Genomic DNA, 227,333 nt, shown 5'->3' with positions numbered 1-227,333 from the left:
TCCGGGTCTCGACCCCACAGCACACCGTGCCCGCGCACCGTCGCCGGACCGGACTCGTCGCGCAGCGATCCGACCTGTTCCCGTTCCTCGACGTCGTCGGGAACGTCGCCTTCGGGCCCCGAGCCGCCGGAGCCGGTCGCGCCGCGGCCCGGCAGCTCGCCCGCGATGCGCTCGACGCCGTCGGGGTCGCCGACCTGGCCACCCGCGACCCACGAACACTCTCGGGCGGTCAGGCGCAGCGCGTCGCGATCGCCCGGGCGCTCGCCACCGACCCGGCGGTGCTGCTGCTCGACGAACCGACCTCGGCGCTCGACGTCGGCGCGCAGGACGAGGTCCGCGCGGCACTCCGGACCGCGGTCGCCGGCCGGCCCGCCGTGCTCGTCACGCACGACCCGGTCGAGGTCGTCGCCCTGGCCGACCGCGTCGTCGTGCTCGAGGGTGGACGGGTGGTCGAGCAGGGCACCCCCGCGGCCGTGCTCGGTCGTCCGACGAGTGCGTTCGCCGCGACGTTCTCCGGACTCGCGCTGGTGCGGGGGACCGCCACCGGGGGTGGGATCGCGATCGACGGCGGGGGCGAGCTGGCGTCCGGGACGCACACCGTGCCTCCCGGCCGGCCCGCCCTGGCCGCCTTCCACCCGACGGCCGCCGTGCTGACGCGGGACGGTGCCGGAGCCGCGCGCACCGTCTCGTCGCTCGAGCCGCGCGACGGACTGGTGCGGGTGCGGGCCGGTGACCTGGTGGCGGACCTGACGCTCGCGCGGCTGACCGCACTCGGGATCGTGCCCGGTGACGCGGTGTGCATCGATGTCCCCGCAGCCGAGGTGGCGGTCTACGCGCCCCGTGGTTGAGACAATGGTCGGATGACCTCCTGGTTCCCCAAGGTGTGGCCCGTGGCCACGCCGATCCTGGCGGCCGTCGTGCTCGCGTTCTCGTACGGCCGCTACGGGCTCGGCACCGCCGTGGTGGTCGTCGTCGCCGTCGTGCTCGCCGTCACGGTCCTGGCTGCCGTCCACCACGCCGAGGTCGTCGCGCACCGGGTCGGGGAACCCTTCGGCTCGCTCGTGCTGGCCGTCGCCGTGACGATCATCGAGGTCGCGCTCATCATCTCGCTGTCGAGCTCGGGCGGTGCGCAGGCCGAGACCCTGGCACGCGACACGGTGTTCTCGGCGGTGATGATCACGATGAACGGGCTGGTCGGTCTCGCGATCCTGATCGGGACCCTGCGGCACAACACCGTGCGCTTCAACCAGGAGGGCGCGAGCGCCGCGACCATGACGGTGGCCGCGCTCGCCGTGCTGACCCTGGTGCTGCCGACGTTCACCACCGGCACCGACGACGCCTCCTTCACGGGGACGCAGCTGGTGTTCGTCGCGATCGCGTCACTGGTGCTCTACGGGCTGTTCGTCGTCACGCAGACCGTGGCGCACCGCGACTTCTTCCTGCCGGTCAACCGTGCCGGCGGGGTGCTCGTCGAGTCCGAGGACGCCCACGCCGCCCGCCCGTCGGGACGCACCACGATGGTGTCGCTCGGGCTGCTCGTCGTCGCGCTCGTCGCCGTGGTCGGGCTCGCCAAGGTGGAGTCGCCCGCGATCGAGGCCGGGGTCGCCGCCGTCGGGTTCCCGCCGTCGTTCGTCGGTGTCGTGATCGCGCTGCTCATCCTGCTGCCGGAGGGCATCGCCGCGTCGAAGGCCGCCGCACGGAACCGGATCCAGACGAGCCTGAACCTGGCGATGGGGTCCGCGATGGCGTCGATCGGTCTGACGATCCCCTCGATCGCGGTCGCCTCGCTGTTCATGCCGGGGACGCTGCTGCTCGGGCTCGGGCCGTCGCAGATCGTGTTGCTCGCGCTGACGATCGTCGCGGCGGTGCTCACCGTGCTGCCCGGTCGTGCCACGCGGCTGCAGGGCGGGGTGCACCTGGTGATCTTCGCCGCGTTCATCGTGCTGTCCGTCTCGCCGTAGGGCGGGGTGGGGTGGGGTGGGGTGCGCCGGGGTCGTTCCGGGCGTGCCGGGTCGTTCCGGGCGTGCCTGGTCGAATCGGGCGTGCCTGGTCGGAAGTTCCGACACGGTATGCCCGGAAACGCCAGGCATCGCGCGCGTTCTGGGAAGGAACGGGCGCGGGGTGGCCGGGCACGGGGTCGAGTCGGGCGTGCCGGGTCGTTCCGGGCGTACCTGGTCGAATCGGGCGTACCTGGTCGGAAGTTCCGACACGGTATGCCCGGAAGCACCAGGTATCGCGGGTGTTCTGGGAAGGAACGGGCGCGGGGTGCGGGGCACGGGCGCGGGCGCGGGGTCGGGTCGGGCTGCGCCGGGTCGTTCCGGGCGTACCTGGTCGAATCGGGCGTACCTGGTCGGAAGTTCGCACCAGGTATCGCGCGCGTTCTGGGAAGGAACGGGCGTTGTGGGAAGGAACGGGCGTACCGCTCAGTCACCGAACTCCGCTGCCGAACTCAGTCGCCGAGCTCAGCCGCCGAATTCAGCCCCCGGCGAAGGGCGGCATGACGTCGACGACCTCGACACCGTCGAGCGACGTCGCCCGGTCACGCGTGGTCACGCCGTCGACCAGGTACGAGCAGCGCTCCTGCAACGCACTCCAGCGCGCAGGGTCCACCACGTCGGCCGCGTCGATCGCGGCGAGGGCGGCCTCGATGGTGGGGCCCGTCGTGGTCAGCGAGTCGACACCCACGGCAGCGCGGGCAGCGGCGAAGAACCGGATCGTGGTCAAGCCTCAGCCGCCGATCGCACTCATGCCGCGTGTCGGGTGCACGAGCTCGTCGCTGTCGTCACCGTGGTCGCGCGGCTTCGCCCACATCGCGAGCCGCCAGAGCTCGGCGACCTCGTCGTCGTCCGCCCCGGAGCGCATCGGTCCGAGCACGTCGGTCTCCTCGTCGGAGAACAGGCAGCTGCGCACGTGCCCGTCGGCGGTCAGCCGAGTGCGGGTGCAGTCGGCGCAGAACGACTCGGTGATGCTCGCGATGATCCCGACGGTGCCGAGGGGCTCGCCGGTGACGGCGTCGTGCACGCGGTACCGCTCCGCCGGGGCACCGTCGCGCGGGGCGTCGTCCGGGGTGAGCACGAACGACGTCGCCAGCAGCGCGCGGGTCTCGGCGGCGGTGATCATCGAGGTGCGGTCCCAGGCGTGGTCGGGGTCCAGGGGCATCTGCTCGATGAACCGCAGCTCGTAGCCACGCTCCAGGCACCAGCGGAGGAGCTCCGGGGCGGCCTCGTCGTTGATCCCGCGCAGCAGCACCGCGTTCACCTTGATGTCGAGTCCGGCGTCGTGCGCGGCCGAGAGCCCGGCGATCACCTTGTCGAGGAACGGGCGGCGGGTCACGGTGGTGAAGACGTCGGGGTCGACGGTGTCGAGCGAGACGTTCACGCGCCGCAGCCCGGCGTCGTACAGGCCCTGGGCGCGGTGGGCGAGGCCGATCGCGTTCGTGGTGAGCGACAACTCCGGGGCGTCGGGCAGCGCGGCGCACCGGGCTATCACGTCGACCAGGTCGTGCCGGAGCATCGGCTCGCCGCCGGTGAACCGGACCTTGCGGACGCCGAACCGCGACGAGCCGATCCGCACCAGCCGCTCGATCTCCGTCGCCGTCATCAGGGCCTCGTCGGGGGCGAACGGCAGTCCGGCCGCGGGCATGCAGTACGTGCAGCGGAGGTTGCAGCGCTCGGTCAGCGACACCCGCAGGTCGACGGCGCGACGCCCGAAGCGGTCGACGAGCCCGGCGGGAGCCGGCTCCACGGAGCCGGTCGTGCCGAGCAGGATCGCGGGTGCCATGGTCGTCAGCGTACGTGTTCCACACGCCGGAACGACAGCCGCTCCCACCACCGTCGCCACTCGGACCGCTCCGTGCGCAGGAGGGTGACGACCACGATGACCACCACGGCCGCGAGCAACCACCACCGGTAGGCGTCCGCCGACGGCCACACCCCGCGCAGCGCGATGGCGAGGCCGATCGACAACCACTCCCACCGCCCGGACAGTACCACGAACGGGATGAGCAGCAGCGCGTACCAGGGGTAGCGCGGCGTCACGGCGAGGAACGTCACGCCGATCATCAGGACCTCGCCCGACCACGGCCGCGCCGGGTCGGACAACCGCCACGCCACGAACGCCGCCAGCAGCACCAGGAGCCCCACCACCAGGGTCGCAGCGTCGCCCTTGACCACGAGCGACACCAGCGCGAACCGGGAGCCGTCCTCGTAGCCCTCCTCGTTCAGGTAGCCGGGCAGGTACCCGAGCACGTCGAGCCCGGTCGTCAGCACGTAGGGCACGTAGAGCAGCCCGAACACCGCGATGCCGATCGGGATCGCCCACCAGGCCCGACCGCGGCCGAGCAACGGCGGGTACACGATCGCCGGGATGAGCTTCGTCGCGGTCGCAGCCCCGAGCGCGATGCCGCCCCAGATCGGCCGGCCGAAGGCGACGAGCACGACACCGGCCGTGGCGAGGGCGGCGCCGACGACGTCGACGTGCGAGTTGGTGACCGCCTCGGACGCGACGAGCGGCGACCAGGCCCAGAGCGCCGCCCACCAGGTCGGACGGCCGATGCGGCGGAGCACCAGGACGAGCCCGACGGTCACACCGAGCGACACGAGCAGCCCGGCGACCTGGAACGGCAGGTACTGCGCGGTCGCCGGCACGAAGAACCGCACCGCGGCGAACCACAGCTGCGCCATCGGCGGGTAGATCGTCGTGACGTCGGGCCGGTTGATCGCGGTGCAGTGCCCGTCCGCGCCGTCGCCGAGCCCGCGGAACCGGGGCTTCAGCGGATCGCACGTGCCGTCCACCTTGTCGGGGAACAACCAGTCGGGTCGGAGACCGGACAGTGCCGCGGACTGGGGGGTGTGCGCGTACGGTGAGACACCGGCATGCTGGACGATGCCGTCCCACGCGTACCGGGCGGAGTCGGTGCTCGTGTTCGGTGGGCCGACCAGCGCGGCGATGCCGATCACCACCGCTCCGCCGATGACCATGGTGGTCATCCACCGGACGGGCACGAAACGCACCGCGAGCACGGCGATCACGAAGACGGTCCAAGCGATCAGCGTCCACGCAACGAATGCAGAACGATGGCCCGATCGGAGGAACCCCAGATGCGTGACGCCGACGGCGATGACGCCCGACAGGGCGAGTACTCCCACGACGGCCAGCACCGTGCCGATCCGGACGGCGGTGCCGTCGGCCAGGGACGGTCGGAGGGCACGCAGTCGGTCGCTCATGGTCCGTCGAGGCTATCCGGCCTCCAGCGCCTGCTGCACGACGGACGAGCAGCTCTGGCGTCCCCCAACCGCAACGCCCGCTCGGCGGTGGTGCTCGGGCGCCTGCTCGGCATCGCGTTCCTGATCTGCTTCGGCACCGGGATCTACAGCCACCTGCTGCAGGAACCGCTCGGCTGGATGCGGTTCCCGACCCGTCCGACGCAGCTGTACCAGTTCACGCAGGGCCTGCACATCACGACGGGGATCGCGATCATCCCGCTGCTGCTCGCCAAGCTCAACACCGTCATGCCCGCCCTGGTGCAGGTGCCGCCGGTGCGCGGCGTGCTGCACCTGCTCGAGCGGCTGTCGATCGCGGTGCTCGTGTCCGCGTCGATCATCCAGGTCGTCACCGGCCTGCTCAACACCTACCAGTGGTACCCGTGGCCGTTCCCGTTCCGCCAGGTGCACAACGCGATGGCCTACGTGATCATCGGGTCGCTGGCCATCCACATCGCCGCCAAGCTGCCGGTCATCGCCCGCTACTGGCGGAAGCGCGACTCCTACGACGCGCACGGCCGGTTCATCGCGGACCCCGCGTCCGGCAGTGAGCTGCTTCCCCCCGGCCTGGCGCAGCCCGCTCAGCGGGATCGCGCCAGCGATCCGCGGGATGCGCCGAGCGAGCTTGCGAGCGAGGGTCCCGCGTCCGCCCCGCACGCTGCGGTCGCCGAGACCACCGGGTCCACCGCCCCCGGCCTGCTGGGCCGCGTGTTCCGCTGGATCGACGGCGTCGACGCCGCCCCCGGCGGCGCCGAGTCCAGTCCCACCGGACCGGACACGGCCCCGGAGACCCGCGAGGTGTCCGCGGAGCCGAGCCCCGACCAGCCGACGGCCGACGTGGGGGAGCCGAGCCGGGCCTCCAGGCCGACGCCGGACGCAGCCACCGGACGACGCCAGCGCATCGCCCGACGCGGGTTCTTCGCCGGCGTGACGGCGGCGACCGTCGGTGTCGTCGCGCTCACGGCGGGACAGTCCTCGAAGCTCGCGGAGCCGTTCAACGCGTTCGGCGCCCGTGGCCGCGGCATCGGTGCGAACGGCCTGCCGGTGAACCGGACCGCGCGTGCGGCCGGGGTGCTCGCCACCGCGACCGCCGCCGACTGGACGCTCACCGTCGTCGGCCACGACGTGAGCCGGACGTTCGTCCGGGCGGAACTCGTCGCACTCGGCACCGCGCAGGTCGACCTGCCCATCTCGTGCGTCGAGGGGTGGAGCCAGATGGCGACCTGGAAGGGCGTGCGGATGCGCGACCTGCTCGACGCCGTGCAGGCGCCGCAGGGGTCGCACGTGCGGGTGACGAGCCTGGAGCGGCACGGCGGCTACCGGATCATGGACATGGGACCGGAGTACGCCGAGGACCCGACGACGCTCATCGCCCTCGAGCTGAACGGTGCGACGCTCGACCTGGACCACGGGTTCCCGGCGCGGATCATCGCTCCCGGGCGGCCCGGTGTGCTGCAGACCAAGTGGATCGAGAAGATCGAGGTGCTCCGGTGAAGGCCGCGCGGATCGTGCTCGTGGTGATCGGCGTGCTGGTCATCGCGTTCGGGGCGTACGTGCTCGTGACGTCCGTCAAGCCGAACCGCATCGGCGGGCTCGGGGTGTGGCTGCTCGCGGCGGTGGTCCTGCACGACGCGGTCCTGTCGCCGTTCGTGGTCGGTGCCGGGTTGCTGCTGCGTCGGGCCGGACGCTCGCTGCGGGCCTGGGTGCTCGTCGTCGTGCAGGCGGCGATCGTCCTCGGCAGCGTGCTCGCCCTGGTGGTCCTGCCGGAGATCGCTGCGAAGGACCACGGACAGAAGAACCCCACCGTGCTGCCGTTCGACTACGGCACGCGGCTGCTGCTCGTCGAGGGGGCGCTGCTCGTCGTGGTGGTGGTGGTGCTCGTGGTCGGGGTGGTGCGGTCGCGTCGCGCTGGCGGTTCGGCCGGTTCGTCCGCGGTGCGCAGCACTGGTTAAAGGGACAACCTTTCGGTATGATCAGGTCATGACCGACGAGACCCCGTGGCTCACCCGCGAGCAGCTGCGCGCGTGGATGAAGCTCGTCGCGGTCATGGAACTCCTGCCGGCGGCGCTCGACCAGCAGCTGCAGCGCGACGCCGACCTGACGCACTTCGACTACATGGTCATCGCGATGCTCTCCGAGACCGACACCCGGACCCTGCGGATGTCGGCGCTCGCCTCGGCCACGAACGCCTCGTTGCCGCGGCTGTCGCACGTGGTGTCCCGCCTCGAGAAGCGCGGGCTCGTGACCCGGTGCCCGTCGACCTCCGACCGCCGCGCCACCGACGTCCGCCTGACCGACGCCGGGTACGCCACCATCGTCGAGGCAGCTCCGGACCACGTCCGCACCGCCCGCCGGGTGGTCATCGACGCGCTCTCCGACGAGCAGGTCGCGCAGCTCGACGGCATCGCGGCGTCGCTCCTGACACGGCTCGACCCCGACGGGCGGTTCGCGGCGCTGACCTACCCGCGCGAGGACGACGACACCGCGATCTGCGAGCAGCGGCTGACGGGTGCGGCGACGGACTGAGGCCGCCTGGCCTCCGCGTCCCTGCAATAGGCTCGCCGCATGACCGACCCCGCCGCGCCGTCCGACACGTACTCCTACCTCGGACCCGCCGGCACCTTCACCGAGGCGGCCCTGAAGCTCGTCGAGGCCGCTGCCGGCAAGCCCTGGCGGAGCGTCAACAACGTCGGTGAGGCCCTGGACGACGTCATGTCCGGCCGGTCGATCGGGGCCGTCATCGCGATCGAGAACAGCGTCGACGGCGGGGTCAGCGCCACGCAGGACGCCCTGGCCCGGATCCCCGGCGTGCGGATCGTGGGGGAGTACCTGGTCCCCGTCGACTTCGTGCTCGTCGCCCGGCCCGGCACGACCCTGGCCGACGTCCGCACCGTGAACGCGCACCCCGTCGCCTACGCGCAGACGCACAACTGGCTCGAGGCGAACCTGCCCGGCCACGGCCACATCCCGGCGTCGTCGAACGTCGCCGCGGCCCTCGCCCTGCTCGAGGCGGACCCCACCGCCGACGCCGCCGTCGCGCCGCCCGGCATCACGGACCACCACGACGTCGTCGTGCTCGCATCGTCCATCGGGGACAACGCCTCGGCGGTCACCCGGTTCGTGCTCGTGTCGAAGACCCTCGCCCTGCCCGAGCCGACCGGCGCCGACAAGACCAGCGTCATCGTCGAGCTGCCCGCCGACCACCCCGGCGCCCTGGTCGACATGCTCGAGCAGTTCGCGACGCGGGGCATCAACATGGGGCTGCTGTCGTCACGCCCGATCGGTGACGAGCTCGGCCGCTACCGGTTCGTCATCGACCTCGACGGGCACGTGCGCGACGAGCGGGTCGCGGACGCGCTGCTCGGCCTGCGCCGGTTCAGCCCGCGCGTGACGTTCCTCGGCTCGTACCCGCGTGCCGACGGTGCCCGCCCCGAGGTTCCGGCGCGCTACTCGGACGCCGCGTTCGTCGAGGCGCGGGACTGGCTGCGCGCGATCGTGTCGGGCGAGCCCGGGGCGCGGTAGCGGCGGAACCGCCCGGGTCAGGGCACCTGGCGCGAGCCGTGGCGGTCGTCCGCCGGGTCCGGCACGCGCACGGAGAGCCCCATCGGGTCGATGCGCGAACGGAAGGCGATGACCTCGCCCACCGGGTCACCGTCGATCTCGAACTCGTCGGGCCGCTCGAGCCGCGCCGTGAACTCCTGCCCGCGCAGGTAGCGCAGGGGCCGCTCCTCGCGTGAACGCGACACGATCTTCTTGCCGACGGCGGTCTTGCCCAGGTTCGACCGGCGGAACGCCCGCAGGATCCCGTTCTCCCAGAACACCCGGGCACCGATCCGCACCCAGCCGAAGAACCCGCGGGGACGCATCACGGCGATGTCGAACACCCCGTCGTCGATCTCGGCGTCGGGCAGCAGGATCGCGCCGGCCTGGAGCATCCCGCAGTTGCCGACGATGAGCGAGTGTGCCCGGAGCGAGTGGTTGCCGTCGTCGTCGAGCTGGTAGCGGAACTCGAACGCGTTGGCGTCGCGCACCGAACGGAACAGCGAGTCGACGTAGGCGAGCCAGCCGACCTTCTTCTTCAGCTCGGGGCGGGTGTTCACGAGCATCCGGGCGTCGAGCCCGAGGCCCGCCATCACCAGGAAGCCGAAGCGTTCGCGCTCGCCGCCGGGGCGCTCGACCTTGAGCATGCCGAAGTCGATCTTGCGGTCGTCGCCGTGGAAGATCGTCCGGACGCTCGCGGCCAGGTCGTCGAGGGGGAGCTTCATGTTGCGCGCGAGCAGGTTGCCGGTGCCGCTCGGCAGTAGCGCGAGGGTCGAACCAGACTCGTGCACGACCTCGGCGACCGCACGGACCGTGCCGTCACCGCCGGCCGCCGCGACGACGTCGGCACCGGCCTCGATCGCCGCGCGGGCCATGCCGCCGCCCGGGTCTTCCTCCGAGGTCTCGAACCACAGGGTCTCGGCCCAGCCGGCCTGCTGCTGGTGTTCCGCGACCGTGCGCTTGAGGGTCGGCAGGTGGACCTTGACCGGGTTGTAGACCACCGCGGCCGTCCGCTGCTCGGTGGGGAGGGCGTCCTGGTCCGCGGGCGCGGTCTCCGAAGGGGTCGACATACGTCCACGCTACCGATCGAGGCTGCGTGCGGTTGCCCCCGTCTAGGATGGGGCGGTGATCGATCCACAGCTGCTTCGCGACAACCCGGACGTCATCAAGGCTTCACAGCAGGCGCGTGGTGCCTCCGTGGCCGTCGTCGACGAAGCCGTCGCCGCCGATTCCGCCCGCCGCAGTGCGATCACCTCGTTCGAGTCGCTCCGCGCCGAGCAGAACGCGTTCGGCAAGACCGTCGCCAAGGCCCCGAGGGACGAGAAGGCCGCGCTCGTGCAGCAGGCCCAGGCCCTCGCCGCACAGGTGAAGGAGGCGCAGGCCACCGTCACCGCGGCCGAGGACACCTTCAACACCGTCGTCCGCGGCATCCCGAACGTCGTGCTCCCCGGGGTGCCCGAGGGCGGCGAGGACGACTTCGTCACGCTCCGCACCGTCGGCACCAAGCCCGAGTTCGACTTCGAGCCGAAGGACCACGCCGACCTCGGCGAGCACCTCGGCATCATCGACATCCCGCGTGGTGTGAAGGTCTCCGGCTCGCGCTTCTACTTCCTGCGCGGCATGGGCGCCCGGCTCGAGATCGCGCTGATGTCGCTCGGCCTCGACCGTGCGATCGCCGCCGGCTTCGAGCCGCTCATCACCCCGACGCTCGTCCGCCCCGAGACGATGGCCGGCACCGGGTTCCTCGGTGAGCACGCGGCCGAGGTCTACCGGCTCGAAGCCGACGACCTGTACCTGACCGGCACGAGCGAGGTCGCCCTCGCCGGGTTCCACGCCGACGAGATCCTTCCGCTCGAGGAAGGACAGGCCCACCGCTACGCCGGCTGGTCGACCTGCTACCGCCGCGAGGCCGGTTCGGCGGGCAAGGACAACCGCGGCATCCTCCGCGTGCACCAGTTCAACAAGCTCGAGATGTTCGCCTACGTCCACCCGGACCAGGCCGAGGCCGAGCACGAGCGCCTCGTCTCGCACCAGGAGCAGATGCTCCAGGACCTCGGCCTCCACTACCGCGTGATCGACGTCGCCGCCGGCGACCTCGGCACGAGCGCGGCGAAGAAGTACGACATCGAGGCCTGGGTCCCGACCCAGGGCACGTTCCGCGAGCTCACCTCGACGTCGAACTGCACGACGTTCCAGGCCCGCCGCCTCGACATCCGGTACCGCACCGAGAGCGGCAAGACCGCTCCGGTCGCCACGTTGAACGGCACCCTCGCCACCACCCGCTGGATCGTCGCGATCCTCGAGACGCACCAGCAGGCCGACGGTTCCGTCGTCGTGCCCGAGGTCCTCCGCCCCTACCTCGGTGGCGTCGAGGTGATCGAGCCCCGATGAGCACCCAGGGACGGTTCGTGGACGGCACCGAGCAGGGCGCGGGCACCGACGCGCCCGCCCGCACCAAGCGCTGGCTGGTCGCGCTCGACATCGACGGCACCACCATGCGCGAAGACGGTGTCATCACGCAGGCGGTGGTCGCCGCCGTCCGTGACGCCGAGGCCGCCGGGCACGAGGTCATGCTCTCGACCGGCCGCAGCGAGGGCATGACCGTGCCCCTGCTCGAGACCCTCGGCATCCGGCCGAAGTACCTGGTGTGCGCGAACGGAGCGCTCATCCTGGCCCGCCGCGCCGACGGCTCCTACGTGCGCGAACACGTCGAGCGGTTCGACCCGTCCGAGGTGCTGCAGACCATCCACGGAGCGCTCGAGAACGCGGCGTTCGGCGTCGAGGACGAGACCGGTCACTTCCTGCTGTCCGGCAACTTCCCCGACGACACGATGACCGTCGAGGGCGAGCACGTGCCGTTCGAGCAGCTGCTCGGCGTCGAGGCCACCCGCGTCGTCGTCATCTCGCCCGGCCACGACACCGAGGACTTCCTGCAGATCGTCGAGCAGATGGGCCTGCACAAGGTCTCGTACTCCGTCGGCTGGACGTCGTGGCTCGACATCGCTCCCGAGGGCGTCACGAAGGCCACCGCGATGGAGCGCGTGCGCGAGTGGCTCGACATCCCGCGATCGCGCGTCTTCGCCGCGGGCGACGGCCGCAATGACATCGACATGCTCCGCTGGGCCTCGACCTCCGGTCGCGGCGTCGTCATGGGCCAGGCTCCCGACGACGTCGTCGACGCCGGCAACGAGCTCACCGGCGGCATCACCGACGACGGCTTGGCAGCGGCGCTCGACTCCCTGCCCCGCTAGTCTGCGCTCGCGCGCACCCCTGCCTGGAGGCCCGGGTAGACTTCCCGGGACGCGATCACGTCTCGCCACGTGGTCGCGTCACTGGAGGGTTGTCCGAGCGGCCGATGGAGCCTGTCTTGAAAACAGGTGGGCAGAGATGTCTCGTGGGTTCGAATCCCACACCCTCCGCGATGGACACACGGTTGCGCCCACTCCGCCTCGACGACGCGGCCGTCCTGGCTGCGGTGATCAAAGCGAACGCTGAGTTCCTGCGACCGTGGGAACCCGCGCGAGCGCCGTCGTACTACACGGAGTCCGGGCAGCGGGACGTCATCACGCAGGCCCTCGCCGCGCAGCGGGCCGGCAACGCGGTGCCGTTCGTCATCGAGTCGACCGACGGGGAACTCCTCGGCCGGATCACGCTGAGCGGTGTCGCCCGCGGTGCGCTGCAGTCGTGCGCGATGGGCTACTGGATCCGCTCTGACCGCACGCGCCAGGGCCACGCATCCCGCGCCGTCCGCGCCGCTGCGGCCCACGCGTTCGACGTGCTCCGCCTGCACCGCGTGCAGGCCGAGACGCTGCCCGAGAACGTCGGCTCGCAGCGCGCACTCGAGTCTGCAGGCTTCACCCGCTACGGCTTCGCGCCGGAGTACATCAAGATCGACGGGGTCTGGCGCGACCACGTCATGTTCCAGCTCCTCGCGCCGACGCCAGCCCCGTGATCGAGGTCGTCGAGTACCGAACGGCCTGGCCGGAGCGGTTCCGGCAGCTGCGTGATGCGTACGCCGCCGCGCTCGACGCCGCCGACGTGCCGTTCCGGAGCATCGAGCACGTGGGCAGCACGTCCGTGTCGGGCCTGGCGGCGAAGCCCGTGCTCGACGTCGACGTCGTGGTGAATGCTGCCGACGTGCCGGCTGCGGTGGTGGCGATGGCGACGATCGGCTTCGAGTCGCGCGGTGAACTGGGGGTTCCGGGGCGGCAGGCGTTCCGGGCTCCGGAGCGCTTCGCCCCGACGAACACCTACGTCGTCGCAGCCGGGTCGCTCGCGCTGCGGAACCACCTGGCCGTCCGCGACGTGCTGCGTGCCGCCCCGGTGCTCCGCGACGAGTACGCCGCGGTGAAACGCCGGGCAGCCACCGAGGCCGAGGACATCGACGACTACATCGAGCGGAAGAGCGAGGTGCTGGGCCGGATCCTGCGCGCCGGCGGCTTGACTGACGACGAGTGCGCCGCCATCACCGCCACGAACCGTCGGATCACCGACCGCGGCGCGGGCGGCTGACGCGATCGGGGCGGGTGACGGTTCTGGTTCACGACCCCGGGTGTTCGTGAACCAGAACCGTCACCGTCCCGACGAGAACAGGTCTCAGGCGCTGGCGAGCATCGGGTAGAGCGCGGTGAGCGGGGCGCTCAGGCCGGCCCGGACGTCACGGCTGACCTGGTCGGCGAGGACCTCGTGCTCGCCGGCCTCCACCGCGTCCCAGATCGAGCGGACGATGTCGGCGGGGTCGGACTTCTCGACGTCGAGGTCGGCGATCATGCCGGTGTCGGTGTAGCCGAGGTGGGCGCCGACGACCTGGGTGCCCTGTGGTGCGAGCTCGAGGCGCAGGGAGTTCGTGATCGACCAGAACGCGGCCTTCGACGCCGAGTACGCGCCGGCGAGGGCGACCCAGCTCAGGGCGGAGTGCACGTCGATCAGCGCACCGTTGGCGATCGAGGGGGCGAAGGCCTTGGCGACACGGAGTGCACCGAAGACGTTGGTGGCGAAGATGCGCTCGACCTCTTCGACGGAGACGTCGACGAGCGGGTCGGAGCCGGCGATCCCGGCGTTGTTCACGACGACGGTCACGTCGGCTGCGGCGCGGGCTGCGGTGTCGACGCTCTCCTGGCTCGTGACGTCGAGGGCGAGCGGGACGATGCGCTCGTCGTCCCAGGTGCGCGGGTTGCGGGCGGTCGCGTAGACCTTGGTGGCGCCACGCTCCAGGGCTTGGCGGACGAACTCGGCGCCGAGGCCGCCGTTCGCTCCGGTGACGAGGACGACGGCGTTGGTGAGGTCGGTCATGAGTGCTCCAGACAAGAGAAGTTGAGTACGGAAACCGAACCTAGCATGTTGTGTCTGGAAATCGAACCCAGCTAGGATCAGCACATGCTCGGCATCCTCGGCGGCGACGAGCGCTGCCCCATCGCACGCTCCCTCGACGTCCTCGGCGAGAAGTGGACGCTCATGATCGTCCGCGACGCCGTCGGTGGCTCGACCCGCTTCAGCCAGTTCCAGCAGAGCCTCGGCATCCCGCGCGAGGTCCTGACTGCACGGCTGGCCTCACTCGTCGACGGGGGAGTGCTCGAGCGCACGACCTACAAGCCCGAGGGGGCACGTGCCCGCGAGGAGTACGTCCTGACCGACGCCGGCCGCGACCTGTCGCTCGTGCTGCTCGCCCTCGGCGGCTGGGCCGACCGGCACCGTCCGTCCGAGCGGGCGTCGGACCTGCGCTTCGTCGACGCCGATTCCGGCGAGCTGGTCGAAGCGGTCGCTGTGACGCAGGGCGCGCATCAACGTGTGCTGCTCGATCGCGTTGAAGTAGTCGGTGACGGATCTCGGTGAGGTGCCGATAAAGCACCTCTGATGAGTATTGAACTTCTGTCACGACCAATCCGCGCAACACCGCCATCAGCGGCTGCATGGAAGACATACATGCCGCAGCGAGGCAACGGTGGCGTTCCGACCGAGCGTGAGGTACGCCGGTACCTCACGGACACGAGGCGGAATGCTGAACTTCGCCAGAAGGTCCTCGCCGAGCTCCGTGAACGAGCCGGGATGGAGTCGAGCCTGCTCGTCAACTCCGTGATCGCAGGAATCGCCATCCTCGCGGTGTTCGCGACCGTCGCGGCCGCCGCGACGTCAGCCCTCGCCGCCAATGACGCGAGCGCTGGCACGGATGCGGCGATCGGTGTATACACGAGTCTCGGGCGGACCGCCGTGGCCATCTTCGTCATTGGGATCGGCTCAGCTATCGTGCGACAAGGACGATCGAGGCATGCATCGTCGTGGCTTGCGGCGTACGAGGAAGCAGAGCGGCGTCCATGGTGGAGGCGCGCGTCCTGAAACGGGGCCGGAAGATTGGTGGGAGGTCCACGGGATCGGCCACGGGCCTCCCGGTCTGCTAGTGGGTGCGTCAGCGACGCACGTCGCACCCGCAACTCGCGCCGAGGACCAACTCGGCGGGGACCAGGTCGCGGTGCCACTGGTTGTCGGCGTCGAGGCCGAGCACGCGGTCGACCGCGGCGACCGCCATCGTCTCGATCGGCTGCCGGACCGTGGTGAGCTGCGGGTTCGTGTAGTCCGCCTCGGCCGCACCGTCGAACGACACGATCGCGACGTCCTCGGGGACGCGCAGACCGAGTTCCCACAGTGCGCGCATGACGCCGATCGCCTGCATGTCGGAGCTGACGAAGACGGCTCTGGGTCCGGTCTCGTCGGCGAACATGCGGAGGCCGGCTTCGTAGCCTCCGCGCCGGGTGAAGTCGGTGCGGACGATGGGGCCGTCGGGCAGGCCGGCCTGGCGCAGGGCACGCATCCAGCCCTGCTCGCGGAGCTCCATCGAGCCGGTGTGCCCCATCACGAGGCCGATCGAGCGGTAGCCGTGCTCGACCAGGTGCTGCGTGCCGTCGAGGGCGCCACGCAGGGCGTCGACACCGATGCTGGCGTACTCGGGGACCTCGAAGAACGTGTTGAGCAGGACCATCGGCAGGCCTGGGTCGGTGACGGTCGACAGGTCCGGGTGGGTCATGATGCTCGTCACGATGATGCCGTCGACCTGGCGAGCGGACAGGCTGCGGAGCCGTTCGCGTTCCTGGGCGGCGTCGCCGTCGCTGTTGGCGAGCAGGACGTCGTAGCCGCGTGCAGCGGCGGCGTGTGTAACGGCGACGGCGAGCTCGGACCAGAACGGGTTGTCGAGTTCGGGCACGATCAGGCCGAGCATCTTCGACGAGCCGGTGCGCAGGGCCTGGGCGCTCGCGTTCGGGCGGTAGCCGAGGACCCGGATGGCCTCGCGAACCCGGGCGGCGGTGGCGGCAGCGACGGGGCGCGGTCCGTCGTGCACGACGTAGCTGACGACGGAGGTGCTGACCCCGGCGTAGCGGGCGACGTCTGCACGGGTGACCGCCCTGGGGTTCGTCGGGACGGTCACGGGTGCCACCTTCGTCGGGTCCGGGAGCGTCGTTCGGGTGCCGGCCCACGACGGACCGGCACCCGAACGACACGTGTTACTCGGACGCGATCGTAGCCGACGACGTGCTGCCGGCCGACGTCGGTGCGCTCGGCGTCGCAGCGCTCGTCGTTTCCGGGGCGTCACCGAAGTCCGGCACCTCGAGGCGGGCGCCGCCCTGCAGCGCGGACTGGTGGGCGATGATGCCCGGCAGGGTGAAGCGCGCGGCGGTCCAGGCGTTCACCGGCGGCAGGGTCCGGTCGACGACGGCACGGACGAAGTCGTCGGCGAGGAACTGGTGGCTGCCCTCGTGCCCGGTCGGCACACCGTCGTACTCGGCGGGCAGGCGGTCGGTGTCGTGCACCTCGGCGTAGCCGGAGACGAACGCGTCGCGCAGGGACGGGTCGACGTCGGCCAGGCGCGGGTCGTCGAGGGACATCGTCGCCTGGGTGTCGATCTTGTCGCTGATGTCGTACGAGTCCTCCTTGTCCTGCCAGACGCTGGTCTTCGCGAGCTGCTCGAAGCTGGCCTCGGTGCCGAAGTAGCGGAAGCGCGACTCACGGATGTGCGACGGGTAGCCGACGCGACGCATCTCGTTGATGCGCATGACCCCGCCGTTGTCGAGCTCGAACAGGGCGGTGGCGTTCGAGAAGTCGTTGTCGAACTGGCTGACGTCCTTGTCGAAGACGCCGTCACCGCGGTCGTCCTTCACGCCGATGCAGCTGACGCTGACCGCGTGCCCGGGGATCGCGCCGAGGACCCCACCGACCGAGTGCGTCGGGTAGAGCATGGGCGGGTAGCTGGCGGTGCGCTTCCACTCGTCGCCGCCGCTGTACTGATAGGCGGCGTAGAAGCCGAGGTCCATGTCGTGCACGTAGTCACCCTCGGCGTAGAACACCCGTCCGAAGGCACCGGCGGCGACCTGCTTGCGGGCGAACACCGTCGCGGGGTTGTAGTAGCTCGTCTCGCCCATCATGTAGGTCAGGCCGGTCTCGCGGACCGCCTGGATGATGTCGCGGATCTCGTCGACGGAGATCGCCATCGGCACGGCGGAGTACACGTGCTTGCCGGCGCGCAGGGCCTTGACCACGAGCGGACCGTGGGTCCAGCGCTGCGTGAAGATCGCGACGGCGTCGACGTCCGAGGCGAGGACGGCGTCGAAGTCCGGGAACGTGCCGTCGAGGTGCTGGGTCTCGACGAGTTCGGACGCGCGCTCGCCGACGAGGTCGGTGACGTAGACCCGGTCGACGTCGGGGTGGAGCTTGAACAGCTTGGCGAACTGGGGGGCGAACTGGCCCGCGCCGACCATTCCGACAGAGATCATCAGTGACCTTTCCAGGGTGTGGGATGCGTCGCCGAGCGGGTCGCTCCGATGCGATCGAGCGCCATCCTGACACACGTTGTCTACACGTGACAACCCCCGTCCACAGCCCGGAAAAAGACCCTTGCCAGCAGTGGTCCCCACGTGTAGATTCCCGGCTCACGGACTGCTGCACGTCAGTCCACCGCAGACGAAGGAGTCGCGATGGCAACCGAGAGCCCTGTGTCGTCACCCTTGACGACCGCCAGCACGAGACGGAGGAGTCGGTCCGCCGACCTCGCCCGTGCCCGCACCACCGCACCACGGCGCCGCCCCAGGAACGACCTGTGGCTCGCGCTCGTCTTCATCGCCCCGGCAGCCGTCGGGTTCGCGGTGTTCCTCGCCTGGCCGACCGTGCGGGGCATCTACCTGAGCTTCACCTCGTACAACCTGCTCACCGAGCCCGAGTTCACCGGCCTGCAGAACTACGCCCGCCTGGTGCAGGACTCGATCTTCTGGCACTCGATGGTGGTGACCGTCGAGTACGTGCTCATCAACATCGTCATCCAGACCGTCGTCGCGCTGTTCATCGCCGTGATGATGCACCGCCTGACCAAGTCGACCTTCGTGCGCGGCATCGTGCTCGCGCCGTACCTGGTGTCGAACGTCGTCGCCGCCCTCGTCTGGCTCTGGATCCTCGACACTCAGCTCGGCATCGGCAACGAGATGCTCGCCGCACTCGGGCTCGACCGCATCCCGTTCCTGCAGAGCGACGTCTGGGGCATCCCCTCGATCGCGCTCATCAACGTCTGGCGGCACGTCGGCTACACGGCGCTGCTCATCTTCGCCGGCCTGCAGTCGCTGCCCGAGACCGTGTACGAGGCCGGACGCATCGACGGTGCGAGCGAGTGGAAGATGTTCTGGCGCATCACGGTGCCGCTGCTCCGCCCGATCCTGTCCCTGGTGCTGATCATCACCGTGATCGGGTCGTTCCAGGTGTTCGACACCGTCGCCGTCACCACGCAGGGCGGCCCCGCGAACGCCACGAACGTCGTGCAGAACTACATCTACAACCTGGCGTTCGGCCGGTTCCAGTTCGGCTACGCGTCCGCGGTCTCGGTCGCGCTCCTCATCGTCCTCAGCATCATCACGATCATCCAGTACCGCCTCACCCGCTCGGGTGAGTCCGACCTGGACTGAACGGAAGCGCCATGACCACGACACTCACCCGTTCCGTCACCACGTCCCGCCCGCCGCGGATGGGAGCCGGCCACCGTCGTCGCCCGTCGCTCGGCCGGGTGCTCGCCTGGGTCGCGATGATCCTCGTCATCGTCGTCACCCTGTTCCCGTTCTACTGGATCCTGCGCACCGCGCTGTCGTCGAACACCGCGATCAACTCCGACCCCACCTCGCTGCTGCCCGTCGGGTTCAGCCTGGGCGGGTTCGAGCGGGTCTTCGGTCTGCAGTCCACCGAAGAGGCGTTGGCCCAGGGCGGGTCCGGCGCCGCGCTGGACTTCTGGCGGTACCTGCTCAACTCGATCCTGGTGTCGACGCTCGTCACCGTCGGCCAGGTGTTCTTCTCGGCAGCGGCTGCCTACGCCTTCGCCCGGCTGCGCTGGCCCGGTCGCGACAAGGTGTTCGGGGTGTTCCTGGCCGGGCTGATGGTCCCCGCGATCTTCACGCTGCTGCCGAACTTCACGCTCATCAAGCAGCTCGGGCTCGTGGACAACCTGCTCGGCATCGCCCTGCCGACGATGTTCATGACCCCGTTCGCGGTGTTCTTCCTGCGGCAGTTCTTCCTCGGCATCTCGAAGGAGGTCGAAGAGGCGGCGCTCATCGACGGCGCCGGCAAGGTCCGCGTGTTCTTCCGGCTCGTCATCCCGATGGCGGCGGCCCCGATCGCCACCCTCGCCGTGCTGACGTACATCACGAGCTGGAACGACTACTTCTGGCCGCTCATGGTGTCGTACACCGACAGCTCACGGGTGCTGACCGTCGCGCTCGGCGTCTTCAAGTCGCAGACCCCGCAGTCCGGTACCGACTGGGCCGGGCTCATGGCCGCGACCCTGGTGGCGGCGCTCCCGATGATCCTGCTGTTCGGCGTCTTCGCCAAGCGGATCGTCAACTCCATCGGCTTCTCCGGGATCAAGTGACCCGGCGCTCGGACAGGACGAACACCATGACGAACCAACTGACCCGTCGCACGCTCTTCGCCGGCGGTGCCTCCGCCGTGGCCCTCGGCGCGCTCGCCGCCTGCTCGTCGCCCGGTCGCCGCACGACGAACCGGTCGGGTGCGCGCACCGTGAGCTACTGGCTCTGGGACGCCAACCAGCAGCCCGCGTACCAGGCCGTCGCCGACGCGTTCCACCGCGCGAACCCGGACATCACCGTGAAGATCACCCAGCTCGGGTGGAACGACTACTGGACCAAGCTCACCGCGGGCTTCATCGCCGGCACCGCGCCCGACGTCTTCACCGACCACCTGACGAAGTTCCCGCAGTACGCCGACCTCGACGTGCTCTACAAGCTCGACGAACTCGACGCCACGAAGGGCATCCGTGACGACGACTACCAGTCCGGGCTCGCCGAACTGTGGAAGGGCCAGGACGGCCACCGCTACGGCTCCCCGAAGGACTGGGACACCGTCGCGATGTTCTACGACAGGAAGGCGATGGCGAAGGCCGGGGTCTCCGCCGAGGAACTCGGGTCGCTCGCGTGGAACCCGGACGACGGCGGCACGTTCGAGCGCATGCTCGCGCGGCTGACGGTGGACTCGAAGGGCCGACGCGGCGACGAGGACGGCTTCGACAAGGACGACGTCGCCGTCTACGGCATCTCGTCGAACGGCTCGGGCGGCGACGGCTTCGGACAGACCCAGTGGTCGCCGTTCACCGGATCGGTCGACTGGTTCTACACGAACGAGAACCCGTGGGGCGACCGGTTCCGCTACGACGAGCGGGTCGTGCAGGACACCCTCGCCTGGTACTACCGGCTGGCCGAGAAGGGCTACATGGCGAAGTACGGGGTGTTCTCGACCACGACCGGCCCCGAGGTCCAGCTCGGCGCCGGCAAGTGCGCGCTGTCCTTCAACGGCTCGTGGATGATCGGCTCGTACCTCGGCATGGAGGACCTCGACGTCGCGGTCGCCCCGACCCCGGTCGGCCCGGCGGGTCACCGTGCGTCGATGTTCAACGGGCTCGGCGACTCGATCACGAAGCAGGCGAAGGACCCCGAGGCCGCGGCGAAGTGGGTGGCGTTCCTGGGCAGCGACGAGGCGCAGCGGATCGTCGGTGAGAGCGGGATCGTGTTCCCCGCTCGTCCCGCGGGCACCGAGGCTGCGGTGGCGTCGTTCCGGAAGCGCGGGCTCGACGTCTCGGCGTTCACCCGGCAGGTCGAGGAGGACACCACGTTCCTGTTCCCGGTCACGAAGAACCCCGCCGACGTGCAGGCCCTGCTGCAGCCCGCCTTCGACGACGTCTACGCGAACGGCAAGCCGATCTCGACGTTGACCGGGGTCAACGAACAGGTCAACAACCTGCTCGCCCTCACCTGATCGAACCCCGAAACCCGACACCCGACACCCGACACCCCGCCCGTCGTCCGCATGCCGCACCCTCCGGTGCGGTGTGCGGACGACTCGTTGACCGTGCCGCCGACCACGATCCAGACTGCAGGGGATGACTTCGCTCACCTCCCTCGTCTACATGTCCGTCGCCGTCGACGACCTGACCGACGACCAGCTGGTCGCCATGCTGCGCGAGGCGCGGCTCCGCAACCACGCGCTCGGCGTCTCCGGGCTCCTGCTCGCCAAGGGCGGCCGCTTCATGCAGGTGCTCGAGGGTCCGGTCTGGAGCGTCGAGGACCGCTTCGCCGCGATCGAGCGCGACCCGCGGCACACCGGCGTGAAGTCGCTGTCGCGTGAGTCCATCAGCACGCGTCGGTTCGACGGCTGGGCGATGGCGTTCGGCAGCCCGACCGGGGACGAGCTCCGTGACGAGCCCGGGTTCAGCACCTTCCTCAGCGACCGCACCGGTCTGCCGACCGGGGTGGCGGGCACGCCCGCCGACTGGCTGCTCCGCTGGTTCCGTGGCCGCGACCTGCAGGACCTGCCCGAGGAGCGCATCACGCTCGGCCGGCATGCGGCCTGAGACGCACCACCCCTCGGACTGGAGGCGCGGTGCCAGCTGGCACCGCCCCTCCAGGCTGTGAGACTGGTCACGTGGAACGACGTGAGCAGATCCTGGTGGCCGCGGCGGAGGAGTTCGACCGCGTCGGCTTCGCCGGCGCGACCATCGCGGGCATCGCCCGCACGGCGGGCGTCTCGCAGGGCACACTGCACTTCCACTTCCCGACGAAGCTCGCCCTGGCGCTCGGCGTCATCGGCGAGCAGAACGCCCGCACCTTCGACGTCGTCAGCCACACCGACAGCTCGCCGGTCGCCGCGTTGATCGGGGCGTCGCACGGCATCGCCGACCTGCTCCGGACCGACCCGATCGTGCGCGCGGGCATCCGGCTGTCGCTGGAGCGCGGCGAGTTCCAGACCGCGACGCTGAGCTTCTACGAGCAGTGGATCGGCGGGATCGTCGACGTGTTCCGGTTGGCGATCGCGAGCGGGGAACTCCGGACGGACCTGACCGCGGAGCAGCTCGGATCGACGGTGGTGCCCTACTTCACCGGCGTGCAGCTCGTGTCCGACGTCCGGACGCGGCGCACCGACCTGATGCCGGCCGTGGCGACGATGTGGCGCGTGGTGATCGCGGCGACGGCGGACCCGAAGCACCGCGACCGGCTGCTCGCCGTCGTCGAGGACGCGTTCGGCGGAGGCTGATCCGGCGACGGAGTCCTGGGTCGGGTCAGAGGTCGTGCAGCTCGCGGTCGCGGAACCACTTCAGCAGCCAGGCCGCACTGGTCCGGTCGAACGAGCGTGGGAAGTCCATCGTGCCGGACAGGAAGGGACTGAAGCCCTCCTCGGAGCGGAGGTCCGAGTCGTCGAGCGCGCGGTAGGCCATCGACCAGCCGTCGAACCGTCGGCGCTCGATGTCCTCGCGCACGAGTGACTTGACCTCACCGTGGCGCGGGTCCTTCGCGATCACGTCGTACCGGTCCTGCACGCTCCACGCGGGCCCCTCGAGCAGCTGCATGAACCGGCCGCCCTTGGCGAGCAGGAGCCCGGAGACCCCGAGCGCTTCGTTGCGCAGCCGGGACTCCGCGAGCAGCACCGCCATGGCCTGGTCGTCGAAGGGGACGACGGCACGGCTCATGTAGACGATGGAGACGAGCACTCCTCCATCCTGCTGGGTGGAAGGCCGCTGCGCGAAGCGGATGTCCGCAACGCGCCCCGAGGATCGGCGCCGCGGATCGCCTCCGCGGGTCAGCCCTGCGGCAGCTCGTGCGCGGTGACGTCCTCGTTGCGCTTCTTCCGCCACGGTCGTGCCGGGGTGTTCGGGCCGTCCCACACCAGGATCGCGCCCCAGGCCGCGGCGATCAGCGGCACCGAGATGATCGCGCCGGTGATGCCGGCGAGGACGGTGCCGGCGGTCAGCCCGATCAGGATGACGAGGCCGTGCAGCTTGAGGGTGCGCCCCATCAAGACGGGCTGCAGCAGGTTGCCCTCGAGCTGGTTCACCAGCACCACGATGCCGATCACGATGAGCGCCTGCACCGGGCCGAGGGCCACGAGCGCGACCAGGGCGGCGAGGACGCCGGCGGCGGTGGCACCGACGATCGGGATGAACGCGGTGATGAAGACGATGACGGCCAGCGGCAGGGCGAGCGGGACGCCGACGATGGCGATGCCGACTCCGATGCCGATCGCGTCGACCGCCGCGACCGTGGCCGTGCCGCGGACGTACCCGCCGAGGGTCGAGACGACCCGGTCGCCGACGCGACGAGCTCGGGCGTAGCGCTCGCCGGTGAAGGGGCGGAGCAGGAACTCCCAGATGCTCGGGCCGTCCTTCAGGAAGAAGAACAGCACGACGATCATCAGGACGAGCCCGGTCAGGAAGTTCGCGGTGGCCGAGGCGCCGGCGAGTGCACCGGATCCGAACTGGGCGCTCGTGACGAAGTCGGACGCCGACGCGACCGCGTCGTCGATCTGCTTGTCCGAGATCGAGAACGGCAGGTTCTTCGCGAACTCCTGCAGTTGCTGGAACCCGTCGACTGCTGACTTCTGCAGCTGCGCCCACTGGTTCTCGACGGCGACGACGATGAGCCAGCCGATCAGCCCCAGGATCGCGAGGACGCCGATCAGCACCGCGAGGGTGGCCACCACCGACGGCACCCGGTGCTTGCGGAGCCACGACACCACGGGGTGCATGGCCGACGCGATGATGAGCGCGAGGAGCACGGGGATCGTGACGACGCTCAGGATGTTGCTCGCCCAGACGACGCCGGCGACGACCACCACGACGATGATGAGCTGCAGGCACCGGGTCGCGAAGTGCCCGGCGGAGTCGGACCACGCGGCCTGGACCCTGGACGGAGCGGCTGGGGTGATCGGGCGCGGAGCATCGCGGAAGAACGGCATGCCCGAGACGCTACCGACCGGACGGCCGACGCGCCGGTTCCGCCGGCTCGATCGTCCGCCCGGTGTCCCGTCCCCGCGTCGCCGGGGCGACCACGAACGCCGCGACCAGCAGGACCAGGGGCACGAGCATCGCCGTCTGCAGGCCGAGGTGCTCCCCGACGAAGCCGAGCAGCGGAGGCCCCACCATGAACGCGATGTACCCGGCAGTGGCCACCACCGACACCCGGCGGTCGCCGTCGGTGGGGTGGTCGCCCGCGGCGGAGATCGACAGCGGGAACCCGAGGGCGATGCCGAGCCCCCAGACGCCGGCGGCGGCCGCGGTGACCACCGGACTCGGTGACAGCACGACGAGCAGGACCCCCACCGCGCCGACCGCGGCACAGACCCGGACGACCGGGGCGCGACCGAACCGGGCGACGAGCGGGGTGCCGGCCGCACGACCGATGAGCATGGCGAGGGCGAACCCGGTGAACACGAGGGACCCGACGGACTCGGGGGCGTCGTGGTCGGTGGTCATCAGCAGCGGGAGCCAGTCGCTCGCGGCACCTTCGGCGAAGGCCATCGCCAGGGTGATCACGGCGATCATGGCGAGCTGCACCGTGAGGACGGAGCGGCGGGCTCCCCGACGGGTGCCGCGGGCATCGGCCGGCGCATCGGTCAGTGCGTCACGGGGCACCGGCCGCAGGTTCAGCGCCGCGAACACCGCCAGCGCGGCCATCACCGCGGCGCCGACGAGCAGGTGCACCCGGACCGGGGTCCCCGCCGCCGTCATGGCGATGCCGACGACCCCGCCGACCACGCTGCCGAGGCTGAAGCAGGCGTGCAGCACCGGCACGACCGGTCGTCCGATCTGCCGTTCGACCGCGGCGGCCTCGACGTTCAGCCCGATCTCGGCGACTCCCGCCCCGAAGCCGATCAGGAACAGCCCGACCCAGACCCCGGCGGCGACCTGTGCCGGGGCGAGCAGCGCGACGAGCACCATGCCGACGACGGGCAGCGCGCCCCCGAGCAGGATGAGCGGGCGGTTGCCGAGCCGCCGCACCAGGGCTCCGGCGCCGAGGATCCCGATCATCGACCCGATCGACAGCCCGAGCAGGACGAGGCCCATCGCCTCGATCGAGGCACCGAGCTCGTCGCGGATCGCGGGCGTCCGGGTGATCCACGTCGCGATCCCGAACCCGGTCACCGTCGACGTGGCGAAGAGTGCGAGTCGATGCCGCCCGGCCATGCCCCCATCTGATCGGTCCCCGGGCGGCCCGTCAAGGGCGACCGCGTCCCGCGCCTAGGATCGGGCGCATGGCGACCGTCCTCCTCGTCCGTCACGGACGCACCACCGCGAACGCCACCGGCGTCCTGGCCGGACGCACGGCCGGCGTGCGACTCGACGCCGTCGGCCGCACCCAGGCCGAGCGGACCGCGGAGCGCATCGCCGCGGTGCCCGTCGTCGCCGTGGTGTCGAGTCCGCTCGAGCGCTGCCGACAGACCGCCCGCGCGATCCTGGACCGGCAGACGGACGGGCAGACGGACCGGCAGACCGGTGCACCCGCCTCGCTGATCGAGCGGGCCATCACCGAGGCCGACTACGGGCAGTGGCAGGGCCGGAAGCTCGCCGACCTGGCGAAGGAGCCTCTCTGGCGCACGGTGCAGGCGAACCCGAGCGCCGTCGTGTTCCCCGGTGGTGAGTCCATGCAGACGATGCAGTCCCGCGCAGTCGCGGCCGTTCGTCGCATCGACGCCGAGGTCGAGGCGGAGCACGGACCCGGCGCCGTCTGGGTCGCGGTGAGCCACGGCGACATCATCAAGAGCGTCCTCGCCGACGCGTTCGGCATGCACCTGGACCTGTTCCAGCGCATCGGCGTCGGCCCGGCCTCGGTGTCCGTCGTGCGCTACGGCGAGCACCGCCCCGAGGTCGTCGCGACGAACACCGAGTCCGGTGACCTGTCCTGGCTGCGCACCGCCCCGGCACCCAGCGGGGACGCCGCGGTCGGCGGCGGCGCGGGCAACCCGGCACCCGACGCGCCCGCGGGTCCTGCCCGACCCTGAACGGCCGGAGCCGAGCGCTCCTACAATGCGGGTATGCCCACCATCGTCCACGGCTTCGACTGGCCGGACCGCCTCGTCGTCGGCACCATCGGCCGTCCGGGTGAGCGCGCCTTCTACATCCAGGCCCGCTCCGGTCGGCGCGTCACCAGCGTCGCGCTCGAGAAGGAGCAGACCGCCGTGCTCGCCGACAAGATCGACGAGCTCCTCGACGAGGTCGCGACCGTCGACGACAACCGCTTCAGTGTGCCGCCGTCGGTGCCTGCCGAGCTCCGCGACCCGGAGCCGCTCGACCAGCCCGTCGAGGCCGAGTTCCGCGCCGGAGCCCTGAGCCTGGGCTTCGACCCGGCCACCGCGCAGGTCGTCATCGAGGCGTACCCGATCGACGACGAGGTCGAGATCGTGTCCGAGGAGAGCGAGGACGGCATCGAGATCGAGGCCGTCGTCGAGATCCCCGAGCCCGCCGAGCTGTTCCAGGTGAAGATCCCGGTCGGCACCGCCCGGGCCTTCGTCGAGCGCACGCGCGAGGTCGTCGCCGCCGGTCGTCCGCCCGGCGACGCATGAGCGACGGCTCGCTCTCCGTCCGGGCGCGCATCCGCGAGGCGTCCAACGCCACCTTCCTCGCCGAACTCGACGGTGCGACCGTCGTCTACAAGCCCATCGAGGGCGAGCGCCCGCTGTGGGACTTCCCGGACGGCACGCTCGCCGGCCGCGAGATCGCCGCGCACCTGGTCTCCGAGGCGTTCGGCTGGGGGGTCGTGCCGCCCACGTGGATGGGGGACGGTCCGTTCGGGCCCGGCATGGTGCAGCGCTGGCAGGACGTCGACCCCGAGCAGGACGCCGTCGACCTGGTGACGCCGGAGCTCGCCGAGGCAGCGGGTTCGCCCTGGCTGCCCGTGCTCGAGGCCATCGACGAACACGACCAGCCCGTCACGCTCGTGCACGAGGACTCCGAGGCCCTGCGCCGGATGGCCGTCTTCGACGTCGTCGTGAACAACGCCGACCGCAAGGGCGGGCACGTGCTGGCGATGCCCGACGGCCACCGCTTCGGCGTCGACCACGGGCTCACCTTCCACATCGAGCACAAGCTCCGGACGGTCCTGTGGGGCTGGATCGGGGAGCCCCTCGGTCCGGACGAGCTCGAGGGCCTCGACCGCGTGTCCGAAGCCCTGCGCGGTGGTCTCGGCGACGAGCTCGCCGAGCACCTGACGGACGAGGAGATCGACACGCTCCGGGCGCGCTGCGCGGCTCTGCGCGCCGTCGGGATCTTCCCGCCGCCGCCCGGTCACGGCCCCGCCGTGCCCTGGCCACTGTTCTAGACGCACCCGACAACGGACGGGAGGCCCGTGGCGGTCTCGCCACGGGCCTCCAGTCCGTTTCGTGTGGGCTTCAGAGCCCCCAGTCGTCGCGGAAGAGCGCGCCACCGGCCCCGCGACGCGAGCCGAGGTACGAGCCGACCACGGCGACCCCGAGGTCGTCGTTCTCCGGTGCCACGACGCTGCCGTCCACCCGCTCCGCCATCGCGTCGATGAACCGGGCCAGCCCCGGGTCCTCGCCGAGCCGGAAGAACGTCGTCTGGGCGCCGAGGCGTCCGGCGTTCTCGAGCTCCCGCACGGTCAGCGCGATCGTCACCGGGTCGGGTGGGTAGTCGAACCAGACCTGCCCGTTCGGCTCCAGGTGCGACGTCGGCTCGCCGTCGGTGACGATGAGGAGCACCGGTTGGGCCGTGGGGTGCTTGCGGAAGTGCCGGTTGGCGAGCAGCAGGGCGTGGTGCAGGTTCGTGCCCTTGTCCCACATCGCGTCGAGACCGACGAGCTGTTCGACGTCCATCACCTCGGCCTCGCGACCGAAGGCGATGAGCTGCAGGTCGTCGCCGCGGAACCGGGTCGACACCAGGGTGTGCAGCGCGAGGGCGGTGCGCTTCATCGGCACCCAGCGGTCCTCCATCGCCATCGAGAACGACGTGTCGACGAGCAGCGCGACGCAGGCCTGGGTGCGCGCCTCGGTCTCCTGCACCTCGACGTCCTCGATGCTCAGGCGCACGCCCGCACCCTGTCGACCGCCGGCCGCCGTCCGCACCACGGCGTTCGTGATCGTGCGGGGGATGTCCCACGGCTCGGTGTCGCCGAACGCCCACTGCCGCGACGCCCCCGAGGGTTCGCCCGCGGCGCCCGAGCGACGGAGGTCCCGCGCGCCCTGGCGACCGGACATCCGCTGGGCGACGTCCTTGAGCAGGCTCTTGCCGAGCTGCCGCATCGCCTTCGGGGTGAGCCGGAGCTGCCCGTCGGCACCGCGGCGCATCGCCCCGGAGTTCCGGAGCGCCTGCTCGAGGCGCTGCAGGGTCTTCGCGTCGACCGCCGCCTCGTCGCCGAGCTGCCGGGACAGCGCGTCGAGGTCCAGGTCGTCGAGCTCCGAGCCCGGCCCGGACTGGGCGAGCTGGTCGGCGAGGGCGTCGAGGTCCGCGATGTCCTGGAACACCCCGGTGCCGTCGCCCAGCCCGAGGCCCTGTTCGCCCTCCATGCGCTCGGATCCGCCCCAGTCCTCGCCGGGACGCAGCGCGCGCAGGGTGTCGTCGAGCTGGGACAGCTGCCCCATGAGGTCGGGGGAACCGAAGGCCTGCTGGGCGAGGGCGTCGAGTTCGTCCCGCTGCTCCTGGGTCATCGAGTTCCGCATGCGCTGCGCCGCGGCCGCGCGGGCTGCCAGGTCGTCGAGCAGCTCGTCGACGTTCGCAGGGTTCGACGGGAAGTACTCCCCGTGCTGGTCCATGAAGTCGTCGAACTGCTGCCGGGTGTCCTCGCCGCGGGCGTGCGCCTCGAGCAGGGCGTTGAGGTCCTGCATCATCGCGCTGACCGCGGCCCGGTCCTGGTCGGTGGCACCCTCGAGCGCCTGCTTCATGCCGGCGAAGCGCTGGTCGAGCACCTCGCGGCCGAGCAGGTCCTTGATCTCGTCGTACTTCTGGCGCGCGGTCGGGCTCGTCCAGTCGTAGTCGCCGAGTTCCTGCACCGCGGCGGCGGGGGAGGGCGACAGGCTGTCGAGCTGCAGTTCGGCCAGGGCCCGGTCGCCGTCGTCGAGGTCGACGTTGCGGGCGAGCTCCCCGCGCTCGGCGAGCAGCGCCTGGTCGAGGAGCTCGCGCACCTGCTGCAGGGTGCCGTCGAGGTTGTTCCTGCTCGTCAGCTCACGGCGGCGCTCGGCCACCCGTCGGGCCAGGTCGTCGAGACCGCGCTGCGTCCGGCCGCCGCGCCGCAGGAACTCCCGCATCGCGCGCTCGGGCGACGTGCCGCCCATCACGTCCTGCCCGATGGCGTCGAGCGCCTCGGCCAGGTCGACCGGGGCGGCGAGCGGGTCCGGTCCGTCGGTGTACCGGCCGTACCGGGTGTCGCGCGTCAGGCGCCGGTTCTGCCTAGCCATAGACGGCTTCGCCCCCGCCGGACTCCTTGCTGATGCGCCGGGCCAGGAACAGGCCCTCGAGGGCGAGCTCGATCGCGCCGGCGCGTTCGCCGTCGTTCGTGGCACCCATCCGGTCGCACACCTGGTCGTACAGGTCGGACTCACCGATCGACGGCAGGCCTTCGAGGAACGCCCGGGCGCTGACCTGCTCGCCCGTGGTCACCATCGTGCCGCCGTCGAGGGCGTCCACGAGCACCGCGAAGTCGAGGCCCGTGAAGCGGGAGCGCACGGTCTCGGCCGTCGCGGTGCGGAGCAGGTGTTCGAGGACCTCGTCGGCCCGGTCCTCTTCGCCGTTCTCGAACTCGATCTTGCCGCCGAGGACGTCCACCGCGGTCTCGAGGTCGATCGGCCGCGCGACCGCCTCGTCCTCGCCCTGGCGAGCTGCGCGGTGCACCGCGGCGGCGGACACCGTCTCGGCACCGGCGATCGCGAACCGGGCGCTCACGCCGCTGCGCTGGTCGACGGCGCTGGAACCACGCAGTGCGCGGGTGAAGCGGGCGAGGATCTCGATCAGGGCGTCGGGGACCTCGGCCGTCAGCTGGGCCTCCTGCCGGATGACGGCGATCTCGTCGTCGAGCTCGATCGGGTAGTGCGTGCGGATCTCGGCGCCGAAGCGGTCCTTCAGCGGCGTGATGATCCGGCCGCGGTTCGTGTAGTCCTCGGGGTTCGCACTCGCCACGACGAGCACGTCGAGCGGCAGACGCAGCACGTAGCCGCGGATCTGGACGTCGCGCTCCTCCATCACGTTGAGCATCGCGACCTGGATGCGTTCGGCCAGGTCGGGCAGCTCGTTGATCGCGACGATGCCACGGTGCCCACGGGGGACGAGCCCGAAGTGGATGGTCTCCGGGTCGCCCAGGCTGCGGCCCTCGGCGACCTTCATCGGGTCGACGTCGCCGATCAGGTCGGCGACGCTCGTGTCCGGTGTCGCGAGCTTCTCGACGTAGCGGTCGTCGCGGTGCCGCCAGCTGATCGGCAGGGCGTCGCCGAGGTCGTCGGCACGCCGGATGCTCGCGGTGGTGATCGGTTCGTACGGGTGCTCGCCGAGTTCGGAGCCGGTGATGACCGGTGTCCACTCGTCGAGCAGGCCCTGCAGGGTGCGGAGCAGCCGGGTCTTGCCCTGGCCGCGCTCGCCGAGCAGGACGACGTCGTGGCCGGCGATCAGGGCGCGTTCGAGCTGGGGGATGACGGTGGTCTCGAAGCCGTGCAGGCCGGGCCACGGATCGGTGCCCTGGCGCAGGGCGGTGAGCAGGTTGTCGCGGATCTCGGCGCGGACCGTCTTCTGGACGTGACCAGAGGTGCGGAGCTCGCCGACCGTGCGGATGTCAGGTCGGGTCACGTTCTGGACGTTACGCCTTGTCGGACGGGAGGCCCGTGGCGGGGCCCGCCACGGGCCTCCCGTCCGTCCGCTTGTGGGTTTCCATCGCACTTGCGATCATTGAGATCCCGGCGACGGAGCCGGATTCGAAGTAGGGGGATCCGGCTCCGCCCCCGGTGGCTCGTTCCGCATCTGAACCACATCGGCGATCTCGGCGTACGGTCCCCTTTCGTGAGCAGCGCGAACGCAACCATCAAGAGCCTGGTGCCCGCCAGGATGGACCGCTTGCCGTGGACCCGGTTCCACTGGAGCGTCGTCGTCGGACTCGGCGTGTCCTGGATCCTCGACGGTCTCGAGATCCAGATCGTGTCGAACGCGGGCTTCCAGGCGGACCTGAACCTGTCCACGCAGCAGGTGACGTCCCTCGGCACGATCTACCTGGTCGGCCAGGTCGTCGGTGCCCTGGTGTTCGGGCGCATGTCCGACCGGTTGGGGCGCCGCAAGCTGTTCATCCTGACGCTCGCGATCTACCTGGTCGGTTCGGGCATCGCGGGCCTCGCGCAGGACTTCTGGTTCCTGGCGGCCTTCCGGTTCGTCGCGGGGTTGGGCATCGGCGGTGAGTACGCGGCGATCAACTCGGCGATCGACGAGCTCATCCCGGCGAAGTACCGCGGGCACGTCGACATCGCCATCAACGGCACGTACTGGGGCGGTGCCGCACTCGGCGCGTTCGCGAACATCTACCTGCTCGACACGTCCTACTTCGCCGAGAACATCGGCTGGCGCATCGGGTTCTTCCTCGGCCCGGTGCTCGGCATCGCGATCATCTTCCTGCGACGGCACATCCCGGAGAGTCCGCGGTGGCTGATGACGCACGGTCGCGAGGAAGAGGCCGAGGCCACCGTCTCCCGCATCGAGGAGTCGGTGGAGAAGGCGACCGGCAAGCCCCTGCCGGAGGTCGACCAGTCGAAGGCGATGACCGTCACGCCGACCGACCGCGTCGGGTTCCTCGCCATCGCGCGCGTGCTGCTGAAGCAGTACCCGACCCGCACGCTCGTCGGCGCGACGATGATGATCACGCAGGCGTTCCTGTACAACGCGATCTTCTTCACCTACGCCCTGGTCCTGACGAACTTCTTCGGCCTGAAGACGGCGGAGACGGCGGTCTACTTCTTCCCGTTCGCGATCGGCAACCTGCTCGGCCCGATCATCCTGGGGCGCTTCTTCGACACCTGGGGTCGTCGCCAGATGATCTTCCTGACGTACCTGGTGTCCGGCCTCGTGCTCGCCACGTCGGCGTTCCTGTTCCGGGCCGACGCGATCTCGGCGACGGTGCAGGTCGCGTTCTGGTGCGTCTCGTTCTTCTTCGCCTCGGCCGGTGCGTCGAGCGCCTACCTGACCGTCAGCGAGATCTTCCCGCTCGAGCTGCGGTCGCAGGCCATCTCGTACTTCTTCGCCCTGGCGCAGATCTTCGGTGCGGTCGCGCCGGCCATCTACGGCGCCTTCATCGGTGACGGGTCGTCGCGGGAGCCGCTGTTCTGGGGGTACTTGCTCGGGTCCGCGGTGATGATCGGCGGCGGCGTGGTGGCCCTGATCTTCGGGGTCGACGCCGCGCGGAAGGGGCTCGAGGACGTCACCCAACCACTCTCGGTGCTCACCGGGGACGCGAAGTCCGACCGGAGGTGAGCCCGGCGGCGGTCTGACATTCTGTATTCAGAGTGTTTAGCGCCGCCGTCGCAGCGCTGTCACTGTGCGTGCATGGCACTCCTCCACAGCACGACACCGGCGACCACGATCCACGGCAGCGACCGCCCTCGCCTCGGGGGTGCCGCCCGTGCGTGAGCCTGGGGTGATGGAGCACACTCCCGCCCGAGCCGGGGCCGACGGCCTCGATCCCCACGGCCTGCGCCGCAGCCTGCTGCGCGACGCGGTGTTCCTGCGACTGCTCGACAACGTCCTGCGGGGGGAGTACCGCCGTGGGCAGCGGCTGCGGCTCGACACCCTCGCATCGGACATGCGGGTGTCGCGCACACCGGTGCGCGAAGCCCTCGTGACCCTCGAGTCCCTGCAGCTGGCCAGTGTGCAGCGGTACGTCGGTGTCGTGATCGCGCAGTGGTCGGTCGACCAGATGATCGAGCGACTGCGGATCGCCCAGGCCCTGCTCGTCGATCCGCCGTCGAACTCCGTCGGGTACCACGACCGGTTCGACAAGGCGTGGCTGCGGGAGTGCTGGACCGAAGCCGGCGCCTTCGTCGAACTCGGGGCCTGGTACCTGCGACGCCGCGGGTCGTCGGTCAGCGGTGACTGGTTGCTGTCGCAGCGCATCGTGCTCGACATGTTCTTCACCGACGACGTCGCCCTGGCGAACGGGATCGATGCGGTGGTCGACCGGCGACGACGGGTCGAGATCGTCGAGCGGGCCGCGGACGCCGCGGAGCGAGACGCCCTCGACGACTGCGCCGCGGCACTCCTCGACCTGTCGGCGGCCCTGATCGCGCTGCCGGACCGCTTCCGGGTGGTCGTGTCGGCCTGAACCGGCGGCGGCTGCGGATCCGCTCAGGTCCGCGTCCGCCGCCGTGGTCCGCAGGTCCCGCCGCCGCGCAGTGAGCGGTGCCGGCGCCCCTCGCACTGGATCGTCAGGCAACGTCGTGGCAGCCTTGACCGGTTGCCGTCCCCGGCGTGTCCACCGACGACAGGAGTGCCCGTGAACGACGTCCGCGATCGATCCCACCGCTTGAACCGAGCACCCGGGATCGCACGGCACGGACGTCTGCGGCGCTCGAGCCCCCTCGCGACCGCTGCCAAGACGGTGTCCGCCGTCGTCGCAGTGGCCCTGGTCAGCTCGGTCTCGGTGACGGCGATCGCGGCGAAGCAGGTCACGGACGACCTCGGGGACGGTGTCGAGATCCAGGGCCAGCCCGCACCGCAGGCGCAGGGCGGTGCGAAGCCGCTCAGCGCCTTCACGGGCGGGTTCAACATGCTCGTGGTCGGCACCGACAACGACCCGGACCAGAGCGCTGCGTTCGGGGAGCGTGACGCGACCCTCAACGACGTCAACATCCTGCTGCACGTCTCGGCCGACCACACCAACGCGACCGCGGTGAGCATCCCGCGCGACCTCGTCACGCCGATCCCGGCCTGCACGAAGACCGACGGCACGGGCACGGCCCCGGCGATGGCCGCGCAGCCGATCAACACCTCGTTCGGCGAGGGGGGCCTGAACTGCGTCACGCAGACGGTCGCCGGGCTGACCGGACTCGACATCCAGTACTCGGCCGCGGTGTCGTTCAAGGGCGTCATCGAGATGTCGAACGCGATCGGCGGTGTGCCGGTCTGCGTCGCCCAGCCGATCACCGACTCGTACACCGGGTTGAACCTGCCCGCCGGCACCTCGACCCTGCAGGGTGACGAGGCCCTGGCGTTCCTGCGCACCCGGCACGGGGTCGGCGACGGGTCGGACCTCGGCCGGATCTCGAGCCAGCAGGTGTTCCTGTCGTCGCTGCTCCGCACCGTGAAGTCGAACGACACCCTCGGTTCGCCGGCCCGCCTGTACAAGCTGGCCCGGGCGTCGGCGTCGAACATGCAGCTGTCGCAGAGCCTGAACGACATCGGGACGATGGTGCAGATGGGCCTGGCGCTGCGGGACCTGCCGCTGGCGCAGGTGAACTTCGTGCAGTACCCGGGCACCACGGGCGGCACCGGTGTCTACGAGGGCAAGGTCGAGCCGACGACGTACCTGGCCGACCGGTTGTTCGCGAAGATCAAGGCCGACCAGTCGTTCTCCCTCGGGGCGGACAGCACGGGCATCGGGTCGGAGACGAGTCCGACGCAGCCGAGCCCGACGCAGCCGAACCCGGCACCCTCGTCGCCAGCGGCTGTGCCGGCGCCCGCGACCCCCGCGACGCCCGCGACCCCGGCGGCACCGTCGTCCGCCGCGCCGCGCACCCCCTCGGCGACGCCCGAGACCATCGACGGGCTCGAGGGGCAGTCCGCCGACCAGCAGACCTGCTCCAAGGCGTTCGGGTACTGAGGCGCGGCGCGGGCGCGGTCGGCTGCGCCTGGTCCCTCGCCCCTTTCGCGAAAGCGACAGTCTGCCGCCGAACACCCGCGGCACTCTGTCGCCCTGGCGCCAGTGACGGCTGAGATCGGCGGCGCAGTGTCGCTTTCGAGGGCCCGACCGTTGCCGTGCGTGCGTGCGCCGGGACGTCAGCAGTGCACCCGCCTCGAACGCAGAAACGGGGGCGCGGTGGTGGGCCGCGCCCCCAGGGGAGTCGCTCCCCGCCGGGCGCCACGCGATCGGGCGCGCCGGGCCCGCACGGGGAACGACGTCGGGTGCTGTGTCGCGACGACGGGGACGAGCCCCGGAACGTGATTGCCGCGTCCCGATGATGCTATGCAGTGGGGTACGCCCCGACAACCCCCACGTGTCCCCACTTCGGGGGACCGAGTGTGACGGGCCGTGCCACGCGCGGGCGTGCGTCGGGTCGAGAGTGGTGCGGTCCTCCTGTATGGTGGTCGCAGCGCTCGCGAGAGTGCTTGGAGACGTCGCATAGTCCGGCCGAGTGCACCACCCTGCTAAGGTGGAGTCCCCTTTGAGGGGACCGAGGGTTCAAATCCCTCCGTCTCCGCACACGAGAAGCCCTTCCGATCCGCATGAACACGCGGGGCGGAGGGGCTTCCGCCGTTTCAGGAAGCGGCCGAGCCCCACAAATCGAACACATCTGCCGCACGCGCCGCGTCGTCCAGGCCGTCCGCGAGGGCCGTCAGGTCGTCGTCGAACAGGTCCGCGTACACGTCCAGCGTCATCGCCGCGGAAGCATGACCGAGCATCCGCTGCACGGCCTTCACGTTCGCGCCCGAGCTGATCGCCAGCGACGCGGCCGTGTGACGAAGATCGTGCGGCGTCATGGGATCCAGCCCGCACTCCGCCACCAGATCATCGCCACCACTGTCGCCCGGCAGATCCGCGACGCCTCCCCCTCGCGTAAGCCCCGAGGTCTCGTCGTGGGGAAGGCGTCGACGAACCTCGTCGCCGACCCGCTGAGCGCACGATCGTCCGCAGGTGACTGGTTCGAGATGACGGGCAACACAGCCGGCGTGACGATCTCGTTCGCGGCAGACACGAGCGGGGAGCTGCCCGCGGGACGGTGGACGCAGTGGGAGTTCGACGCGACCGCTGCGGGCGGTCTGCGCCGCTTCACCGTCCCGAACATCACGCCCCCAGCCGCCGGCACCCGACTCGTCGTCGCGGCACACCTTCAGGTCGAAGACGTTGCCGGCGGGTGGGAGGCGCACGTCGCTGATGGGTCCGCGGGGCTGGCGCTGAACGTCCTGAACGCGAACAGCGGGGTCGGCATCGCCACCGCGCTGCAGCGCACCATCGGGATCCGCCGCACGGACACCGCGGCGGTCTACGACATCGGCACCGTCGTGTTCCCGTTCGACATGCCCGCCGGCGTCACGTCGACGATGCTGGTGTTCTACCTGACGCTCCCGACCGGAGACCACGTCCGACTGCGCGCCGGCGCGGTCGGGGTCCTGAACGCCACCGCGCTGGGACTCGCTAGCGAGTTCACGTACCCGCTCGCGCCGGTCAACAGCCCAGCCTGACCATCGCTAACGGCAAGACCCCCCTCGGGTTCCTTCGGGAGCTCGAGGGGGTTCTGTGTCAGTAGTGTGACCCTTCCGACGTGGAGGGGGATTCCGTGCCCGAAAATGCTTCTCAGGACGACGTACTGACTTCTGGTACCGAGGCGATGCGCCGCCTTCTCCGTGGCCAGACCCCCGAGGAAGAGCTGCGTTCCACTGCAGAGTTGAAAGGCTGGCTGGACGCCATCCCGGTACTTGTCGAACGCGCAGAGAAGCTCGCACAGATTCATTCCAGTCGACGAAGCGTGATGTCCGTGGACGACGAGCATTCGAACCCGATCCAGTTCAGTCACATGGTTCACTTCTGCATGCTCGTCGCGATTGACGACCTCCAAGCGCTCCGTCAACTCATGCACCCAGATGGCGCCGATGTTGTCTCTGTGCCGATCTTCGCGATGTATCCGCTCCTGCGCGGGGTCATCGAAGCATCCGCTCAGGCCATCTGGCTGCTTGAGGGGGCTGACCGCACAGAACGCCTCACTCGCCTCGTCCGGGCACGCTCGACCGAGCTCGCGTATGAACAAGACCTTGCCCGGGAGATCGCCAAGTCCCTGCCCGCGGGACGTGAGCGACAGGAGATGGAGAAGCAGATCAAGAAGGACCGCCGACGGCGCAGGTCGTACATCATTGACGTCATCGAGCAGAACGGCCTCGACCGCGGTGCTTGCGACGTGACTATGCCTGGTTACGGCCCGCTAGTCGAGCTGGCCGGTCCGCATGTGGGTATCAATGGGAACCTCGTGCGGTCGGTCTGGCAATTCGTCAGCGGCCTCACGCACCCATCGACTGCCCGGGCCCTCACTGCTTCGACGCTGATCGAAGTGGCTCCTGCTCGCGGGAACATTCGGAGTGCCCGCGTGGAGGCCGATATCGGGCAGGTCACCGTCGTCTTCCCGCTGGCCATCCGTCTCTACCGCGTTGCTGACAGCCTCCGAAGGACCCGAATGGTTCAGGCTCCGGGCGATGACTAGCAGCGAAACGGCGGACGGTTGTCAGCGTCAAGTGTCTCGGTCTAGCCTCATCGACATGGGAGTCACCAGCCGCGGTTACAACGACGAAGCCATGCTTGCCGGTCTCGAGGCGCTGCCCGACGAGGCCGTCATTGACTACGAAGTCGCGAGCGTCATCAGCTACAGTCCGCCGATCGCCAACGGCATCACTACCGCGAAGGTGGTCGTCACGCAGACGTGGACCGTGGACGTGCCGACCGCTCAGCAGCTGATCGAAGAGTCGAGCTGAGCCTCACGGCTCGGATCGCAGCGACCGCAACCAGCGGATTCCCTCTTCCCGCGTGATGATCGGCTTCATCTTCGCCGGGTAGCAGGGGATCAGCTCGCTGCGCCGGATCGCGCCACGAATCGTCGTCTCCGAGAGGTCGACGGCCTTCGCGAAGTTCGGGATGGAGTACGCGAGCTTCCACTCGACTTCTCGGTCTTCAACGTTCATGGAAGGCAGCGTACGCAGGCGCGTCGCCGGGCCCCACAAATCGCCCACAATTTAGCAGATCGGACGTTATCGCAGGGATCGTTAGGCGCGGCCCGAATGCCGTGATTCCGGGGTTGGGGAGTCATTTGCAACGTACCGAACGGTGTCCAGCAGGGTTCAAATCCCTCCGTCTCCGCAGTACTGAAAACTGCGGCCCTGACAGTTGCAGCACGAAAGCCCGGTCCGATCGGACCGGGCTTTCGTCGTTCCTGGCGCCCGAAGCGCCGGCGTCAGACCGTCGCGATGCTCCCCGTCGTCGTGGTCCGCACTCCCGCGCGCCCCCGACGCACCGCGCTCATCGCCACGAGCGTCAGCACCACGGCCGCCAGGGTGATCCCCGACCCCGCCCAGATCGGCGACGTGTACCCGAGCCCGGCGGCGATGGTCAGACCGCCGATCCAGGCCCCGAGCGCGTTGCCGAGGTTGAACGCGGCGATGTTCGCCCCGCTCGCCAGGGTCGGCGCGTGGTCGGCGTACCGCATCACCCGCGTCTGCAGGGCCGGGACGGTCGCGAACCCGAACGCCCCCATCAGCACGAGGGCGATCACGGTGAGCACCGGCGAGGTCGCGACGAGGGCGAACGCCGCGAGCACCACGGTCAGCACGACGAGCACCACGAGCAACGTGCGGTCGATCGAGCGGGCCGCGAGCTTGCCGCCGGCGAAGTTGCCGACGAACAGCCCGATGCCGAACACGATGAGCAGCCACGGCACCGCCGACGACGGGAACCCGGACACCGAGGTCAGCGTGTACGCGATGTAGGTGAAGGCGCCGAACATCCCGCCGTAGCCGAGCACGGTCATGCCGAGCGACAGCCAGACCTGCCCGGACCGGAAGGCGCTGAGTTCGCGGGCGAGCGACGGGACCTCGGTGGAGCGGACCGCGGGGACGAGGACGAGCACGCCGATCAGGGCGACGACACCGATGGCCGCGATCGCCCAGAACGTCGCACGCCAGCCGGCGGCCTGGCCGAGGAAGGTGCCGAACGGTACGCCGAGCACGTTCGACGCGGTGAGCCCGGTGAACATCAGGGCGACGGCCGACGCGCGCTTGGACCGCTCGACCATGTTCGCGGCGACGACCGAGCCGATGCCGAAGAACGCTCCGTGGCACAGGGCGGCGATGACACGGCCGGTCATCATCACGCCGTAGGTCGGGGCGATCGCGGACAGGGTGTTGCCGACGATGAACAGCACGAGCAGCCCGAGCAGGACGGGCTTGCGGGGGAGTCGGGTGGTCGCGGCGGTGAGCCCGAGGGCCCCGACGATGACCGCCAGGGCGTACCCGGTGACGAGCCAGCCAGCGGTGGTCTCGGTGACGCCGTAGTCGGCCGCCACCTCGGGCAGCAGCCCGGTGATGACGAACTCGGTCAGGCCGATGCCGAATCCGCCGAGTGCGAGGGCGATGAGTCCCGCGGGCATGGATGTCCTTCCGTCGTGCAGCTGTGCCGCGTACGCTGGTTGTTGCAGACGCGGGACATCGATAGTTGCACACGCGGGGTATCCGCGCAAGCAACTGTTGCCGTCTGCACCGACCGAAGGAGCCCCGATGTCTGTCGACGACACCTCCACCGCCGTCCGCGCCCACGGTTGGCGCACCCTGGCGGCGCTGCACGGCCTGATCGAGACGCGCCTGGAGCGGGACCTCCGGCAGGTCGACCTGTCCGTCGTGGAGTTCACGGTGCTCGATGCCCTGCGCCGGCAGGACGGCTTCCACATGCGCATGCAGCAGCTCGCGCGCGCGGCCGCCCTCAGCCCGAGTGCGACCACCCGGCTGGTGAACCGGCTCGAGGAGCGCGCCCTGCTGACCCGCGTCCTGTGCGCCGACGACCGTCGCGGGCTCTACACGGAGCTCACGCACGCCGGACAGGTCCTGCTCGAGCGTGCGACACCGATCCACGCCGCGGCGCTCGAGGGCGCCCTCGCCGAGGCGCACGAGGTCCCCGAACTCGCCGACCTGGCCGAGTCCGTCGAGCGGCTCGAGGGCGCGCGCGTCTGACCTCGGGTCACCTCGCACCCGGCCTGGAGGCCCGGCGCACTCCCGCCCCGCCGGCGTCGGCCCCGGGGCGGTCACCACTCAGGCGCGCGGCGGCCCCGTCGTCGCCCGCACGACGAGCGTCGGTGGCACGAGTGTCCGGATGGGATCCGTCGGCGTCCCCGCTGCGGCGCCGATCCGCTCGACCAACCGCGCAGCCGCCAGGCGCCCCACCTCGTCGTTGTGCGGGTCGACCGTCGTCAGGCGCAGCAGGGGTGACGCGGCGAGCGGGGTCTCGTCGTTGCCGATCACCGAGACGTCCTGCGGCACGCGGAGTCCGGCTTCCTGCACGGCGGCGATCGCGCCCATCGCCATGACGTCGTTCGCGGCGAACACCGCGGTCAGGTCGGGGTGCTCCCGGAGTGCGAGCCGCATGCCCTCGTAGCCGGTGGTCTCCGAGGTCGGGCCGGAGCCGTAGACCAGCGGCTCGATGCCGGACGCGACCAGCTGCGCGACGGTGGCCTGACGGCGGACGGCAGCCGGGCCTCCCGAGCCGGTGACGTGGGCGATGCGGTGGTGACCCAGGCCGATCAGGTGATCCGCTGCCAACCGCCCGCCGGCGGCTTCGTCGGAGGCGACCACGTCGAGTTCGCCCGGTACGTCCTCGCGCGCGCCGGCGATCACGACCGGGGTGTCGGCGGGGACGACGACGTCGGGGAAGCCCTCGGCGGCGAGCACCACGCCGTCGACCCGCAGGGAGACCAGGTCGTCGAACGGGGACGAGTCGAGGTGGGCGTTGGCCCGGGTGTCGGCCAGGGTGAGGCGGAGTCCGTGCGGGGCGAGGGCCTCACGGATGCCGTCCAGCATCGGGACGTACCAGGGGTTCCGGAAGTCGTCGACGATGACCCCGATGGTGCGGGTCCGGGTGCCGGCGAGGATGGCGGCGGCGCGGTTCGGGCGGTAGCCGAGCTCCGCGACGGCGGCGAGCACCGCGGAGCGGCGGGCCTGGGAGACCCCGGGATCGTCGCGCAGCACCATCGACACCAGGGATTTCGAGACGCCTGCGCGTGCGGCGACGTCGATGATCGTCGGCGGGCGAGGGGTCACGCTGAGCCTTTCCGGCACGGTGCTTGACAGGACATGGGCTGGTACGGCTACAGTCTACCGACACGTTCTGGAACGTTCCAGAATCGGGATCCAGCGACCTTCTCGAAGGAGAGAACATGAGCGACAGCATCGGCGTCGCCGTCATCGGCGCGGGCATGGCGGGCAAGGCCCACATGGCTGCGTGGCGGAACGCACCCTCCCTCTTCACCGCGACGCTGCCACCGGTCCGGCTCGTCTCGGTCGGCGACGTCTACGAGCCCCTCGCCGCCGAGGCCGCACGGCGCTTCGGCTACGAGCGGCACGACACCGACTGGCGCGCCGTCGCGGCGGCGGACGACATCGACGTGGTGAGCGTCGTCGTCGCGAACACCCTGCACCGCGAGATCGTCGAGGGGCTGCTCGCCGCCGGCAAGCACGTGCTGTGCGAGAAGCCGCTGTCCGACTCGCTCGACGACGCCCGCGCGATGGCGTCCGCCGCTGCCGAGGCCGCGCAGCGCGGGGTGCTCGGCCGCATCGGGTTCACCTACCGCCGGGCTCCCGGCCTCGCGGCCATCAGGGAGCTCGTCGAGGACGGCACACTCGGCCGGGTCCTGCACGTCTCCGGCCGGTACTGGACCGACTACGGCGCCTCGCCCGACGTCCCGTTCTCGTGGCGCTTCGCGGGGGAGCCGGGGTCCGGCGCGCTCGCCGACGTCGGCTCGCACCTGTCCTACGTCGCCGAGTTCCTGGCCGGCCCGGTCCGGAGCGTCAGCGGTGGGACGTTCACCACGTCGATCACCGAGCGCCCCGTGGCCGCCGGACACGCCCTGCGGGGGCAGGCCGTCCCGCTCACCGGTGAGACCGCGGCCGTCGGCAACGACGACTACGCCACGTTCAGCGCACGCTTCGGTGACGGCACGGTCGTCGGGTCGCTCGAGGCCTCGCGCGTCGCGGCCGGGCACCCGAACGGCCTCGTCATCGAGGTGTTCTGCGAGCGCGGCGCCGCCCGCTGGGACCAGGAGCGCGCCTCCGAGATCGGCCTCGCGCTGCAGCCCGACGGCTCGCGCACGGGCGGGTACCGCCAGGTCGTGCTCGGCCCCGACCACCCCTACGTCGCGGGCGGCATGGCGATGGACGCCCCGGGCGTCGGCTGGGGGCAGAACCAGATGTTCGAGTACCAGGCGCGGGCGTTCCTCGACGAGATCGCCGGGCTGACCGGCGCCGTGCCCGACGCCCTGCCCGCGAACGCCACGTTCGACGACGGCGTGCACAACATGGAGGTCCTCGACGCGGTGGCACGGTCCGCCGCGGCCGGAGGCGCCACCGAGACGATCAAGGAAGCAGTGACGGCATGAAGCTCGGTCTCTACGACGCGATCCTGCACGACCGGCCCCTCGCCGACGCGCTCCGGGTCATCGCGGCCAACGGCCTCACCGGCATCGAGCTGAACACCGGTGGGTTCCTGCCCCCGGTGCACGTGCCCGACATCGACGCGATCCTGCAGGACGACGGGGCGCGTGACGCGTTCCTCGCGCAGTTCGCGGGGACCGGCGTCGAGATCGCCGGGCTGAACTGCAACGGCAACCCGCTGCACCCCGATCCGGCGATCGGTCCCGCGCACGCCGAGGACGTCCGGCGGAGCATCCGCCTCGCAGCCCGCCTCGGGCAGGACCGTGTCGTCACGATGTCCGGACTGCCGGCGGGGGAGCCGGGCGGGACGCGGCCGAACTGGATCGTGAACGCCTGGAACTCGGCCGCGCTCGACGTCCTCGAGCACCAGTGGGGCGTCGCGGTGCCGTTCTGGCAGGAGATCGACGCCCTGGCCCGGGAGCACGGCGTCAAGGTCGCGCTCGAGCTGCACCCGCAGAACCTCGTGTTCAACCCGGCGTCGATCCGGGAGCTCGTCGAGCGCGGCGGGCTGACCAACATCGGGGTCGAGCTGGACGCCTCGCACCTGTTCTGGCAGCAGATGGACCCGGTGGCGGTCGCCCACGACCTCGGGCCGCTCGTGTTCCACGCCGCCGCGAAGGACGTGAGGATCAACCCGCATGCCGCGATCAACGGGGTGCTCGACAACTCGTTCCGCCGGCTCACGCCGGACGAGCCGCGCACGAACCTCGGCGGCGGCGAGTGGGCGAACGAGTGGCCGAAGCCGTCGGCGTGGGACTTCGTCGCGCTCGGCAAGGGGCACGACCAGGCGTACTGGACGACGTTCCTCGAGGCCCTGCGTGCGATCGACCCGGACATGTGGGTGAACATCGAGCACGAGGACACCGAGCTCGGGCGCGAAGAAGGGGTCGCGGTCGCCGCGCGCGTGCTGCGCGCCGCGGACGCGGCGCTGGCGCACCGGTCCTGACCGTCCGTCAGCTGACCCGGACACCGCCTGGAGGCCCGTGGGCCGTTCCGCGCACGGGGTGACGGATCGGCGTGTGGTGGGTCGTGCCTCCCGGCCCCACCACGCGCGGATCGGCCACCGGTGCGCGGAACGACCAGTCCGTGCACCCGTACCGGGTGCTGTCACCGGCCCGATGTAGCATGCACGACACCTGTCCCCGACGATGGAGCCCTGCGTGCCGGACCCGACCGACCCCGCCTTCCCGCTCGAACACGTGCGGGCGGTGGGCGACGACATCGTGGCCTCCGTCGCCACGGTGATCGACGGCAAGGCGGAAGCCATCCGCACGGCCCTGACGGTGATGCTCGCCGAGGGGCACCTGCTCGTCGAGGACGTCCCCGGCGTCGGCAAGACCGTGCTCGCGAAGGCGCTCGGTGCCTCGGTCGGCGGATCGGTGAACCGCATCCAGTTCACCTCGGACATGCTGCCGTCCGACGTCACGGGCGTGAACATCTTCGACCAGTCGTCCGGTACCTTCCGGTTCTCGCCCGGCCCGGTGTTCGCGAACGTGGTCATCGGCGACGAGATCAACCGCACCAGCCCGAAGACCCAGTCGGCCCTGCTCGAGGCGATGGCGGAGTCGCAGGTCACCGTCGACGGTGTCACGCGCCCGCTCGACCGGCCGTTCATGATCGTCGCGACGCAGAACCCGATCGACATGGAGGGCACGTACCCGCTGCCCGAGGCGCAGCGGGACCGCTTCATGGCGCGCATCGCGATGGGCTACCCGAGCGTGGACGCCGAACGGCAGATGCTCGCGAACCGTGGCGGCAGCGACCCGCTGTCGCGCCTGCGGCCGATCGTCGACGTCGGCACACTGCGGGCGATCATCCAGACCGTCGCCGGGGTGCACATCGCCCCCGACGTCGAGGCGTACATCATCGCGATCGTCCGGTCGACGCGCACCCACCCCGACCTCGTGCTCGGTGCGAGCCCCCGCGCGACGTTGCACCTGGCGCAGGCCGCCCGTGCGCACGCCGCCCTGCTCGGCCGCCCGTTCGTCACCCCCGACGACGTCGCGACGCTCGCCCCGATCGTGCTCGCGCACCGGCTCGTGCCGGTCGCCCGCGGGCTCGGCGGCACCGGCGAGGACACCGTGCGCGAGATCGTCGTCCGCATCGTCTCCGACACCGCCATCCCGTTCACGGCCACCCCCGTCCGCTCCTGATGGCCGCTCCATCGGCACCGCCGTCGCTGCTGCGACGCGTCGGTGCCGCGCGGTCCACGGCGGCACGGTTCGGCCGACGCGGGCTGTCACTGGCACGCCGCACCCCGTTCCCGCGCCCGACGATCCGGGGCTGGACGGTCATCGCCGTCGGCATCGGCCTGGTCGGCGGCGGCCTGGTCGGCACCACGAGCGTCGCCGTCACGGCCGGCCTGCTGCTGCTCGTGCTGGTCGTGCTCGGCATCGCGATGGCGTTCGTCGTCGCCACCCCGCTCCGCGGCAGCCGCAGCACCGCTCGGGCGATCGTCCAGGTGGGCGAGGTCTACCGGGAACGCATCACCCTCGGCAGCACCAGCCTGCGGATCGGCCCGCGGGCGACGCTGCTCGTGCGCGAACAGCTCGAGGATGCCTTCGCCAGCCTGGCCGAGGCGGAGACCTACGCCGAGGTCGGGCCGAACCTGCCGCCCGCCGTGCTCGACGTCGAGGCGCTCGCGATGCACCGCGGCCGGACGCTGGTCGGGCCGGTGACGATCCGGGTCGAGGACCCGTTCGGCCTGCTCCGGATCGACCGTCCCGTCGTCCCGGTCGAAGAAGTCGTCGTCGTCCCGGCCTCGGCACCCCTCGGGGCGATCGACGCCGGGGCGCTCGCCGGTGCGGTCTCGGCCGACGAGGGCCGGGTCGGACAGGGCGGCTCCGCCGACGACAGCGAACTCCGCCCGTACCGACCGGGCGACCCGATCCGCCGGGTGCACTGGGCCCAGAGTGCACGGCGCGGGGAACTCCACGTCCGCCAGACCACCCAGGCCCAGCCGCCCGAGGCCGTGATCGCCCTCGACGTCCGGCGCGAGTCCTACCAGCGGCTCGGTCGAGAGGACCTCGCCGAGCTCTCCGACCTGGGCGGCGAACAGGCCTTCGAGCACGCCGTCGTGGTGGCCGCCAGTGTCGCCCGGGCGCTCGCCGCCCGGACCTCCCGCGTCGTGCTCGTGTTCGACGGCCCCGAGGGCGCGACCCGGCACGCGGGCGACGTCGGCGGGCTCACCGACGTGCTCGTCGGGCTCGCCGACGTCCGGCTCCGCTCCGACGCGCGACAGGTGACCGACGTCCTGCCCGAGGTCCGTGGCCGCGACGTGCACGGCATGACCGCCGTGGTGACCGGCACCTGCACCGCGGACGAAGCCGCCGAGCTCGTCAGCGCGACCAGTGGGTCGAGCCGCGGCATCCTGGCGACGATCGTGCCGCCGGACCCGGCCGTGCGGGGCATCCTCGACCGTGGCGGCTGGCGGACCCTCGTGGTGCCGGTCGTCGGCGCGACGCCGTCCGGAGCCGCACGGTGACCGGGGTGAGCGCACCCGCGCGTGGCCGTGCCGACGTGCGCGAGATCCTCGAGCGCGACGACGACCTGCGTGACGTCCCGAGCGCCTGGGTCGTGGCCCTCGCGCCGGTGCCCGTGCTCCTCGCCGCACTCGCCATCCGGCCGCTCGTGCAGGGCATCGCCTGGTGGGCGTCGGGCGTCGTCGTCGTCGCCGTGCTCGTCGCCGTGATGCTCGCGGTGCGCCGCCAGACGCCCGGTATCCGCTTCGTCGTCCTGGTCGGCACCGTCATCGCCTGCTCGTGCGCCGCCGCCCTGGTCAACGACATCCAACCGCTCGGGTGGCTCGACGCGGACGGGGCCCTCGGGGAGACGCTCGCCGCGATCCGCCTGAATCCCGCACCGCTGCCGCAGACCGACGCGATCCGGCTCGTGGTCACCGCGTCGATCGGCTGGGTCGCTGCGGTCTCGCTGTTCCTCGCCGCCATCGCGCGGATCCCGTCGCTCGCCGCGGCACCGGCCCTGGTCATCCTGATCGTTCCGGGTGTCATCACCGGGCAGCCGGCCGGCACCCCGCTCGTCATCGCCACGGCGGTGGCGTTCCTCGCCCTGCTCTGGCTGTCCGTCCGCCCCGTGCAGCGCGCACTGCCGGCCGCCGTGGTCGGGGCGATCGGGCTCGTCGTGGCCATCGGGCTGCCGACGATCGTGCCGCTCAACGCCAGCTGGTTGTCCGGCGTGACGGGTGCGATCCAGTCGCCGATCCAGCCCGGACGGCCCGGCACCCTGCTCGAACTCGGCAACGACCTGCGCCGCCCGAGCGAGCTCGAGGTGTTCCGCTACCGCTCGTCGGACGGACAGCCCGAGTACCTCAAGCTCGCCGACCTGGACGAGTTCGGCACGGGGGACTGGGTGCCGACCGTGACGAACGCGGCCGAGGCCGACACGGCCGACGAGCAGCAGTGGGCCGAGGGCGTCAACCCGCGCCTCGCGAGCCGCGGCGACGTGACCGTCCGGATCACCGGGCTGTCCAGCACCTACCTGCCGGTGCCGTCGGGCGCGGTGTCGATCGAGTCGCAGTCCACCAACCTCGACCTGTCGCAGTGGCGGTGGATGGGGAACTCGAGCACCGTCCGGTCGACCGGAGCCGCGACCGCCCGCGGTGCGATGTACGAGGTCTACGGGGCCTCGACCTTCGCCAACGACTACCTCGACGCGGTCGCCGCCTCGGGGGTGCTCGCCCGCTCCGACGGCCGTGGCTTCCGGGAGCCCAGCCGCCAGCAGCTGCGCACCGACCTCGCCCTGCCCGACGACCTGCCGGCGAACATCTCGACCACCGCGACCCGCGTCGCCGCAGCCGCGACCGACGACTACGGGCGGGCACGGGCACTCGAGCAGTGGTTCCGCAGCGACCTGTTCACGTACTCCGAGACCGCCCCCGTCGAGCAGGGCTACGACGGCGACAGCATGGACGTCGTCTCGACGTTCCTGCGGGTCCGCGACGGGTACTGCGTGCACTTCTCGTCCGCGATGGCCGTGATGGCCCGCACGCTCGGCATCCCCTCGCGCATCGCGGTCGGGTACCGGGCCGGGTCGCCGCAGGCCGACGGCGAGTACGCGGTGTCGAACCGGCAGCTGCACTCCTGGCCCGAGCTGTACATCCAGGGCGCCGGGTGGGTCGCCTTCGAGCCGACGCCCGACTCCGACGAGGCCGCGCCGTCCGAGGAGCCCTCGGCCTCGCCGACCGCGGCGGCACCGGAGACCCCGCTGCCGGCGCCCGAGCAGACCACCCCGGCGCAGGATTCCGCGTCACCGACCCCGTCGGCCTCCCCGGCGCCGGGTGCCGCGGGTGCGTCCGGCTCCGGCGACGCGGGTGGCCCTGTCGGGCTGCTCGTGGGGCTGCTGCTCGTGCTCGCGGTCCTCGTCGCCCCGGGCCTCGTGCGCGCTGTCCGCCGCCGGTCGAGGCTGTCGGCGATCGCCGCCGGCCGGTCGCCCGCCGTGCAGGCCTGGCGGGAGTTGCTCGACGACGTCGCCGACCACGGGTACTCCCCGGGCATCGCGCCGCCGGGTGATGCCGCCGCCGTGGCCCGGACCGCCCGAGCCGTGCTCGGACGACTGCGTCCCGGGTTGCCGGCCTCGGTCGTGCCGCACCTGGAGGCCACCGTCGACGCGGTCGATCGTGAGCGCTTCGCCGCCGACGGGGCTGCAGCGGTGGACACTTCGGCGCTGGAGCGGCACGTCCGCGAAGCTCGTGTCGCTCTCGACGCGTCGGTGCCCGCCCTGCGAGTCGTGCGGTCGCGCCTGCTGCCGCCGAGCCTGCTGCCGTCGTCCTCCTGGTCCCACGACGGGCCGAAGCCCCGTCGTCGCGATCGTCGCACGGCCTGACGCGGGCGCGAGCGCGAGCGCGCGTGCGCACCGTGCGAGCCTCGCACGGTGCGGGGTTCGTCGGGTGGTGCGTGGTTGGTGGTTCGGTGCGGGGCTGTGGGCGGGCACGGGGCGGTCGAGCGGGCACGGGGTCGCGAACCTCGCACGGTGCGGGCTCCGTTGGGCGATGGCTCGGCGGGTGTTGCACGGTGCGGGGTGCGTCGGGTGGTGCGTGGTTGGTGGTTCGGTGCGGGGCTGTGGGCGGGCACGGGGCGGTCGAGCGGGCACGGGTTCGCGAACCTCGCACGGTGCGAAGCCCCCGCCCCAGCCCCGACCCCCGCACGCACCGCCCAACCGCCGCACGAACCGCGCAGCTCTGCCCGCGCCCGCGCACGCGCCCGCGCCGAGCCGCGCGTCAGCGCCGGCGGACGACCGCCTCGACCAGCGTCGCGATGAGCTCACCCGGGTCGACGCCGGGCAGCGCCGGCGCGTCGAACACCAGGCCGACGTTCGCCCCGATGAGCACGGTCGCGAACTCCTCCGGGGTCATGCCGACGTCGACCTCGGGGTGCGCACCGAGCCACAGCCGCACCAGCTCGAGCACCCCGTCCTGCAGGACCCGGCGCTGCCGGATGAACTCGGGCAGGAACTCCGGGTGGCGCACGGCGTACCCGCGGAACGCCGAGAGCAGCGCGAACTGCTCGCTCTGGTCGTGCTGCCCGAACGCGGCGCGCAGGACGTCCCCGACGTCGACGGCGGCGATGTCGGCGTGCACGAGCTCCTGCAGTGAGCCGAGCACCAGGTTCGTGGACCGCTGCATGACCTGCGCGAGCAGGTCTTCCTTGGACGAGAAGTTCGAGTAGACCGCACCCTTGCTGAACCCCGCACGTGCGGCGACGTCGTCGAGCCGGGCACCGTACACACCCTGTTCGGCGAAGACCGCGGCTCCGGCGGCGAGCAGGCGTTCCCGGACCTCGGCACGCGGGATGCGCTGGGTGGGGGAAGCGTCGTCGCTCATCGGTTGCTGCTTTCGACCTGTGCAGGTGGTCGTCGGGGAGAGCATCGTGGTGGAGACCTGCCGCGCCGCGCGTCTGATCCCGCGCGGCATCAGCGAAGCCCCCATCCCCACGTCTGCTCGGAACCGGCGCGTTCGGGTCGCGTCGGTGCTGTGCGGACAGCGTTCACCGGGACGATCCCCGGTAGAACTGCCAGGACGATACCCGGCGGTACTGATCGTAGCGTCGCGACGCCGCGGATGACAGCCCCTCAGTCCTCGTGCTCTTCCCGGACACTTCCGGCACCGGTCCGACGGCCCGGACGCCGGAGCAACCGGAGCGCGTCCGGCCGCAGGCTCCGACCACGCCGCAGCAGCGAACCGAGGGTCGACTTCGGCTGCCAGTCACGGCCGTTCGGCAGCCCCCAACCCCGGCGGACCGCTCCCCAGCGGAGCCCGAGCGACAGGGTGATCGCGAGCAGGATGCCGAGCGACGGCGACCCGAGCGCCGAGGCGATCACCATCACGGCCGACGCGGCGACGGCCACGGTGGCGTACAGCGCGTTCCCGCCGAACACCGCCGGCACCCGTCGCAGCAGCAGGTCGCGCATGGCCCCGCCGCCGACCGCGGTGATGGTCCCCATGATGATCGCGGCGGGCCAGTCGAGTCCGGCGTCGTAGGTCCGCTGCACGCCGACCACGGCCCAGAACCCGATCACGGCGGCGTCGAGCACGGTGAACAGCCGGTCCCACGTCACCTCGGAGAACGACACGAGGAACGCGATGAGCGCCCCGGCGACGGCGACCGGCACGTACAGCGGGTCGACGAGTGCGACGGGTGGTCCGTTCTGCAGCAGGGTGTCGCGGAGCATCCCGCCGCCGAGTCCGGAGACGAACCCGACGACCAGGAACCCGAACAGGTCGAAGTCCATCGCGCGGGCGATGGAGCCGCCGAGCAGGGCGGACGCGAAGACCCCGGCGAGGTCGAGCACGTTCGTGACCGACGCCAGGCCGTCGACGGACAGCAGGTTCATGAGAACCATCAAACATCACGTCGCACGACTGGCGGGCCGTTCGGCGGTTAGGTTAGCCTCACCTTCGTCATGCTCGCCACTCTCGTCATCGGTCTCCGTGAAGGCCTCGAAGCCACGCTCATCGTCGGCATCATCGCCGCGTTCCTGCGTCGCAACCGCGTCCCGCTCGCCCCGATGTGGTCGGGCGTCGGGCTCGCGGTGCTGCTCAGCATCGCCGTCGGCTTCGGGCTGCAGGCCGTCGAGCAGGCGCTGCCGCAGGCCCAGCAGGAGGGCATGGAGGCGGTCATCGGCATCGTCGCCGTCGTCTTCGTGACGGGCATGATCGTGTGGATGCGCACGCACGCGCGCACCCTGACGGCCGACCTCGAGGCCAGTGCCACCGCGGCGCTCGGCCGGGGCACCGCCTGGGCACTCGCCGGCATGGCGTTCCTCGCCGTCCTGAAGGAGGGCTTCGAGACCTCGGTGTTCCTCCTCGCCACGTTCCAGGCGTCGTCGGACACCGGCCTCGCCGCCCTCGGCGCCGTGATCGGCATCGGGGCCGCGGTCGTCGTCGGCTTCGGTATCTACACCGGTGGCGTCCGCCTCAACCTGTCGCGGTTCTTCACCGGCACCGGGGTCTTCCTGGTCTTCGTCGCCGGCGGCCTGGTGCTGACCGTCCTCCGCCGCGCGCACGAGGCCGGCTGGATCGTCATCGGCCAGCAGCGCACCGTCGACCTGTCGTGGCTCGCCCCGAACGGTTCGGTGCAGGGCGCCCTGGTCACCGGCGTGCTCGGCATCCCGCCGGACCCGCGGGTCATCGAGGTGCTCGGCTGGTTCCTCTACGTCGTCCCGGTGCTGGCCCTGACCCTGTGGCCGCGCGCCTGGCGTCCGTCGCCGGAGCGCGTGCCCCGGGTGCGCGCCGTCGTCGCCGGTGCACTGGCCGTGGCCGCAGCGGCGCTCGCGATCGCCGTGCCGACGGGCGGGGTCGACCTGCCCCGCACGACCGCGGTCAGTGGCGACGCCAGCTCCGTCTCCGCCAGCGTCGACGGTGCGTCCGGCGTCCTGCGGGTGGCCGGCACCGGAACCGGCCAGGAGGCCCGACTCGACTTGCCGACGTCGGCTCACCGCCGCGTCACCCGCGCGGGCGTGACCGCCGACCGGTGGCGCGTCGTGCAGGACGGGGCCGGCGATCAGGGGAGCGGCGCCGACCGTCCGTCGACGCTGACCCTGGACGACCTCGTCACCCTGTTCGGCCGCCTGCCCGTCGGGGTCTCCCCGTCGACGAACCCCGGTCCGTTCGCGGCCCGCTGGGCCGTGCGCGACACGGTGACCCTGTGGACGGTCCGCGGTGGGGTCCTGGACGCGGCCCGCGACGAACGCGAGGTGCTGACGCTGAGCGGTGGGGGCCTCCCGTCCGCGCGCACCACGAGCCTGGACCGCACCGTCTGGTCTGTCCCCGACGCCCGCGTCGAGCGGTCGGCCGCCTCGGTGGCCGCCGCGGACTCACGATCAGCCGACCTGCTGCTCTGGAAGGCCTGGCTGCCGATCGCCCTCGGCATCGCCGCCGCCGCGCAGGCGCTGCTGGCCCTCCGTGACCGCCGTCGCCGGCGACTCCCCACCACCCCCACCCCCGAACCCGTCCCCGCTCGTGGCCCTCCGGCCGCGGACCCTGCAAGGAGCACCGACCATGTCCTTCGGTAAGCCCGTCCGACCCCTGATCACCCTGGGCGCCCTCGGCGCCGTCACCGCCCTCGCGCTCACCGGTTGCGCCGGTGGGTCCGCCGAGGCCGGCGGCTCCGGCTCCGGCGACGCGAAGGTCTCCCGCGTCACCATCACGCTCACCAACGACGGGCAGGACGCCTGTGCGGTGTCCTCGACGAAGGTCCCCGCGGGTCCCGTCACCTTCACGGTGAAAAACGAGTCGTCGACCGCGATCACCGAGGTCGAGCTGCTGCAGGACCAGCGGATCCTCGGCGAGAAGGAGAACCTGGCGCCCGGCCTCGACGCCGTCCGTTTCACCGCCACGCTGACCGGCGGGAAGTACCAGGTGTACTGCCCCGGTGCCGAGACCGAGCTGACGGACTTCACCGTCACCGGCAAGGCCGCGTCGACCGCGAACAGCAGCGCCTCGACCCTGCTCCGCGACGGGACGAAGGGCTACGCGACCTACGTCGACGGCCAGGTCACCGACATGGTCGCCGCCGTCCAGCAGCTGCAGAAGGACATCGACGCCGGCGACCTCGTCGCGGCGAAGACCGACTACGCGAACGCCCGCCCGTTCTACGAGCACGTCGAGAGCGACGTCGACGGTTTCGTCAAGAAGGGGTTCAAGGCCACCGACAACGCCGGCAACCTCGACTACCTGATCGACATGCGCGCCTCGAACCTCGACCCGGCCGTCGGCTGGAGCGGGTTCCACGCCGTCGAGAAGGACCTGTTCCAGGCCGGGAAGATCACCGCGTCGACCAAGCAGACCGCCGCGGACCTGACCGAGGACGTGCAGCTGCTCGCGAAGCTGGTGCCGACCCTGGACTACAAGCCGGAGGACCTGGCGAACGGTGCCGCCGGCCTGCTCGAAGAGGTGCAGTCGAACAAGATCACCGGCGAGGAAGAGGCGTACAGCCACATCGACCTCGTCGACCTCGCTGCCAACGTCGAGGGTGCCCGTCAGGCCTTCGCGTACCTCAAGCCGGGGCTGACCAAGCTCGACCCGACCCTGACGAAGCAGATCGCGAAGCAGTTCGACGCCACGAACACGCTGATGGACGGCTACCGCGACGCCGACGACCTGGGCGGCTTCGCCAGCTGGGACGCCGCGACCAAGAAGTCTGACGCGAACACGATCTCGCAGCAGATCCAGGCGCTCCAGGACCCGCTGTCCCGCCTGGCCGAGAAGGTCGCGACCGCGTGACCGAGCCGGACGAGGCACCCCGGGCGAACGTCTCCCGCCGCGGGCTGTTCGGCGCCGGCCTGGCCGTGGCCGGTGCCGGGGTCGGGGCGGCTGCGGGCATCGGCGGCGCCACCGCGGCGACCGGCGTGAACCCGTTCACGGCGGCGACGAACGGTGACGAGTCGATCGACCTGTCGCAGAGCCAGCCGTTCTACGCCACCGCGGCACGGCAGCCGCAGGGCGGGATCCGCACCACCCCGCAGCGGTACTGCGTCTACATGACGTTCGACCTGTCGACCACCGTCACGACCGAGCTGCAGGTGCTCCTCGCCCGCTGGTCGGCCGCGATCGCCCAGCTGCAGGCCGGCAAGACCGTCGGCAGCGTCGAACCGGCGCACGGCAACGGGGTCGGCGCCGACACCGGCGAGGCGCTCGACCTCGGACCCGCGTCCCTCACCGTCACGGTGGGCCTGGGGCCCGGCGTCTTCGACGAGCGCTTCGGGCTGGCCGACCGGCGCCCGGCGTCGCTCGCCGACATCCCGACCCTGCCGAGCGACAACCTGCAGGAGGGGCTGACCGGGGGCGACCTGTCCCTGCAGGCCTGCGCCGACGACCCCCAGGTGGCGTACCACGCGGTGCGCGACCTGGCACGGATGGCCCGCGGCACCGCGACCGTCCGGTGGACCGTGCTCGGCTTCGGCCGGGCATCGGCGGGGCCGCACCAGAGCACGCCCCGCAACCTGATGGGGTTCAAGGACGGCACCCGGAACATCACGACCGACGCCGACCACGACCGGTTCGTCTGGCTCGACCGCGACGCCGGGTGGATGGCCGGCGGCAGCTACCAGGTGGTGCGGAAGATCCGGATGAACATCGAGACGTGGGACGCCGACGTCGTCAGCGACCAGCAGCGGGTGTTCGGGCGGACGAAGATCCAGGGCGCACCGCTCTCCGGCGGACAGGAGCACACCACGCCGGACTTCCACGCGAAGGACAGCGACGGTGCGACGAAGATCGACGCGACGTCGCACATCGCGCTCGCCGCGCACGAGGCGAACGGCGGTGTGAAGATCCTGCGGCGGCCGTACAACTACACCGACGGGCTCAACGAGTACGGCCAGCTCGACGCCGGGCTGCTGTTCATCGCCTACGTGAACGACCCGGACCACTTCACGCGGCTGCAGCGGAAGCTCGGCGCCTCGGACCGGCTGAACGAGTACGTCTCGCACATCGGCTCCGCGGTGTTCGCCGTCCCGCCGGCACCCCGCAAGGGGTCGTACATCGGCGAGCAGCTGTTCCGCTGAGCTGAGTCGCTGCGACGCCAGGGTGGGCGTCCTCCGCCGTTTCCCTGGAGGCGGAGGACGCCCGCGTCGCGGAGTCTCGCCGAACGGAACCACCGTCGACTTGCTGAAAGCGACCCGGCACGACGCGTCGCGGTGCGACAACCCCGAGAGTACCCCGCGGATCCGCGGATCCGCAGTGATCGACCGGGATGGGACAGCAACCGTGACCGCCGGGTCGCGCGACGCGTGCGCCGGAGTTGTGCCGGGCCTCCTGACCGACGCGAACGGGCCGCCTCACCAGGGTGAGACGGCCCGTTCGCGTGTGTGCCCGCAGGCTCGGGGTCAGTCCGTCAGGACCGTCGCGGCACGTCGTACGCGGTTGCGGCGGAGGACCACGAGCGCCGTGATCCCGGCGAGCAGGAGCAGGCCCGCCGCGATCGCCGGAGCGGTCAGGTCCGCACCCGTGTAGGCGAGGTCGCCACCGGCGCGCGGGTCGTCGTCGGTCCCGCCGACGCCACCGATGCCGGCGTCGTCACCGCCACCCGCGCCGGGGCCGGGGGTGACCCCGCCGCCCGTGCCCGGGGTCGGGTCGACCGGGTCCGTCGGGTCCGTGGGGTCGGTCGGGTCCGTCGGGTCGACCGCTGCGGCGACCGGGATCGTCACGGCGAGGGTGATGGTCTGGCCGGGCAGGGTGACCACGAGCGGTGCGTCCGTCGTGGCGACGGGCTCGGCCACCGCGGCGAGCGAGACGGAGCCGGCGGTGCGGGCGGCGGCGCGTGCCGCCGGGGCCTCGATCTCGGGGACCGTGACGGTCAGGGTCGCGCGACCCTGCTCGTCGTTCTTGTCGGTGATCGTCGGGTCGATCGCCGACGACGCCAGCTCCTTGCCGTCCGCGCTGACCGAGACGGTGCCGGCCTCCGCGGGGTCCTCGCTGCTGAACACGAGCGACGACAGGTCGAGTTCGATCTCGTCACCGGGCTGGAACCCACCGGCCGGGGTCGGGGTGACCGTGACGCCGACGGCGCGCTGGTCCTTCAGGGGATCGACCTTCGGGTGGTCGGTGAAGTAGTCCACCTGGGCCTGCAGGTCGACCTGGCCGGAGTCGGCGACGTTCGTGCCGGTCGCGAAGGCGGCGAAGTTGTCGCCACCGGTCGACAGGAACGAGTTGACGGTCACCTTGAGGGTGTCGGTCAGCGCGATCGGCTCGCCGTCGAGGGTCATGCCGGTGATGCGCTCGCCGCGGCCCTTCGACGAGTCGTAGGTGTACGCGAAGCCGTCCGAGACGCCGAGCTTCAGGAACGGACGCTCGAGGCCGTCCGGCTGCCACTGCTGCTCGAGGGCGTTCTTGATCTGCTGGCCGGTCATGTCCTTCGTCACCAGGGTGTTGGCGAACGGCTGGACGAGCGCGGCCTCCTTGTAGGTGACGGTGCCGTCCGGGTCGCCGGCGCCGCTGGACGCGTAGACCATGTCGGTGCGGAGGCCGCCCGGGTTCATGAAGGCGACCTTCGAGCCGTTGCGCGCGGTGGCGCTGCGCTGGACCTCGGCGATGTAGTTGCCGAGCACGGACTCGCCACCGCGGTTCTCGGCCTTGCGGTCGGACTGCACGGCGCGACGCAGGTCACCCGTGATCTCGCCGAGCTTCTCGCCGCCCTTGACGTCGGCAACGGCCTTCGCGGCGGTCACGATGTCGCTCACCTCGGTGACCGAGGTGGTGTCAGCGGGGACACGCTTGTCCTCGTTGACGGAGGTGACCGAGGACGTGATGCCGGTGAGCTGCTTGTCCGCGTCCACGGTGAGCTGCAGGTGTCCGAGGTTCACCCCGTAGGACCCGGCCTGGATCACCGGACGCTTCGTGCCGTCGGGGCCGGCGATGGAGTGGTTGTAGGTCGCGTGGGTGTGCGCCGAGACGATGGCCGAGACCTTCGACGAGACGCCGGAGGTGATCTTGCCGAAGGCGCCGGTGCCGGTGGCGTCGGCGAGCGCGCTCGTGGTGGCGCCCTCGTGGACGAGCAGGACGAGCACGTCGGCCTCGTCGTTGTCGTCCCTGCCGTCCGTGAGCTGCTCGGCGTACCGGTTGACCTGGCTGACGATCGGGGCCATCGCGAGGCCCTCGACCCCGCCGGGGCTGACGAGCCCGGGGATGAGGTCCTCGGTGGTCGCGCCGATGAAGCCGACCTTCACGCCGCCCTTCTCCACGATGGAGTACGGCGTGAACGCGGGGTCGGTGGTGCCGGCCGTGACGATGTTCGCCGAGACGTACGGCCAGTCGGCGCGGCCGTCGATGCGGTTCTTCAGGTCGTCCTGGCCCTTGTCGAGCTCGTGGTTGCCGATCGCGCTGACGTCGAGGTCCATGGCGTTCAGGGCGTCGATCGTGGGGGAGTCCTGCTGGATGAGCGAGGTGAAGGTCGAGGCGCCCACGTTGTCGCCGACGCTGGCGAAGATCGTGTTCGGGTTGGCCTCGCGGTACGACTGCACGACGCCGGCGAGCTTCGCGGCGCCGGCGGCCTTGTCGGCGGCGGTGCCCTCGGACTCGATGCGACCGTGGAAGTCGTTGACGTCGATGATGTCGATCGTCGTGTCGCCCTCGGCGGCGACGGCTGCGGACGGGACGGAGAGTGCGACCAGGACCCCGGCGGTGGCGAGGGCCGCGCCGGCGCCGAGGCGTCGTCGGGTCGTCGCACCGGCGGTTCCGGTGGTGTGGGAAGTGTTCATCGCCGTCGAACCTACGAAGACGCACAGGCGACTCGCCAGACCCCTGCCGAACTCGTCACACGACGTTCACATCGGCAACACGCGTGGTCGGTCCACGCGGAGTGGACGGGAGGCCCGGATCACGTGACCGACGTCGGTCACGTGATCCGGGCCTCCAGTCCAAGGCCCCGCGCTCGTTGCCGGTGGGTGCTCGCTACTGCTCCTGCGCGATCAGCGGACGCAGCGTGCGGTGCGCGATGCGCAGCCCCTCGAGCACCCTGTCGTCGGTGCCGCCCCAGAGCGGGTCCTCGTGCTCGACGCTCAGCGTGCCCTCGAAGCCCGCCTCGTAGAGGCGGTCGACGACGCGCGGCCAGTCCACGACACCGCGGCCCGGCACGCGGAACCGCCACCAGCCCATGTCCCACGGGTCGTCGCCCTTGTCGACCTTGCCGAAGAACCCGTACTCGTTGCGCCGCTCGGGGAAGAGCTCCAGGTCCTTCGCCTGGGCGTGCACGATGTGCTCGGCGAACGGCAGGATCGTCTCGACCGGGTCGATGCCGATCCACGTCAGGTGCGACGGGTCCCAGTTCAGCCCGAAGCCCAGACCGGTCACCCAGCCCCAGAGCTCGGGGGAGTACGCGATGTTGCCGGGGTACCCGTCCGGGTGCCAGCCCTCCATCACGCAGTTCTCGATGACCAGCCGCACGCCGCGCTCGCCGGCGTAGTCGACGAGCTCGGGCAGGACCCGGTTCCCCTCGGCCATGTTCTCGCGGACGGACTTCGTGGTGTCGCGCCCGATGAAGGTGCCGACGTACGGGATGCCGAGCGCCTGCGCGGTGTCGATCGCGTGCTCGAGGTGGGTCCGCACCGCGGCACGGTGCTCCGGGTCCCGGTGCAGGTTGTTCTCGTAGTAGGCGAGCGCGGAGATCTCGAGCCCGGTGCGGTCGAGCAGGTCGCGGGTGGCCAGGGCGTCCTCGTCGGTGAACGTGGCGACCGGCAGGTGCGCCGCCTCGAAGTCACGGCCGCCGGTGCCCGGCCAGACGGCGACCTCGAGCCGCTCGTACCCCTGCTGCTGGGCGAACCCGGCGATCCGGTCGAGCGACCAGCCGGGCAGGCAGGCGGTCAGCATGCCGAGCTTCACCGGATCTCCCGCCAGGTCGTCTCGGCCGCGCTGCCGATCACGGCCTCGATGATGTCCGCGGAGCGGGCGCCGTCCGCGAACGTCGGCAACCCGTCGGGGGCCACCCCGGTGTGGACCGCGGTGTAGGTGTCGGCGACGAAGGCCGCGAAGGCGTCGAGGTACCCCTGGGGGTGCCCGGCCGGCACGATCGCCAGCCGGCGCTGGTCCGGGTACCCCTGCGACGGGTCGCGGACCACGATCTGCGCGCCGCGCTCGTTGCCGAACCAGGCCGACTCGGGCTGCTCCTGGTCGAACGCCGCGCTGCCGCGGGTGCCGTCGACCTCGAACCACAGGCGGTTCTTGCGGCCCGAGGCGACCTGCGAGATCACGACGTTGCCGATGCGGCCCGTGGCCGTGCGGAAGGTGGCGACGGCGGTGTCCTCGGTGGTGACCTCGGCGCGTTCGGCCGCGTCGGCCACCGGGTCCGGGTCGGGGGAGCCGGAGAACGACGGACCGGACGCCGCCGGCCGGGTCGGGTAGACGATGTCGGTCGCCGCGGACACCGAGGCGAAGCGCTCACCCGTCACGAACTCGACCAGGTCGCACCAGTGCGAGCCGATGTCCGCGAACGCGCGGGACAGCCCGCTCGAGGTCGGGTCGACGCGCCAGCTCGAGGCGTCCTCGTCGAGCATCCAGTCCTGCAGGTAGTGGCCGTGCACCGCGAGCAGCCGGCCGAGCTCCCCGTCGGCAATGCGCGCCCGGATCTCGCGGACCATCGGGTGGTACCGGTACACGAACGGCACCGTGGCCACGACACCGGCCTCGTCGGCGGCGGCGACGAGCTCGGCGGCCTGCGCGGGGTCGATCGCCAGGGGCTTCTCGCACACCACGTTGATGCCGGCCGCGATCACCGCGAGCGCCTGCGGGTGGTGCTGGTCGTTCGGGGTGCAGATGTGCACGACGTCGGGGGCGTCGGCGATGACCTCGTCGAGGGAGGCGTAGCCACGGGGCAGGTCGAGCTGCGCCGCCACCTGCTCCGACCGGGCGGCGTTCCGGCCGAGCACACCGAGGACCTCGGCACCGGAGGCCCGGGCCGCCCGGGCGTGGACCCCGGCGATCATGCCCGTCCCGACCACGGCGACACGGAGGCGTCGCCCTTCGTACCCACTGCTCATGGTGCTCCCTCGCGCCGGACTGACACCACCGTAGCGGCCCGGCCGTCCACCGGGGACGGTGAGTACGGTCTGCAGCATGTCGAGCCTCCAGACCAGCCTGCTCATCCTCGGAGCCAGCGGCGACCTGTCCAAGCGCCTGCTCCTGCCCGGCCTCGCCACCCTGCTCCAGGTGAAGGACGACTGGGACGTCCAGCTCGTCGGGGCCGGTGTCGAGGACCTGTCCGACGCCGACTGGAAGGCGCAGGTGCGCGAGTCCTTCGAGAACGCGCAGGCGTCCAAGAACGAGGAGGACGAGGGCGCCTCGGGGGAGACGTCACTGCCGGACCGACTGCAGGCCGTGGTCGACGCCTCGACCTACCGGAAGGCCGACGTCACGGACCCGGACGACCTGCGGGCACTGCTCGCCGCGTGCGACCACGACCCCGCGATCTACTTCGCACTGCCGCCGGCGGTCACCGAGAAGAGCTGCGAGCAGCTCGCCCACCTCGACCTGCCCGCCGGCACCCGCCTGGCGCTCGAGAAGCCGTTCGGCACCGACGCCGACAGCGCCTCGCACCTCAACGACCTGCTGCACTCGTTCATCCCCGAGGAGCGCATCCACCGCGTCGACCACTTCCTCGGCCGCTCCACCGTGCTCAACCTGCTCGGGCTGCGCTTCGCCAACCGCATCATCGAGCCGCTGCTGTCGTCGCAGCACGTCGAGCGCGTCGACATCGTCTACGACGAGACCCTCGGGCTCGAGGGCCGGGCGCGCTACTACGACAAGGCCGGGGCGCTCACCGACATGATCCAGAGCCACCTGCTGCAGGTGATGGCCGTCGTCGCGATGGAGGCCCCCGCCTCGATCAATGCCGACGACCTGCGCACCCAGAAGGAGCTCGTGCTGCGGGCCGTCCGGCCGTGGGGTGGCGACGTCGTCACCGCGGGCAAGCGCGCCCGGTACACCGCCGGCACCGTCGGGGACCGCCAGCTGCCGTCGTACGTCGACGAGGACGGCGTGGACCCGTCGCTCGGCACCGAGACCCTCGCCCAGCTCACCCTGGAGATCGCGAACTGGCGATGGGCCGGCGTCCCGTTCACCCTGCGGTCCGGCAAGGCGCTCGCCGCGCAGCGCCGCGAGATCGTCATCACGTTCAAGGACTCCCCGCACGTGCCCGAGGGGCTCACCGGCACCGAGCTGCCCGACCGGCTGCGCATCTGGATCGCCCCGGACGAGATGCAGCTCGAGCTCAACGTCAACGGCGCCGGAGACCCGTACACGATCGACCACACGAGCCTCGAGGTGACCTTCAACCCCGGGCGTCTGAGCGCCTACGGCGAGGTGCTGGCCGGCGTGCTCGAGGGTGACGCCACGCTGTCGGTCCGCGGCGACAGCGCCGTGCAGGGCTGGAAGGTCGTCGGCCCGTTCCTCGACGCGTGGAAGGCCGGCAAGGCGCCCCTCGACGAGTACGCCGCCGGGTCCGTCGGCCCCGACGGCTGGGACAACATCGAGGCCTGAGACCGAGCGGCGGCGTAGCGTCGGGCGACGTGAACACCACCGACGACGTCCTGCAGACCGTTCCCGAACCCGCCGGCGCCGACATCCGTGTCGACGACGTCTCCTACGACCACGAGGGCACCGAACTGCTCGGTGTGCTCGCGAAGGACGCCGCGATCGCGGGCCGTCGTCCGGCCGTCCTCGTCGTGCACGACTGGCACGGCGTGAACGAGCACGTCGAAGCACGGGTGACGATGCTCGCCCGACTGGGCTACGTCGCCTTCGGCGCGGACATCTACGGAGCGGGCGTCCGCCCGGGTGACGACACCGCGGCCCAGGTCGCCGGCGGTTTCTACCAGGACCTGCCGCTGCTGCGGGCCCGCGCCACCGCCGGACTCGAGCGACTGCTCGCCGACCCGGACGTCGACCCCGCCCGCGTCGTCGTCATGGGGTACTGCTTCGGCGGCTCGACCGCACTCGAACTCGCACGGACCGGGGCCGACCTGGTCGGTGCCGTGGCGTTCCACGGCGGCCTCATCGCGCACGACCCCTCGGACGCCGCTGACATCCGGGCGAAGCTGCTCGTCCTGACCGGGGGCGCCGACCCCGTCGTGCCGGACGAGGCCGTGCACGCGTGGCAGGACGAGATGCGGGCGGCGCCGGACGTCGACTGGCAGGTCGTGACGTACTCGGGCGCGATGCACGCGTTCGCGGTGCCCGGTACCGACGCCCCGGACCACGGCGCGCAGTACCAGGAGCGCGCCGACCGCCGATCGTGGCAGGCGCTCCGGGTGTTCCTGGCCGAGGTGTTCGACGAGGAGCCCGCGGCGCTGTGACGGTGCGGCCGTGGGAGACCGCCCGCGACACGCCGAGCACGGGGGCCGGAGCGCCTCGATTGGCGCCCGGGCCGCACCTGTTGTAGAGTCTTCCACGGCCGCAAGGCCACGCGCTCGTAGCTCAATGGATAGAGCATCTGACTACGGATCAGAAGGTTGGGGGTTCGAGTCCCTTCGAGCGCACAGGCAAGCAGGAAGACGAAAGGCCCCGGTGGATTCCACCGGGGCCTTCGTCGTTCCGGCGTTCCGGCCGGCGTGGGTCAGTCCGCGGCGCGGTGCGGGTACTCCGCCGAGCGCCCCTGGAACGCGAGGATCGCCGGGTTGCGGATGTGCCCGTCCTCGATCTCGATCGCCCGACGGATCGTCTCCGACCCCGCCCAGGCTCCGCTGCCGGACATCACGGTCCGCAGGAACGGCAGCAGCGCCTCGCTGATCTCCCAGGTCGACGAGTTCCAGAGCAGCGAGGGGCTGTGGTCGACGGCGTAGTAGTTGGTCGTGTCGCCGACGGTGGTCAACGGTTCTGCGAAGGACGTCGGACGGGCCCAGCTGAAGCCCATGCCCTCGTCGATGGACACGTCGACGATGAGGCTCCCCGGACGGAACGCGCTCAAGTCCTCGACGTCCAGGAACACGAGGGGTGCGTTCGGGTCCTGGAGCGTGCAGTTCACGACGATGTCGTTCTCGGCCAGGTACGGCGCCAGCGGCACCGGCCCGTCAGGGGTCGTGACCACCAGCTCCGACGGTGACGCGTCGTCGGGTCCGAAGCGCAGGATGTCGACGGACGGGATGGGTGACCCGACCGCTGCGACGTCCCGGTTCGTCAGGACACGGACGTCGTGGATGCCGTGGGCGTTCAGGGCGGTCACGGCCCCGCGGGCGGTGGCACCGAACCCGATGACGACCGCGGTGAGGCGTCGCCCGTAGTCACCCGTCGACCCGCAGAGCTGCAGCGCGTGGATCACCGAGCAGTAGCCGGCGAGCTCGTTGTTCTTGTGGAACACGTGCAGGCTGAAGCCACCGTCGTCACGCCAGTGGTTCATCGCCTCCCACGCGATCAGTGCCAGGCGCTTGTCCACCGCGAGCTGCGTGAGCTCGCGGTCCTGCACGCAGTGCGGCCACCCCCAGAGGGTCTGACCGTCCCGCAGGTCCGCGAGGTCGGCCGCCAGGGGCTTGGGCAGCAGGACGACATCGGCCGTCGCGATCACCTGTTCGCGGTCGGCCATCGCGCCGACGAGGGGTTCGAGCTGCTCGTCGGGGACACCGAAGCGGCGGCCGTACCCGCGCTCGAGCGTCATCGCCGCTCGCAGGTCGGGATCGATGCGCTCGAGGTGCGCGGGGTGGATCGGCAGGCGACGCTCGTCGGCCTTCCGGGAGTCGGCGAGCACCCCGAGGTGGAGCAACTGGTGCGCTGGCGCTGTTTCGGTCATGGTGCACTGTACGGTGCGGCTCGACCAGGAGCGCACCGGACGGGCGACCGGTCAGGGACTCGGCGTGTACGGCTGGGCCGCCGCGATGACCTCGGACGCACCGGCGATGCCGAACGACGTGAAGAGCGGTGCCCACAGCGCCTTGAGCTGCGCCACGAGCTCGTCGTCGGTCAGCTGCGTCGAACCGTCCACCATGCCCAGCGTCGTGTTGAGGAGCAGCAGGACGGAAGGCTGGACCGCGGCCGCGTCGACGTCCGCCGCCGCGACCCCGGCGCTGACGAGCTCGCCCCGCGTCATCTCGAACCAGTCGAAGCCGCGCGGCACCGGCACGCCGGCCTTGCCGAGTTCGTGCAGGAGCCGGACCGCGCCGCCCGCCACCGAGCCCCGGCGGACGTCCATCCCGGTGGTCAGGAGGAACACCGTCAGCCGCTCGATGCCGGGCTGCGCGGGGAGTGCGTCGAAGAGTTCACGCCAGCGCTGCTGCTGCAGTTCGATGACGGCCGTCGCCAGGTCCTTCTTCGACGGGAACAGGTGGTACCCGATCGCCGACTTCGGCTTGCCCATCGCCTCGGCGACACGGGAGAACGTGGTCGCCTCGTAGCCGAAGGCCGCGAACTGCTGCCCCGCGGCGTCGATGATGGCTCGTCGAGACGCCTCCATGGCGAGCTGCCGCTGGTTCATCTGGCGCGGTGTCCTTCCTCGCCCGGAGTCGAGCGATCAGTGAACACCACATCCTAGGGCCGCTCATGACGACGGCTCGTCCCCTGCCCGCGTCAGGCGGCGCAGAACGTGTGCCAGGCCACGTCGATCCCCTTCCGGTGCAGCGAGTCGAGTCCGACGTCGAGGTGCTTCCGCTCCGCGTCCACCAGGTGCGCGCACCGGTGGTCCTGGGCGACGGTCTGGACCTGGCCGAGCGCGGTCACCAGGTCCGTGTCGATGGCGTCGAGCTGAGGCCGGATGGTGGCCAGGTCCGGTGCCGTCGTGGGTGCGGTCCACGGGTTGTGCGTCCAGTGGTTGATGAGGCCACGCTGGACGACCTTGCTCGCGGCGATCTGCGCGCGGATCACCCGGGTCACCAGGACGGGGTCGACGCCCTGCTGCTCCGCCAGGGTCACCGCTTCGTCGACGACGGCCTGTTCGCGCGCCGGGTCGGCGACCGGCTTGCCGCTGAGCCACTTCGACTCCGCCACGGGGTCGGCGAGCTCCAGCCGTCGGAGGATGAGCGCGCCGATGGTGTCGAGCTCTGCCGTCGACGCCGCGGGACGGGAACCGTCGTGGGAGATGGTCATCGTGGAACCCGTCGGTTCGGCGGACGTGGGCAGGGGGTCGGCGTTCGCCGCCGTGGTCGGCAGGGCGATGCCCGCCGCGAGCAGCCCGAGGGTCAGGGCCGTCGCGGCGGTCCGACGGCTGCGGTGCCGGGCGGTGGTCGGGGTGGTGTGGTGTGCGGTGTTCACGGGGTTTCCTTCCCGAACCGGCGCCGGAAGCGTCGGGTCAGATCGTCGATGATCGGTTTGATGACCTCGTCGTAGAACGGGTAGACGCCGAAGTGGTCGGCGCCCTCGTCGCAGTAGCAGTCCATCGAGATCGCCTCCTCGAAGTTCGAGAAGACGTAGGTGGCACGGTGCGGGAACGCGGCGCGCGGCTCACGCGGGGTCGTGGTGGTCACGGCGGTGCTCGATCCCGGTCGGCAGCCGGTCAGCCGACCAGCCGAGCCGCGGGGACGCCGGGGTCGCGCCCGGAGTCCACCACGGCGTCGATCTCGGTGGATCCCTTGCCCGACCCGACCGTGCGGTTCTGGATCTGGTTGAGCGACCAGTTGCCCGGTAGGGGCTCGAGCTGGTTGCCCGCCCAGGCCGGTGACATCCCGGCGACGAACGAGAAGTGTGCGAGTCCGGCGCTGCTCACGGCGGTGCACGTGGCGCGGGAGCCGTAGACGCCCGCCTTGTACAGGTTCCCGCGGTCCCGCAGGCCGGCGGCGACGCCGCGGAAGTACGGCACCACGAGCGACTCGTCCTGCGCCGCCGAAGCGTCGAAGTCGGCGGCGAAGTAGACGGTGGTCTGCTTCGGGATCCCGAGCTGTCGGGCGGCGTCGTGGGCGCGGTGGGCGTCGCGGACACCCTGCTCCTCGGTGAACCACGAGGCAGTGAACCCGCCTTCCTCGAAGATCGGCCACAGCCCGAGCCCGGCGCTCGCCATCGCGCGGAGTTCGTCGGGGGTCAGGGCCTTGTCGAGTGCTCCGGACTGCTGGTGGTTGGTGAGGTAGCGGCCGACGCCGGTGGCACCGGACGCACGGACGGCGGCCGCACTGGCGTCGTCGAGGCGCACCGCGGTGTCGGCACCGGTCGTCGCGCGGTCGGGATCACCCGTGCTCGCGGCCAGGGCTGCCCACGTGCCGGCGTCGCACGTCCCGGTCTGCTCGGCCGGCGGGAACGCCTGGAACTGCTGGAACGCACGGACCACCGCGGCGTCCGCTGCCGAGTAGGCGCTGCTGAACACGACGCGCTCGCCGTTCAGCACCAGGAGCGCCTTGACGAGCAGCACCCAGGCGCCGGTTGCCCCGACCGCGACGACGCTCGGTCCCGCGGCACGGAGTGCGGCAGCCGTCCCCGGTCCCCAGGCGCCGTCGACCGTGACACCGACCGCGACCTGCACCGCGCGGATCGCGGCCGAGTACGTGCTCGTGTCGACGAGCCCGCTCGTGCTGCCGTACGCGCCGCCGGTCGCCTCGGCGTAGGTGCGGTTGAGGTACTGCTGCACCGCGCGCACCGATCGGGATCCGCCGGAGGTGAGCCGGACCGGGTCGACGGTCAGGAGGGCGCCGAACAGGTGGGCCGACAGCGGGAGCGCGCCGGGCTCGGCACCCAGGTCGGACCGGAGCGCCTGCACGGCCGCGACGGTGGCCGCGTCGTACTCGCCGGTGAGCGTCACGGTCGCAGCACCCTTGCAGACGAGTCCGGCCTGGACGAGCCGGCACCAGGTCGCGGCGTCGGCACCCGTCTCGGCCCCGACGTCGCCGTGCTGCTCGAGCTTCCGACGGGTCGTCGGCCCGAGCGTCGCGACGACGGGGGAGATGCCGAGGAGCGACTGGGTGGCCTGCACGATCCCGAGCACGGTGCCGCTGCCGGTCAGTCCGTCCTCGTCGACGTGCACCCACCCGTGCAGGTGCCCGAAGGTCGTGTTGAGCCAGCGCTGCACGGCGAGCACGCCCGAGTCGGAGGTACCGGAGGAACCGGTCGATCCGGTGGAGTCCGCCGCGCCGGACGGGGTGGCGGCGTCGGCCGGGGCCGCGAGTGCGGTCGTGACGAGCGGGACGGCGGCGGTGATGCCGATGAGCGCAGTTCGGCGCGAGATGTGCACGGGGGTGCCCCTTCAGTTGCCTCGAGCGTCCGCTGACCGTCGATCGCACTGTGCGATGCTGATGGCCGCGGCATGGTCCGAGCAACTTCGTCCCTCAACTTGGGACGGTCCTGCAATTCGAAAGACGATCGTCTGATGAAGCGCTCAGTCCGGCCGCTCGGGCTGCCCTCCTCAGTGCGCGAACGCCGCCAAGCGGTCCTGCAGCCCGCGCTCCAGGTACGGCGCGAGCGACGAGGCCCACGTCGCCGTCACGTGCGACTTGTCGCGGTAGACCAGCACGCCGCCGATCACCGCCGGGCAGGTCGTCGCGGTGCAGTAGTGGTCCGTCAGGTCGACCTCCGCGGCGTGACCCCCGGCGGCCCTGAACGCCCGCACGGCGTCGTCCGTCGAGTCGGTCTGCCGGAAGGCCTCTGAGCGCGGCTGGTCGCACGAGCTGTTCGTCGGTCCGGACATCCTGCTCACGCACTCCACGACGTCGGGTCGGGGCACCGGGTTGTCGCGGATGGCGATCACCGGCAGGTCGTCGCCGGCCGCCTGCTCCCAGGCATCGACGAGGCCGTCGCGGGTCGCCGCGTCGCGGGCTGCGCCGGCGGGCAGGTCGACCGGTCGCTGGGTGGCCGAGTGGGTGACGACCAGGGCGTCGGCGTCCCGGTGGGCTCGGACGAAGTCGATCGCCTGGTGCTTCCAGTCGTCGCACTTGCGCATGGAGTCGGTGCTGACGGAGCTCTGTCGCGCGGTGGTGAGGTAGCACCCACCGGTGCCCGCCAGGTCGATCCGCCACCCGTTGTCGTCGGCGATCCGCTCGTACGCTCCGAGCAGGGCGTTGCTGTGCGAGTCGCCGATCACGACGAGGTGCTTCGACCACCCGGTCGCCTTGCCCAGGACGCAGGTCGTGAAGACCTCGTTCCAGCACTCGCCACGGTTCGCGTCGTCGCGTGCGGCCGAAGCGGGGGCGGGGATGCGCACGTCGGCCAGGCTCGGGTCGACGCAGGGGTGCGCGGAGCCGATGAGCGCCGCCGCACCGATGCACGACGGGTCGTCCTGGCCACGCTGGCTGGTGAGCTGCTTCGTGAGTTGCTGCGTGGCGCGCTCGGCCTGCACGTCCTGGACGTGGACGACGGTCAGGGTCGCGGCACCGAGGGTGGCGACGGTGAAGGTGCAGATGACGCCGAGCGCGACGGTGCCCTGCGGCCGGAGGTCGCGCATCCAGGCCGAGAACCGGACGGGTTCCTCGAACCAGACGGTCGTGACCGCGGCCAGTCCGAAGGAGACGAGCAGGACAGCGGCGCTGGTCGCCCAGCCGAGCGGGTGTCCGAGGGCGATCGGCAGGATCACGACGAGCGGCCAGTGCCACAGGTAGAGCGAGTACGAGATGCGCCCGGTGAACGCGATCGGGGCGAGGGCGCCGAGCGTCGCGAACACGGTGCTCCCACCGAAGAGCACCATGAGGGTGGCCCCCGCGACGGGGAGCAGTGCGGCGACACCGGGGAACGGCGTGCCGGGGCCGATGGCGACGAGCGACAGGACGAGCGCGGCGGCACCGGTGCTCGCCAGCACGAGGCGTACCCGTCGGGCGACGTCGGTGCGGACCTCGGGCAGACGGACGGTGGCGGCGAGCCCGCCGAGGGCGAACTCCCACGCGCGGGTGCCGGTGGAGAAGTACGCGACGCCGGGGTTCGTGCTGGTCTGCACGATGCTCCAGGCGAGCGACAGCACGACGACGCCGCCGAGCAGCAGTCGCGCGGTCGTCAGGGGCGAGCAGCGCCGACGGACGAGGAACCCGAGCCCGATCAGCGCCAGGGGCAGCGCGATGTAGAACTGCTCCTCGACGGACAGCGACCAGAAGTGCTGGAAGGGCGAGGGATCGTTCGTCGAGGCCAGGTAGTCGACCGCGCTCGCCGCCAGCTCCCAGTTCTGCAGGTAGATCGTCGACGCGATGAGTTCGCGCCCGTACTGGCCCCAGAGCGTGTTGGGCACGGCCACCAGGACGGCGCCGCCCGTGACCAGGATCGTCAGGAACGCGCCGGGGAGGAGACGCTTCGCCCGGCGCGACCAGAACCGGCCGAGGCGGATGGCGCCGGTCGCGAGCTGTTCGCGCACCAGGTGTCCGGTGATGAGGAAACCGGAGATCACGAAGAAGACGTCGACGCCGACGAACCCACCGCGGAGCGCGTGTGGCCACAGGTGGTAGACGACGACCGACAGGACCGCGAAGGCGCGGAGCCCCTGGATGTCCCACCGCGTCGTGTCGCGCGCCTGGTGCGCGGGGCCGCGCTCGCCCGACGTTGCAGTGTTCACTGCCACGATCCTACGAGAAGCGTGTGTCGCCTCGGAACCATCCCCGCAACCGACGGGAGGTCCGTGGCGACACCGCCACGGGCCTCCCGTCCGTCAGGTGGTGCGTCGACTACGCGACGGTCGCGCGCGCCTCGGCCAGCGACGGGTAGTCGGTGTAGCCCTCGGCGGTCGCGCCGTAGAAGAGCTCCGGGCGGGGCTCGTTGAGCTCGGCGTCGTGCTCCCAGCGGTGCGCGAGGTCCGGGTTGGCGATCGCGGCGCGGCCCACGGCGACGGCGTCGGCGTGGTCGCCCTCGACGATCGCGATGGCCTCGTCGCGGGTGGTGAGCGACGAGAAGCCCGAGTTCACGATGAACGGCGCACCCGCGGTGCGGCGGACGTGCTGCACCAGGTCGCCGGTCGGCTCGGCGTGCAGGACGTCGACGAAGGCGAGCCCCAGCGGCGCGAGGCCCTCGGCGACGGCGGTGTAGGTGGCGCGGACGTCGTCGGCGTCGTCCTCGATGACGCCCTGGATCCCGTGCTCGGGCGACAGGCGGATGCCGGTGCGGTCGGCGCCGATGGCCTCGGCGATGGCGATGGTGACCTCGATCGCGAAGCGCGCGCGGTTCTCCGGGGAGCCGCCGTACTGGTCGGTGCGGGTGTTCGACACCGGCGACATGAACTCGTGCACCAGGTAGCCGTTGGCGCCGTGGACCTCGACGCCGTCGAGCCCGGCGGCGATCGCGTTGCGGGCGGCCTGCACGAAGCCCTGCACGGCCTCCTGCACCTCGGCGGTGGTCAGCTCGTGCGGGACGGGCATGTCGGCCTTCGAGCCGTCGGCCAGGTGCGTCTGCCCGGGGGCGGCGATGGCGGACGGGGCGACGATGCGCGGGGTCTGCGAGATGTCGGTGTGCGAGACGCGGCCGCCGTGCATGAGCTGCATGACGATCGTGCCGCCGGCGGCGTGCACGGCGTCGGTCACGCGGCGCCAGCCGGCGATCTGGTCGTCGGTCTCGATGCCGGGCTGCCCGGGGTAGGAGCGGCCCTCCTGCACGGGCCAGGTGCCCTCGGTGATGATCATGCCGAGGCCGGCGCGCTGCCGGTAGTGCTCGACGAGCAGGTCGTTCGGGACGCCGTGCTCGCCGGCGCGGGTCCGCGTGAGCGGGGCCATGACGACGCGGTTCGACAGGGACAAGGCGCCGATGGAGGCGGGTTCGAAGAGCTTCACCTCAGGGCGAACGACGAGTTGTCCGATGCAATTCCGCCTCGGAGCACTTCTTCAGGCAGCGCGGTCAGTCGCGTGGGCACACCAGCGTCGACGAGCGGACCTGGCCCTCGGGCCGGATCACCTGGTGCTGCGAGAGGGGCTTGCCGCACAGGGGGCACCCCCGGTCGATCGTCCGGTCGTCGATGCCCTCGGGGCGACCGGCGCCGATCTGCGAGGGGCCCATCTTGTTGATGAGCGTCGTGTTCCACCGTTCGTACCACTGGCCGAAGCGTCCCACGGTGCATCCTTTCGTTCGTGCACGAATCATTATGGCACCGATGGCCGCGGATCACACCTGGTCGACGCGCTCCAGCAGCTCGGTCAGCTCGTCCTTCAGGGACTCGAGCCGGGCGAGTGGCCACCCGAGCCGGTCGGCGACGGCGAGCGGGACCGCCTGGGCGCGGTCGCGCAGGGCGTGCCCGGCGGTCGTCAGGGAGACCTCGAGCTGGCGTTCGTCGGCGGCGCTGCGCGTGCGGCGGACGTACCCGGAGGCCTCGAGTCGCTTGAGCAGCGGGCTCAGCGTCGCGGAGTCGAGTCGCAGTTCGCCGGCGATCTCGCGCACCGATCGCGGGTCCCGCTCCCACAGGGCGAGCATGACGAGGTACTGCGGGTGGGTCAGGCCCATCGGTTCGAGCAGGTCGCGGTACAGCCCGATGACGCTGCGGCTCGTCGCCGCGAGTGCGAAGCAGAGCTGCCGGTCGAGCGCGAGCGGGTCCGGGGCGGTCTGGGTCATGCGTTCAGGGTACTTCGTTCGTGCACGAAGTGGCGTGCTCGCGACCCGGGGCGGTGGGCGCGACGGCCTGGAGGCCCGGTGCCGGTCTCGTGGACCGGCACCGGGCCTCCAGGGTGGTGGCGCTGGTGCGTCGACTACGCGCGGTGCGCGGGCGGGTGCCCCGAGTCGTGCGCATTCGCGTCCGGCTCCACGGGGAGCGCGTGGGTGCCGGTGTGCGTGTCCTCGTGGCCGGCCACCGGGTGGGTGCGCTCGAGCTTCGCGCCCTCCACGTCGACGTCCGGCACGATGCGGTCGAGCCACTTCGGGAACCACCAGGCGCTCTTGCCGAGCAGGTGCATCGCCGACGGGATGAGCAGCATGCGGACGACGAAGGCGTCGATCAGCACACCGAACGCCAGCCCGAAGCCGATCGGCTTGATGGTGGACGAGTCCGAGAAGATGAAGCCCGCGAACACGGAGATCATGATGATCGCCGCCGCCGTGACCACCGCGCGACCCGCGTGCAGACCGCGCTGGACGGCCACCTTCGCGCTCGCACCGTGGGCGTAGGCCTCACGCATGCCGGACACCAGGAACAGCTGGTAGTCCATCGCCAGACCGAACAGGATGCCGATCTCGATGATGGGCAGGAAGCTCAGGATCGGTGCCGGGTCGTGCACACCGAAGACCGAGCCGAGCCAGCCGAACTGGTAGATCGCGGTCAGTCCACCGAACGACGCCAGCACGGAAAGGATGAACCCGGCGGTGGCGGTGATCGGCACGAGGAACGACCGGAACACGATGATCAGGATGATCAGCGACAGCCCGACGACCACCACGAGGTAGAGCGGCAGCACGTTCGAGAGCTTCTCGGACACGTCGATGTTCGCCGACGCGTTGCCGGCGACGCCGAGCGTGACCTTGCCGTCGTCGGTGGAGACGGTCTGCTCGCGCAGGTCCTTCACGACGTTCTCGGTGGAGACGCTGTCCGGGCCGCCGGCGGGCTTCACCTGGAACGCGATGATGTCGCGGTCCTTCGAGGCCCCGATCGGCAGGACGGCCTCCACGTCGTCGTTCTTCGCGATCGCCTGGCCGATGGTGACCTCGGTCGCGGTGACGTCGCTCTTGCTGATCGACTCCGGCAGGGTCGCCACGACGAGCAGCGGGCCGTTCTGACCGGCGCCGAACTCCTTCTCGAGCGTCTTGTAGGCCTTGTACTGGCTCGACTCGACGGCCTCGGACGAACCGCTCGGCAGGCCGAGGCGCATCTGGGTCGCGGGCAGGGCGATGGTGCCGAGCACCGCGACGCCGAGGACGAGCGTGATGACCGCGCGCCAGCTCGACATCGGCTTGTTCGGGATCCGCGTGGAGTCGGTGTTGCCGATCTTCGCGCGCTCCTTCTTCCGCAGGATCCGCATGCCGATGAGCGACAGCAGGGCCGGGGTGAACGAGGTCGCGATGAGGATCGCGAAGAGCACCGCGACCGCACCGACCGTGCCCATCAGGCCGAGGAACGGGATGCCGGTGATGTTCAGCGCGAGCAGCGCGACGATGACCGTCGCACCGGCGAACACCACGGCGTTGCCCGAGGTGCCGTTCGCGAGCCCGATCGACTCGTGCACCTGCATGCCCTGCTTCAGCTGGGTCCGGTGCCGGTTCAGGATGAACAGCGAGTAGTCGATGCCGACCGCCAGGCCCAGCATCACCCCCAGCACCGGCGTGACCGAGATGAACTCGACGACGCTCGAGAACGACAGGGCGGTGAGCGAAGCGACTCCGACGCCGAGGACGGCGCTGACGAGCGGGACCGCGGCGCCGATGACGGTGCGGAGCATCAGGAGCAGCACGATCGCGGCGATGATGACACCGCCGATCTCACCCGGGCCGAGGATCGACGGCACGCCCTGTGCGATGTCGTTCGAGACGTACACGTTGACACCCTGGATGTCGGCCGACTCGGCGTCGTCCGCGATGGCGGTCTTCGTGTCCGCGGGAACCTCGTAGGTCGACTTCGTGAACTGCACGGTGCCGATCGCGGCGCTGCCGTTGTCCGACACGAAGCGGATGTCCTTCGACAGGTCGAGCAGGTCCGAGCCCTGTTCGAGCTGCTGCTCGTTGTCGTCGAGCTTCTGCTTGTTCGTGTCGATCGTCTTCTGGGCGGTCGCGATCTGCTGCGCTCCGGCGTCGATCTGGGCCTGCTGGGCGTCGATCTGCGCCTGCGCCTGCTGGAGCTGGGCGGCCGCGGCCTGCGCCTGTGCGGCGGGGACGGCCGCGCCGCCGGCTGCCTGCGCCTGGGCCTTCTGCGCGTCGAGCTGCGCCTGGGCGTCCTGGATCTTCTGCTTGCCGGACTCGAGCTGCGCCTTCTGGGCGTCGAGCTGCTGCTGGCCGGTCTCGATCTTCGCGCGACCGGACTCGATCTGGTCGCGCCCGTCGACGATCTTCTGCCGCTGGTCGTCGAGCTGCTTCTGGGTGGCGAAGCCGCTCGTCGTGCCCTTGACGCCGTCGAGCTTCTCGAGGCTGGTCAGGAAGTCGTCGATCTCGGACTGCTGCGACGACGAGAACGCCTTGCCGTCCTTCGTCTCGAAGACGATCGTGCCGTTGCCGCCGTTCGCCGACGGGAACTTGTCGGCGAGCTGGTCCTGCACCTGACTGGTCTTGGTGTTCGGGATCGTGATCGACGACGAGATCGTGCCGGCGAAGAGCGTGTACGTGACGCCCGCGACGGCCATGATCGCGACCCAGGTGATGATCACGAGCCAGTGGCGTCGTGCGGAGAACCGTCCGAGACGGTAGAGGAGACCGGCCATGCGGTTGCCTGCGGTCCTTTCGTTGTCAGGTGCTGGTGGTGCGGGGTGCGCCGGTGGACCCCTGGGGGATGAGGAGGTGGGGCGGTGTCAGTCGTCGGCCATGTAGCCGCTGCGGACGCTGTGCACGAGTCGGGCGAGCAGGTCGTCCCACGCGTCGAGCGCCGGCTGGTCGAGCTCGGGGCCGGACGTCGCCAGCCAGTGCTCCGCGATGACGACGATGCCGCTCATGAGCGACTCGACGAGCAGTGCGGCGTCGAGGGGGTCGGCGGCCGGGTAGCGCCGGGCGACCTCGTGCCGGAGCCGTTCGGTCACACGCGAGAACGCCGTCTGGGTCAGCACCGCGGCCTTCGGGTCGTCCTTGCCGGGGTCGCCGAGGATCCGGTACATGCTGGCGATCGCCGGAGCCAGGTCGGCACCGCGGGCGGCGGACTCGAGCTCGTCGAACATCGACGCCCGGCTGCCGTCGCCCACCGGGGTCCGGGCCATGTCGGCGAGGAACCGGTCGATGATGACGGACAGCTCCTGTTCGCACACGGCCAGCAGGACCTCGTCGAGCGAGGCGAAGTGGTTGAACACGGTGCGGCGGGCGATGTCCGCCCGGGCGGCGAGGTCGTCCACGCTGAAGTCGCGGCCGCCGCGCTCGTCGATCAGGTCGCGAGCGGCCTGCAGGATCGCCGCACGGTGCTTCGCCTTGAGGGCAGCACGGCGGTCGGTCGCGATGGTCACGAGATGGAACACTAGGTGCATCGATGCACTCGGTGCAACGAGGTTGAGTGCATCCCCAGGTTCGTCCCCCGGAGCAGAACGCCTGTGCTGCACCACTGTTCTGTCGGAGGGGTCGGGTGCCAGACTGGACGGACGAACCGCCGCGTCACCGCTCGCGGATCCGCCGCCGTACGAAGGAGTACCCGATGCCCGTCCGCCTGTCCCCGGAGACCCTCGACGAGATCGCCGCGAGCGGTGTCGCCGTGCCCACCTACGACCGCGACGGCATCACTGCCGGCATCGTCCACTTCGGCGTCGGCGGGTTCCACCGCGCGCACCAGGCGATGGTGATCGACCGGCTCCTGCAGCAGGGCGACGCCCGCGAGTACGGCATCTGCGGCGTCGGCGTGCTCGAGCAGGACCGTCGGATGGCGACCGCGATGGCCGAACAGGGCGGGCTGTACACACTCGTCCTCAAGCACCCGGACGGCACCCGCGAGTCCCGTGTCGTCGGCAGCATCGTCGAGTACCTGCTCGCCGTCGACGACCCCGACGCCGTCGTCGAGAAGATGGCGCACCCGGACACCAGGATCGTCAGCCTGACCATCACCGAGGGCGGCTACAACTTCGACCACGTCACCGGCGAGTTCGTCGCCGACGAGCCCGGCGTCGCGGCCGACCTGCGCGGCGACGGCCCGCCCCGCACGGTGTTCGGCCTGGTGGTCGAGGCACTGCGCCGCCGACGGGACCGCGGCCTCGACCCGTTCACCGTGATGTCCTGCGACAACATCCAGGGCAACGGGCACGTCGCCCGGTCGATGTTCACCGCCTACGCCCGGCTGCAGGACCCGGCCTTCGCGGACTGGATGGACGAGCACGTGGCGTTCCCGAACTCGATGGTCGACCGCATCACCCCGGTCACCGCCGACGAGGACCGCGCCTGGGTCCGCGACGAGCTCGGCATCGACGACGCCTGGCCTGTCGTCGCCGAACCGTTCTTCCAGTGGGTGCTCGAGGACGACCACCCCGCTGGCCGCCCGCCCTACGAGGACGCCGACGTCCAGCTCGTCGACGACGTCGAGCCGTACGAACTCATGAAGCTCCGGCTCCTCAACGCCAGCCACCAGGGGCTCTGCTACTTCGGGTACCTGTCCGGGTACCGCTACGCGCACGAGGCCACGCAGGACCCGGCGATCGCGACCTTCCTGCGCCGCTACATGGACGACGAGGGCACGCCGACGCTGCACCCGGTGCCCGGCATCGACCTGGAGGACTACAAGTCGACCCTCATCGAGCGCTTCCAGAACCCCGAGGTGCGCGACACCCTCGCCCGGCTCTGCGCCGAGTCGAGCGACCGGATCCCGAAGTGGCTGCTCCCCGTCGTGCGCGAGAACCTGGCCGCCGGTCGGCCCGTCACGCTGTCCGCCGGCATCGTCGCGTCGTGGGCCCGCTACGACGAGGGCACCGACGAGTCCGGTGAACCCATCGAGATCGTCGACCGGCTCGCCGAGCCCCTGCACCGCATCGCCCTGACCCAGCGCGAGGACCGCCTCGCCTTCATCGCGAACCGCCAGGTCTTCGGCGACCTGGTCGACGACGAACGGTTCGTCGCGGCGTACCGCGACGCCCTGGACGGGCTCATCGCGGACGGCGCGCACGCCACCGTGGCGCGCCTGTCGCGGTCCTGAGACGCGACCGACCGACGGACGGGAGGCCCGTGGCGGCGCCGCCACGGGCCTCCCGTCCGCCTGCTGGCGGCTGCCGTCAGCCGCTCACCGCGCGACGTCGTCCCACGGCACCGGGGTGGTCTCGCCCGTCTCCCAGTCGCGACGCAGCACGCCGTAGCCGACCGACCCGACGGCCGGGCCGCCGTCGACGGGCCACGCCTCGCGGTAGTGGGCCTCCTGCACCCACCCGGCGCGGACGAAGACCCGGCGCATGGCGGTGTTGTCCTCGCGGGTCTGGCCCTCGAAGCGCGTGATCGCCGGCATCGTCGTGAACACGTGGTCGGTCACCGCACGCAGGGCGGGGACCCCGAGGCCCCGACCCCGGAACCAACCGGCCAGGCGCAGGTCGAACAGGGGGACGGGATCGGCCAGGTCCTCGAGGCGGACCAGACCGATGCGGCCGTGGTCGTCGTGGTCGAGCCAGGAGGTGTCGTGCTCGTCGTCGCGGTAGGCACCGGAGTCGACGGCGCTCGCCGCGTCGGCCGCGCTGATGCGGCGTCGGACGTGGAACGGGAACTCCTCGGACGTCAGGAACGCGAGCAACTCCTGACGGTCGGCGCCGGTGGGGTCCAGGCGGGTGAGGTGGACGGCGGGAGCTGGCATGCCGCTCAGGGTAGTTGCACGGTCATCGGGCAGGCTCGGGGCGTGCGAGGTGGGACGGGGACGACGACCGCGGCCCTGACGGCGTTGGTGCTGGTCGGGCTGGTGGGGTGCTCCGGCGGCCCGGGTGGGGCGTCGACCGGGCCGACGTCGTCGGCGTCGGCGTCTGCGTCGACTTCTGCTTCGGGGTCGGCTTCGGGTTCGGCGGGACCGTCGACCGACCCGGCCACCGCCCGGGCCTTCGCGGCGCTGGAACGGCGGTACGACGCACGGCTCGGGGTCGTCGCCGTCGACACCGGGGACGGTCGGACGATCGCGCACCGTGCGGGGGAGCGGTTCGCGTTCGCGTCGACGGTCAAGGTGTTCATCGCGGCGGCGGTCCTCGGCGCCTCGTCCGACGCCGACCTGGCGACCGTCGTGCACTACGACCGCGGCGACCTGCTCGAGTACGCGCCCGTGACGAGCGAGCACGTCGACACCGGGATGACGGTGCGCGAGCTCATCGACGCCGCGCTCCGCTCCAGCGACAACACCGCGGCGAACCTGCTGGTGGAGCGGCTCGGCGGGCCGGACGCCGTCGAGCGGTGGCTGCGCGGCATCGGGGACCGGACGACGCGTGTCGACCGGGTCGAACCCGACCTGAACGAAGCGACCCCGGGTGACCGACGGGACACGACGACACCGGAGCGGTTCGCGGCGGACCTGGGGACCGTGCTGCTCGGGGACGCCCTCGACGCCACCGACCGGCGGGTGCTCCGCGAGGCGATGCTCGGCAACACGACCGGCGACGCGACGATCCGTGCCGGGGTGGACCCGTCGTGGCAGGTCGCCGACAAGACCGGCACGGCGTCCTCCGGGGTGCGGAACGACATCGCGATCGTGACGCCGCCCGGGCGGGCGCCCATCGTGCTCGTCGTGATGACGAGCCGGGCCGATCCCGGTGCGGAGCCGTCGGACGCGCTCGTCGCCGCGGCGACCCGTGTCGCGGTCGCCGGGCTGGCCGACTGAGTCGCACGCGTCGCGGGATCATCGTCGCGGGACTGTCGTCGCGGGACTAGCGGAGGGTGGTCGCCCAGCGCCCGATGGCGTCGTACGCCCGTTCCCGCACCTCCGGCGCGGACAGCACCACGTCGTGCAGGGCACCTTCGAGCCGGCGGACCGTGACCTCCTCGCCCAGGGAGAGCGAGCGGTGCGCCACCGTGTCGACGTTCAGGGCGACGTCGGCGCGCGCCATCCCGGGGTCCCACCGCGGCTGGAGCATGCTCTTGTCGCTCAGCATCACCAGGGTCGGGACCCCGATGCCGAGGCCCTTCTCGACCTGTGCCTGGCCGTCGAAGACCGCGGCGAGCCACCCGGGGTGCAGGGGGAAGCCGCGCTCCGGCCGCCACTTCTGTTCGTAGGTCCACGACCCCTCGCCCTCGGCCGAGACGGTGCGGGTGTAGAAGCCGGGGTCGACGGCGGGCATCGGAGCGAGGGGGTTCCGCCGGGCACCGAGCTTGATGACCGGTGCGACGATGGCCCGGCCGACCGCGGTGGCCTGGAACTCGAGCCACGGGCTGTTCAGCACGAGGCCGTGCACGAGCTCCGGGTGCCGGGCTGCCCAGAGCGACAGGGTCAGGCCACCCGTGGAGTGGCCCATCGGGACGAGCCGGCGGCGGTCCGAGCCGGGGTGCTCGGCCGAGATCGCGTCGAGCGCCGCGGCGATGTCCTCGTCGTACACGGCCAGGTCGTCGACCATGCCCGGGGTCTGGTACGGGCGCAGGCTCCGACCGTACTTCCGCAGGTCCAGCGCGTGGAACCGGGCACCGAGTCGCTCGAGGCGTTCGGCGAGCTCGACCTGGAAGAAGTAGTCCGACCAGCCGTGCACGTAGAGCACGTCGACCCCGTGCAGGGGCCCGCGGCCGTGCAGCAGCAGGTCCGTCGGGGTGTGCCGGCGGCGGACCAGGGTGGCGACGACGGGTCCCTCGGAGTCGGTGCCGAGCGGCAGTTCGAGCCGTTCGTACGGTGCTCCGAGCACGTCCTCGTGCCACCCCTGGTCCGTCATGCGCCGAGCGTATCCGGCGCTGCTGCGGGTGGTGCTGGTGCGGCGGGGTCGCGTTGCCGTCACCCGGCCAGGACCACGACCTTGCCGCTGATCCGTCCCGCGGCCGCCTCGGCGTGCAGCGACGGCAGTTCCGTCAGCGGGATGCGCCGGGTGACCTCGACCGTGAGCGCCCCGGTGTCGACCAGGGACACCAGCTCGGCCAGGCGTTCGCGGTTGCGCAGGACGAACACCGTCGCCGCCCGGACCCCGCGGGACTCGTCGCCCGGCGTGGACATGAACGCCGTGGTGCTGACGACCGCGCCGCCGTCGCGCACGACGTCGACGAGTGCCGCGAAGTCCTGTGGTTCGATCGGGGCGAGGTTGAGCAGTACGTCGACCGGCTGCGTCACGGCGGCGCGGACGTCGGTCGTGGTGTGGTCGATCACCTCGTGGGCGCCGGCTGCCCGGACGGCCTCGGTGCTGCGCGGACTCGCCGTCGCGATGACGTGGACCCCGGCGCGGACGGCGAGCTGGATCGCGTACTTCCCGACGACGCCGCCGGCGCCGGTGATCAGGACGCGCTGACCCGCCTCGAGCCGCCCGTCGTCGAACAGTGCCTGCCAGGCGGTGAGTGCCACCGAGGGCAGCGCCGCCGCGTCGGCCAGCGGGACGCTCGTCGGTGCGGCGACCACCGCATCGGCCGGTGCGACGACGTACTCGGCCGCCCCGCCGTCGAGCTCCATCGGCAGGAACGCGATGACGGCGTCCCCGATCGCGATGCCCTCGACGCCGTCGCCGAGCGCGTCCACGGTGCCGGACACGTCGTAGCCGGGGACGTGCGGCAGCTGGACCGGGATCGGCAGGAACCCGCCCCGCATCCCGTTGTCCGCCGCGTTGAACGCCGAGGCGGCGACGCGGAGTCGCACCTGCCCGGCGCCCGGGGTGGGCTGCTCGACGTCCTCGGTGCGGAGCACCTCGGGACCGCCGACCTCGTGGAACCGTACTGCCTGCATGATCGTGCCCTTCGTCGGTGTTGCACGTTGTGCTTCGAGTTCGAAGCACCTGATGGAGACGCTAGCACTGCTTCGAACTCGAAGCAATGGGTAGGATGGGTTCCGTGACCGATGCGCCGAACTCCCTGACCCCGACGCAGCTCGGGGCGTACTTCGCCTTCACCGAGGTGAGCAGCCTGCTGCGCCACGCGGTCGAGCGGCAGCTGCGCGACGTGGGCGGCCTGAGCTACGTGCAGTTCCAGCTGCTCGCCCGGCTCGGTGACGCCCCGGGCGGGCAACAGCGCATGACCGACCTCGCCGACGGGGTCGTCTACAGCCGCAGCGGGTTGACGTACCAGGCGCAACTGCTCGAGCAGCGTGGACTGGTCACCCGTGGGCCCTCGCCCGACGACGAACGCAGCACGGTCGTGACGATCACCCGTGCCGGTCGTGACGTCCTCGCCGCGGTCTTCCCCGGGCACATCGAGGCGCTGCACACCCTGCTGTTCGCGTCGATGTCGGACGCGGACGTCGACGACCTCGCGCGGATCCTCGGGGGAGCGGCGGAGCACCTGCGTGCGGACCCGCCTCGATCGGCCGCGTCCCGGAAGCGCAGCTGATCGCAGGACGACGGCCGACTGCTCGTGGAGCAGCCGGCCGTCGTCCGTCAGGAGCGGACGCTCCCGTGCGCACCGTCAGGAGCATCCGCTCCCACGGGTGCCGATCAGTTGTACGACGCGAGTCGGTTCGGAGCGGTGTTGCCCGCAGGGGTGGGAACCGCGCCGCCGACGCCGTTGATGATGCTCGAGATGGTGCCCGTGTCGCCGAGCGAGACCGTGACGAGCCCGTGGGCGCGGACGCCGGCGGTCTGCGGGACCTCGAACGCCCGGTCGGCGTGCACGGACGGGTTCGTGTTGAAGAAGGCGTAGACGCCGCCGCCCCAGATCTCGTGCTTCGTGACCGAGGACGCCACCTTGTAGGCCGCGTAGCCCGCGCCGGTCGGACTCTGCCAGGATGCGTTGTCCGGGACGTCGTACGGCATCTCGTTCTGGAAGAAGATCGTCCTGCCGTTCTCACCGTTCCAGAGCACTTCGTACTTCTGGTAGTGCTCGACGAAGAGCCCGGTGGCGAGCACGTCGTTGCCGTTCACCTCGACCCCGGTCGCGCCGGTGTTGACGTTCCAGCCCGTCGGCGCGCCGCCGTGGTCGGCCCGCCAGGCCCAGATGTGGTCGATGAGTGTGTCGTCGGCGTTCACCTGCAGGGTGGTCGTCGCCCTGCCCTGCACGCTCGAACCGACGCGGAAGAAGACGTCCTGGATGCTCTGCGGATCTCCCGCGTGGTCGACGTGCGACCCAGCGCCGCCGAGGCGGACGAGCTGTGCGCTGTTCTGCGCGCCGGCGTCCACGACGAGGTTCGACACGTTCACCCCGGCGACGTCCGTCGACGTCAGCACGGCGTTGCCCCTGGTGGGGACGAGGGTCGGGAAGCCGATGCCCGTCACGACGGTGTCCGCCCTGGTGACGGCGATCGGCGAGTCGAGCTGGTACGTGCCCGGCGTGAAGAAGAGGTTGAGGCCCTGCGCCAGAGCGGCGTTGATCGTGGCGGCCGAGTCGCCCGGGTGAGCGACGTAGAAGTTCCGCATCGGGAGGTCGGTGCCAGCGGTGTTCGGCCACGTGACACCGCTCGCGTTCTGCTTGAGCGAGGGGACAAACACGTGGTACTTGTTCGACGAATCCACGTACAGGTACGGCTTCTCCCGTGTGGTCGGCGTGGTGGCGAGCGTCGTGTAGCTCTTCGAGAAGTCGTTCGCCGGGGCGCCCTGGACCCCGGAGAAGGTCATGTTCCAGTTGCCGCCCTGCCACGCCCCGATGGTCGAGTTCCGCGTGTACCACTGCTGTTGGGACCCGGAGGTCACCGTGCCGTCGACCCTGGTGTCGGCGATGTAGCCGCCGGACGAGTACCCCTGCCCACCGTCCTGGTTCGACGGGCCCATCGTGAGGTTGCCCTTCACGTGGACGCGGCGCATCGGAGCGGCCTGGGACACCGCCCACCGGTCGGTTCCGCTCTCGGGCGTGATCGCCACGTTCTCGACCGACCGCCAGAAGTTCTGTGTCGCGTTCTTCTCGTCGCCGGCATTCCACCCGGAGTCGACGTTCACCGCACCGTTGATCGTGACGTCGTCGGGGTTCTTGCCGAGCCCGGCGACCGACGTGTAGAAGCCGAGGTTCGCCCAGACCCGGCCGTAGCTGCCGGGCTTGAACAGGAAGGCGTGCCGCTGCGTGCCGAACTGCGCCGTCGTGCTGCGGAGCTGGCTGGTGAACGCCGCGTCGACGTCGGCCTGGATGGTCGACGCCGGCACCGTGGGGTCGTAGATCTTCACGTTGCTGCCGAAGTCCGGGGTGTCGCTCGTGGCGATTGCCTGGGCCGAGATCGCCGGAGCCAGTGCCCCCACGACACCGACGCTCAGGGCGAGCGCGAGGATTCGCTTCATCCGTCGTTGCATGATGCTCGATTCGTCATCGTGCGGCGTCGTTGCCGCACGGGACAGACCGTAGACCCGTTGCCGCGCTCGGACAGTCGGGAGAAAAGGGGACAAGTGCCCCCGGTGGGGCACTAGCTGCGGGGAGCCCGCACGAAGAACAACGTGATGGCACCGAGCACGACCGCGGCGACGATGAGCGCCCAGGCGAGCACGATGACGGGCCCGTCCCAGGGGGTGAAGAGCAGTCCGACCCCGATCACCAGGGCCACGGCGGCGCCGATGAGGGCGAGGCGGTGCGGTCGTACCGGAGCGGTGCGTGTCACGGTGCCCACGGTACGCGCGCCGGCCTGGCAGTGCGGCGTCGAGCGGGCACGCCGGTCACACCGTCGTGCGCATCACCCACCGCCACTTGGCGATGCGGCGGTCGCGCACGAACCCGAACTGCGTGAACAGTTCTTCCGGTCCGGTGTGCAGGTAGGCCCCGCGCTGTGGCTTCCGCTCGACCGTCTGCTCCGGGTAGGCCTCGACGGTCCCGCCACCCGCCCGCCGGATCTCCTCGAGCGCGGTCGTGACCGCGGCGCGTGCGACCCCCTGACCGCGATGTCGGGACTCGACGAACACGCAGCCGATCCGCCAGTCCGGCGGCGTCGAGGCTTCCCTGGCGTAGGCGCCGGGGTTCAGGATCGTCGGCAGCTCGACCGGCCGGCCGAACTGGCACCAGCCGACCGCCGTGCCGTCGGCGTAGACGAGCACCTGGTGGTTCGTGCCGTTCCGCACGTGCCGGTGCTTCGCCTCCTGGTGGGACACCGTCGGGTCGGGCGTCCCGCGTGGACCGTCCGGGTGGAAACCGATGCACCAGCACCCGCCCCACACGCCGTTGCTGCGGGTCACGAGCGCGGCGAAGTCGGGCCACGTCTCCTCGGTGAGCAACGCCGTCGAGTACTCCATGGGCCGATGATCCTCCGGCCCCGGCGATCCCGCCACCCCCGCGACCGTGGTGCTCCCAACGGCGCGCGACCGGTGGTCAGGCTGCGCTGCGCCGGGCGGCGACACGGACGCGGTCGGCTGACGGCCCGGAACGAGACCACGAACGGCCTGGAGGCGCGGTGCCAGCTGGCACCGCGCCTCCAGGCCGCCCTGGGCGTGGGTCCTAGGAAAGCTTCTTGCTGTCCTCGAGCCAGCCCGCGAGCTTGGTCATGTAGTCGGCCTGCGACGCGTAGTCGAGGGCCGGGAACGTCCAGCTGTGGACCTGGCCCGCCTCGAGCGCGGCGTTGTCGGCGAAGGTCGGCTGCTTCTCCAGGTCGGCGACCTGGTAGCCCTGCTGCGACAGCAGCAGCACGTCACCGGTGATCTGGCCGGCGTTCTCCCACGAGTAGATGCCCCAGTAGAAGCCCTCGGGCTTCGGGTTGACGAAGTCGACCCCGTACGACGCGTACATCTGCAGCGACGGCTCGTCGGTCGGGCGGGTGACGTAGGCGCCGTCACCGTCGGCGTACATCGAGACGACCGACAGGTCCTTCTCCTTCGAGACCTTCTCGAGCTCGTCGGCCGCGGTGTCGAAGCGCTTCTCGGCGGCGTCGACCGTCGACTCCTTCGCGCCGAGGGACTCGGACAGTTCCGCGATCTTCTCGATGACGTCCTCGCCCTTGCCGCCCCACTTCACCTGGACGACCGGCGCGATGGCCTCGATCTGCTTCTCCTGCGCCGTGTCCTTGAAGCCGTAGCCGGGCTGCTTCGTGTCGAGCGTGCCCTTGGCGTCGGTCGGGTAGACCGACGTGACGACGAGGTCGGGCTTGAGCGCGGCGAGCTGCTCGAGGTCGATGTCGCCGTAGGCGGTGCCGAGCTGCGTGATGCCGTCGGTGTCCAGGCCCTCGAAGCGGGCGTCCTTCGCCATCGTCAGCTGCCCGAAGGTGCCGACGGGCTTCAGGCCGTACTCGATGAACGACAGGGCGATGTCGTTCAGCACGACGACGCGCTTCGGCGTGTGGTCGACCTTCACGGTGGCGCCCGTGGCGTCCTCGTACGACCACGCCTTCGACGCGGCGGTGCCGCCGTCGGAGTCGGAGTCGTTCGAGTTGCCGGTGCTCGAGCAGCCGGTCAGGAGGAGTGCCGAGACGGTCACGGAGGTCAGGAGGGCGGCGCGCAGGTGGCCACGTCGGGAGGTCTTCACGTTAGGAGAGGCTAACCTAAGTTCGCGGCACTTGCCAGCACGTCTTCGGTTTTCGTCGGGACCGTGTGCTCGGTCCGGGCGCCCGGCACGGTGTGCTCGGTGGGAGCGCTCGGCACGGGGTCGTGCTCGTCCGCCTCGGGCACGATCATCGGCGCACCGGTCACCGGGTCGGGGAACACCCGGGCGTGCAGACCGAACGCGTGCTCGAGCAGGGCAGGGGTGAGGACGTCGTGGGGTGTGCCGTCGGCCACGACCCCGCCGTCGTGCAGCACCACGAGCCGGTCGGAGTACCGCGCCGCGAGCGACAGGTCGTGCAGCACCATCACGATCGTCGAACCCTGCTCGCGGTTCAGCCGCCGGACGAGCCGCAGGACCTCGAGCTGGTGCGCGAGGTCCAGGTAGGTCGTCGGCTCGTCGAGCAGGAGCGTCTGGGCCTGCTGTGCGACGACCATGGCGATCCAGGCACGTTGGCGCTGCCCGCCGGACAGGCTCGTGACGTCGCGGTGCGCCACCTCGGTCAGACCGGTGGCGGCGATGGCCTCTTCGGCGACGGCCGCGTCCTCGGCGGTCCACGGCTTCGCCCACGACTGGTGCGGGTTCCGGCCGCGCATCACCAGGTCGAGGACGCTGGTGCCAGCGGGGGCGACGGGGGACTGCGGCAGGATCGCGAGCTTGCGGGCCACCTGGCGGTTCGGCTCCCTGCGGATCGGGGTGCCGTCGAGCAGGACCTCGCCGGCCTGCGGCTTGAGCACGCGGCCGAACGCCTTGAGCAGCGTCGACTTGCCGCAGCCGTTCGCGCCGAGGAACGTCGTGACGGTGCCGCGTTCGATGCGCAGGTCCAGGTCGCGCAGCACGGGCTGGCGGTCGTAGCCGACGGACAGGGCCGTGGCTTCGAGGACGGGGGTGTCGTGCGGGTGCGGTGTTGTCATCGGGACATCTCCTTGCGGTGACGGACGAGGAGCCAGATCAGGTACGGCGCCCCGATCACGGTGGTGATGATGCCGACCGGCACCTGCCACGGGAACGCGGAACGGGACAGCAGGTCGGCGGCGAGCACGAGCACGGCGCCGAGGGCACCGGCGAGCAGCAGCGGCGGCCGGTTCGTGCCGGCGAGCCGGAGCCCGACCTGCGGTACGACGAACGCGACGAATCCGACCGGCCCCGCGGCGGCCACGGCGGCGGCGGTCAGCACGACCGCGAGCGCGATGACGAGCAGCCGGTGCCGCTGGACGCCGAGACCGACGCCCGTCGCGACCTCGTCGCCGAGCTGCCCGATGCCGAGCGCCGCACTCGTCGCCAGTGCGATCGGCACCGCGACGACGGCCACCACGAGCAGCGGCCAGACGCTCTCCCACGAGGTGCTCGACAGACTGCCGACGAGCCACTGCGACGCCGCGGTGGCGACGGTGATCTTCGCGCGGACGAGCAGGTAACTGGTCACGGCGTCGAGCGTCGCGCTCACGCCGATGCCGACCAGCACGAGCCGGTAGCTCTGCACACCGCCGCGCCAGCCCAGGCCGTACACCAGGACCGCAGCGACCAGGGCGCCGATCGTGGCGGCCACCGGGATCCCGCCACCGAGCAGCAGGGACGAGACCGAGTACGTCCCGCCGCCGAGCACGATGGCCGCGACCGCACCGACGCTCGCGCCCGCGGTGACACCGATGATGTCCGGGGTGCCGAGGGGGTTTCGGGTGAAGGTCTGGGTGAGCGCGCCGGCGACCCCGAGCGTCAGGCCGACGAGTGCGCCGGTGAGCACGCGGGGCAGGCGCAGGGTGGTGATGATGAAGGCGTCCGGCCCGGACTCCAGGCCGAGCAGGGACCGGATGACGACCCCGGGAGCGATCCACGTCGAGCCGACCGCCGTCCCGATCACGATGAGTACCAGGACGGTGGCGAGCGAGGCGACGGTGTACCAGAACACCCGCGGGCGCCAGGCGAGGCCGACGGGGCCGATGCGGATGCCGGCGCGGCCGGGGGTGTGGGGAGCGGGGGCGGGCGTGCTGCCGGTGCTGCGCACCGCTGCCCCGCTCACAGCGACACCAGCGATCGGCGACGGGCCACCGCGACGAACACGGGGCCACCGATGACGGCGAGCACGATGCCGACCTCGACCTCGGAGAACCCGCCGATCAGGCGGCCGATGACGTCGGCGAGCAGCACGAGGGCGGCGCCGACCAGACCGGAGACCGGCAGGGTCCAGCGGTGTCCGGTGCCGACGAGCGCACGGGCGACGTGCGGCACGGTCAGGCCGACGAAGCCGATCGGGCCGGCAGCAGCGGTGGCGCCGGCGGCGAGCAGTGTGATCCCGCCCAGGCCGACGAGCCGGGCGACGAGCACGTTCTCGCCGAGCCCCTTCGCCAGCTCGGACCCGAGCCCGAGGGCGTCGAGGGCACGGACGTTCAGCACCGCGAGCACGAGCCCGGCGGCCAGGAACGGCCACACCGCCCCGAGGATGTCGAGCTGTCGTGCGGCGAGCGATCCGACGACCCAGAGCCGGTACGCGTCGAGCGAGGCCTGGTCGGTCAGCACGACGAAGGAGGTCAGGGCCGCGAGCAGGGCCGACACCGCGGCCCCGGCGAGGGCGAGCGGAACCGGACTGGCCGTGCCGCTGCCGGCGATGGTCACCGAGAAGACGACGACGCTGGCGACCAGGGCCCCGACCAGGGCGAACCAGACGGTCGCGCTCGTGCTCGTCACCCCGAACACGTAGACGCCGAGCACCACCGCGAGCCCTGCTCCCGACGAGACGCCGAACAGGCCGGGGTCGGCGAGTGGGTTGCGGGTGTGTCCCTGCATGAGGAGTCCGGCGATGCCGAGGGCCGCACCGACCGCAGCACCGATCAGCGTGCGCGGGATGCGGGAGCCCCACACGATCGCCTCGTCGGTGCTCGACCCGGAGCGTGTGAGCCCCGCCCACACCTCGGCGACACCGATGCGGTTGCTGCCGAGCAGCATGCTCGCCACGGCGACGAGCACCAGGGCGACGACGAGTCCGACGAGCACCGCGGTCCGCCGCCGCATCGCGGTCCGGTGGACGCCGAGGGCGCGGGACGCACCGCCGTCTCGGGCACTGGACGCGTCGGGTTCGGGGGCCTCCGGACCGGAAGCCAGAACGGGATTGGGGGCTGGCACGGAAGTCATCTTAGGTTAGCCTTGCCTCATGGCGAAGACCCCGCGGCTCCTGCCGACGAACCCCCGGCTCTTCCGCGCCCGTGTCCTCCGGACCCAGCGGGTGACCCCCTCGATGCAGCGCGTCACCGTCACCGGGGACGACCTGCACGAGTTCGGCTACCTCGGTTTCGACCACTGGTTCCGCCTGTTCGTCCGACGCCCCGACCAGGACGCCTTCCGGATGCCCGACCTGGACGGCAAGAAGTGGTGGCCGACGTTCCTCGGCATCCCCGAGGACATCCGTCCCCACTGTGCGAACTACACCGTCGCCGCGTACCGCCTGCTCGCCGACGGCACCGCTGAGCTCGACATCGACTTCGTCGTGCACCTGGACCACCGCGGTGAGCTCGAGGGCCGCGCCGCGATCTGGGCCTGCGCCGCACGCCCCGGCGAGGAGCTCGCGATGCTCGACCAAGGCTGCATCTTCGATGTCCCCGCCGGCACCAGCGAGGTCGTCGTCGCCGCCGAGGAGACCGGCCTGCCCGGCGTCGTCGGCATCGCCGCCTCGTTGCCGCGCGACACCGTCGGCCGCATCATCCAAGAGGTCCCGACCGCCGCCGATATCCGCGACCTCGACGCCCCCACCGGCGTGCAGGTGACGTGGATCGTCCGGCAGCCGGGCGCCGTCCCCGGCAGCGGCGCCCTCGCCGAACTGCAGCGGCACGTGCCGTCCGACGACCAGGGCTACGCGTTCGTCGTGGGGGAGTCGCGCCTCGCAACGGAGGGCCGCCGCCACCTGCACCGTGCGGGCCTGCCGAAGTCGCGCATCACGTTCTCCGGGTTCTGGAAGCACGAGACGAAGGTCTCCGTCCCCGCCTGACCCGCGCGGTGCCTGGTGCTTCCGGGCGTACCGCCACAGAACTCCTGCTCAGGTACGCCCGTTCTGCCCAGGTACGCCCGTTCTGCCCAGGTATGCCCGGTCTCGCCAGGTACGCCCGGTCCCGCCGGGTACGCCCGGTCCTTCCCCTGGCGCCCGCGATACCTGGCGCTCTCGGGCGTACTGCTACAAAACTTCCGCCCAAGTACGCCCGTTCTGCCCAGGTATGCCCGGTCCCGCCAGGTACGCCCGCTTCCGCCAGGTACGCCCGGTTCTTCCCCTTGCGCGCGCGTTGCCTGGTGCTTTCGGGCGTACCGCCACAGAACTTCTGCCCGGGTACGCCCGGTTCCGCCAGGCGCGCCCGTTCCCCCTAGGTTCGCCCGGTTCCGCCAGGTACGCCCGGTCCTTCCCCTTGCACCCGCGATGCCTGGTGCTTTCGGGCATACCGTCACGGAACTTCCGCCCAGGTACGCCCGGTTCCACCGGGTACGCCCGGTTCCGCCCAGGTACGCCCGGTCCCGCCAGGTACGCCCGCTCTCGCCAGCCGCGCCGCGCACGCGACGCGACCAACGGACGGACGGGAGGCCCGGTGCCAGCTGGCACCGGGCCTCCCGTCCGTGGTGGGGTGGCGTCAGCCCTTGAGGCCCGAGCCCGTCACGCCCTCCACGATCTGCCGCTGGAAGATCAGGTAGAGGATGATCAGCGGCAGCGCCGCGAGGATCGCCCCGGCCTGGATGTCGGCGTAGCGCTGCCCGAAGCTGCCCTGGACCGTGGCGAGCCCGACCGGGATCGTCATGAGGTCCGGGTTGGACAGCACGAACAGCGGCAGCAGCAGGTTGTTCCACACCCCGACGAAGGTCAGGATCGTCACGGCCGCGATCACCGGACGCGACAGCGGCAGGATGACCGACCAGTAGACCTTCCAGATGCCGGCGCCGTCGATGCGCGCCGCCTCTTCGAGCTCCTTCGGGATGCCGTCGAAGAACTGCTTGAAGATGAACACCGCGATCACGGCGGGCACCTGCGGGAAGATCACCGACCAGTAGGTGTTGAGCAGGCCGACCGCGTTGAGCTCCTGGAAGATCGGGATGATCAGCACCTGCGTCGGGATCATGATCCCGAGGATGATGAGCAGGAACGCGATGTTGCGGCCGCGGAACACCAGCCGCGACAGGGCGAACGCCGCCATCGACGCGAACAGCACGGTGAGTGCCGCGGTGACGACGCTCGTGATGGCGCTGGCGAGGTACCAGTTCCAGATGTCGCCGGCCTGGAACAGCGACGAGTACGAGTGCAGCGTCGGGTTCCAGTTCGACAGGATCGCGTTCGCGCCGAGGGCGGCGACGCCGTTGTCGGACAGCGACGTCTTCAGGGCGAACACGCTCGGGATGAGCCAGATGATCGCGAAGATCGTCAGGACGATCCCCGACGCGATCGTGAAGCCACGACCGCTGACGCCGATCTTCGCGGCGCTCGTGGGAGCGGCGGACGAGACGCCGGTGCGGAGCTTGCGGCCGGTGGTGATGCTCTCGGTGGCGGTCATGTCAGGCCCCGATCTCTCGCTTGGCGGCAGCGCGCTCGACGAGCTGCCGGATGACCGCGATCGCCACGATCACGATGAACAGGAGGACCGACGCGGCCGATGCGGCACCGAGCCGGTTGTCGGTGAAGCCGACGCCGGTGATGAGCTGCAGCGAGACCTGGGTCGAGATGCCCGGCCCGCCGTTCGTCATCAGGTAGACCTGGTCGAAGATCTTCAGGCTCGCGATGATCTGCAGCAGGACGACCAGCGTCGTCGTGCGGCCGAGCAGGGGGAGCGTGATCGACTTGATCTGCTGCCAGTTCGACGCACCATCGACGGCGGCTGCCTCGTACAGTTCGCGCGGGATCTCCTGCAGACCGGCCAGGTAGAGCACGAAGTTGAAGCCGAGGGTCCACCACACGGTGGCGATCGCGACACCGATCATGGCCGTGTTCGGGCTCGACAGCATGCCGGAGCCGGGCGTCATGCCGATCGCCGACTGCAGGCTCGCCCACAGACCGGTGCTCGGCGTGAAGATGAACACCCAGATCAGCGAGATCGTCGCGGACGGCAGGATGAACGGCAGGAAGAACGCCAGGCGGAAGAACCACTGCCCGCGGTTCATCCGGTTCGTCAGCACGGCGAACACGAACGCCAGGATGACGAGCGGCGGGGTCGTGTACAGCGTGAACTGCAGCGTGTGCCAGAGCGACGACCAGAAGTCGCTGCGCCCGAGCATCTCGGCGTAGTTCGCGAACCCGGCGAAGCTGCCGAGCCCGGTGCGGACGGTCGAGGTGTTGAAGAAGCTCGTGACGATCATCCAGACCGTCGGGCCGAGCAGGAAGGCCACGTAGAACAGGCCGAACGGGGCGAGGAACAGCCAGCCGCTGCGGCCCTGGCCGCGGTTCACGCTGGAGCCGTAGGAGCGGTTCCGGCGGAGACGCGGCGCGGTGGCCGCGTCGGTCGGCCGGTCGAGGACAGGTGCTGTGGTCACGTCATCGTGCCTTTCGCGCGGTGTTCACGGCGATCGCGGGGGTCGTCTGCCCGGGGTGGTCCCGCCGGGTGGTTGCGTGCCGGGTCACAGGGGGCTCGGGGTGTTGAGGTACGTCGCGAGCTGCGACTTGATGGCGCTGAGCGCCTGCGCGGGGGACGAGCTGCCCTGCTGCACGAGGGCGAGCTGAGCGCCCACCGTGCCTTCGAACGTCGAACCCGAGCCGCCGTACCAGGCGGCGTCGTCGAACACGGCGGTCTCGGCTGCGGCCGCGTAGTTCGACTGGGGCGTCAGCTTCTTGTACGCGGCGCTGTCGAACGTCGGGATGTAGGCCGGCACGTGCCCGCCCTCGGCCCACGTCAGGCTCTGCTCGAGCATCTGCTTGATGAAGAGCATGTGCTGCTTGCGCTGCTCCGGCGTGCGGGCCTTCTTCGGCAGGACGAACGTGTGCGAGTCCGCCTGGGTCGCCGGCTTGTCGTAGAGCTGGGGGATCGGCGCCATGCCGAAGTTCAGGCCCTTGATCGACTGCGCGGTGCTGATCTCCCACTCGCCCTGCATGAAGAAGCCGGCCTTGCCGTCGAACATGAGCGACTGCGCGGTGGCGTAGTCGAGGGCCTTGTTCAGCCAGCCCTCCTTCACCCACTTCTGGGTGCGGCTCGTGACCTCGTTGTAGGCGTCCTCGTTGACGGTGAGCTTCGATCCGCCGTCGCTGATGAACGGGGTGGCGTCCTTCAGCTGGTTGTACATGGTCCAGAAGAAGCGCCACGGGGTGGCCGTCTCCGGCACCACGTTCGCGACGTTGAGCGCCGTGCCGCCGGTGACCTTGGCGACCGCGGCGAGGGCCTTCTCGAAGTTGTCCATGCCGTTGAGGTCGACGAGGTTGCCGTCGCCGTCGATCAGGCCGGCCTTCTTGCAGACGTCGACGTTGTAGAAGAGGACGAAGGGGTGGGTGTCGAGCGGGACCGCGATGTTGTTGCCGTCGGTCTTCTGCGCCGCCCAGGCCTTCTGGTTGAAGTCGGCGGCGCTCAGGCCGACGCTCGCCAGGTCGTCGGACGTGATCGGGTCGAGCAGGTCACCGTCCCAGAGCGGCTTCGCGCGGGTCAGGTGCGCGACCGCGACGTCCGGCGGCTTGTTCCCGACGGTCGCCAGTGTCAGCTTCGAGTAGTACGGGTTGCCCCACGCGAACGTGGTGCCCTGCAGCGCGCTCGAGCCGCCGTGCTGCTTCGCGTAGCCGTCCTCCATGGACTGCATGCGGACGCCGTCACCGCCGCCGAACAGGTTCCAGAAGACGAGGGTCTCTGGGTTGAGTGCGCTGCCGGCGAGACCGGCGGCGAGGGGGCTCGAGCAGGCGGCGAGCGGCAGGACCGTCGCGGCCGCTGCGCCGGCGGCGAGGAAGCCCCGGCGCGAGAGGCGCGACGCGGGTGTTGCGGGTGGGATCGGCATGGCATCACTCCATCGGGATGGGCCGGGCTCGGGAACAGGGTCGGTGCTCCCGCCGGAGCATCGCTGCTCCGGACCCGGAGCACTGCTGCTCCGGACACGGAACGACCTTCCGGTGCTCCGTGAGCGCTCACATTAGCGCTCGCTCCCGGCATCCGCCACCCCTTTCGCGACGGCGCGGAACCCGGTAGCGTTTCCGTCAGGTGAGCGCTCACTTTCGTGACGGCCCGCTTCGGTTCCCGTCCGTGGCCCCACACGCTCCCCGCACGAACCGCACTGCCACGATCGAAGGAGATCCATGCCCCGCACACACCTCGTCCTCGACGCCGCGTTCACCGTGGGGCCGGTGCGACGTCGCCTGTTCGGCGGGTTCGTCGAGCACCTCGGCCGCCACGTCTACGACGGCATCCACGAGCCCACCCACGAGACCGCCGACGCGCACGGCTTCCGCAAGGACGTCGTCGAACTCGTCAAGGAACTCGGCGTCTCCGCCATCCGCTACCCCGGTGGCAACTTCGTCTCCGGCTACAAGTGGGAGGACGGCGTCGGCCCCGTCGAGCAGCGCCCCCGCCGCCTCGACCTGGCCTGGCACTCGACGGAGACGAACGAGGTCGGCCTGCACGAGTTCCAGCACTGGCTCGACCAGGTCGGCTCGGAGCTCATGCTCGCCGTGAACCTCGGTACCCGCGGCACGCAGGAGGCGATCGAGCTCCTCGAGTACGCGAACATCGACGCCGGGACCGCACTGTCCGAATACCGTCGTTCGAACGGTCGCCAGGAACCCTTCGCCATCAAGATGTGGTGCCTCGGCAACGAGATGGACGGCCCGTGGCAGCTCGGCCACAAGAACGCCGACGACTACGGCAAGCTCGCCGCGATGACCGCCAAGGCCATGCGGCAGATCCAGCCCGACCTCGAGCTCGTCGCCTGCGGTTCCTCGGGGGCGTCGATGCCGACGTTCGGCGAGTGGGAGCGCACCGTCCTCGAGCACACCTACGACGACGTCGACTACATCTCCGCGCACGCCTACTACGAGGAGGACGACGACCTGCCGTCGTTCCTCGCCTCGGGCGCCAACATGGACCACTTCATCAAGACGGTCACCACGGCCGCCGACCACGTCCAGGCGCAGAAGAAGTCCGACAAGCGCATCGACATCTCGTTCGACGAGTGGAACGTCTGGTCGATCACGAAGTGGGAGGCGAAGGCAAAGACCTTCACGCTCGACGAGTGGCCCGTCGCCCCGCGTCTGCTCGAGGACGTCTACACCGTCGCCGACGCCGTCGTCGTGGGTGGCCTGCTCATCTCGCTGCTCCGCCACGCCGACCGCGTCGCCTCGGCCTCGCTCGCCCAGCTCGTCAACGTGATCGGCCCGATCATGACCGAGCCCGGCGGCCCGGCCTGGCGCCAGACGACCTTCTTCCCGTTCTCGGTCACCTCGCGCCTGGCGCAGGGCACCTCGCTGCAGGTCAAGGCCTCGGGCGACACGGTCGACGGTGGCAAGCACGGTGAGGTCCCGGTCGTGGACTCCGCCGCCACCGTGTCCGAGGACGGCAAGGCAGCGGTCTTCCTGATCAACCGCCACCCCTCCGAGCCGACGACGGTGACGATCGACCTGGCCGGCATCGGTGCGACGGGCGACGTCCACGCCGAGGGTGTCTGGGACGACGACCTGCACGCCGTGAACGACCTGGAGAACACCTCACGCGTGGGGCTCCGCACGAACGAGTCGGTCCGTCGCGAGGGCGACACCGTCACGATCGAGCTCCCGCCGGTCTCCTGGACCGCCGTCTCGATCGGCTGACAAGACGCCTCGGCGCACGCCACGGCGGGCGTCGAGTGAGCACAGAGGACGTCGGGCGCTCGCGCCCGACGTCCTCTGCTCGTTGCGCGTGCGCGGCGACCCGGGCGCGAGTCCACGCGGTGGGCGACACCTCACGGGGTGACGGGCGCGTGGACTGTCGCTGGGCCCGTGACGTGGCCCGCGCGGCGGCCGGGAGGCCCGTGGCGGCCTGGCACCGGGCCTCCCGACCGGCGCGTGGTGACTCCACGGCCTGGGCGACACCTCACGGGAACGCGCGCCCGTGGAGTGTCGCTGAGCGCGAAACGCGCGCCGCGTCAGCGCGCCGGCGGCGCGGCCGTGCTCGCCCGCTCGACGAGCCGCACCGGCACCAGGTCGGCCGCGACGCTGACGCGCTCGCCGTCGATCTGGGCGAGCAGGTTCGCCACCGCTCGGCGGCCGACCTCGTCGAAGGACTGGTGCACGGTGGTCAGCGGCGGCCAGAACGAGTCGGACTCGGGGGAGTCGTCGAACCCCACCACGCTCAGCGACGACGGCACCGGGCGACCGGACTCGTGGGCGGCGCGCAGGACCCCGAGGGCGGTCTGGTCGTTCGCGGCGAACACCGCGGTGATCTCCGGCCGTGCGGCGATCTCGAGCCCGGCCTCGTAGCCGTGCTCGGTCGTCCAGCCGCCGCGGAACACCGGGGGGACCGGTCGACCTGCGCGCGTCAGGGTGTCCTGCCACGCGGCGAGGCGACGGGCGGCCGAGTACGACGACTCCGGCCCGGCGACGTGCCAGACGGTCTCGTGCCCCAGGTCGAGCAGGTGCTGCGTGGCCTGCCGGGCACCGTCGGCCTGGTCGGTGTCGATCGCGGGGTGGTCGGTGCTGCCCGTGGAGTCGATGATGACCATGGGCACGCCGTCGGGCAGCACGACCTCGGCGGTGTCGATGATGTGCGACTCGATGATGATCACGACGCCGTCGACGGCCTGTTCGTGCAGGCGCGAGAACGCGGAGCGGACGCCCGCCTCGGTGCGCGAGGCCATCGGCAGCAGGGTGATCGTGAAGTCGGCGACCCCGGCGGCGTCGGCGATCGCCTCGAGCGTGCGCATGTTGCCGAAGGAAGCGAGCGTGAACATGATCACGCCGATGGTGCGGAAGCGGCCGGAGCGCAGGGCGCGGGCGGCACGGTTGGGCCGGTAGCCGAGGGACTCCATCGCGCGCTGGACGCGGTCGCGGGTCTCCGGGCTGACGTTGTCGAAGCCCCGGGCGACGCGTGAGACCGTCTGCATCGACACCCCGGCGGCGTCGGCCACGGCGGCCATCGAGGGGGCGCGGCGGGTGCCGGCGGGGGACTCCATCGTCACGCTGGCGCTCCTTCCGGATCGAGGGCCGAGCGGTCGGCCTCCCCGGACGCTAGCGCATGTTGACGTTGCCATGCTATCGTCACGTCGTTCGATGTTGACGTCAACATCGGTGACCGCCCGGACACCCTGATCCGGCCCGGGCCGAGCCGCCGACATCGACCACCCGAACGCAGCAGACGAAGGAGTCACATGAGCACGCTCGCAGCGCGCCCCGGTGAGGCAGCACCGCGCCCCACCGCCGAGCGCCCCGCCGGCCGCCGCCCCAAGCCGCGGGGACGGTTCACCGGATGGCTGTTCGTCGGCCCGTTCGTCGTCGTCCTGGTCCTGATGCTCATCGTGCCGATCGGCTACGCGCTCTGGCTCAGCCTGTTCCGCGACCAGCTCATCGGCGGCAACCAGTTCGTCTGGTTCGCCAACTACGTGCAGCTCTTCCAGGACGCCAAGTTCTGGTCCGGGTTCGGCCGGGTCGCGATCTTCCTGGTCGTCCAGGTGCCGATCATGCTCGGCCTCGCGCTCGTCGCCGCCCTGGCCCTGGACAGTGCCCGACTGTGGGGGACGAGCTTCTTCCGCATCGCGGTGTTCCTGCCCTACGCCGTCCCCGGGGTCGTCGCGGCCCTGATCTGGGGCTTCATCTACGGCAACCAGTTCGGTCTGACCGGCGCCGCGAACGACGCGCTCGGCATCGACCTGCTGCAGCCGTTCAGCCCGAGCTGGGTCCTGACGTCGATCGGCAACGTGGTCACGTGGGAGTTCCTCGGCTACAACATGCTGATCTTCTACGCCGCGCTCCGCACCGTCCCCGGTGAGCTGTACGAGGCGGCCGAGCTCGACGGCGCCGGCCCGATGCGCACGGTCTTCTCGATCAAGCTCCCGGCGCTCCGCGGCCCGATGGTCATCGCCACGATCTTCTCGATCATCGGCAGCTTCCAGCTCTTCAACGAGCCGAACCTGCTCAAGACGCTCGCCCCGAACGTCATCGGCAGCGCCTTCACCCCGAACATGTACGCCTACTCGCTGTCCTTCAGCGGTCAGCAGTTCAACTACTCCGCCACGGTCGCGATCGTGATGGGCGTGATCACCGCGGTGATCGCCTACGTCGTCCAGGTCCGCGGCACCCGCGAGGAGAACCGATGAGCACCATCCAGCACCCCGCCGGGCCCGCAGCGGCCACGGTGACCGAGGCGACCACGACGCAACGTGCGCCGCGCACCCGGTCGATCCGCGCCTCCAGGCAGCTCCGCACCGCGGAAGGCGGACGCAAGCCGAAGCGTTCCGGCCTGCTCACCGCGGTCATGGTCGTCTTCGTCGTGTACTCGTTCGCCCCGCTGTTCTACCTGCTCGTGAACAGCACGAAGACGCAGGCGTCGCTGCTCTCCACGTTCGGTCTGTGGTTCGGCGGGGACTTCAACCTCTGGCAGAACATCGTCGACACGCTGACGTACAACGACGGCATCTTCCTGCAGTGGTTCGGCAACACGCTGCTCTACGTCGTCGTCGGTGCCGGCGGGGCCACCCTGCTCGCCACCGTCGCGGGCTACGGCATGGCGAAGTTCCAGTTCCCCGGTCGCCGTGCGGTCTTCGCCGTCGTGCTCGGTGCCATCGCGGTCCCCGGCACGGCCCTGGCGGTCCCGACCTTCCTGCTGTTCTCGCAGGTCGGCCTGACCAACACCCCGTGGGCGATCATCCTGCCCTCGCTGATCAGCCCGTTCGGCATGTACCTGATCTGGACCTACGCGGTCGACGCGATCCCGGCCGAACTGCTCGAGGCCGCCCGCATGGACGGTGCCGGTGAGTTCCGCATCTTCTTCACGATCGCGCTCCGCCTGCTCGCGCCCGGTGTCGTCACCGTCCTGCTGTTCGCGGTCGTCGCCACCTGGAACAACTACTTCCTGCCGCTCATCATGCTGAGCGACCCGAAGTGGTACCCGCTGACGGTCGGCCTGAACCAGTGGAACGCGCAGGCCACCGGGTCCGGCGCGCAGCCGATCTACAACCTCGTCGTCACGGGATCGCTCCTCACGATCATCCCGATCGTGGTCGCGTTCCTCTTCCTCCAGCGCTTCTGGCAGTCCGGCCTCGCGGCCGGGTCGGTCAAGGCCTGATCCCTCGGACACCAGGCCCGTGGCGACCCCGCCACGCGCCGACCGGTCCGGCACACAGCAGCACCACCCCCTCCACGAAGAAGTGAAAGGCACTCCCATGAACAAGCGTCTCCGGCGCGGGCTCAGCGCCCTCGCCATCGGCGTCACCGCCGCGATCGCCCTCGCCGCGTGCGCCTCCGGCGGCTCCGGCTCCGGCGGATCGGCCGACGACATCGACAAGGCCCTGAAGGACGGTGGCACCCTGACCTACTGGTCGTGGACCCCGTCGGCGAAGGCCCAGGTCGCCGCGTTCGAGAAGCAGTACCCCAAGGTGAAGGTCAAGCTCGTCAACGCCGGCACCGGTGCCGACCAGTACACGAAGCTGCAGAACACGATCAAGGCCGGCTCGGGCGCCCCCGACGTCGCCCAGGTCGAGTACTACGCCCTGCCGCAGTTCGCGCTGTCCGAGTCGCTGCTCGACCTGTCGAGCTACGGCTTCGACTCGCTCGAGAAGGACTTCGCGAAGAGCACCTGGAGCTCGGTGTCGATCGACGGCAAGGTCTACGGCCTGCCGCAGGACTCCGGCCCCATGGCGCTGTTCTACAACAAGAAGGTCTTCGACAAGCACGGCATCGCCGTGCCGAAGACGTGGGACGAGTACGTCACCGCGGCCAAGAAGCTGCACCAGGCGGACCCGAAGGCCTACATCGCGGCGGACTCCGGCGACGCCGGCTTCACCACGAGCATGATCGCCCAGGCCGGCGGCACCCCTTTCACCACCGACGGTGACAAGGTGACCATCAACCTGCAGGACGAGGGCACCAAGAAGTGGACGAGCACCTGGAACGAGCTCGTCGAGCAGGGCCTGCTGTCGAAGACGGTCGGCTGGACCGACGACTGGTACAAGCAGCTCGGCAACGGTGAGATCGCCACGATGATCACCGGTGCCTGGATGCCCGGCAACCTGGAGTCCGGCGTCGCCCAGGCCTCGGGTGACTGGCGCGTCGCCCCGATGCCGACCTACGACGGTGGCACCGCCCAGACCGCGAACAACGGCGGTAGCGCCCAGGTCGTCATGAAGCAGTCCAAGAACCCGGCCCTCGCCGCGGGCTTCCTCAAGTGGCTGAACTCCTCGAAGGAGTCCACGAAGGTCTTCATGGAGTCCGGCGGCTTCCCGTCGACCACCGCTGACCTCGACTCGTCGGCGTTCCTCGACGAGAAGCCGGAGTACTTCGGCGGCCAGCAGATCAACAAGGTGCTCGTCGACGCGTCGAAGTCCTCGGACAACGACTTCACCTACCTGCCGTACCAGGTGTACGCGAACAGCGTCTACGCCGACACCGTCGGTCAGGCGTACGAGAACGGCACCTCGCTCGACGCCGGTCTCGAGGCCTGGCAGAAGGCCCTCGCCAAGTACGGCAAGGACCAGGGCTTCACGGTCTCGTCGAAGTAGTTCGACAGCATCCCCGCGGGGCCGTGCGGACACGTCCGCACGGCCCCGCTCCACGCCCGGCCCGGCTCCACGCCCGGCTCGGCTCCACGCCCGGCCCGGCTCGACGCCCGGCCCGGCCGGCAACGAAAGAACCACACCATGCGCTTCGCCATCGGCGACACCGACTTCCTGCTCGACGGCGAGCCGCACCGGGTCCTCTCCGGCGCGATCCACTACTTCCGCGTGCACCCCGACCTGTGGGCCGACCGGATCCGCAAGGCGAAGCTGATGGGCCTCAACACCATCGAGACCTACGTCGCCTGGAACGCGCACGCGCCGTCGCCCGGGGTGTTCGACCTGTCGGGTGGCCTGGACCTCGGCCGTTTCCTCGACCTCGTCGCCGCCGAGGGCATGCACGCCATCGTCCGCCCCGGCCCCTACATCTGTGCCGAGTGGACGAACGGCGGGCTGCCGTACTGGTTGTTCGCGGACGGCTCCGTGGGCGTCCGCCGCAACGAGCCCGGGTTCCTCGCAGCGGTCCGGACGTACCTGCAGCACCTGGCCCCCGTGCTGGTCCCGCGGCAGATCGACCAGGGCGGGCCCATCGTCCTGGTGCAGGTCGAGAACGAGTACGGCGCCTACGGCTCCGACCCCGAGTACCTGCGCGCCCTCGAGCAGATGCACCGCGACATCGGGCTGACCGTCCCCTTCACGAGCGTCGACCAGCCGATGGGCACGATGCTCGAGGACGGCTCCCTGCCCTCGCTGCACAAGACCGGGTCGTTCGGCTCACGCTCCGCCGCCCGGCTCGAGCGCCTGCGGCAGGCCCAGCCCACCGGGCCCCTGATGTGCTCGGAGTTCTGGGACGGCTGGTTCGACAGCTGGGGCGAGCACCACCACACCACGCCGGCGTCCGCCAGCGCCGAGGACCTGGACGTCCTGCTCGCGGCCGGCGGCTCGGTGAACATCTACATGTTCCACGGCGGCACCAACTTCGGCTTCACGAACGGCGCGAACGACAAGGGCGTCTACCGTCCGATCGCGACGTCCTACGACTACGACGCACCGCTCGACGAGGCCGGTCGGCCGACGTCGAAGTTCCACGCGTTCCGCTCGGTGATCGCGCGCTACGCGCCCGTCCCGCCGCTGCCCGCGACGATGGAGCCGGGTGGATCGGGTCGACTCGCGGCCGATGCCGCGTCCGGCGACGGCCTGGAGGCCCGGATCACCCCCGCCACGGACCTCGCCGTCCGTCTGGACCGCGTCGCGTCGCTCCGTTCCCTGCTGCCCACGCTCACGACGTGGTCCGCGCACGACGAGCCGCCGACCTTCGACGCCCTCGGGGCCGCGAGCGGCTTCGTCGCCTACCGCGCCGAGGTCGACCTGCCCACCGGAGGGGTGCTGACCGTCGGCACCGAGGTGCGCGACCGGGCGATCGTGTCGGCCGACGGTGTCGTCGTCGGCGTACTGGAGCGTGAGCACCACGACCGCGCCATCGCTCTGCCGCCGGTGACCGGCACGCTCGAGCTCCTCGTCGAGGACCAGGGCCGCGTCGACTACGGCATCCGCATCGGTGAGCCGAAGGGCCTGATCGGCGGCGTCTCGATCGACGGCGTCCCGGTCGCCCGGTGGACGGCATCGCCGCTCGCCCTCGACCCCGTCGCACCTGCCGCCGTGACCGCGCTTTCCGAGGTCGCTCCGACCGGTGGTGAGGTGCTCGCCGGACCGACGTTCGCAGCCGGCTCGTTCGACCTCGACACCGTGGACGACCGGTACCTGTCGCTCGACGGGTTCCGGAAGGGTGTCGCGTGGGTCAACGGGTTCTGCCTCGGTCGGTACTGGTCGCGGGGCCCGCAGCGGACCCTTGCGATCCCGGGGCCGGTGCTCCGCCACGGTCGCAACGAGCTCGTCGTGCTCGAACTGCATGCCGCCGCTTCCCGTACCGCGTGCCTGCTCGTCGAGCCCGATCTGGGCCACACCGAGGCCTAGTCGCGGGCGCGGCGCCTGGTCGAATCGGGCGTACAGGGTCGAATCGGGCGTACCTGGTCGGAAGTCTCGACCAGGTACGCCCGATTCTGCTTTCCATCGCGGGCGTCATGGGACGTTTCGGACCTCGCGAGCCGCCGCCCATGCTCGAACTTCGAGGAGTGCCTCGCGTCGCCACCGCCAGAGCGAAGCGAACTTCGTGCCGTCGTCCTCCCGTGCCCGGGTCAGCAGCCAGATCTGCCGTCGGTGTTCGGCCCCGTGATCGTCGCGCCACTCGACGAACGCGTCGTCGAGCACCGCGGTGATCCCCGCACGCGGTGCGGTCCACGACGAGAGGAAGCCGGAGTACCGGAGGGTGTCGTCGCACAGGTGCACGGTGACGCGTCGGAGCCTGGCCGTGGCCCAGGTCCCGCCGGCGATGAAGGCGACACCGAGGATGAAGACGAACACCCTTACCGATGCTCCGGGCAGGAAGGCCACGCTCGCGAGTGTGACTCCGGTCCCGATGATCACCGGGCCGAAGACGACGGCGGTCAGGGTGCGGTCCAGTCGCGGTGGACGGATCGTCGTCACGGCAGAGTGTCCAGGTCGGCGAGGGCCTGCTCGGCATCGGCGATCCGGTCGGCCTCTGGGCGGCTCCACCACTCGGGGCCGCGTTCGCCCAGGCCGTGCTTGGCCACGCCGTTCCGGTGCCGCGCCGCCGCCAGGGCCTCGTCGTCGCCCTCGCGCTTCGCGGTCTTCACGGCGTTGCGCCCGCGCCCCAGATGGGAGCGGAGTGCGGCGGCGAGCTCCTCGGGCAGGGCGGGGTCGGTGCGGCGCCAGCGTCGGCCGTCCACGACGAAGAAGTGGTCGTCGGGTTCGGCAGTCATGGTCCGAGTCTGCACCGTCGGTGGTGCCGGGTAGACAGGAGCCGATGAGTCACGAACGCGTCCGCCCGATGCTCGACGTCCGACGCATCTACGCCGAGCCGGCCGCGCTCGAACTGCAGCGTGGGCAGGAGATCGTCGGGCGCTGGCCGGACGCCGAGATCGTCCCGGTCGAGTCGCACTGGAACATCCCCGAGGTGCACGGCGACGAACGGAACGTCCAGCGCTGGGTGCGGATCAAGACCGAGGCGCTCGTGCTCGGCGTGAAGAAGTCACTGGTGACCCGGCCGAACGGTCGCTCCGCCGACTTCATCGCACCGTCCACCGCGAACGGCTGCGCGATGGCGTGCGCCTACTGCTACGTGCCACGTCGCAAGGGCTACAGCAACCCCGTGACGGTGTTCGCGAACATCGACCAGATCACCAAGCACGTGGCTCGGAACATCGCCAAGCAGGGGCGGAAGACCGAACCGAACCAGTGCGACCCGGAAGCCTGGGTCTACGACATCGGCGAGAACAGCGACTGCTCGGTCGACGCGATGATCAGCGACAACGTCCGCGACCTCTGCGACCTGTTCCGGATGACCCCGACGGCCAAGGCCTCGTTCGCCACGAAGTACGTCAACCGCGACCTGCTCGACTGGGACCCGATGGGCCGGACCCGGATCCGCTTCTCACTGATGCCGCACGAGACCGCGAAGGTCACCGACATCCGCACGAGCCCGATCGCCGAGCGCATCGCCGCGGTGAACGACTTCGTCGACGCCGGGTACGAGGTCCACCTGAACTTCTCGCCGGTCATCCTCACGCCGACGTGGGAGTCGGACTGGGCCGAGCTGCTCCGTCAGGTCGACGACGTGCTCTCCCCGGCCGCCAAGGCGCAGCTCGCTGCCGAGGTGATCTTCCTGACCCACAACCAGCCCCTGCACGAGGTCAACCTCGGGTGGCATCCCAAGGCCGAAGACCTGCTGTGGCGTCCGGACCTGCAGGAGCAGAAGGTGTCCCAGAACGGCGCCGTGAACGTGCGCTACCGGTCCGGCATGAAGGGACAGCTCGTCGAGCGCTTCCGCGAACTCGTGGCCGAGCATCTGCCGTCGTGCCGGATCCGGTACGCCTTCTGATCGGCGTCCTCCCCGATTAAGGGATGAGCCGGTCCGCCCGGTACCGGGCGAACAGGTCCGCGAAGGCCTGCTCGGTCCTGCGGAACGCCGTGAATCCGGCGTCGCGGCTCTTCCCCATGTCGGTGACGACCTCCATCGCTCGACCGAGGTCGGCGTCGGTGTGCCACCACGAGGCGAGCCGGGTGATGTCCGCCTCGGCGAGACCGTGGCGCTCGGCGATGCCGGCCCACTCGGACTCGTACGGCTCCATCTGCTCCTCGAGCGGTCGCGGAGCGTCCTCGTAGCCCACCACGCGCGCGGGGTCGACACCGAGGTGCGCGGCCAGGCGCGGCCACATCCAGCGCCACCGGAAGACGTCACCGTTGACGATGTTGAACGGCTCGTCCGCACCCTCGGGTGACGTCGAGGCCCACACCATGTGCTCGGCGAGGATGCCGGCGTCGGTCATGTCGGTGAGGCCGTTCCACTGCGCCTCACTGCCGGGGAACACGAAGTCCAGGTCGAGTTCCTTCGCCAGCGTGGCCTGCACGGCGAGTGTGAGGCCCATGTTCATGGCGTTGCCCACGGCGTGCCCGATCACGGTGTGGGAGCGGTGCACCGACCAGGTGAACCCCTGGCGCTCGGCGGCTGCGAAGAGCTCGTCCTCTTGCGCGTAGTAGAAGTTCGGGGTGTCGAGGCGCGGCTCCTCCTCGTGGAAGGGGGTGTCGGGCATCTCGCCGGCGGCGTACGCCTCGAACGGGCCGAGGTAGTGCTTCAGGCCGGTGACGAGGGCGACGTGCTCGAGCGGAGCGTGCGACAGTGCCGCGAGCAGGTCGCGGACCATGCCACCGTTCACTCGGATGTTCTCCGCCTCGGTTTCCTGCCGCTGCCAGGCGGTGAAGAAGACGTGGGTCGGGTGCTCGTCGGCGAGTGCGGCCGCCAGGCTCTCCGGGTCGCGCAGGTCGGCTGCGACGGTCCGGACGCCCTGTTCGGCGAGCGGTCGGCGGGAGAGCGCCGTCACGTCCCAGCCGAGGTCGAGCAGGTGGCGCACCAGGGCGGAACCGGTGATGCCACTGGCTCCGACGACCAGGGCTTCGCGGCGGGCAGGGGTCGGTTCGGTCGATCCGGTTGCAGTCATCCCTCGATGCAACCCACGTTGGGCGACACGTGTTCCCTCACCGCGGACGGCGGATGCGGATCGGACCCTTGGCGGTCGACGGGTCGACGACGGACCCGCCCTGGGTGATCTCGACCTCGCCGCGCGCGACCATGCGGCGGGCGGCTCGACGCGCGGGCTCCATCAGCGGTCGCCAGTCGTCCGGGTCGAGCGAGCGTGCCACCTCGGACGGGCAGATGCTCGAGGTCCGTGCCCGTGCCGCGAGCAGTTCGTCGATGCGCTGTTCCAGAGCCCGGTCGGTGTCGTCGAGACCGTGTCGACGGCAGGCTCCGGAACACCACTTCGCCTCCGGCGCCGCCGACGACGGCATCCGTCGCCCGCACGAGGCGCAGGTGCGCTCGGCGTGTGCCGATTCCGACGCCGACGCATCGGCTTCCGTCCTGATCGCCCGTCCCATGGCCCCATCCTCGTCCTGCTCGGCAGGGCGGTGCACAGCGACCACGCACGCGGTCCAGGTGCGCCTGGCAGCATCGGAGCGGTGAACCCCGACACCGTCCCCGCCCGTCCGTCCGAGCCTGCCTGGGTGCAGCACGTGATATGGTGGCACGTCTACCCGCTCGGCTTCGTCGGCGCCGAGGTCCGCCCCGCGGCACCGGTGGGGGAGCGTCCGCTCGAACACCGCCTCGACCGCCTGACCGCATGGCTCGACCACGTCGTCGACCTCGGCCTGAACGGGCTGTTGCTCGGCCCGGTGTTCGCGAGCTCGACCCATGGTTACGACACGGTCGACCACTTCCGCATCGACCCGCGCCTGGGCGACGACGCCGACTTCGACGCCCTGGTCGCCGCGGCGCACGAGCGGGGCGTGCGGGTGCTGCTGGACGGGGTGTTCAACCACGTCGGCCGTGAGCACCCGGCGTTCCGCGCGTTGTCCGACCACGGCCCGGAGGCGCCGACCGCCGACCTGTTCGCCATCGACTGGTCCGGGTGGCAGCCGGGGCAGCCCGTGCCCGTCGGGCTGTTCGAGGGCCACGACATCCTTGTCGCACTCGACCACGACAGCCGCGCCACCGAGGACCTCGTGGTGCAGGTCATGACGCACTGGCTTGCGCGCGGGGTGGACGGTTGGCGGCTCGACGCGGCGTACGCGGTGCCGCCGGCGTTCTGGGCGCGGGTGCTGCCGCGGGTGCGGGAGCGGTTCCCGGACGCCTGGTTCAGCGGCGAGGTGATCCACGGTGACGCGGCGGCGATCGCGCGCGACTCGACGATGGACTCGCTGACCCAGTACGAGCTGTGGCAGGGGATCTGGCACGGCATCGCGGACCGCAACGGTCACGAGCTCGCGCACGCGATCGAGCGGCACGACGCGCTGCTGGCCACCTTCGCCCCGACGACGTTCGTCGGCAACCACGACGTCACCCGGATCGCGAGCGCGGTGGGGGAGCGGTTCGCCGGGCACGCCGCCGCGGTGCTGTTCACAGTGGCGGGGACCCCGGTGGTCTACGCGGGCGACGAGTACGGCTGGACCGGGGTGAAGGAGGAACGCGAGGGCGGCGACGACGCGGTACGCCCGGAGTTCCCGGCCGAGGTGCCGGCGCCGACGGACCTGACCCACGCGTACGAGGCGCTCATCGCCCTGCGTCGCCGGAACCCGTGGCTGCACCGCGCGCACACCGACGTCGTGCACCTGACCAACACCGCCGTGGTGCTGCGGACCGCGACGGCGGACGCCGCCATGGTGGCCGCCCTGAACCTGTCGGACGATCCCGTCGAGGTGCCCGTGGCCGACGCGACGCAGGTCGAGGCGGGCGGGGCCGATCTCGGGGACGGGACCCTGCGCCTCCCGGCCGGGGGTTGGGCCGTCCTGTCGCGGTCGTGAGCAGAAACGGTCGGGTCCCCATCGAGGACCCGACCGTTTCTGCTCACCAAGCGAACGCGCGAACGCGCACGCGCGCGACCGCTACTTGCGCGCGGACGCCGCCCGGCGCTTGTTGAACACGTCGAACGCGACGGCGGCGAGCAGCACCAGACCCTTGATCAGGGACTGGAACTCGGTGCCGACACCGAGGATCGACATGCCGTTGTTCAGCAGGCCGATGATCAGACCACCGACGATGGCACCCGGCACGGTGCCGATGCCGCCGGTGACGGCCGCACCACCGATGAAGACGGCGGCGATGGCGTCGAGCTCGAAGCCGTTGCCGGCGCCCGGTGCCGCCAGGTTGAGCTGGCCGGTGAAGACCACGCCCGCCAGGGCCGAGATGACACCCATGTTGACGAAGAGCAGGAACGTGACGCGCTTCGTCTTCACACCCGACAGCTGCGCGGCCAGGGCGTTGCCACCGATCGCGTAGATGTGGCGGCCGAACACCGCGCTCCGCATGACGACCGAGTAGATCACCACGAGGGCACCGAGCACGACGAGCACGATCGGGGTGCCGTTGTAGCTGGCGAGCAGGAGCGCCACGTAGATCACGAGCACGGCGCCGAACGCCGTCTTCACGATGAACCAGGCGAACGGCTCGCTCTCGAGCTGGTACTTGCGACGCGTGATGCGACCGCGGAACGCCGCGATCACCATGACGGCCGCGGCGGCGAAGCCGAGGATCATCGTGAGCGGCTCGTACCCGGTGGTGCCGAAGGACGGCAGGAAGCCGGAGCCGAGCGAGCGGAAGCCGGCGGGGAACGGCGAGATCTGCTGGTTCTGCAGGACGATCTGTGCCGCGCCGCGGAACGCGAGCATGCCCGCCAGCGTCACGATGAACGCCGGGATCCCGAAGTACGCGATCCAGAAGCCCTGCCAGGCGCCGACGAGCGCACCGACCACCAGGCAGAGCACGACCGCGATCGGCCACGGGATGTTCCACTGCGTGATCATCACGCCGGCCATGGCACCGGTGAAGGCGACCACCGAGCCGACCGACAGGTCGATGTGGCCGGCGATGATGACCATGACCATGCCGATGGCCAGGATGAGGATGTAGCTGTTCTGGACGATCAGGTTCGAGACGTTGATCGGGGCCAGCGTGATGCCGTTCGTGGTCACCTGGAAGAAGATGACGATGACGATCAGCGCGATGAACAGGCCGATCTGTCGGAGCTGCCCGGTGAGGTAGCCGACGGCGGACTTAAGCGCGTTCATTGACAGGGGTCTCCCGTTCCTGGGTCATGTACTGCATGAGGACCTCGGGCGTCGCCTCGGCGCGCGGGACGTCGGCCGTGATGGTGCCCTCGGAGAGGGTGTAGATGCGGTCGCAGATGCCGAGCAGTTCGGGGAGCTCGGAGGAGATCACGATGACCGCCTTCCCCTGGTCGGCGAGCTGGTTGATGATCGTGTAGATCTCGTACTTCGCGCCGACGTCGATGCCGCGGGTCGGCTCGTCGAGGATGAGCACGTCGGGGTCGGCGTACATCCACTTCGACAGGACGACCTTCTGCTGGTTCCCCCCGGAGAGCTTCCCCGTCACGACGTCGACGTTCGGCGCCTTGATGTTGAGGCTCTTGAGGAACTGGGTCGCGACCGTGGTCTCCTCCGAGGAGTTCACGAAGCCCCAGCTGGCGAGCTTGCCGAGTGCCGACCCGGAGATGTTCCGCTTGATGTCGTCGATCAGGTTCAGGCCGTACCGCTTGCGGTCCTCGGTGACGTAGGCGATGCCGTTGTCGATCGCCTGCGAGACGGTGTGCGTCTTGATCGGGGTGCCGCGCTTGTAGACGGTGCCGCTGATGCCGGTGCCGTAGGACTGGCCGAAGACGCTCATCGCGAGTTCCGTGCGCCCGGCGCCCATGAGCCCGGCGATGCCGACGACCTCGCCGGCGCGGACGTTGAGGTTGGCCTGGTGGATGATCTCGCGCGACGAGTCGAGCTGGTGGTGGACGGTCCAGTCCTCGATCCGCAGCAGTTCCTCGCCGATGACGGGGTTCTCGCGCTCGGGGTACCGGTTCGACAGGTCACGACCGACCATCCCGCGGATGATCCGGTCCTCGGACACGTCGTCGGCCCGCATGTCGAGCGTCTCGATGGTCTTGCCGTCGCGGATGATCGTGACCTTGTCCGCGATCGCCTTGATCTCGTTGAGCTTGTGGCTGATGATGATCGCCGTCATGCCCTCGGCCTGCAGCGAGCGGATGAGCTCGAGCAGGTGCGCGGAGTCGTCGTCGTTCAGCGCGGCGGTGGGCTCGTCGAGGATGAGGAGCTTCACCTCCTTCGAGAGCGCCTTCGCGATCTCGACGAGCTGCTGCTTGCCGACACCGAGGTCGACGACCTTGGTGACGGGGTTGTCCTTCAGCCCGACGCGCTTGAGCAGCTCGGCGGCCGTCAGGTTCGTCTTGTTCCAGTCGATGAAGCCGCCCTTGGACTGCTCGTTGCCGAGGAAGATGTTCTCGGCGATCGACAGGAAGGGGCTGAGCGCCAGCTCCTGGTGGATGATCACGACGCCCGCAGCCTCGGAGTCGTTGATGTTCGCGAACCGCACGGGTTCGCCGTCGAGCAGGATCTCGCCGTCGAAGGAGCCGGCCGGGTAGACACCCGACAGCACCTTCATGAGCGTCGACTTGCCCGCGCCGTTCTCGCCGCAGATCGCGTGGACCTGGCCGCGCTCGACCTCGATCGAGACGCCCTGCAGGGCCTTGACGCCGGGGAACGTCTTGGTGATGTCCCGCATCTCGAGGATGGTGTCCGCCATGTGGACGCCTTTCCGTCGTGCGCGCGTGGGCGCGCTGGTGGAGACGGACTGGAGGCGCGGTGCGGTCTGGCACCGCGCCTCCGGTCCGTGAGATGGGCCTGACTACTTCAGGTCGGCTTCGGTGTAGTACCCCGAGTCCACGAGGACTTCCTTGTAGTTGTCCTTCGTGACGACCGTCGGCTGGAACAGGAAGGTCGGGACGACCTTGACCTTGTTGTCGTAGCTCTTCGTGTCGTTGACCTCGGGCTTCTTGCCGGTGAGCAGGTCCTCGGCCATGGTGACCGACTGCTTGGCGAGCTTGCGCGTGTCCTTGTAGATCGTCGAGTACTGCTGGCCGGCGATGATCGACTTGACCGAGGCGGCCTCGGCGTCCTGGCCCGTGACGGTCGGGAGCGGACGGTCACTCGTGCCGTACCCGGCGCCCTGGAGTGCCGAGATGATGCCGATCGAGATGCCGTCGTACGGCGAGAGCACGCCGTCGAGCGTGGTGCCGCCCGAGTAGGACTTGGCGATCAGGTTCTGCATGCGGGCCTTGGCCGTGGCCGGGTCCCACTGCTGCGTCGCGGCCTGGGACAGCTGGTCCTGGCCGGACTGGATCTTCAGCGTGCCGTCCTCGAGGTACGGCTTGAGCGTCTTCATGGCGCCGTTGAAGAAGAACCCGGCGTTGTTGTCGTCGAGCGAGCCGGCGAAGACCTCGATGTTGAAGGGGCCCTTCTCGCCGGTCTTCTTGCCGTCAGCGTCGAGCACCCCCAGGCCGGTGAGCAGGCTGTTCGCCTGGTCGACGCCGACCTTCTCGTTGTCGAAGGACACGTAGTAGTCGACGTTCTTGTTGCCCGTGAGCAGACGGTCGTACGAGATCACCTTGATGCCGGCCTTGGCGGCGGCGTCGAGCTGGTCGGAGAGCGCGCCACCGTCGATCGACGCGATGATCAGGACCTTCGCGCCCTTGGTGATCATGTTGCTGACCTGCTGGGCCTGCTGCTGGACCTTGTTGTCGCCGTACTCGAGGTCGACCTTGTAGCCGGCCTTCTCGAGGTCGCTCTTGACGGCGTTGCCGTCCTTGATCCACCGCTCGGAGACCTTGGTGGGCATGGCGACGCCGACGAGGGCGCCCTTGTTGTCGCCGCTGCCGCCACCATCGGTGGACGCACGGCCGCCGGCCGAGCAAGCGGCCAGCGAGATCGCGATGCCGACGGCTGCGACGCCCGCGATGATCCTGCGCTTCATCATCGAAGTACCTCTGTTCCTTCGCGTCGTCCTCGACGCGGTCGGGTGCCGGGGCTGCTGTGCCCCGTGGGATGCGCTCGTGTGAGCGCTCACATCTTGTGGGTTCCGTGACGGGGTGTCAACTCAACACCGCCGTTTCGTGATCTTGCCGCGGCGACCGGACCGAGCGGTACGGTTGGCCACGTGAGCACCACGACCGCCCCCGAGGGCAGGGGCGGCAAGCGCCGGAAGGCCCCGACGATCTTCGACGTCGCCGAACGCGCCGGCGTGTCCCACCAGACCGTCTCCCGTGTGATCAACGGCGATCCGACCGTCCGCGAGCAGTACCGGACGCAGGTCACGGACGCCGTGACCGAGCTCGGGTACCGGCCCCGCGCCGCCGCCCGGGCGCTCGCCGGTGGGCGGAGCAAGGCGCTCGGCATCATCACCGCCGGCGACGCGCTGTACGGACCGTCGAGCACCTCGATCGGCTTCGAACGGGCCGCGCGGTCCGCCGGGTACCACGTGCTGCTGTCGACCCTGCCCGAGGAGCCGCGGCCGGCCGACCTGTCCGGGGCGCTCACCACGCTGCTCGCGCAGGACGTCGCCGCGATCGTGCTGGTCGCCGCCGACAACCGGGTGCTCGACGCCCTCGCGTCGCTCACCGTGCCGGTCACGGTGCCCGTCGTGGTGTCGAACGCCGTGCAGCGCGACGCCGTCCGGACCCCGGTCGCGCCGAGCGTCGCCGCCGTCGCCATCGACCAGGCCGCCGGCACCTCGCTCGTCATGCAGCACCTGTTCGACCGCGGACACCGCCGGATCGTGCACATCGCCGGACCGCACGTGTCGCAGGAGTCGGAGGTGCGCCGTGCCACCTACGTGCGGATCATGCAGGACGCCGGGCTCGAACCGGTCGTGCTCGAGGGCGACTGGACCCCGGCGAGCGGTTTCGCGGCCGCCCGGCACATCGACGTGGGGACGGTCGACGCCGTCTTCGCGGGCAACGACCAGATGGCCCTCGGGGTGCTGCACGCCTTCGCCGACGAGGGGCTGCGGGTTCCCGACGACATCGCGGTGGTGGGGTTCGACGACGTCCCCGAGGCCGCGCACTTCACGCCGCCGCTGACCACCGTGCGGCAGGACTTCCGGGCGATGGGGGAGCGGGTGCTCGACACCGTGCGGGCCCTGGTCGAGGGGGAGCCCCGCGACGAGACACTGCTCGCGCCCGAGCTGGTGGTGCGGCGCAGCACGTAGCGCCCCCTCGCACCGTGCGGCGGTGTGCGGGTGGTGCGAGGTTCTTCCTTGCGCGGTGGCGCGGCGCACGGTGCAGCGTTGTGCGGCCGGCGCGAGGTTGGCCGCTCGGTGCGGAGCTACAGTCACGCACCGAGCGGCCAACCCCGCACCGGCCGAGGGGCCGCGCACGGTGCGAAGCCGCGCACGACCCCGAGCTGACCCGACCGTCAGCCCTTCAACGCCCCGGACGACAGCCCGGCGACGTAGAACCGTTGCAACCCGACGTACAGCGCGATGCACGGGATCATCGCCACCACCGACCCGGCGACGAGGTTGCCGTAGGACACCTGCCCGTACGCCCCGGTCTGCAGGTTGAGCAGCGCGACCGGCAGCGTGTACAGCGAGTCCTTCGTCAGGAACGTCAGGGCTCCGAGGAACTCCGTCCACGACGCCAGGAACGCGTAGAGCGCCGCGGTCGCCGCCCCGGGCAGGAGCAGCGGGCGGAGCACCGACACGACGACCCGGAAGCGCGAGGCGCCGTCGACGAAGGCCGAGTCCTCGAGCTCGGTGGGGATCGACTCGAACGCGTTCCGCATCACGAACACCCCGAACGGCAGGTTCACGGTCGTGTAGAACAGCACGAGCCCGAGCAGCGAGTTCGTCAGCCCCATGGCGTTCATCTCGAGGTACAGCGGCGTGAGGATGGCCTGGAACGGCACCATCATCGTCAGCAGCACCAGGCCGAACACGAGCCCGGCGCCCCGGAACCGGAAGCGGGCGAACCCGTAGCCGGCCATCGTCGCGATCACCGCGGTCAGCACCGCCGTGGCGATCGACACGATGAGCGAGTTCACGACGCCGGTGAGCAGGTGCGACGACGAGGCGAACACGGCGGCGAAGTTCTGCCACCCGAGCTGGAAGAACGTCGCCGGGTCCGGGGCCTGTGTGATGACGGCCTCGGACTGGAACGCCCGCAGGATCGACCAGATGAGCGGGACCCCGAACACGAGCGCGGAACCGATGCCGGCGATCGCGTACAGGGTGCGCTTCACGGTGGTGTCGCGGGGGTGCTGGACGCTGCCCTGCTGGTGGCGCCGACGTCGGCCGTCACCCGTGGTGGTCAGGGTCCTGGTGGACACATCCGGCGCCGCGAGGGCCGCACGGGAGGTCGTGGTGCTCATGGCGTCAGTCCTTCTCTCGCAGTGCCCAGAACTGGAACACCGTCACGGCGGCGATCACCACGACGAGGGCGATCGACTGGGCGGTCGCGGCCCCGAGCTGCAGGTTCACGAACCCGCGGTTGTAGATCGCGTTCACGATCGTGGTGGTCTCGGTGCCCGGCCCGCCCTGGGTCAGGATGTAGAACTGGTTGAAGGCGAGCAGCGACCCGATCACCGAGATGATGACGCTCAGCGCGACGGTCGAGCGGATCATCGGGAACGTGATGAGGCGTTCGGTCTGCCACCAGGAAGCCCCTTCGAGCTGCGCCGACTCGTAGACCTCGTCGGGGACGCCCTGCATCGCCGACATGAGCAGCACCATGGTCAGCCCGGACACCGCCCACACCACGAGCACGCAGATGAGCAGCGTCGCCAGCGGACCGTTCACGAGCCACGCGGTGCTGCCGTCGGTGATCCCGAGCCAGCGGAGCACCATGTTGACGGCCCCGGAGTTCGGCTGCGCCTCGAGCACGAGCATGAACGAGAGCGTCGTCAGCCCGACCACGTACGGCAGGAAGAACACCGTCCGCAGGAGCGTGCTGCCACGGCGACGTGCGCGGACGAGCACGGCGAGGAAGTACCCGAGCGCCAGGATCGGCAGGGTCACGATCGCCGTGTACAGCAGCGTGTAGCCGATGGCGTGCACGAACGTCGGGTCCTGGAACAGCGTCAGGTAATTCTGCAGCCCGATGAACCGGTACGGGCCGATCAGGGGCCAGTTCGTGAACGAGATGTAGAGCGCGAACACGAGCGGGACGAGCACGAAGACGGCGACGAACAGGATCGCCGGGGCGACGAGGCCGGCGCCGGTGCGCGGCGGGTGGGTGAGCGAGTTGCGGGTCCGGACGGAGCCGCCACGCCCCGGGCGGCGGCCCACGGTGGGACGGCCCGGGCCGGTCCGGCCGGCGGGGCGCCGGGTGGAGATGGTCGACATGCGTGCACCTCTCTGTGCATCAACAAGAGCGAGACGAGCGAGACGAGCGGGACGAGCGGAGAAGACAGGCAGGCAGGCTCAGGCCTGCACCTGGTCGAGGATCCGCTGGTAGTCGGACTGCGCCGTCCGCATGGCGGCAGCGCTCCCCGACCCGAACACGGCCTCGCGGAACATCGCGAAGTACGGTGACGACGGCTGGTTGTTGAGCAGGTTGTACGCCAGCGTCTGCGGTGCGTAGCCCTTGTCGATGGCGTCGAGTGGTCCGTACGCCAGCGGGAACCGCTTGCGGTACTCCGGGGTGGCGGCGTCGGACCGCGTCGGGAAGTACCCGCCGTCCGGCAGTGCCTGCTGCTGCTGGAGGCCGTTCGCGTACTGCATGAACGCCCACCCACCGGACGGGTTCGCCGCCCCGTTCGGGATGCACATGTTGTCGCCGCCGTCGAAGAACGACCGCTGGCCGTCCCACGACGGGATGAGCACCGTCTGCATCTTCGCCCGCATCGCCTTGGTGGCCGCGGGCACGGTCGCCCCGTACGAGGTCGGGAAGATCCCCACCTTGCCGGCCCGGAAGTCGGCACCCCACGTGGTGCCGGCGTCGGAGTACGTCGCCTTCGACAGCACGCCGTCCTTCCACAGCTGCCGGTAGAACTCGAGCATGCGTTCGAGGGCCTCGTTGCCGGTGATGTTCGCCCGCTGGGACCCCACCTCGCCGGTCATCATGTCGACCCCGGTCGCCCAGACGTGCGGCTGCGTGACGAAGCCGATGATGCCCGCGGCGTTGCCGGAGATCGACCAGCCGTACACGTCGTCGTCGAGCTTCCGGATGGCCTTCGCCGCGTCGAGCAGCGTGGACAGGTCCTTCGTCGACTCCTCGACGTCGAGGCCCGCACGCTCGAACAGCTCGGTGTTCACGAACAGCTGCGAGTTGTCGGCCAGGTAGGGCAGGCCGTAGTACCGGTCGCGGTACTCGAGCAGGCGCAGGTGCCCCGGTGAGATCGCGTCGAAGTAGTCCAGGCTCTCGACCACGTCGGTCAGGTCGGCGAACGCCTCGCGGAAGATGAACAGCTGCGAGTTGATGTCGTCGATGTCCACGACGTCCGGCGGCTCACCCCCGCGGATCGCGGTCGCGAGCTTGGTCACGTACTGCGCGTCCGGCACGGGCGTCAGCTGGACCTGCAGCGCCGGGTTCGCCTTGTTGAACCCGGCGACGGCCGACGTCAGGCCGGCCTGGGTCGCCGACCGGCACCACACCTGCACGGTGCCGGTCGCGTTCTTCCCGAAGCTCGCGGGCTTCGCGACGACCTTCGGCAGGGTGCCGGAGCACCCGGCCAGGGCGAGGGCGGCCCCGCCGGCGACGCCGCCGACGAGGAACGCTCGGCGGTCCACGCCGGTCACCGCGCCAGCGGGAGCCAGACGCGCATCGGCGCGGCTCCCCGGTTGGCCCACGCGTAGTACGGGACCGCGGTCGCGGTGACGTCGCGGCCGTCGTGACCAGCCTGGAGGCCCGTGGTGGCGCCCTGCGGACCGGCCACGTCGTCGACGCGGGTCGCGTCGCGGGCCGTGGTCGCGCCTCCCGGCCCGTCCAGACGCTGGTACGGCCAGGCCGGCTGCACGTGCTCGGCCGGGGCGTGCCCCGGGATCCGCAGCGTGACGACGCCGTCGAGCAGGTCCTCGCGGCGCTCCTCGGTGATCGGCGCGTCCGCGTCGACCGTCAAGTCGTCGACCGTGAAGCCCTGCTGGTCCGCCTGCTCGACCGCGTAAACGAGCGGGCCGCGCTCGATCGCGACCTGCCCGCGGGCGGCGTCGATGCGGGTGTCGGCGACGTAGCGGTGCGGCGTCGTGTCGAAGACGAGCTCGACCGTGTCGCCCGCCGACCACTCGCGGTCGACGACGTGCAGCGTGCCCGCTGTCGGGCTCGCGGACCCGTCCGGACCCGTGACGGTCGTGGTGTCCGACCAGGCCGGGATCCGCAGGCCCAGGGCGAGCGGGCCGTCCTCGGTGACCGTGACACGGACACGGCCGTCGTGCGGGTAGTCGGTCTCGACCCGCACCGGACCGAGGTCGGCGGTGGCGTACTGGTGGATCTGCAGCCCGCCGTCGGTCGCCGTGGCCAGGTAGCCGTCGAGGCTCGCGAAGGTGCGCATGATGTTCGGCGGGCAGCAGGCGCAGTCGAACCATCCGCGTCGCCCGTGGGCGGGGGAGCGGTTCTCGTCCTGGTGGGCGTGGTCGCGCTGCTGCAGCGGGTTCACGTAGAAGTACTCGGTGCCGGCCAGGCTCACCCCGGCGAGGAACGCGTTGTAGAGCAGGCGCTCGATCGCGTCGGCGTAGACCGGCTTGCCGGTCGCGAGCAGCAGCCGCCAGGCCCACTGCACGCCGCCGATGGCCGCGCAGGTCTCGGCGTAGCCGCGGTCGGTCGGCAGCTCGTACGGGTCGCCGAACGCCTCCCAGTCCCAGCGTGCACCGAGGCCCCCGGTGATGAAGGCCTTCGTCGCCATCATGTCCGCGAACTGGCGCTCGCTCGCGGCGAGGAGCTCGGCGTCCCCGGTCTCGATCGCGACGTCCACGGCACCCGCAGCCAGGTACACGGCGCGGACGGCGTGCCCCTCGACGGTCGTGGCCTGCCGGCTCGGCACCCGGTCGGAGAAGTACGTCGGCTCGCCGCCGGCGCGCTCGATGATGCCGTGCCCGCGGGCGTCGACGAACCAGTGCGCCAGGTCGAGGTAGTCGCGGTTGCCGGTCTCGCGGTACAGCTCGACCAGGCCCATCTCGACGACGGGGTGGCCGTCGACGTCGCGGGTCTTCGGTGTGCCGTCGGGTGCGGTGCCATCGCCGAACGTGCGGACCAGGTGGTCGGCGTTCTTGATCGCGACGTCGAGCAGCCCGGTGTCGCCCGTCGCACGGTGCTGGGCCACGGCCGCCTGGTACAGGTGCCCGGCGCAGTACATCTCGTGGCTCCACTTGAGGTCCGTGTACCGCTCACCCTTCCCGCGCACCTGCTGCACGGAGTCCAGGTACCCGTCGTCGGCCTGCGCCCGGGCGTACAGGGCGGTGACCTCGCGCTGCAGGTCGAGCAGGTCCTCGGCGGGGGCGCGGCCGTACTCCCACGCCACGGCCTCGAGCCACTTCGTCACGTCGGAGTCCATGAAGATCGGGCCGACGGCCTCGCCCTCCTCGAGCCCGGCGGCGATGCGGAGGTTGCGGAAGTTGCCGGCCGTCTCCAGCTGCTGGTAGCCGCTGCGGACGGCGTCGCGGCCGTTGCGCTCCTGGCGGAGCGCCCAGAAGCCGCCGGTGACCCGGGCGTCGCCGGTCGGCAGCGGCCGGAGCGTGAGGTGCGCGTCGGCGGTCGGGAGGACCGGGGTCGCGGTGTGCGCGCCGCGATCGGTCGCGAGCGTGGTGGTCATGTCGCCTCCTTGCGATGTGACTCGGTGCCGTTCGGATGAGGCTGGCCATCCGGAAAACGGTTTCTGCGGTGGACGTTACGACACGGGGTGCACGCCGCGCAAGGGCATCCCGACGGTTTTGTGTAAGGTCATCGGCACGTCCTCGTCGTCGGAAAGGTGGTTGCCGTGACGCTCGAACGCACCGGTCAGCCGATCCGGATCACCGACGTGGCGGCGCTCGCCGGGGTGTCCATCGGCACCGCGTCGAAGGCGCTGAACGGCACCGGGCAGCTGCGGGACGCCACCCGGCTGCGGGTGAAGGAAGCCGCCGAGAAGCTCGGGTTCGTCGGGGATGCCCGGGCCCGTGCGCTGTCGTCGGGGCGGACCTACACCGTCGGCATGATCACCACCGACTCGTTCGGCCGGTTCTCGATCCCGGTGCTGCTCGGCGCCGAGGACGCCCTGTCCGCCGGGCGGATGGCCGTCCTGCTGTGCGACACCCGCGACGACCACGTGCGCGAGGCCCACTACCTGCGCTCCCTGGCGGCCCGCGGCGTCGACGGCATCATCGTGACCGGCCGTTCCGCCGACGCCCGGCCCCCGATCGACGTGTCGATCCCCGTCGTCTACGCCTTCACGCCCTCGACCGACGACGCCGACGTGTCGATCACCCTCGACGACGCCGCCGGGTCGGCGCTCGTCGCCTCGCACGTGCGCTCGCTCGGGCGGCAGCGGGTGGCGATCGTGACGGGGCCGGCCCGACACCGGTCCGCGGCACGACGGGTGGCAGGTGCCGCGTCGGTCCTCGGATCGCACCTGGTCACCGACCCGCTGTACGGCGAGTGGTCGGAGCGCTGGGGGCGGCAGGCGGTGGACGTGCTCGCGCGGGAGTCGCCCGACGTCGACGCGATCGTCTGCGGCAGCGACCAGATCGCCCGGGGCGTGTGTGACCGGCTGCGGGAGCTCGGGCGTTCGGTGCCCGGAGACGTCGCGGTCACCGGGTTCGACGACTGGGACGTGATGGCGCTCGCTTCGAGGCCGCCGCTGACCACGGTGGACCTGCGGCTCGAGGAGCTCGGACGCGTCGCGGGGCAGGCGCTCCTCGCCCTGATCGACGGCGGGACGGCGTCGTCGGCGGCCGTGACCCCGTCGCTCGTCATCCGCGAGAGCACCGTCGGCGCCTAGGGCGGTCACGGCACCCCGTCCGCCGTGGTCGGGCGGTCACGACTCGTCGCTCGGCGCACCTCCAACCGACAGTTCGTGACCGCGCGGTGACGACACCCCGTCCGCCGTGGTCGAGCGGTCACGACACCCCGTCCGCCGTGGCCGAACGGTCACGACTCGTTGCTCGGCGCACCTCCAGCCGACAGTTCGTGACCGCGCGGTGGGGAGGCAGCGGGGTGTCGTGACCATCCCCGGCGCCGCGGTTCGGGGTGTCGTGGGTTCGGCGGGCCGGTGGTCGGTCACTTGCGTGGGTGCGGGGTGGCCCGTGGTCGGGACTTGCGCGGGTGCGGGGTGGCCCGTGGTCGGGACTTGCGCGGGTGTTGGGTGGCGGGTGGTCGCGACTTGCGCGGGTGTGGGGTGGCGGGCGGTCGGGACTTGCGCGGGTGTGGGGCTGCGGTGGTCGCACGTCGTCGTCGCCCCTCGTTCGCCGCACGGTCACGACCCGTCGTGCGTGCGACGTCGAGTGGTCAGGAACGGTCGGCCACCGATGCGCTGGACGACGGTTCGTGACCGGTGGGGGGGAACTGAGCGGGGTGTTTCGACCGGTGGGGCCGGCGGGAGGGCGGAGGAGCGGGGCGGGCGGGGCGGGCGGGCGGCGCGCCGCGGCGTTGCGTGAGTGAGCGCTCACGTGCCAGGATGTGAGCGCTCACTGGGGACGACGAGGTTCTGGAGGAACGCATGGGCGACGACCGCCGACAGCGGATCGTGGACGGCCGCACCACACTGGGGATCGAGCTCGGCTCCACCCGCATCAAGGCCTGCCTGGTGGACGAGGACCTCGTCCCCATCGCGGCCGGTTCCCACGAGTGGGAGAACGAGTACGTCGACGGCCGCTGGACCTACTCGCTCGAGGCCGTCGAGACCGGACTCCGGGCCGCGTACGCCGCACTGGTGGCCGATGTCGAGATGCAGTACGGCCTCACTCCCACCACGTACCGCGCCGTGGGCGTGAGCGCGATGATGCACGGCTACCTGGCGTTCGACGCCGCGGGCGAGCTGCTCGTGCCGTTCCGCACCTGGCGCAACACCTCGACCGGCCCCGCGGCCGAACGGCTCAGCGAGGCCCTCGGGTTCAACATCCCGCTGCGGTGGTCGATCGCCCACCTGTACCAGGCGGTCCTCGACGACGAGCCGCACGTGGCCGAGATCGCCGGTGTCACGACCCTGGCGGGCTACGTGCACCGACGCCTGACCGGGCGGAACGTCCTGGGCGTCGGTGACGCGAGCGGCATGTTCCCGATCGAGGGCGGCCCCGTCGACAGCGGCCCCGGAGACCCGGGCGCGAAGGACTTCGACCACGCCATGCTCGCCACCGCGCAGGACCTGATCGGCGTGCCGGACCTGCGGTCCCTGCTGCCCGAGGTCCTCGTCGCCGGCGCGGACGCCGGTGAGCTGACCCCCGAGGGTGCGACCTGGCTCGACCCGACCGGCACGCTCGAACCCGGCGCACCGCTCTGCCCGCCCGAGGGCGACGCCGGAACCGGCATGGTCGCGACGAACGCCGTCGCCCCGCGCACCGGCAACGTCAGCGTCGGCACGAGCATCTTCGCGATGGTCGTGCTCGAGCAGCCGCTGACCACCGCGCACGAGGAACTCGACGTCGTCACCACCCCGGCCGGCGACGCCGTGGCCATGGTGCACTGCAACAACGGCGCGAGCGAGATCGCGAGCTGGGCCCGGGTGTTCGGACGCTTCGCCGAGGCCTCGAGCGAGCGGACCGGCTCGACGCCGATCGGCATCGACGACGTCTACGCCACCCTGCTCGCCGAGGCCGTCGCCGACGGCACCGACCCCGACGCCGGCGGCCTGCTCTCCTTCAACTACCTGGCCGGCGAACCCGTCACCCACGTCGAGGACGGCCGGCCCCTGCTGCTCCGCACCCCCGGCGCACGCTTCACGCTCGGCAACCTGGTGCGCTCCGAGGTGCACGGCGCGTTCGCGACCCTGGCCATCGGCATGGACGTCCTGCACGGCGAACAGGTGCAGGTCGACCGCATGACCGCGCACGGCGGGCTGTTCCGCACGCCCGGCAGCCCGCAGCGGCTCCTCGCGGCGGCGTTGCGCGTGCCGATCGCGCTCGAGGAGACCGCGGGCGAAGGCGGTGCGTGGGGGATCGCCGTCCTAGCCGCCTACCTCGAGCACACCGACCAGCAGCTCGCCGACTACCTGTCCGACACCGTGTTCGGCGGGGACGCCGTGCACGTGGCCGAACCCGAGCCGGCGGACGTCGCCGGGTTCCAGACGTACCTGGAGCGCTACCGAGCCGCACTGCCCGTGCAGGACGTCGCCGCGGCGGCGACCCGCCCCAGCGCGACCACCGACGGCGGCGAGCCGACGACGGCAGCCGGGCCGGGCCTCCAGGCCGACACGACCGAGACGACCCAGAAGGAAGTGACCCGATGACGGACGCGATCGACGAGACCACACGCCAGGCGGTGGCGACGACGCGGGAGCGCGTCGCGCGCCTGCACGGCGAACTCGTCCGCTACGGCCTCGTGATCTGGACCGGCGGCAACGTCTCCGAGCGCGTGCCCGGCACGGACCTGTTCGTCATCAAGCCGAGCGGGGTGTCGAGCGACGACCTGACGCCCGAGAACCAGGTCGTCTGCACCCTCGACGGCGTGCCGGCCGAGGGCTGGGGCAACGAGCACGGCCCGTCCAGCGACACCGCCGCGCACGCCTACGTGTACCGGAACATGCCCGAGGTCGGCGGTGTCGTGCACACCCACTCGACGTACGCGACCGCCTGGGCCGCCCGCGCCGAGGCGATCCCGTGCGTGATCACGGCGATGGCGGACGAGTTCGGCGGACCCATCCCGGTCGGCCCGTTCGCGATCATCGGCGACGACTCGATCGGTCACGGGATCGTCGACACCCTGAGCGGCCACCGCAGCCGCGCGGTCCTGATGCAGAACCACGGCGTCTTCACGATCGGCAAGGACGCGAAGGACGCCGTCAAGGCGGCCGTGATGTGCGAGGACGTGGCACGGACCGTCCACATCTCGCGGCAGCTCGGCGACGCCGTGCCGATCCCCGAAGCAGACATCGATCGACTCTTCGATCGCTACCAGAACGTCTACGGACAGAACCCCGAAGGAGCCATGCGATGACGCAGGACACCACCGTCGACCCCCAGGAAACGCTCGACAGCTACGAGGTCTGGTTCCTCACCGGCTCCCAGGGGCTCTACGGCGAGGAGACCCTGCGCCAGGTCGAGGAGCAGAGCAGGGCCGTCCACGCGGAACTCGCCGGGCACCTGCCGGTGAAGCTGGTCTGGAAGCCCGTGCTCAAGGACGCCGACGGCATCCGCCGGGCGCTCATCGAGGCGAGCGCCGACGACAGGGTCATCGGGGTCACCACGTGGATGCACACGTTCAGCCCGGCCAAGATGTGGATCGGCGGCCTGCAGGCGCTGACCAAGCCACTGCTGCACCTGCACACGCAGGCGAACGTCACGCTGCCCTGGGCGGACATCGACTTCGACTTCATGAACCTCAACCAGGCCGCGCACGGCGACCGTGAGTTCGGCTACGCCCTGGCCCGCCTCGGCGTCCGGCACGCCACGGCCGTCGGCCACGTCTCGGACCCCCGCGTCCAGCAGCGGGTCGCGAACTGGACCCGTGCCGCCGCCGGCGCCGCGGCCGTCCGTGAGCTGAAGCTGACCCGCTTCGGCGACAACATGCGCTACGTCGCCGTCACCGAGGGCGACAAGACCGAGGCCGAGATCGAGCTCGGCGTGCAGGTCAACACGTGGGCCGTCAACGAGCTCGCGGCAGCTGTCGACGCCGCAGCAGCGGACACGGCAGCGGTCGACGCACTCGTGGCGACGTACGAGCGCGACTACGACGTGGACCCGTCACTCCGCAGCGCCGGCGGCGAACGGCACGCCGCGCTCCGCGACGGTGCCGCCATCGAGATCGGCCTCCGCACCCTGCTCGCGCAGAACGGCAGCGCCGCGTTCACCACGAACTTCGAGGACCTCGGCTCGCTCAAGCAGCTGCCGGGCCTGGCCGTGCAGCGCCTGATGGCCGACGGCTACGGCTTCGGTGCCGAGGGTGACTGGAAGACGGCGGTCCTGGTCCGCGCGATGAACGTCGCCGGTGCCGGCCTGCCCGGTGGTGCCTCCCTGATGGAGGACTACACGTACGACCTCACCCCGGGCGCCGAGAAGATCCTCGGGGCGCACATGCTCGAGGTCTCGCCGACGCTCACCACCACGAAGCCGACGCTCGAGATCCACCCCCTCGGCATCGGCGGCAAGGACGACCCGGTCCGCCTGGTCTTCACCGCCGACTCCGGCGAGGCAGTCGTCGTCGCGCTGTCCGACACCCGCGACGGCTTCCGCCTCACCGCCAACGTCGTCGACGTCGTGCCCCCGACCGAGGCCCTGCCGAAGCTGCCCGTGGGCCGCGCGGTCTGGGAGCCCCGGCCGTCGTTCCCCGTCGCCGCCGAGGCCTGGCTCACCGCCGGCGCCGCCCACCACACCGTGATGACGACGGCGGTCGGCCTGCAGGTCGTCGAGGACTTCGCGACCATGGTCGGTACCGAGTTCCTGGTCATCGACGAGCACACCACCGCACGCGGGTTCCGCGACGAGCTGCGTCTCCAGCAGACGTGGCACCGTCTCGACCGCGGCTTCTAGAGGAGTCAGGACCCACGATGGACGACGTGATCGCGGCCGAGCGCACCCGCACCAACTGGGCGGGCAACGTCACCTACCGCGCCTCGGCGCTGGCCCGGCCGACGTCGGTGGCCGAGCTCCAGCAGCTCGTCGCCTCGACGCCGCGCCTGACGGCGCTCGGCTCGCGACACTCGTTCAACACCATCGCCGACACCGATGCCGTCCAGGTCGCGTTGTCGGACCTGCCGCCCGTGCTCGACATCGACACGTCGCGTCGCGTCGTGCGGGTCGCGGCCGGCATGACGCACAGCCAGGTCGCGGCCGGTCTGGAGGCCCGTGGCTGGGCACTCGGGAACCTCGCGTCCCTGCCGCACATCTCCACGGCCGGGGCCGTCGCCACGGGCACGCACGGCTCCGGTGTGCGGAACCCGTCGCTCGCGCAGGCGGTGGTCGGCCTCGACGTCGTCCGCGCCTCCGGTGAACTCGTGCACGTCGACGCCTCGTCGCCCGACGGGCTGCTCGACGCCCACCGGGTGGGGATCGGTGCGCTCGGCGTCGTCACCGCGGTGGAGCTCGCGATCGAGCCGACGTTCCAGGTCGCCACGACGGTGCACCTCGACCTTCCGTGGGACGCCGTCGCCGCGCAGTTCGACCGGGTGATGTCCGACGCGTACTCGGTGTCGATGTTCACGTCGTTCGACGACCGCGGTGCCCGGCAGGTCTGGGTCAAGCACCGCGTCGACGAGGCCGCACCGGCTGTCGACCTCGTCGCCCTGGGAGCCCGAGCTGCCTCGGGCCCGGTGCACCCGGGCGAGAACGACCCTGCCGGGGTCACCGAGCAGGGCGGCGTGCCGGGGCCGTGGTCGGAGCGGCTGCCGCACTTCCGGTCCTCGTTCACCCCGTCGACCGGGGCTGAGATCCAGGCGGAGTACCTGATCCCCGCAGCCTCGGCGGTGTCGGCGCTCGAGGCGCTCCGACCGCTGGCGTCGCTGTTCGCCCCGATCCTCATCGCCGCCGAGGTCCGCACCATCGCGGCCGACACCGCCTGGCTCGCGCCGTCGTCCGGTCGGCAGTCGGTGGGCCTGCACTTCACGTTCCGTCGTGACGCCGCCGCCGTGGCCGCGGCGGTTGCCCGGATCGAGGACGTGCTGGCACCGTTCGACCCGCGGCCGCACTGGGGCAAGGTCTCCGCCGCGAGTGCCGAGCGGCTGCACGAGGCGTACCCGCGGCTGTCCGACTTCGCCGCACTCGCCCGGGACCTCGACCCCACGGGGCGGTTCCGGAACGCGTTCCTCGCGCGCATCCTGTCCTGAGCCGCGCCGGTTCCCAGGGGATCGGGATGCGTTGCGCGGGTGTCGCACCGGAGCAGCGCCGGGCCTTCACATGTGAGGACGCAAAGGTCGGGGCATGGCGAACCTCAACCGCATCCTCGGCATGGCCTCCAAGGCCATCGACAAGCAGCTCCAGAAGCGTGGGCAGGGGGGAACCGCGCCCGGCGCCGGATCGCAGCAGGGCGGGACCGACTGGCGCGGCATCGTGCGCAGCGCCGCGGACAAGCTGACCGGCGACGACCGGAACCAGCAGCAGCCGCCGCAGTACGGCCAGCAGCCGCAGCAGTACGGCCAGCCGCAGCCGGCGCAGTACGGCCAGCCGCAGCAGCACGCCGGCACGCCGCAGCACGGGGCCGACGCCGACAAGGTCGCCCTGGCGAAGTACGACTACCTGCTCCGCACCTCGTCGCCGGAGCAGCTCGAACAGGTCCACCACGACGCCTTCGCGCGGCTCACCCCCGCGCAGCGCCAGCAGGTCCGCGACCGTCTGAACTCCGAGCTCCCGCCCCATGAGCACCTGCGCGACGACTCGGCGGGCGGCATGGCCCGTGCGATGACCCGCGGTGAGATGTCGCGTCCGGGTCTGGTCCGACGGGTCCTCGGTGGTTCCGGCCGTAACGGCAACGGCAACGGCAACGGCAACGGCAACGGCAACGGCCGTGGCCGCGCCGGGGCCTTCGCCGGTGGTGCAGCGGTCGGCGCCGGCGCGATGGCGTTCGGTGGCCTCGCCGCCGCGGTGGCCGGGGGAGCGGTGCTGAGTGCCGCCGCCGGGCCGGTCCTGGCAGGGGCCGCCGACCTCGGCGTGGACTTCGAGGGCATCGCCTCGGGCATGGGCGACCTCGGGCTCGGTGACCTCGGCGGTGGCGTCGAGGGGCTCTTCGGTCAGGGCGAGCAGCTCCTCGGCGGGTTCGGCGAGCAGGCCGCGGGCCTCGGGGAGCAGGCGTCCGGTCTCGGCGAGCAGGCGTCCAACCTCGGCAACGACTTCCTCGGTGGGCTCTTCGACCGCTGACGCCCTGCTGTGCGAACGCATCGGGAATAGCGGGACGGCGTCCGGCGCTTGCAATGTTTCGTCGTGCGTCGTCCGTCGCACGCGAGATTCGGACGGGCCACCGTCGCGGTGTCAGGATGGACGCCGCCCGGCGGGTGAACCGTTCCGCCGTCGCAGCGACCGCCACCGCGATCGCGACCCCCTTCCCCGAGGAGCAGCACCGTCATGAGACGCCCCAACCGCCTGACGATCACCGCGGCCGTCGCCGCAGCAGCAGCCCTGGTCCTGACCGGCTGCTCGGGTGGGGGTTCGTCCGACGACGGCGCCGAGGGCACGGCGAAGGGCGGCACGCTCAACATCCTGACGCCGCAGACCACGTTCCACCTCGACCCCGCGACCAGCCAGAGCCTCGGCATCACGTCGCTGGGCCTCGTCGCCCGACGGCTCACCACGTGGGACGTCGAGCCGGGCAAGACGGCGAAGGTCGTCCCCGACCTGGCGACCAACACCGGGGTGTCGAGCGACGACGGCAAGACCTGGACCTACACGCTGAAGGACGGCGTCGAGTTCCAGGACGGCACGCCGATCACCACGAAGGACATCAAGTGGGGCATCGAGCGCTCGTTCGCGCCGACGCTGAGCGGTGGCCTGAGCTACCACAAGTCGCTCCTGGTGGGCGGTGCCGACTACAAGGGCCCCTTCGACGGCAAGTCGCTCGACAGCATCGAGACCCCGAACGACAAGACCATCGTCTTCAAGCTGAACGACGCGTACGGCGACTGGCCGTGGCTCGCGTCGATGCCGGCCTTCACGCCGGTGCCCGAGGGTGACGGCAAGGACACCGGTGCCTACGACCTGAAGCCGGTCGCGTCCGGCCCGTACCAGGTGCAGTCGAACACGCAGGGCTCGCAGGTCACGCTCGTCCGCAACAAGAACTGGAGCGCGAAGACCGACGAGGTCCGCACCGCCGGCCCGTCGAAGATCGTCTTCAAGGAGAGCCAGGACCAGTCCACGGCGACGCAGACGCTGATCGCGGACAACGGCGACGCCAAGAACTCGTTCGGCGCCATCTACCTGGGTGCCGCCGAGCTCAACCAGGTGCGCAGCAACCCTGCAGCCCAGGACCGCCTGGCCACGTCGAAGGCCGGCCCGATCAGCTACATGGCGATCAACACGCAGCGCGGTGAGCTCAAGGACCTCAAGGTCCGCCAGGCGCTGCAGTACGCGGTCGACCGCAAGTCCTTCCGGATCGCCGCCGGCGGCGCGATCGCCGGTTCGTACGCCTCGACGCTCATCACCCCGGGCATCGCCGGGCGCCAGGACTACGACCTGTACGAGACGAAGGCCACCGGTGACGTCGACAAGGCGAAGCAGCTGCTCAAGGAGGCCGGCGTCAGCAACCTGAAGCTGACCCTCGTGACGCAGAACGACCCGACCTACCTCGCCCAGGCGCAGGCGTTGCAGTCCGGCCTGAAGCGCGCCGGCATCGCCGTGACGCTCAAGCCGCTCGACTACGACTCCTTCACGCAGGCGACCACCAACGGCACCGACTTCGACCTGTCGCTGTCGAGCTGGCAGCCGGACTTCCCGAGCGCGAACGCCAACCTGCAGCCCCTCTACGACTCGTCGCAGATCGGTGGCGGTGGCTACAACGTCTCGAAGTACAGCAACCCCGAGGTGGACGCCCTCCTCGCGAAGGCGAGCTCCACGGTCGACCAGGACGACGCGCAGAAGCTCTGGGCCCAGGCGGACAAGAAGATCATGGCCGACGCTCCGGTCGTGCCGCTGATCTACGCGAAGCAGTCCTTCCTCGCCGGTTCGAACGTGCAGAACTTCCAGATCGCGGACTTCCCGGCGTACCCGAACTACCTCAAGGTCTCGCTCAAGCAGTGACCGAACCGATCCTGCAGGTCGAGGGGCTCCGCGTCGCGTTCGGCGACGCGGAGCCCGTCGTCCGTGACGTCTCCTTCGACCTGACGCCCGGCCGGGTCCTCGCCCTGGTGGGGGAGTCCGGCTCGGGCAAGTCCGTCAGCGCCATGAGCGTGCTCGGGCTCCTGCCGCCGCAGGCCTCGGTGTCGGGCAGCGCCCGGTTCCGTGGCGAGGAACTCATCGGTGCCCCCGTCGAGACTGTCCGCGCCGTCCGGGGTGCGGGCATCGGCGTGGTCTTCCAGGAGCCGATGAACTCGTTCACACCGGTCCTCTCGATCGGCACGCAGATCGCCGAGGCCGTCCGAGCCCACCCGACCGGGCTCGACCGCGCCGGGGTCCGGGCACGCGTCGACGAACTGCTCCGTGACGCCGGGCTCACCGACCCGGAGCGCATCCGGAAGGCCTACCCGCACGAACTGTCCGGCGGCCAGCTCCAGCGCGCGATGATCGCGATGGCCCTGGCCGGCGACCCGGTCGCACTCTTCGCCGACGAGCCCACGACCGCGCTCGACGTCACCGTGCAGGCCGGCATCCTCGACCTGCTGCGGCGGCTCGGCCGCGAGCGTTCCCTCGCCGTGCTGCTCATCACCCACGACATGGGCGTGGTCGCGGACGTCGCGGACGACCTGCTGGTGCTGCGCCGCGGCGACCCGGTCGAGCACGGGACCGTCGCCGAGGTCTTCGCCCACCCGACCGCCGACTACACGCGCGAGCTCCTCGCAGCCGTCCCGAGCCTGGAGGGGCGTCCGGCGTCCGCAACGCCGGCTGCGGACCCGGACGCCCGGGCCGACGAGCCCGGCTCACGCGCCCAGCGACAGCTCACGGCTCCGGGTGCGCGTGAGGTGTCGCCCAGCGCGAAGACCGCTGCGGTGAGCGACGAGGCGGACGCGAGTCGCGCCTCCCGGCCGCCCGTGGCGCGCCTGCGCGACGTCGCCGTGCGGTACTCGCGCCGAGGCGGACCGACCGTGTCTGGCATCGACCTCGACCTGCACGCCGGCGAGACCGTCGGCCTGGTGGGCGAATCCGGTTCCGGCAAGTCCACGATCGGGCGCGCGCTCGCGGGCCTGGTGCCCGTCGTCGCCGGCTCGGTCGAGGTGGACGGCAGCGACCTGCGCACCGCTCGCGGACGACGACTGCGCGAGCTGCGCAGCCGGGTCGGCATCGTGTTCCAGGACCCGGCGTCGTCGCTCAACCCGCGACAGACCATCGGCTGGAGCATCGCGGAACCGCTGCTCGTGCACGGCACCGACTCCGCCGCCGAGCGAGCCGAACGGGTCCGTGAACTCCTGACCGCCGTGCAGCTCGACCCGACGTGGGCCGAGCGGTTCCCGCACCAGCTGTCGGGCGGCCAGCGGCAGCGCGTCGCCGTCGCGCGTGCGCTCGCACTGCGGCCGGCACTCGTCATCGCCGACGAACCGACCTCGGCACTCGACGTGACGGTGCAGGCCGCCGTGCTCGACCTGCTCGCCGGGCTGCAGCGGGAGTTCGGCTTCGGCATGTTGCTCATCAGCCACGACCTCGCCGTCGTCCGCCAGCTCGCCGACCAGGTGATCGTGCTGCGCGACGGCCGGGTCGTCGAGCGGGGGAGCACCGACGCCGTGCTCGACGACCCGCACCAGGACTACACGCGCATGCTCCTCGCCGCAGCGCCCGTCGCCGATCCCGTGCGACAAGCCGCTCGCCGCGAGGCGTGGCGCGCGTGGGAAGGAGTGGCCTCGTGACGGCCAACGTCGTCGACCGACCGGTCGCACCGTCCGGCCGCACGACCGGCTTCCGGGCCGTGGTGCGACGTGTCCGGCAGGACCGCTGGGCGGTGGCCTCGGCCGTCGTCATCGCGGTGTTCCTGGTGGTCGCCGTGGCGGCCCCGCTCATCGCGAAGCTGTCCGGGCAGGACCCGTACTCGTACGACATCGACGCCCTCAACTCGTTCGGTGCGCCCCGGGGCGCCGGCGGCGGCATCAGTGGTGACCACTGGTTCGGTGTCGAGCCCCTGACCGGGCGTGACCTGTTCTCGATCGTCACGTACGGTGCGCGGACCTCACTCGGCATCGGACTCGCCGCAACCCTGGTGTCGATCGTCATCGGCGTGCTCGTCGGCGTCACGACCGGGTTCTTCGGCGGCTGGTACGACCGGGTGCTCTCGCGGGTCGTCGACGTGATCTTCGGGTTCCCGTCGCTCGTGTTCATGATCGCCCTCACCGCGATCGTGCCGTCGACGTTCCCGAAGCCCGTGCTCGTCGTGCTCGTCATCGGGTTCTTCGGCTGGCCGGCCGTGGCCCGTGTCGTGCGGGGGCAGACGCTGTCGCTCGTCAGCCGCAACTACGTCGTCGCCTCCACCGCGATGGGCGCCGGGCGCTGGCACGTCATCCGCACGCAGCTGCTGCCGAACCTCGCCGCGACCATCACCGTCTACGCCACCATCTCGATCCCGTCGATGATCGGTGCCGAGGCCGCGCTCTCGTTCCTGGCCGTCGGCGTGAACCCGCCGACACCGTCGTGGGGTCGCAGCATCGGCGACGCCATCGGCTGGGTGCAGACCGATCCCATGTACCTCGTGTTCCCCGGAGCCGCACTGTTCCTCATCACCCTCGCCTTCAACGTGCTCGGTGACGCCCTGCGCGACGCCCTCGACCCACGAGGAGGCACCGCGTGAACGCCGCCACCCTGCGGTTCCTCGCGATCCGCGTGCTCGGGGCCGCCGTCGTGCTGCTCGTCGTCGCGGCCATCACCTACGCGCTCTTCATGCTCCTGCCGACCAACCCGGCCCGGGCGATCTGCGACAAGCCCTGCACGCCCGACCGGCTGCGGGAGGTCCAGGCGTTCCTCGGTACCGACAAGCCCTGGCTCGCACAGTTCGGGGCCTACCTGGCCGGCATCTTCACCGGCCGGACCTTCGGCAGCGGCAACAGCGTCATCGAGTGCGCGGCGCCGTGCTTCGGGTACTCGTTCCAGCTGCACGAGAGCGTCACCGAGCTGATCCTGGCGCGCCTGCCCGTCACGGCCTCGATCGCCGTGGGCGCCGCCGTGCTGTGGCTCGTCGCCGGGGTGTTCGGCGGCACCGTCTCGGCACTGCGCCGTGGCACCTTCGTCGACCGGGCCGTGATGACGGTCGCGGTCGCCGGTGTCTCGTCCCCGGCGTACCTGGTCGGGCTGCTCGGCATCCTGCTGTTCGGGTTCGTGCTGGGGATCCTGCCGACGAGCGGGTACGTGGCCTTCGGCGACGACCCGGTCGGCTGGTTCACCCACCTGATCCTGCCGTGGTGCGTGCTGGCCTTCATCAGCGCTGCGATCTACGCCCGGTTGACCCGCGGTGAGATGCTCGAGTCGATGTCGCAGGACTTCGTCCGGACCGCCCGTGCCAAGGGGCTGCGGGAGCGCCAGGTCGTCGTGCGGCACGGGCTCCGGACGGCGATCCTGCCCGTGGTGACGCTGTTCGGGCTCGACCTCGGGTCGCTGCTCGGTGGCGCGGTCATCACCGAGAAGGTGTTCTCGATGCAGGGTCTCGGCGCACTGCTCATCGATGCGGTGCACACGCTCGACCTGCAGGTGGTCGTCGGCTTCACGCTGTTCTCGGCGCTGCTGATCGTCACGGCGAACGTGATCGTCGACGTGGTCTACGCGTTCGTCGACCCGCGCGTGCGGCGCCGGGCGTAGGGGCGCCGCACGGTGCGAGGTTGTTCACCCCGTGCGGCGGAACAACCTCGCACTGAGTGACCAAGCTCGCCCCGCACGGGAAGACCCAGCAGCCTCAGGCCAGACGACGCACCATTCGGTAGACCGAACCGTCGTCGGTGCGCGTCAGGACGCCGAGGTCCACGGCATCCCGGCGCACGACGGACACATCGGTCGCGAACATGCCGACGGCCGCGTTCAGGACGGGCTCCGGCACGGCTCGGTCCGGTCCGAGTCGCTCGAACACGAGCTCGACGATCCGGACGGACAGCGCATGTCGTTCGACGTCCTTCACCGGCATCCGCTCGATCCGGTCGAACTCGAGCACCGCGGCCGGCGACTGCAGTCGCTGGAGTCCGCGTGACGTCCGGCCGAGCACCGACACGTCGGGACCCTCGTCGGTGAGCCAGTCGAACGAGTCGATCGCAGCCCGGGTGCGGTCATCGACGGGGCTCCCACCGAGCGCGGCCGCACGCAGGGCAGGTGACGCCAGGACGGAGACGACCTGACGCGCACGCCCCACCACGCGGCCGACGTCCATCAGAAGTACGTGATGCCGTGCGGCGTCCGGGGCGGCAGCAGCATCGCGCGGAGCAGCTCCACCGACGCCGGGTCCGTGGCGCGGACGAGCCCCGCGGCGGCCAACGTGACGGGGGAGACGGAGCCGATCAGCAGCGCACCGAGCTCCGCGACGTCGAGCTGGACGTCAGACCCGGCCACGTCGACGTCGTCGGCGATGCGCGTGACGGTGCCACGGGCCTCCTGGACGTCGAGGCGGTACGTGCCGGTGGTGAAGCCGAGCGCGTCGGTGACCCCGAGTGTCAGCGATCCGTCGACGGCGAACGGCCGCGAGGCCAGCACCGCGGGCACGTCGAGCACGCGCAGCCAGACGTGGTCCTCCTCGTGGTCGACGTCGTACGCACGGTTGTCGCCGAGCGCCGCGACGATGGGGTCGTCGAGGCGGGAGCGGTTGTACTTCACGACGTCGTTGAGGTCGACCGAGAGCAGGAACTCCCACAGGGCGGTGTAGGCCTGGTCGTCCGCGTACACCAGGTCGACGATCTCGAGTGCGGTGTCGGAACCGCGGTCCTCCTTGACGCGCCAGGTGACGTACCCGTCGATCTCGTCGGAGCCGTCGGGACGGTGCACCGCCGCGCGGACGTCCTTCGCCTTCTGCCCGTCGTGGCCGAGCAGGCCGAACGCGATCGGCCAGGTGCCGGTGTTGCGGACCATCGAGCCGGGGGTGCGGACGTGGAACCGGTCGAAGACCGCCTTGCCCGGGCCGTCGGCGAGCCACTGCGGCGTCACGACCGACACCGTGCCGGAGGTCGGGGCGAGCAGGGGGAGCGCGCGCTCGCGGCGGACGTGCACGGCACGCTCGCGGATGGCGCAGCCGAAGCCGAAGCGGCGGTAGATGGTGCCCTCGGACGCGGTCAGCGACGCGACCGCGTAGCCCTCGGCGACCCCGCGCTCGAGCGCGTGCGTCATCATCCGGCGCAGGATGCCGCGGCGACGCTCGGTCGGGCGGACGGTGACCGCGGAGATCGCCTGGGTGTCGACGGAGGAGCCGTCGCCCCAGCTCAGCGCCTTGCGGAACCACGTGAAGGTGCCGGCCGGCCACGTCTCGTCGACGGACCCGGGGAACGGCTCACGCACGTAGACCCCGAGGAACGTCTCTTCGTCGGCGATGAAGTACGACGCCATGCGGGCTGCGCCCTCGGCGTCGGGGTCGGCTTCGTGGAAGCCCATCCCGACGGCCTGCATCCACGCTGCCGTCTCGGCGTTCGGTGCCCCCTTGTCGTCCGTCCCGGGCGCGAACTCGCGCAGCTCGTAGCGGTCGTCGAATGCCTCGTTGCTCACGTTCCGACACTATCGGGACCGGGTGACGTCACGACAGGCGCGTGGTCGGTCCGGTCGGACTGGAGGCGCGGATCGCGTCCGGTGGACCGTGTGCGGTGTGGGGTCGGCCGGTTCCGGTGCTGCGGAGCACGGTGCGCGGTTCGTCGGTGCACGGTGCACGGTGCACGGTGCGCGGTTCGTGGGTCGGGGCGGTGGAGATGGCTCGGTGCGTGGTCGTGGCGGGGCACGGGGCGGGCAAGTTCGCACGGGTCGGACGATCCGGCACAGTGCGCAGACACGAGGAACCGGCACGCAGAACGAACCCGGCGCGGTGCGGTTCCGTGTTCGCGTCGTCGGGGCTCGCCCGGAGCCGCACGGTGCGGGGTTCGTGGGTCAGGGCGGTGGAGGTGGTTCGGTGCGGGGTCGTGGCGGGGCACGGGGCGGGCAAGTTCGCACGAGTCAGGAGATCCGGCACGGTGCGGTTGTGTGGCTCTGAGCACGAGCTCGCACCCAGAGTGGGAACGCGCACGGAGTCTCCGGCACTGCACGGTGCGCGTGTCCGCAGAACCGGCACTGCACGACGAACCCCGCACCGTGCGATTCCGGTGCCGCGTCAGTCGGTCGCGCCCCGCGGGGGATTGACGAGCAGCCCGACGCGGTCGTCCAGGTAGTCGGCGAGGGCGACTGCGGCGCCGGCGGTCGGGGACCACCGGACCGACGGCACGTCGTCGATGACGACGAGCACGCCCTCGGTGCCGATCAGGGAGTCGTCGACGGGGATCGGGGCGGCACCGTGGTTCACCGTGTCACCGGCGCTGAAGTGCCCCTTCGCGGCGGCGGCTCGGTAGGCGCGACGGACCTCGGCGGAGACCGACTGGTACTGCGACCGTCCGGGTTCGGTGACCCGGGTGATCGACCCGGTGGCCCAGACACGGCCGGCGGTCTCGGGGGACGACCCGATCAGGAGCGCCCCGACCCGCCACACCCGGCCGAGGGGCCGCATCGTCGCGTCACGACGGATCCCGAGGACGGCCTTCGGCTGCACGTACTCGCCGAGTGCTTCGTCCGGGACGTCCGCGGCGCGGAGCCGTCGGGCCGCTGCGTCGAGGAGCTCCCGCGCCCGCTGCACTCCGTCCGTCACGTCCACCGAGCCTAGACCGGGTGGTGGTCGTCGTCTCGGCCCTGGTCTCGGTGGTGGTCCGCTCGACGTGGTGCGCTGCGCTGCGTCGTCCGTGGCTGCGGCATCCGTGGCTGGCGCCGACGCGGCCGGTGCCGGCTCGGCGACGACGTGCGGCGCTCACGAAGCCCGCGGTCATCATGACCGCACCGTACGTCAGGAGCACGCCGGCGACCGCGGGGATGAGCCAGCTCCGCGACCCGTTGACGACCTGGTTGACGATGCCGATCTCCGGCACGGAGTACCAGACCACGCCGCGGATCTGCACGGCGGTGACCGGTGCCGGGTCGGCCTCGGCGTTGTTGTCGCCCTTGAGCACGAAGGTCCGCTCGCCGTCCGACGACGACGACACCGAGACCACGCGGTGGCTGACGACCGCGGGCTGGCCGGACACGATCTGGTACGTGACGACGTCGCCGACCCGGATGTCGTCGATCGGGGTCGGACGGACCACGAGCAGCGTCCCCGGGGGCAGGGTCGGCTCCATCGACTGCGTGAGGACGGTGAGCGGCATCGAGCCTGTGGCCTTCGGCACGACGATCAGCACGACCGCCAGGGCGGCGACGAGCAGCAGGAGCCCGGTGCTGAGACCGAGCACGACGGCGCGGACGACGGCGCGCCAGCCGGTGCGCGGGGTGGGGGTGCTCATGCGCCGCACCGGATCGCCGCCCCGTTGTCCTGCGTGAAGAGCGTGACCTTGCCGGTGCCCGCGACGGTCGACGTGGGGTTGCCGGCGCTGTCGAGCACCTTGACGGTGACGGTCAGCGTGCCCGCGGTGCCGGCGCTCGCGGGGACGTCCGGCGGCGCGATCGTGATGAACGCGGAGTAGTCCTGCGCCTTCTGCCCGACCGGCGTCGAGCCGACGAAGGCCCCGTACCAGGTGTCCATCGGGCGGTTCGCGGCGTCCCAGCGGATCTCGACGTACCAGCCGCCGTGGTCGGTGCAGACCAGCGACGGGGTGGTGTCGACGGTCGCCGCCGGGGTGGTCAGGGTGAAGCCGCCCGCGACGACGCCCGAGGTCCAGGTGCCGCTCGTGACGGTGAGGTTGACGTTCACCTTGGCGGTCGAGCCGGCCGGGGCCGACGACTGCAGGGTGCTGCGGGTGCACCAGACGGCTGCGGCGCCGGCGGCGAGCTTCGCGCTCATGCTCGGCAGCGACGCCCAGGTGCCGGTGACGGACCCGGTGCCGACGGCCGTGCCCGTGGTGCAGCCCGCGGCCGAGGCGACCGGCCAGGCGACGACGGTGACGGCCTTGGCGAGCGCGGTCGAACTGCCGGACACGACGGAGACCGTGGTGGTGGCGGTGCCGGCGAGGGTGCCCGAGTCGGTCAGGGTGATCGGCTTCGTCGTCGAGGTGACGCTCGACGAGAACGCCGTGGTGAGTGCGCTCGTCCCGCTGATCGACGCCGCGACCGTGCCGACCGTGGTGCTCGCCGCGGTGGTGCCCGACGCGCTCCACAGTGCCCACGCGGCGCTCGAGGTGCCGCCGACGAACACGGCGGTGAGGAGCACGGCGACGAGGAGCCGGAGGCGGCGGTTCATGCGGGGACCTGCGTTCCGGTGACGGTGAGGGTGAAGTCGGTGGTGGCGCCGGCGACGGTCTGCGGGGCGTCGGTGTCGAGGGCCATCTCGAGGCACGCTGTGCCGCTGACCCCGGCCGGCAGGGTGAATGCCCCGGTACCGGTGTCGAAGGTGGCGAGCCGCCCGCTCGTGCCGGTGAGCCCGGGCACGCACTTCGCGGTCGAGGACACCATCACGAGGTGGAGCGTCAGCTCACCGGTCGCCGCCGCGACGGACGACTTCGAGGCCGTCGTCGTGACGCGCATCGACAGCGGGACCGACCCGGTGTTCCGCACCGTGAAGGTGCCGGTGGTGCTCGTGCCCGGCCCGAGGACCGCGGTGTTCATCGCCGTGGTGCTGCTGACGCTGACGGTCGCCGTGGCGGAGCGTACCGTGGTGGCCGCCGTGCTGGCGGTCCCGTTCCAGAGCGCGTACGTGCCGCCGGTGCCGAGGAGTGCTGTTCCGACCGCGACGACCAGGGCGAGCGTGACCGGCCAGACCCAGCGGTGCCGTCGGGCTGCGCGGTGGCGTCCCGTCGTCCGCGGTGTGGCGGTCACGTGCCTGCTCCTGGTCGTCGTGGTCGGTGGGGTGCGATCGGTGGATCAGGAACCGATCGCGGTCTGGGTGAGCGTGAAGGCCAGCGCGCTGAGGTTGATCGAGCCGCCCTGACCGGTGGTCGCCGACGCGGGGAGCGTCACCGTGAAGACGACCTTGACGGTCGACGTGGACGAGGACGGCGAGACGACGAACGTGTTCGTGTTCGACGAGGACTGCACCACCGAGGCGCTCGTCGAGGTGACGGCCAGCGTCTTCGTCGTGGCGGCGAGCAGCGCGGCGTCACCGGTGATGCTCTGGTTGGCGTAGGTCAGGTTCGCCTTGAGGTCCTGGCCGGTCGCACCGATGTTCAGCGTCTGGGTGAACTGGAACGTGTTGCCCGGGACCATCAGGGCCTTCGTCGGGTCGATCGCGGTGGAACGACCGTTCGTGATGTCGGTCCAGGCACCGTCGTTGTTGGCGCTCAGTGTCAGGGTGCCGGCGCTCACGGCGGACGCGGCGCTCGAGGCACTGGCGTTCCAGAGGGCGAACGTGCCCGCGCCGCCGAGGAGGAGTGCGACGCCTGCTGCGCCGGCGATGGCACCGGTGACGATCTTGTGCATTGGGTGGATCCGTTCCTGCGTGCTCGGGGCACGCTGAAGCCCACCGGGGACATTCGGGCGTCGTGTCCGGTGGGGAGGTTGTCATCGACCCAGTGGTTGGAGGGGGTCGCGGCTGACCGGTGCCGAGAGCGGTCGCCGGGCCTCGGAGCGCAGGTACTGCTGCTCGGGCGGGCTGGACTCGCTCTGGTGTCGACGTTAGCTGTCCCCCAAAGTGCGGACAAGCGAGAACGCTCGTTCACCCGGACCCCAGAACGGGGGTCATTTTTGTCCCCGCTAGGGAGGACATGATTTGTACCCCGATTTCTGGGTGTGCGCTTCGCGTCGGCAGAGCGATCACAGAAGGAATGCCGGTAGGCACGGCGTCGTTGCACCGTCCGGAAACGAGGAGGGCCCATGGACATCGTGCGCTGGTTGTTCGACGCGCAGATCGTCATCGGTGACCAGGCAGTGCTCTGGCGCGAGGTGATCGGCAACGTCTTCGGGCTGCTCAGCGCCCTCGGGGGCATGCGCCGGAAGGTCTGGGCCTGGCCGGTCGGACTGGTCGGCAACGCCCTGCTCTTCACCGTGTTCATGGGGGCGCTCTTCGACACCCCGAACCCTGTCAACCTGCTCGGGCAGGCCGGCCGTCAGGTCATGTTCATCATCGTGAGCATCTACGGCTGGTACCGGTGGACGCACCGCCCCGAGGACGCGACGACCGTGATCGACCCGCGCTGGGCCTCCTGGCGGACCCGTCTGCTGCTCGTCGTCGGCCTGGTCGGCGGCACCGCCTTGCTGACCCCCGTCTTCCGCGCGCTCGGGTCCTACGAGCCGGTGTGGAGCGACGCGTGGATCTTCGTCGGATCGCTGCTCGCCACCTACGGCATGGCGAAGGGGTGGGTCGAGTTCTGGCTCATCTGGGTGGCGGTCGACCTGGTCGGCGTGCCGCTGCTGTTCTCCGCCGGGTACTACGCCTCCGGGTTGATGTACGTCTTCTACGGCGTCTTCACCCTGACCGGGTTCTTCGTGTGGATGCGCCAGCGGGTGCGGCCTCCGGCGGTACCCGTCACCGTCGGCTGACCGCCGTGGTCGCGGCGCGCTGACGCCGCCGGGAGCACGGCCCCCGCTCTGGGACGAGACAAACGGCCCGGAATGCGCTGCAATGGTCGGATGGAACCCCTGCACGGCGAACGCGTCGAGGACGACGAGTCCCTCGCAGAGCGCACGGTGCGCGCGGCCATCCGCGCCTACCGGCTGCACCCGTTCGACGCGGTCGACGCGGCGGTCGTCGCCGAGGTGGCCGGCATCCCGCTCGAGACCGTCGAGCGGCTGTTCCCGACCTGGCACGCCCTGCTCCTGGTCACCTACGACCGGTGGGCGCAGCTGCGGGGGACCCGGCGGAAGAACCCGCCCACGTGCACGATCGAGCACGTCCGTCTGACCCTGGCCGAGGACGTCGCCGACCCCGGGCTCGTCCGGGTGCTCGCGGGGCTGATCACCGTGGCCAGCTCGGAGTCGGGGTTCGCCGAACTGTTCCGCAAGCGGTTCGAGGAGTACGCCGAGCAGCTGACCGTCGGGCTGCAGCGCGACTTCGACAAGGGCTCGGAAGAGGCCGGCATCCCTGCGTACCAGGCTGCGACCCAGCTCCTCGCCGTCTACGAGGGGCTGCAGATCCAGATGCTGGTCCGCCCGCACATCGACGTCCTGGTGGAGTTCGACCGCGCGGTGAACACCCTGCGCCAGGGGTGGAAGCGGCACGCCGTCCCGTCGTGGGACCTCGACGAGGCACCTGTCCGCGTCTGACGTTGTGCGGCGCCGACCGGCGAGGTCAGCCCCGCCGGCCCCGCCGCCACGACAGCATCTGCCGCACCGTCACCTTCGACCCGTACTGCGCGACCGAGTGCCGGAACAGGTACTCCGCGAACCACAGCAGCAGCCCGGCGACGACGAACACCTCGACGATGCAGACCACCGACTCCGTCACGGTCAGGGCCCCGACGGCGTTCCGCACCATCGCGGTGATCGGCGTGAAGGTCGGGAAGTACGTGAAGAACTGCGCAACGGGCGACGTCGGCGTCGTCATCACGAAGAACGCCGCGTACAGGGGGATGATCAGCGCGAAGATCGCTGCCGACTGCAGGGCCGAGGCGTCCTTGATCGACGGCACGGCAGCCCCGACGGCGACGAACAGCCCGGACGCCAGCAGCACCCCGCCGACGAGCAGAAGCGCCCCGGTCACCATCCGCCACGGGTCGACCGTCAGCCCGCCGAGCTGCGAGGACACCAACGGCAGGGCGACGAGCAGCCCGACCAGGCCGGGCACGACGAACACGCTGACCTGCACGAAGCCGACGAGCAGCATCGCGATGACCTTGCCGCGGATCAGGTCGCCCGCGGTCACCGTGGTCAGGATCATCTCGGAGATCCGGTTCTCCTTCTCCTCGACCACGACGGTGACCATCCGGGCGGCGAGCAGGATGACGAGTCCGAAGAACGCGGCGACGAACAGGAACGGCGGCACGACGGACAACCAGCCCGGCGCGACCCGGCCGTCGGCGTAGGTGGTGACGTCGGTGGCGGGTGGACTGCGGAGCAGCTGCACGGTCTCGGGGTCGTCGACTGACGCGGCGACGCTCTGCTCGAGCACCCGCTCGGCCAGCGACGAGTACACGCCGTTGGCGAAGAGCCCCCGGTCAGCGGCGTCGACCCGGATGGCCGTCGTGGACGGCGACGACGGGAACGCGATGAAGGCGTCGAGGTCACCGGACCGGACGGCGGCACGGTCGGCGGCGGCATCGGTGGACGGCGTCCCACCCCACTTCGCCGCCACGGACTCCGACACCAGGCCGGACTCGTCGACGTAGTGGAACGGGGTCTTCGTGGCGGACGACCCGGACACCACGGAGTTCGTGCCGGCGGCCTGCCCGATGCCGACGAGCAGTGACACCACCACGATGACGACCGGCAGCGCGAGGGTGCCGATCCAGAACGCGGGCTTCTTGACCGCGCGGACGAACTCGAACCGGACGACCGTGCCGAGGTTGCTCATGCCGCCGCTCCGTCCGACGACGCAGCGGCGAGGGCGTCGTGCCCGTAGACCTGCACGAAGATCTCGTCGAGCGGGATCCGGCGCATCTCGAACGCGGTGACGTGCACCCCGGCCGCGACCAGTTCCGCCAGGACGTCCGCACCGTCCGGAGCGGCGGCCTGGGTCGGGACCAGGTAGGCGACGTGCCCCTCGTGGCGGGCGAGCCGGTACAGCGACGACTTCGGTACGGGGCCGTCGAGCCCCACGCGGGCGACGGCGCCACCGAAGGCGTCCTGCACGTCGGGCACGGATCCGTACGCGGCGGCCCTCCCGTCCTTGAGGAGCAGGATGCGGTCGCAGAGCCGCTCGACCTCGTCCATGTGGTGCGTCACGAGGACCACGGTCGCGCCGTCGGCCTTCCGTTCGTCGACCAGGTCGAGCAGGAGCCGCCGGTTCACCGGGTCGAGCCCCTTGGTCGGCTCGTCGAGGATGAGCAGCCGCGGCCGGTCCATGATCGTGATGCCGAGCTGCACCTTCTGCTGCTGCCCGCCGGACAGCTTGTCGACGCGCAGCTTCGCGCGGTCGGCGAGCCCCACCCGGGCCAGGTAGTCCATGCTCCACGCGGTCGCCTCGGCTCCGCGGAGCCCGCGCAGGCGCCCGAAGTAGGTCATCACGTCGATGACGGACTCCTTGCGGTACAGCCCGCGCTCCTCGGGCAGGTAGCCGATGCCGCCGGTGGCCGGCCGGTAGGGGTGGCCGTCGATCATCAGCGTGCCCGCCGTCGCGGTGGTGATGCCGAGCAGGGCCCGGATCGTCGTGGTCTTGCCGGAGCCGTTGCTGCCGAGCAGCCCGAACGTCTCACCGGGGGCGACGTCGAACGACAGTCCGTCGACCACGTTGCGGTCGCCGAACCGCATCACGAAGTCCTGCACGCTGATGCTCGCCCCGCTCATGCGGTGACCCTACCGGGACTTCCTTCCCAGAACGGCCGCGATGGTATGCGAGAACGGGCGTACCCGGTCGGAACTTTCGACCCGGTACGCCCGTTTCCGGCAGGTACGCCGGTTTCCGTCGGGTAGGCCCGGGTTCCGCGGGTAGACGCGGGCGACGACGGACGGGAGGCGCGGTGCCAGCTGGCACCGCGCCTCCCGTCCGTCATCCGGTCGCGCCCAGGGCGCGAGCGTCGCGTCAGGAACGCAACCAGGCCGTCCCCACGCCCGACAGGGCGCCGTCGACCACGGGGGCCGAGGCGAGCAGCAGCTCGCCGGCCGGCAGCGCGAAGGGCTCGTCGCCGAAGACCGTCACACTGGTCCAGCCGTTCGGCCGACGGAACGCGAGCACGTCGTCGCGGCCGGTCTCGATCCACTCGAGCTGTTCCTCGGACTGCAGCTGGCCACGCAGGCCGAGCGCCTTCCGGTACAGGTTGAGGGTGGAGTCGGGGTCGGCGTCCTCGGCCTCGACGCTGGAGTCCGCGAACCACGCCGGCTGCGGCAGGTGCGAACCGTCCGGACCGAAGCCGAACGACGAGCCGGTGCGCGTCCACGGGATCGGCACGCGGCAGCCGTCACGACCGACGTCGACGCCCGGGTTGCGGAAGAACGCCGGGTCCTGGCGGTCGGCGTCCGGGATGTCGCCGACCTCGTGCAGGCCGAGCTCCTCGCCCTGGTACAGGTAGGCCGAGCCGGGCAGGGCGAGCTCGAGCAGCGTGGCGGCCTGTGCGCGGCGCAGGCCGAGCGACCGGTCGAGCGCGTCCTGCGAGCCGCCGGCGAGCAGCCACGCGCTGCCCTGCTTGTCGGTGCCACCGGCGCGGGGCGGCAGGGCGTAGCGGGTGGCGTGCCGGACGACGTCGTGGTTCGAGAACACCCACGTGGTCGACGAGCCGGACTGCTCGGCGAGGCCGAGGTTGAACTCGATGATCGTTCGGAACTGGCCGGCGTCGAAGTCGGCCTCGAGCAGGTCGAAGTTGAACGCCTGACCGAGTCCCTCGGCGCTGGCGTAGCGGGCACGGCGGTGGGCGGGGACCCAGGCCTCGGCGACCGCGGTGCGGGCCGGCGTGTACTCGTTGAAGACCGTCCGCCACTCGGCGTAGATCTCGTGCACGTCGTCGCGGTCCCAGAGCGGGTGCGTGCCGTCCTTCGGCATCTCGGCGAGCTCGGCCCAGGTGGGCAGGGTCTCGCCCAGGTCCTTCGCCAGGCCGTGGGCCACGTCGATGCGGAACCCGTCGACGCCGCGGTCGGACCAGAAGCGCAGGGTGTGCAGGAAGTCGTCGCGGACCTCGCGGTTCGCCCAGTTCAGGTCGGGCTGCTCCTTCGCGAAGCTGTGCAGGTACCACTGGCCGTCGCCGACGGCGGTCCAGGCCGGGCCGCCGAAGATCGAGATCCAGTCCGCGGGGGCGTCCTCGCCGGACGGTCCGCTGCCGTCGCGGAACACGTAGCGGTCGCGGGCGGAGGAGCCCTTGGGGGCTGCGAGGGCCTCGCGGAACCACTCGTGCCGGTCGCTCGTGTGGTTCGGGACGACGTCGACGATCACCCGGATGCCGGCGGCGTGCAGTGCCTCGACCATCCGGTCGAAGTCGTCGAGGGTGCCGAGGCGCGGGTCGACGTCGCGGTAGTCGTCGACGTCGTAGCCGCCGTCGGCCAGGGCGGACGGGTAGAAGGGGCTGAGCCAGACGGCCTCGATGCCGAGCGAGGCCAGGTACGGCACCCGCTCGGTGATGCCGGGCAGGTCGCCGATGCCGTCGCCGTTCGCGTCGGCGAACGAGCGGGGGTAGATCTGGTAGACGCTGGCCTGGCGCCACCAGGTCTCGTCGTGCGAGGTGGTGGCGGGCTGGGCGAGGGTGTCGGTCACGTCGGGCCTTTCGTGGGTCGAGGGGGTCGAGGGGTGTGTGTCGGTCGGGTCCGCACCGGCGATCGCGGTCGGGTCCGCACCGGCGGTGTCGGTCACTTGATGGCGCCCTGGGTCACGCCGGCCATCACCCACCGCTGGGTGACGAGGTAGACGATGATCGCGGGGGCCATCGCCATCAGGTACGAGGCGAACGACACGTTGTAGTTGTTGCTGAACTGCGTCTGGAACATCTGCTGCAGCACCGGCAGGGTCTGCAGCGCCGGGTCGGAGGTGATCAGCGACGGCATCACGAAGTCGTTCCAGGACGCGAGGAACGCGAAGATGCCGACGGTGGCGCTCATCGGTGCCAGCAGCGGGAACACGAGTCGCCAGAACACCTGCCCCGTGCTCGCACCGTCGATGCGAGCACTCTCCTCCAGCTCCGCCGGGATCGACCGCAGGAAGGCCGTGAAGAGCAGCACGCTGAAGGACAGCTGGAACATGACGTGCAGGATCGCGACGCCGAGCGGGTTGTCCAGGTGCGCGAGCCCGGTGAGCTTCACCTGCGACAGTGCGAGCACCGGGAACGGCAGGAACATCGCCGCGAGCAGGTAGAAGAACGACCAGCGGAACAGTCGCCGGTCCCAGTTCCGGGCGATCGCGTAGGCCGTGAACGCGGCGAGCAGGATCGTGCCGACGACGGTGATCGCGGCGACGAACACCGAGACTGCGAAGGCTCGCGGGAAGTCCGTCAGCTGCCACGCCTGCACGAAGCCGTCGACGCTGAACGGTGCCGGCAGCGAGAACGCGTTGCCGTCGACGGCCTGGCCGGTGGTCTTGAACGCCATCGTCAGCGTGACGTACAGCGGCACGAGCACCGACAGTGCGCACAGCACGAGGACGACGGTGACGGGCCAGTTCGAACGACCGCGGCCGGCCTTGCCCGAGCCGGAGGACCGGTCGGCGTCGACCGAGCGGATGCTGCCGGTCGCGGTGGTCCCCGGTCGCAGGGGTGCTTGCAGGGACATCAGAGCGCTGCCTTCCCGCGGGTCGCCCGCAGCTGGATCACGGCGATGACGACCGCGATGACGAAGAAGATCGTGGCGTTCGCCATCTGGTAGGCGTAGTCGCCGCCGTTGAAGCCCTTGAAGATCGACATCGCGACACTGGTGGTCGAGGTGCCGGGGCCGCCGTCGGTCAGGCCGACGATGATGTCGTACGAGTTCAGGAAGTTCTTGAACCCGATGACCAGGTTGATCAGGATGTAGCCCGCGGTCAGCGGTGCGGTGATCGAGACGAGTTGCCGCCAGGCGCTGGCACCGTCGAGGGCGGCTGCCTCGTACACCTCGCCGGGGATCGAGAGGACGCCGGCGATGTAGATGAGGAGCGTCGACGGGATCGCCTGCCAGGCGGTGACGACCACGATCGCCAGCCACGCCAGGTCGGGGTTCGCCAGGATGCTCTGCTCGAGCGGCCCGAAGCCGATCGTGGTGGCGAAGGCCGGCAGGCTGTTCGCGAACAGGAACGAGAACACGTAGGCGATGACGATCCCCGAGATCACCATCGGCAGCACGAACACCGCACGCAGGGCGATCTTGCCGCGGATCTTCGACGTCAGCGCGATGGCGAGCAGGAACGCGATCGCGTTCACGACGATCACGGTGACGAGCGAGAACCCGAGCGTGAACAGGTACGCCTGCAGGATCGCGGGGTCGGAGAACACCGCGATGTAGTTGGTGAGCCCGGTGAAGCGGAACTCGCCGAAGCCGACGGAGTTCGTGAAGCTCAGCACGATGCCCATCACCGCCGGCAGCGTGATGGCGAGCGTGAAGAGCACCAGGGTGGGCAGCAGGAACGCCAGGAAGAGCGGGTCGACGCGGGGCTTGCGTCGTCCGTCCCGTCGTCCGGCCTGGAGGCCCGTGGCGGCTCCCCCACGGCGGCGGCGGTCCGCCGTCGTGATGGATTCGGTGGTCGTGGTTGCCATTCGGACGTCTCCTTACGCGGCCGTGCGGAGCGCGAGACGCGCCCAGTCGGCGTCGAGGGTGCGGAGCTGGCGCTGCGGGTCGCCGCCGAAGGCGATCGACTGCGCGTAGTTCGCGACCGGGATCTCGGCGGGGATGAGCTGCGAGGCGCCGAGGTAGAAGGCTGCGTCGTCGTAGTACGACTGCATGCCGCGGAGGGCGGGGTTCGACGCCGGGGGAGCGTCCTTGCGCACCCCGAAGCCGTTGTTGTCCGCGTTGTACTCGTCGTTGACCCGCTTGGACATCAGGAAGGACAGGAACTCGCGGGCGGCCTCCTGCTTGCGCGATGCCTCCGGGATCCAGAGCGCCAGGTCGACGTTCACGCGCACCTTGCGGTCGGCCGGGTCGTCGGTGACGGGGAGCGGGAAGGTGCCGAGGTCCATGTCCTTCGTGGTCTTGGCGATCTCGCCGAGGGCCCACGGCCCCTGCAGGTACATGCCCGCCTTGCCCTGGGCGAAGGCGAGGTTGCCGTCGCCGTACCCGCGGCTCGCGGCGCCGTCCTGGTGCCAGGCGCGGAGCTGCACCATGCGCTCCATCGGCTTCCGCAGGTCGCGCTCGAACGAGACGGCGGATCCCTTGCCGACGTTCGTGCCCTCGCGGCGGAGTGCCTCGAAGGTCGCCGGGGTGTCGATCATGCCGCCGATCGAGTAGTCGAACATGCCCTGGGCGATCGTCCAGTTGTCCTTGAACGTGCCGTAGATCGGCGCGACGCCGGCCTTGGTCAGGCGTTCGCACACGTCGGCGAACTCGCTCCACGTCGTCGGGACCTCGAGCCCCTGCTGCGCGAAGAGCGCCTTGTTGTAGATCACCGACGCCGCCGTCACCGAGTACGGCAGGGCGCTCTTCCGGCCGGGGTAGTCGGCGGTCTGCTCCATGAGCGGCCACAGGTCGGGGTTGATGGTGTCGGCCTGCGGCAGGTCGGACAGGTCGGTCAGCGCGCCGTGCTCGACGAACGGCACGACCGAGAAGTTGTAGTTCCAGCAGCCGAGGTCCGGCGGCCGGTTCCGCACGAAGTTCGCGGACATGCTCGAGGTCGAGTCGCGCACGACCCGGACCTTCGACTGGCTCTGGTGGAACTGCGCGATGACGTCGTCGAAGTAGCCGATGACCTCGGGCTTCGACACGTAGAACGTGATGGTCTCCGGCTTGGCGCTCGAGGACCCGATCGGGGCGCATCCGGCGAGCGCGAGGCCCGCTCCGATGCCGCCCGCTCCGAGCAGGAACCCGCGTCGGCTGACCGATGCTGCGCTCCTGGCGGTGGCGTGTGCTTGCACGTCGTCTCCGTCCGTCCGGACCCGGCGTCCCTGCCGTTCCGTCCCGCGAGCGGCTCCGATGCTGCTCGCGGAACTAAATGTAGCGAGAAAATCTAATTCCGCAAGGAACTCGTCGCGCGATAGGGTCACGACATGCCGCCACCCCGTGGAACGAGCGCAGAGACGCTGCTCGCGTACGCCTTCGACTCGTCGGCGTTCACCGCGACCGAGGCGATCGACGCCACCGGCCTGACCCGGTCGACCGTGCTGGGAGCGGCCGAGGAGCTCGTGCGGCTCGGCTGGCTCCGCGAGCTCGACGACGCCCGCGCCGCGGGGGAGTACCGGATGGGACGCCCCGCCCGTCGCTACGAGCTCGACACGGTCGCCGGGGTCGTCGTCGGTGTGGACGCCGGCCAGCACCGGGTCACGGCCTTCGTCGCCGACCTGCGCGGCACGGTGCTCGGTCGTGCCGAGGGGTCGCTGGGTGCATCGGGCCTCGACGTGCCCGTGCGACTCGGGGTCCTCGCCGACACCGTGGCCGCCGCCCTCGCCTCGGCCGACGTCGACCGCACCCGGGTCCTGGTCACCGTGCGTGGGCATCCCGGCGCCGGTCGACGCTGCCGGGGCCTCGCCCGACGACGGCGGCTTCTGGGTCCGGATGAACCCGGGGTTCGCCGACGCCGTGCCGGACGGGCGGGTGCTCGTCGAGAACGACGCGAACCTCGCCGCGCTCGCCGAGCGGCCGTCCTCGGGTGACGCCTCGTTCGCGGCGCTGCTGTCCGGCGAACGCTTCGGCGCGGGCCTCGTCGTCGACGGGGTCCTGCTGCGCGGTGCCCACGGCGGTGCCGGGGAGATGCGGGTGCTCGAACTCGTCGAGGGTGTCGGCTCGTCCGACGGCATCGGCGCGGTCGCCCGCACCTTCGTGGCCGACGCCGTCGCCGCCGGGCAGGTCCCCGCGGACGCCGCACTCGCCGGCGACGCCGCCCTGGTGTTCGCGGCCGCGCGGAGCGGTGATCCGGTCGCGCGCACCATCGTCGACCGCCTGGGCGACCGCCTGGCCCGGGTCTGCATCCTGCTCGCGAGCCTGCTCGACATCGACCGCGTCGTGGTCGCCGGCGCGATCGCCCAGCCGGCGGTCGCCGTGATCGACCGCGCGCGCGACCTGCTCGCGAAGGGGCACTTCGACCCGGTGCCGGAACTCGTCGCGTCGTCGCTCGGGGCCGACGTCGTCGTCATCGGGGCCGTGGCCCACGCGGTCGACGCGGTGCGGGCCGACCCGCTGTCGTTCGTGCTCCGGCCAGTGCTCGCATCATGACCACACGGCGCACCGGGTACTCGCAGATCTGACAGAATCTCGTGGTGCACCGTCTCCGATCCCTCCCGATGCCCGTGTTGTTGCCGGTGCTCTTCCTGTTCGCGGGCGGGCTGTGGTTCGGGATCGGGCTGCTCGTCTCCCCTCGAGACATGTCCTTGCTCGGGCGGGCGATCGCCACGGTCTTCTACGCCGGTGCGATGACGGCGTTCTTCGGCGTCTGGATCAGCCAGGCTCGTCGGCGAGCCGGCGGCGCGACGGAGTTGACGGACGTGCAGCGCGGTCTGAAGCGCGGCGAGGTACCCGAGGACGCTGATCTCGCCACGTGGTCCGCCAGGGTCGACGATCACCACCGACAGTTGCGGCGAAGCCTGTGGTTCGGACCAGTCGTCTTCGGGGTGATGGTCGTGCTCGCCATCTGGCTCGCCCTGACCTCGACGCCCTGGTGGTGGTTCGGGGTGGCGTTCTTCGTCGGCTTCTTGCTGTTCTCGGTGATCACGACGCCCCGCGCGCTCGCGAAGGCCGAGGTCGTGCGCGAGGAACTCCGTCGCCGTGCGAACGGGCTCTGACGCGAACCCGGCGCATCAGCTCGGCAGCGGGATCTCCCGTTCGCGGTCCCACGGTTCGGTCCAGCCGAGTCGGTCGAACAGCGCATCCAGCAGCATCGCGGTGAAGCCCCACACCAGGTGCTCGTCCCCGTCGGCCTCGATCGTGAACGCCGGTCCGCGCCACTCCTGACCACTGCGGCGGATCACGGTCACGCCGCGGTTCGCCGGGTCGAGCAGGTCGGCCACGGGGACCCGGAACACCGCAGCCGACTCGTGCTCGTCGACGACGCGGATCGGTGAGGGGTCGCGCCACCAGCCGATGACGGGCCGGACCAGGTGGTTCGAGAACGCCAGGGGCACGGCGGGCAGTGTGCCGAGCACCTCGACGCCAGCGGGGTCGAGCCCCGTCTCCTCCTGTGCCTCGCGGAGTGCGGCGGCGACGGCGTCCACGTCACCGGGGTCGATGCGTCCGCCGGGGAACGCGACCTCACCCGCGTGCGCGCGCAGGGTCGTGGCCCGGGCGAGGAGCAGGACGTCGAGGTCGCGCGGGACCCCGGGTGCTGCTGCCGGTCGGTCGCTCGGGGTGTGGTCGAGCGCACCGAAGAGCATCAGGACCGCGGCCCGACGTGGCGAGGCCGTGCCGCCGGGTTCGACGAGCGGCCCGCCGTCACCCCAGCCGTCCGCTGCGACCGCCGCGAGTGCAGCCCGTACCGATCCGTCGTGCGTCACCCGTTCACCCTAGGTGTGCGCCACCGAGAGGTCCGGCGGGCCCGTCGCTCCGGACGGTTCGCTGGGGGTTGTTCGAGCGCTGCCTGGGAGCCGCACAGGTGGGAACTGTGCGAACCGGAAGCGCCTCGGTGCCCCGTTCGCAGCGGGCCGCCGCCACGATTGCACCGTCCGCCGGGAGGCCCCATGTTCCACGATCTGCTCCGACCCCTGTTCCACGTCGCCGTCGTCGCACCGTCCGTGCTCGTCCCGGTGGACGTCGCCGCGGGGCTCCTCGCCGTCGCCGCGCTCCTGCCCGCGTTCGGTCGTCGCTCCCGGCATCCGGTCCGGGGGCTGGTCTGGCGGCTCGGCGCGATGGCCGTCGGTGCTGTGGTCGGCCTGGTCGCGGTGTGGTGGTTCGGGGACGTGCAGGACCTGTACGGGGTGTCGTTCACCCCGATCACCCGGATGTGGGTGGCCCTGGCGTTCGGCGCCGTCGGTCTGCTCGTCGTGACGGTCGTCCAGGGCGGCTGGGTCCGCCGCGTGCTCGGCGTGCTCGCGGCGGTGGCGGTGGCCCTGGCCGCCGTCCTCGGCGTCAACGTCGACTTCGGGGCGTACCGCACGATCGAGCAGGCCGTCACGACGGATCCGTACCCGTCCGGTCCGCTGGGACACGAGACGGGGGTGGGGCGCGCCTCCAGTCCGGTGGTCGACCCGGCCACCTGGCGGGCACCCGCCGACATGCCGCGACGCGGGAAGGTGCTCTCCGTCGCCATCCCGTCGACCGTCTCCCACTTCCACGCGCGGCCGACGGTCGTGTACCTGCCGCCCGCTGCCCTGACCGAGCGACCACCGACCCTGCCGGTCCTGATCAGCCTGGCCGGACAACCCGGCCAGCCGAGCGACATGTTCCAGGCCGGTCGGCTCGGCGCGGTGATGGACGCGTTCGCCGAGGCCCACCACGGACTTGCCCCGATCGTCGTCGCGCCGGACCAACTCGGGGCACCGGACCGGAACCCGATGTGCGTCGACTCGCCCCTCGGCCGTTCCGCGACGTACGTCATGACCGACACCACGAACTGGATCCGGCAGCACCTGCGCGTCGGGGCAGCGCCCTCGGCCTGGGGCATCGTCGGGTTCTCGCAGGGCGCGACGTGCGCCATGCAGTTCTCCACCGCGCACCCCGGCGTGTTCGGCACGACCTTCGCGATCTCGAGCGAGCTCGCACCCCTGAACGGCTCCGTCCAGCACAGCATCCAGGTCGGGTTCGGCGGCTCCGCCAGCCGGTACGCCGCAGCGGCACCACGGGCGATCATGCGGGCGCACGGGCCGTACCCGGGGCACCTGACCGTCTTCGCCTACGGCAGCGACGACGAGCCCTACGTCGAGTCGACCACGGCGCTCCGCGCAGCTGCGGACGCCGCGGGGATGCAGACCCGACTGTTCGTGTCCGAGGGCTCCGCGCACGACTGGAACACCGTGCGCTACGCCCTGCGCGTCGGGATGCCCGGCGTCATCGCGCACCTGGGCCTCCGGTGAGCGCCGTCGCCGCGGCCCTCGCGTGGGCCACCCCGAAGCGACTCGTGCCGGTGGCCCGTCGGTACCCGCTGACGAGTGTCGTCTCGGCCCTGACCATCGTCGCCGGCATCGCCGCCGTGGTGCTCCGCTGCGTCGGCGCGCTCGACGGCCGGTCGCCCGACACCCTGGGCGGGACGATGGGTCCGCTCGGCGTGGTCGCGGTGACGAGCAGTGTCGTCGGGTTCCTCGTCACCTCCGTCGCCGTCGTGGTGTGCACCGGGGCGTCCGAACGGCTGCTCGGCTGGCGGCGGACCCTGCTCGCGATGGTCGTCACGACCGTCGTGGGGACCGCGCTCGGCGCCGTGCTGCAGCTGTTCGACGGCGCCCCGGCGAACCGCGGGTTCCTCGTGCACCTGGGACACGTCGGCCCCTGGACCTGGATCGTCGGGACCATCGTCACCGCGAGCGCGTTCGCCGGCGCCCTGTGGCGACGCCGGATCCGGGTCGTGTCGATCGCCGTCGTCGCCGCGCTGCTGCTCTACGCCGGACACGCGTCCGACCTGCACGCGGCACTCGCCCTGCTCGTCGGCCTGGTGCTCGGCCGCGTGCTGCGACGGTCGCCGGTGCGGAGCGGCTGGACCCGGAGTTCCTCACGCGAGACCCGGGTGCTGCTGGTGGCCGCGGTGACGGTGTCGGCGGTCGGGCCCGTCCTCGCGCTCGTCACCGGTGCCCAGTTCGGGCTGCTCGCCCCGCTCGCCGTGGTGCTCGACACCGGCCCGACCGGCCGGATGCCGCACTGCTCGGTGACCGGGGTGACCGCCAGCTGCGTCCGGGCGCTCGCCGAAGTGCACCCGCACGGCCTGTTCCGCTCGCTGCTGGCCGTGATGCCGCTCGTGGTCCTGGCGGTCGGCGCCGTGGGTCTGCGGCGTGGGAGCCGGTTCGCACTGTGGCTCGTCGCGACCGTCGACCTGGTCACCGGCGTCGCGACCGCCGTCTCGTACGGGGTGCTGCCCGAGCGGCACCACGCCGTCGTGCAGCGTCTGGCCTCGGACCACCTCGCGGTCTCGCTCTCGCTCGTCGCGTCGGTGCTGGTGCCGATCGCCACCGCCGTCGTGCTCGTCCTGCGCCGCGCGGACTTCCCGGTCCGGACCGACCGGCGACGACTGCTGGGGTTCGCCGCCACGGTCGCGGGCTCGGCCGTGGTGCTCGCGGTCGTCGTCGTCGGCGTCGCCGTGGCTTCGGGCGACAGCGTGCGGGAGCCCCTCCACCTGGCGCTCGCCGTGCTCGGTCCGATCGCCCCCGTGACCCTGCCCACGCACCTCGGACAAGCCGAGCCGGCGCTGCGGTTCGTCGTCGGCATCTCGGGCCCGCTCCTGTGGCTCGCGGTGGCGATCGCCGCGGTCCGGCCGACCGGTGCCGGACGCTCGGACAGTGACCTCGACGGGCAGGACGCCGCGCGGGCGGCTGCTCGGGCGCTCCTGGTCGCCGGCGGTGGCGACACCTTCGGGTGGATGACGACCTGGCCCGGCAACGAGTACTGGTTCACCGAGGACGGGCGCGCCGGCGTCGCCTACCACCGCACCGGCAGCGTCGCTGTGACGACCGGCGGTCCCTTCGGACACGAGGACGCACGGCTCGCGGCGCTCGAGGGCTTCGCACGGGCCGCGGACGACCACGGCTGGACGCCCGTCTTCTACGGCATCGACGCCACCCTCGGTGCTGCACTCGCACGACTCGGTTGGACGACGCTCCCCGTGGCCGAGGACGCCGACCTCGACCCGCGCACCTGGACCACGACGGGCAAGCGCAAGCAGGACGTCCGCACGGCCGTCAACAAGGCTGCACGGTCCGGCACCACCGCGCTCTGGTCGGACTGGGCCTCGCTGCCCGGATCGGTCACCCGCCAGGTCGAGGCGATCTCGGAAGAGTGGGTCGCCGAGCGCGAACTGCCGGAGATGGGGTTCACCCTCGGCGGCATCGACGAGATGCGCGACCCCGCCGTCCGGACGCTCGTCGCCCTGAGCGAGGACGGCACCGTCCTCGCCGTCACCAGCTGGCTCCCCGCGTACCGTGCCGGGCAGGTGGTCGGGTGGACGCTCGACGTGATGCGCCGCGCGCCGGACGCCCCGAACGGTGTGATGGAGTTCCTGGTCGCGAGTGCGGTCGACCGGATGCGGGCCGACGGTGCCGAGCGCCTCAGCCTGTCCGCGGCCCCGCTCGCGTCCTCGGCGGAACCACAGGGCGCCGGCCGGAGCGGCGTCGAGTCGGTCCTCGACGTCGTCGGCGGTGCGCTCGAACCCGTCTACGGGTTCCGCTCCCTGCTGCGCTTCAAGGCGAAGTTCGGGCCCGACCTGCACCCCCTGGTGATGGCGTACCCGGACCCGGTGGCGCTGCCCACCATCGGCGTCGCGATCGTCCGCACCTACCTGCCGGGGCTGTCGCTGCGCCAGGCGGTGGCGATCGTGCGGGAGCGGCGTCCAGCACGCGGCGTCCGGGCCGAGCCCCCGGCGGAACGAGTGGGCTGACCCGGACGGGTCCCGACCGCCGTCGGTACGTTCGGAGCATGGTAACCGAACGGGCCGACGGACCGGCCGTGGACGAGCACGATCCGTACGAACGCCGCCCCGGGTACGTCACGAGTGGCGACGGCCGGACCGACCGGATGACCACGGACATGTTCGTGGGCATCGCGGTCGGGTTCGTCCTGGTGATCGTCTTCGGCTCCTTCCACATCGTCGAGTGGCTCGCGATCGGAGCGGCCGTCGTCATCGGCGCCGCGGTCTGGTTGCTCCTGCGCAGCCGGCGACGGCGTGCAGATCGCCGCGCGGGTCGATCGCCGGACGCCGTCCCTCGTGCTCGGGACCGCGCGATCGCCGAAGCGAACGGTGGGCGCCGGTTCTTCGTCGCCCAGAACCCGGTCGTCGTCATCGTGATGGGCGCGATCTTCATCGGGGTCGCGGTCGCCCCGCTGCTGTTCGGTGGGGTCTCCATCGGCCGGATCGTGACCGGGGTCATCGTCGTCGCGAGCGGTGTCGTCTGCATCGTGCAGGGGATCGGGACCCTGCGGGTGCGTCGTCGGGAGCGCAGCGGCGGCTGAACCTCGGTCGTCAAGCGTCTGGCGGCCCGGTCGAGGTCTGCGGCTCGACGAAGGGGGTTGGCGGACGCGATGGACGCCCCGCGGTACCTGCTGGTGTTGGGGGCGTTCCGTTCGGCTCAGCCGCGGTCGCGTGCCATTCCCGCTTCGGTGTTGCGGGTACCGACGGCGACGCCGTGCGGGGAGGCAGCTTCGATCCGGGCGAGATCGTTCGTGGTGAGCACGACGTCGGCAGCGGCGACGTTCTCCTCGACACGGGAGGCCTTCGTGGTGCCGGGGATCGGGACGGTGCCGGCCTGCATCAGCCACGCGAGCGCGAGTTGGGCGGTCGTGACGCCCTTCTCGTCGGCGATGACCTTCAGCGCCTCGACGACGTGCAAGTTCGCGTCGATGGCCTCGTCGGAGAACCGGGGGAGGGTTCGCCGTGCGTCACCATCGGGCAGGTCGTCCTTGCGGGTGACGGTGCCGGAGAGGAACCCGCGGCCGAGCGGCGAGAAGGGCACGAACCCGATGCCGAGCTCCGACGCGGTGTCGAGGACGCCGTTGTGTTCGGCGTCGCGCTCGAAGAGGCTGTACTCGGACTGGATCGCCGTGATCGGGAACGTCGCGTGCGCACGTCGCAGGGTCTCGGCCGAGGTCTCGGAGACCCCGATGTAGCGGGCCTTGCCGGCGGTGACGGCTTCGGCCATCGCGCCGATCGTGTCTTCGATCGGCACGTTCGGGTCTGCCCGGTGGAGGTACCAGAGGTCGACTCGGTCGGTACCGAGGTGGCTGAGGGACCGGTCGATCGCGCGTCGTGCATGTTCCGGGGAGCCGTCGAGACCGATCGGCTGGCCGTCGTCGGTGAAGTCGGTGGCGAACTTCGAAGCGATGATCACGCGGTCCCGATCCGAGCCGAGCACATGCCCGAGGAGCTTCTCGTTCTCGAACGGTCCGTACGCCTCCGCGGTGTCGAACAGGGTGATCCCGAGGTCGAGGGCGCGACGGATGGTCGTGACGGAACCGGCTTCGGTTGCACCGCCGTAGAAGGCGCTCATGCCCATGCATCCGAGCCCGAGTGCGGACGTGACGAGGCCCTGGGAGCCGAGATGGGTCTGCTGCATGCGTGTTCTCCGTTCGTCGCCGGGATCACCCGGACGATGACGACCCTCTACCCTGGTGTGCACACCATGTCAAGTGGGAGACTCGGCTCATGCTGCTTCCCGAGGTCCACGTCGACGGACCGGTCACGATCGGCGCTGCGGCGGAACTGCTCGGCATCACGGTCGACACGATCCGCTACTACGAGAAGGAAGGGATCGCGCCGGCTCCTGATCGCGGTCCGGATGGGTGGCGGCGGTACGACACGGCGGCGCTGAGCTGGCTCGCCGGGACGGTGATGCTCCGCGGGACCGGGATGAACGTGCAGGAAATGCGTGACTACGCGGCCGCCTACAGAGATGGTGCCGACGATGTCGCACGACTCGCGCTCCTCGAGCAGCACCATGCGACCGTCCTCGCTCGGCAGGCGGAGGTGCAGCGGCACCTCACTGCACTGGAACGGAAGATCGAGGCGTACCGGGAGACCATCGCCGCGACCGGCGCCCCATCGGCGGCTTGACCTTCCTGTCCGGTCGGCAATCAGCTACAGGACGCGACAACGGCGCGGCGCGAGAACCACGACACCGATCGAAGCTGCTCACAGGCCTTGTGACCATGTCAGGATCGGCCGTCACCCGACATCTCCAAGTGAGCGACCCCGCTCCGACCGAGGAAGAGACCACCGATGAACACCCGAACCCGCCTCAGCGTCACCGCGGTTGCTGCCTGCGTCATGGTCGCCGCCCTCGCCGGTTGCGCAGCGAGCGCACCGACTCCATCGCCGTCCGCCACCTCGGCGACGACCGGGGACGAGACCTCGGCCCCGTCCCCGTCTGCGACCGCGACGGACGCCGTGACTCCGTCGACCCCGTCGTCCTCCCCGTCGCAGGGGCCCGCGACGTCCGCGCTCGCGCAGCACGTCTACGACGAGTGCAGCAAGGGCGCCGCGGCCGCCGGGGTCACCCTGACGTTCACGGACGACCCGTCGGGGTACACGGGCAGCGACGGGACCTACCAGCTCGTCTACCCCTTCACCTTCGACGACGGGCACACCGACCCGTACGCCATGTACAACTGCACGCTCACCGACGACACGGTGGGGTCCTCGTACGTCAGCAGCGGGATGACCGACAGCCACTGAGCACGGTCGGTGACGGTGCGGGCGTCGGTGACAGCCCCACCCGCCGGTCAGGGTGGGAGTTCGCGCGACCAGTAGTCCGCTCGGATCACGAGGAGCTCTCCCTGGACCTCCGAAGTCAGGTTGACGACGCGGGGATCCCACAGCGTCCCGGGCAGTCTCGCGCGGCGCGCAGACCGATGAACAGGACGGCCGGGGCACCCACGATCAGAACGGTCGCGACGATCGCTCGTCGGGTGTTCGTCCGGTGCCTGGTCACCTCCGCAGCCGAGGCGGCGGCTCGGGCGGTGGTCAGCGGCCGAGCAGCATCCTGTTGCGCGCATCGATCTGGTCGGCGGTCGCGGGGAAGTAGCTGCTGACTCCGATGTGCTCGGCGTCGTGCTGTACCGCGTCGACGACCGGCCTGAGCGCGCGCTCGTAGCCGGCGAAGGCCTGCTCGACGTCGCCGTCCGCGTCCCGGAGGGCGTCGTGGAGTGCGGTGGCGCCGATGATGGCGAGCGAGCCGCCCATCCCGGCGGCCGGAGAGGGGCAGTAACCGGCGTCGCCGACGAGTGCGACGCGGCCGGACGTCCACGCTGACATCTTGATCTGGCTGAGCTTGTCGAAGTAGAACGTCTCGGCGCCGACGGCCTCGTCGACGTGGTCCGCGAACGGCGAACCGGCCTGGCGCATGTGCTCGCGGAGGATGCGCTTCTGTGCCGCTTCGTCGTGGTGGTCGAAGGGGATCTCCTGCTCGGAGCGGAATCCGAGGACGAGGTCGGTGGTGGTGTCGTACGAGTTGACCAGCATCGTGGCGCCCGGTGCGTTGGTGATCCGGGTCGTCTGCGGTTCGATGACGAGGTCGTCGAGGGTGGCGACGGAGAAGTACGTCCGCAGGAAGTGGCTGTACAGCGCTTCCTGCCCGAAGTGCAGTCGACGCACTGTGGAGTGGTTGCCGTCGCAGCCGAACACCATGGAGAAGTCCCGTTCGGTTCCGTCGCGGAAGGTGACGTGCACGCGCTCCTCGTCGGTCTCGTGCAGGGATGTGATCGAGTTGTTCCACAGCATCTCCACTTCGCCCTCGGTCGCGGCGACGAGGATGTCGAGCAGGTCGTCGCGGTGGATCTCGTAGCCGTCGCCCGTCGATCCGGCCGAGGGTGGCACGGGATCCATCCGCGCGATGCGGTCTCCCTCCGGCGTTGTGAACTCCGTCACCCGCGGCGCGAGCGCCTTCGCCGAAATCTGCTCGAGCAGGCCCATCCGGTCGACGATCGCGATGGTGTCGTCGCGGATGTCGACCGGGGTGCCCCCTCGCTTCAGACCGGGAGCGACCTCGACGATCGAGACGTCGTACCCGAGCCGACGCATCCACAGCGCGGTCGTGAGCCCAGCGAAACTCGCTCCTGCGATGAGTACCTGTTCCTGTGTCTGCGTGGTCATCGATCGTCCTCGTTCCTCGGCATCCACCGAACTTGTAGTGACTCTAAGTTCGGCAAACGTACCAGAACTTTGGGTCACTCAACGTTTCGTGTGAGACTCGGGGGATGGTGGAGTCGAGTACGGGTGTTCCGTCGGGGCTGCGAGAGCGCAAGAAACGGGAGACCCGCGAGCGCCTGGGCGACGTTGCTGCACGGTTGTTCGCTGAGCACGGGTACGACGAGGTGTCGATGTCAGACGTGGCCCGAGCTGCAGGCGTCTCGGATCAGACCGTCTACAACTACTTCCCGACCAAACCCGATCTGGTGTTCGACCGAGCTGACGAGGTGCTCGAGAAGATCCGAGCTGCGGTTGCGGACCGAGGTGCGCACCAGTCGCCGGCGGAAGCGATGCGCACCATCGTCCTCGAGGACGTCGATCGGTACGTCGCAGAGGATCCGGCTCTGGCGCGAGGGGAGTTCCCTGCGCAGTGCCGGCTCAGCGCGGTGCTCCGTCGACGGGCGCTGGAGTTCTACGACGAGGTCACGTCCGCGGTGGCAGAAGAACTGGCGGACACGGGTTTCGACTCGATGACCCGGCGTGCTCAGGCTGCCGCACTCGTGGCCGTCGTGCAGCAGACCACCGAGGCCATCGGCGACGCGGTCCTCGCGGATGCCGACCGTGAATCGACCCGCAAGCGCTTGGTGACCACGGCCGGAGCGGCGCTGGACCACCTGTCCACCTGGTGCGCGCCGGCCTGATCCACGTCGAGGGACAGGACGGGTGCGCGGAACGCATCCCTCGCACCTTGTGGCCCTCTCATGGCGCGGGGCGTCCCGCCGACCTACCGTCTACTTGTCAGACGATCGTCTGTCGAATAGGCCCTCTGGAAGGAACCTGCTCCATGCGTCACGCTCCTCGCCTCCGCCGCACCAACGCGCTGCTGATCACCGGTGGCGTCCTGACGGCGGCAGCGCTCGCTGTCGGGGCAGCGGGGCCCGTCTCCGCGGCCAACGCCGACGGCGCGGCGCCCGCCCAGTCCGTGGCCGCCGTGTCCTCGCCGTCCCGCGGTGACAGCTACGTGGCCCTCGGTGACTCGTACGCGGGCGGCTTCGGCGTCGCCCCCTACGGCTCGGGTCCGGCGGCCGGTTGCTTCCAGTCCACCACCGACTACCCGCACCAGGTTGCGGCATCCCTGGGTCTCCGGCTCGACGACCGCGCCTGCGCCGGTGCCACCACCGGCAACATCACCCGGGTCCCGCAGGCGACCGGTGTCGGCAGCGCCACCGCGCCCGTCCAGGCCGACGCGCTGTCGAAGGACACGGACGTCGTCACGGTGTCGATCGGCGGGAACGACCTGGGGTTCACCGGAGTCATCTCGAACTGCGTCGCGCTGGACAAGGACGGTCCGGTGTTCTCGGAGATCCACGGGAAGACCTACGACCACTGCAAGGACTACTACGCACCGGTCGTGCACGGCGTCGAGCGGGACCGTCTCGCAGCGCGCATCCACAACACGGTCGCGCCACGGCTCGCGCAGGCGTTCCGCGTGATCGCGCAGCGTGCTCCGCGGGCGAAGGTGTTCGTCGTCGGCTACCCGATGATCGCGCCGGGCTCGGCACAGTCCCCGAGGGGGTGCTTCTCGAGCCTCCTCGGTGACTCCGGACTCGAGCCGCCGTTCCCGCAGAACGCGTTCCCCTTCACCGCCACCGACACCGCCTACTTCCACCGCACCCAGAACGCGCTCGACGGAGCGGTGAAGGCTGCGGCGCAGGCTCGTGGCTTCACCTACGTCTCGACGCTCCAGGCCTCTGCCGCGCACACGCCCTGTGCTGCGTCGGGTTCCGCCTGGATGGCAGGACTCACCCTGACCGATCGCGGCACCGCCGCGAACAGCACGCCGCTGGCCGGGACGAAGTACAGCATCCTCTTCGGCGCACTCCACCCGAACGCCGCCGGCATCGCGTACCTGCGTGACCAGACCAAGGCCGCGATCGTCCGATCGCGCTGACGCACCAGCGCCTGCTGGTCGCGTCGTCGACGCGACCAGCAGGCGGACGGGAGGCCCGGTGCCAGCTGGCACCGTCCCTCCAGGCTCGGCCGTCACCCCGCTGGCGCGGTGCGCCGGTACCGGCTGGTGGGGCCCACCTCCCGTCCGTCTCGTGTGGACCACCGGGCGTCGGGTCGCCAGCGCTCGACATGTTGTCGGACCGTGACCCGGCAGGGCGTCTCGTTGAGCCATGCTCGTCCTGTGCAGAAGCCACTGGTCCTCGCCGCCGCCGGACTCGCGCTGGTCGCGCTGCCGCTCCTGTCGGCGTGCAGCGAGCAGCCAGCTGACCCCATCGCATCCGCCCGCACACTCGCCGATGCGCCCGAGTGGGTCAGCAACCCGAGCGGTACCGACTGCGGGGACGTGGAGCTCGAGGCCGACGGTGCGCTCCCCGCCGAGAGCCTGCGGTGCCTGCAGGACGCGAGCGAAGCGGGCGAGGTGGCCTCGCTCCAGTGGGTCCGGTGGACGACCGAGGGTGATCCGACCCCGTCCTTCGTCCGGACGGGTGGTGCAGGGGCCACGGTGGCGTCGACTGCGGCGTACGACACCTACGGCCAGGGTGGGTGGAGCGAGTACGGGTGCACGGACATCGCGGCGTTGCCGAGATGCTCGGACGTGGGGGAGTAGCGGCGGTTCCGGTTGCGGATGGTCTTCGGAGACTGCTTCTCGTGAGTGAAGGCGTTCACCGTGGGATGCTGATGCATGTGCTCCTGCTGACCGAAGCCCCGCGAGGTGACTGGCTCGTGAAGCGAGCCGGTCGATGGGCGACCGTCGGCGGTGTCGCTGGCACGGGCTTCGAGGCGTACGCGCGGCTGCTGCACCCGGTGGATGCGCACCGTACTGACCCGAACACGGTCGACGAGTGGGGCAATCCCGTCGATCTTGAGCACACGCGTTGGCGGTGGGCTGAGGTTGCGCGCCGTAACGGCCGGGTGATGCACCCCCTGGTGCAGTGGTTCCGCATCAGCGATGACGAGCACACGAGGGACTGGCCGGATGGGTGGAGTGTCGGTCAGTCCGACGATGGGTGGTTCAACCCGGAGGACCTCGCGGTCCTGACCACGCACCTGCGGGGCGCGACGCGGAACCCGGACGACCTGGTCATCGGTGCGTGGGAAGGCACCGGCAACCCGCCCTGGGCCGAGGGAGGCCGGAACACACGCGCGCGGGCTCGCATGCAGATGCCATGGCCCGGTCGGGACATGTGGTTGTTCAGCTCGAGCCTGCGCGAGCTTGCTGACCCATCGTGGGCGCAGCGCTCCGTCCCCGGATGGGGATGCAGTCGCCCCCAGCAGGAGGGGCCGTACACGTCGCTGATCTGGCCCGCGGATCACACCTGGGTCGTCGCTTCCGAGGAAGACTGGGACTCGACGATCGTCGCCGGCTCACGCGCACTCGTCGACAGCATCCTCGCGGACGATCACTTCGAGGCCTTCGAGGTGCACGAAGATGACGACCTGAGCTGGGACGGCGATCTTCTCAACCCCCGCCAACAGCCGACGTCAGAGCTCTGAAACGACCAGACCCCCGGTGAGGAATCGGCTACGGGACGGACGGTCACGGGCTCGCTTGCTCGCTCACTTTCGCGCGCTTGTGACTGTTCAGCGGTTAGGTGAGCAGCCCGATGGTGAGCACGACGATCCCGCCCGCCGTGAGCAGGGCCGGTCCCGCGACCCGGCCGGGAGCGGGCCGTTCCGTCGTACGTGCGAAGAAGGCGGCGACGAGCATCGACGTCGAGCCCCCGTAGACGAGCACGAAGGCTTCGGGGAAGAAGCCGATGATGTGGACCACGAGCCCGGCGAGGACCGTCAATGCCGACGTGAACAGGTGGGCTCTGGAAGCTGCTGGGAGCTCAGGCTTTGCTCGTGTTCTGAGGCCAAGGCCGATCAGACACCAGATCGAAGCTGTCGCGAAGAGCGCGCCGCTGATCGAGACGATCGCGGCTCCGATCACGTCGAGGTTCACGCGTTACACCGTTCCGGTAGAGCCGTGTTCGGGTGCTCCGAACCAGGCGGCGAGTGCCTCTGTGAGGGAGGCGGGGTCGCTGTGGGACCAGGCGACGAATCCGTCGGGCCGAATCAGCATCGAGGTCTGTTCGTGCGTTGCGGCAAGCGGCACGTAGTCGACGCGGTCGTTCCATGGAGCGATGGTGTCGCGGTACGTGCCGGTCGCGTCGACCAAGATGGGGTGGGCGGTGCGGAGCAGTTCCGGGATTCTGCGGATGGTCCCGTCGGCGAGTTCGACCCGTTGTGACGGTGCAAACCATCCGGTGGGGCCATCTGGGTTCGCGGGGCTCGTGTCGTAGCGGACGTCCGAGCCGGCGAGGAGATCTGCGATGCGCTGCACGGTGGTCGTGTCTGCGAGCATCTCGGCGAAGAGGTTCCGGAGGGCGGTGACATCCGAGCCGGGCGCCATGAGCGCGGTCTGCGCTTGGGTCTGCATGAAGACGCGTTGTCCGAGCGGGCGCCGCTCAGTCTCGTAGGTGTCGAGCAAGCTCGCGGGGGCCCAGCCGTGGAGGCTGGCGGCGAGTTTCCAGGCGAGGTTCGCCGCGTCCTGGAGCGCGAGGTTCAGGCCGGGTCCGCCTGCGGCAGAGTGCACGTGTGCGGCATCGCCGAGGAGGAAGATCCGCCGGTCGCGGTAGCGGTCAGCGACGCGTGTGTTCCGACCGGTCAGACGGCGCAGCAACGTCGGCTCACCGTCGGCCGGCGCGTTGAGGTCGAGACGGACGCCGAGGACGCGCTCGAGGCTGTCCTCCATCTCGGGCAATGTCATGGCTGCTCCCTCACCGGGGAAGCTGCGGTCAGGCTGGTCCTCCCATTCCGCGGTGTAGACCAGCGGGTGCTCCGGGTCACGGAGGGCGATGGTGACGACGCCGGTTTCAGTGCGGTGGAAGCTCTCCGCGATCTCTCCCAGACCCGCGACGTGCACTTTCCCGGGGCCGGCGGGCGTCAGCTGCTCAGTTGGCGAGATCAGGGCTGTGCGGTCCACGATGTGGTGGTCGGTGTTGCCAGGGAAGCCGATACCGGAGAGCTTCCGAACAGTGCTTCGCGCCCCGTCACTACCCACGAGGTACTGCGCCGACACGGTGCTCTCTGCGCCGCTCGCGACGTCGACAACGTCGACGGTGACGGAGTCGTCGTGTTGGGTGAAGGAGCGCATCTCGACGCCGCGACGGATCTCAACACCGAGTTCTGCTGCGCGGTCGTTGAGCACGCGCTCGAGGTCGCGCTGGTTGATGTGGAGCAGGTACATCGGGTTGCGGTCGCCGAGCGTGTGGAGCGGCAATGGCAGCGCTCCGAAGAAGAAGCCCGGAGCCGGCTCCGGGACGGCCCTCCCAGCACACCGCTCGAACAAGCCGCGGTGGTCCAGTAGTCGGACGACCTGCCCGGTCAAGCCGTGCGCCTTGTCCCATTGGTTGATCTCGGGGAGGCGTTCGAGGACGAGGGGGTTCACACCCGCGAGCTTCAGCTCGCAGGCGACGAAGATGCCCACGGGGCCGCCTCCGACGATGACGACGTCGTACATGATGGTCTTCCTTCTGACGAAGAGTGTGGGATCAGTGGTCAGCGGAGGTGGTCGAAACCGTCGCCGAGGAGTTGGAACGCAGCTCGGAGGAACGGCTGGAGGGGTTGTGGCTCCGCGCGCGCCGCCCAGGACTCCAGCGTTGTCAACAAGGTCGAAAGCGCAGCGGCGGACACCAGACCAGGAATGGGATCCTCCGGTGCTGCGTCTGAGCGCGCCGCGACGGCGGCCGCGAACACTGCGTTCGCTGCGCGAGCACCTCGATCGACGGCTGACTGCATGCCCGGCGTCGACAGCACTGCAAGCAGCCCGCTCTGCTCCTCCCGGGACGGGGTCCTCGTCTCTTCTGCCTCGTACGGCGCGAGCAGCGCCTCCGTGATGGCAGTCCACAACGGCTCCTCGAGTGGCCGCTGGAGCAGATCGTCGGCTGCCCTGCGCACGCGTTGCACGTGGCGGTCCGCGATCGCGTCTTCCTTGCTCGAGAAGTAGTTCCCGAACGTCCGCCTCGACACTCCGACCCGACCGACGATGTCCTCGACACGGATGTTGTCGAGCCCCCGCTCCCGAGCGAGCAGCACAGTCGTCACGCTCAACGCGTCACGGATCGCTGCCTTCTTCTGGTCACGGAACGAGACCTCGTCTGTCATGACACCAAACTAGAACATATTTGCCCATTGGGCAAATTTACTCAATGGGCAACCTGGACCTCGGGGCATCGCTTCACAGACGGTCGATCACGAGACACTCATCGACCCGGGCGAGAGCGGCGTGCCCGAGTGGAACGACCGTTGCGCTCGCCCGGTAGCCTCCTGCGCGTGGGCATCTCCGACTTCGACGTTGCACCCAGCGCCGGTTCGCGGTTCGGGGTGGTCGTGCTCGGAGTCGCGAGCGCGGTCGCCGGAGTTCTCGCCGTCATCGGATGGCCACTGCCCGTCATCTCGTCGACGCACGGCCGAGGTCAGCACGCGTGGGCGCGCACCGTCCGTGGAGTCCACGACTGGTTCGCGCACGACGGGTGGCGGATGTCCGGCGCATCGTGGATCTACGGTGCTCTCGCCGTCGTCGCCCTGGCCGCCGTTGTCATCCTGCGCCATCCTGCCTGGAGCGGCCGCCGCGCGTTGCTGATCATCGTCGTTCCGGCCGGGGTGCTCCTCGTGTTGGGCCCCGCGCTCCAGTGGGCTCTCGGGCTGCCATGGTCGAACTCCGGAAGCGGATCGGCCGGCGGGACGGCCATCGGCATCGTCGTCACGGTCGTGTGCGGCGCCGTGCTCACGGGGGTCCGTCAGGTCCTGCGGCGAAGAGCCCGCCGCGACGAAGAGGCGCCCGCCCGCTGAGGAGGCCGAGGTCGGAGCCAACGGCGACTGCGCCGGCGCGAACTCCGAATCGGCCTTGCTGGTTACCGCAAGATCGGTGAGGAACCGTCGTGTGGGCCGACGGTCCGGCAGTACGGTCCGGGAACAGCCTGACCCGAGGCTGCGAGAAGCCGACCCGAAGGCGACCCGATGGACAACTGCGACGAGCGACGGCCTGGCGCCCTCGCGTTCAAGAAGCATCTCGGCGAGCAGTTCGGTGGTGATCTCCGGCGGACACGAGCAGCTCCGGTCGCGCCACGACTCCACGGCGCGGTGAAGGCGACTGCCGTGCGAGCGCACACCGCCGGCGGCTCGAACGGCGGAATCCGTCAGGTCGTTGCTGAGCCAGTCCCGTTGCGGTTCGAGATGGCGAGCACGGGGCTGTCCCTCGCCGGCCTGGGTGTCGCGATCGGATGCGGAGTCGCGCGCACGATCGGCCAGCAGATCCTGCCAGTCGCGAGGATCGTGGATCCCGAGGCGGGCGACGCGGAGCTCGACGAACGCGGCGTGTTCGAGGCACAGCTCGCCGAGGTGCTCACGGAGTCTTGGCCTCTCACCGTGGAACTCGCTGCAGAGGAGCTGGCGGCGGACACCATCATCATGCCCGTCGTCGGTGATCGCGTGCACTACAGCAGGGGTTCCGGGCACCTCATCGGGCTGCAGGGAGTCGTCGTTGAGTCCGAAGACGGACAAGCCCTGCCGCGCGGGCTGCGGTCCGTGCAGCTCGACGGTGAGGCGTGGCCGATCGTCGTCACGGTGGTGTCCCTGGACCGGATCTAGCTGTTGCTGCGAACAGGAGCCGGTCCCGGCACGAGCGCCGCGACGCGCTCGTGCCGGGACTGCCGTCAAACCGCCGGGCTGAGGAGACGCCCGGTGAACTCGCGCAGAGCCTGCACGGCCCGCCGCGACAGCGTCGCGTCGGGCATCATGCTCGTCGATCCGTGGAACGCTCCCGGCCACACGTGCAGTTCCGCCTGGACTCCTGCCGCCCACAGCGAGCTGGCGTAGGCGACGGTCTCGTCGCGGAACACCTCGGTGCTGCCGCAGTCGATGTACGCGGGCGGGAGCCCGGTGAGGTCGGTCGCGCGGCCGGGCGCAGCGTAGACGGAGACGTCCTCGCCACCCCGCCGGTCACCGAGGTAGGCGTCCCAGCCGAACCGTGTCATCTCCCGGTCGGCGACCCCGACACCGTCGAACTGCCGAGCCGACAGTGTCGCGTCGCGGTCGTCGAGCATGGGACTCACGAGCACCTGGCCGAGGACGGAGGGCCCCTGTCGGTCGCGGGCCAGGAGGGCCGTGCCGGCGGCGAGACCGGCACCGGCGCTCTGCCCGACGAGGACGATGCGCTCCGGGTCGATGCCGAGTTCGTCGGCGTGCTCGGCTGCCCAGACGAGACCGGCGTAGCAGTCCTCGACCGGGTACGGGTCCGGGTGTTCCGGCGCCAGGCGGTAGTCGGGGCTGACCAGGACGACGTCGTGCACCAGCAGCCACTCGTCGTAGGAGTCGAGGTTGCCGAGGTGGTGGCCGAACATCATGCCGCCGCCGTGGATCGCGTAGGCCAGGGCAGCCGTGCCGGTGCGGCCGGTGCGTTGGATCACGGCGAGGTCGATCGGGTCGCCGCGGTGCCCCGGGATCGTGACGCTGCTCCGCTCGAGGCCGCGAGCACGCAGTCCTTCGTCGAGCTGCGCCTCCGTCATGTCCAGTTGTCGCATCTGCGGCAGCATCTGGGTCGTGAGGTGGAAGCGGCCTCGCGCGTCCATGGCCGTGAGGAAGGGCACGAACTCGGGATCGAACGGCGGGCGGGGGAGGGCGATGGTGTCAGGCACGGGAGGTCTCCTCGGTGATGGTGATCGGGTCGGTGTGTGCAGGGGTGGTGTCGGCAGGTTCGGACGGGGCCGCGTCTCCCTGTTCGGTGGGCCGGGCTCGGAGCATGCCGACCACGACGAGCAGCGCTGTGACCGCGGCGAGGCCGAGGCCGGCGACGGTGAGGGCGTCCTGGAAGCCCTCGAGCCGGGCGGCGGTCCAGGTGGTCGTGGTGATGCTCCCGGCGACGAAGGCGGCGACGATGGTCCCCGCCGCGGCGACGGCGGCACCGCCCGCGAGCTCGCTCGAGGTGTCGACGAGCGCAGCTCCGACGGAGGTGCGGTCCGCGGGCAGTCCCGTGAGGACCGACGCGCCGGCGACGACGCCGACGACCCGCATGCCGGCGGCGACCAGCACGAGCGCGACGAGCACCCACGGGTACCCGTGCCGGCTCAGGGCGCCGAAGACCGCGAGCCCTGCGACGACCGAGGCGGCGCTCATCCAGGCGGCGCGGCCCAGGCCGACCCGCTGCACGAACGGCCCGACGAAGCGGCCGCCGACGAGCAGCACGACCACCTGCGGCAGCGTCCCGACCGCGGCCAGGGCCGGCGGCCAGCCCCAGGCGAACTGCAGCTGCAGGGTCACGAGGTACGACAGTCCGGCGACGGCCAGACCCGACGCGGCCTTGAACGCGAGGCCGCTCGAGACGAGTGGTCGGGCGAGCAGGTGCAGGTCGATCAGCGGGTGCCGCGCGGTCCGCTCGCGGGCGACGAACCCCACCGCGCACGTGGCGGCGAGGGCGAGGACGGCCCACCCCCACCAGCCGGTAGCTCCGGACTCGACCAGGATCGTCGGCGCCACGAGTGCTCCGGCCGTGGTCACGGTGCCGAGCAGCGCTCCGACCACGTCGACCGGATCGCGACGGAGCCCCGCCACCTCGTCGCGGGCGACACCCAACCGGATGCCGACGAGCGCGAGGACCGCGATCGGCACGTCGGCCAGCAGCAGCACCTGCCACGGGGCGACGGCCAGCACGAACCCGCCGACGGTCGGACCGATTGCCAGCCCCACGAGCCCGGCCGTCGAGATGACAGTGAGCGCCCGCACCCGGAGGCCTTCGTCGTCGAAGAGGCGGAACGCCAGCGCCATCGACCCGGGCGTCGTCATCGCCGCGGCGACGCCCATCACGACCCGCACGGCGATCAGCTGCTCGGTCGACGTGACCACCGCCGTGGCGAGGCTCGCCAGGGCCAGCAGGACGAGACCGGCGAGCATGACCCGACGGCGTCCGATGCGGTCGGCGACGGCGCCGAAGAGCAGCATCAGCCCTCCGAAGGCGACCGAGTAAGCGCCCGAGACCCACTGCAGGCCCGTGGTCGACGAGCCCAGGTCGCGGCCGATCGTCGGCAGGGCGACGTTGAGCACGGAGTTGTCGAGCATCTCGAACAGGAACACCGCGGACAGTCCGGCGAGGGCGATCCAGGCGTCGCGCAGACGAGGCGACGAGTCACCGGCGGGCACGTGCCGGGTGGTGAGAGCGGGACTGGGGGACACGATGGCGCACTCCTTCGAGGGAAGAAGTGGCGACTCGTTCGATGCCGCGTGCTGGTGCGTCGCAGATCGCGGCGCCTTTTACCTCAGTGATCGAGACCATACACGGACTGCCCGCTCGAGGAAAGTCCGCGGTCGGAGCCCTCGACCGTTGACGCAGTTCGAGGTGGGAGGTGGCAGGACCTACCCTGGACGGATGCTCTCCCGCCGCGAAGCCGCCGTCCGGCTCGACATCCCCCTCGAGATGGCGACCCGCCACGGCATCCCGTCGCGCCTGAGCGAAGCGGAGCTCGACGCGATCGAGCAGGACCCGCCCGCCTGGCTCGTGCAGTCCCGCGCCAACCGCACCGGCACCAAGAAGGTCTGGACGCGCCTGGAGTGCGTGGTCTGCGGCTTCGCCGAAGAGGCGCGCCCGAAGAAGTGGTGGCCCGAATGGGACTACCTGATGTGCGACTACCACGCCCCGTACCAGGCGCCCGAGCCCACCGCCGGCCTGACGCGGCGTGAGGTCGAGGGCATCGGCAGCCGCTTCATCGCGCTCGTCGACGAGAAGCTCTGAGCAGCAGCACGATGCGCCTGCTGAGCAGGTCTCCTCTCCCCGAGGGCTGAGCGGCGCCACCGCGTCGTCCGGAATCCGCCAGCTCGTCGGCGCTCGGACCGATGGGATCGAGGGGTGAACACGACTTCGACCAGAGCCGCCACCTTCCACGGCCTCCACGACCACCCAGCCCGGCCACTCGTCCTCGTCAACGTCTGGGACGCCGCGAGCGCCCGACTCGTCGAGGACGCCGGCGCGACCGCGATCGCCACGACCAGTGCGGGCGTCGCCTGGTCCCTCGGACGACCGGACGGGAACACCCTGACCCGCGCGGAAGCGATGGACGCGGTCGCGCGGATCGCGGCTTCGGTGTCGGTGCCGGTCACCGTCGACGTCGAGTCCGGGTACGCCGACGACGCGGACGGCGTGGCGCGCACGGTGGACTCGGTGCTCGAAGCGGGCGCCGTCGGCATCAACATCGAGGACGGCAGGTTGCATCCGGATGCGCTCGCCGACCGGATCGGGGCGGCCCGGCGCGCGGCGGAACGAGCCGGGGTGCCCTTGTTCGTCAACGCACGGACCGATGTCCACCTCGCCGGTCTCGTCGATCCCGAACGACTCCTGGCCGAGACGCTCCAGCGTGCTCGTCGCTACCGCGGAGCCGGCGCGGACGGCGTCTTCGTCCCCGGAGTCCGAGACGTCGAGACCATCCGTGCGCTGGTGGAGTCGATCGACGGCCCGGTGAACGTGATGGCCGGTCCGGGGTCGCCGACCGTGTCGGAACTCGCCCGTCTCGGTGTGGCCCGCATCAGTCTCGGTTCCGCCGTCGCGCAGGCGGCGTACGCCGTCGCTCGGCAGGCCACGGCCGAACTCCTGACCTCCGGCACCTACGACTCGCTGGTGGCCGGGGTGGACTACGCAGACCTGAACGCGCTCTTCTGAGCGGCGCGCGTGACGCCCGGAACGCGGCCACGCAGACGGACGGGAGGCCCGGTGCCAGCTGGCACCGGGCCTCCCGTCCGTCCGTGGTGCGGACCCGCGGACGCTACTCGGTCGTCGAGACCCAGTCGATGAGCAGGTTGCCCCGCTCGCCCCAGTTGCCGACCTGGAACATGAAGCGGTGCGGGGTCGTCGGCACGTCGTGCGTGATCGTGCCGAGGACCTTGCCGTCGACGCTGTACGTGACGGACTCACCGGGGACCCAGTCGACCTTGTAGGTGTGCCAGTCGCGCCACGAGACGCCGGTGCCGAGCTGGACGCGCTCGGCTTCCTTGCCCGGGGTCATCGAGTGGTGGAACACCGAGGGGCTGTCCTCGAAGTTGCCCTCGGGGAAGTCGATCTCGCCGTCGGCCCACACGTTCGACGTCGGCCACAGCATGAAGGCCGCGCCGTTGCCGTCGCCGCCGGTCGCCTTCGCGCGGACCGAGAACGAGCCGCCGACGTGGTCCCAGGCGCCGTCGGAGGAGCCGAAGGTGCCGGCCGCTCCGGCACCGGTGCCGAGGGCGACGTCCATCACGCCGTCGTGCACCGACACGGTCTTGCTCGGCGCGTAGATGCCCGAGGTGCCGTCGGGGTAGGCCTGCCACGACTGCGGGTACAGCGACGAGACCAGGCCCGTGACGGCGTCCTTGCTGAAGTCCTCGACGAACGAGGCGTCGGGTGCGATCGCGGACAGGTCCGCGGGGGAGCCCTCCGCTTCGGGCACCGCTTCCGGCGCGGCCTCGGGGGCGGGCTCGGCGACGGGGGCGGAGTCGTCGATCGGCGCGGAGTCCTGCTCGGGCTCCGCATCCGGGGTCCACTCGTCGGTGGGGGCCGGGGTCTCCGTCTCGTCCGGGGCCGGCGTCGGGGTGGGGTTCACCGGGGCGTTGTGCCAGCGGCGTTCGCCGTCCCAGCCCCACCAGGTGCGGGCGGAGGCGGCGGTGGGGACACCGAGGACCAGGGCGCCGGCGGTCGCGACCGCCAGGATCGCGCGGTGGCGGATCATCGGGTGCCCCCTCGGGTGGCCGGGGGTGTGGACGTGGTCCGTGTGGTCGTGCCGCTCGAGGGCGTGCACGTGCTTCGGGTCGAGATGTCGGGCTCCTCGTGGATGCTCGGGCGCAGGATGCGGGGAGGGACGGAAGCATCAGCCGGCCGGATGCCGAGGGTTTCGTTGACACGTCCACGGACATCTTGCATCATTTGTGACCCGTTCGGGGGGCGTCACGGAAATCGACCGACGAACGCCCGGTGTCCGACCGTCGAACGTGCACGGTGCAACGTGCGGCGAGCCGACGGGTCAGACCCGGGGGATCGGCTGCAACCGCTGCAGCTGCGTCACGTGCCCCGGCTCGAGCTCGTCGAGCGAGGCCACCCCGAGCAGCCGCATGGTCCGCTCGATCTGCTCGGACAGGATCTGGATCATCCGGTCCACGCCGGCCTCGCCACCGGCCATCAGCCCGTACAGGTAGGCGCGGCCGACCATCGTGAACTTCGCGCCGAGGGCCACGGCAGCGACGATGTCGGCGCCGGACATGATGCCCGTGTCGAGGTGCACCTCGGTGTCCTTCCCGACCTCCTTCACCACGGAGGGCAGCAGGTGGAAGGGGACGGGGGCGCGGTCGAGCTGTCGGCCGCCGTGGTTCGACAGCGTGATGCCGTCGACCCCCAGGTCGGCCAGGCGCTTGGCGTCGGCCAGTGACTGCACGCCCTTCACGACGACCTTGCCCTGCCACTGGTCGCGGATCCAGGCGAGGTCCTCGTAGGTGACGGTCGGGTCGAACATGTGGTCGAGCAGCTCGCCGACGGTGCCGGACCAGCGGTCGAGCGATGCGAACGCCAGCGGCTCGGTGGTCAGGAAGTCGAACCACCACCACGGCCGCGGGATCGCGTTCACCACGGTCCGGGCACTCAGCTGCGGCGGGATCGAGAACCCGTTCCGCTTGTCCCGCAGCCGCGCACCCGCGACGGGGACGTCCACCGTGACGAGCAGGGTGTCGAAGCCGGCCTGCTGGGCGCGGGAGACCAGCGCCATCGACTTCTCGCGGTCCTTCCACATGTACAGCTGGAACCAGTTGCGCCCGTGCGGGTTGGCGTCGCGGACGTCCTCGATCGCGGTGGTGCCCATCGTGGAGAGCGAGAACGGGATGCCGGCACGTCCGGCGGCCCGGGCGCCGGCCCGCTCGCCCTCGGTCTGCATCATCCGCGTGAAACCCGTCGGCGCGATGCCGAACGGGTACGACACCGGCGCCCCGAGCACCTGGCGTGAGGTGTCCACCCTCGACACGTCCCGCAGGATCGCCGGGGTGAACTCGATGTCCTCGAACGCCTGCCGCGCGCGGGCCAGTGAGATCTCCGCCTCGGCCGCACCCTCGGTGTAGTCGAACGCGGCCTTCGGGGTGCGCCGGGCGGCGATGTCCCGGAGGTCCCAGATCGTCAAGGCCTGTTCGAGGCGCTGCCGTCGACCCGGCAGCGACGGCTTCTTGAACTGCATGAGCGGCGCGAGGTCCCGCACCGTCGGCAGCTGCCGCTTGACCCGCGTGCGAGCGGCGGACGCGGACCCGGTCGCGGGCGCCGGTGCGCCGGTTGCGGGGTCGATCCGGTGCTGGTCGTCGGTCGTGGTCATGCGTGGCTCCTGACGGGGGATCGATCGGGGTCGGCGCGCGACGACGCCGAGGGGGTGTACCGCACGGGCTCGACGCTCCGTGCGACGACGCTGCGGAGTGCCTCCAGTGAAGCCCCTCCGAGGCCTGCGAGTCCGACGGCGCGCGCCTGCACCAGCACGTTGCCGAGTGCGGTGGCCTCGACCGGGCCGGCCACGACCGGCAGGCCGGTGCGGTCCGCGGTCAGCTGGCACAGCAGGCGGTTCTGCGAGCCGCCGCCCACGACGTGCACGACCCGGATGGCCCTGCCGGTCACGTCGGCGATGGTGCGCAGGGTCTCGGCGTACGCCGTCGCGAGCGACTCGAGGATGCTCCGGACGAACTCCGCGCGCGACGCGGGGGCGCTCAGCCCGTGCGCCGCGCACCACGCGGCGATCCGCGCCGGCACGTCGCCTGGTGCCGTGAACGACTCGTCTGCTGGGTCGAAGACGGGGACCGGGGCGGTGACGGCCGCGGCGGAGGCGAGCAGGGCCTCCAGGTCGACGTGGTCGCCACCGCGCTCCCAGGTGCGGACGCTCTCCGACAGCAACCACAGTCCGGACACGTTCTTCAGGAACCGGACGCGACCGTCGACACCGCCCTCGTTCGTGCAGTTCGCGCGTCGTGCCGCGTCCGACAGGACGGGCGCGTCGAGCTCGACGCCGACGAGCGACCACGTGCCCGACGAGATGTAGGCGAAGTCCGGCTCCGTCGCGGGGACCGCGACGACGGCGCTCGCCGTGTCGTGCGAACCGACCAGCGTCACGTCGGCCTGCCCGCCGACGAGCGCGGCGACGGACGGCAGCAGAGGGCCGAGTCGGTCGCCCGGGTCGCGCAGCGTGGGCAGCAGCCCGGCCGGGAGGCCCGCAGCAGCCCGCACCGCCGGGTCCCACCCACGGGTGGTCGCGTTCAGGGCCCCGGTCGTCGAGGCGTTCGTGCGCTCGGCCGCCTCGACCCCCGTCAGCCAGTACCCGAGCAGGTCGGGGACGAGCAGCGCACGCTGCGCGAGCTGCAGCGACGGGTCGGCAGCCCACTGGAACAGGGTGTTGAACGGCAGGTGCTGCAGACCGTTCCGGGCGTACAGCTCGGTGGCGGACATCCGGTCGTGCACGGGGACGACACCGCCCTGGTGCCGGTCGTCGCGGTAGTGCGACGGCAGCCCGAGCAGTCGGCCGTCGCGGAGCAGGCCGTAGTCGACCGCCCACGAGTCGATGCCGATGCCGGCGATCGCGGGGTGCTCGGCGAACGCACGCCGCAGCCCCTCGGTCACCTGTCGGTACAGCTCGACGACGTCCCAGTGCAGGGCGTCGCGGCCGGTGTCGGCGTCGCCCTCGTGCAGGGTGACGGGGCCGTTCGGGAACCGCGCGAGGTGGTCCATCCGGACCCCGTCCGGGTCGACGTGGCCGACGATCACCCGGCCGCTGGTGGCCCCGAGGTCGACCGCGGCGACGCTGCCGCTGGTGTGCATGCTCTGCTCCTGCTCGGTGTTCGTCGGTCGTCGCTACCGCAGGAAGGCCGCGGCGACACCGGCGTCGACGGGCACGTGCAGGCCGGTGGTGTGCGAGAAGTCGTCGGTGCAGATGGCGTAGACGGCGTTCGCGACGTTCTCGGGCACGACCTCGCGCTTCAGGATCGTGCGCTGCGCGTAGAACTTGCCGAGGTCCTGCTCCTCGATGCCGTACGTCTTGGCGCGGTTGGCGCCCCAGCCGCTCGCGAAGATGCCGGAGCCGCGCACGACCCCGTCGGGGTTGATGCCGTTGACGCGGACGCCGTGCTCACCGAGCTCGGCCGCGAGCAACCGCACCTGGTGGGCCTGGTCGGCCTTCGTGGCGGAGTACGCGATGTTGTTCGGCCCGGCGAACACCGAGTTCTTCGACGAGATGTAGACGATGTCGCCGCCCAGGCCCTGCTCGATGAGCACCTTCGCCGCGGCCTTCGACACCAGGAACGACCCCTTCGCCATCACGTCGTGCTGCAGGTCCCAGTCCTGCTCGGTGGTCTCGAGCAGGCTCTTCGACAGCGACAGCCCCGCGTTGTTGACGACGAGGTCGAGGCCGCCGAAGTGCAGCAGGGTCTGCTGGATCGCCTGGTCGATCGCGGCGGCGTCCGTCACGTTCGCGGCGACGCCGATGGCCTGGTCGAGGCCGCCGATCTCGGCCGCCGCTGCGGTGGCCTTCTCGAGGTCGAGGTCTGCGATGACGACGGCGGCGCCCTCGGCCGCCAGGCGCTTCGCGATCGCCTTGCCGATGCCGGACGCAGCCCCCGTGACCAGGGCGATGCGCGTCGCGAGCTTCCTGGGCGCGGGCATCCGCTGCAGCTTCGCCTCTTCGAGGGCCCAGTACTCGATCCGGAACTTCTCGGCCTCGTCGATGGGGGCGTAGGTGCTGACCGACTCGGCACCGCGCATCACGTTGATCGCGTTGATGTAGAACTCCCCGCCGACCCGGGCGGTCTGGGCGTCCTTGCCGTACGAGAACATCCCGACGCCCGGCACCAGCACGATGAGCGGGTCCGCGCCGCGGATCGCGGGGGAGTCCGGCGTCCGGTGCCGGTCGTAGTACGCCTGGTAGTCCGCGCGGTACTGCTCGTGCAGTTCGTGCAGGCGGGCGGTCTGCTCGTCGACGCTCGCCGAGGCCGGCAGGTCGAGTATGAGCGGCTTGACCTTGGTGCGCAGGAAGTGGTCCGGGCAGCTGGTGCCGAGGGCCGCGAGCCCTTCGGCGCGCTCGCTCGCCAGGAACTCGAGCACGACGTCGCTGTCGGTGAAGTGCCCGACCACCGGCTTGTCGTGCCCGGCGATACCGCGGATCGTCGGGGCGAGGGCGGCGGCGCGTGCGTGACGTTCGTCGGTCGGCAGTGCTTCGAACCCCGCTCGGACGCCGCCGAACGGGTCGGCCGTGCCGTGCTCCGCGAGGTACCGCTCGGCGGTGTCGATGATCCAGCGCGAGTTGCCTTGCGCCTCGTCGCTCGTGTCCCCCCACGCGGTGATGCCGTGGCCGCCCAGGATCGTGCCGATCGCCTGCGGGTGGTCCCGCTTGACGGCGGCGATGTCGAGCCCGAGCTGGAACCCGGGTCGGCGCCAGGGCACCCAGACGACCCGGTCGCCGAAGATCCGCTCGGTCAGGGCCGGACCGTCCGCCGCGGTGGCGATCGCGATGCCGGCGTCGGGGTGCAGGTGGTCGACGTGGGCGGCGTCGACCAGGGCGTGCATCGCGGTGTCGATCGACGGTGCCGCACCGCCCTTGCCGTGCAGCGTGTAGTCGAAGGCGGCGACCATCTCGTCCTCGCGCTCCACCCCGGGGTAGACGTCCTGGAGGGCACGGACGCGGTCGACGCGCAGGACCGCGAGGCCCGCCGGGGTGAGGGTGCCGAGGTCGCCCCCGGAGCCCTTCACCCAGAGCAGCTCGACCGGTTCGCCCGTGACGGGGTCGGTGTCGGTGCCCTTGGCGGAGGTGTTCCCGCCCGCGTAGTTCGTGATCCGCGGATCCGAGCCGAGCGCGTTCGAGCGCGCGACCAGCGCCCGGATCGTGGTGTCTGCGTCGGTGCCGTGCATTGCGGGGTCCACCCGTGCCTCCACTGTGTTCGTCATGTTCCTACGCGCCCCAGCCGGCCTGGACGCCGCCGACGCGGTCCGCCGCGATCGACTGCTGGTACCCGGACTCCAGGTAGGCGCGCATCGGGTTCGCCGGCAGCCCGCGGGACTCGCGCCACTCGGCCAGGTCCTTCCGGACGTCGGTCTGGTAGGCGTCCATGAAGACCTCGTTCGCGCCGAGGACGTCGTGCGCCTCCTGCGCGGCGGTCAGTGCGACGCGGTCGAGGAGCAGCGCGCGGGCCGTCATCTCCTGCACGTTGAGCACCGAGCGGATCTGGCCGGGGATCTTGTCCTCGACGTTGTGGCACTGGTCGAGCATGAACGCCACGTCGGGGTTGTCGTAGCCGCCCCCGCGGATGACCTCGACCAGGATCCGGAACAGCTGGAACGGGTCCGCGGCGCCCACGATCAGGTCGTCGTCGGCGTAGAAGCGCGAGTTGAAGTCGAAGGAACCGAGCTTGCCGAGGCGCAGGAGCTGCATCACGATGAACTCGATGTTCGTGCCGGGGGCGTGGTGGCCGGTGTCGAGGCAGACCATCGCCTTCGGCCCGAGTGCCGCCGTCTGCACGTAGCTGGTGCCCCAGTCGGGGACGTCCGTGTGGTAGAACGACGGCTCGAAGAACTTGTACTCGAGCACGAGCCGCTGGTCGGCACCGAGGCGGTCGTAGATCGTCGAGAGCGACTCGTGCAGGCGGTCCTGGCGGGAGCGCATGTCCTCTTGACCGGGGTAGTTCGAGCCCTCGGCGAGCCAGATCTTCAGGTCGCGGCTGCCGGTGGCGTCCATCACGTCGATGCAGCGCAGGTGGTGGTCGATCGCCTTCTGCCGGATCGTCTCGTCGACGTGGGTCAGGGCGCCGAACTTGAAGTCGTCGTCCTGGAACGTGTTCGAGTTGACGGTGCCGAGCGACACCCCGTGCTCCTCGGCGTGGCGCTTGAGGTCGGCGAAGTCGTCGACCAGGTCCCACGGGATGTGCAGCGCGACGGTGGGGGCCAGGCCGGTGTACTCGTGCACCTGGGCGGCGTCGGCGATCTTCTCGTAGGGGTCGCGCGGGGTGCCCGGCGTGCTGAACACCTTGAAGCGGGTGCCGGAGTTGCCGAAGGCCCAGCTGGGCAGCTCGATCTGCTGTCGTGCCAGCTGGTCGGCGATGCCGGCGAAGCTCGGGGTCGATGTCATCGTGTCACTTCCTCGTGTGCGATTGAATCGTTTCATACAGTACGGCGCGCGGCGGTCTGCCGCAACCGTGGTGGTGTCGTGGTGCCGTTGGTGCCGCAAAACACCGGTGTTCACGTGTTGAACACGCGCGTTCGGGGGTTCGACGCGCGAACACCGGTGTTTTGCGAGCCAGACCCCTACGCGGCGGGGACCGCGGCGGGGGCGCGGAGGTCGTGCGTTCCGCCGCCGACCCGCTGCTCGGGCGCCCCCGGCAGGCGCACCACGGCCGAGACGCCCTCGGGCACGGTCGCCCGGACGCGCAACTCCCCGTCGACGAGCTCCCACCGCACGGCGACGTGCCCGTGCACGGTGTCGAGCGAGGTCTCCGCCCACGTCAGCCCACCGCCCGGCTGCGGCGCGATCAGGACGGCCGAGTACCCCGGTGACAGCGGCGACAGGCCACCCACCACCCGGTGCATCCAGTCCGCCACGGCACCGAGTGCGTAGTGGTTGAACGAGGTCATCTCACCCGGGTTGATCGTCCCGTCCGGCAGCATCGAGTCCCACCGCTCCCACACCGTCGTCGCGCCCATCGTCACCGGGTACAGCCACGACGGGCACTCCGTCTGCAGCAGCAGCCGGTAGGCGTCCTCCAGGTGGCCCGTCTGCGTCAGCGCGTCGGTGATGAACGGGGTCCCCGCGAAGCCCGTCGAGATCCGGTACCCGGACGCCTCGACCAGCTCGGCGAGCCGCTCGCCGGCCACGGCCTGCTCCTGCTCGGACAGGATCCCGAACACGATCGCCAGCGTGTACACCGTGGTCGCGTCCGACAGGATCCGGCCGTCGTCCTGCAGGTAGTGGGTGCGGAACCCGGCCTGGAGGCGCGTGGCGAGTTCCCGGAACTCCACTGCTTCCGCCTCGTGACCACCCAACAGCTCCGCCGCGTCCGCCACGATCGTCGCGGACCGGTAGGCGCAGATCGTCGCGACGACGCCCTTGTCGGCCTTCGCGTCGGCCGGGGCCTCGGGCGGGGCGTCCGGGTCGAGCCAGTCGCCGAACTGGAACACGGTGTCCCACAGGTCCTCCGGGGACAGGTGGTCACGGACCCGGCGCAGGTGTGCGGCCATCGAGTCGAACTGCTCCTCGAGCACCGCGGTGTCGCCGTACGCCTGGTACAGCGTCCACGGCACCCAGACGCCGGCGTCCGACCACACGGCGGTCGCGTCGGGCGTGCCGAAGTCCTCGGCGGGGGAGTACTTCAGCACGTCCGGCACCACGAACGGGATGACCCCGTCGGCGTGCTGCTGCTCGAGCCAGACGTCGCGCAGCCAGTCGGCCAGGAACGTCCGCGTGTCGAACAGGTACGAGGCCGTCGGGGCGAACGCGGCGATGTCACCCGTCCAGCCGAGTCGCTCGTCGCGCTGCGGGCAGTCCGTCGGCACGCTCAGGAAGTTGCCCTGCATGCCCCGGACGACGTTGTCGTGGAAGGTGTTCAGCAGCTCGTGGCTCGACGCGAACGTGCCGGTGCGGGTGAGGTCCGACCCGACCTGCACGGCGGTGACCGCGGCACGGAGTTCGTCGTGGGTGCCCGGCCAGCCGTCGACCTGCGCGTACCGGAACCCGTGGAAGGTGAACCGGGGCTCGAACGTCTCGGGCTCGTCGTCACCGCGCAGGGTGAAGTGGTCCGTCGCCTTCGCGGTGCGCAAGGGGCGGGTGCCGAGCTCGTCGTGCTCGAGCACCTCGGCGTGCTGCAGGGTGAGCACGGTGCCGGCCGGGCCGGTCGCGGTGACCCGGAGCCACCCGACCAGGTTCACGCCGAAGTCGAGCAGGGTCGCTCCCGACGGGCTCGTCCAGATCGCCACCGGGGCGATCTCGGCGAGCGGGCGCACCGGCGGCACCGTGTCGGCGACGAGTTCGCGCTCGCCGATGTCGACCGTGTGCACCGTGCTCGTCCGCCCCCGGTGCCCGTCGACGCTGGGCACGGTGACCTCGCCCGGCGTCAGGAACGAGCCGTCGCGGAGTCGGGCGTCGATGTCCTGCCCGTCGTAGAGCTGGTCCGCGGTGATCGCGCTCGACAGGGCCTGCCAGTCGGTGTCGGTCGTGACGTGCTGCTCGTGCCCGTCGGCGAACGTGATCCGGAGCTCGGCGAACCCGGCACGCTCGTCGGTGTACCAGCCGCCGCCGCCCCAGGCCAGTCGTCCGGCGGCCCAGCCGTTGCCGATGACGAGCGCGAGCACGGCAGGCTGGCCGGGGAGCGTGTCGGACAGGTGCTCGGTGACGTCGTGCGAGACGACGCGGATGCGCCACTCGTAGCTCGTCCACCCCGGTTCGAGCAGGTGGTCGGAGACGTGCTGCCCGCCGAGCCAGGCCTCGACGACGCCGAGGGCGCTGACGTCGAGGGTGGCGGCGGTGACGGCGCCGTGGCCGTCGTCGAGGGGGAACTCCCGACGCAGGATCGGGGCGCTGCCGAGGTCGGTGTCGGCCGCGATGAACGGTGCGGTCCAGGTGGTCATGTGGTGGTCCTTTCACGCGACCGGTCGTCGTCGACCGGTGCGGGGGTCGTGGGCCCGGCCGTCCGCCCGGCTGGGCGGTGTGGCGGAGGCGGGTCGCGCCTCCAGGCCGGGGTGGGCGGTCAGCCCTTGACGGCGCCGCTGGTCATGCCGGCGACGATCTGACGGTTGAAGAAGACGTAGAGGATCAGCGGCGGGATCGTGATGAGCAGCACGTCGGTGAACAGCAGGTTCAGCTGGCTGACCGACTGGCTCTGGAACGCGTAGAGCGTCTGCTGCACGGTCGCGTTCTCGGACCCCGGCAGGAAGTACAGCGGGTTCGTGAAGTCGTTGAACACCGTCACCGACTGCACGAGCACGACCGTGATGATCACCGGCTTGAGCAGCGGCAGCACCACCCCGAAGAACAGGCGGATCGGGCCGGCGCCGTCGAGCACGGCGGCCTCGTCGAGCTCCTTCGGGATCGTCGCGACGAACGCCCGGAACAGCAGGATGCAGAACGACAGGCCGAAGGTCGCCTCGATCAGGACCATCCCGCCCATGGTCTTGAACAGGTTGAGCCCCTGCAGCACCCAGATGGTCGGCACGATCGCCGGCGGCACGATGAGCCCCGCCAGCACGAAGAAGTTGATCAGGCCGTTCCACTTGCTCGGCCGCCGCTGCAGGACGTACCCGACCATCGCGGAGAACACGACCATGACGGTGACGCTGCCGACGGTGAGCAGTGCGCTGTTCCAGAACGCGCGCAGGATCCCGCCGTCGCCGCTCTGGAACACCGCCTGCAGGTTCTGCCACAGCTGCCAGTCGGTCGGCAGGCTGAAGCCGAGCTGGTTCGCCTCGGCGGGGTTCTTCGCGGCCTGGAGCAGGACGAAGACGAACGGCACCAGGAACACGACGAAGCTGACGACGATGGCGATCGAGCCGATGATCCACCGGCGGGCGCGGCCCGGGTGGCGGTTCCGGCTCGCCGGTGTCGGGCGGCGGCTGCCGGACGCCGGCGCGTGACCGGTCCCGGGAGTGGTGACGGCGGTCACAGGTCCGCCTCCTTGCGGTTGAGGAGCCACGAGACGGGGACCATGATCGCCGTGACGACGACGAACAGGACCACGTTGCCGGCGGTGGACAGGCCGTAGAACCCGGCCTGGTACTGCTTGTAGATCACGCTCGCGATCACGTCGCTCGTGAAGCCCGGCCCGCCGCCGGTCATCGCCCAGATCAGGTCGAACGACCGCAGGCCGCCGATGAGCGACAGGATGATGACGGTGCCCATCGCGGGGCGGGACAGCGGCAAGGTGATGTTCCGGAAGATCGACCACGCGCTCGCGCCGTCGACCCGTGCCGCCTCGAAGTACTCCTGCGGGATCGCCACGATGCCGGCGATGAAGATGAGCGTCGCGATGCCGACGCCCTTCCAGACGTCCACCGCGGCGACGCTCCACAGCGCGAGCGCCGGGTCGGTCAGCCACCCGGGGGTGGGCAGGCCGACCGAACCCAGCACGCCGTTGATGATCCCGTGGAACGGGTCCATCAGCGCCTTGAACGTGATGCCGATGCCGATGGTCGACACGAGCACCGGGAAGAACACGACCGCCCGCAGGTAGCCGCGCCCCAGCACGGGCGACGTGAGGAGCAGGGCGAGGGCGAGTCCGAGGACCACCTTCGCCGCGCTCGTCACGAAGCCGTACTGGAAGGTGTGCACGAACCCGGAGACGAGCTGCGGGTCCTGGAAGAACCGGACGAAGTTGTCGAAGCCGATGAAGGTCTGGTCGAACAGCGTCCAGCGGGTGAGCGAGAAGTAGAACCCGGCGAAGGTCGGGACCGCGAAGAACACGACGTACAGCGCGATCGCGGGGATGAAGAACCACGCGGGGTAGAACGAGCGCATCCGCTTGCGCGCTTGTCCGGGGCGGCCGGCCTTGCGTGTCTGCGGCGGGGCCACCGCCGTCGTGAGGGTCGCGGTCACACCGATCACCAGCCCTTGATGCCGAGCTGCTGTGCCTGCTGGACGACGTCGTCGTCGTACTGGTCGGCGCCCTTGCTCGCGGTGGTGATGCCCGAGCCGACCTGCACGCAGATCTTCTCGAGGTTCGGGCCCTTGATCGGGGACAGGAACTCGAGCGCGGGGCTCGCCTTGCCGTCGTCCAGGTACTTCTGCAGGTCGTCGATCATCGGGGGCACGTCGTCCGGCAGTGAGCAGGTCGAGATGACGTACGGGCCGGCTGGGGTGCCGGTGTCGTTCTGCACCTGGCAGCCCTCGGTGGAGTTCGCGAAGGCGATGAACTTCTTCGCCGCCGCCAGCTTGTCACCCGTGGTCGTCTTCGGGATGTACAGGCCGTTCGGCTCCCAGATCGTCAGGTTCGTGTCCGCGGCGTCCTCGGCCGGCAGGGCGAACGCGCCGATGTCGTCGACGGCGTCGGGGGAGTCCTGCTGGATCGCGGAGATCGCGTTCGTGAGCATCGGGTACTGCGCACCGGTGCCGTCGGCCAGCATCTTCAGGCCGTTCGCCTGCGTGGCCGAGGCGTAGTCCTCGTTGTAGAGGTCCTTGTCCTTGCCCTCGGCGAGGTGCTGGAACCCGGCGAGTGCGGGTTCGTCGGCGTAGGACTCCTTGTTGGCGGTGTAGTCGTCCGCCCACTTCTCGTCCTGTGCGGTGATGTTCGCGAAGTCGCCGAGGACGAACAGCTGGCTGGTCCAGGTGTCGCCGTAGGTCTGGATGATCGGGGCGACGTCGCCGGCGTCCTTGATCTTCTCGCTGTTGCTGACGAACTCGTCCCAGGTGGTCGGGACCTTGAGGCCGAGGTCGTCGTAGACCTTCGTGTTGTAGAGCACCGCACCGCCGAAGCTCGTGCCGAACGGGGCGCCGTACATGCCCTTGTCGGTGCTGACGACCTTGGTGAACTGCGGGTCGACGTCGCCCGCCCACTTCTCCTCGGACAGGTCCACCAGGGTGTTGTCCGGGTTGAGGGCCTGCATGAGCGAGCCGGAGTTGTAGTTGAAGACGTCGGCGGCCTCGCCGGTCGACAGCCGGGTCTTGATCAGGTTGTCGCCGTCGGTGCCCTGGGGGCGGGTGTCGAACTTGACGGTGATGTCGGGGTTGGCCTTCTCGAAGGCCTCGATGAGCGGCTTCGCGGTGGCCGCGGTGGCCGGGGCGTTGTCGGCCTGGTAGGTGATCTCGACCTTGCCGCCGCCTTCGTCGGCGGAGCCGCCGGACGAGCACGCGGCGAGCCCGCCGATCAGGACCGTCGCGCCGCCGATGGCGATCGCGCGCTTGGTCATGGAACGAACTGACATTCCTTACCTCCTCGTAAGGCCCGGGGCGGGGGTACCCCGGGTGAAACGGACCCGGATCCCGCGCCGTCGCGGGGTCCGGTCACTGCGTTTAGAACGTTTCAATCAGGATGGAACCACGCGGATTGAAGCGTGTCAATCGCTGTGCCGATTTCGTTACGCGATCCCGCGGAGCGGGGTGCGGGGGTGGGCGGGGTGCTCGCTCGCTCGTCCATTCGTCTGGTGCGAGGTTCCACACTCCGTGACGGGCGCGCGGGCTCGCACGGAGTGCGGAACCGCGCACCGAGCCGACGCGCGGTGCTGCACCGTGCGGTGGTCGCGCCGCCCGCCGCCCGGGAGGCCCGTGCCGGCCCGGCCCCGCGCCTCCCGCCCGGCGTCCGGTCGCGTCCGCGGGCCGGCGTCGCCTCCTGCGCGTCGGCGCGCCGGCCCGTGGCCCGCTGCCCGCACCGCCCGTGCGCGCCGATGTGTCGGCCCGCCGCCCGCTGCCCGCGAAAGCGACAGTGCGCCGCCGAACGTTCGCGCCGATCTGTCGCTCTGGCGGACCGGACGGCGTGGCCTCCTGTGGATGTGTCGCTCTCGCGGGTTGGTCCGCCGCCGGTCAGGCCTCGGTGCGCCTCGGGTCGCTCGACGTGATCGTGCCCGCGACGGCGGACGCGGCGGCTGCTGCGGCCGCGCCCTCGCGACCGAGCGTGCTCTCGCGCGGCACCAGCTCGCTGCCGAGCACGACGGTCCGGTGCACGTGCATCGGGTCGGTGAGTTCCTCGAGCAGCAGTTCCACCGCAGCCGCACCCATCTCCGAGCCGTGCATCGTCACCGAGGTCAACGGCACCGCACCGCCCCACGCCACGGAGTTGTGGTCGCAGCCCGACACGGGGATGTCCTCGGGGACGCGGATCCCGGCGGCTCGGAGCTCGGAGACGACGGCCATCGCGAGCAGGTCGGTCACACCCAGCACCCCGTCGGGGCGTTCGTCCTCGGGCATCCGGGCGATGCGGAGCCCGGCGTCGGTGCCACCCGGCGGGTCGATGTCCCCGGCGTCGACGTCGACGAGCTCGACCCCGGGGTGCGCCGCGACGGCCCGCAGCACGCCGGCCCGTCGGCGGTCGACGGGCTGCAGGTCCGGACGGGCGCTCACGAACCCGATGCGTCGGCAGCCGCGGTCGATCAGGTGCTCGGTCGCCAGGAACCCGGCCTGCTCGTTGTCCACGACCACCGCGCACGCGTCGAGTTCGCTCGGTTCGTAGTTGACGTACACGACGGGTCGGCCGTGGCGCCGCGCGACCTCGACCTGGTCGCGCGACTCCGTCATCGAAGCGAGCAGGATTCCCGACACCCGGGCGCTCTCGAGGTAGGCGAGGTGTTCGCCCTGCGCCTGCAGGTCGTCCTCGCTGCTGGCGATCAGCAGGGTGAAGCCGCGTTCCCGCGCAGCCAGCTGTGCGCCGTTGACCATGTCGCTGAACAGGGAGTTCCGCAGCGACATCACCACCAGACCGATCGCGCGCGTGCTGCCGGACACCAGCGCCCGGGCGTTGCGGTTCGGCGTGTACCCGAGCGCGTCGATCGCGTCCCGCACGCGTGCGGCGGTCGCGTCGGCGACCCGCTCGGGGTGGTTCAGGACGTTCGAGACGGTCGCGAGCGAGACCCCGGCCCGGGCTGCGACGTGGTGCACGCTCGGCGGACCGTCGCGCCGGGGGACATGCACCATGCTCCGATCGTAGGCGGCGGGGGGCCGTGTCCGGACCGCGCCCTAGACGTCGGCGACGGAGGACTGCCGCACCACGAGCTCCGGTGTGAACTCCACGTGCTCGAGGTCGATGTCCTGCCCCTGCTCGACCTGCTTCGTCAGGAGTTCGATCGCGCGACGACCGAGGTCCTGCGCGGGCTGCCGCACCGACGTCAGCGGGACCACGGCGGACTCGGCGAACGCGATGTCGTCGTAGCCGACGATGGCGATCTGCTCGGGCACCGCGATGGTGCCGCGCATGATGAAGGCCTGTTCGAGCCCGACGGCGAGGAGATCGTTGGCGGCGAAGACGGCGTCCGGGCGTTCGGCGGCCGGCCGTGCCTGGATCGCTTCGCCGATGCGGCGCCCTTCGAGCACGGACAGCGAGGTGGTCGGCAGGGCTTCGAGCCGGATGCCCGCGGCCTGTGCGGCGGCGAGTGCCCCGGCGTGCCGGTCGGCGACCTGGCGGATGCCGAACGGCCCGCCGACGAAGGCGATGTGGGTGCGGCCGATCGCCGCGAGGTGCTCGACCGCGATGCGACCACCGGCGATGTCGTCGACCGAGACCGAGGCGAAGTGCTCGTCGTCGGCGCGGCGGTCCACCAGCACCACGGCGGTGCCCTGGTCACGCAGCCGCGCGAGGCGGGACAGGTCGTCGCCGGCGGGGGAGATCAGGAGTCCGGCGACTCGGCGTTCCTCGAACAGGTCGACGTAGGTGCGTTCGCGGTCGGTCGACTCGTCGGAGTTGCCGATCAGGACCGCGAGGCCGTTGTCCATCGCGGCGTCTTCGGCACCCCGGGCGACGTCGGTGAAGAACGGGTTGCCGCCGTCGAGCACGATGAGCCCGACGGTGGAGCTGCGTCCGGCCCGGAGCTGCCGTGCGGAGTCGTTGCGGACGAACCCGAGCGTCGCGATCGCCGACTGCACGCGTTCCACCGTGCCGGGAGCGACCTTGTCAGGGCGGTTCAGCACGTTCGACACCGTGCCGAGGGACACGCCCGCGAGCGCCGCCACCTCTCGCACACTGACCGCCATGTGGCCATCCTGGCATCGGCGCGGTCCGCGCGGTCGGCCCGCGCCGTGATCTGTGGAAAACGCGGACGGGAGGCGCGGGGCGGGCCGGTGGCGGGCCTCCCGTCCATGGGGTGGTCGCGTCCACTGCCCGCGCACGGTGCGAGGCGCGCGGCTGGTGTGAGGCGTGAAGCTGGTGCGAGCCGCGCGGCCGGTGCGAGGCGTGAAGCTGGTGCGAGGCTCCGCACTCGGTGCGGGGTGGAAAGGCTCGTACGGCATGCGCAACGTCGCACGGGGCGAACGCCCCGCGCACGGTGCGGGCGCAACCTCGCGTGGGGCGAGCGCCCGCTCGCACAGTGCGAGGAGCAGCCGGGCGAACCCGCTCTTGCCAGCGCGCACACCGGAGCGCTATCGTCCTCGTCGTCCCGTTGAAACGATTCACCGACGAACACGCGAACGGAGGACCAATGGCGGTCCGCATCGGAGCCCGGAACACCACGGGCTGGAAGGCCACCGTCTCGGTGGCCATGTCGAACTACATCGAGTCGGGGTCGATCATCGCGATCGCCACGAGCCTCAGCCTGTGGCAGGCGGAGTTCCGGATCGGTGACCTCGAGGTCGGCCTGCTCGCGAGCCTGTCCGCGAACGCCTTCGGTGCCGCCGTCGGCGCGATCGTCGGCGGACCGCTGTGCGACCGGTACGGCCGGAAGTTCATCTACACGTACGACCTGCTCCTCTACATGCTCGGCATCCTGCTCGCGGTGTTCGCCGGCAGCTACGGCATGCTCCTGGTCGGCTTCATCCTGACCGGCATCGCCGTCGGCGCGGGCGTGCCGGCGAGCTGGACCTACATCGCCGAGCAGGCCCCCGCGGACAAGCGTGCGGCCCACGTCGGCACGGCGCAGCTCGCGTGGTCGATCGGGCCGATGGTCGGGTTCGCCCTGGCGATCGCCGCGGCACCGCTCGGCCTGCTCGGCAGCCGCCTCATCTTCGCCCACCTGTTCGTCGTCGCCGCGATCGTGTGGTGGCTCCGCCGCGGGCTGCCCGAGTCGGCGATCTGGAAGGACGAGCGCGCGGCCACCGGCACGGCGAACTTCTTCCACGGGATCACGCAGCTGTTCAGCCGCCGGAAGAACCTGACCGCGATGCTGTTCCTGTTCGGCGTCTACGCGCTCTGGAACACCGTCGCCGGGCAGGCCGGCATCTTCCAGCCCCGGGTGTACGCGGCGACCGGGGTCACGAGCGTCACCGAGCAGTACGGACTGCAGATCCTGGTCTGGGGCTGCACGGTGGCCGCGACGTACTTCGGCTTCATGCGGTACGCCGACCGGGTCAGCCGCCGCGCGCTCTACGCCGCCGGTGCCGTGCTGGCGATCATCGCGTGGGCCGTGCTCATCTACGCGCCCGCCAACCTCGGCACCCTGCTGTTCTTCGCCGTGGCGTGGGGCATCTCGTCGGGGATCGGCGCGCAGGCGTTCTACGGCCTGTGGACGAGCGAGCTCTTCGCCACCCGGTACCGCGCCAGCGCCCAGGGCGTGCTGTTCCTGGCCGCCCGCGTGATGGTCGGACTGTTGAGCATCTGGTTCCCGCTGCTGCTGTCGGACATCGGGCTGCAGGCCCTCGGCGGCCTGATCCTCGGGCTCCTCGCGCTGTCGTTCCTGGTCGGCACGATCTGGGCACCGCGCACCCAGGGCAAGACCCTCGAGGCGATCGAGGCCGAGCGCTACGGCACCGTCACCACGGTCACCGGGACGGTCCGCACCGCCGACGAGCGCACCGTCCACGACGCCGAGCAGCGTCGCCGCGAACAGGCCGGCCGGTGACCCGCGTCTGCTTCCGGCTGCAGGTGCAGGTCGAGCTGCTCGACGCCTACCGCGAGCGGCACGCCGCCGTGTGGCCGGCGATGCTCCGGACGATCGCGGCGGCGGGGCGGCGGAACTACTCGCTGTTCCTCGACGACGACGGGCTGCTCATCGGGTACTACGAGACGGACTCGGTGGCCGATGCGGACGCCGCGCTCGCGGCGTCCGAGGTGGCCACGGCGTGGGAGGCGCACATGCGGGACCTCTTCGCCGGGGCCACCGGGCGCGCCGACCAGACGGCGCGGGTGCTGCCCGAGGTGTTCAACCTCGAGGACCAGCTGGCCGCAGCACCGGACTGACGGTCGGACGCAGACTTCGTGAGCAGGAATGGTCGGGTCCGCCGGCGCGACCCGACCCTTCCTGCTCACCAAGCGCCCGCAGCACCGGACTGACGGGGGCCGTGGCTACCGTGGACGCATGCAGCCGCCAGCAGCCGGGACCCTCCGCATCCTCCACCTCTCCGACACCCACCTGACCGGCGACGGAGCCCTGCACCAGGGCGCGGTCGACACCACGGCCGCGCTCGAACGGCTGCTCGCCCACGTCGACCAGGTGCCCGGCATCGGGCTGGTGGTCGTCTCCGGCGACGTCTCCGAGGACGGCACCCCCGAGTCCTACGCGACCGTGCGGGACCGCGTCGGCGGCTGGGCGGAGCGGCACGGTGCAGCCTTCGTCGCGGTCCCCGGCAACCACGACCTGCGCGAGGGCTTCCGGCAGGTCCTGGCGAACGGGCACGTCCTGGGCCAGGGCGGCACGGCGCTGGTGCACACGATGGAGTACCTGCCGCCGACGGTCCCGGTCTCCGGGCAGTCGGTCGTCACCGGGCGCCGGATCGTGACCGTCGACACGAGCGTCCCGGGTGCCGGGTACGGCGAGCTCAGCGACACGGCGCTCGAGCACCTGCGCACAGTCCTGGCCGAGGACGCCCACAGCGGCCCGGACGACGCCCCGCACGGCACCGTCGTCGTCCTGCACCACCCGCCGCTGCCCGCACCGACCGAGCTGCACGAGGCCCTCCGCCTGCAGAACCCCGAGGCGCTCGCCGACGTCATCCGTGGTTCCGACGTGCGGGTCGTCCTCGCCGGCCACTACCACCACCACTTCGCCGGGTCGCTCGCCGGCGTCCCGGTCCTCGTCGCCCCCGGGGTCGCGAACGACACCGACGTCGTCGGCCCGTACGACGAGGAATCGGCCGTCGTCGACAGCGGCGCACTCGTCGTCGACGTCGCCCCGGACGGCTCCGTCTGGTCGACACCGGTCCGCGTGCCCCGGGGCGACGCCGATCCGCGGGCGTTCCGCCTCGACCCCGGGACGGTCCGCGCCGTCATCGCGGCCGCCGGCAAGCACTGAGCCCGGTCCCCACGCGCGGTGGACGCGCGTGACGACGGACTGGAGGCCCGTGGCGGCGCCGCCAGGGGCCTCCGGTCCGTCGTCTGGTCACGTCCACAGCCGCGGTACCCCACGTCTTCGGGTTGCGTGCGGGAACACCGAGTAGCACGGACGCACACCTGGAGCGAAGGAGCACCCATGCGAGTCGGCAGTGCAGTGCAGTACGACCGGTACGGCGACTTCGACGTCGTCGAGCTCGTCCCCCAGCAGAAGCCCGAGGCCGGTCCGGGCGAGATCGTCGTCGAGATCGTGGCCGCGGGCCTGAACCACATCGAGCGGTTCCTGCGCGAGGGGAAGCTCCGCGACCACGTCGACCTCGAGTTCCCCGCACACCAGGGCGTCGACTTCGCCGGCATCGTGCGCGCGCGGGGCGACGGCGTGAAGGACCTCCGCATCGGCGACGAGGTGATGGGGCACGCGCCGACCGGCGGCGCCCACGCCACCTGGATCGCGGTGCCGCGCGGCGCCGTCATCAAGAAGCCGGAGCACGTCGGGTGGGAGGTCGCCGGCGGCCTGTACCTGGCGGGCTGCACCGCGGTGTCGGTCGTCCGGTCGCTCCGGCTCGGACCGCAGGACACCGTCGTGATCTCGGCCGCAGCCGGTGGCGTCGGACACATCGAGTGCCAGCTGGCGCACGACGCAGGCGCGACCGTGATCGCCCTCGGCAGCCCCCGCAACCACGACTACCTGCGACAGATCGGCACGCTGCCCGTCGCCTACGGTGAAGGCGAGGAAGACCGCATCCGCGACATCGCCGACGGCCGACCGATCACCGCGTTCATCGACAACCACGGCGAGAGCAACGCCGAGCTCCTGGCCGAACGCCTCGGGGTCGGCCAGGAGCGGTTCGTGTCGTCGGAGGAGCGCCGGGACATCGAGGTCCGGTTCCTCCGAGCGCCGGCCGAGGACGAGGAGACCCGCGAGCTGCTGACCCTGCTGGCGAAGGCCGTGCAGGACCGCCGCGTGCAGGTCCTGATCTCGGGCTTCTACCCGTTCGAGTACATCGTCGAGGCGTACGAGGACCTGGCGGAGATGAAGTCCCGCGGCAAGGTCGTGATCGGGATGCAGACGGTGGAGACCGGGGCGCGGCTCGACTGGTACCGCTCCGAGAAGGCCCGTGACCTGCGTGACCGGTACGCCGATGCGCGGGGGACCGACACGGAGACGATGGCCGGCGGATCGGCGTCGCCCGCGAGCTGAGCGAGCTGAGCGTCGCAGGGGCTCGACACCTTCGTGCCGGGCCCCTGCCGCGTCAGCTCAGGATGTCCTTGGAGGCGAACCGGCTGTACGCCAGCGCCCCGAACACCACGACGTACCCGAGCTGCAGCACCGCGTTCGACCCGAACGAGTCGAACGAGATCGGGTCGCGCAGCAGGTCGCCGAACCCGAGCCACTGGTGCGAGAACAGGAACGGGTGCAGCCAGTCGAGCTGGGGGAGCTGGTCGAGCACCTGCGACGCCCCGGCGAGCACGACCGTCGCGGCCATCGCGCCGACCGGCACGTTCGTCAGCGTCGACGTGAACATGCCGATCGCCACGAGCCCGAGCATCGACATCGCGACGTACAGCGCGAGCAGCAGGGCACGGCCGGCGTACGACCAGCCGCCCACCTGAGTGCCGGACAGCAGCGTGACGGGGCCGATCGGGAACAGCACGGCGCCGATCGCGGCACCCACCAGCACCACCAGCAGGGTGGCGGCCAGGCAGAACGCGACGGCACCGGCGAACTTCACCAGGATGAACCGCACGCGGCCCGTCGGCGCGACGAGCAGGTAGCGGATCGTGCCGTGGCTGGCCTCGCCCGCGACGGTGTCACCGGCGACCACGCCGACGGTCAGCGGCAGGAACAGCGGGATCGACACGGTCAGTGCGGTGAACGCCACGAACAGGCCGTTGTTGGTGATGTCGCCGAGGAACGCCGGCCCACCGTCGTCGCCGTCCGTGGTGAGCTTCACGGCGACCGCGATCAGGATCGGCACGAGCGCGAGTGCCCCGAGCATCGCCCAGGTGCGGCGACGCCGGAACACCAGCGCGAGTTCGGAACCGAGCAGCGCGAACGGGCGCTGCCGGCGGCGGACGGGCAGGTCGCGCACGGCCGCGTCAGGCTGCGACATCGAATCCCTCTCCGGTGAGTGCGACGAACAGGTCCTCGAGGGTGCCGCCGCCCACGGTCAGGCCGCGCACCCGGACGTCGGCGCGCACGAGCTCCGCGGTGATCGTCTCGGGCAGTAGCTCGTTCGGCAGGTCGGCCACCAGCACGTCGGCCCCGCCGTCGTGCCGCGGGGTGAGCCCGAGTCGGGTGAGGACGGAACCGGCCTGCCCGACGTCGGGCGTCCGCACGGTCACGGTCCGGGCCCCGGCTGCGCGCAGCTCGTCGAGGGGGCCCTGCGCGACGATCTTGCCCGTCCGCATCACGGCTGCGTGCGTGCAGACCTGTTCGATCTCGGCCAGCAGGTGGCTCGAGACGAACACCGTGGTGCCGTCGTCGGCCAGGGAGCGGATGAGGTTGCGGACCTCGCGCGTGCCCTGCGGGTCGAGGCCGTTGGTCGGCTCGTCGAGCACCAGCAGGTCGCGCGGGGACAGCAGGGCGTTCGCGAGACCGAGCCGCTGCTTCATGCCGAGGGAGTAGGCGTGCGCCTTCTTGTCGGCCGCGTGGGTCAGCCCGACGCGGTCGAGGGCACCGGCGACGCGGGCCTTGCGGGTGCGCGGGTCCGACGTGGGGTCGGCGGCGTCGAAGCGCTGCAGGTTCGCCCGGCCGGACAGGTACGGGTAGAAGGCCGGCCCTTCGACGAGCGCGCCGACGCGGGGCAGGACGTCGTGCAGCGCCTTCGGCATCGGTTCGCCGAGCAGCTCGATGGTGCCGCCGCTCGCGCTCGAGAGCCCGAGCAGCATCCGGATCGTGGTGGTCTTGCCGGAACCGTTCGGCCCGAGGAACCCGAAGACCGCGCCACGTGGCACCGCCAGGTCGATCCCGTCGACCGCGCGCTGCTTGCGGAACACCTTCTGGAGGCCCGTGGTGCGGATCGCCAGGTCGGGCGCCGGTGCCGCTGTGCTCGCCCCGCGGTCGGCCGTGCTCGCCCCGGCCGTGCTCACCTCGTGGTCGTCCGCGCTCACTTCGCGGCGTCGACCAGGGAGGCGACCGGCACAGCGCCCGCGAGCACGCGGCCGTCGTCGGTCAGGTAGACCGAGACGAGCGACGTCTGCACGGCACGGCCGCCGTCGACGGGCTTGGTCAGCTGGTCGAGCAGGCCGGAGGCCTCGCCCTCGAGCCCGGACCGGTCCACCGTGCCGGCGGGGAGCTCGGCTATGGTGCTCCAGCCCGTGCCGGTGAAGGTCGGCTCGTCACCGCTCGGGGTGCCACGGTGGTCGCCGTGCTCGCCCTTCGCGTGCGATCCGGCGTCGGACAGGTCCTTCTCGGTGACCTTGGCGTTCGACGGCGGGGTGAAGTCGAAGAGCCGGGCCGCCGGGGCGCCGTAGTCGAGGCTCGTGAACCCGACCTGCACCGCGGGGTCGTCCGCGCCTGCGGCCTGGACGCTCGCGCGGAGCGGGAGTCCGGTCTGCTGGTCGACGGCCAACCGGACGGCTCCGACGAGGGTGTCCGACGACTTCGGCGTCAGGGTGATCTGCCAGGCGTCGTGTCCGGCGACGCTGACCTCGGTCGGCTTCGACACGGTGGTGGTCGGGGTGATCGCGTCGATGGCCTGCTTCGCGATGTCGGCCGGGGTGGTCGTGCCGTCCTGCGGGTCCTTCGCGGTGTCGCTCGGCAGGGTCACGTGCGTGGCCGTGCGCTCCTTCGAGTCCCAGGTCCAGACGTCCGAGCCGTTGCGGACGACGTCCTGCTCGGCGAGCTGCTGCGTCAGCTGGACGCGCTGCTTGTCGGGGCCGTCGACGTAGACCCGGGCGGTGTGCGACGCGGTGAGCAGCCCGAGCACGTCGGAGGCGTCACCCTCGAGCGAGGAGCCGCCCGAACCCGTCGGCAGTTCGGGGAGGCCGAGCGCGCTCGTCTGCGAGAGCTTCCCCGAGTACTGGGCGTCCGACGACTTCGCGATGCTGGCGATGACGGCCGACGCGCTGGGGTCCGTCCCCGCGATCGGGTCGTTCGCGGCGTTCGCGATCATCGGGGCGGCAACGGCGCCGGCGACGACGACCGGTGCGATGACGGCTGGCAGCCAGGCTGACTTCTTCATCGGGTTCCCCTCGTAGAGCATTGGAGTCGTCGGTACGGTACGTCCGGCCCCCGACAGGCAGCTGGGCGTCGCTCGTAGACTCGTGGCGCGACCGGCGGCGGTCGTGTGGCGGCGAAGGAGGCGGCATGCGAGCGGTGCTCGGTCTGGACATCGGGACGTCGAGCACGAAGGCGTTGCTGGCCCGGTTCGACGGCACCGTGCTCGCCGAGGTGAGCCGCCGACACGACGTCGACCGTCCCGAGCAGGGCCTGGTCGAGATGGACTCCGCAGTCTGGTGGGAGGAGTTCACCGCCCTCACCCGCTCGCTGCTCGACCGCGTGCCCGACGTCGAGGTGCAGGCGGTCGGCGTGAGCGGCATCGGACCGTGCGCGCTGCTGACCGACGTCGACGGTGCGCCGCTCGGCCCGGCGATCCTGTACGGCATCGACACCCGCACGGCGACGCTGCTCGACGACGTCACGGCGGAGCTCGGCGGCGAGGGCGCGATCCGTGCCCGCTGCGGCTCCGCCCTGAGCACGCAGGCCGCCGGCGTCAAGCTCGCCTGGCTCGCCCGGCACGGACCCGACGTCTGGGCGCGGGCTGCCCGGTTCACGATGCCGTCGTCCCGCGTGGTCGAGCGGCTGACGGGTGAGTACGTCCTCGACCACCACTCGGCCAGCCAGACGACACCCCTCTACGACGTGCACACGAACCGGTGGATCCCGGAGTGGTGCGACCGACTGGCGCCCGGTCTCGCCATGCCGCGCCTGCTGTGGTCGGGCGACCAGGCGGGCGTCGTGACGCCCGAGGCAGCCGCGGCCACGGGCCTCCCGGCCGGCATCCCCGTGACGGCCGGGACCATCGACGCCTGGGCCGAGGGTGTGAGCGTCGGTGAGTCCGTGCCGGGCCGGATGTTCCTGCAGTACGGAACCACGATGTTCATGATCGTTCCGACGGCCGAACCCACGGCGGTGCCGGGGATGTGGACGACCGTCGGCACGCACCCGGGCCAGCCGAGCGTGTCCGGGGGGATGGCGACCTCCGGGGCGATCACGGACTGGTTGCGACGGCTGGTCGACGGCGAGTGGTCGACCATGCTCGAGGAAGCGCGGTGCTCCGGCATCGGGGCGAACGGGCTGCTGATGCTGCCGTACTTCGCGGGGGAGCGGACGCCGATCGCCGACCCCGACGCCCGCGGAGTGCTCGCGGGACTGACGGTCCGGCACACGCGCGGGGACATCTACCGGGCGACGCTCGAGGCGACGGCGTACGCGGTACGGCACCACCTCGAGGCGCTGCGCGACGCCGGGGTCGAGGTCCGCGAACTCGTCGGGGCCGGCGGCGGGCTGCTCGGACGGCTGTGGCCCACGATCGTGTCGGACGTCACCGGGCTGCGGCAGACGGTGCCGAGCGTGACGATCGGTGCATGCTTCGGCTCGGCGTACCTGGCTGCCGAGCTGGTCGCGGGGCCGAGCGACACCGTGGACATCGGTGCGTGGAACCCACCGGCGACGGTGATCGAGCCTGACCCTGCAGCGACCGCGGCGTACGAGGCCGGCTACCGGGACTACCGCGAGCTGTACGAGGCGACGAAGGCCGTCGTGCACCGCCTGGCCGCCCGCGGCTGAGCGGCGCGGAACGGCTCGCGGGACACCGGTGTCCGCGTGCCGAACACCCGAACGGGCGTGTTCAGTGCGCGAACACCGGTGTCGTGCGCAACCCGAGCGACCTACGCCTGGGCGTCGACGCCGGCGGGCGCGCTGCCGTCGTACTCGCAGATGGCGTTGACCTTCTCGGCGCTGGCACTGGAACGGTCGAACTCGTAGCCGAGCCACTCCTTCGCCAGACGGCGGGCGAGCTCGATGCCGACGACGCGCTGCCCCATGCAGAGCACCTGGGCGTCGTTCGACAGGATCGACCGCTCCACGCTGTAGGAGTCGTGCGCGGTCACGGCGCGGATGCCCGGCACCTTGTTCGCGCTGATCGCCACACCGAGGCCGGTGCCGCAGATCAGGATCGCGCGGTCGGCCTCGCCGTTCGCCACCAGGCGCGCAGCGTCCACGGCGACGTGCGGGTAGGCAGTGTGGCCGTCCGCGTCGACGCCGACGTCGGTGACACCCGACACCCGGTCGTCGGCGAGCAGGTCGGCCTTGATGATCTCCTTGTAGTCGAACCCGGCGTCGTCGGACCCGATCACGAGACGGTACGTCATGCGTGTGTTCCTTCCTTGTCAGCACGGGCGGCGAGGACCTCGCCGATCCGCGTGAGGACCATCCCCATCGAGGTGGCACCCGCGTCGGGTGTCCCCAGGCTCTTCTCGGCCAGCGGCCTTGCCCGTCCGACCTTCGGCGTGAGGTCGGCGGTGGCCTCGGCCTGCTCGACCGCGACCCGCGCCGAGGTCTCCCACGCTGCCACGAGCGGTGCGCCGGTGTCGACGGCCCCGCGCAGTTCGTCCACGAACGGCAGCAGGGCGTCGAGCAGCGTCTTGTCCCCGCGGGACGCCCCGCCCAGGTGGACGATCGAGTCGGCGAAGGCCTGCGCCGCGTCGACGACGTCGGACGCCCGGTACGAGTCACGGTCGTCGCCGAGGGAACGGCCGAACGCCTCGAGTGCGGCGCCCCACAGGACACCGGAGGTACCGCCCGCGAACGCGGCCCATGCGTCACCGGCGCGTCCGAGGACGAAGGCGACCCCGGCCTCCGGGCCGAGCCCGTCGACCGCCTTGCGCGCCGCGCCGATCCCCTTGACCATGCCGCGGCCGTGGTCGCCGTCCCCGGCGACCGCATCGATGCGGCCGAGCGTCTCCTCGTGCTCGCGCAGGAGCGCGTCCATGGCCTCGACGGCGGCTCGCGCCGTCTGCGCGGCCTGCCGGGAGGCATCGGTCGCCTCCGGGACGACCGTCGCCTCGTCCTCGGCGGCGTCCACCGCGTCGGCCGGCACGAGCGCTGCGACCGGCGCCGCCACCTTGCGGTACGCGGGCGTGTAGGCGTCGGCGCGCCAGAGCCGCTCGAGTTCGTCGTCGAGCCACTGCAGCGTCAGCGAGCAGCCGCCCATGTCGAGGCTCGTGACGAGTTCGCCGACCTCGGGTTCGACGACCTGGAGCCCGGCGTCCTGCAGCAGGGGCAGCACCCGGCCCCAGAGCAGGAAGAGTTCCTCGTACTTGGTGTCACCGAGCCCGTTGAGGATCGGGGCGACCCGGGAGCCGGCGGCTGCGGGGCGGTCGGTGAGCAGCCGTTCGGCGAGCAGGGACGCCAGATCCGTCGCACGGAGCAGCGGGACGTCCTGGATGCCCGGTTCGCCGTGGATGCCGAGCCCCAGGCCGAGGTGGCCCTCGGGGACGGTGAACAGCGGTTCGGTCGCGCCGGGCATGGTGCAGCCGGAGAACGCGACGCCGATGGTGCGGGTCGCGGCGTTCGACGCACGGCCGATCCGTTCGACCTCGTCGAGATCGGCTCCCTCGGCAGCGGCGGCACCCATCGCCTTGAAGACGGAGAAGTCGCCGGCGATGCCGCGCCGCTTCGTCTCGTCGTCGGCACTGGCGACGTCGTCGGTGACCACGACGATTCGGGTGTCGATGCCCTCGGCGCGCAGCCGCTCGGCCGCGAGCCCGAAGTTCATGGTGTCGCCGGCGTAGTTGCCGAACGACAGCACGACACCGCGGCCCTGGTCGGCGGCCTTGGCGACCGAGTAGACCTGCGCGGTCGACGGCGAGGTGAAGACGTTGCCGACGACGGCGCCGGTGGCGAAGCCCGGACCGACGACGCCGCAGAACGCGGGGTAGTGGCCGGAGCCGCCCCCGACGACGACGGCGACCTGCGGTGCGGCCCCCTCGGTGGGCAGGGTGACGACGCCGCCGTGGACGCCGCGGACCCGGTCGGCGTAGAGCGCGAGCCAGCCGCTCAGCTGGTCTTCGGCGAACTCGTCCGGGTCGTCGTGGATCGTGGTCATGGTGCGGGTCCTCCGGGGATGGTGGTGGGTGGTGCACCGGGCGACGACGGGACGGCCGTCGTCGCCCGGAACTCAGTGTCCTCGGTCGCCCTGCGGGACCTTGAGGAAGTGGATCATCACGAAGGCGCAGGCGTACAGGCCGACGAACGTCCACGTGGCGGCCTGGCCGCCGCCGCCCAGGGCGAAGACCGCGGCGACGACACCGGTGCCGAGGAACGCGGCGCCCCCGGCGGCCGTGGTGTACATCGCCATCGCGGCGCCCTTGTGCTCGGGGGCGAGCGCCGGCATGATCGCGCCCATCGGCACGAACCCGGCGAGCAGGCAGCCGAACACGCAGCCGGCGACGACGGAGAGCACGTAGCCCCAGTCCGACCCGGCGGGGACGAGCTGCGGCACGTACCACCAGGCGATGAGCCCGAGGGCGGAGCCGACGATGCCGAACCACTTGACGGTGCGCTGCCAGCCGATCTTGTCGCCCACCCAACCGAACAGGGCGTTGACCAGGATGTTCGTCGCGTAGACGCAGACGGTCATGAGCAGCCAGCGGCTCTGGCCCCAGCCGCGCTCGTTCGCGATGACCGCGGGGAGCACGACGAACATGCCGAACTCCGGCGCGGTGTTGATCAGGCGGACGAGGAAGCCCATCAGGATCTTCGGTCGCGTGACCGTCAGGCGGATGCCGCTCGTCAGCACCTGCCAGGCGCTCTCGCCGGCGGGGGCGATGCGCGTGAACCCGTTCGGCAGCCGGACGCCGAACAGCATGATGAGGAACCCGATCACGACCAGGCCGATCGAGGCGACCATCGCACCGGTCTCACCGACCGTGCCGCCGCCGAACACCGGGATGGCACCGATCGCGAACAGCGAGCCGAGGGTCGGCAGGCCACCCGTGAAGGCGACGTAGAACCAGCCGACCGCGGAGCCGTTCCGTTCGACCGGGGTGGTGATGTTCACCCAGACCAGGAACGCGAAGGCGAACAGCGGGTAGCCGAACCCCCGCAACGCGTAGGTGACGGCGGCGAACGGGACACCGCCGGCACCGAGTGCCAGCAGGAACAGGACCTCGAACACGACCCAGACGGCGAAGCCGAGGATCATCACGCGGCGCGGCCCGACCAGGTCGGACAGGGCCCCCGAGACGTAGCTGCCGATCAGTGCGGCGAGGCTGTAGAACGTGACGATCGTCGCCACGGTGGCCTCGGGGCTGCCGAGGACCGCCACCATGTGCGGCGTGATGAAGTTCGACTCGACGCCGTTCCCGGTCATGAAGACCAGGACGGCGACGAACCCGAGGGCGAGCGGACGGGGGATGCCCATCCGGTCCAGGCGGCCCTCGGTGCGGGGCGCGGTCGTGCGGGCGCCGGTGGCGCGGGCTGTCGTCGTTGACATGCTCGTTCTCTCCCTGCTGGCGGAGTCGGTCAGGCCTGTACGGCCTGTGCGGCCGGTGCGGCCGGTGCGGCCGTGGTGGGGGCGGTCAGGGACGGGATGATCGACACCTTGACGCTGGCACCGGCGGAGTCGCCGACCAGGTCGAGGGCCTCCTGGAACTGCTCGAGCGGGAACTGGTGCGTGCAGATCTCCGACATCGGCAGGGTCTCGGCCTCGAGCAGCTTGATCGCCGCCGGCCAGGTGTGCGGACCGAGGTGGGCGCCGCGGACGTCGAGCTCCTTGTCGTCCGAGATGATCGACCAGTCCACGGACACGTCGTCCTTGAACACCGAGTACTCGACGAAGGTCCCGAGCTTGCGGAGCAGGTTCAGTCCCTGCGGCACCGCGGACGGGTGCCCGGTGGCCTCGATGTAGACGTCGGCACCGTAGCCGTCGGTGAGCTCCTTGACCCGGGCGACCGCGTCCTCCTGGGCGATGTTGATCGTGAGGTCGGCGCCGACCTTGCGAGCCAGCTCGAGCTTCGCCTCGACCACGTCGAGCGCGATGATCCGGAGCGGGTTCTTCTGCCGCGCACCGGCGATCGCGGAGAGGCCGATCGGGCCGGCACCGGCGATCACCACGGTGTCGCCGAACTTGATGTCCCCGCGCTCGACGGCGTGGAACGCGCAGGACAACGGCTCGGAGAACGCAGCGACCTGGCCGGGCAGCGCCTTCGACACCGGGTGGGTCAGCGCCTTCGCCGGCACGAGCACGTACTCGGCCATCGCGCCGTCGTAGCCCTTGAAGCCGAACATGTCGTGCACGTTGCACATCCAGTACGCGCCCTCGAGGCAGTAGCGGCACTCCCAGCACGGCACGATCTGCTCGCAGGCGATCCGGTCACCGAGGGCGACGCCACGCTTGGTCAGGGCGGTGTCGTCACCGGCGACGATCGTGCCGACGAACTCGTGTCCGGGGATGCGGTCGCGCTCGGCCCAGGCCGCACGGTTCTCGTCGCCCCAGAACTTCGCGGCGCCGTGGTAGCACTTCAGGTCGCTCGCGCAGATGCCGACGGCGTCGGTGCGGAGCAGGAGTTCCCCGGGGCCGGGCGTCGGGACGGGACGCTCCTCGAGCCGGTAGTCACCGGGGCCGTGGACGACGACGGCGCGCATCGTCGCGGGGATCGTGGTGGGGGCGGTCGTGGCCGCGTTCTCGGTCGTCGTCGACATGAGCTGTTCCTCCGTTGGGTGGCTTCGGCGATGACTGTACACCCTGCAGAACGTTTGTCCAGAACACAATTTCTGGTAGGTTCGGCCGCGAACGCAAGGGAGCGAACATGACGACGGACTTCGCCGCGGCCCTCCGACCGGGCCCCGACACGATCGACCTGACCAACGACTTCAGCGGCCGCACGGCGGTGGTGACCGGTGGGGCGTCCGGCATCGGCAACGCCATCGCCCGGGCCCTGGCCGCGCGGGGTGCCCGCGTCGCCGTCGTCGACGTCCGTGCCGACGGCGCCACGTCGGCGGCGGCCGACCTGCCCGTGTCCGCCGGGCCCGTGACGACCGGGCCGGACGCCGCGGCCGACGGGGCGGACGCGGCCACGGGCCTCCATGCCGGCTTCGCCTGCGACGTGACCGACGCCGACTCCGTGGCCCGCACCGTCGCGGACGTCGTCCGGCACTTCGGCGGCGTCGACGTGCTGGTGAACTGCGCTGGCATCGCCGCGCTCGCCCCGGCAGAGGACCTGGCTGCCGAGACCTGGGCAGCGACCATCGACGTCAACCTGACCGGCACGTTCCGCGTGGCGCAGGCCGTCGGCCGGCACATGCTCGACGCCGGGTACGGGCGGATCGTGAACATCGCATCGCAGGCGGCCCACGTCGGCATCGACGGCCACGCCGCCTACTGCGCCTCGAAGGCCGGCGTCATCGGCCTGACGACCGTGCTCGCACTCGAGTGGGGTGGCCGCGGCGTCACCGTGAACACCGTGTCGCCGACCGTCGTCCTCACCGACCTCGGCCGTGCTGCCTGGGCGAACGAGAACGGCATCCGGCACCAGGACGAGATCCCCACCGGCCGCTTCGCGACCCCCGACGAGATCGCCGCGGCCGTGCTGTTCCTGGCGGGGGAGTCGAGCGCCATGGTGAACGGTGCAGACCTCCGGGTGGACGGCGGGTTCACGATCCGCTGAGGCCTGCTCGGACTACGATCGCGGTGTCCGATCGAGTCGAAGGGTCCTGCTCCATGTCGTCCGAGAGCACCGCTGGCCCCGGCCCCGGCCCCGGCCCCGACGCGTCGCGGACCCGGTTCCCGCTGGACACCGTCTACCAGGCGGCGCGGATGTACTACCTCGAGGACGCCACGCAGGTCGAGATCGCCTCGCGCCTCGGCGTCTCGCGCCCGACCGTCTCGCGGCTCGTGGCCGAGGCCCGCAAGGCTGGACTCGTCCGCATCGAGGTCGTCGACCCGTTCCAGGACGAGACCGTGGCACTCGCCGAACGGCTGCAGGTCGTGCTCGGGCTCCGAGCCGTGCACCTCGCGGCGGTCACCCACGCCGCCACGCTCGGCGCCGACCTGGCCGCACCGCTGGCCGCCGCGGTCGAGGGCATGGGACTCGTCCCCGGCGACGCCGTCCTGATGTCGTCGGGGCGCACGGTGTACGACGTCGCACGGTCCGGCATGCCGACCATGCCCGGCGTGCAGCTCGTGCCGACCGTGGGCGGGCAGGCCGATCCGATGCCGTGGTTCCAGACGAACGAGATCACCCGCACGGCCGCGGAGCACTCCGGCGCGATCCCGGCGTTCCTGTTCGCCCAGGCGCTGCCGTCCCCGGCGATGCGGTCCACCCTCGACGAGGACCCGGCGTTCCAGCACGTCGTCGGGCTGTGGAGCCGGGCGAAGGGCGCGATCCTCGGCATCGGGGCGCCGACGCACACGCGTGACGCCCTGGCCCGGGGCATCCCGGTCGAGGACGCGGCGTTCGACCGGGCCGCCGGCGACGTCTGCCTGAACTTCTACGCCGCGGACGGCTCGCCGATCGAGTTCCCGGGCAGCGACCGGATGGTGCGGACCTCGCGCGAGATCCTGTCGACCGTGCCGCACGCGGTCGGGGTCGCCGTGGGCAGCGCCAAGGTCACGAGCATCGTGGCCGCGGTGCGGGGCGGGCTGGTCAACGAGCTGGTGACCGACGCCGCGACGGCGCGCGCCGTGCTCGACGCACTCGCCTGAGCGCTCCGGCTCGGCGCCCGTTCCTTCCCATCACGCGTGCGATGGAGGGTACTTTCGGGCATACCTGGTCGTTTCTTCTCGGCAGGTACGCCCGGTTTCGGCAGGTACGCCCGGTTTCGGGAGGTACGCCCGGTTCGGGGACGACCGCGTGCGGCCTGGAGGCGCGGGGCGGGGCCGCACCGCGCCTCCAGGCCGGTGGTCCCCACGTCTAGAGCGTGCGCCGCACGTCCCACAGGTGGTGCACCGGGTCGTGCGCGTAGTAGGTGGCGAGCGTCGCGACGGTGAAGGCGCTGCCGTCGGACCGGAGGCCGGTGCGCTCGAGCACCTCGTCGGGCACCGCTGCGAAGGCCCGGGCCGCGCGGTCAGCCGACTCCCGCAGTTCCTCGGCGACGACCGCGGGGTCCTGCTCGCCGTAGCGGTCCTCGACGGCGGTGGCGTCCTGGTCCCAGTTCGGGAACGTCGGGGCGTCCTCGGTGAGCATCAGCTCGAGGCGCTCCGCCATCTTCCGGTGGACGTCCCGCACGTGGGCGCCGTACTCGAGCGGTGACCAGGTCTGGTCGTCGGGGCGGTCGCGCACGTCACCGCGTCCGAGGACCGCGGGCCATCCTGCGGTGTTCTCGTCGATGATGCCCGGCACGTCGCGGACGGTGACCGCGCTGCCGTCGTAGCCGCACTCGGGACACGCGGACTCGATGACCCACGTCCAGTTCTTCGTCTCCGGTTCGATCGCCATGGGCCGATGTTACGGGCTCGTTACTCAGCTTCCGGGTTCGCCGGACTGGTGCGGATCGGCGGCGACCCCCGTTCGGGTGACACGCCGTTCCCTGAGAATCACCGGCCAATGACATTTCGGTTGCTCGGTAACGTCGCTCGCTGTTCTGGGCCGGTTCCCGACGGCCCACCGATCTTCTCGAGGAGCGATGCATGGGTTCCGACCCCAGCAGTACCCACCCCCGACCGCACCGACGGCTGCGCGAGAGCGACGTCACCGTGGTCGACAAGAGCATGATGCGACGAGCCGTCAGCGGCATGGTCGTCGGCAACACCATGGAGTGGTACGACGTCGGCGTGTACGGCTACCTGGCCGTCACGATGGGGAAGGTCTTCCTGCCGACGGCCGAACCCGCGGTGCAGATCCTGTTCAGCCTCGGGGTGTTCGCGGCGACGTACATCGCGCGGCCGCTCGGTGGCATCGTGTTCGGACGCCTCGGGGACCGGATCGGTCGGCAGAAGGTGCTCGCGACGACGTTGATCATGATGGCGGCGTCGACGTTCCTGCTCGGGGCGCTCCCCGCGTACGCGACGATCGGCGTGTTCGGCCCGATCCTGCTCGTCGTGCTGAAGCTCGCGCAGGGCTTCTCGACCGGTGGTGAGTACGCCGGGGCGACGACCTTCGTCACCGAGTACGCCCCGGACCGCCGTCGGGGGTTCTTCGCGAGCATCCTGGACTTCGGCAGCTACCTCGGCTTCGCGCTCGGTGCCACGGTGGTGTCGGTGCTGCAGCTCACCCTCGGCGACGAGGCGATGACCGCCTACGGCTGGCGGTTCCCGTTCCTGGCGGCCGGTGTGATCGGCGTCGTGGCCATCTACTTCCGCCTGCGGATCGAGGAGTCGCCGGTGTTCCAGGCGACCCAGGCCGCGCAGGAGGCCGCGACCGAGTCCCGTGCGTCCTTCGAGGGGGAGCGCCCGGCCAACGTCGTCGCGATGGTCCGCCAGCACTGGCGTCCGATCGTCATCGCGATCATGCTCGTCGCCGCGTCGAACACCGTGGGCTACGCCCTGACCTCGTACATGCCGACGTACCTGACCGACTCGCTCGGGTACTCCGCCATCGACGGCACGCTGCTGACGATCCCGGTGCTCCTGCTGCTCGCGGTGATGCTGCCGCTGACCGGCAAGCTCTCCGACCGCCTCGGCCGCCGCGTCGTGATGTGGATCGGTGCCGCCACCACCGTCGTGCTCGTCGTGCCGGCGTTCATGCTCATCGGGCACGGGGCGCAGTGGTCGACGCTCGCCGGCCTCGGGCTGCTCGCGCTGATGACCGCGCTGTGGGTGTCGAACCAGGCGGCGTCGCTGCCGGCGCTGTTCCCGACCTCGACGCGGTACGGCGGCATGGGGTTCGCCTACAACATCGCGATCGCGGTGTTCGGCGGGACCACGCCCCTGATCGTGCAGGCGCTGCTCACCGCGACGGGTGACGAGCTCGCGCCGGCGTACTTCCTGATGGCGATGAGCGTCGTCGGAGCGATCGGTGTCTTCTGCATGAAGGAGTCCTCGCAGCGCCCGCTGCCCGGGTCGATGCCGGCGGTGGAGACCGAGGACGAGGCGAAGGAGCTCGTGCTCACGCAGGACACGAACCCGCACCTGGACCTCGGTGACCTGCCGTTCGCGGCGCAGGACGCGGCGGCTGCTGCTGCGCGCGAGGCTGAGGGGGTGCCAGCGCGCTGACGCGAGTGGGGGATCGGACGGCGGGGTGTGTCCGACCGACGTGGAACGACGGGGTCGTTGTCGTACGACAGCGACTCCGTCGTTCGTTGCGTGCGCGGGCTGTTGCACCGTTCGGGGAGCGACGATGTCGCCGTCGTACGACATCGACAGTGTCGTTCGGCGTCCGCACCGGCCGCGCTCGCACCCACCCGCACCAGCCCGCCCCAGTGCGCCCCGCCGCACGCGCCCCCGCCCGCCCGCGCCCCCTCACTCGTGCCGGTGCTCCGAGGCCGGGTCCACCGCGGGCCACACCGGGAACGGGTCCGGCCAGCCGCGCCACACGTCCGGCCCGGCGAGCAGCTCCGACGGCGTGAGCAGCGCCCCGTCGAGCGCCCGCTCGATCGCCCGGACGTCGAGCTGCTCGCCGACGAACCACAGCGCCTGCCCGATCGGGGCGTCGGCGTCCCACGACGGGTTCGCGGTGGGGTCGAGCGCGAGCATCGACCCGAAGCTCGACCACGAGCCGACGTGGTCCGGCCGGGACGCCAGGCGGAAGAACCCCCGCGACCGCAGCACGCGGCCGTTCACCCCGGCGGACAGGTCCTCGGCGATGACGGACGACAGCCGTCCGGGGTGGAAGGGCAGCGGCTCCCGGTAACGCATCGAGACCAGGGCGTCGCGGGCCTCGCGCCCGGTGTCCGCACCGCTCGACAGCGCCCGCATCCAGCCGGCACCGGTGGCGAGCACCCGCGCGGCTCCACCGTTCGACGCCGGCAGGTCGGCGGCGCTGCGGATCGCCGGCAGCGCGACGATCACGGCCTGGGGCGCCATCCGGTGCAACAGTGACACGAGCGCCCGACGCCGACGGCCCGACAGCGGTTCGATGCGGTCGAGGGCGATCACCGTCGCGTACTCGACGAGTGCGGCCATCCGGTCCGCGGCCACGAAGGCGTCGTCGACGTCCGACCACAGCAGGTGCGCGACGTCGTCGGCCCGCAGCACCCCGACGACGTGGCGCAGCACCCGGTCGTCGCCGGTCTCCGACCGTGCCGCATTGGCGAGCAGCATGCCGACCGCTCGGGCATCGGCCCCCGGGTGCAGGGTGACGACGAGCCCGTGGCCCGCGTCGGGTCCGCAGACCCGGTCGAGCTGGTCGGCACGGTCGGCCACGGCGCGGGCGGTGGCGAAGGCACTCCCGGCGACGTGCATCCGGTGTCCGTCCGAGATCCGGGCGGCGACGCGGTCGGCGTCGACCTGGTGCAGGGCGGTGACGAGGGTGATGGCAGCAGCACGCATGTCCGCTACTGTAACTGAAAACCGTTATCAACAAGGAGGCTCGTCGTGAAGGTCCGCAACTCCCTCAAGGCCCTGAAGCAGATCCCCGGCTCGCAGGTGGTCCGACGCCGGGGCCGCGTCTACGTCATCAACAAGAAGAACCCCCGTTGGAACACCCGGCAGGGCTGACGTCAGGGGCGGTCCGTAGGGTGGCGGCATGCGACTGCTGCTCATCCGCCACGGCCAGACCCCCGCGAACGTACACGGCATCCTCGATGCCGTGGTGCCCGGACCGGGGCTGACGGAGCTCGGGCAGCAGCAGGCCGACGCGCTGCCGGCAGCACTCACCGACCGGGGGATCGAGCGACTGTTCGTGTCGTCGATGATCCGGACGCAGATCACCGCGGCGCCCCTCGCGACCTCGCTCGGCCTCGAGCCCGTGGTGCTCCCGGGCCTGCGTGAGATCGAGGCGGGCGACACCCAGGGCAAGAGCGACAAGGTGTCCGTGCAGACCTACATCTCCACCGTGCACGGCTGGTCCGGCGGCGACCGGACGACCCGGATGCCCGGTGCCGAGAGCGGCACCGAGTTCTTCGAGCGCTACGACGACGCCGTCCGGCAGATCGAGGCCACCGGGGTCGCCGTCGCCGCCGCCGTCAGCCACGGTGCCGCGATCCGCACGTGGGCGAGCGCGGCTGCGCAGAACACCCCGGACCACTTCGGCACGAAGCGCCACCTGGAGAACACCGGCATCGTCGAGCTCGAGGGCTCGTTCGCCGACGGCTGGCGCCTGGTCGACTGGGAAGGTGAGCCGGTCGGCGGCGACCAGCTCATCGACCGCACGGCGCTCGACCCCACCGGCGAGCGTTTCTGACGCGACCACGAACGGACGGGAGGCCCGGTACCAGCTGGTACCGGGCCTCCCGTCCGTCTTGTCCTTGCGTCGACTACGCGAGCTGCGACGCCGACGCGGACGTCAGCGGCACGATCACGCCGTGCGACTCACGCAGCACGTCGAGCGTGCGCTGGACCTCGTCCGCGCGCTCCTCGGTCGTCCAGCCGAGCGCACCGGCGAGCACGTCGGCCAGCTCGTCGAGCAGGTCGATCGTGACCCCGCCGACGAACGCCAGGTTCGTGCGGCGCAGGACGACGTCGACCAGGTGGACGGCCTGCTCGTGGCGGGCGAAGTACGCGACTTCGGCGCGGGTGAGCGACGGGTCGGACTCGAGCGGCTCGACCGGGCCGTCGGTCAGGACGTCCACGACCTCGGCGGCACGGGTGCCGTAGCGCTCGAGCAGCCCCTCGACCAGGGACTCGTCCAGGCCGTCGCGGTGCGACTTGATCCACAGGGCGCGCTGCGCGTCCGTGGTCGGGAACTCCTTGCCACCGCCGATCGGCATGCCCGTGGTGTCGACCTTGCGGCTCATGCCGAGCTTGGTCGTCGCCTCGGTGGACAGGTGTGCAGCGAGGGCACGGAAGGTCGTCCACTTGCCACCGACGAGCGACAGCACGGTCGACTTCGGCAGCCCGGCGATCTGGGTGTCCACGATCCGGTAGTCACGGGACACGAAGCCGGGGGCGGTGTCCTCGTGGCGGGGGAGCGGACGGATGCCGGAGTAGCTGTAGACGATGTGGTCGCGGGTGACGTCGATCTGCGGGAACACGTGCTTCACGAGCCCGAAGAAGTAGTCGATCTCCTCGTCGGTCGTCGTGACCGGCTTCGCGGGGTCGGCGTCGATGTCGGTCGTGCCGATGAGCACCCGGCCCTTGAGCGGGTAGATGAGGACGATGCGGCCGTCGTCGTTCTCGAAGAACAGCTCGCGGCCCTTGGTGGCCTCGAGCAGCTCGTCGTTGTGGACGACGATGTGCGAGCCCTTCGTGCCGCCCATGAACTTCGTCTCGCCGCCGAACGCCTCGTTCGTCAGGTCGGTCCAGGGGCCGGAGGCGTTGATCACGACGTCGGCGGTGAAGACGAACTCGTCGCCGGTCTCGCGGTCGCGCAGCAGGACGCCGCCGTCGCGGGTGCCGGCTGCCTCGACGTAGTTGACGGCGCGTGCCTTGTCGGCTCCCGCGGCCAGGCCGTCCTTCAGGACGTCGAGGGCCAGGCGCTCGGGCTCGTGCACACTCGCGTCGTAGTAGGTACCCGTGTACTTCAGGTCCTTGTTGAGGGCGGGCATGTCCTCGAGCGCGGCCTTCTTGGTGCGGAAGACGTGCTTCGGGACGGAGCCGCCGTCACGCGAGAAGGAGTCGTAGATCGTCATGCCGATCTTGATGAGCATCGCGCCGCGCTCCTTGGTGGAGCGCTGCTTGTGCGTCAGCATGCGCAGCGGGGCGTTCATGATGCCGGAGAACGTCGAGAAGATCGGCATGGTCGTCTGCAGCGGCTTGACGTAGTGCGGGGCGATGCGGATCAGGCCGTTGCGCTCCTGCACGCTCTCGCGCACCAGGCGGAACTCGCCGTTCTCCAGGTAGCGGATGCCGCCGTGGATCATGTGGCTCGAGGCCGCGGAGGCGCCGGAGGCGTAGTCGCCACGCTCGACCAGGGCGACGTCGACGCCCTGGAGCGCCAGGTCGCGGAACGTCGCGATGCCGTTGATGCCGCCGCCGACGACGAGGACCTGCGCGTTCGGGCGCTCGGTGAGGGCGGTCACCGTGTTCCGGGGCTGTGTCTTCTTCGACATGGTTCGTCGCTTCCTTCGTCTGTTCGTGGGGTCAGGATCGATCGTGCGCTCGTTCGACAGGGCGGGCAACTCGCGTGCACGAACGTGCAGCACACGTGTCGTCCAGGCCCGACACGGCGGTCAGGAGGCGCGGCAGGGGTTGCAGAGGCCCTGCACGTCCGTGCATGGTTGCGTTCGACAGATCGGAGCACCATGAGCGATGCGGCTCAGCCCATGCGGACGCAGCAGGCGCTGCGCGCCGCCCACCTGTACTACCTGCAGGACCTGACGATGGACGCGATCGCCGACGAACTCGGCACCTCGCGCTCGTCGGTGTCGCGGCTGCTGAAGTACGCCAGGGACACCGGGCTCGTCGACATCCAGATCCGTTCGCCCCTGGACCAGGCCGCTGCGCTGAGTCGGAGCATCCGCTCGCGCTTCGGGGTGCACGCGCACGTCGTCCCGGTGCCGGACCACACGAGCGACGTCGACCGGCTCGAGCGGGTTGCGCTGTCCGCCGCCCGGATCCTGACGCAGTACGTCGAGTCGAACATGGTGATCGGGATCTCGTGGGGCTCGACGGTCAGCGCGGTCAGCCGCTACCTGGTGCCGAAGACCACCCACGGCTCGACGATCGTGCAGATCAACGGCGCCGCGAACACCCGCACCACCGGCATCGTCTACGCGTCCGAGATCCTGCGCCGGTTCGGCGAGGCCTACGGGGCGTTCGTGCAGCAGTTCCCGGTGCCGGCGTTCTTCGACGACCCCGCGACGAAGGAGGCCCTGTTCCGGGAGCGCTCGATCCGCCGTGTGCTCGACCTGCACGAGCGGATGGACCTCGTCGTGTTCGGTGTCGGTGCCCCGCAGGCCCCGGTGCCCTCGCACGTGTACTCCGGCGGCTACCTCGACCCCGAGGACCGTGACGAGCTCACGCAGGCGGGGGTCGTCGGGGACGTCTCGACGGTGTTCTACCGGGCCGACGGCTCGTGGAAGGACATCGGGGTGAACGCCCGCGCCGGCGCTCCGGACCTCGACACGATCAAGCGCGCGCCGCGGCGGGTCTGCGTCGTCGCCGGGCGGTCGAAGGCGGCTTCGCTGCGGGGTGCGCTGGCCGCCGGGCTCATCACGGACCTGATCCTGGACGAGAGCGTGGGGCAGGCGATCCTGCAGCCCTGAGTCGGGATCTGACGCAGTTTGTCGGTGGTCCGTCCTAGGTTCTGGTGCATGGTGCTTTCTCTCGGACAGCCCGGTCAGCGGTACTTCCGGCGAATGGTCGGCAGCGACGTCGACCAGGCGCTCGCGTTCTTCGGCAGCGACTACGACTTCCGGGCACCTCTGGTCCGTCGCACCCACGAGAACGCCCACTGGGACTTCGCCGGCGTCGGTGACGAGCGGATGTCCCTGCGCTCGTCGCGGTTCATGGTCGACCTGCGCAGCGAGAGCCAGGTCGACGACGAGTTCCTGGTCGCGTGGATGCGGAGTGGCTCGAGCCGGATCACCACGGGCGGCGAGACGTTCGAGCTCCAGGCCGGGGTGCCGGTCGTGCTGCCCTTCGCCGAGCCGTACGCGCTGCACCACCACGACATCGCCCTGAACCTGGTGCAGCTCGACCGCGACTTCGTCCGAGCCGTGGCCGGCGACGACGACTTCGCCTTCGAGCCGATGCGCCGCCCGACGGCCGACGGCATCGCGCTGTGGCGGTCGGTGGTGCGGAAGTACTCAGCGACGTGGCTCGACGTCGACCGGTCGATGAGTCCGGTGGTGCAGCACGACATCGCCGAGGCCTTCGCGATCGCAGCGATCCGGGCGTTCCCGCAGCGCAACAAGTGGCGTGCGTCGGTGTCCGGCAGCGGCCCGGAGCACGACCGCCTGCGCCGGGCGCTCGAGTTCGTCCACGAGCACGCGCGTGAAGCGATCGGCACCCCGGACATCGCGGCGGCGGCGGGGCTCAGCCCGCGCGGCCTGCAGCAGTCCCTCCGTCGGCACCTCGACCAGACGCCGGGGGAACTCCTGCGCGGCGTGCGACTCGACGGTGCCCGCACCGACCTGGTCGGCAGCGGCCTGGACGAGACGACGGTGGCCGAGATCGCGCGCACGTGGGGCTTCGGGCATCTCGGGCGCTTCTCGGCGACCTACCGCAGCCGCTTCGGGGAGCTGCCGAGCGAGTCGCTGCGCGGGCACTGACCGACCGGCGGCGGGTGCCGTTCCGCCGAATCTCGTGACACGGATCGCCCTGCCATCGTCCGGATGTTCGGCGCAGCGGTGCTGTGGACGAATCCGGTGCTCAATGGACGGGACGAACGCACCGCCCACGAAGGAGTCAGCATGCGCATCGGCGTCCCCACCGAGATCAAGAACAACGAGTACCGCGTCGCCGCCACTCCGGCCGGCGTCGCCGAGCTCGGCTCGCACGGCCACCAGGTGCTGGTGCAGGCCGGCGCCGGGTCCGGTTCGGCCTTCACCGACGACGAGTACCGCACGGCCGGCGCCACGATCGTCGACACCGCGGCCGAGGTGTGGGAGCGCGCCGAGCTGATCCTCAAGGTGAAGGAACCGGTCGCGTCGGAGTACCCGATGATCCGGCCGGGCCAGGTGCTCTTCACCTACCTGCACCTCGCCGCCGACCGACCGCTGACCGACGCGCTCATCGACTCGGGCGCGACGGCGATCGCCTACGAGACCGTGCAGCTGCCGGACCGCTCGCTGCCCCTGCTGTCGCCGATGTCCGAGGTCGCCGGGCGACTGTCCGCTCAGGTCGGCGCGTTCCACCTGATGCGGACGAACGGTGGGCGCGGGCTGCTGCTCGGCGGGGTCCCCGGCACGCCGAAGGGCCGCGTGGTCGTCATCGGCGGTGGCGTCGCGGGGGAGCACGCCGCGACGATGGCGCTCGGCATGGGTGCCGACGTCACCGTGTTCGACATCAGCCTGCCGCGGCTCCGGGCCCTGGATGCCCGGTTCGACGGCCGCGTCACGACCCTGCGCTCGTCGGCGCACGCCATCGCCGAGGCCCTGCGCGACGCCGACCTGGTGATCGGCTCCGTGCTCATCCCCGGGGCGTCCGCACCGAAGCTCGTCACCGACGCTATGGTCGCCGACATGCGGCCGGGCTCGGTACTGGTCGACATCGCGATCGACCAGGGCGGCTGCTTCGAGGGCTCCCACCCGACCACCCACGACGACCCCACGTTCGCCGTGCACGACACCGTGTACTACTGCGTGGCGAACATGCCCGGTGCCGTCCCGCGCACGAGCACGATCTCGCTGACGAACGCCACGCTGCCCTACGCCGTCGCGATCGCCGACCGTGGCTGGGAGGCCGCGCTCGAGGCCGACCCCGCGCTCGCCGCCGGACTGAACGTGCACGCCGGCCGGGTCACGAACGCCGCGGTCGCCGCCGCCCACGGCCTGGTGGCGTCCGCCCAGTCGTCGCGCTGAGCCCGCGCGAGTCTTCGCGCTGAGCGACACCTCACGGGCCAGCGGCCGCGTGAGGTGTCGCTCAGCGCGAAACGACGCGCAATACCACGCACGTCAGGCCGCGACCGGAGCCGCCGCCCGACCGGCACGCCCGCCGACCCAGCCGGCGCGGGCACGCACCACCACGGTCACGACGACCACGGCCGCCGCAGCCACCACGGCCGCCACCGCCGTCGGCACGGAGACGAGCGGCCCCTCGAACCGAGCCACGGCGACCCACGCCAGACCCCACGCGACCGAGGCCATCGGCGCCAGGCGTCCCCGGCCCCACAGCGCGATGAGGACCCCGACGAGCCCGGCCACCGCGGCGACGACCACACCCCACGGGTCCTGCCCGAGTCCGAAGCCCCGGAAGCCCGCCGCCGTCAGCACCGCAGCGGTGTTGGCGGCCGTCGCGACGCAGACCCACCCGAGGTACAGCCCGAAGGTGCCATCGGTCAGGATCGCCTCGACGACCCCGCGGGACGGGGTCCGGCGCAGGATCGTGAACGTCCAGATCAGCACGACGAGCAGTGCGACGATGATCGGCTCGCTCGCCCACAGGAACCCGAACTGCACGGACAGGATCCACGCGGCGTTGAGGAGCAGGGAGAGCACCGCCGGCACCACCAGCCGCTCGTGCCGCTCGTCGTTCGCGGTGCGGAAGAGCTGCAGCACCGCGTAGCCGATGAGCCCGGCGTAGACGACACTCCAGATCGAGAAGGCGGGGCCGTCCGGGGCGATCGCGGTGGAGGACGCCGACAGTGCGCCACCGGCGGCGTCCTGGATGGGCGTCCCGCCGGCAGCGCCCGACCCGACGTACGCGCCGATGACGGCGACGACCGCGCTCACGGCCACCGCGATGCGCTTCCAGATCCTCTTCATGACAGTCCCTTTCGTCAGCATGCTGATGACCTGCACCGTAGGCGGCCGGTGCCGCCGGTCGTGCAGCGCGCGTTCAGGCAGGACGCGGGGGCGCACGGCGGGCGTGCCACGGGCCTCCAGGCCGGAGACCGGCCACCCTGCGTACGGTGGGCGCGTGAGCGTCGAACTGAACACCGTCTACATCGACCGGATCGCCCCGATCGCGAGTCCGTCCCTCGACGACACCTTCCGGATGCTCGACGAGCAGGGCGCCAGCGCGTGCATCGTCCTGCACCAGCCCGACGCCGAGGAACTCGGCGACGTCGCGGTCGCCCTCGGCCTGCACGAACTCGCCGTCGAGGACTCCGCCGAGGGGCACCAGCGACCGAAGCTCGAGCGCTACGGCTCGACGCTGTTCGTGGTGCTCAAGCCGGCGCTGTACAACGACCGGCAGGAAGAGGTTGCGTTCGGCGAGGTGCACGCCTTCGTCGGTGAGACCTTCTTCCTCGCCGTCGTGAAGGCCGACCCCCGTGGCAAGCAGACCGTTCCCCGGGCGCTGCAGCGGTTGAGCGGCAAGCCGGGGCTGGTGACCGTCGGCCCGCAGGCGCAGCTCTGGGCGCTGATGGACTCCATCGTCGACGGCTACGTGCCGGTGATCGACGGCCTCGAAGAGGACATCAACCAGATCGAGGACCAGCTGTTCTCGGGCGAGGCCGGGGTGTCCCGGCGCGTGTACGAGCTGTTCGGCGAGGTCGTCGACTTCCAGCGTGCGGCGCGTCCACTCGTCTACATGATCGAGAACCTGCACCGCGGCGCCGAGAAGTACCACCTGCCGATCGAGATGCAGCGGCGGTTCCGCGACGTCCTCGACCACGCGATCCGGGTGGTGGAGCGCCTCGACACGTTCCGGCAGCTGCTGCAGAACGCCCTGACCGTCGACTCGACCCTGGCGGCGCAGAAGCAGAACGACGACACGAAGAAGATCTCCGGCTGGGCGGCGATCCTGTTCGCGCCGACGCTCATCGCCGCGATCTACGGGATGAACTTCACCCACATGCCCGAACTCGGCTGGACGTGGGGGTACCCGCTGTCGATCGTCGCGATGGTCCTGTTCGCCGCGATCCTGTACGTGGTGTTCAAGGTCAAGCGCTGGTTCTGAGCCGCGCCGCAACCTGAGCCGCAACCTGAGCCGCGCCGCAGCCGGATTTGCAGCGGACGGCTCCGGACCGGAAAGCTCTGACGTGCAACGACGCCGACTGGAGCCCCGCATGCCGCAAGAACTCGTCCACCTGACCGCCGGTGGCGTCTCGCTCGTCCTGGACTGCCGCGACGACGCGCTCCCCGCCGTCGTGCACTGGGGAGCGGCACTCGGCCCGCTCGACACCGACGCGCTGACGGCCCTCGCCGACGCCGACGTCGCGCCCGTCGCACCGAACGAGATGGACGACCCGGTCCGCCTGTCCGTGCTGCCCGAGCCGCACCGGGGCTGGAGCGGTCGTCCGGGGCTCGCCGGGCACCGTGACGGCGCCGACTGGTCGCCGGCGTTCACGGTGACGTCGCTCGCAGTCACCGACTCCGCGGTCACCGCCGACGCCGAGGACACCGTCGCCGGGCTCACCGTGCGGGTGGCCATCGAGATGCTCGGCTCCGGGCTCGTCCGGGCCCGAGCGGGCGTGACGAACACCGCCGACGGCGTCTACACCGTCGACGACCTGACGCTCGCGATGCCGATCCCGTCGGGGGCCCGCGAGATCCTGGACTTCGCCGGCCGCTGGGGCAAGGAGCGGACCCCGCAGCGCCGCGAACTCGTCGTGGGGACCCATCAGCGCGAGGGCCGGAAGGGCCGCACCGGCACCGACGCCGCGACCGTCCTGACGGTGGGCGAGCCGGGCTTCGGCTTCGCCCACGGTCAGGTCTGGGGCGTCCACACCGCCTGGAGCGGCAACCACCGGCACCACGCCGAACGGCTCGCCACCGGCCGCCAGGTCATCGGCGGCGGCGAACTGCTGCTGCCCGGCGAGGTCCGGCTCGACACCGGCGCCACGTACGAGGGGCCGTGGGTGTACTTCGCGCACGGGGACGGCCTCGACGACCAGGCCCGACGGTTCCACCGCTGGCTCCGCAGCCGCCCGCAGCACCCGACGACGCCCCGCCCGATGACGATCAACGTGTGGGAGGCCGTGTACTTCGACCACGACCTGGCCCGCCTCGTCGACCTCGCCGAGCGTGCCGCGGCCCTCGGCGTCGAACGCTACGTGCTTGACGACGGCTGGTTCCGCGGCCGCCGCGACGACCACGCCGGCCTCGGTGACTGGTACGTCGACGAGGAGGTCTGGCCGGACGGACTCGGCCCCCTGGTCGACCGCGTCCGTGCGCTCGGCATGGAGTTCGGCCTGTGGTTCGAACCCGAGATGGTGAACGAGGACAGCGACCTCGCCCGCGCCCACCCGGAGTGGATCCTGCAGGCCGACGGTCGGCTGCCCGCGCGTTCCCGCGACCAGCAGGTGCTCAACCTGGCGATCCCCGAGGCCTTCGACCACGTGCTCGAACGGATGACGGCGATCATCGGCGAGTACGCGGTCGACGCCGTGAAGTGGGACCACAACCGCGACCTCGTCGAGGCGGGGTTCCCGGGCGGCGGCGCAGCGGTCCACGAGCAGACGCTCGCCGCCTACCGGTTGATGGCGACGCTCGGCGAGCGGTTCCCGTCCCTGGAGATCGAGTCGTGCTCGTCGGGTGGCGGTCGGGTCGACCTCGGTGTCATCGAGCACACCGCGCGGGTGTGGGTGTCCGACGACATCGACCCGCTCGAGCGCCAGCAGATGCACCGGTGGACGCAGCAGCTCCTGCCGCCGGAGCTGCTCGGTTCGCACATCGCGAGCGGCCGGAACCACACGACCGGTCGCGTCCACGACCTCGCCTTCCGTGCCGGCACCGCGCTGGTCGGGCACCTCGGCATCGAGTGGGACCTGGCCGGCGCGACCGCCGACGAGTCCGCCGCGCTGACCGAGTGGATCGCGCTGTACCGCGAGCTCCGCCCGCTCCTGCACGGCGGTGATCTGGTGCGCTCCGACGAGGTCGACGACGCGCGGCTCGTGTACGGCACGGTCGCGCCGGACCGGCAGCAGGCCGTCTTCTTCCTCGCCGGCATCGGCCGCTCCGAGGTCTCCGGCACCGGCCGGGTCACCTTCCGCGACCTCGACCCCGACACGACCTACCGCGTCGACCCGGTGGTCATCGGCGACGATCACGACCTGGTGCGACCGGGCTGGTGGTCCGGCCCGCGGGTGTTCAGCGGCCGGGTGCTCGGCACCGTCGGCCTGCAGCCACCGCTCATGCCGGCCGACTGCGTGGTGCCGTTCCGGGTGACGGCCGTCTGACGACGGGTGGTCGGGGCACCCGCCCTGGAGGCCCGTCCCGCGTCCGGCGGGCGCGTCGCCGTCCGTCATCGGGTGGGTCCAGCCCGTTAGGCTTCCGGTCATGCCGCACTCCGGACACGCGACCCCGGTCTGGGCCCTCAAGCTCGCCGTCGTCACCGCCCTGGTGGGCGTCTCCGGCGGCATCGCCGGCATCGCGGTCTGGCTCGCGCTCCAGCTCATCCAGTTCGTCGCCTTCGGGTACGGGTTCGGCGGGCACCTCGAGGCCGCCGACGCACCGTCCGGCCTGAACCGGTTCCTCGCGCTCACCGCGGCCGGCGTCCTGACCGGGTTCGCCTGGTGGGCGCTCCGACGGTGGGGGCGCTCGATCGTCTCGGTCACCGCGGCCGTCGACGGCAAGCGGATGCCGGCCCTGGCGACGCTCGCGAACGCCGGCATCCAGATCCTGGCCGTGGGGCTCGGCGCGTCCATCGGCAAAGAGGTGGCGCCGCGCGAGGTCGGGGCCTGGCTCGCCCAGCTCGTCACCCGTCGTGCGGGGCTGACCGCACGCGAGACGAAGATCCTCGTCGCCTGCGGTGCCGCGGCCGGCCTCGCCGCCGTGTACGACGTGCCCCTCGGTGGCGCGCTGTTCGCGGTCGAGGTCCTGCTCGGGGAGATCAGCTTCGCGACCGCCCTGCCCGCCTTCGCCACGAGTGCCGTCGCCGCCATCACCGCCCGGCTCGTGATCCCGGACGAGGTGCTGTACCACGTGCCCTCGATGCACCTCTCGCCGTCGCTGCTCGTCTGGGCGGTCGTCGTGGGACCCGTACTGGGGCTCGCCGGGGTCGGGTTCGTCAAGTTGACCAACCGGCTGCAGGGCATCGCCCCGAAGGGCTGGCACCTGCTCGTCGTGCTTCCGGTGGTCTTCGCGATGGTCGGGCTCATCGCGATCCCGTTCCCGGAGATCCTCGGCAACGGTCGGGCGCTCGGTCTCGTCGCGATGAACACCACGCTCGACGACGCCTCGTTCGCCGGCCTCTCACCGATCGTGCTCCTGCTGCTGCTCGGTGTCCTGCGGACCGTGACCACCTCGGCCACCATCGGGGCCGGTGCGGTCGGTGGCACGCTGACCCCGTCGATCGCGATCGGTTCGGCGATCGGCGGTGGCCTGGGCGGTGCCTGGCTGCTGCTGTGGCCGGCCGACGGTCCGAGTCTGGCGGCCTTCGCCTTCGTCGGTGCGGCGGCCTTCCTCGCCACCACCATGCGGGCGCCGTTCACCGCCCTCGTGCTCGTCGTCGAGTTCACCCAGCAGGGCACCGACATCCTCGTGCCCTCGTTGCTCGCGGTGTCCGGGGCGGTCGCCGTCGGGTACGTGCTCGCCCGTCGTCGCAGCGCGCAGATGGTGTGAAGACCCCGAGCGTTCCGGTACGGACGGCTGCCCGGCGGCCTACTGTCGGCGCCAGGACGGAGCGACGGGCTCCGCACCGAGACGAGGAGCAGCCGATGGCGGGGTTCGACGACATCACGAAGAAGGCCCAGGAGTTCCTGAAGGACGGCAAGGTCCAGGACGCCCTGCAGAGCGAGAAGGCCGAGGGCGTCAGCGACAAGGTGCTCGGCGGCGTGGCCGACGCGGTCAAGAAGGCCACGGGCGGCAAGTACGACGACAAGATCGACGGGGCCCGCGACGCTGCGGACAAGAAGATCGGCAACGAGTAGCGAGCAACGTGCACGGCCCAGGACCCGGCGTGGTCCTGGGCCGTCGCCGTGCCGACTGGACGTGGTCGGGAACAACGGACACCATGGACGGGTTGCTCCGGACAGCAGCACCAGGAGGACGAGACGTGACAGTCGTGGCGCCGAACCAGCCGCTCACCGAGACCGAGGTCGAGGCGATCAAGCGGGACTTCCCGATCCTCGCGCAGGACGTGAACGGGCAGCCGTTGGCGTACCTGGACTCCGGGGCGACGGCTGAACGCCCGCGCCAGGTCCTCGACGCCGAGCGCCGGTTCCTCGAGCACGACAACGCCGCCGTCCACCGCGGGGCCCACACGCTCGCGGCGCTCAGCACCGACGCCTACGAGGACGCCCGCGCCACCGTCGCCGGCTTCATCGGCGCCGCCGCCCCGACCGAGGTGGTGTGGACCGCGAACGCCACCGACGCGCTCAACCTCGTCGCCTACGGCATGGCCAACGCCAGCCGTGGCCGCGGCGGTGCCGACGCCGAGCGCTTCCGCCTGGGCGCCGGTGACGAGATCCTCGTGACCGAGGCCGAACACCACGCCAACCTCGTGCCGTGGCAGGAGCTCGCCGCGCTGACCGGTGCCACCCTCCGCTGGATCCCGGTCGCCGACGACGGCACCTGGACCGCCGACGACGCCGCGGCCCTGATCACCGACCGCACGAAGGTCGTCGCGTTCTCGCACGTCTCGAACGTCACCGGGATGATCGCCCCCGTCGAGCAGGTCGTCGGTCTCGCCCACGCCCGCGGCGCCCTCGTCGTGCTCGACGCCTGCCAGTCCGCACCGCACCGTCCCCTCGACGTGCAGCAGCTCGGGGTCGACTTCGCCGCGTTCTCCGGGCACAAGATGCTCGGCCCGAACGGCATCGGCGTGCTCTGGGGCCGTGCCGAGCTGCTCGACGCCCTGCCGCCGTTCCGCACCGGTGGCTCGATGATCACCACCGTGACGATGGAGGGCTCCGAGTTCATGCCGGCGCCCGAGCGGTTCGAGGCCGGCACGCAGCCCGTCTCCCAGGCGGTCGCCCTCGCCGAGGCCGTCCGGTACCTGCAGGGCATCGGCATGGAACGTGTCCGTGCCCACGAGGAGCACCTGGCCCGCCGGATGCTCGACGGTCTGGCAGCAGTGCCCGGCATCCGCGTGGTCGGCCCACCCGCCGGCGTCCCACGCTCCGGCCTGGTCGCGTTCGACGTCGACGGCGTGCACGCCCACGACGTCTCGCAGTACCTCGACGCCCAGGGCATCGCCGTGCGTTCCGGCCACCACTGCGCCCAGCCGCTGCACCGCCGCCTCGGACTCGTCGCGACGAGCCGGGCGAGCACCTACGTCTACACGACCGAGCACGACGTCGACCGGTTCCTCGCAGCCGTCGCCGAGGTCCGCGACTACTTCGGAGCGACCGCGTGAACGCCCTCGACAGCCTGTACCAGCAGGTCATCCTCGACCACGCGAAGGCACGTCACGGCGACGGTGTGATGCCCGACGCGGATGCCTCGCACTTCGAGCGGAACCCCACGTGCGGCGACGAGATCACGGTCAGCCTGCGGCTCGAGCCGGGCACCGACCGCATCGCCGGGCTCGCCTGGCAGGGCGACGGCTGCTCGATCTCGATGGCCTCGGCGTCCGTCCTCACCGACATGGCGGTCGGCCGCACCGTGCCCGAGTTCCTCGCACTGACCGAGGAGTTCCGCACCATGATGCGCTCGCGTGGCGTCGGTGAGCCCGACGAGGACGTCCTCGAGGACCTCGTCGCCTTCCACGGTGTCTCGAAGTTCGTCATGCGGGTCAAGTGCGGCATGCTCGCCTGGGTCGCGGCGGAAGCCGCCGCGCGCGAGGCGACCGCGTCCCGCTGACCCGGGTGCGGCTCGCGATCGCGAGCACCGGACAGTCGGGAGGCCCGTTGCGGGCCCGCCCCGCGCCTCCCGTCCGCAGCACGGTCAGCGGCAGACGTCCTGCGATGCCGCCTTCGTGTCGTTGATGACGATCGTGGTCACGATGTCCTCAGCGCCGGAAGCGCCACCCGTGGTGTCGAAGTGCAGCCAGTGGCCATCCGTGGTCGGTGCCACGTACTCGCGGTAACCGCCGATCGGTGGCTCCCACGTGTCGATCGTCTTCTCGAGCCCGGGGTACGCCGCGCGCACGTCGTCGGCGGTGGAACCGAGCGCGATGCCCGTGGACGTCAGCACGGGCGACGAGAACGCTCCGGGGTCGGTTGCCTGTCCCGCAACGCGGATGTAGCGCACACCGGGTCCGGAATCGTCGGACGTGACGAGGATCCGGTACCCGGACCCGCTGGGGGTGGACAGGTCGGCGGACTGCCACTCCCAGAACGTCGGGCAGCCGCTCGACGGCTGACGCGAGAACCCGGCAGCCGGCAGCACCGTGCTGACGTCCGTGGCACCGAGCTGGACGGGCCCGAAGGACGCGTCGCCGAAGACCCAGCTCGAGGGGCCGCTCGGGCTGGATGACGGCCGGACGCTCGTCGGCGTCGGGGTCGATTTCGGGGTCGTCGTCGGCGTGACGGCCGTCGCACTCGTCTGCGTGGGGCTCGGCGCGCTCGGCACGCTCGGCGCGCTCGGCACGCTCGGCGCGGACGCTGTCGCGCAGCCAGCCGCCCCGATGAGGAGCGTGGCGATGCCGACGGTGAGGATGGTGGTGCGGAGCGTGGTCATGATTCTCCCTTCACCTTGCAGTGTCGTCGTCCGGGCGATCCTGACGGACGTCGGCGCGGACCGATGGCGGTCACGAGCACGTGCACGAGGATGGACCACGTGATCGTCGAGACAGCGCATCCCGGCTCGGCCGGATCCGACGCGATCGTGCGGGACTACCTGACGGAGGTCGCGTCGCGGTGGTTCGGGCGCGTGGCGACGTCGGCCGAGGTCGACCGGGCACTCGACGAGGAGCCGTACGACGACCTGCAGGGGGACTCCGGGGTGTTCCTCGTCGCCGCCGACGGGGGAGCCGTGGTCGGTTGCGCCGCTGGTACACGAAGTCGCTCGCTCCGGAGTAGCGGTCAGGCGATGACGCCGATCTCGCGGAGCGCGTCGCCGACGGTGATGCGCTCGCCGCGTTCCTGCGCCCGTGCCCAGCGGGACTTCGCGAGCGCGACGGCGTCGTCGTCGAGACCGAGGAGTTCGTAGAGGCCGTCCAGCTCTCGGGGAACGAGGTCGGCGAGCGGCACGGGGAACTTCCGTTCGGGGCTCGCGTAGCCCTGCTGGGCGAGCTGTTCGAGCATCTCCGGGTCGGTCTCTCGCTGTTCCATGAGCAGGACGACGGTTCGTGACCTCGTCCCCATGAGGAAGGCGGACCGCACGTTCTCGTCCGGATCGGTCGCCAGGGTGATCTCGACGGCGAGGGGGAGGTCCTCTTCGCACGCGAGCTCCCAGCGCTGCGACGCGTCCCCGTGGATCGCCGTGAACATGTCCGGGTGGACGCCGAGGCCGCGCTCGCCGCGCTCCGGTCGCAGCGAGGTCGGGCGGGAGCCGTCCCCGACGCGGCCCGTGGGGAAGCCGGCACCCGTGTACGCGGTGTGGGCGATCGGCAGGAACTGGAGTGCCTGGTGCAGCGCGGTCGCGGCGTCCTGCACGGCCGGAGCGGTCACGTCACCGTCGGCGGCCGCGATGGCGGTGGCGTAGTCGGACAGCGCGGTGTGCTGCTGGTCGATCGCCAGTGCGAACATCTCCTTGCCCCTGGCGGCGTCGCCGAGGAGCCGCGGGTCCAGGTGCAGCGTCACGGCGCTCGGGTCCTGCAGGTGCCCACGCGGCGTGCCACCGCCCGACATCGTGATCTCGAACGTCTCGTCGTCTTGCTCGTGGGCATCGGTCACGTCGCTGACGCTACCGGCTCAGGGGAGCGTGACGACGAGCTTCTTGGCAGAGACACCCGCGCGGAGCTCGGCGAGGGCATCCGGGATCGCGGCGAGTCCCGATCCGACGACGGATGCGGTCGGGGTGGCGCGGTACCGACCGGTGCGGAGCGCCTCGGGCAGGAAGTCGCGGTAGATCGCGGGGCCGACCTCGGACTCCGTCGGGCGGCCGCCCCAGATCGCGGTGACGTGGACCCCGTGTCGGCGCTCGAGGCGTGCACGGATCGTCGTCACCGGCGTCGGGTACGCCGATGCGAGTCGGCCGGAGCCGGAGGCTGCCCGGACGATCGGGAGCGTGCGGGTCAGCGAGCCCTGCCCGAAGGCGAGGGTGCCGGCGAGCTCGCGGTCGGCGAGTGCCTCGAGGACGCGGCGGGCGGCACCGTCGTCGCGGTAGTCGAACACGGCTTCGGCCCCGAGGTCCTGCACGAACGCGTGGTTCTTCGGCGAAGCGGTACCGATCACGGCGTACCCGGCGGCGCGGGCGAGCTGGACGGCGTTGGCGCCGACGCTCGTGGACGCACCCCACACCAGGACCACCCCGTCGCGGTCGACCGCATCGGCCGTGGGGAGCGGCAGCGCGAGCTGGTCCGGTTCGAAGAGCCCGGCGGCGGCGGTCGAGACGGCGAGCGGCAGGACCGCTGCCTGCTCGGCGGGCAGGGCATCCGGAATCGGGGTCGTCACACGGTCGAGCAGCAGGACCAGGTGCTGGAAGGCTCCTTCGGCAGCGCTGTTCCGGTGCTGCTCCTGTCCCGCGGCGTGCCCGACGACCCGGTCGCCGACACGGAACCGCTCGACGCCGGGACCGATCGCGACCACGGTGCCGGCGACGTCCGACCCGAGGACCGCGGGGAACCGCAGCTTCGGGTACACCAGGTGCCGGAAGAGCCCGCCGACGGCGTCGACCGGGTTGACGGCGACGGCCTCGGCGCGGACGACGAGTTCGCCGGGGCCGGGGTGGGGGACCGTGGCGGGCCCGACGGCGAACCGCCCGGTCGACGTGGTCCAGAGTGCTGCGTTGCCCGATGACGACATGGTGTCCCGATCTCTTGCTCGTAGTGGGTCATGACACGACGTGTCATCACCGAGTCAATCATGACACGACGTGTCATCACCAGTACTCTTGCCCCATGCGCTGGTCACCGGATGCCCGAGGGCGACTCGAGCGAGCGGCGTTCGAGCTCTTCGCCGAGCAGGGCTACCAGGCGACGACCGTGCCGCAGATCACCGCACGGGCCGGCCTGACGACCCGCACCTTCTTCCGGTACTTCGCCGACAAGCGCGAGGTCATCTTCGCCGGCGACGAGATCCCCGATCTCGCCCGGGCCGCCATCGGGGGCGCGCCGGCCGGGATCGACCCGCTCGACATCGTGGTGCGCGGCCTCCGTACCGTCGCCGACGAGCGGTTCGAGGGGCGGCACGGTGAAGTCGGGTCGGTGCGGCGGCTGGTGCTGTCCGAGTCCTCACTGCGGGAGCGCGACGCCCGGAAGCGTGCCGACCTGACGGACGCGGTGCGCGGGGCCTTCGTCGACCGCGGGCTCGATCCGGCCGAGGCGGCGGTGATCGCCGAGACGACCGTGATGCTGTTCCACCTGGCCCTCGAGTCGTGGCTCACCGGACCAGCCGAGCGCCGGATGGCCGACGTCGTCGACGAGCAGCTCAGTGCGCTCCGTGGGGTGCTCGATCGGCGGCCCGCAGCGTCATGAACACGTCGACGCCGTCGTCGGTGTCGAGTACGAAGCCGTGGCGTTCGTAGAGTCGGCGAGCCGGGCTGCCCACCAGCACGTTGAGCCGCGTCGGGCCGTCGTGGGGCTCGTCGAGGACGGCGCGCAGCACCGTCGACCCGACCCCACGCCCCTGGGCGTCGGGCGCGAGGTAGAAGTGCTCGACCCAGCGGACGTCGTCCTCGACCCACACGGTGACCGACCCGACGTCGCGGCCGTCGACCACCACGATGCGGGTCAGCTGCGGCCGGAACGCGTCGCGGAGGCGCTGTCGGACGCGCGTCTCGTCGAACACGCCGAGCCGCGTCAGGTCGTCGCGCAGCACCACGGCCCGGAGCTCGACGAGCCACTCGAGGTCCTCGGTGGTGCTGTCCCGCAGTGCGACGTCCATCCACTCAGCCTACGAACCCCGGCGCACCGTCATCGACCTCGTACGCTTGCCCGATGGACCGCGACGGCGTCATCGACCTGGTCGCGTCCCGTCGTGCCTCGGCGCCCGCACCGATCGTCGTCGGTGTCTCCGGGTACTGCGGATCCGGCAAGTCGACGCTGACGCGCACGCTCGTCGAGGGACTCCCCGGCGCGGTCCGCATCCGCGGCGACGACTTCCTCGACCCCGTCCGGTCCCACCGGCGCTCCGTCGACTGGGACGGCGTCGATCGTCCCCGTCTGGTGTCGTCGGTGCTCGAACCGCACCGGGCCGGTCGGGCGAGCACGTTCCAGCGGTTCGACTGGTCGGTGCGAGCCCTCGGTCCGGCTGAGCCGCTGCCGCAGACGGACGTCCTGATCGTCGACCTGATCGGACTCTTCCACCCCGACGCGCTCCCACACCTCGACGTCAGCATCTGGTGTGACGTCGACCTCGACACGGCAGCACGTCGGGGCATGGCTCGCGATCGCGCGCTCGGGCGCCGGCACGATGCCCTCTGGCGGGACGTGTGGGTCCCGAACGAACGTGACTTCGAGGAGCGCTACGCACCGAAGGACGCCGCGACGGTGCGCTACCTGGCCTGACCTGGATCGGTCTCCGCCGTCGACGGCGCCCTGGGCGATTGCGCGGGCCGCGCCGGCCACGTGACCAGGAGCAGCACGGCGAGCGGGCCGAGGAACAGGGTCAAGAGGGACCAGGTCCAGGCCGAGCGGCCCCGCGAACGCGCGTGGCTGCCGGAGAGCATCGCCAGGCTGAGCCAGACGCTCGACAGGTACAGGCCGGTGAAGTCCTCGTGCACAGCGCTACCCGCCGACGACGCTGAACGAACCGCGGGACGTCCAGAACGTGGCGTCGTACTGGACGGTCACGTAGGCGGCGAGGGCCTTGAAGGTCGCCGACCGCGAGAACTGGTGTGAGCGGGTGTTGAGGATGCCGGACGACACGTCCCGGGAGTAGACGACGCCGAACCCCCCTGAACCGACGAGGCCGTAGGCCCGGATGTGCTCGGCGGCTCGGAGCTTCCTGACCTGCGAGTTCCCCGTCGCCGTGTACCCCGTCCGCCAGCTGTTCGTGATGCCGCTGCCGATGACCGAACCGTGGCACCCCTCGACCCGCCCGCGTCCGTTCACGCCGCCGGTGCGGAGCGTGTTGAAGCAGTTCGCGGCAGTACCGAGCAGCGCGGAGCCGGACGCTGGTGTGCCTGTCTTCTTGATGAACCGCTCATCGGAAGCGGAGAGCTCGTCGCCCACTTCGTACCGCTGGGCGATCTCGGACAAACGAGCAGCTGCGCTCGGGCTCTCGGTGCCGGTGGCAGCGTTCGCCGAGGGCGCCGCCGGTGTCGCTGCCATGCAGGCTGCGAGTGCCAACGCGAGCTGGCTCGTCCGGATGAGTGGGCGCTTCAGTTTCGTCATTATGTCCTCTTCCTCGTGGTCGACGAGGAGAAGCATCAATGTGGAACATCAGTCTGGCGAAACGGACGCGCCGGAAGGGTGAGCGAAACACAACATCCAGATGGCGGGCCCGGCGCGATCAGCCCTGACTGCGGAGCGCCGTGACCATGCTCCGCAGGATCCGGCGGGCCTCGGTCTGCTGGACGATGGTCAGACCGCCGAGCATCCGCTGCTCGACGCCGCGGATCGCCGCACTCGCCTGCGCCAGGCTCCGACGCCCGCTGTCGGTGAGCTGCGTGGGGAGTGCCTTGCCGACCGACGGCTCGGTGGCGCGGGTGACGAAGCCGTCCCGCTCCAGGGCCTGCAGCAGCACGTTCATCGACTGTCGGGTGACGAAGGTGCCCCGCGCGAGTTCGGAGTTCGACAGGCCGGGGCGCTGTGCGAGCAGTTCGAGGCAGGAGTAGTGCGTCACCGTCATGCCGAGTGGGCGCAGCACGGCCTCCATCGACGCGCGGAGGGTGCTCGCAGTCTCCTTGAGCAGGTAGCCGATCGACGTCTCGAGGTGGATGCCGGTGTCGTCTTGACGCATGTCAGTAGTCTGACATAGCTTGTCCCGTGTCAGAAGACTGACACATACCCAAGGAGCACCACATGCCCGTCACCGGCCTCGACTTCATCTCCCTGCAGACCCGCGACCTCGATGCCTCGCAGGCGTTCTACGAGCGGTACCTCGGTCTCGTCCGCTCGCAGGCCGGCCCGCCGCACGCCGTCGTGTTCGAGACCAGGCCGATCGCCTTCGCCCTGCGCGACCTGGCGCCCGGCACGGACCTCGACGCGGTGGCGCAGCCCGGCATCGGCGCCGCGATCTGGCTGCACGCGACGGACGTGCAGGCGATCCACGACGCGCTGGTCGCCGACGGACACCGGATCGTCTCGGCGCCGATCGACGGTCCGTTCGGTCGGACGTTCACGTTCGCCGACCCCGACGGTTACCACGTCACGCTCCACGACCGCGCCTGAGCCGCGGGTGGGTCGTGCGTGCCGCACAACCAAAGCGCGTCGGCGCCGCGCGAACTTCCGGTTCCGAGTGACTTTGGTTGTGCAGTGCGCGTCGGCACCGCCGCCGGCCACCGCGCGGCGACCGTCACGCTTCGTCACGATCCGTGACCGTCCGAGGTCTCCGACGTAGCGTCTCGACCCGTGACCACCAGCAGCGAGCACCGGCAGATCCGCTTCAACGCGTTCGACATGAACTGCGTCGCGCACCAGTCCTCCGGACTGTGGCGGCACCCCCGCGACCGGTCGCGGGACTACCGCGACCTGACCTACTGGACCGACCTGGCGGAGACGCTCGAGCGCGGGGCGTTCGACGGCATCTTCATCGCCGACGTCCTGGGCACCTACGACGTGTACGGCGGCTCGAACGAGGCCGCGCTCCGCACGGGGTCGCAGGTGCCGGTGAACGACCCGATCCTGCTCGTGTCGGCGATGGCGTCGGTGACCGAGCACCTGGGCTTCGGCATCACGGCCGGCACCGCGTACGAGCACCCGTACCCGTTCGCCCGACGCATGTCGACGCTCGACCACCTGACCAAGGGCCGGGTCGGCTGGAACGTCGTCACCGGGTACCTGCCGAGTGCCGCACGGAACATGGGCCAGACCGACCAGCTGTCGCACGACGACCGGTACGACGTGGCGGACGAGTACCTCGAGGTCCTCTACAAGCTGTGGGAGGGCTCGTGGGAGGACGACGCGGTCGTCGCCGACCGCGAAGCCGGCGTCTTCACGGACCCGGCGAAGGTGCACCCGATCGAGCACCACGGCACGCACTTCGACGTGCCCGGCATCCACCTGTCGGAGCCGTCCGTGCAGCGCACGCCCGTCATCTACCAGGCGGGCGCGTCACCGCGCGGCATCCGCTTCGCCGCGGAGAACGCGGAAGCGGTCTTCGTGGGCGCACCGACGCTCGAGCAGCTCGCGTCGACCGTCGCGAAGGTCCGGGACGCCCTGGAGGCAGCTGGTCGCGACCGGTACGCCGCCCGCGTCTACACGCTGCTCACCGTGATCACGGACGCCACCGACGAGCTGGCCCAGGCGAAGTACGAGGACTACCTGTCGTACGCGTCGGAGCTCGGTGCGCTGGTGCTCAACTCCGGCTGGATGGGCGTCGACCTGTCGCAGTGGGACCCGGACCAGCCCCTCGGTGACGTCGAGTCGAACGCGATCCAGTCGGCGGCGGCGAACATCGCGGCGGCGACGGGGGAGGACGGGTCGAAGTGGACGATCCGCGACCTGGCGCGGCAGACGGCGATCGGTGGACTCGGCCCGGTGGCGGTCGGCGGGGGAGCGACCATCGCCGACCGGCTGCAGGAGATCCAGGAGCTCACCGACGTCGACGGCTTCAACCTGGCGTACGCGGTGACGCCGGGCACGTGGGAGGACGTCATCGAGTTCGTGATCCCGGAGCTCCGTGCCCGCGGGGCCTACCCGGAGGAGTACGGGTCGGGGTCGCTCCGCCAGAAGCTGCACGGCCGCGGGGACCGGCTGCCCGACGAGCACCGTGGGGCGTCGTTCAGGATCGGGAGCCGGGCGGTCGTAGGCTGATCGGGTGATCGAGTCGTCCGTGGTCGTGCGTCCTGCGAGCCCGGACGAGACCGACAGCTGCATCGACCTGTGGGCCGCGGCCGTGGCCGCCCGCGACGGTGCCGCCGAGGACCCGGCGGTGCGGGAGCGCGCGCGGCAGAAGTTCGCGGCGGAGCACGTCGCCTGGTTGGTGGCCCCCGGCCCGGACGGTGCGGTCGACGGCTTCGTCCTCGTGACGGCACCCGGCACCGGGCGGTCGACGGACCCGGCGGACGCCGCCTACCTGTCGTTGCTCGCGGTGCGCCCCGGGGTGCAGGCCCGCGGGGTCGGACGGTCGCTGCTGTCCGAGGCGGTGCACGACGCCCGGGCTGCCGGACACCCCCGCGTGGTGCTGCACGTGCTCGGCGACAACGACCGGGCGGTGCGGCTGTACGAGGCGGGCGGCTTCGTGGCGACGGGCGACGAGTTCGCGCACGCGCTGAGCGGGGTCACCACCCGCGTGTACGTCGCGGGCTGACCCGGCTGACGCTGGCTCCGCGGGCTGACGCGGGCTACGCGTCCCGACCGCGCACCGGCGTCCACGTCGGGTAGGTCGCCGAGCGCCCGTCGCCCGACGACGTGCGGGTGATCCGACGCTGCACCCACGGCAGGACGTACTCGCGGTAGTAGCGGAGTTCCTCGCCCAGGCGGGCCCGGGCGGCACCGACGTCCGCGGGCTCGACCGGTGCGGGGCCGTCGAGGACCGCGTGCAGCGCCAGGTCCGCGACGCGCTGGTGCCCGGTGGCGTTCATGTGCAGCCGGTCGTCCGACCAGAACTCCGCGCGGCCGAGGTGCGGGTCGCGCGAGACGTCGACGAACGGCAGACCACGGCGTCGGGCGAGCGTGCCGAGCGCTTCGGCCCAGGCGTCACCGCGGCGGTTGATCAGGGAACCGAGGGGCAGACGGGCGCTCGGGTCGGCCGGGCTGAGGAGCGCCAGGCGTGCCCCGGTGGCCTCGACGCGGTCGGCGGCGGCCTCGACGAGCCCGATCAGCGCGTCCACGTCGAAGCGCGGGCGCAGCAGGTCGTTGCCGCCGGCGCAGAAGGTGATCAGGGTCGGCGCCGGGTCGAGCGCGAGTGCGGCCCCGAGCTGGCCGTCGAGGACCCCGGCGAGCAGTCGTCCGCGGACGGCGAGGTTCGCGTACGAGACGTGGGCGTCCGAGGCTCCCGCCATCGCGCTCGCGAGCCGTCCGGTCCAGCCGGGGAACGGAGCGGGTCCGGCGTCGCCGATGCCCTCCGAGAAGCTGTCGCCGATCGCGACGTAGCGGATGGTGTCGTGCATGCGCCCATCATCGTGCACATGCCTGTGCAGGTTCCCGGCACGGCTGCCGTCCCGGGAACCCGCATCAGCGAACCCTCACAGCACCGCCTTCGGCACCCGGTGCAGGGTGACCGCGCCGACGGCGGCGAAGGGGTGCAGCGGGTCCGGGGCGGTGGAGCCGGTCGGCCCGCCGAGCTTCGAGTCACCGACCGCGCTGAGCACCGCGTAGGCGTCCTCGGCGGTCCAGCCGTGCTCGTCGACCAGGAACGCGAAGGCGTCCTCGTACCCGCGCCGGACGCTCTCCTGCACGGGGTCGCCGAGGCCGACGAACAGCCAGTCGTCGGCGGTCTCGATGCGGGGTGCCCGGAGCACCGGACCGCCCTTCACCAGGTCGACGGAGACGATCGCGGTGCCCTGGGCCTCGATGGCGACGAACGACGACTCGCCCTCGGCCATGAGCGCGTGGATGTCGCCGATCGACAGCAGCGCACCGGGGACCCGGACGGGCAGGGACACCGTCGAGCCGGGGCGGGCCTCGGTGACGTCCATGTTGCCGCCCTCCGGG

209 protein-coding genes, 3 tRNA genes and 1 pseudogene (2 of these 213 cut by a window edge) are annotated in these 227,333 nt (G+C 71.1%); 104 read left to right on the top strand and 109 right to left on the bottom strand.

Annotation, left to right across the window (positions count from 1 at the left end; genetic code table 11):
• Positions 1-848: the 3' portion of an ABC transporter ATP-binding protein gene (locus tag FFG40_RS16440; RefSeq protein WP_260678901.1), read on the top strand. Its footprint begins 193 nt before the window's first position; 848 of the gene's 1,041 nt are visible here — the last part of the coding sequence; the start codon falls outside the window, past its left edge; its stop codon occupies positions 846-848.
• Between the two features lie 12 nt (positions 849-860).
• Positions 861-1,961 carry a calcium:proton antiporter gene (locus tag FFG40_RS16435; protein WP_017888287.1) on the top strand — a complete coding sequence of 367 codons (1,101 nt, stop codon included), beginning with the start codon at positions 861-863 and terminating at the stop codon, positions 1,959-1,961.
• A 514-nt stretch (positions 1,962-2,475) separates the two neighbouring features.
• On the opposite strand, the gene FFG40_RS16430 is transcribed toward FFG40_RS16435, so the two are convergent.
• From FFG40_RS16430 to FFG40_RS16420, 3 genes are read right to left on the bottom strand one after another with little or no spacing between them, the layout of a single operon-like run.
• A complete protein-coding gene (locus FFG40_RS16430; RefSeq protein WP_138804055.1) occupies positions 2,476-2,724 on the bottom strand; it encodes a MoaD/ThiS family protein in 249 nt (82 codons plus the stop codon).
• A 3-nt stretch (positions 2,725-2,727) separates the two neighbouring features.
• Positions 2,728-3,780: a GTP 3',8-cyclase MoaA gene (moaA, locus tag FFG40_RS16425; protein ID WP_138804056.1), complete on the bottom strand. Its 1,053-nt coding sequence runs from the start codon at positions 3,778-3,780 to the stop codon at positions 2,728-2,730.
• Positions 3,781-3,785: 5 nt separating this feature from the next.
• Positions 3,786-5,225 (bottom strand): glycosyltransferase 87 family protein, encoded by a 1,440-nt coding sequence (locus FFG40_RS16420; protein WP_138804057.1) that lies wholly within the window; start codon positions 5,223-5,225, stop codon positions 3,786-3,788.
• Between the two features lie 87 nt (positions 5,226-5,312).
• On the opposite strand from FFG40_RS16420, the gene FFG40_RS16415 reads away from it, so the two are divergent.
• From FFG40_RS16415 to pheA, 4 genes are read left to right on the top strand one after another with little or no spacing between them, the layout of a single operon-like run.
• The gene (locus FFG40_RS16415; protein WP_138804058.1) at positions 5,313-6,755 is read left to right on the top strand and encodes a molybdopterin-dependent oxidoreductase; all 1,443 of its coding nucleotides are present in this window, start codon (positions 5,313-5,315) and stop codon (positions 6,753-6,755) included.
• Positions 6,752-7,213 carry a hypothetical protein gene (locus tag FFG40_RS16410; protein ID WP_138804059.1) on the top strand — a complete coding sequence of 154 codons (462 nt, stop codon included), beginning with the start codon at positions 6,752-6,754 and terminating at the stop codon, positions 7,211-7,213. Before FFG40_RS16415 ends, FFG40_RS16410 begins: the two co-directional genes overlap by 4 nt.
• 28 nt (positions 7,214-7,241) lie before the next feature.
• Positions 7,242-7,787, top strand: a complete 546-nt coding sequence (locus tag FFG40_RS16405) for a MarR family winged helix-turn-helix transcriptional regulator (RefSeq protein ID WP_138804060.1) — start codon at positions 7,242-7,244, stop codon at positions 7,785-7,787.
• 39 nt (positions 7,788-7,826) lie between these two features.
• Positions 7,827-8,783, top strand: coding sequence for a prephenate dehydratase (gene pheA / locus FFG40_RS16400; RefSeq protein ID WP_138804061.1), 957 nt, complete (start codon positions 7,827-7,829; stop codon positions 8,781-8,783).
• Positions 8,784-8,800: 17 nt separating this feature from the next.
• Here pheA and FFG40_RS16395 read toward each other — a convergent pair whose 3' ends face one another.
• Positions 8,801-9,871 (bottom strand): diacylglycerol kinase family protein, encoded by a 1,071-nt coding sequence (locus FFG40_RS16395; protein WP_083404356.1) that lies wholly within the window; start codon positions 9,869-9,871, stop codon positions 8,801-8,803.
• A 55-nt stretch (positions 9,872-9,926) separates the two neighbouring features.
• Here FFG40_RS16395 and serS point away from each other — a divergent pair, with 55 nt between their 5' ends.
• The 5 genes from serS (at position 9,927) to FFG40_RS16370 (ending at position 13,313) form a co-directional block, all read left to right on the top strand.
• Entirely contained in the window at positions 9,927-11,192 is a 1,266-nt protein-coding gene (serS, locus tag FFG40_RS16390) for a serine--tRNA ligase (protein WP_138804062.1), read from the top strand.
• Entirely contained in the window at positions 11,189-12,052 is an 864-nt protein-coding gene (locus FFG40_RS16385) for an HAD family hydrolase (RefSeq protein ID WP_111029845.1), read from the top strand. Before serS ends, FFG40_RS16385 begins: the two co-directional genes overlap by 4 nt.
• An 83-nt stretch (positions 12,053-12,135) precedes the next feature.
• Positions 12,136-12,220, top strand: a tRNA-Ser gene (locus tag FFG40_RS16380).
• A 2-nt stretch (positions 12,221-12,222) separates the two neighbouring features.
• Positions 12,223-12,753, top strand: a complete 531-nt coding sequence (locus tag FFG40_RS16375) for a GNAT family N-acetyltransferase (protein WP_138804063.1) — start codon at positions 12,223-12,225, stop codon at positions 12,751-12,753.
• Complete coding sequence (locus FFG40_RS16370; RefSeq protein ID WP_138804064.1) at positions 12,750-13,313, top strand: GrpB family protein; 564 nt, start codon at positions 12,750-12,752, stop codon at positions 13,311-13,313. Before FFG40_RS16375 ends, FFG40_RS16370 begins: the two co-directional genes overlap by 4 nt.
• A gap of 84 nt (positions 13,314-13,397) precedes the next feature.
• Here FFG40_RS16370 and FFG40_RS16365 read toward each other — a convergent pair whose 3' ends face one another.
• The gene (locus FFG40_RS16365) at positions 13,398-14,093 is read right to left on the bottom strand and encodes an SDR family oxidoreductase (RefSeq protein WP_138804065.1); all 696 of its coding nucleotides are present in this window, start codon (positions 14,091-14,093) and stop codon (positions 13,398-13,400) included.
• Between the two features lie 84 nt (positions 14,094-14,177).
• On the opposite strand from FFG40_RS16365, the gene FFG40_RS16360 reads away from it, so the two are divergent.
• The gene (locus FFG40_RS16360; protein WP_138804066.1) at positions 14,178-14,633 is read left to right on the top strand and encodes a helix-turn-helix domain-containing protein; all 456 of its coding nucleotides are present in this window, start codon (positions 14,178-14,180) and stop codon (positions 14,631-14,633) included.
• A 213-nt stretch (positions 14,634-14,846) separates the two neighbouring features.
• Positions 14,847-15,134: a hypothetical protein gene (locus FFG40_RS16355; protein ID WP_138804067.1), complete on the top strand. Its 288-nt coding sequence runs from the start codon at positions 14,847-14,849 to the stop codon at positions 15,132-15,134.
• A 70-nt stretch (positions 15,135-15,204) separates the two neighbouring features.
• Here the strand turns inward: FFG40_RS16355 and FFG40_RS16350 are convergent, their stop codons facing one another.
• Both FFG40_RS16350 and FFG40_RS16345 read right to left on the bottom strand, forming a co-directional pair.
• Entirely contained in the window at positions 15,205-16,218 is a 1,014-nt protein-coding gene (locus tag FFG40_RS16350) for a LacI family DNA-binding transcriptional regulator (RefSeq protein WP_232536521.1), read from the bottom strand.
• Positions 16,219-16,294: 76 nt separating this feature from the next.
• Positions 16,295-17,560: a Gfo/Idh/MocA family protein gene (locus FFG40_RS16345; protein WP_395876573.1), complete on the bottom strand. Its 1,266-nt coding sequence runs from the start codon at positions 17,558-17,560 to the stop codon at positions 16,295-16,297.
• 201 nt (positions 17,561-17,761) lie between these two features.
• On the opposite strand from FFG40_RS16345, the gene FFG40_RS16340 reads away from it, so the two are divergent.
• The 5 genes from FFG40_RS16340 (at position 17,762) to FFG40_RS16320 (ending at position 22,364) form a co-directional block, all read left to right on the top strand.
• Positions 17,762-18,736, top strand: a complete 975-nt coding sequence (locus tag FFG40_RS16340; RefSeq protein ID WP_228516654.1) for a carbohydrate ABC transporter permease — start codon at positions 17,762-17,764, stop codon at positions 18,734-18,736.
• An 11-nt stretch (positions 18,737-18,747) separates the two neighbouring features.
• The gene (locus FFG40_RS16335; protein ID WP_171907877.1) at positions 18,748-19,689 is read left to right on the top strand and encodes a carbohydrate ABC transporter permease; all 942 of its coding nucleotides are present in this window, start codon (positions 18,748-18,750) and stop codon (positions 19,687-19,689) included.
• 26 nt (positions 19,690-19,715) lie between these two features.
• Positions 19,716-21,089 carry an ABC transporter substrate-binding protein gene (locus FFG40_RS16330; protein ID WP_221935176.1) on the top strand — a complete coding sequence of 458 codons (1,374 nt, stop codon included), beginning with the start codon at positions 19,716-19,718 and terminating at the stop codon, positions 21,087-21,089.
• A 124-nt stretch (positions 21,090-21,213) separates the two neighbouring features.
• Entirely contained in the window at positions 21,214-21,684 is a 471-nt protein-coding gene (locus tag FFG40_RS16325) for a BLUF domain-containing protein (RefSeq protein WP_051596847.1), read from the top strand.
• Between the two features lie 71 nt (positions 21,685-21,755).
• Entirely contained in the window at positions 21,756-22,364 is a 609-nt protein-coding gene (locus FFG40_RS16320) for a ScbR family autoregulator-binding transcription factor (RefSeq protein ID WP_185974218.1), read from the top strand.
• Between the two features lie 25 nt (positions 22,365-22,389).
• On the opposite strand, the gene FFG40_RS16315 is transcribed toward FFG40_RS16320, so the two are convergent.
• From FFG40_RS16315 to FFG40_RS16305, 3 genes are all read right to left on the bottom strand, one after another.
• Positions 22,390-22,818, bottom strand: a complete 429-nt coding sequence (locus tag FFG40_RS16315; protein WP_138804070.1) for a BLUF domain-containing protein — start codon at positions 22,816-22,818, stop codon at positions 22,390-22,392.
• Between the two features lie 89 nt (positions 22,819-22,907).
• Positions 22,908-24,062, bottom strand: coding sequence for an AI-2E family transporter (locus FFG40_RS16310; RefSeq protein ID WP_138804071.1), 1,155 nt, complete (start codon positions 24,060-24,062; stop codon positions 22,908-22,910).
• Between the two features lie 10 nt (positions 24,063-24,072).
• Positions 24,073-25,290: an MFS transporter gene (locus FFG40_RS16305; RefSeq protein ID WP_138804072.1), complete on the bottom strand. Its 1,218-nt coding sequence runs from the start codon at positions 25,288-25,290 to the stop codon at positions 24,073-24,075.
• A gap of 68 nt (positions 25,291-25,358) precedes the next feature.
• Between FFG40_RS16305 and FFG40_RS16300 the strand changes: the two genes are divergently transcribed.
• The 3 genes from FFG40_RS16300 to FFG40_RS16290 are packed head-to-tail and all read left to right on the top strand — an operon-like array spanning position 25,359 to position 27,421.
• Positions 25,359-26,105 (top strand): MSMEG_4193 family putative phosphomutase, encoded by a 747-nt coding sequence (locus FFG40_RS16300; protein WP_138804073.1) that lies wholly within the window; start codon positions 25,359-25,361, stop codon positions 26,103-26,105.
• Positions 26,106-26,138: 33 nt separating this feature from the next.
• Positions 26,139-26,666: a DUF3090 domain-containing protein gene (locus FFG40_RS16295; RefSeq protein WP_027466105.1), complete on the top strand. Its 528-nt coding sequence runs from the start codon at positions 26,139-26,141 to the stop codon at positions 26,664-26,666.
• Entirely contained in the window at positions 26,663-27,421 is a 759-nt protein-coding gene (locus tag FFG40_RS16290) for an SCO1664 family protein (RefSeq protein WP_138804074.1), read from the top strand. The genes FFG40_RS16295 and FFG40_RS16290 overlap by 4 nt, the downstream gene beginning before the upstream one ends.
• Before the next feature lie 70 nt (positions 27,422-27,491).
• Here the strand turns inward: FFG40_RS16290 and FFG40_RS16285 are convergent, their stop codons facing one another.
• A complete protein-coding gene (locus tag FFG40_RS16285) occupies positions 27,492-29,510 on the bottom strand; it encodes a VWA domain-containing protein (protein ID WP_138804075.1) in 2,019 nt (672 codons plus the stop codon).
• Positions 29,503-30,888 (bottom strand): AAA family ATPase, encoded by a 1,386-nt coding sequence (locus FFG40_RS16280; RefSeq protein ID WP_111235780.1) that lies wholly within the window; start codon positions 30,886-30,888, stop codon positions 29,503-29,505. Before FFG40_RS16280 ends, FFG40_RS16285 begins: the two co-directional genes overlap by 8 nt.
• Positions 30,889-31,143: 255 nt before the next feature.
• Between FFG40_RS16280 and FFG40_RS16275 the strand changes: the two genes are divergently transcribed.
• The 4 genes from FFG40_RS16275 to FFG40_RS16260 all read left to right on the top strand — a co-directional run bounded on the left by FFG40_RS16275 (position 31,144) and on the right by FFG40_RS16260 (position 35,495).
• Positions 31,144-32,553, top strand: coding sequence for an MFS transporter (locus FFG40_RS16275; RefSeq protein WP_176709740.1), 1,410 nt, complete (start codon positions 31,144-31,146; stop codon positions 32,551-32,553).
• Between the two features lie 166 nt (positions 32,554-32,719).
• Positions 32,720-33,400, top strand: a complete 681-nt coding sequence (locus FFG40_RS16270) for a GntR family transcriptional regulator (protein ID WP_138804076.1) — start codon at positions 32,720-32,722, stop codon at positions 33,398-33,400.
• Between the two features lie 201 nt (positions 33,401-33,601).
• Positions 33,602-34,897 (top strand): LCP family protein, encoded by a 1,296-nt coding sequence (locus FFG40_RS16265; RefSeq protein ID WP_260678900.1) that lies wholly within the window; start codon positions 33,602-33,604, stop codon positions 34,895-34,897.
• A gap of 508 nt (positions 34,898-35,405) precedes the next feature.
• Positions 35,406-35,495, top strand: a tRNA-Ser gene (locus tag FFG40_RS16260).
• A gap of 58 nt (positions 35,496-35,553) precedes the next feature.
• On the opposite strand, the pseudogene FFG40_RS16255 reads toward FFG40_RS16260, so the two are convergent.
• Positions 35,554-35,802, bottom strand: a pseudogene (locus FFG40_RS16255) (tyrosine-type recombinase/integrase); the annotation flags it as partial.
• A 69-nt stretch (positions 35,803-35,871) separates the two neighbouring features.
• Here FFG40_RS16255 and FFG40_RS16250 point away from each other — a divergent pair.
• The 3 genes from FFG40_RS16250 (at position 35,872) to FFG40_RS16240 (ending at position 37,755) form a co-directional block, all read left to right on the top strand.
• Complete coding sequence (locus FFG40_RS16250; protein WP_138804078.1) at positions 35,872-36,477, top strand: hypothetical protein; 606 nt, start codon at positions 35,872-35,874, stop codon at positions 36,475-36,477.
• Between the two features lie 80 nt (positions 36,478-36,557).
• On the top strand, positions 36,558-37,487 hold the full coding sequence (locus FFG40_RS16245) for a hypothetical protein (RefSeq protein WP_138804079.1): 930 nt from the start codon (positions 36,558-36,560) through the stop codon (positions 37,485-37,487).
• A 55-nt stretch (positions 37,488-37,542) separates the two neighbouring features.
• Positions 37,543-37,755 carry a hypothetical protein gene (locus FFG40_RS16240; RefSeq protein WP_138804080.1) on the top strand — a complete coding sequence of 71 codons (213 nt, stop codon included), beginning with the start codon at positions 37,543-37,545 and terminating at the stop codon, positions 37,753-37,755.
• 3 nt (positions 37,756-37,758) lie between these two features.
• Here FFG40_RS16240 and FFG40_RS16235 read toward each other — a convergent pair whose 3' ends face one another.
• Entirely contained in the window at positions 37,759-37,962 is a 204-nt protein-coding gene (locus FFG40_RS16235) for a hypothetical protein (protein WP_138804081.1), read from the bottom strand.
• A gap of 269 nt (positions 37,963-38,231) precedes the next feature.
• Entirely contained in the window at positions 38,232-39,422 is a 1,191-nt protein-coding gene (locus tag FFG40_RS16230; protein WP_138804082.1) for an MFS transporter, read from the bottom strand.
• A 127-nt stretch (positions 39,423-39,549) separates the two neighbouring features.
• On the opposite strand from FFG40_RS16230, the gene FFG40_RS16225 reads away from it, so the two are divergent.
• Positions 39,550-39,999, top strand: a complete 450-nt coding sequence (locus tag FFG40_RS16225; protein WP_111057605.1) for a MarR family winged helix-turn-helix transcriptional regulator — start codon at positions 39,550-39,552, stop codon at positions 39,997-39,999.
• A 78-nt stretch (positions 40,000-40,077) separates the two neighbouring features.
• Here the strand turns inward: FFG40_RS16225 and FFG40_RS16220 are convergent, their stop codons facing one another.
• Positions 40,078-41,082 carry a LacI family DNA-binding transcriptional regulator gene (locus FFG40_RS16220; RefSeq protein WP_138804083.1) on the bottom strand — a complete coding sequence of 335 codons (1,005 nt, stop codon included), beginning with the start codon at positions 41,080-41,082 and terminating at the stop codon, positions 40,078-40,080.
• Between the two features lie 116 nt (positions 41,083-41,198).
• Here FFG40_RS16220 and FFG40_RS16215 point away from each other — a divergent pair, with 116 nt between their 5' ends.
• The 5 genes from FFG40_RS16215 (at position 41,199) to FFG40_RS16195 (ending at position 48,312) form a co-directional block, all read left to right on the top strand.
• Positions 41,199-42,416 (top strand): Gfo/Idh/MocA family protein, encoded by a 1,218-nt coding sequence (locus FFG40_RS16215; RefSeq protein ID WP_138804084.1) that lies wholly within the window; start codon positions 41,199-41,201, stop codon positions 42,414-42,416.
• Positions 42,413-43,417 carry a sugar phosphate isomerase/epimerase gene (locus FFG40_RS16210; RefSeq protein WP_138804085.1) on the top strand — a complete coding sequence of 335 codons (1,005 nt, stop codon included), beginning with the start codon at positions 42,413-42,415 and terminating at the stop codon, positions 43,415-43,417. Before FFG40_RS16215 ends, FFG40_RS16210 begins: the two co-directional genes overlap by 4 nt.
• Before the next feature lie 202 nt (positions 43,418-43,619).
• Positions 43,620-44,624 (top strand): MoxR family ATPase, encoded by a 1,005-nt coding sequence (locus FFG40_RS16205; RefSeq protein ID WP_071246894.1) that lies wholly within the window; start codon positions 43,620-43,622, stop codon positions 44,622-44,624.
• Entirely contained in the window at positions 44,624-45,955 is a 1,332-nt protein-coding gene (locus tag FFG40_RS16200; RefSeq protein ID WP_138804086.1) for a DUF58 domain-containing protein, read from the top strand. The genes FFG40_RS16205 and FFG40_RS16200 overlap by 1 nt, the downstream gene beginning before the upstream one ends.
• A gap of 5 nt (positions 45,956-45,960) precedes the next feature.
• Positions 45,961-48,312, top strand: a complete 2,352-nt coding sequence (locus FFG40_RS16195) for a DUF3488 and transglutaminase-like domain-containing protein (RefSeq protein WP_138804087.1) — start codon at positions 45,961-45,963, stop codon at positions 48,310-48,312.
• 394 nt (positions 48,313-48,706) lie between these two features.
• Here the strand turns inward: FFG40_RS16195 and FFG40_RS16190 are convergent, their stop codons facing one another.
• Complete coding sequence (locus FFG40_RS16190) at positions 48,707-49,309, bottom strand: TetR/AcrR family transcriptional regulator (protein ID WP_185974217.1); 603 nt, start codon at positions 49,307-49,309, stop codon at positions 48,707-48,709.
• Between the two features lie 248 nt (positions 49,310-49,557).
• Positions 49,558-50,319 carry a trimeric intracellular cation channel family protein gene (locus tag FFG40_RS16185; protein WP_111038270.1) on the bottom strand — a complete coding sequence of 254 codons (762 nt, stop codon included), beginning with the start codon at positions 50,317-50,319 and terminating at the stop codon, positions 49,558-49,560.
• 69 nt (positions 50,320-50,388) lie between these two features.
• Here FFG40_RS16185 and efeU point away from each other — a divergent pair, with 69 nt between their 5' ends.
• The 3 genes from efeU to efeB are packed head-to-tail and all read left to right on the top strand — an operon-like array spanning position 50,389 to position 54,492.
• Positions 50,389-51,999 (top strand): iron uptake transporter permease EfeU, encoded by a 1,611-nt coding sequence (gene efeU / locus FFG40_RS16180; RefSeq protein WP_138804089.1) that lies wholly within the window; start codon positions 50,389-50,391, stop codon positions 51,997-51,999.
• Positions 51,986-53,209: an iron uptake system protein EfeO gene (gene efeO, locus FFG40_RS16175; protein WP_138804090.1), complete on the top strand. Its 1,224-nt coding sequence runs from the start codon at positions 51,986-51,988 to the stop codon at positions 53,207-53,209. The genes efeU and efeO overlap by 14 nt, the downstream gene beginning before the upstream one ends.
• On the top strand, positions 53,206-54,492 hold the full coding sequence (gene efeB, locus FFG40_RS16170; protein ID WP_138804091.1) for an iron uptake transporter deferrochelatase/peroxidase subunit: 1,287 nt from the start codon (positions 53,206-53,208) through the stop codon (positions 54,490-54,492). Before efeO ends, efeB begins: the two co-directional genes overlap by 4 nt.
• A 321-nt stretch (positions 54,493-54,813) precedes the next feature.
• Here efeB and FFG40_RS16165 read toward each other — a convergent pair whose 3' ends face one another.
• The 3 genes from FFG40_RS16165 to FFG40_RS16155 all read right to left on the bottom strand — a co-directional run bounded on the left by FFG40_RS16165 (position 54,814) and on the right by FFG40_RS16155 (position 59,457).
• Positions 54,814-57,183 (bottom strand): bifunctional UDP-sugar hydrolase/5'-nucleotidase, encoded by a 2,370-nt coding sequence (locus FFG40_RS16165; protein WP_138804092.1) that lies wholly within the window; start codon positions 57,181-57,183, stop codon positions 54,814-54,816.
• 193 nt (positions 57,184-57,376) lie between these two features.
• Positions 57,377-58,303: a sugar phosphate isomerase/epimerase gene (locus FFG40_RS16160; protein ID WP_138804093.1), complete on the bottom strand. Its 927-nt coding sequence runs from the start codon at positions 58,301-58,303 to the stop codon at positions 57,377-57,379.
• Positions 58,300-59,457, bottom strand: coding sequence for a Gfo/Idh/MocA family protein (locus tag FFG40_RS16155; RefSeq protein WP_185974216.1), 1,158 nt, complete (start codon positions 59,455-59,457; stop codon positions 58,300-58,302). Before FFG40_RS16155 ends, FFG40_RS16160 begins: the two co-directional genes overlap by 4 nt.
• 76 nt (positions 59,458-59,533) lie before the next feature.
• On the opposite strand from FFG40_RS16155, the gene FFG40_RS16150 reads away from it, so the two are divergent.
• The 3 genes from FFG40_RS16150 to FFG40_RS16140 all read left to right on the top strand — a co-directional run bounded on the left by FFG40_RS16150 (position 59,534) and on the right by FFG40_RS16140 (position 61,953).
• Positions 59,534-60,955 carry a glucose-6-phosphate dehydrogenase gene (locus FFG40_RS16150; RefSeq protein ID WP_138804094.1) on the top strand — a complete coding sequence of 474 codons (1,422 nt, stop codon included), beginning with the start codon at positions 59,534-59,536 and terminating at the stop codon, positions 60,953-60,955.
• Between the two features lie 29 nt (positions 60,956-60,984).
• Positions 60,985-61,770: a dienelactone hydrolase family protein gene (locus FFG40_RS16145; RefSeq protein WP_138804095.1), complete on the top strand. Its 786-nt coding sequence runs from the start codon at positions 60,985-60,987 to the stop codon at positions 61,768-61,770.
• Positions 61,771-61,880: 110 nt separating this feature from the next.
• A tRNA-Arg gene (locus FFG40_RS16140) sits at positions 61,881-61,953 on the top strand.
• Positions 61,954-62,030: 77 nt separating this feature from the next.
• Here FFG40_RS16140 and FFG40_RS16135 read toward each other — a convergent pair.
• From FFG40_RS16135 to FFG40_RS16085, 11 genes are all read right to left on the bottom strand, one after another.
• Positions 62,031-63,197 (bottom strand): N(5)-(carboxyethyl)ornithine synthase, encoded by a 1,167-nt coding sequence (locus tag FFG40_RS16135; protein ID WP_138804096.1) that lies wholly within the window; start codon positions 63,195-63,197, stop codon positions 62,031-62,033.
• Between the two features lie 51 nt (positions 63,198-63,248).
• Positions 63,249-63,878, bottom strand: coding sequence for a TetR/AcrR family transcriptional regulator (locus FFG40_RS16130; protein WP_138804097.1), 630 nt, complete (start codon positions 63,876-63,878; stop codon positions 63,249-63,251).
• A gap of 92 nt (positions 63,879-63,970) precedes the next feature.
• Positions 63,971-64,651, bottom strand: a complete 681-nt coding sequence (gene aroQ, locus FFG40_RS16125) for a gamma subclass chorismate mutase AroQ (protein WP_260678899.1) — start codon at positions 64,649-64,651, stop codon at positions 63,971-63,973.
• On the bottom strand, positions 64,648-64,863 hold the full coding sequence (locus FFG40_RS16120; RefSeq protein WP_138804098.1) for a hypothetical protein: 216 nt from the start codon (positions 64,861-64,863) through the stop codon (positions 64,648-64,650). The genes aroQ and FFG40_RS16120 overlap by 4 nt, the downstream gene beginning before the upstream one ends.
• 29 nt (positions 64,864-64,892) lie before the next feature.
• Positions 64,893-66,554, bottom strand: a complete 1,662-nt coding sequence (locus FFG40_RS16115; protein WP_138804099.1) for a glycoside hydrolase domain-containing protein — start codon at positions 66,552-66,554, stop codon at positions 64,893-64,895.
• 171 nt (positions 66,555-66,725) lie between these two features.
• A complete protein-coding gene (locus tag FFG40_RS16110; protein WP_185974215.1) occupies positions 66,726-68,852 on the bottom strand; it encodes an acyltransferase family protein in 2,127 nt (708 codons plus the stop codon).
• 109 nt (positions 68,853-68,961) lie between these two features.
• Positions 68,962-70,056 (bottom strand): alkene reductase, encoded by a 1,095-nt coding sequence (locus tag FFG40_RS16105; protein ID WP_138804101.1) that lies wholly within the window; start codon positions 70,054-70,056, stop codon positions 68,962-68,964.
• A 64-nt stretch (positions 70,057-70,120) separates the two neighbouring features.
• Entirely contained in the window at positions 70,121-70,333 is a 213-nt protein-coding gene (locus FFG40_RS16100) for a hypothetical protein (protein WP_027466129.1), read from the bottom strand.
• A 51-nt stretch (positions 70,334-70,384) separates the two neighbouring features.
• The gene (locus tag FFG40_RS16095; protein WP_017888357.1) at positions 70,385-70,828 is read right to left on the bottom strand and encodes a MarR family winged helix-turn-helix transcriptional regulator; all 444 of its coding nucleotides are present in this window, start codon (positions 70,826-70,828) and stop codon (positions 70,385-70,387) included.
• Positions 70,829-70,962: 134 nt separating this feature from the next.
• Positions 70,963-73,614, bottom strand: coding sequence for an MMPL family transporter (locus FFG40_RS16090; protein WP_138804102.1), 2,652 nt, complete (start codon positions 73,612-73,614; stop codon positions 70,963-70,965).
• An 87-nt stretch (positions 73,615-73,701) separates the two neighbouring features.
• On the bottom strand, positions 73,702-74,340 hold the full coding sequence (locus FFG40_RS16085) for a TetR/AcrR family transcriptional regulator (protein ID WP_027466131.1): 639 nt from the start codon (positions 74,338-74,340) through the stop codon (positions 73,702-73,704).
• Positions 74,341-74,525: 185 nt separating this feature from the next.
• Between FFG40_RS16085 and FFG40_RS16080 the strand changes: the two genes are divergently transcribed.
• The gene (locus FFG40_RS16080) at positions 74,526-76,007 is read left to right on the top strand and encodes a mannitol dehydrogenase family protein (protein WP_138804103.1); all 1,482 of its coding nucleotides are present in this window, start codon (positions 74,526-74,528) and stop codon (positions 76,005-76,007) included.
• A gap of 84 nt (positions 76,008-76,091) precedes the next feature.
• On the opposite strand, the gene FFG40_RS16075 is transcribed toward FFG40_RS16080, so the two are convergent.
• A complete protein-coding gene (locus FFG40_RS16075) occupies positions 76,092-76,649 on the bottom strand; it encodes a GNAT family N-acetyltransferase (protein WP_138804104.1) in 558 nt (185 codons plus the stop codon).
• Positions 76,650-76,736: 87 nt separating this feature from the next.
• On the opposite strand from FFG40_RS16075, the gene bla reads away from it, so the two are divergent.
• Positions 76,737-77,654, top strand: a complete 918-nt coding sequence (bla, locus tag FFG40_RS16070) for a class A beta-lactamase (RefSeq protein ID WP_395876614.1) — start codon at positions 76,737-76,739, stop codon at positions 77,652-77,654.
• A 46-nt stretch (positions 77,655-77,700) separates the two neighbouring features.
• Here the strand turns inward: bla and FFG40_RS16065 are convergent, their stop codons facing one another.
• Together FFG40_RS16065 and FFG40_RS16060 are read right to left on the bottom strand one after the other, a co-directional pair.
• Positions 77,701-78,690: an alpha/beta hydrolase gene (locus FFG40_RS16065; protein ID WP_111057625.1), complete on the bottom strand. Its 990-nt coding sequence runs from the start codon at positions 78,688-78,690 to the stop codon at positions 77,701-77,703.
• Positions 78,691-78,749: 59 nt separating this feature from the next.
• Positions 78,750-79,682 (bottom strand): NADP-dependent oxidoreductase, encoded by a 933-nt coding sequence (locus FFG40_RS16060; protein WP_138804106.1) that lies wholly within the window; start codon positions 79,680-79,682, stop codon positions 78,750-78,752.
• Positions 79,683-79,786: 104 nt separating this feature from the next.
• Between FFG40_RS16060 and FFG40_RS16055 the strand changes: the two genes are divergently transcribed.
• The gene (locus FFG40_RS16055; RefSeq protein ID WP_138804107.1) at positions 79,787-80,281 is read left to right on the top strand and encodes a MarR family winged helix-turn-helix transcriptional regulator; all 495 of its coding nucleotides are present in this window, start codon (positions 79,787-79,789) and stop codon (positions 80,279-80,281) included.
• Between the two features lie 104 nt (positions 80,282-80,385).
• On the opposite strand, the gene FFG40_RS16050 is transcribed toward FFG40_RS16055, so the two are convergent.
• The 7 genes from FFG40_RS16050 to FFG40_RS16020 form a co-directional block, all read right to left on the bottom strand.
• Complete coding sequence (locus tag FFG40_RS16050) at positions 80,386-82,152, bottom strand: hypothetical protein (protein WP_138804108.1); 1,767 nt, start codon at positions 82,150-82,152, stop codon at positions 80,386-80,388.
• Positions 82,153-82,274: 122 nt separating this feature from the next.
• Positions 82,275-82,466 (bottom strand): hypothetical protein, encoded by a 192-nt coding sequence (locus FFG40_RS16045; protein ID WP_027466139.1) that lies wholly within the window; start codon positions 82,464-82,466, stop codon positions 82,275-82,277.
• Positions 82,467-82,521: 55 nt separating this feature from the next.
• Positions 82,522-83,091: a GNAT family N-acetyltransferase gene (locus FFG40_RS16040; protein ID WP_138804109.1), complete on the bottom strand. Its 570-nt coding sequence runs from the start codon at positions 83,089-83,091 to the stop codon at positions 82,522-82,524.
• Between the two features lie 202 nt (positions 83,092-83,293).
• On the bottom strand, positions 83,294-84,313 hold the full coding sequence (locus FFG40_RS16035) for an ABC transporter substrate-binding protein (protein ID WP_138804110.1): 1,020 nt from the start codon (positions 84,311-84,313) through the stop codon (positions 83,294-83,296).
• 11 nt (positions 84,314-84,324) lie between these two features.
• A complete protein-coding gene (locus tag FFG40_RS16030; RefSeq protein ID WP_138804111.1) occupies positions 84,325-85,242 on the bottom strand; it encodes an ABC transporter ATP-binding protein in 918 nt (305 codons plus the stop codon).
• Positions 85,239-86,348: an iron chelate uptake ABC transporter family permease subunit gene (locus FFG40_RS16025; RefSeq protein ID WP_260678898.1), complete on the bottom strand. Its 1,110-nt coding sequence runs from the start codon at positions 86,346-86,348 to the stop codon at positions 85,239-85,241. Before FFG40_RS16025 ends, FFG40_RS16030 begins: the two co-directional genes overlap by 4 nt.
• Positions 86,345-87,448: an iron ABC transporter permease gene (locus FFG40_RS16020; protein ID WP_260678897.1), complete on the bottom strand. Its 1,104-nt coding sequence runs from the start codon at positions 87,446-87,448 to the stop codon at positions 86,345-86,347. Before FFG40_RS16020 ends, FFG40_RS16025 begins: the two co-directional genes overlap by 4 nt.
• Positions 87,449-87,476: 28 nt before the next feature.
• Between FFG40_RS16020 and FFG40_RS16015 the strand changes: the two genes are divergently transcribed.
• Positions 87,477-88,307, top strand: a complete 831-nt coding sequence (locus tag FFG40_RS16015; RefSeq protein ID WP_138804112.1) for a siderophore-interacting protein — start codon at positions 87,477-87,479, stop codon at positions 88,305-88,307.
• A 628-nt stretch (positions 88,308-88,935) separates the two neighbouring features.
• Here FFG40_RS16015 and FFG40_RS16010 read toward each other — a convergent pair.
• The 3 genes from FFG40_RS16010 to FFG40_RS16000 form a co-directional block, all read right to left on the bottom strand.
• Positions 88,936-89,847, bottom strand: a complete 912-nt coding sequence (locus FFG40_RS16010) for a carbohydrate ABC transporter permease (RefSeq protein ID WP_027466145.1) — start codon at positions 89,845-89,847, stop codon at positions 88,936-88,938.
• A gap of 1 nt (position 89,848) precedes the next feature.
• Entirely contained in the window at positions 89,849-90,820 is a 972-nt protein-coding gene (locus FFG40_RS16005) for a carbohydrate ABC transporter permease (protein WP_027466146.1), read from the bottom strand.
• Positions 90,821-90,904: 84 nt separating this feature from the next.
• On the bottom strand, positions 90,905-92,260 hold the full coding sequence (locus tag FFG40_RS16000) for an extracellular solute-binding protein (RefSeq protein ID WP_138804113.1): 1,356 nt from the start codon (positions 92,258-92,260) through the stop codon (positions 90,905-90,907).
• Positions 92,261-92,555: 295 nt separating this feature from the next.
• On the opposite strand from FFG40_RS16000, the gene FFG40_RS15995 reads away from it, so the two are divergent.
• Positions 92,556-94,061, top strand: a complete 1,506-nt coding sequence (locus FFG40_RS15995) for an alpha-N-arabinofuranosidase (RefSeq protein ID WP_138804114.1) — start codon at positions 92,556-92,558, stop codon at positions 94,059-94,061.
• A gap of 314 nt (positions 94,062-94,375) precedes the next feature.
• Here FFG40_RS15995 and FFG40_RS15990 read toward each other — a convergent pair whose 3' ends face one another.
• Positions 94,376-95,401, bottom strand: a complete 1,026-nt coding sequence (locus FFG40_RS15990; protein WP_035808788.1) for a LacI family DNA-binding transcriptional regulator — start codon at positions 95,399-95,401, stop codon at positions 94,376-94,378.
• Positions 95,402-95,596: 195 nt separating this feature from the next.
• On the opposite strand from FFG40_RS15990, the gene FFG40_RS15985 reads away from it, so the two are divergent.
• The 4 genes from FFG40_RS15985 to FFG40_RS15970 all read left to right on the top strand — a co-directional run bounded on the left by FFG40_RS15985 (position 95,597) and on the right by FFG40_RS15970 (position 100,909).
• Positions 95,597-96,541, top strand: coding sequence for a carbohydrate ABC transporter permease (locus tag FFG40_RS15985; RefSeq protein ID WP_027466150.1), 945 nt, complete (start codon positions 95,597-95,599; stop codon positions 96,539-96,541).
• Positions 96,538-97,509, top strand: a complete 972-nt coding sequence (locus FFG40_RS15980; protein ID WP_027466151.1) for a carbohydrate ABC transporter permease — start codon at positions 96,538-96,540, stop codon at positions 97,507-97,509. Before FFG40_RS15985 ends, FFG40_RS15980 begins: the two co-directional genes overlap by 4 nt.
• Positions 97,510-97,606: 97 nt before the next feature.
• Entirely contained in the window at positions 97,607-98,941 is a 1,335-nt protein-coding gene (locus tag FFG40_RS15975) for a sugar ABC transporter substrate-binding protein (protein ID WP_185974214.1), read from the top strand.
• A 138-nt stretch (positions 98,942-99,079) separates the two neighbouring features.
• Positions 99,080-100,909, top strand: a complete 1,830-nt coding sequence (locus FFG40_RS15970) for a beta-galactosidase family protein (RefSeq protein WP_138804116.1) — start codon at positions 99,080-99,082, stop codon at positions 100,907-100,909.
• A gap of 105 nt (positions 100,910-101,014) precedes the next feature.
• Here the strand turns inward: FFG40_RS15970 and FFG40_RS15965 are convergent, their stop codons facing one another.
• Positions 101,015-101,479 carry a hypothetical protein gene (locus FFG40_RS15965; RefSeq protein ID WP_138804117.1) on the bottom strand — a complete coding sequence of 155 codons (465 nt, stop codon included), beginning with the start codon at positions 101,477-101,479 and terminating at the stop codon, positions 101,015-101,017.
• A complete protein-coding gene (locus FFG40_RS15960) occupies positions 101,476-101,775 on the bottom strand; it encodes a biopolymer transporter Tol (RefSeq protein ID WP_138804118.1) in 300 nt (99 codons plus the stop codon). The genes FFG40_RS15965 and FFG40_RS15960 overlap by 4 nt, the downstream gene beginning before the upstream one ends.
• A 44-nt stretch (positions 101,776-101,819) precedes the next feature.
• Here FFG40_RS15960 and FFG40_RS15955 point away from each other — a divergent pair, with 44 nt between their 5' ends.
• Complete coding sequence (locus FFG40_RS15955; RefSeq protein ID WP_138804119.1) at positions 101,820-102,893, top strand: spore photoproduct lyase family protein; 1,074 nt, start codon at positions 101,820-101,822, stop codon at positions 102,891-102,893.
• Between the two features lie 16 nt (positions 102,894-102,909).
• Here the strand turns inward: FFG40_RS15955 and FFG40_RS15950 are convergent, their stop codons facing one another.
• Together FFG40_RS15950 and FFG40_RS15945 are read right to left on the bottom strand one after the other, a co-directional pair.
• Positions 102,910-104,010 carry an SDR family oxidoreductase gene (locus FFG40_RS15950; protein ID WP_138804120.1) on the bottom strand — a complete coding sequence of 367 codons (1,101 nt, stop codon included), beginning with the start codon at positions 104,008-104,010 and terminating at the stop codon, positions 102,910-102,912.
• 37 nt (positions 104,011-104,047) lie between these two features.
• Positions 104,048-104,446, bottom strand: coding sequence for a DUF3253 domain-containing protein (locus FFG40_RS15945; protein ID WP_017888385.1), 399 nt, complete (start codon positions 104,444-104,446; stop codon positions 104,048-104,050).
• 81 nt (positions 104,447-104,527) lie between these two features.
• Between FFG40_RS15945 and FFG40_RS15940 the strand changes: the two genes are divergently transcribed.
• Entirely contained in the window at positions 104,528-105,868 is a 1,341-nt protein-coding gene (locus FFG40_RS15940) for an alpha-amylase family protein (RefSeq protein ID WP_138804121.1), read from the top strand.
• Positions 105,869-105,949: 81 nt separating this feature from the next.
• Here FFG40_RS15940 and mmsB read toward each other — a convergent pair whose 3' ends face one another.
• The 3 genes from mmsB to chvE all read right to left on the bottom strand — a co-directional run bounded on the left by mmsB (position 105,950) and on the right by chvE (position 109,901).
• Positions 105,950-107,131 carry a multiple monosaccharide ABC transporter permease gene (gene mmsB / locus FFG40_RS15935; RefSeq protein WP_027466160.1) on the bottom strand — a complete coding sequence of 394 codons (1,182 nt, stop codon included), beginning with the start codon at positions 107,129-107,131 and terminating at the stop codon, positions 105,950-105,952.
• On the bottom strand, positions 107,118-108,671 hold the full coding sequence (gene mmsA, locus FFG40_RS15930; RefSeq protein WP_138804122.1) for a multiple monosaccharide ABC transporter ATP-binding protein: 1,554 nt from the start codon (positions 108,669-108,671) through the stop codon (positions 107,118-107,120). The genes mmsB and mmsA overlap by 14 nt, the downstream gene beginning before the upstream one ends.
• 102 nt (positions 108,672-108,773) lie before the next feature.
• Entirely contained in the window at positions 108,774-109,901 is a 1,128-nt protein-coding gene (gene chvE, locus FFG40_RS15925) for a multiple monosaccharide ABC transporter substrate-binding protein (RefSeq protein WP_027466162.1), read from the bottom strand.
• A gap of 180 nt (positions 109,902-110,081) precedes the next feature.
• On the opposite strand from chvE, the gene FFG40_RS15920 reads away from it, so the two are divergent.
• Complete coding sequence (locus tag FFG40_RS15920; RefSeq protein ID WP_138804123.1) at positions 110,082-111,131, top strand: substrate-binding domain-containing protein; 1,050 nt, start codon at positions 110,082-110,084, stop codon at positions 111,129-111,131.
• 206 nt (positions 111,132-111,337) lie between these two features.
• On the opposite strand, the gene FFG40_RS15915 is transcribed toward FFG40_RS15920, so the two are convergent.
• From FFG40_RS15915 to FFG40_RS15900, 4 genes are all read right to left on the bottom strand, one after another.
• Positions 111,338-112,291, bottom strand: coding sequence for a carbohydrate ABC transporter permease (locus FFG40_RS15915; RefSeq protein WP_138804124.1), 954 nt, complete (start codon positions 112,289-112,291; stop codon positions 111,338-111,340).
• Positions 112,292-112,295: 4 nt separating this feature from the next.
• Positions 112,296-113,264: a carbohydrate ABC transporter permease gene (locus FFG40_RS15910; RefSeq protein ID WP_138804125.1), complete on the bottom strand. Its 969-nt coding sequence runs from the start codon at positions 113,262-113,264 to the stop codon at positions 112,296-112,298.
• Positions 113,265-113,342: 78 nt separating this feature from the next.
• On the bottom strand, positions 113,343-114,650 hold the full coding sequence (locus tag FFG40_RS15905; RefSeq protein ID WP_260678896.1) for a sugar ABC transporter substrate-binding protein: 1,308 nt from the start codon (positions 114,648-114,650) through the stop codon (positions 113,343-113,345).
• Between the two features lie 5 nt (positions 114,651-114,655).
• Positions 114,656-116,665 carry a glycoside hydrolase family 127 protein gene (locus FFG40_RS15900; protein ID WP_138804127.1) on the bottom strand — a complete coding sequence of 670 codons (2,010 nt, stop codon included), beginning with the start codon at positions 116,663-116,665 and terminating at the stop codon, positions 114,656-114,658.
• A gap of 165 nt (positions 116,666-116,830) precedes the next feature.
• Between FFG40_RS15900 and FFG40_RS15895 the strand changes: the two genes are divergently transcribed.
• The 10 genes from FFG40_RS15895 to FFG40_RS15850 all read left to right on the top strand — a co-directional run bounded on the left by FFG40_RS15895 (position 116,831) and on the right by FFG40_RS15850 (position 130,391).
• Positions 116,831-117,829, top strand: coding sequence for a LacI family DNA-binding transcriptional regulator (locus tag FFG40_RS15895; protein ID WP_111224673.1), 999 nt, complete (start codon positions 116,831-116,833; stop codon positions 117,827-117,829).
• A 717-nt stretch (positions 117,830-118,546) separates the two neighbouring features.
• Positions 118,547-120,271, top strand: coding sequence for a xylulokinase (locus FFG40_RS15890; protein WP_260678895.1), 1,725 nt, complete (start codon positions 118,547-118,549; stop codon positions 120,269-120,271).
• The gene (locus FFG40_RS15885) at positions 120,268-120,978 is read left to right on the top strand and encodes an L-ribulose-5-phosphate 4-epimerase (protein WP_110862339.1); all 711 of its coding nucleotides are present in this window, start codon (positions 120,268-120,270) and stop codon (positions 120,976-120,978) included. Before FFG40_RS15890 ends, FFG40_RS15885 begins: the two co-directional genes overlap by 4 nt.
• The gene (gene araA, locus FFG40_RS15880) at positions 120,975-122,510 is read left to right on the top strand and encodes an L-arabinose isomerase (protein ID WP_138804001.1); all 1,536 of its coding nucleotides are present in this window, start codon (positions 120,975-120,977) and stop codon (positions 122,508-122,510) included. The genes FFG40_RS15885 and araA overlap by 4 nt, the downstream gene beginning before the upstream one ends.
• 17 nt (positions 122,511-122,527) lie before the next feature.
• Positions 122,528-123,802: an FAD-binding protein gene (locus tag FFG40_RS15875; protein WP_138804000.1), complete on the top strand. Its 1,275-nt coding sequence runs from the start codon at positions 122,528-122,530 to the stop codon at positions 123,800-123,802.
• Positions 123,803-123,896: 94 nt separating this feature from the next.
• A complete protein-coding gene (locus FFG40_RS15870) occupies positions 123,897-124,829 on the top strand; it encodes a cation-transporting ATPase (RefSeq protein WP_138803999.1) in 933 nt (310 codons plus the stop codon).
• Between the two features lie 204 nt (positions 124,830-125,033).
• On the top strand, positions 125,034-126,701 hold the full coding sequence (locus FFG40_RS15865; RefSeq protein WP_138803998.1) for an ABC transporter substrate-binding protein: 1,668 nt from the start codon (positions 125,034-125,036) through the stop codon (positions 126,699-126,701).
• A complete protein-coding gene (locus FFG40_RS15860) occupies positions 126,698-128,458 on the top strand; it encodes an ABC transporter ATP-binding protein (protein WP_138803997.1) in 1,761 nt (586 codons plus the stop codon). The genes FFG40_RS15865 and FFG40_RS15860 overlap by 4 nt, the downstream gene beginning before the upstream one ends.
• Complete coding sequence (locus FFG40_RS15855) at positions 128,455-129,390, top strand: ABC transporter permease (protein ID WP_027466174.1); 936 nt, start codon at positions 128,455-128,457, stop codon at positions 129,388-129,390. Before FFG40_RS15860 ends, FFG40_RS15855 begins: the two co-directional genes overlap by 4 nt.
• Positions 129,387-130,391, top strand: a complete 1,005-nt coding sequence (locus tag FFG40_RS15850) for an ABC transporter permease (protein WP_027466175.1) — start codon at positions 129,387-129,389, stop codon at positions 130,389-130,391. Before FFG40_RS15855 ends, FFG40_RS15850 begins: the two co-directional genes overlap by 4 nt.
• 94 nt (positions 130,392-130,485) lie before the next feature.
• On the opposite strand, the gene FFG40_RS15845 is transcribed toward FFG40_RS15850, so the two are convergent.
• From FFG40_RS15845 to FFG40_RS15815, 7 genes are all read right to left on the bottom strand, one after another.
• Positions 130,486-130,950: a DUF2087 domain-containing protein gene (locus FFG40_RS15845; RefSeq protein WP_138803996.1), complete on the bottom strand. Its 465-nt coding sequence runs from the start codon at positions 130,948-130,950 to the stop codon at positions 130,486-130,488.
• Entirely contained in the window at positions 130,950-132,269 is a 1,320-nt protein-coding gene (locus tag FFG40_RS15840; protein ID WP_138803995.1) for a GNAT family N-acetyltransferase, read from the bottom strand. The genes FFG40_RS15845 and FFG40_RS15840 overlap by 1 nt, the downstream gene beginning before the upstream one ends.
• Positions 132,270-132,861: 592 nt before the next feature.
• Positions 132,862-133,293 (bottom strand): hypothetical protein, encoded by a 432-nt coding sequence (locus FFG40_RS15835; RefSeq protein ID WP_138803994.1) that lies wholly within the window; start codon positions 133,291-133,293, stop codon positions 132,862-132,864.
• Positions 133,259-134,074, bottom strand: a complete 816-nt coding sequence (locus FFG40_RS15830; RefSeq protein ID WP_260678894.1) for a signal peptidase I — start codon at positions 134,072-134,074, stop codon at positions 133,259-133,261. Before FFG40_RS15830 ends, FFG40_RS15835 begins: the two co-directional genes overlap by 35 nt.
• Positions 134,071-134,967: a hypothetical protein gene (locus tag FFG40_RS15825; RefSeq protein WP_138803992.1), complete on the bottom strand. Its 897-nt coding sequence runs from the start codon at positions 134,965-134,967 to the stop codon at positions 134,071-134,073. Before FFG40_RS15825 ends, FFG40_RS15830 begins: the two co-directional genes overlap by 4 nt.
• On the bottom strand, positions 134,964-135,542 hold the full coding sequence (locus FFG40_RS15820) for a TasA family protein (protein WP_138803991.1): 579 nt from the start codon (positions 135,540-135,542) through the stop codon (positions 134,964-134,966). Before FFG40_RS15820 ends, FFG40_RS15825 begins: the two co-directional genes overlap by 4 nt.
• A 45-nt stretch (positions 135,543-135,587) precedes the next feature.
• Positions 135,588-136,142: an alternate-type signal peptide domain-containing protein gene (locus FFG40_RS15815; protein ID WP_071404262.1), complete on the bottom strand. Its 555-nt coding sequence runs from the start codon at positions 136,140-136,142 to the stop codon at positions 135,588-135,590.
• Positions 136,143-136,535: 393 nt separating this feature from the next.
• Between FFG40_RS15815 and pnuC the strand changes: the two genes are divergently transcribed.
• Positions 136,536-137,201, top strand: coding sequence for a nicotinamide riboside transporter PnuC (pnuC, locus tag FFG40_RS15810; RefSeq protein WP_138803990.1), 666 nt, complete (start codon positions 136,536-136,538; stop codon positions 137,199-137,201).
• A gap of 90 nt (positions 137,202-137,291) precedes the next feature.
• Positions 137,292-137,924, top strand: coding sequence for a TetR family transcriptional regulator C-terminal domain-containing protein (locus FFG40_RS15805; RefSeq protein WP_138803989.1), 633 nt, complete (start codon positions 137,292-137,294; stop codon positions 137,922-137,924).
• A 25-nt stretch (positions 137,925-137,949) separates the two neighbouring features.
• Here the strand turns inward: FFG40_RS15805 and FFG40_RS15800 are convergent, their stop codons facing one another.
• The 6 genes from FFG40_RS15800 to FFG40_RS15775 form a co-directional block, all read right to left on the bottom strand.
• Positions 137,950-139,170, bottom strand: a complete 1,221-nt coding sequence (locus tag FFG40_RS15800) for an ABC transporter permease (RefSeq protein ID WP_111029939.1) — start codon at positions 139,168-139,170, stop codon at positions 137,950-137,952.
• Positions 139,167-140,102 (bottom strand): ABC transporter ATP-binding protein, encoded by a 936-nt coding sequence (locus FFG40_RS15795; RefSeq protein ID WP_143882754.1) that lies wholly within the window; start codon positions 140,100-140,102, stop codon positions 139,167-139,169. Before FFG40_RS15795 ends, FFG40_RS15800 begins: the two co-directional genes overlap by 4 nt.
• A gap of 235 nt (positions 140,103-140,337) precedes the next feature.
• A complete protein-coding gene (locus tag FFG40_RS15790) occupies positions 140,338-141,996 on the bottom strand; it encodes a glycoside hydrolase family 13 protein (protein WP_138803987.1) in 1,659 nt (552 codons plus the stop codon).
• A 92-nt stretch (positions 141,997-142,088) separates the two neighbouring features.
• Entirely contained in the window at positions 142,089-143,003 is a 915-nt protein-coding gene (locus FFG40_RS15785) for a carbohydrate ABC transporter permease (RefSeq protein WP_138803986.1), read from the bottom strand.
• Positions 143,003-143,959, bottom strand: a complete 957-nt coding sequence (locus FFG40_RS15780; RefSeq protein ID WP_138803985.1) for a carbohydrate ABC transporter permease — start codon at positions 143,957-143,959, stop codon at positions 143,003-143,005. The genes FFG40_RS15785 and FFG40_RS15780 overlap by 1 nt, the downstream gene beginning before the upstream one ends.
• A 12-nt stretch (positions 143,960-143,971) precedes the next feature.
• On the bottom strand, positions 143,972-145,270 hold the full coding sequence (locus FFG40_RS15775; protein ID WP_138804047.1) for an extracellular solute-binding protein: 1,299 nt from the start codon (positions 145,268-145,270) through the stop codon (positions 143,972-143,974).
• Between the two features lie 132 nt (positions 145,271-145,402).
• Here FFG40_RS15775 and FFG40_RS17345 point away from each other — a divergent pair, with 132 nt between their 5' ends.
• The 3 genes from FFG40_RS17345 (at position 145,403) to FFG40_RS15765 (ending at position 147,130) form a co-directional block, all read left to right on the top strand.
• Entirely contained in the window at positions 145,403-146,005 is a 603-nt protein-coding gene (locus tag FFG40_RS17345; protein ID WP_260678893.1) for a hypothetical protein, read from the top strand.
• The gene (locus FFG40_RS17340) at positions 145,908-146,564 is read left to right on the top strand and encodes an ROK family protein (protein WP_260678892.1); all 657 of its coding nucleotides are present in this window, start codon (positions 145,908-145,910) and stop codon (positions 146,562-146,564) included. The genes FFG40_RS17345 and FFG40_RS17340 overlap by 98 nt, the downstream gene beginning before the upstream one ends.
• A gap of 68 nt (positions 146,565-146,632) precedes the next feature.
• Complete coding sequence (locus tag FFG40_RS15765; protein WP_138803984.1) at positions 146,633-147,130, top strand: hypothetical protein; 498 nt, start codon at positions 146,633-146,635, stop codon at positions 147,128-147,130.
• Positions 147,131-147,145: 15 nt separating this feature from the next.
• Here FFG40_RS15765 and FFG40_RS15760 read toward each other — a convergent pair whose 3' ends face one another.
• A complete protein-coding gene (locus FFG40_RS15760) occupies positions 147,146-147,838 on the bottom strand; it encodes a CoA pyrophosphatase (RefSeq protein WP_260678891.1) in 693 nt (230 codons plus the stop codon).
• 183 nt (positions 147,839-148,021) lie between these two features.
• Here FFG40_RS15760 and FFG40_RS15755 point away from each other — a divergent pair, with 183 nt between their 5' ends.
• Genes FFG40_RS15755 through FFG40_RS15745 form a run of 3 tightly spaced genes read left to right on the top strand, consistent with a single transcriptional unit; the run spans position 148,022 to position 152,429 of the window.
• Complete coding sequence (locus FFG40_RS15755) at positions 148,022-149,353, top strand: esterase family protein (RefSeq protein WP_138803983.1); 1,332 nt, start codon at positions 148,022-148,024, stop codon at positions 149,351-149,353.
• Entirely contained in the window at positions 149,350-151,857 is a 2,508-nt protein-coding gene (locus FFG40_RS15750; protein WP_138803982.1) for a bifunctional lysylphosphatidylglycerol flippase/synthetase MprF, read from the top strand. Before FFG40_RS15755 ends, FFG40_RS15750 begins: the two co-directional genes overlap by 4 nt.
• Before the next feature lie 38 nt (positions 151,858-151,895).
• Positions 151,896-152,429, top strand: a complete 534-nt coding sequence (locus FFG40_RS15745) for a hypothetical protein (RefSeq protein ID WP_138803981.1) — start codon at positions 151,896-151,898, stop codon at positions 152,427-152,429.
• Between the two features lie 116 nt (positions 152,430-152,545).
• Here FFG40_RS15745 and FFG40_RS15740 read toward each other — a convergent pair whose 3' ends face one another.
• The gene (locus FFG40_RS15740) at positions 152,546-153,529 is read right to left on the bottom strand and encodes an aldo/keto reductase (protein WP_138803980.1); all 984 of its coding nucleotides are present in this window, start codon (positions 153,527-153,529) and stop codon (positions 152,546-152,548) included.
• 89 nt (positions 153,530-153,618) lie between these two features.
• On the opposite strand from FFG40_RS15740, the gene FFG40_RS15735 reads away from it, so the two are divergent.
• Both FFG40_RS15735 and FFG40_RS15730 read left to right on the top strand, forming a co-directional pair.
• The gene (locus FFG40_RS15735) at positions 153,619-154,026 is read left to right on the top strand and encodes a MerR family transcriptional regulator (protein WP_138803979.1); all 408 of its coding nucleotides are present in this window, start codon (positions 153,619-153,621) and stop codon (positions 154,024-154,026) included.
• Positions 154,027-154,191: 165 nt separating this feature from the next.
• The gene (locus FFG40_RS15730; RefSeq protein ID WP_138803978.1) at positions 154,192-154,647 is read left to right on the top strand and encodes a hypothetical protein; all 456 of its coding nucleotides are present in this window, start codon (positions 154,192-154,194) and stop codon (positions 154,645-154,647) included.
• A 288-nt stretch (positions 154,648-154,935) separates the two neighbouring features.
• Here FFG40_RS15730 and FFG40_RS15725 read toward each other — a convergent pair whose 3' ends face one another.
• Positions 154,936-156,063: an FAD-dependent monooxygenase gene (locus FFG40_RS15725; RefSeq protein WP_138803977.1), complete on the bottom strand. Its 1,128-nt coding sequence runs from the start codon at positions 156,061-156,063 to the stop codon at positions 154,936-154,938.
• Between the two features lie 104 nt (positions 156,064-156,167).
• Between FFG40_RS15725 and FFG40_RS15720 the strand changes: the two genes are divergently transcribed.
• The 4 genes from FFG40_RS15720 (at position 156,168) to FFG40_RS15705 (ending at position 159,603) form a co-directional block, all read left to right on the top strand.
• The gene (locus FFG40_RS15720) at positions 156,168-156,800 is read left to right on the top strand and encodes a TetR/AcrR family transcriptional regulator (protein ID WP_138803976.1); all 633 of its coding nucleotides are present in this window, start codon (positions 156,168-156,170) and stop codon (positions 156,798-156,800) included.
• 143 nt (positions 156,801-156,943) lie between these two features.
• Complete coding sequence (locus tag FFG40_RS15715; RefSeq protein ID WP_138803975.1) at positions 156,944-158,050, top strand: SGNH/GDSL hydrolase family protein; 1,107 nt, start codon at positions 156,944-156,946, stop codon at positions 158,048-158,050.
• Positions 158,051-158,290: 240 nt separating this feature from the next.
• Entirely contained in the window at positions 158,291-158,716 is a 426-nt protein-coding gene (locus FFG40_RS15710) for a hypothetical protein (RefSeq protein ID WP_138803974.1), read from the top strand.
• A 41-nt stretch (positions 158,717-158,757) separates the two neighbouring features.
• On the top strand, positions 158,758-159,603 hold the full coding sequence (locus FFG40_RS15705) for a hypothetical protein (protein WP_138803973.1): 846 nt from the start codon (positions 158,758-158,760) through the stop codon (positions 159,601-159,603).
• A gap of 94 nt (positions 159,604-159,697) precedes the next feature.
• Here FFG40_RS15705 and FFG40_RS15700 read toward each other — a convergent pair whose 3' ends face one another.
• From FFG40_RS15700 to FFG40_RS15690, 3 genes are read right to left on the bottom strand one after another with little or no spacing between them, the layout of a single operon-like run.
• Complete coding sequence (locus FFG40_RS15700; RefSeq protein ID WP_138803972.1) at positions 159,698-160,054, bottom strand: hypothetical protein; 357 nt, start codon at positions 160,052-160,054, stop codon at positions 159,698-159,700.
• Positions 160,055-160,057: 3 nt separating this feature from the next.
• Positions 160,058-161,614, bottom strand: a complete 1,557-nt coding sequence (locus tag FFG40_RS15695) for an FAD-dependent monooxygenase (RefSeq protein ID WP_138803971.1) — start codon at positions 161,612-161,614, stop codon at positions 160,058-160,060.
• Between the two features lie 38 nt (positions 161,615-161,652).
• Positions 161,653-162,258, bottom strand: a complete 606-nt coding sequence (locus FFG40_RS15690; protein WP_138803970.1) for a TetR/AcrR family transcriptional regulator — start codon at positions 162,256-162,258, stop codon at positions 161,653-161,655.
• Between the two features lie 168 nt (positions 162,259-162,426).
• Between FFG40_RS15690 and FFG40_RS15685 the strand changes: the two genes are divergently transcribed.
• Together FFG40_RS15685 and FFG40_RS15680 are read left to right on the top strand one after the other, a co-directional pair.
• Entirely contained in the window at positions 162,427-162,945 is a 519-nt protein-coding gene (locus FFG40_RS15685; protein WP_138803969.1) for a hypothetical protein, read from the top strand.
• Positions 162,946-163,113: 168 nt separating this feature from the next.
• Entirely contained in the window at positions 163,114-163,743 is a 630-nt protein-coding gene (locus FFG40_RS15680) for a hypothetical protein (RefSeq protein WP_138803968.1), read from the top strand.
• Between the two features lie 65 nt (positions 163,744-163,808).
• Here FFG40_RS15680 and FFG40_RS15675 read toward each other — a convergent pair whose 3' ends face one another.
• Both FFG40_RS15675 and FFG40_RS15670 read right to left on the bottom strand, forming a co-directional pair.
• Positions 163,809-164,789, bottom strand: coding sequence for an alpha/beta hydrolase (locus FFG40_RS15675; protein WP_138803967.1), 981 nt, complete (start codon positions 164,787-164,789; stop codon positions 163,809-163,811).
• Complete coding sequence (locus tag FFG40_RS15670) at positions 164,782-166,320, bottom strand: MFS transporter (RefSeq protein WP_313900875.1); 1,539 nt, start codon at positions 166,318-166,320, stop codon at positions 164,782-164,784. Before FFG40_RS15670 ends, FFG40_RS15675 begins: the two co-directional genes overlap by 8 nt.
• A 193-nt stretch (positions 166,321-166,513) precedes the next feature.
• Here FFG40_RS15670 and FFG40_RS15665 point away from each other — a divergent pair, with 193 nt between their 5' ends.
• Both FFG40_RS15665 and FFG40_RS15660 read left to right on the top strand, forming a co-directional pair.
• The gene (locus FFG40_RS15665; protein ID WP_138803966.1) at positions 166,514-166,876 is read left to right on the top strand and encodes a hypothetical protein; all 363 of its coding nucleotides are present in this window, start codon (positions 166,514-166,516) and stop codon (positions 166,874-166,876) included.
• Between the two features lie 114 nt (positions 166,877-166,990).
• Positions 166,991-167,797, top strand: coding sequence for an isocitrate lyase/phosphoenolpyruvate mutase family protein (locus FFG40_RS15660; RefSeq protein ID WP_138803965.1), 807 nt, complete (start codon positions 166,991-166,993; stop codon positions 167,795-167,797).
• A gap of 103 nt (positions 167,798-167,900) precedes the next feature.
• Here FFG40_RS15660 and FFG40_RS17335 read toward each other — a convergent pair whose 3' ends face one another.
• From FFG40_RS17335 to FFG40_RS15605, 11 genes are all read right to left on the bottom strand, one after another.
• Positions 167,901-168,839: a glycoside hydrolase family 16 protein gene (locus FFG40_RS17335; RefSeq protein ID WP_260678890.1), complete on the bottom strand. Its 939-nt coding sequence runs from the start codon at positions 168,837-168,839 to the stop codon at positions 167,901-167,903.
• 291 nt (positions 168,840-169,130) lie between these two features.
• Positions 169,131-170,456 carry an alpha-hydroxy acid oxidase gene (locus tag FFG40_RS15650; RefSeq protein WP_185974213.1) on the bottom strand — a complete coding sequence of 442 codons (1,326 nt, stop codon included), beginning with the start codon at positions 170,454-170,456 and terminating at the stop codon, positions 169,131-169,133.
• Positions 170,453-171,940, bottom strand: coding sequence for a rhamnulokinase family protein (locus FFG40_RS15645; RefSeq protein WP_138803964.1), 1,488 nt, complete (start codon positions 171,938-171,940; stop codon positions 170,453-170,455). The genes FFG40_RS15650 and FFG40_RS15645 overlap by 4 nt, the downstream gene beginning before the upstream one ends.
• Before the next feature lie 33 nt (positions 171,941-171,973).
• A complete protein-coding gene (locus FFG40_RS15640; RefSeq protein WP_138803963.1) occupies positions 171,974-174,022 on the bottom strand; it encodes a bifunctional aldolase/short-chain dehydrogenase in 2,049 nt (682 codons plus the stop codon).
• A 40-nt stretch (positions 174,023-174,062) separates the two neighbouring features.
• Entirely contained in the window at positions 174,063-175,235 is a 1,173-nt protein-coding gene (gene rhaI, locus FFG40_RS15635) for an L-rhamnose isomerase (protein WP_138803962.1), read from the bottom strand.
• Positions 175,236-175,411: 176 nt separating this feature from the next.
• A complete protein-coding gene (locus tag FFG40_RS15630) occupies positions 175,412-177,727 on the bottom strand; it encodes a family 78 glycoside hydrolase catalytic domain (protein ID WP_138803961.1) in 2,316 nt (771 codons plus the stop codon).
• A gap of 119 nt (positions 177,728-177,846) precedes the next feature.
• Positions 177,847-178,653 (bottom strand): carbohydrate ABC transporter permease, encoded by an 807-nt coding sequence (locus tag FFG40_RS15625; protein WP_260678917.1) that lies wholly within the window; start codon positions 178,651-178,653, stop codon positions 177,847-177,849.
• A gap of 101 nt (positions 178,654-178,754) precedes the next feature.
• Entirely contained in the window at positions 178,755-179,687 is a 933-nt protein-coding gene (locus FFG40_RS15620; RefSeq protein ID WP_260678916.1) for a carbohydrate ABC transporter permease, read from the bottom strand.
• A 5-nt stretch (positions 179,688-179,692) separates the two neighbouring features.
• Positions 179,693-181,012, bottom strand: coding sequence for an ABC transporter substrate-binding protein (locus FFG40_RS15615; protein ID WP_138803959.1), 1,320 nt, complete (start codon positions 181,010-181,012; stop codon positions 179,693-179,695).
• Positions 181,013-181,607: 595 nt separating this feature from the next.
• Positions 181,608-182,714 (bottom strand): LacI family DNA-binding transcriptional regulator, encoded by a 1,107-nt coding sequence (locus FFG40_RS15610; RefSeq protein WP_138803958.1) that lies wholly within the window; start codon positions 182,712-182,714, stop codon positions 181,608-181,610.
• Positions 182,715-182,756: 42 nt separating this feature from the next.
• A complete protein-coding gene (locus tag FFG40_RS15605; protein WP_138803957.1) occupies positions 182,757-183,767 on the bottom strand; it encodes a LacI family DNA-binding transcriptional regulator in 1,011 nt (336 codons plus the stop codon).
• A 443-nt stretch (positions 183,768-184,210) separates the two neighbouring features.
• On the opposite strand from FFG40_RS15605, the gene FFG40_RS15600 reads away from it, so the two are divergent.
• The 4 genes from FFG40_RS15600 to FFG40_RS15585 all read left to right on the top strand — a co-directional run bounded on the left by FFG40_RS15600 (position 184,211) and on the right by FFG40_RS15585 (position 188,194).
• Positions 184,211-185,566, top strand: a complete 1,356-nt coding sequence (locus FFG40_RS15600; RefSeq protein WP_221935175.1) for an MFS transporter — start codon at positions 184,211-184,213, stop codon at positions 185,564-185,566.
• On the top strand, positions 185,563-185,904 hold the full coding sequence (locus FFG40_RS15595; protein WP_138803956.1) for an L-rhamnose mutarotase: 342 nt from the start codon (positions 185,563-185,565) through the stop codon (positions 185,902-185,904). Before FFG40_RS15600 ends, FFG40_RS15595 begins: the two co-directional genes overlap by 4 nt.
• A gap of 118 nt (positions 185,905-186,022) precedes the next feature.
• Positions 186,023-186,955, top strand: a complete 933-nt coding sequence (locus FFG40_RS15590; RefSeq protein WP_185974212.1) for a metallophosphoesterase — start codon at positions 186,023-186,025, stop codon at positions 186,953-186,955.
• A gap of 177 nt (positions 186,956-187,132) precedes the next feature.
• On the top strand, positions 187,133-188,194 hold the full coding sequence (locus tag FFG40_RS15585; protein ID WP_051596869.1) for an NADP-dependent oxidoreductase: 1,062 nt from the start codon (positions 187,133-187,135) through the stop codon (positions 188,192-188,194).
• A gap of 52 nt (positions 188,195-188,246) precedes the next feature.
• Here FFG40_RS15585 and FFG40_RS15580 read toward each other — a convergent pair whose 3' ends face one another.
• The 3 genes from FFG40_RS15580 to FFG40_RS15570 are packed head-to-tail and all read right to left on the bottom strand — an operon-like array spanning position 188,247 to position 191,180.
• Positions 188,247-189,107: an ABC transporter permease gene (locus FFG40_RS15580; protein WP_027466217.1), complete on the bottom strand. Its 861-nt coding sequence runs from the start codon at positions 189,105-189,107 to the stop codon at positions 188,247-188,249.
• A complete protein-coding gene (locus tag FFG40_RS15575; protein ID WP_395876531.1) occupies positions 189,094-190,107 on the bottom strand; it encodes an ABC transporter ATP-binding protein in 1,014 nt (337 codons plus the stop codon). The genes FFG40_RS15580 and FFG40_RS15575 overlap by 14 nt, the downstream gene beginning before the upstream one ends.
• Positions 190,104-191,180, bottom strand: a complete 1,077-nt coding sequence (locus FFG40_RS15570) for an outer membrane lipoprotein carrier protein LolA (RefSeq protein WP_185974211.1) — start codon at positions 191,178-191,180, stop codon at positions 190,104-190,106. The genes FFG40_RS15575 and FFG40_RS15570 overlap by 4 nt, the downstream gene beginning before the upstream one ends.
• A gap of 125 nt (positions 191,181-191,305) precedes the next feature.
• On the opposite strand from FFG40_RS15570, the gene FFG40_RS15565 reads away from it, so the two are divergent.
• Positions 191,306-192,787, top strand: a complete 1,482-nt coding sequence (locus FFG40_RS15565) for an FGGY-family carbohydrate kinase (RefSeq protein ID WP_138803954.1) — start codon at positions 191,306-191,308, stop codon at positions 192,785-192,787.
• 101 nt (positions 192,788-192,888) lie between these two features.
• Here FFG40_RS15565 and FFG40_RS15560 read toward each other — a convergent pair whose 3' ends face one another.
• From FFG40_RS15560 to FFG40_RS15545, 4 genes are all read right to left on the bottom strand, one after another.
• Positions 192,889-193,371: a ribose-5-phosphate isomerase gene (locus FFG40_RS15560; RefSeq protein WP_138803953.1), complete on the bottom strand. Its 483-nt coding sequence runs from the start codon at positions 193,369-193,371 to the stop codon at positions 192,889-192,891.
• The gene (locus FFG40_RS15555; protein WP_138803952.1) at positions 193,368-195,107 is read right to left on the bottom strand and encodes a dihydroxyacetone kinase family protein; all 1,740 of its coding nucleotides are present in this window, start codon (positions 195,105-195,107) and stop codon (positions 193,368-193,370) included. The genes FFG40_RS15560 and FFG40_RS15555 overlap by 4 nt, the downstream gene beginning before the upstream one ends.
• A gap of 72 nt (positions 195,108-195,179) precedes the next feature.
• Positions 195,180-196,496: an MFS transporter gene (locus FFG40_RS15550; protein ID WP_221935174.1), complete on the bottom strand. Its 1,317-nt coding sequence runs from the start codon at positions 196,494-196,496 to the stop codon at positions 195,180-195,182.
• Between the two features lie 29 nt (positions 196,497-196,525).
• The gene (locus FFG40_RS15545; RefSeq protein WP_138803951.1) at positions 196,526-197,704 is read right to left on the bottom strand and encodes a zinc-binding dehydrogenase; all 1,179 of its coding nucleotides are present in this window, start codon (positions 197,702-197,704) and stop codon (positions 196,526-196,528) included.
• A 107-nt stretch (positions 197,705-197,811) separates the two neighbouring features.
• On the opposite strand from FFG40_RS15545, the gene FFG40_RS15540 reads away from it, so the two are divergent.
• Both FFG40_RS15540 and FFG40_RS15535 read left to right on the top strand, forming a co-directional pair.
• Positions 197,812-198,669, top strand: a complete 858-nt coding sequence (locus FFG40_RS15540; RefSeq protein WP_138803950.1) for a GolD/DthD family dehydrogenase — start codon at positions 197,812-197,814, stop codon at positions 198,667-198,669.
• A gap of 53 nt (positions 198,670-198,722) precedes the next feature.
• On the top strand, positions 198,723-199,706 hold the full coding sequence (locus tag FFG40_RS15535) for a sugar-binding transcriptional regulator (RefSeq protein WP_138803949.1): 984 nt from the start codon (positions 198,723-198,725) through the stop codon (positions 199,704-199,706).
• 208 nt (positions 199,707-199,914) lie between these two features.
• Here FFG40_RS15535 and FFG40_RS15530 read toward each other — a convergent pair whose 3' ends face one another.
• Positions 199,915-200,439, bottom strand: coding sequence for a DinB family protein (locus FFG40_RS15530; protein ID WP_138803948.1), 525 nt, complete (start codon positions 200,437-200,439; stop codon positions 199,915-199,917).
• A gap of 191 nt (positions 200,440-200,630) precedes the next feature.
• Here FFG40_RS15530 and FFG40_RS15525 point away from each other — a divergent pair, with 191 nt between their 5' ends.
• Positions 200,631-202,154 carry an MFS transporter gene (locus tag FFG40_RS15525; protein ID WP_138803947.1) on the top strand — a complete coding sequence of 508 codons (1,524 nt, stop codon included), beginning with the start codon at positions 200,631-200,633 and terminating at the stop codon, positions 202,152-202,154.
• Positions 202,155-202,400: 246 nt separating this feature from the next.
• Here the strand turns inward: FFG40_RS15525 and FFG40_RS15520 are convergent, their stop codons facing one another.
• Complete coding sequence (locus FFG40_RS15520; protein ID WP_111093281.1) at positions 202,401-203,429, bottom strand: GTP-binding protein; 1,029 nt, start codon at positions 203,427-203,429, stop codon at positions 202,401-202,403.
• Between the two features lie 45 nt (positions 203,430-203,474).
• Between FFG40_RS15520 and ykgO the strand changes: the two genes are divergently transcribed.
• Both ykgO and FFG40_RS15510 read left to right on the top strand, forming a co-directional pair.
• On the top strand, positions 203,475-203,597 hold the full coding sequence (gene ykgO / locus FFG40_RS15515) for a type B 50S ribosomal protein L36 (protein WP_071247691.1): 123 nt from the start codon (positions 203,475-203,477) through the stop codon (positions 203,595-203,597).
• Positions 203,598-203,625: 28 nt separating this feature from the next.
• Positions 203,626-204,282, top strand: a complete 657-nt coding sequence (locus FFG40_RS15510) for a histidine phosphatase family protein (protein ID WP_138803946.1) — start codon at positions 203,626-203,628, stop codon at positions 204,280-204,282.
• Between the two features lie 73 nt (positions 204,283-204,355).
• Here the strand turns inward: FFG40_RS15510 and FFG40_RS15505 are convergent, their stop codons facing one another.
• Complete coding sequence (locus FFG40_RS15505; RefSeq protein ID WP_111032090.1) at positions 204,356-206,089, bottom strand: glycerol-3-phosphate dehydrogenase/oxidase; 1,734 nt, start codon at positions 206,087-206,089, stop codon at positions 204,356-204,358.
• A gap of 192 nt (positions 206,090-206,281) precedes the next feature.
• On the opposite strand from FFG40_RS15505, the gene FFG40_RS15500 reads away from it, so the two are divergent.
• The 3 genes from FFG40_RS15500 (at position 206,282) to ald (ending at position 209,503) form a co-directional block, all read left to right on the top strand.
• On the top strand, positions 206,282-207,244 hold the full coding sequence (locus tag FFG40_RS15500; protein WP_027466231.1) for a sugar-binding transcriptional regulator: 963 nt from the start codon (positions 206,282-206,284) through the stop codon (positions 207,242-207,244).
• 48 nt (positions 207,245-207,292) lie between these two features.
• Positions 207,293-208,252: an AraC family transcriptional regulator gene (locus FFG40_RS15495; protein ID WP_138803945.1), complete on the top strand. Its 960-nt coding sequence runs from the start codon at positions 207,293-207,295 to the stop codon at positions 208,250-208,252.
• Positions 208,253-208,393: 141 nt separating this feature from the next.
• Positions 208,394-209,503 (top strand): alanine dehydrogenase, encoded by a 1,110-nt coding sequence (gene ald / locus FFG40_RS15490; protein WP_138803944.1) that lies wholly within the window; start codon positions 208,394-208,396, stop codon positions 209,501-209,503.
• A 93-nt stretch (positions 209,504-209,596) separates the two neighbouring features.
• On the opposite strand, the gene FFG40_RS15485 is transcribed toward ald, so the two are convergent.
• A complete protein-coding gene (locus FFG40_RS15485) occupies positions 209,597-210,406 on the bottom strand; it encodes a tryptophan-rich sensory protein (protein WP_027466234.1) in 810 nt (269 codons plus the stop codon).
• Between the two features lie 154 nt (positions 210,407-210,560).
• Here FFG40_RS15485 and FFG40_RS15480 point away from each other — a divergent pair, with 154 nt between their 5' ends.
• The 6 genes from FFG40_RS15480 to sufU all read left to right on the top strand — a co-directional run bounded on the left by FFG40_RS15480 (position 210,561) and on the right by sufU (position 217,330).
• Positions 210,561-211,544: a magnesium and cobalt transport protein CorA gene (locus FFG40_RS15480; RefSeq protein ID WP_138803943.1), complete on the top strand. Its 984-nt coding sequence runs from the start codon at positions 210,561-210,563 to the stop codon at positions 211,542-211,544.
• A gap of 109 nt (positions 211,545-211,653) precedes the next feature.
• The gene (locus FFG40_RS15475; protein WP_138803942.1) at positions 211,654-213,765 is read left to right on the top strand and encodes an alpha-galactosidase; all 2,112 of its coding nucleotides are present in this window, start codon (positions 211,654-211,656) and stop codon (positions 213,763-213,765) included.
• Between the two features lie 100 nt (positions 213,766-213,865).
• Positions 213,866-215,149 carry a chloride channel protein gene (locus tag FFG40_RS15470; RefSeq protein WP_138803941.1) on the top strand — a complete coding sequence of 428 codons (1,284 nt, stop codon included), beginning with the start codon at positions 213,866-213,868 and terminating at the stop codon, positions 215,147-215,149.
• A 95-nt stretch (positions 215,150-215,244) separates the two neighbouring features.
• Complete coding sequence (locus FFG40_RS15465; RefSeq protein ID WP_071247674.1) at positions 215,245-215,457, top strand: Rv0909 family putative TA system antitoxin; 213 nt, start codon at positions 215,245-215,247, stop codon at positions 215,455-215,457.
• A gap of 134 nt (positions 215,458-215,591) precedes the next feature.
• On the top strand, positions 215,592-216,884 hold the full coding sequence (locus tag FFG40_RS15460; protein WP_027466239.1) for an aminotransferase class V-fold PLP-dependent enzyme: 1,293 nt from the start codon (positions 215,592-215,594) through the stop codon (positions 216,882-216,884).
• Complete coding sequence (gene sufU / locus FFG40_RS15455; RefSeq protein ID WP_027466240.1) at positions 216,881-217,330, top strand: Fe-S cluster assembly sulfur transfer protein SufU; 450 nt, start codon at positions 216,881-216,883, stop codon at positions 217,328-217,330. The genes FFG40_RS15460 and sufU overlap by 4 nt, the downstream gene beginning before the upstream one ends.
• Before the next feature lie 84 nt (positions 217,331-217,414).
• Here sufU and FFG40_RS15450 read toward each other — a convergent pair whose 3' ends face one another.
• The 3 genes from FFG40_RS15450 to FFG40_RS15440 all read right to left on the bottom strand — a co-directional run bounded on the left by FFG40_RS15450 (position 217,415) and on the right by FFG40_RS15440 (position 220,377).
• The gene (locus tag FFG40_RS15450; RefSeq protein WP_138803940.1) at positions 217,415-218,149 is read right to left on the bottom strand and encodes a hypothetical protein; all 735 of its coding nucleotides are present in this window, start codon (positions 218,147-218,149) and stop codon (positions 217,415-217,417) included.
• A gap of 344 nt (positions 218,150-218,493) precedes the next feature.
• A complete protein-coding gene (locus FFG40_RS15445; protein WP_138803939.1) occupies positions 218,494-219,306 on the bottom strand; it encodes a hypothetical protein in 813 nt (270 codons plus the stop codon).
• A gap of 18 nt (positions 219,307-219,324) precedes the next feature.
• Entirely contained in the window at positions 219,325-220,377 is a 1,053-nt protein-coding gene (locus tag FFG40_RS15440; protein WP_138803938.1) for a zinc-binding alcohol dehydrogenase family protein, read from the bottom strand.
• Between the two features lie 95 nt (positions 220,378-220,472).
• On the opposite strand from FFG40_RS15440, the gene FFG40_RS15435 reads away from it, so the two are divergent.
• The gene (locus FFG40_RS15435) at positions 220,473-221,048 is read left to right on the top strand and encodes a TetR/AcrR family transcriptional regulator (protein ID WP_138803937.1); all 576 of its coding nucleotides are present in this window, start codon (positions 220,473-220,475) and stop codon (positions 221,046-221,048) included.
• Here FFG40_RS15435 and FFG40_RS15430 read toward each other — a convergent pair.
• The gene (locus tag FFG40_RS15430) at positions 221,002-221,457 is read right to left on the bottom strand and encodes a GNAT family N-acetyltransferase (RefSeq protein ID WP_138803936.1); all 456 of its coding nucleotides are present in this window, start codon (positions 221,455-221,457) and stop codon (positions 221,002-221,004) included. The genes FFG40_RS15435 and FFG40_RS15430 overlap by 47 nt on opposite strands.
• Before the next feature lie 53 nt (positions 221,458-221,510).
• Here FFG40_RS15430 and FFG40_RS15425 point away from each other — a divergent pair, with 53 nt between their 5' ends.
• Positions 221,511-222,080, top strand: coding sequence for a uridine kinase (locus tag FFG40_RS15425; RefSeq protein WP_138803935.1), 570 nt, complete (start codon positions 221,511-221,513; stop codon positions 222,078-222,080).
• Here the strand turns inward: FFG40_RS15425 and FFG40_RS15420 are convergent.
• The 3 genes from FFG40_RS15420 to FFG40_RS15410 form a co-directional block, all read right to left on the bottom strand.
• Positions 222,068-222,295 (bottom strand): hypothetical protein, encoded by a 228-nt coding sequence (locus FFG40_RS15420; RefSeq protein ID WP_138803934.1) that lies wholly within the window; start codon positions 222,293-222,295, stop codon positions 222,068-222,070. The genes FFG40_RS15425 and FFG40_RS15420 overlap by 13 nt on opposite strands.
• Before the next feature lie 4 nt (positions 222,296-222,299).
• Positions 222,300-222,908 carry a hypothetical protein gene (locus FFG40_RS15415; protein ID WP_138803933.1) on the bottom strand — a complete coding sequence of 203 codons (609 nt, stop codon included), beginning with the start codon at positions 222,906-222,908 and terminating at the stop codon, positions 222,300-222,302.
• Between the two features lie 118 nt (positions 222,909-223,026).
• Complete coding sequence (locus tag FFG40_RS15410; RefSeq protein ID WP_138803932.1) at positions 223,027-223,476, bottom strand: MarR family winged helix-turn-helix transcriptional regulator; 450 nt, start codon at positions 223,474-223,476, stop codon at positions 223,027-223,029.
• A gap of 62 nt (positions 223,477-223,538) precedes the next feature.
• Here FFG40_RS15410 and FFG40_RS15405 point away from each other — a divergent pair, with 62 nt between their 5' ends.
• The 3 genes from FFG40_RS15405 (at position 223,539) to FFG40_RS15395 (ending at position 225,987) form a co-directional block, all read left to right on the top strand.
• Positions 223,539-223,907, top strand: a complete 369-nt coding sequence (locus FFG40_RS15405; RefSeq protein WP_138803931.1) for a VOC family protein — start codon at positions 223,539-223,541, stop codon at positions 223,905-223,907.
• Positions 223,908-224,087: 180 nt separating this feature from the next.
• On the top strand, positions 224,088-225,491 hold the full coding sequence (locus FFG40_RS15400; protein ID WP_221935173.1) for an LLM class flavin-dependent oxidoreductase: 1,404 nt from the start codon (positions 224,088-224,090) through the stop codon (positions 225,489-225,491).
• A gap of 4 nt (positions 225,492-225,495) precedes the next feature.
• A complete protein-coding gene (locus FFG40_RS15395) occupies positions 225,496-225,987 on the top strand; it encodes a GNAT family N-acetyltransferase (protein ID WP_138803930.1) in 492 nt (163 codons plus the stop codon).
• Between the two features lie 34 nt (positions 225,988-226,021).
• Here the strand turns inward: FFG40_RS15395 and FFG40_RS15390 are convergent, their stop codons facing one another.
• Together FFG40_RS15390 and FFG40_RS15385 are read right to left on the bottom strand one after the other, a co-directional pair.
• Positions 226,022-226,789, bottom strand: a complete 768-nt coding sequence (locus FFG40_RS15390; protein ID WP_260678889.1) for an SGNH/GDSL hydrolase family protein — start codon at positions 226,787-226,789, stop codon at positions 226,022-226,024.
• 75 nt (positions 226,790-226,864) lie between these two features.
• Positions 226,865-227,333: the 3' portion of an acetamidase/formamidase family protein gene (locus FFG40_RS15385; RefSeq protein ID WP_138803929.1), read on the bottom strand. It continues 461 nt past the right edge of the window; the window shows 469 of its 930 coding nt (coding positions 462-930); its start codon lies off the right edge, out of view; it ends in the stop codon at positions 226,865-226,867.

This window comes from Curtobacterium sp. KBS0715, assembly GCF_005938005.2.
In the GTDB taxonomy this organism is placed as follows: domain Bacteria; phylum Actinomycetota; class Actinomycetes; order Actinomycetales; family Microbacteriaceae; genus Curtobacterium; species Curtobacterium flaccumfaciens.
This window is presented reverse-complemented; position numbering and strand designations above follow the sequence as displayed.

Bases quoted from the DNA above. Each gene is read 5' to 3' on its own strand.
- FFG40_RS16435 (WP_017888287.1), top strand. From the start codon at position 861: ATGACCTCCTGGTTCCCCAAGGTGTGGCCCGTGGCCACGCCGATCCTG.
- moaA (WP_138804056.1), bottom strand. From the start codon at position 3,780: ATGGCACCCGCGATCCTGCTCGGCACGACCGGCTCCGTGGAGCCGGCT.
- FFG40_RS16420 (WP_138804057.1), bottom strand. From the start codon at position 5,225: ATGAGCGACCGACTGCGTGCCCTCCGACCGTCCCTGGCCGACGGCACC.
- FFG40_RS16405 (WP_138804060.1), top strand. From the start codon at position 7,242: ATGACCGACGAGACCCCGTGGCTCACCCGCGAGCAGCTGCGCGCGTGG.
- pheA (WP_138804061.1), top strand. From the start codon at position 7,827: ATGACCGACCCCGCCGCGCCGTCCGACACGTACTCCTACCTCGGACCC.
- FFG40_RS16395 (WP_083404356.1), bottom strand. From the start codon at position 9,871: ATGTCGACCCCTTCGGAGACCGCGCCCGCGGACCAGGACGCCCTCCCC.
- FFG40_RS16385 (WP_111029845.1), top strand. From the start codon at position 11,189: ATGAGCACCCAGGGACGGTTCGTGGACGGCACCGAGCAGGGCGCGGGC.
- FFG40_RS16375 (WP_138804063.1), top strand. From the start codon at position 12,223: ATGGACACACGGTTGCGCCCACTCCGCCTCGACGACGCGGCCGTCCTG.
- FFG40_RS16365 (WP_138804065.1), bottom strand. From the start codon at position 14,093: ATGACCGACCTCACCAACGCCGTCGTCCTCGTCACCGGAGCGAACGGC.
- FFG40_RS16360 (WP_138804066.1), top strand. From the start codon at position 14,178: ATGCTCGGCATCCTCGGCGGCGACGAGCGCTGCCCCATCGCACGCTCC.
- FFG40_RS16355 (WP_138804067.1), top strand. From the start codon at position 14,847: ATGGAGTCGAGCCTGCTCGTCAACTCCGTGATCGCAGGAATCGCCATC.
- FFG40_RS16345 (WP_395876573.1), bottom strand. From the start codon at position 17,560: ATGATCTCTGTCGGAATGGTCGGCGCGGGCCAGTTCGCCCCCCAGTTC.
- FFG40_RS16340 (WP_228516654.1), top strand. From the start codon at position 17,762: ATGGCAACCGAGAGCCCTGTGTCGTCACCCTTGACGACCGCCAGCACG.
- FFG40_RS16335 (WP_171907877.1), top strand. From the start codon at position 18,748: ATGACCACGACACTCACCCGTTCCGTCACCACGTCCCGCCCGCCGCGG.
- FFG40_RS16330 (WP_221935176.1), top strand. From the start codon at position 19,716: ATGACGAACCAACTGACCCGTCGCACGCTCTTCGCCGGCGGTGCCTCC.
- FFG40_RS16325 (WP_051596847.1), top strand. From the start codon at position 21,214: ATGACTTCGCTCACCTCCCTCGTCTACATGTCCGTCGCCGTCGACGAC.
- FFG40_RS16310 (WP_138804071.1), bottom strand. From the start codon at position 24,062: ATGCCGTTCTTCCGCGATGCTCCGCGCCCGATCACCCCAGCCGCTCCG.
- FFG40_RS16305 (WP_138804072.1), bottom strand. From the start codon at position 25,290: ATGGCCGGGCGGCATCGACTCGCACTCTTCGCCACGTCGACGGTGACC.
- FFG40_RS16300 (WP_138804073.1), top strand. From the start codon at position 25,359: ATGGCGACCGTCCTCCTCGTCCGTCACGGACGCACCACCGCGAACGCC.
- FFG40_RS16295 (WP_027466105.1), top strand. From the start codon at position 26,139: ATGCCCACCATCGTCCACGGCTTCGACTGGCCGGACCGCCTCGTCGTC.
- FFG40_RS16290 (WP_138804074.1), top strand. From the start codon at position 26,663: ATGAGCGACGGCTCGCTCTCCGTCCGGGCGCGCATCCGCGAGGCGTCC.
- FFG40_RS16285 (WP_138804075.1), bottom strand. From the start codon at position 29,510: ATGGCTAGGCAGAACCGGCGCCTGACGCGCGACACCCGGTACGGCCGG.
- FFG40_RS16275 (WP_176709740.1), top strand. From the start codon at position 31,144: ATGGACCGCTTGCCGTGGACCCGGTTCCACTGGAGCGTCGTCGTCGGA.
- FFG40_RS16270 (WP_138804076.1), top strand. From the start codon at position 32,720: ATGGAGCACACTCCCGCCCGAGCCGGGGCCGACGGCCTCGATCCCCAC.
- FFG40_RS16240 (WP_138804080.1), top strand. From the start codon at position 37,543: ATGGGAGTCACCAGCCGCGGTTACAACGACGAAGCCATGCTTGCCGGT.
- FFG40_RS16235 (WP_138804081.1), bottom strand. From the start codon at position 37,962: ATGAACGTTGAAGACCGAGAAGTCGAGTGGAAGCTCGCGTACTCCATC.
- FFG40_RS16230 (WP_138804082.1), bottom strand. From the start codon at position 39,422: ATGCCCGCGGGACTCATCGCCCTCGCACTCGGCGGATTCGGCATCGGC.
- FFG40_RS16225 (WP_111057605.1), top strand. From the start codon at position 39,550: ATGTCTGTCGACGACACCTCCACCGCCGTCCGCGCCCACGGTTGGCGC.
- FFG40_RS16215 (WP_138804084.1), top strand. From the start codon at position 41,199: ATGAGCGACAGCATCGGCGTCGCCGTCATCGGCGCGGGCATGGCGGGC.
- FFG40_RS16210 (WP_138804085.1), top strand. From the start codon at position 42,413: ATGAAGCTCGGTCTCTACGACGCGATCCTGCACGACCGGCCCCTCGCC.
- FFG40_RS16205 (WP_071246894.1), top strand. From the start codon at position 43,620: ATGGAGCCCTGCGTGCCGGACCCGACCGACCCCGCCTTCCCGCTCGAA.
- FFG40_RS16200 (WP_138804086.1), top strand. From the start codon at position 44,624: ATGGCCGCTCCATCGGCACCGCCGTCGCTGCTGCGACGCGTCGGTGCC.
- FFG40_RS16190 (WP_185974217.1), bottom strand. From the start codon at position 49,309: ATGAGCGACGACGCTTCCCCCACCCAGCGCATCCCGCGTGCCGAGGTC.
- FFG40_RS16185 (WP_111038270.1), bottom strand. From the start codon at position 50,319: ATGAACCTGCTGTCCGTCGACGGCCTGGCGTCGGTCACGAACGTGCTC.
- efeU (WP_138804089.1), top strand. From the start codon at position 50,389: ATGCTCGCCACTCTCGTCATCGGTCTCCGTGAAGGCCTCGAAGCCACG.
- efeO (WP_138804090.1), top strand. From the start codon at position 51,986: ATGTCCTTCGGTAAGCCCGTCCGACCCCTGATCACCCTGGGCGCCCTC.
- FFG40_RS16165 (WP_138804092.1), bottom strand. From the start codon at position 57,183: ATGAACACTTCCCACACCACCGGAACCGCCGGTGCGACGACCCGACGA.
- FFG40_RS16155 (WP_185974216.1), bottom strand. From the start codon at position 59,457: ATGAGCAGTGGGTACGAAGGGCGACGCCTCCGTGTCGCCGTGGTCGGG.
- FFG40_RS16150 (WP_138804094.1), top strand. From the start codon at position 59,534: ATGTCGAGCCTCCAGACCAGCCTGCTCATCCTCGGAGCCAGCGGCGAC.
- FFG40_RS16135 (WP_138804096.1), bottom strand. From the start codon at position 63,197: ATGACCGAAACAGCGCCAGCGCACCAGTTGCTCCACCTCGGGGTGCTC.
- FFG40_RS16130 (WP_138804097.1), bottom strand. From the start codon at position 63,878: ATGAACCAGCGGCAGCTCGCCATGGAGGCGTCTCGACGAGCCATCATC.
- FFG40_RS16095 (WP_017888357.1), bottom strand. From the start codon at position 70,828: ATGACCCAGACCGCCCCGGACCCGCTCGCGCTCGACCGGCAGCTCTGC.
- FFG40_RS16090 (WP_138804102.1), bottom strand. From the start codon at position 73,614: ATGGCCGGTCTCCTCTACCGTCTCGGACGGTTCTCCGCACGACGCCAC.
- FFG40_RS16080 (WP_138804103.1), top strand. From the start codon at position 74,526: ATGCCCGTCCGCCTGTCCCCGGAGACCCTCGACGAGATCGCCGCGAGC.
- FFG40_RS16075 (WP_138804104.1), bottom strand. From the start codon at position 76,649: ATGCCAGCTCCCGCCGTCCACCTCACCCGCCTGGACCCCACCGGCGCC.
- FFG40_RS16065 (WP_111057625.1), bottom strand. From the start codon at position 78,690: ATGACGGACCAGGGGTGGCACGAGGACGTGCTCGGAGCACCGTACGAA.
- FFG40_RS16060 (WP_138804106.1), bottom strand. From the start codon at position 79,682: ATGCAGGCAGTACGGTTCCACGAGGTCGGCGGTCCCGAGGTGCTCCGC.
- FFG40_RS16050 (WP_138804108.1), bottom strand. From the start codon at position 82,152: ATGAAGCGAATCCTCGCGCTCGCCCTGAGCGTCGGTGTCGTGGGGGCA.
- FFG40_RS16040 (WP_138804109.1), bottom strand. From the start codon at position 83,091: ATGGAGTACTCGACGGCGTTGCTCACCGAGGAGACGTGGCCCGACTTC.
- FFG40_RS16030 (WP_138804111.1), bottom strand. From the start codon at position 85,242: ATGACAACACCGCACCCGCACGACACCCCCGTCCTCGAAGCCACGGCC.
- FFG40_RS16015 (WP_138804112.1), top strand. From the start codon at position 87,477: ATGGCGAAGACCCCGCGGCTCCTGCCGACGAACCCCCGGCTCTTCCGC.
- FFG40_RS16010 (WP_027466145.1), bottom strand. From the start codon at position 89,847: ATGACCGCCACCGAGAGCATCACCACCGGCCGCAAGCTCCGCACCGGC.
- FFG40_RS16000 (WP_138804113.1), bottom strand. From the start codon at position 92,260: ATGCCGATCCCACCCGCAACACCCGCGTCGCGCCTCTCGCGCCGGGGC.
- FFG40_RS15995 (WP_138804114.1), top strand. From the start codon at position 92,556: ATGCCCCGCACACACCTCGTCCTCGACGCCGCGTTCACCGTGGGGCCG.
- FFG40_RS15990 (WP_035808788.1), bottom strand. From the start codon at position 95,401: ATGGAGTCCCCCGCCGGCACCCGCCGCGCCCCCTCGATGGCCGCCGTG.
- FFG40_RS15985 (WP_027466150.1), top strand. From the start codon at position 95,597: ATGAGCACGCTCGCAGCGCGCCCCGGTGAGGCAGCACCGCGCCCCACC.
- FFG40_RS15980 (WP_027466151.1), top strand. From the start codon at position 96,538: ATGAGCACCATCCAGCACCCCGCCGGGCCCGCAGCGGCCACGGTGACC.
- FFG40_RS15975 (WP_185974214.1), top strand. From the start codon at position 97,607: ATGAACAAGCGTCTCCGGCGCGGGCTCAGCGCCCTCGCCATCGGCGTC.
- FFG40_RS15970 (WP_138804116.1), top strand. From the start codon at position 99,080: ATGCGCTTCGCCATCGGCGACACCGACTTCCTGCTCGACGGCGAGCCG.
- FFG40_RS15960 (WP_138804118.1), bottom strand. From the start codon at position 101,775: ATGACTGCCGAACCCGACGACCACTTCTTCGTCGTGGACGGCCGACGC.
- FFG40_RS15955 (WP_138804119.1), top strand. From the start codon at position 101,820: ATGAGTCACGAACGCGTCCGCCCGATGCTCGACGTCCGACGCATCTAC.
- FFG40_RS15950 (WP_138804120.1), bottom strand. From the start codon at position 104,010: ATGACTGCAACCGGATCGACCGAACCGACCCCTGCCCGCCGCGAAGCC.
- FFG40_RS15945 (WP_017888385.1), bottom strand. From the start codon at position 104,446: ATGGGACGGGCGATCAGGACGGAAGCCGATGCGTCGGCGTCGGAATCG.
- mmsB (WP_027466160.1), bottom strand. From the start codon at position 107,131: ATGAACGCGCTTAAGTCCGCCGTCGGCTACCTCACCGGGCAGCTCCGA.
- mmsA (WP_138804122.1), bottom strand. From the start codon at position 108,671: ATGGCGGACACCATCCTCGAGATGCGGGACATCACCAAGACGTTCCCC.
- chvE (WP_027466162.1), bottom strand. From the start codon at position 109,901: ATGATGAAGCGCAGGATCATCGCGGGCGTCGCAGCCGTCGGCATCGCG.
- FFG40_RS15915 (WP_138804124.1), bottom strand. From the start codon at position 112,291: ATGAGCACCACGACCTCCCGTGCGGCCCTCGCGGCGCCGGATGTGTCC.
- FFG40_RS15910 (WP_138804125.1), bottom strand. From the start codon at position 113,264: ATGTCGACCATCTCCACCCGGCGCCCCGCCGGCCGGACCGGCCCGGGC.
- FFG40_RS15900 (WP_138804127.1), bottom strand. From the start codon at position 116,665: ATGACCACCACGCTCGCGACCGATCGCGGCGCGCACACCGCGACCCCG.
- FFG40_RS15890 (WP_260678895.1), top strand. From the start codon at position 118,547: ATGGGCGACGACCGCCGACAGCGGATCGTGGACGGCCGCACCACACTG.
- FFG40_RS15885 (WP_110862339.1), top strand. From the start codon at position 120,268: ATGACGGACGCGATCGACGAGACCACACGCCAGGCGGTGGCGACGACG.
- araA (WP_138804001.1), top strand. From the start codon at position 120,975: ATGACGCAGGACACCACCGTCGACCCCCAGGAAACGCTCGACAGCTAC.
- FFG40_RS15875 (WP_138804000.1), top strand. From the start codon at position 122,528: ATGGACGACGTGATCGCGGCCGAGCGCACCCGCACCAACTGGGCGGGC.
- FFG40_RS15870 (WP_138803999.1), top strand. From the start codon at position 123,897: ATGGCGAACCTCAACCGCATCCTCGGCATGGCCTCCAAGGCCATCGAC.
- FFG40_RS15865 (WP_138803998.1), top strand. From the start codon at position 125,034: ATGAGACGCCCCAACCGCCTGACGATCACCGCGGCCGTCGCCGCAGCA.
- FFG40_RS15845 (WP_138803996.1), bottom strand. From the start codon at position 130,950: ATGGACGTCGGCCGCGTGGTGGGGCGTGCGCGTCAGGTCGTCTCCGTC.
- FFG40_RS15830 (WP_260678894.1), bottom strand. From the start codon at position 134,074: ATGAGCACCCCCACCCCGCGCACCGGCTGGCGCGCCGTCGTCCGCGCC.
- FFG40_RS15825 (WP_138803992.1), bottom strand. From the start codon at position 134,967: ATGAACCGCCGCCTCCGGCTCCTCGTCGCCGTGCTCCTCACCGCCGTG.
- FFG40_RS15815 (WP_071404262.1), bottom strand. From the start codon at position 136,142: ATGCACAAGATCGTCACCGGTGCCATCGCCGGCGCAGCAGGCGTCGCA.
- pnuC (WP_138803990.1), top strand. From the start codon at position 136,536: ATGGACATCGTGCGCTGGTTGTTCGACGCGCAGATCGTCATCGGTGAC.
- FFG40_RS15805 (WP_138803989.1), top strand. From the start codon at position 137,292: ATGGAACCCCTGCACGGCGAACGCGTCGAGGACGACGAGTCCCTCGCA.
- FFG40_RS15800 (WP_111029939.1), bottom strand. From the start codon at position 139,170: ATGAGCAACCTCGGCACGGTCGTCCGGTTCGAGTTCGTCCGCGCGGTC.
- FFG40_RS15795 (WP_143882754.1), bottom strand. From the start codon at position 140,102: ATGAGCGGGGCGAGCATCAGCGTGCAGGACTTCGTGATGCGGTTCGGC.
- FFG40_RS15785 (WP_138803986.1), bottom strand. From the start codon at position 143,003: ATGTCCCTGCAAGCACCCCTGCGACCGGGGACCACCGCGACCGGCAGC.
- FFG40_RS15780 (WP_138803985.1), bottom strand. From the start codon at position 143,959: ATGGCAACCACGACCACCGAATCCATCACGACGGCGGACCGCCGCCGC.
- FFG40_RS17345 (WP_260678893.1), top strand. From the start codon at position 145,403: ATGCCGCCACCCCGTGGAACGAGCGCAGAGACGCTGCTCGCGTACGCC.
- FFG40_RS17340 (WP_260678892.1), top strand. From the start codon at position 145,908: ATGAACCCGGGGTTCGCCGACGCCGTGCCGGACGGGCGGGTGCTCGTC.
- FFG40_RS15765 (WP_138803984.1), top strand. From the start codon at position 146,633: ATGCCCGTGTTGTTGCCGGTGCTCTTCCTGTTCGCGGGCGGGCTGTGG.
- FFG40_RS15755 (WP_138803983.1), top strand. From the start codon at position 148,022: ATGTTCCACGATCTGCTCCGACCCCTGTTCCACGTCGCCGTCGTCGCA.
- FFG40_RS15745 (WP_138803981.1), top strand. From the start codon at position 151,896: ATGGTAACCGAACGGGCCGACGGACCGGCCGTGGACGAGCACGATCCG.
- FFG40_RS15740 (WP_138803980.1), bottom strand. From the start codon at position 153,529: ATGCAGCAGACCCATCTCGGCTCCCAGGGCCTCGTCACGTCCGCACTC.
- FFG40_RS15735 (WP_138803979.1), top strand. From the start codon at position 153,619: ATGCTGCTTCCCGAGGTCCACGTCGACGGACCGGTCACGATCGGCGCT.
- FFG40_RS15730 (WP_138803978.1), top strand. From the start codon at position 154,192: ATGAACACCCGAACCCGCCTCAGCGTCACCGCGGTTGCTGCCTGCGTC.
- FFG40_RS15725 (WP_138803977.1), bottom strand. From the start codon at position 156,063: ATGACCACGCAGACACAGGAACAGGTACTCATCGCAGGAGCGAGTTTC.
- FFG40_RS15720 (WP_138803976.1), top strand. From the start codon at position 156,168: ATGGTGGAGTCGAGTACGGGTGTTCCGTCGGGGCTGCGAGAGCGCAAG.
- FFG40_RS15715 (WP_138803975.1), top strand. From the start codon at position 156,944: ATGCGTCACGCTCCTCGCCTCCGCCGCACCAACGCGCTGCTGATCACC.
- FFG40_RS15695 (WP_138803971.1), bottom strand. From the start codon at position 161,614: ATGTACGACGTCGTCATCGTCGGAGGCGGCCCCGTGGGCATCTTCGTC.
- FFG40_RS15690 (WP_138803970.1), bottom strand. From the start codon at position 162,258: ATGACAGACGAGGTCTCGTTCCGTGACCAGAAGAAGGCAGCGATCCGT.
- FFG40_RS15680 (WP_138803968.1), top strand. From the start codon at position 163,114: ATGGACAACTGCGACGAGCGACGGCCTGGCGCCCTCGCGTTCAAGAAG.
- FFG40_RS15665 (WP_138803966.1), top strand. From the start codon at position 166,514: ATGCTCTCCCGCCGCGAAGCCGCCGTCCGGCTCGACATCCCCCTCGAG.
- FFG40_RS17335 (WP_260678890.1), bottom strand. From the start codon at position 168,839: ATGATCCGCCACCGCGCGATCCTGGCGGTCGCGACCGCCGGCGCCCTG.
- FFG40_RS15650 (WP_185974213.1), bottom strand. From the start codon at position 170,456: ATGACCACGACCGACGACCAGCACCGGATCGACCCCGCAACCGGCGCA.
- FFG40_RS15645 (WP_138803964.1), bottom strand. From the start codon at position 171,940: ATGCACACCAGCGGCAGCGTCGCCGCGGTCGACCTCGGGGCCACCAGC.
- FFG40_RS15640 (WP_138803963.1), bottom strand. From the start codon at position 174,022: ATGCACGGCACCGACGCAGACACCACGATCCGGGCGCTGGTCGCGCGC.
- rhaI (WP_138803962.1), bottom strand. From the start codon at position 175,235: ATGACATCGACCCCGAGCTTCGCCGGCATCGCCGACCAGCTGGCACGA.
- FFG40_RS15630 (WP_138803961.1), bottom strand. From the start codon at position 177,727: ATGACCACCTGGACCGCACCGTTCATCGCGGCCGACACCGACCTCGGC.
- FFG40_RS15615 (WP_138803959.1), bottom strand. From the start codon at position 181,012: ATGTCAGTTCGTTCCATGACCAAGCGCGCGATCGCCATCGGCGGCGCG.
- FFG40_RS15610 (WP_138803958.1), bottom strand. From the start codon at position 182,714: ATGGTGCATGTCCCCCGGCGCGACGGTCCGCCGAGCGTGCACCACGTC.
- FFG40_RS15605 (WP_138803957.1), bottom strand. From the start codon at position 183,767: ATGGCGGTCAGTGTGCGAGAGGTGGCGGCGCTCGCGGGCGTGTCCCTC.
- FFG40_RS15600 (WP_221935175.1), top strand. From the start codon at position 184,211: ATGGCGGTCCGCATCGGAGCCCGGAACACCACGGGCTGGAAGGCCACC.
- FFG40_RS15590 (WP_185974212.1), top strand. From the start codon at position 186,023: ATGCAGCCGCCAGCAGCCGGGACCCTCCGCATCCTCCACCTCTCCGAC.
- FFG40_RS15585 (WP_051596869.1), top strand. From the start codon at position 187,133: ATGCGAGTCGGCAGTGCAGTGCAGTACGACCGGTACGGCGACTTCGAC.
- FFG40_RS15580 (WP_027466217.1), bottom strand. From the start codon at position 189,107: ATGTCGCAGCCTGACGCGGCCGTGCGCGACCTGCCCGTCCGCCGCCGG.
- FFG40_RS15570 (WP_185974211.1), bottom strand. From the start codon at position 191,180: ATGAAGAAGTCAGCCTGGCTGCCAGCCGTCATCGCACCGGTCGTCGTC.
- FFG40_RS15565 (WP_138803954.1), top strand. From the start codon at position 191,306: ATGCGAGCGGTGCTCGGTCTGGACATCGGGACGTCGAGCACGAAGGCG.
- FFG40_RS15560 (WP_138803953.1), bottom strand. From the start codon at position 193,371: ATGACGTACCGTCTCGTGATCGGGTCCGACGACGCCGGGTTCGACTAC.
- FFG40_RS15555 (WP_138803952.1), bottom strand. From the start codon at position 195,107: ATGACCACGATCCACGACGACCCGGACGAGTTCGCCGAAGACCAGCTG.
- FFG40_RS15550 (WP_221935174.1), bottom strand. From the start codon at position 196,496: ATGTCAACGACGACAGCCCGCGCCACCGGCGCCCGCACGACCGCGCCC.
- FFG40_RS15545 (WP_138803951.1), bottom strand. From the start codon at position 197,704: ATGTCGACGACGACCGAGAACGCGGCCACGACCGCCCCCACCACGATC.
- FFG40_RS15540 (WP_138803950.1), top strand. From the start codon at position 197,812: ATGACGACGGACTTCGCCGCGGCCCTCCGACCGGGCCCCGACACGATC.
- FFG40_RS15535 (WP_138803949.1), top strand. From the start codon at position 198,723: ATGTCGTCCGAGAGCACCGCTGGCCCCGGCCCCGGCCCCGGCCCCGAC.
- FFG40_RS15530 (WP_138803948.1), bottom strand. From the start codon at position 200,439: ATGGCGATCGAACCGGAGACGAAGAACTGGACGTGGGTCATCGAGTCC.
- FFG40_RS15525 (WP_138803947.1), top strand. From the start codon at position 200,631: ATGGGTTCCGACCCCAGCAGTACCCACCCCCGACCGCACCGACGGCTG.
- FFG40_RS15520 (WP_111093281.1), bottom strand. From the start codon at position 203,429: ATGCGTGCTGCTGCCATCACCCTCGTCACCGCCCTGCACCAGGTCGAC.
- FFG40_RS15510 (WP_138803946.1), top strand. From the start codon at position 203,626: ATGCGACTGCTGCTCATCCGCCACGGCCAGACCCCCGCGAACGTACAC.
- FFG40_RS15505 (WP_111032090.1), bottom strand. From the start codon at position 206,089: ATGTCGAAGAAGACACAGCCCCGGAACACGGTGACCGCCCTCACCGAG.
- FFG40_RS15500 (WP_027466231.1), top strand. From the start codon at position 206,282: ATGAGCGATGCGGCTCAGCCCATGCGGACGCAGCAGGCGCTGCGCGCC.
- FFG40_RS15495 (WP_138803945.1), top strand. From the start codon at position 207,293: ATGGTGCTTTCTCTCGGACAGCCCGGTCAGCGGTACTTCCGGCGAATG.
- ald (WP_138803944.1), top strand. From the start codon at position 208,394: ATGCGCATCGGCGTCCCCACCGAGATCAAGAACAACGAGTACCGCGTC.
- FFG40_RS15485 (WP_027466234.1), bottom strand. From the start codon at position 210,406: ATGAAGAGGATCTGGAAGCGCATCGCGGTGGCCGTGAGCGCGGTCGTC.
- FFG40_RS15475 (WP_138803942.1), top strand. From the start codon at position 211,654: ATGCCGCAAGAACTCGTCCACCTGACCGCCGGTGGCGTCTCGCTCGTC.
- FFG40_RS15470 (WP_138803941.1), top strand. From the start codon at position 213,866: ATGCCGCACTCCGGACACGCGACCCCGGTCTGGGCCCTCAAGCTCGCC.
- FFG40_RS15465 (WP_071247674.1), top strand. From the start codon at position 215,245: ATGGCGGGGTTCGACGACATCACGAAGAAGGCCCAGGAGTTCCTGAAG.
- FFG40_RS15450 (WP_138803940.1), bottom strand. From the start codon at position 218,149: ATGACCACGCTCCGCACCACCATCCTCACCGTCGGCATCGCCACGCTC.
- FFG40_RS15440 (WP_138803938.1), bottom strand. From the start codon at position 220,377: ATGTCGTCATCGGGCAACGCAGCACTCTGGACCACGTCGACCGGGCGG.
- FFG40_RS15435 (WP_138803937.1), top strand. From the start codon at position 220,473: ATGCGCTGGTCACCGGATGCCCGAGGGCGACTCGAGCGAGCGGCGTTC.
- FFG40_RS15430 (WP_138803936.1), bottom strand. From the start codon at position 221,457: ATGGACGTCGCACTGCGGGACAGCACCACCGAGGACCTCGAGTGGCTC.
- FFG40_RS15425 (WP_138803935.1), top strand. From the start codon at position 221,511: ATGGACCGCGACGGCGTCATCGACCTGGTCGCGTCCCGTCGTGCCTCG.
- FFG40_RS15415 (WP_138803933.1), bottom strand. From the start codon at position 222,908: ATGACGAAACTGAAGCGCCCACTCATCCGGACGAGCCAGCTCGCGTTG.
- FFG40_RS15410 (WP_138803932.1), bottom strand. From the start codon at position 223,476: ATGCGTCAAGACGACACCGGCATCCACCTCGAGACGTCGATCGGCTAC.
- FFG40_RS15405 (WP_138803931.1), top strand. From the start codon at position 223,539: ATGCCCGTCACCGGCCTCGACTTCATCTCCCTGCAGACCCGCGACCTC.
- FFG40_RS15390 (WP_260678889.1), bottom strand. From the start codon at position 226,789: ATGCACGACACCATCCGCTACGTCGCGATCGGCGACAGCTTCTCGGAG.